Raw genomic sequence first — 230686 nt, forward strand, 5'->3', positions numbered from 1 at the left:
GCATTCGGATGGTCGTTCATCGATTACGGTCCCACTTATTCCGCCTATTCCGAAGGGCTGGACGGCGGCTTTGACGCCGACCCACAAGCGACAACGAAGCCGCTGCCCGTGCTTTATGCGCTGAGACTCGAAACCGCGCTTCAAGCCGTGACCGAAGCTGGCGGCACCATCGTCAAGCCGATCTTTGCATTTCCGGGCGGACGCCGCTTTCATTTCACCGATCCGGCGGGTAATGAACTCGCAGTCTGGAGTGAAAATTAGAGCAGCCCATGTCCACGTCCTTGTCAGCCCTCGAATCCGCAGCGCGATACTTGTCCCAGTCTGACAAGGATCGATTCTTCCGGATCAAACGCGAGATGGAAGCCACAGGGGCTTCCAAAAAGAGCATCGAAGACCGCCTTCACGCCTTCATCTGGGAAGTTATCGAATCCGATGACGACGATGAGGATGAAGATGGGGAAGAAGAATAGACGTCGGACTTATCCCGAAAAATGCAAAGCGTGATCAGCTTGCTTCGCGCAGGCGTTCCGCCGTCTGCAGATCAACCGAAACAAGCTGGCTGACGCCCTGCTCGCCCATGGTGACGCCGAACAGGCGGTTCATGCGCGCCATGGTGATCGGGTTATGCGTGATGACCACGAAACGCGTTTCGGTCGAAGCCGCCATCTCGTCCATCAGATTGCAATAGCGCTCGACATTATGGTCGTCGAGCGGCGCGTCCACTTCGTCCAGCACGCAGATCGGCGCCGGATTGGTGAGGAACACCGCGAAGATCAGCGCCATGGCCGTCAGCGCCTGCTCGCCGCCTGAAAGCAGCGTCATGGTCTGCGGCTTCTTGCCGGGCGGGCGGGCAAGAATTTCAAGCCCGGCTTCCAGCGGGTCGTCGCTTTCGATCAGTTGCAGTTCCGCCGTACCACCACCGAACAGATGCGTGAACAGGCGCTGGAACTGCACATTCACCACCTCGAAGGCGGCCAGCAGACGCTCACGCCCTTCGCGGTTCAGGCTCTGGATCGCCTGTCGCAGCTTCTTGATCGCCTCGATAACATCCTCGCGCTCGGACACAATCGCATCGAGACGATCCGAAAGCTCCTGGCTTTCTTCTTCGGCGCGCAGGTTCACTGCGCCAAGCCGCTCGCGCTCTATCTTGAGCCGCTCCAGCTGGCGTTCCAGCTGATCGGGGTCGGGAATCGGATCGTCGGCCTTCAGCCCGGTATGGCGAATGGCTTCTTGCGGCGCACAGTTCAGCGCCTCGACGATGCGGGCCTCCGCATCCTTGCGCCGCTCTTCTGCGGCGGCAAGGCGCTCTTCGGCGCGGGCGCGCTGCTCGCGGCTTGATGCCAGATGCTGAATGGCAAGGGTCGCAGCCTTGTCGAGTTCAGCTTGCGCGGTTTCAGCCGCAGCCAGAAGGTCGGCGGCTTCTTTACGGCGATCATCCGCCAGCGAAAGCTCGTTCAGGAGCGCCCGGCGACGTGCTTCAATCTCGTCAGGCGCTTCGGCCAGACCTTCCGCCTCGTCCGCCGTCTCCGCGCGGCGATCGTTTAGCGACGCAATCTGCCGCTCGGCATTTTCCGCGCGCGAAATCCAGTTGCGCCGTTCCAGCGCAATCATATCCAGACGACGCAACCGCGCTTCGGCCTCACGACGCAGCCCTTCATAAGCGGCGCGCGCTTCGGCCAGCGCCGTGCGGTCGGACAAAACTTCGCTCGTCAGCGCCGCAAGGCGTTGCGCAATGGCGTCCAGATCTGGCATCTCACTGAGCCGGTCTTCGGCTTCCGCAACGCGAATCTGCGCTTCTTCCAGATTTTCTTCCAGCCGCACCCTGGATTCATCCAGCGCCGAACGGCGGGTTGCAAGCTGTCCTGCTGCACGCTCGGCGACCGCCAGCGCTTCACGCGCCTCGTCCAGCTTGCGCTGATTGGTCCGCCACTGGTCGCGGGCGACACGCTCATGCTCGACAGCTTCGCGCACCGAGGCTTCGGCGCGATATACGGCCTGTTCGGCCTCCTCGACTTGTCTGCGGGCTGCGACCGCTTCCTGTTCCAGCTCGCTCAAGCGGTTTTTCTGGGCCAGACGCTGTGCAGCCGGGGTCGGCGCGTCGGCGCTTGCCGTATAGCCATCCCAGCGCCACAGCGCACCGGCCTTGCTCACCAGTCGCTGGCCAGGACGCAAAAGCGCCTGCAAACGCTGACCGTCGCCGTCCGACACGACACCGACCTGCGCCAGTCTGCGGCGCAGCTGCTGCGGCCCATCGACCAGCCGGTCGAGCGGCGTTGCCCCTTGCGGTAAGGCCGGATCGGCTTCCGGGGCCGGATTATAGGCCCAGTAGACAGGCGCATTCTCATCGCTTGCCGCGTCGAGGTCTTCCCCCAGCGCCGCGCCAAGCGCGATTTCATAGCCCTTTTCGACGCGCAGCTCTTCCACCACCGGCGGAAACTGGCCGGTCTCGCCCGCATTTAGAATGCGCGCCAGCGTCTGCGCTTCGGTCTCGATCCGGTTGAGTTCGGTGCGCGCCTCGTTCAATGGCTGGCGGCTTGCCGCTTCCACTTCGCGCGCGCCCGCGACGAGCTCTTCCGCCGCAACGACCGCTTCTTCCGCCGCAGCAAGCGCATCCGCGCAAGCATCGACCACGATGCGCTTTTCAGCTGGATCGAACAGACCGCCGATCTGCTCGACGACAGATGCAATATCGCGCTCGATAGCGTCCATCTGCACGGCAAGGCGGTCGCGACGATCCTGAGTTTCCTTCAAGGCGCGCTCAATCTGCGCCCGTTCGGCAGTCGCTTCCGCGCGTTCGGCGGTCATCCGCGCCAGCGCGCTTTCGCTGTCGGTCAAGCGAATTTCCGCTTCCTCGAACAGCGCGCGTAATTCCTCATCGCGCTCGCCGGATGCGTCGTTGGAAGCGAGCAGTTCCTGTTCTTCTTCTTCCAGCTTTGCCAGAATATCGGCGTTTTCTCGCACCATCTGCTCTTCACGAGCGATGTCGGCGGTCAGCTGTTCCAGCCGTTTCATCAGCTCGGCGCGGCGGGCGCGAATACGTCCGTCCTCTTCGTCGAGCTGGGTGCGGGCAATCGAAAGGCGCTGCAAGGCGGCGGCGGCCCTGGCTTCCGCCTCGCGCAGTTCCGGCAGCTTCTGCGCGCCCACCGCCTGATCACGCGCCGCATTCATCTGCGCCTGCGCCATGTTGCCCACGGTCGCGGTCGCAGCCGACAAGGCGCTTTGCGCCTCCGCTTCCTGCGTCTTGGCCTGGCTCCAGCGCAGATGCAGCAAGGCGGCTTCGGCACGGCGAATATCGGCGGAAAGCGCCTTGAACCGGTTCGCCTGCCGGGCCTGACGCTTCAGGCTTTCAATCTGGCTGCCCAGTTCGCCCACCACGTCGTCCAGACGGTCGAGATTGCCCTCGGCAGCGCGCAGGCGCAGCTCGGCTTCATGGCGGCGCGTATGCAGGCCGGAAATGCCGGCCGCTTCTTCCAGAAGCGCGCGGCGCGCCTGCGGCTTCGCTTGAATAAGTTCGCCGATGCGCCCTTGCCCGACCATGGACGGCGAACGCGCGCCGGTCGACTGATCGGCAAAGAGCAGCTGCACATCCTTGGCGCGGGCCTCCTTGCCATTGATGCGATAGACGGAGCCCGCCTCACGCTCGATACGGCGCGACACCTGCAACTCATCGGCATCATTATAGCTGGCCGGAGCCGTGCGGTCGGAATTATCGAGGAAAAGCGTCACTTCCGCCGTGTTGCGCGCCGGGCGCGTGGCGGAACCGGAGAAAATGACATCATCCATACCGGAAGCGCGCATGTTCTTGTATGAGTTTTCACCCATCACCCAGCGCAGGGCTTCAACGAGATTGGATTTGCCGCAGCCATTTGGCCCGACCACGCCCGTCAGCCCGCCTTCGATCACGAACTCCATGGGTTCGACGAAGGACTTGAAACCGACAAGGCGCAGTTTGGAGAAGCGCATCAGCAAGCGCCCCCAGCTTTATCGCCCATTCCACAAACGGCAAAAGCGGACGCAGAGATGCGTCCGCTTTTCATCCAGAAAAACGGCTTAGAGAAGCTTGTCGATGATTGCCGACATTTCGTCAACCGAAAGGGCTCCAGCGTATTTTTGTCCGTTAATGAAGAAGGTCGGCGTCGCATTGACTCCAAAATCCTTCGATCCACGCTCCATCGTTGCTCTCACATCATCGAGAACTTGCTGGTTCGTCAAGCAAGCCTTGAAGGACTCCTGTGTAAAACCGGCAAGTTTTGCGATTTGCAGCAGGGCAGCTTCGCCGTCTTGAGCGGTTGCCCACTGTTGCTGCTGCTTGAAGAACACGTCGACCATCGGGAAATAACGATCTTCCGGGGCGCAGCGCGCCAGCATGAAGGCGGCGGTTGCGCGCGGATCGAACGGGAATTCGCGGAAGATCAGCCGCGCCTTGCCGCTATCGATATATTTTTCCTTGATTTTCGGGAAAGTATTGATCGTGAAATCCGCGCAATGCGGGCAGGTCAGCGATGCATATTCGACGATCGTAACCGGCGCATCGGCCTTGCCGTAGACCATATCCTTGAGCTTGCCCGGTTCGGCAATCTTGGCCGCATCGACGGTGCCTTCCGGGGCGCGATCTTGCGCCAGAGCGCCCGTTACCGAGGCGCCTGCAAAAGCCAGTCCGGCAGCAGCCGATCCGGCGAGAGAAATGACGTGTCTGCGATTAAGCACTGCAGGCATACGAATCATCCAGTCCTGTTTCATTCGGTTGTTTCGATCTACAATCTAAGGCGGCAGACAGATATGCGCCAGCCCCGCATCGTTCACATGAAAGTCAGCTTACCGCCAGTATTGTTTCCATATTCAGAACGACGAGCCCAGTTCTTGCTTCAACTCGCTGCAAACTGACCAAGGCTTGCATCAAATTTATGGCAGCTTGTAACGCAATTCAGTGCTTTTGCAATTGCCGGATGTTTCTCACAACGCATTGCATTCTAATCGCTCTTTTTCCCCGTAGCGCGCTTTTCCGCCAGAATATTCTTGCCGAGCCGCGCAAGTGCTGCCCGCAAGGCGTCGTCCTCGATACCGTCCGTCGCCTTGTCGATCCGCCGTTCTTCGGAGGGCGCCAGCGGAGCGAGCCGTTTGACCCGCCGTTTGGTCGGCAGCATGGGCGGCTTTTGCTCAATGCGAATGCGCCCGATGGCCGAAAAGCCAAGAAAGCCGTTGACTCGGCTGATGATCTCTCCGGTCTCGTGCTGGATCTGCAAGGCGGCAAAGCCTTCGCAGGCGATGATCAGCGTGGCGGGTTTGAACGGGTCGTCTTCGTGCAGACGGCGCGGCCAGAGAATGCGCAACGGACGCGATGTTGCACCAATGGCTGGGCCGACGATATCTTCCCAGGATTGCAGCAGCGAGAGATTGATGCCCGCACGTTTCTGAAGCATCGGGTCCATCAGCCCCGATGTCATATCCGCCAGCGGTCTAAATCCGCGTTTTGATTTTGGCTCGCTCATCGCGCTCCATTATAGCCGCGAAACCACTCCACAAACAAAGGAATACCTTCATCGAGCGTGGTCTTGGGGCTGAAACCCAGATCGCGGGCGGCAAGCGTGATATCCGCATAGGTGCGCGGAACGTCTGCGGCAGGCATCGGCTCCAGCTTGCGGATCGCTTCTCTACCCGTCGCCTTTTCGATGGCCGCAATGAAATCATTGAGCATGACCGGGCGGTTGTTGCCGAGATTATAGACCGGCGCGGTTTCCTCCGGCTTTTCCAGAATGCGCTTCACCGCGCCGACCACGCCGCTGACGATATCGTCCACAAACGTGAAATCGCGCTGCATCTCGCCATTATTGAAAACGCGGATGGGCTCGCCTTTCAAGATCGCCGAAGTGAAAAGCCACGGCGCCATATCCGGCCGCCCGAAGGGACCATAAACCGTGAAAAAGCGCAGGCCCGTCGAATGCAGCTTGTGCACATGGCTATAGGAAAAAGCCAGGAGTTCACCAGAGCGCTTCGTCGCCGCATAAACCGAAACCGGATGATTGACCGGATCGCTTTCCGAAAAAGGAATTTTCTCGTTGGCACCATAAACCGACGATGAGCTGGCATAGACCACGGGCGGACGCTTTTCGAGCTTCAGCGCGGTTTCGAAAATATTGACCTGCCCCATGACATTGGCCGAAACATAGGCGGCCGGGTTTTCGATAGAATAACGCACGCCTGCCTGCGCGGCCAGATGCACGATCACATCGGCATCCCTGTCCGCGCCGATGGCAGCTTCGATCGCTGCCGCGTCGGCAATATCGGCTTTGGCAAAACGAAAGCCGTCGCGTGCATGGAGGTTCGCGAGCCGCGTTTCCTTTAGTTCGACCTGATAGTAATCATTGACATTATCGATGCCGATAACCTGCCAGCCCTCATCCAGCAGGCGCTGCGCCGTGTGGTATCCAATGAAACCGGCGGCCCCCGTTACTATCGCTTTCATGCAATCGACTTCTTTCCGAATACGCACATTTCAAGACCGGCGCGCCGTGCGGCCATGACCCGACGGGACGCAGCGGCATTCAGCGCCGCAAGGAAGAACATGGTCGAAGAAATCGTGACTTCGTGCAGCAGCGGATTGTGCAGCATGCCATAGCTGCCGCTGACGATTGCGAAATAGATCAGCGCTCTGCGCATCGCCCAGCTATCGGCGGTGCGCCACAGATAGACGAAAATGGACAGGAAGGCGCCAGTCATGAAGATCAGGCCGACGATACCGTCATTCAGCAATTCGTCGAGAACCGTGTTATGCACATGGAGAAACCCGGCCAGCATCGGGGCCTGCTCGCCTGCTTCCGCCCGAACCTCATTCATTTTGGAATAGGCGCCAACGCCCGCAATCGGATGCTGCACAATAATCTTGCTGGCGCTTTTCCAAAGCACCTCGCGAATATCAGCGGAAACCTTGTCTTCCCACTGTTTGCTATCACCGGTGTCGTAATATTCGATCATGCCCGAAAAGCGCTTCGAAATGATATCGCCGACAGGCCCGACAACAATCAGCGCCGCCAAAGCGACCCCGAGTGCGGCGTAAACACCACCCTGCTGACGGATGCTGAAACGCTTCAGAAAGAAGACGATCTCAACGGCTGCGAAGACCGGCAAAACCACGATGACCGCCCGGGTTTCGGATGTAAGAACCGCCGCCAGACCAAGCACGAGCCAGTGCGGCCCGTTCGGGAGATAGCGCGGTGCCTGACGCAAAGGTATCGCTGCCGAGATCGCCGAGACGCCAACGACAAAGGCAAAAACCGCCTGATTGCCGCCGATCCCGATACGTCCGCCAGCGGTCACCGACAGATACAGGGCTGCAATAGTGGCGACGAGGACGCCGAAACGCGCGCCAAGCACATAGGCGCGTAGCGGGTCGCGGATCAAAGCCATGCCCGAGCCTGCGAAGGCGAAAACCGCAATCAGCAGCGTATAGCCGATCTGGCGGTTATTGTTGAAGGGTTCGCCGCGAACCAGGATCAGCCCAAGCGACCAGGCCGCGTAGAGCAGAATGAAAATATAGAATTTCTTGCAATGGAGCCGCGCGACCGCGTGACGACCGCAAGCCATATAAATTCCGAGACAGGAAAAGACGAATAAAATCAGAGGACCGAGGCCGACGCGAATTGGCATCGTTGCAGACGCCACACCAAGAATCCAAGGGTCAACCCTACGACGAAGTAAAAAGGATTTTTTTAAATAGCTCAATCGACAGCCCCTCTGAGATTTCTCTTCGCAAGTGCATAAACGATTCGCCTGACATAATCGGCAGCTCTGAACAGAAGCGTAGTTAGCCTTTTGTATGGCGGCAATCGTTTTTTAGCGTAGGCTGATCGTCCCTGTGCGATCGTGGAGACCGCCATGTCGGACAATTCCACCACCGGTTTGTCCGTAGTGAAAATCTCGTAATGACCAGCCCATCCTCGTTCGAGTGCAACATCGTAAGGAACGCGCATGGGGCGTATCCCGGCCAGCAGTTTCGCAGCCCCTTCCCGTGTCAGGATATAAGCAGCAGAGCTTCCCAGCGGTCCATGCAGACAACGCCCGATTGCGAACTCGTCATCGACCTGACGGAAGGAGCGGAACGCCGCCGTGCGATGATTGACCAGCTTGATCGCATCCCAACCGTTGATCTTCGTGGCCTTCTCTACGAACGGTACGAAAGCAGGCGTAAACAGGACATCGTCCTCGACCAGAACGGCAAAAGGTTCCGGGGCCGCAGCGATGACTTCAAGCGCGCGAATGTGGCTGAAATAACAACCAATTTCGGCAGGCATGGCGATTTTGCCATGGCAGCGTCGAAACCCGGCATCATCGAAATTGCCAAGTTCATCCGGCTGCAACAGCTTGCCTTCCACAGCCTCGACGCGCCGCAAATCGAGAGAAAACGCGTCAGCGCTTTTCTGCAGGCGCTCCCATCGGTCTCGCGAACGCGCGAGATTGATGACATAAACCGGTACGGAATTAATCACTGATTCTCTTTCCACGGCAAAAGCGCGATGGGAGGATTTGTAACGCGCCAGACCTATTTGCCAAGGGCTGACAATGTTTGGCTTTACACTATCGCTGTTTTTTCTATCAATTGAAAAACATACCTTGCCGGGAAAGCTGCCTTGCCGTTGAACTCTACCGCCCGACCAATGACCGCCTCGCCCAAGCTCAATAGCGTTTCCAAACGTAGCCACCAGCTTCTGGCCTGGTATGACCGTCACCACCGTGTTCTGCCCTGGCGCGTCACGCCGTCCGAACAAGCACATGGCACGCGCCCCGATCCTTATCGGATCTGGCTTTCGGAGATCATGCTACAGCAGACGACCGTCGAGGCTGTGAAATCCTATTTCACAACTTTTGTCGAACGTTGGCCGACTGTGCGCGCAATGGCCAGCGCCACCGAGGACGACATTTTGCGAGCCTGGGCCGGGCTTGGTTATTATTCGCGCGCGCGCAATCTGAAAAAATGCGCCGATCTCGTCGCCACGCAATATGGCGGGAAATTTCCGGACAGTGCGGCAGCATTGAAAGAACTACCCCGCATCGGCGATTACACATCGGCTGCCATCGCCGCAATTGCCTTTGGCGAAAATGCCGCCGTGGTGGACGGCAATGTCGAGCGCGTCATTTCACGACTCTATGCCATCGACACGCCACTGCCAGCCGCCAAGCCGCAGATCCGCGCCCTGATGGCCGAGATGACGCCGTCAGACCGCCCCGGCGACTTTGCGCAGGCCATGATGGATCTCGGCGCAACAATCTGTACGCCGCGACGACCCGCCTGCGCCATCTGTCCGGTCAATGATAATTGCATCGCACTCGCAACCCGCGACCCGGAAGAATTTCCGGTCAAGGCGCCGAAGGCGGAAAAGCCGATCCGCGTCGGAGCGGCCTTTGTCGCGATGGATGAGGACGGAGCGATTTTCCTGCAGAAACGAAAAGGCGAAGGCCTGCTTGCAGGCATGACGGAAGTGCCCGGAAGCCCATGGACAGCGCGTATCGATGGCGACGCAACCGTCAATGCGGCCCCCTTTCCAGCGGCATGGACCCCGGCGGGCAGCATTACCCATATCTTCACCCATTTCGAATTGCGCCTGTCGGTGTATCGTGCCGACAATGTGAGCACAGGCGTCAGCCAGCTAACATCCGGCAATGGCTGGTGGTCAGCCCCGGACGACCTCGCCGGAGAAGCCTTGCCGACCGTCATGAAGAAAGCCATCGCGGCGGCAGTGCCAGAAGCTTTTAAGCCCAAAAGGAAGAAACAGTGACCAGTCCCGTCAAACATGTGGTTTTCGATATCGGCAAGGTTCTCATCCATTACGACCCGGAACTTGCCTATCTCGACCTCATCCCCGATGCCGAACGGCGGCGCTGGTTTCTGGAAACGGTCTGTACCGGAGCGTGGAACGTGGAGCAGGATCGCGGACGCAGCTGGCAGGATGCCGAAGCACTGCTGATCGACACCCATCCGGAATGGCGTGAGCAGATTCTAGCTTTCAGGCAGAACTGGTCTCGCATGGTGCCCCATGCCTATGATGAAAGCGTCGCCATTCTGCGCGGGCTGATCGCATCGGGGAACGATGTCACCATGCTCACCAATTTCGCCTCCGACACGTTCCGCGAAGCGCAGGTGCGGTTTCCATTCCTGACGGAAAGCCGTGGTGTCACTGTTTCAGGCGACGTCAAGATGCTGAAGCCCGACCGCGAAATCTACGAGACGCATGTCGCGACATTCGGCCTCGACCCGGCGGCAACGCTGTTCATCGATGACACGCTGCATAATGTCGACGGCGCCAAGGCGGCTGGCTGGCAGGCCGTGCATTTTACCGGCGCGCCCAAACTCGCTGCCGATCTGACATCACTCGGTCTCAGGTTCTAAAAACGAAAGCGCCCGAAGCTTTCGCTTCGAGCGCTCCATGATCAGACTGTGCTGGAGGCCGTCCGATGTTAATGCCTGTTATGCGCCGGCGACTGCTATTTCGTCGCGGATAACCTTTCGCAGATCGTCGATGGGTTTCAGGACGCCTTCTTCTTCAAAGTGCCAGAAGGTCCAGCCATTGCAGGCATCGAACCCTTGCACCTTGGCGCCGATACGATGGATCGAACCGGCCTCGCCATTGGCGGCCAGCGTGCCGTCAGCGCGAACGATGGCCGCAAAGCGACGACGCGCATCACAGAGAACCGTACCCGGACGCAGGAGACCTGCTTCCAATACGCTGGTGAAAGCAACACGTGGCTCAGCGCGCTTGCCGGTCATGACCGTCAGTTCCGCCTTGCCGAGCGGCTCCACTGCATCAATGCGGACGGTTGCGGCGTCGATATAGACCTGTTCGCGTTCGATGCCGACAAAATGGCGTCCGAGGCGTTTTGCCACCGCGCCGGTGGTGCCGGAGCCGAAGAATGGATCGAGAATGACGTCGCCCGGCTTGCTCGAAGCCATCATGATGCGGGCCAGAAGCGCTTCCGGCTTTTGCGTCGGATGAACCTTGTCGCCTTTCTCGTCCTTCAGGCGTTCGGAACCCGTGCAGATCGGAAACAGCCAGTCCGAGCGCATCTGCACATCGTCATTGGCGGCTTTCATCGCTTCATAATTGAAGGTGTAGCCTTTGCCCTTCTGGTCACGCGATGCCCAGATCAGCGTTTCATGCGCGTTCTGGAAACGACGGCCGCGGAAGTTCGGCATCGGATTGGTCTTGCGCCAGATGACATCGTTGAGGAGCCAGAAGCCCAGATCCTGCAGCTGCGTGCCGACGCGGAAAATATTGTGATAGGAGCCGATAACCCAGATCGTGCCATTCGGCTTCAAAACGCGGCGGCAGGCCAAAAGCCAGGCGCGGGTAAAGGCGTCATAGGCCTGAAAGCTCTCAAACTGGTCCCAATGATCGTCAACGGCGCTGACCATCGATTGATCCGGGCGATGCAGATCGCCACCGAGCTGGAGATTATACGGCGGATCGGCAAAGATGACATCGACGGAATGATCCGGCAGGCGTTCCAGAGCGGAAACGCAATCACCCTTGATGATGGAGTCGAGCCAGGCGGTACGCGGGGCCTCGATGGGCAACTCATGGGCAAGACGTACTAGGGACATGGGATACTCGATTACCTGTGGACGCGAAAACTTGTCCTTATGGTTACCGGGTAGGGTAAATATGGCGTTAACGCCAAGTGATTGAAATCGTAAACCTTTTCTTAAAAACGCAACAAAGTCCCGGCTTTCCGGGCTTTTTCCTTTCAAATCAGGAGCAACATTTTCACGGCTGCCATCTTAACGCCGTCATCGAAATGCAAAGGCCGACGGGTAGCGCGTCATGTCCCATAAGGCTTGGTTATTCCTTTGCAGCTATGATTTGCGAATAATCAGCCTTCGAAGTAACCGAGCCGACCGCACCAGCGCCTGTCAGGTCTTTGCCTATGAATTTCGCAGAACTGCGCCATAACCGTTATTTAAGGGTTTTCTTCGTTCCCTTTCGCATGCGCGCCGTCGTGCGCGGCAGCGAAATCGGCCTCGTCATCGCAGGTGTGGTGATCGGGATCGTCTCCGGCCTTGCTGTTGCCGCCATTGGCGGCATATCGCAGTGGATGCATCAGGCGCTCTTCGCGCTCGAGCCCGGCGAAAAACTCAGTTCTGCGGCGCAGCTCTATCCCAGCGCCTTTATCGCGCCACTGGCTGGCGGCATTCTCATGGGGGTCGTCATCTGGATATTGGCGCGCTGGCGCAAGCGTCCCATCGTCGATCCGATCGAGGCCAATGCCCTGCATGGCGGTCGCCTGTCGCTCACCGACAGCTTTATTCTCGTCGGGCAAAACCTGATTTCCAACGGCTTTGGCGCTTCCGTGGGTCTGGAAGCGGCCTATACGCAGTTGGCCAGCGGTTTTGCATCGCGCATCGGGCGCGCGCTGAAGCTGCGCCGGGCCGATTTGCGCACGCTGGTGGGTTGCGGCGCTGCGGCGGCCATCGCCAGCGCCTTCAATGCGCCCCTCACCGGTGCATTTTATGCGTTCGAGCTGATCATCGGCGTTTACTCCATCGCCACGCTGGCCCCCGTTGTCGTTGCAGCAATTGTCGGCACATTGGTGACGCAAGCCATTGGCGGCACGCCTTTCCTGATCGATATCGGCAACATCGACGCCATCACCCCGCGTGATTACGTCCCCGCCTTGCTGCTCGGCTTTTTGTCGGCAGGGATCGCTATTCTCATCATGCGCGGCGTCACATTTGTGGAGCAGGTCACCCGACGCAGTTTCCTGCCCAATGTCCTGACACCGGCCATCGGTGGCGCTATCGTCGGGCTGATCGCCTTCTTCTCGCCGCAGGTTCTGGCCTCCGGCCATGGCGCGCTGCATCTCGATCTCAATGCGAATATCACCATTTCAGCACTGCTGCTGCTAATTCTGGCGAAGTCTCTGGCGTCGGCAATCTCCATCGGCTCCGGCTTTCGCGGCGGCCTGTTCTTCGCATCGCTGTTTCTGGGCGCATTGACCGGCAAGCTTTTCGCGGCGGTCGCGGGCGTGGTGCTGCCAACCAGCCTGACACTCGCACCGGAAGTCTATGCCGTGATCGGCATGTCCTCGCTTGGCGTCGCCATTGTCGGCGGCCCCATGACCATGACCTTTCTGGCGCTGGAACTGACCGGCGACTTTCCGATTTCCATGCTAGTGCTCGGCGCCGTCGTGTCTTCTTCGCTGATGGTCCGCAAGACCTTCGGCTACTCCTTCGCAACCTGGCGCTTCCATCTTCGCGGCGAGTCCATCCGTTCGGCACATGATATCGGCTGGATCCGCAATCTGACCGTCAGCCGCATGATGCGCCACGATGTGCGCACCGTGCTGATCGACACGGATATCGAAACCTTCCGCCATGATTTCCCGCTCGGTTCCACCCAGCGCGTTATCGCGGTGGATGCTCAGGGGCGCTATGTCGGCATGATCCCCGTACCGGAAGTCTATGCCGACAGTTTCGACAGTTCGGAGAACCACAGCATCGGCGAGCTTCTGAAGTATCAGGATGAATTCCTGTTGCCGCAGATGAACGCCAGGGAAGCTGTCGTGCGGTTTGACCGTTCCGAAAGCGAAGCACTCGCCGTGGTCAACAATGCGCAGGAACGCAAGGTCATGGGCCTGTTGAGTGAAGCGCACACACTGCGCCGCTATAGCGAAGAGCTGGATCGCAGACGGCGCGAAGTCTCCGGCGAGGTTTGACGCTCGGGCTATAAAGTTGTAGCTGAACTGCCGATGCGCTCCTGCGAGAGTGAATGCTTCCTCCTCCCGATAAGAAGGCTACCCAAATGGCGGCTCCGTCCCTCATCATTTTCGATTGCGATGGCGTTTTGGTGGATTCCGAAATCATCGCTGCGGAAGTGGAATCCGTACTGCTGACCGATGCCGGTTTTCAGATTTCCGCCGACGAACTGGCCGAACGTTTCGCCGGTCTGACCTGGCAGGATATCCTGCTCACGATTGAGCGCGAAGCAGGCATAGCGCTTTCCGCATCGCTGATCGACAAATCGGAAAGCATTCTCGATGAGCGTCTCAAGAATGAAGTGCAGGCCGTCGATGATATCGTGGACGTTGTTTCTGCGCTGAAACTGCCGAAGTGCATTTGCTCCAACTCGACCAGCGCAAGGCTGGAAACCATGCTGAAGCGCGTTGGGCTTTACGATCTCTTCGCGCCGAATATTTTCTCGGCCAAGGAAGTCGGCACCAAAAAGACCAAGCCCGCGCCGGATGTGTTCCTTTATGCGGCCAAGCAGTTCGATGTCGATCCAAGCAATGTGATCGTGATCGAGGATTCCGTGCACGGCATCCATGGCGCGCGCGCTGCTGGTATGCGCGTCATCGGCTTTACGGGCGGAGCGCACACCTATCCGGGCCATGCCGACCGGCTGACCGATGCGGGCGCCGAGACGGTAATCCACCGCCACAAGGACCTGCAGAGCGTGATCGAAGCCCTCTCGATCTGGACCGACGCCTGACGCGCAAGTTCCTGCTGACCGGACGGTCTGATCTGATACGCGAGATAGCCCGAGCATTCGGGCTATCGACCCCGCTGCATCAGTGTCTCACTTAAAAAGCGGCAGGCCGCGGCGAAAATGGTGATTTCGAGAACCGGAGCGCAGCGTACTTTTGTGAGCACCGGATGCCTCGCATAATCCCGAAAAGTTGCAGACTTTTCGGATCAGATTATGCGAATACAAAACTCAAATTGCCATTTGCAGCCCGGCATGGCGAATTTTGGAACAGACACTCAGGCGGCGGAGCGTTTGTTGCGCCCCTTTGGCGGCGCGTTGAGGATGGCCAGCAGCTCTTCGGCTTCGGGCTCATCAAGACCGATCAGCAGCCGGGTCCCCATCATGACGGGTTCACCCGTGGACGTATCGAAGATCGCCCAGGTGTCCGTCGGTTCGAGAATACGTTCATATTTCTGTTTCATGGGTGCAGACTAGCGCAGACTCGTTGCTTTTCGTTTGAACTTCGCTGTCGAATTTAATTCGAATTTTAGCTAAAGCGCGTTTTGCTTTTAGGATATTCACAGAATGCGGTAAGGCTTCAGCCTATCTAGCCACGCGGCTCGCCGCCAATGCCCAAAAACGAGCCCTTGCGGGCCGTCTTTCGACGCTTCGCCGGTTTGGCAACCACCAGCGTTCGCGCAATTATTGCGGAAACGGGCTTGCCGAAATACCAGCCCTGCGCCTTGACGGGCACAGCGTCACCCGCGCTTTCCCTGGCGAAATAGGCCGCCTGCGCCTCCGTTTCCACACCTTCCACAACCACATCCAGACAATGCTGCCGCGCCATGGCCAGTATTTGCGGAACAATCGACACCGTGCTGCCATTGTCGACCGTCCGCGTAAACGTCTTGTCGATCTTGATCGCATCCACATTCAACGCGCCGAGATAAGCAAGGCTGGAATAGCCCGTTCCGAAATCGTCAATATAGATGCGATGCCCCTTCTCGCGCAGGTGATGAATCGCACCGGAAGCCTTGGCAAAATCCACTGCCGTGCGCTCAGTCAGCTCAAGACCGATCTGCTGCGGGTCGATGGACGCTTTCGCCAGCCGCGCTTCCAGCCGGTTGGCGAATTCCATGTCATGCAGGTCGCGGGCGCTTATGTTGATATTGATGCGCAAGCCGGGCTTGGCGCGCAACAACTCGCCCATTTCACTGATCACCGCATCGATCACATAAAGCGTTATCCGGTGAATGAGCCCACTCTTTTCCGCCCGCGTTATGAAAACATCCGGCGGAACAAAGTCCCCCTTATGGATTTCCCAGCGTATCAAAGCCTCGAAACCGACAATCGCGCCACTGACAACATTGACAACCGGCTGGTAGACGACCTCCAGTTCCTTTTTCGTCAGCGCCTTTGACAGGAGCGTCATCAGCGAGCGGTCGCGATTATTATAGACGCGCCAGCCAAGACCGAGACTGCCAGCGGCCAGCATACCAAGCACAATGGAAAGAAAGGATCGCAGCCGGGCATGCAGGCTCGTGCGGTCAATCTCCGTCCTAAGCGCGAGGCATATGAGCTTGTCCGGCTCGCAGGCATAGGCGTTCAGCTGATCGCGTTTTTCCACAAGATCGCGCAGACGCCCGTCCGATAGCGGCTCCAGATCAGCATTGGGCGGATATTCATAGAAGCGGGCGAAATTCGCGCGCGCCGGATCGCTCATGAACAGCGCGAAGGCATAGCCCGGCGTATGCATGAAGTCGAAGGCCGCAGGGCTGAGAACGACGTTGGAATTGCCCTTGCCCATGACCGGCCCAAAGGTTCCCGGCGTGACCAGAGGGCGGTCGGCATAGATGTAGGTTCCGTTGGGAAGCAGCACGTCCGCAGTGGAGCGCGGCTCCTGCCGCGCCAGATCCGGCAACAGCGTGGAACAGTTCAACCGGCCATCGATCAGCCGACCAATATCCTTGATCTGATAAGCCTTGAAGAGGATCCTGCGCAGATAAACGCGCTCTTCGGGGGAGCAAACCGCATAGGGCGATTGTTCTGCCTGATCGAGGGTGCTGTGCGCCGAGTCGATCAGCCGGCCCGCATAGGAAAGCAGTGCCTCCATATAGGCATTGACCTGCCGCTCATCGCCCATCTGTCTCAGTTTTTCGCCAACCCAATGCCCTGCTACCGCCCCGCATAAAAGCAGCAAGAGAAGGATAAGAGGAACTGGATTGAAAAGGCTGCCGCCATTGCTCCGCCTGCGCACCATCCGCCCTTAAAACCTCGCAAACGATCTGTGGCAGAGAACTATACTGCTTATCCCGCATAAGCAGCTATATTAAATATAAGCACAGACCCACAGCATCAATTATAAACATATAAAAACGCTATGACTATTACACGAACCGCATCTTTTGGGAACAATATTAATTGAGGGGCAGTTTTTTATTTTTTTATTAGGATCAACAAATATATTGGCGTCTATATTTTGCTGAAACATCAGAAACTAAAATAAACAATGCGCGGGATTTCTCCCGCGCATCTGGTTTTCCGATAAGCGCTTCGCCCTGTCAGGCGCTGCGAAACTTACTTAGCATTCGGGCCTTCGTCGAAGCCGACGAAAATCTGGATGTTCTGCTTGTCCGGCATCGGCAGCGAAATGCCCTTGTCGTTGAAAACGAACTGGGTCGCGGTATCGCCGTTATTGATGGTGACGGCCTGCTTGTGCAGCTTGGAATAGACCACCTGATCGCCCTGGCGCACGGCCACGCGCACCGGCATGGTGATGGTGCCGTTCTTATATTTCGGACCGGGCACAACCTTGCCAGCGGCAGCCACGTCGATGGTGATCGTGCCGTCGCCATACTGGCACGCGCGTGTCACGTCGGTCAGCGACGCCTGATAGACGACCTGCGCCGGATCCTTGTCGCCGCCCTTGGCATAGGTGCTGAAGAAAGCGGTGCCGTCACGCAGCGTCACTGTCGGGCAATAGGCGCGAAGCTCCGATGCGCTGATGCGCTTTGGACCTTCAGCCGCCATATCACCAGGCTTTTCGCTGCCGCTGGTCGTGCAGCCTGCGAGCGCTGTGAGCAAAACCGTTGCAAAGACTGGAAACAACGATGAACGATTCTGTGATGCTTTCTGCATAGACCGGGCTTCCCTGCACTAATCTGTTTGTTTGAGAGCGCCTGGATTCCATTGAAATCGCCAGACCACCCCAATTTGTTCCGCCACAACATTTTCCAACCAGCAAAACCGCTTCGCACTTTTGCTGGAAATGTATCTTCTTCCTATCGCATTTCGCGATCAGCAAAACCGCTTCGCACTTTTGCTGGAAATGCTTTATACCACTGCGCACAAAACAGTGCGCGATGACGTTTTCCCGTTTTTTGCCGCGAAGAGCAACCCCATCCCCTTCGGGATGTTTTAATTTCTTGCGGCTTTTTTATGGACGCCCTATTGCATTTGCACAGCTTTGAAACGCATCCCAATAAGATGCGCGTGGAATGAGACTTGCGCAGCCGATCTGGGCAGATATCTGGAATGAAGGCCTGACGAAATGAAATATGTAAGCACCCGCGGCGAAGCCCCGGTCCTGGGTTTCAGCGATGCATTGCTCGCCGGACTAGCCCGCGATGGCGGCCTCTATCTGCCACAGGAATATCCGCAGTTTTCTTCGGAACAAATCCGCAGCCTGCGCGGAAAATCCTATGTCGATATCGCGCTTGCCGTGCTGACACCCTTCACCGGCGGCGAAATTCCGCAAGCCGATTTCGAGCGCATGGTGCGCGAGGCCTATGGCAGCTTCCGGCATGACGCCGTGTGTCCTCTGGTCCAGACCGGCGCGAATGAATTCGTGCTCGAACTTTTCCACGGGCCGACGCTCGCCTTCAAGGACGTCGCCATGCAACTTCTGGCGCGCATGATGGATTATGTGCTGGCAAGCCGTGGCGAACGCGCAACCATCGTCGGCGCAACGTCCGGCGATACCGGCGGGGCGGCGATTGAAGCTTTTGGCGGTCGCGACAACACCGATATCTTCATCCTGTTCCCGAACGGTCGCGTCTCGCCGGTGCAGCAGCGCCAGATGACCTCGTCGGGCTTTGCGAACGTTCATGCGCTGTCCATCGAAGGCAATTTCGACGATTGCCAGAACCTCGTGAAAGGCATGTTCAACGACCTCGCCTTCCGCGATGCGCTGTCGCTTTCGGGCGTGAATTCGATCAACTGGGCACGCATCATGCCGCAGGTGGTCTATTATTTCACCGCAGCTCTCAGCCTCGGCGCGCCCGACCGTGCAGTTTCCTTCACCGTGCCGACCGGTAATTTCGGCGATATTTTCGCGGGCTATGTGGCCAAGCGCATGGGCCTGCCCATCGAGCGCCTGATCGTCGCCACCAATGACAACGACATTCTTTCGCGCACGCTCGATACCGGCGCTTATGAAATGCGCGGTGTGGCCCAGACCACCTCGCCGTCGATGGATATCCAGATTTCGTCCAACTTCGAACGTCTGCTGTTCGAAGCCCATGGCCGCGACGCCGCCGCCGTGCGCGGCCTCATGCAAAGCCTGAAACAATCGGGCGGCTTCACCATTTCCGAAAAGCCGCTTTCCGCCATCCGCACCGAGTTCTCGGCAGGGCGCTCGACGGTTGCGGAAACCGCGGAAACGATCAAGTCGGTTCTGGCCGATGACGGCTATCTTCTCGATCCGCATTCCGCCATCGGCGTGAAAGTGGCTCGCGAAAATGTGTCCGGCGCGGCACCTATGGTAGCGCTCGCCACCGCGCATCCGGCCAAATTCCCCGACGCCGTCAAGGCTGCATGCGGTGTCGAACCGCAACTCCCGGCATGGCTGTCGGACTTGATGCAACGAAAAGAAAGCTTCACAGTTCTTCACAACGACCTGAAAATCGTAGAAGAATATGTGAGCCGCCATTCCAGGGCCCACGCCTGAGACCCTGGAAAGGAAATTTGAGCCCGATTGCGAAACGGATCGGGCTCATGAAAAGTCAGAGCGGGGAATGCAGGGAGCAATTCGCTTATGGGTGTTGAAGTAACGCGTCTTCCCAACGGGTTGACGATCGCCACCGATACCATGCCGCATGTGGAAAGCGTGGCGCTGGGGATCTGGGTTAAGGCTGGCGCAAGAAACGAAGCCGCCGACCGGCATGGGATAGCCCACCTTCTGGAACACATGGCCTTCAAAGGCACGGAAAACCGCTCTGCCTGGCAAATTGCATCGGATATTGAAGATGTTGGCGGCGAGATCAACGCCGCCACCAGTGTCGAGACCACGTCTTATTATGCCCGCGTGATGCGCGATGACATGCCGCTCGCCATCGATATTCTCACCGACATTCTGACCGCATCGAAGTTCGACGAAGCCGAACTTGAGCGCGAGAAACAGGTGATCATGCAGGAGATCGGCGCGGCGCACGACACGCCGGACGATATCGTCTTCGACCGTTTCACCGAAACTGCCTATCGTCACCAGCCCATCGGCCGCGCCATTCTCGGCGAGCCGGATACGGTGATGTCCTTTTCCTCTGCCGACCTGCGCCAGTATATGGACGAGCAGTACAGTGCCGACCGCATGGTCGTGACCGCTGCTGGCGGCGTGGACCATGATGCTTTCGTCAAGGAAGTGGAGAAGCGTCTCGGCGGTTTCCGCGCCCATAACACGGCGCCGACGCTCGACCTTGCGACCTATGTGGGCGGCGATTTCCGCGAAAACCGCGAATTGATGGATGCACAGGTGCTGATCGGTTTTGAAGGCCGCGCCTATCATGTGCGTGACTTCTACGCCTCGCAGCTTCTGTCCATGGTGCTAGGCGGCGGCATGTCATCGCGTCTGTTCCAGGAAGTGCGCGAAAAGCGCGGCTTGTGCTATTCGGTCTATGCCTTCCATTGGGGCTTTTCGGATACGGGTCTGTTCGGCATTCATGCCGCCACGGGCCGCGATGAGCTGGTTGAACTGGTCCCGGTTATTATTGATGAGTTGCACAAGGCGGCGGATTCGATCAGCATCGAGGAAGTCAATCGCGCCCGCGCGCAATATCGCGCCAGCCTTCTCATGTCGCAGGAAAGTGCGGCCAGCCGCGCAGGCCAGCTGGCCCGCCAGTTCCTGCTCTATGGCCGCCCGGTTGAGAACAGCGAGCTGATGGATCGCCTGTCGCTGATCACCCCGGAACGCCTGACGGACCTTGCAGGCCGCCTGTTCCTCGACAGCAAGCCGACCATTGCAGGCGTCGGCCCGGTTGGTCGCCTGATGAGCTTCGGCGACCTCACCGATGCGCTGTCGACCAATGCGCATACGAGAAAGATAGCTGTTTAAGGTAAGGCAGTAGGGGAATAAGGGAATAGGGGAGTATGTGGCCGTGAAGATTTCGTTTTTCCTATTCCCCTACTCACCTATTTCCCTACTCCCCTAACTCCAATGATCGGCCTGTCGTTCCGGCGCAATAACCCGACCGTTCTGCGTGGACAGCGCATTTATCTGCGCGAGCCCATGATGGGCGATTTTGCGGGCTGGTCGAAACTGCGCGAGCAAAGCCGGGCCTTTCTGTCTCCATGGGAGCCGACCTGGCCCGACGACGATCTGACGAAAAGCGCCTTTCGCTACCGGATGCGGCGTTTTCAGGAAGAAATTTCTGCCGGAACCGGCTATCCTTTCTTCATTTTCCGCAACAGCGACGACCGCATTCTCGGCGGTATTACGCTCGGCAATATTCGCCGCGGAGTAGGACAGAACGGCATGATCGGCTATTGGAGCGGCGTTCCTTTCGCGGGCAAAGGCTATATGACAGAGGCGCTCTCTCTGGTTATCCCCTTTGCATTCGACCAACTGCGGTTGCACCGGCTTGAAGCTGCCTGTATTCCCCATAATGTACGTTCGGTCCGGCTTCTCGAAAAAGCCGGATTTCAGAGAGAAGGACTGTTGCGCTCCTATCTCAAGATAAATGGCTTCTGGCAGGACCACCTGCTGTATGCCCTCATAGAAAGCGACAAACGTATGTTGGATGGCCGCATGATCAATGGCAAGGTTGAACGCTCGTGAGCGGTTTTTCTGAACAGCTATTCCAGAACGCCGCGCGTTTTCTCGCGCTGATCGTCCTTCTGGCCTTTTCGGCCGTTCATGCGTCTGCTGTCGAACCGATCAAGATTTCCAAGGACGACACCGCTCTCGATCTGTCGCGCGCCGTTGAACTTATCCGCAACAAGGGTGAGAGCGTTCAGGTTTCCACCGCGCCCGGCCCCGATGGCATCGTACGCCGCATCGAAGTGCAGGCCGACCAGAACAGCAACGCATCCGGTGACTGGGCTGCTTTCTCCATCGCCAATCCGACCGACCAGCAGATCGACCGCCTGATCGTCGCACCGCATTTCCGTCTCGTCGGTTCCGGCATCATCTGGCCGGATCTCGGCTCGCCGCGTATTGCGTCGATCACCCCCAGCGAAGGCTTTGCGCTCGACCGCCAGCCAAGCGCCGACGCGGATGTGTTCCGCATCACCATCAATCCGGGCAGCGTCGTCACCTTCGTCGCCGAGCTTTCCTCGCATAATCTGCCGCAGCTCTATCTGTGGGAACCGGAAGCCTATAAGGACACCGTCAATTCCTACACGCTCTATCGCGGTATCCTGCTTGGCATTTCGGGCCTGCTGGCACTGTTTCTGACCATCCTCTTCGTCGTCAAGGGCACCTCGCTTTTTCCCGCCACGGCAGCGCTGGCATGGGCAGTTCTCGCCTATATCTGCGTCGATTTCGGCTTCTGGAACAAGCTGATGGAAATCACGCCCGGCAACGAACAGATATGGCGTGCGGGTACAGAAGTGGCGCTCGCCGCCTCGCTGGTGATCTTCCTCTTCGCCTATCTCAACCTCAACCGCTGGCACGACCATTTCAGCTATGGCGCGGTGACCTGGGTTCTGGGCCTACTGGCGCTTGCGGGCGTTGCGGTCTTCGATCCGCCGATTGCTTCCGGCATTGCCCGTATCTCGCTGGCGCTCACCGTCGTTTCCGGCGTCGCCATCATCGGCTACCTCGCGGTGAAGGGCTATGACCGGGCAGTTATGCTGATACCCGCCTGGCTTCTCACATTGATATGGTTGCTTGGCGCATGGATGGCCGTCACCGGCCGCCTCGACAACGACATTGTCCAGCCGGCGTTGGGCGGCGGGCTGGTTCTCATCGTGCTTCTGATCGGCTTTACCGTCATGCAGCACGCTTTCGCAGGCGGCGCGCTCCAGCAGGGGCTGTTGTCCGACATGGAGCGGCAGGCGCTCGCCGTGATCGGCGCGGGCGATATCGTCTGGGATTGGGATGTGCCGCGCGACCGCGTGGTCACCACGCCAGATATCGCCAGCCAGCTTGGCAATACGGCAAGCAGTTTGCAAGGCCCGGTGCGCAACTGGCTGCCCGTCATGCATTCCGACGACCGTGACCGTTTCCGCTCGACGCTCGACGCCATTCTGGAAAACCGTCGCGGACGCATTGGCCAGATTTTCCGTCTGCGTGCCAATGACGGCCATTACCACTGGTATGCGCTGCGCGCCCGCCCGGTGATCGGCTCGGATGGCGAAGTGGTGCGTTGCGTCGGCACGCTGGTCAATGTCACCGAGCAGAAGAAGGCCGAAGAACGCTTGCTGCACGATGCCGTGCATGACAATCTCACTGGCCTGCCCAATCGCGAGCTTTTCCTCGACCGCCTGAGCAATGTGATGAATATGGCGCGCGGCGAGAGCAATCTGCACCCGACCGTATTCATGATCGATATTGACCGCTTCAAGCAGGTCAATGACAGTCTGGGCATGTCCGCGGGCGACACGATCCTTCTGACCATTTCGCGCCGTCTGGGCCGGCTGATGAAGCCGCAGGACACGCTGTCGCGCCTCTCCTCCGACCAGTTCGGCCTGCTGCTTGCATCCGAAAGCGATCCCGGCCGCATCGCAGCCTTTGCGGAAGCGCTGCGTCAGGCCACCCGCGCGCCCATCGCCTATGCCAAGCGCGAGATCGTTCTGACTGCCTCTATCGGCCTCATCACCTGGACGAAAACCGCCACCACGGCGGAAGATTTTGTGAAGGATGCAGAACTGGCCATGTATCAGGCCAAGCGCTTTGGCGGCGACCGAATCGAGCCGTTCCGCCCGGCCTTCCGCGCCATCGGCAGCGACAAGCTGCAGCTTGAATCCGATCTGCGCCGCGCGCTCGAACGCGACGAAATCAGCATGGTCTACCAGCCTATCGTCAAGCTCGACGAAGGAGCCATCGCCGGTTTTGAGGCTCTGATGCGCTGGGAACATCCGCGCCGTGGTGCAATCTCTCCGTCGGAGTTCATTCCGATTGCAGAAAACTCCGGCCTGATCGTGCAGCTTGGCCTCTTTGCAATTCAGCGCGCTGCCGAAGACCTTTTCGCCTGGCAGGAACAGTTCCCGAAACTCGACCTGTTCGTCTCGGTCAACCTCTCATCCACGCAACTGATCCGGCAGGACCTCATCAACGATGTCCGCTCCGTGCTGTCGCGCATTCACCTCAATCCGGGCAGCCTGAAGCTGGAACTGACCGAATCCGTCCTCATGGAAAATCCCGAGCAGTCAGCCCATGTGCTGGCCCGGCTCAAGACCATGGGGATCGGCCTGTCGCTGGATGATTTCGGCACCGGCTATTCGTCGCTCGCCTATCTGACGCGCTTCCCGTTCGATATCATCAAGATCGATCGCTCCTTCGTGAAGGGCGACCAGCCGCAGAAGACAACCCTGCTGCGTTCCATCGTCAGCATGGCGCATGATCTGGGTCTGGCGGTCGTGACGGAAGGTGTGGAGAGCGAAAGCGATGCGCTCCAGCTCCGCCAGATGGGCTGCGAATATGTGCAGAGCTTCATGTTCGGCCAGCCAACCAGCCGCGAAGACGCCACCCGCATGATCAAGGAACAGCTGGAAGCGGCGGCAGCGTGAGATTAGGGCAGTAGAAAGTTACGGTCGTCGCGGACGTCCGCAACCAAAACATACTGCCTTATTCCCCTACTGCCCTACTCCCTTAACTCAAGCATGTCCCGCGTCAGAAACCAGTCGCGACATGTCGATGCCCATATGCAGCATAAGGCGGGAATATTTGCCGTCGATATCGCTGTCGAAAAGCATGTCGAGCGGCGCATCGCAGCTGAGCCAGCCATTGTCAGCCAGTTCGGCTTCGAGCTGCCCCGGTGCCCAGCCCGAATAACCCAGCGCCATTAAAACCTGTGAGGGGCCCTTGCCGCCATAAATGGCGCGCAAAATATCGACCGTTGCGGTCAGGCAGACATCTTCGGAGACCGGCATGGTCGAATCGACCATATAATCGTCAGAATGCAGCACAAAGCCGCGCGTGGTATCGACCGGCCCGCCATTGCGCACCATCATATGCTGTGTGCGCTCGGGCAGGACGATCAGCTCATTCTCATCGATCACGCCGATCTGGCGCAGAATATCGGGAAAGCCAATCGGTTGCAGCTGATTGATGATGAAACCCATCGCGCCCTCGTCGGAATGGGCGCAGATATAGACCACCGATCGGGCAAAACGCTCGTCGCTCATGCCGGGCATGGCAAGCAGGAATTGCCCGTTCAAGAAACCCTGCTCGTGATTTGACTTCCTGATCGTGGTCATTTTGATGAAGGTAGCAAGCCTGTGAAAAATAACAATGGGCGTCGCAAATTTGTCTTCAAAGGCCGCAAAAATATAATTGCTCCCAATAATGTTGGACTTGAAGCAACCATGATTTCATTTCATTTTTAAATGATGAAAACACGTCTGAACATTCTGGCTTTCGGTTTGCTGGCCGCCTCAGCTTTGCCCGCACACGCTTCGACCTCCGCCTGGACAGAAACGCCCGGCGGGCGTGTACGCGTCATCATCGAGGACGGTGCGGTGTCGGCTGAAGCCGGGCCCAAGCGCGAGATACGCGGCGCGTTGCAGATCGAGTTACAGCCAGGATGGAAAACCTATTGGCGCAATCCGGGCGATGCCGGTGTGCCGCCGCAGATCAATCTCGACGGCAACGCCAACGCTGAGATCGATTATCCAGCACCAGTGCGGTTCGGCGGCAACGATGATGGCATCGGCTACAAGAAGCCGGTTTCGCTGCCCATCATCTTCAAGCTGCAGCCCGATGACACCCGCCTCAAGGGGCATGCGTTTCTGGGTGTTTGCGAACATATCTGCATTCCCGTGCAGGCAGAGTTCGACTTCCCCGTCAGCACGAGCGCTGAATCAGCCGAGCCGCAGGCTATTGCCGCGCACACCATCGTCGAAACAGCCTTCGGGCGGCTTCCCGCCACCGCGTCGCCCACTTTCGGCGTCAGCGCCGTAAAGCGTGATGAGGACACGGCGGTTTTCACCCTGGCCGTCCCCGATCCGAAAGCTCCCGCCGAGCTTTTCGTCGCCAGTGACAAGCTTCGCCTGTCGGATCCGGTTGCCTCCGAGGGGCGCAAATTCACCGTAACGGTCAAGGGTGATGCGCGGTATGCAACCGTCGACTACACCATTGTACAGAACGGCAAAGCCGTGTCAGGACAGGTCACGCTCGACTGAAGGCTTGTGCGCCCTCGCCCATTTTGATGGCGACATCAGCGTTTTGAAATTGTCGAGCGCGCCGTTATCGGTTTAACTGTCGCGGCTCGCGCTTCGCGGTGCGGCAAATGACAGTTTTGATAACAGGCGGCGGACCAGACGGCAATTTGTCCCCTGCCCTCAGGAGAAAACAGATGACGATCCAAGTTGGCGACACGCTTCCCGCAGCAACCTTCAAGGTCAAGACTGCGGATGGTGTCAAGGAAGTGACGACCGACGAAGTCTTCAAGGGCAAGAAGGTCGTTCTCTTTGCCGTTCCGGGCGCTTTCACGCCGACCTGCAGCCTGAACCACCTGCCGGGCTATCTCGATAATCGCGATGCCATTCTCGCCAAGGGCGTGGATCAGATTGCAGTGATCGCCGTCAATGACGCCTTCGTCATGGGCGCATGGGCGCAAAGCACCGGCGGCGAAGGCAAGATCCTTTATCTCGCAGACGGTTCGGCCACTTTTACCAAGGCAGCAGGCCTTGAACTCGACGCAACCGCTGGCGGCCTCGGCATTCGCTCCAAGCGTTATTCGGCCATTGTCGAAGATGGTGTGGTCAAGACGCTCAATATCGAAGAACAGGCCGGTCAGGCCGTCACTTCGGCTGCTTCGGCAATTCTCGAACAGCTCTGATCAATGCAAAAAGGGCGGTGAAAACCGCCCTTTTTATATTCAGAATAATGTCTAAAGCACTTTCAGCGATTTGTGACCGCCATATTTGAACGGCTCCATACCCGCCCGGGCCAGTTCGTCGGCCCGCTCGTTTTCCGGGTGCCCGGCATGGCCCTTGACCCAGTGCCAGTTGACCTTATGCGGCTTGCGCGCCTCATCCAGCAATTGCCACAGCTCAGCATTTTTCACTGGCTTCTTGGCCGCTGTTTTCCAGCCATTGCGCTTCCAGCCTTCGATCCAGCCGGAAATACCGTCACGGACATAGACAGAGTCCGTATAGAGATCGACTTCGCACGGTTCTTTCAGCGCGGAGAGTGCAGAAATTGCCGCCATCAACTCCATGCGGTTGTTGGTGGTGTCGGCCTCTCCGCCCTTCAGCTCTTTCTCGTTACCGTTCCAGCGCAGCACCACGCCCCAGCCGCCGGGGCCGGGATTTCCAGAGCAGGCGCCGTCCGTATAGGCTTCGATCCGCTTCACGCAGCCACTCCCTGCGGTTCCAGCCCATATTCGGCAGCCGAAACGATCTGGCGGTGGAAGCGCATCTTGCGCACATATTCCATCGGGTCCTTCTTCATGACGAAGCTGCCATCGGGAACGGTCAGCCAGTCATAAAGCCGCGTCAGCATGAAGCGCATTGCAGCACCACGCGAGAGGACAGGCAGCGCGTCGGCTTCCGCCGTCGAAAGCGGACGGATCGACGTATAACCGCGCAAAAGGGCCGCGCCCTTGGTGCGATTATAGGAAAAGTCCTTTTCGAAGCACCATGCGTTCAGGCAGATGGCGACGTCATAGGCCAGAATGTCGGTGCAGGCGAAATAGAAGTCGATGAAGCCCGACAGCTTGTCGCCCAGGAAAAATACATTGTCCGGGAACAGATCGGCATGGATCACGCCCTGCGGCAGATCGGCAGGCCAGTTCTTTTCCAGAAAATCGAGGTCGGCTTCCGCTTCCTCGACCAGCCCCGGCTCCACCGTGTCAGCGCGCTCACGCGACAGGTTCCACAGAGGACGCCAGTCGGGCAGCGTCAGACCATTGCGACGGCGCATGGCAAAATCCTCGCCGGCCAAATGCATGCGCGCCAGTCCCTCGCCCACGGCCTCGCAATGGGCGACGGTCGGCTTGCGCATCCACATGCCTTCGAGGAAGGTGACGATGGCCGCCGGACGCCCGGCAAGTTCGCCAATCGTCTCGCCATCGCGGCGCACGACCGGTTGCGGGCAGTCGAGACCGCGCTGGGCCAGATGCTGCATCAGGCCAAGAAAGAACGGCAGATCTTCGCGGTTGGTGCGCTTTTCATAAAGCGTCAGAATGAAAGAGCCGGACGTGGTGTGCAGGAGATAGTTGGAATTCTCCACACCCTCGGCAATGCCCTTATAGGACGTCAGCGTGCCGATATCGTATTGCTGCAGGAATGCGCCAAGTTCGATTTCGTTGATATCAGTATAGACGGCCATGCCGCTTATTTCCCCTATATGACCTTGGGCATTATCTTAGGCATGATCTGGGGCGCCAGTTTCGGAATGCCGACAACCCTGTTCTCGCCATTGACGAATGCCATATCCTGCACTGTCAGTTCCACATCGCGAATTTCACGATTCACAAGGAAGTTCTCGGTTTCCACTGCCGTTTCCGCCAGTTCGATGCGCACATCGAAGCGGTCGCGGAACGATGCGATGATTTCATCGACGATGATTTCCGGTGCCGAAGCGCCCGCCGAAAGACCGACGACGGCAATATCGCCGATCTTGTCCCACTCGATATCGGCGGCGCGTTGCACCAGCATGGACATGCGTGCGCCGGCCTTTTCCGCCACTTCTACCAGACGTTTCGAATTGGACGAGTTGGGCGCGCCGACGATCAGGAACAGGTCGCAGCCGGGTGCAGCTGAGCGCACCGCATCCTGACGGTTGGTGGTGGCATAGCAGATCGATTCCGCAGCCGGGGCCGCAAGATTGGGAAACCGCGCCTGCAATTCTTCGATAATGCCTGCCGTATCGTCCACCGAGAGCGTCGTCTGCGTGACGAAACCGAGATTATCCTCATCGGCAAAATGGCAGCTGCGGGCGTCCTCGACCGTTTCGATCAGCGTGACCGCGCCTTCCGGTAGCTGGCCCATCGTGCCGATGACTTCCGGATGGCCGGAATGGCCGATCAAAATCACATGGCGTCCAAGCCGCTGATGGCGCATGGCCTGTTTGTGCACCTTGGAAACCAGCGGGCATGTCGCATCGAGATAGAAAAGGTTCTTTGATTCCGCATCGGCTGGCACCGATTTCGGCACGCCATGGGCGGAAAAAACCACCGGCTGATCGCGATGCTCCGCCGGGATTTCATCAAGCTCTTCGACAAAGATCGCGCCGCGCGATTGCAGCCCCTCGACCACATAGCGGTTATGCACGATCTCATGGCGGACATAGACCGGCGCGCCGTATTTCTTCAGCGCCAGCACGACGATCTGGATCGCCCGGTCAACACCGGCGCAAAAGCCGCGCGGACCGCAAAGGCGGATTTCCAGTGGGGGGCGCTGATCGGTCATGAAGAAGCTCGCAGGTTCGGCGTGACAAAATACTTAAGGTTTGTAGCCTCCGAGGTGGGCCGCAACGCGGCGAAAGTCAACCCCTTGGCGATTTTCGATAACGCCATAGCCACGTTCCAACAACCCCTAGCAGCGCCAGAGCGAGACCATACCACGTCACGGCATATTGCAGATGATTGTTGGGAAATTCGATGATCGTCACACCGCCAATGGGAAGACCACCTGGATTGGGCTGGTTGTCCGCATCGACAAAGAACGGCACAACCTGATTGATATCCGGTAGATCGGCGCTTTCGGCCATCGCCGCCCAGTCTTTCCAGAAGAAGATATTCTTGGCGATATCGTTATCCGGCAGGAAGAAGCCGGGCTTTGCCGACAAGGGATCGCGCGCCAGCCCGGTTATGCTCACCGGCCCGTCCAGCTGGCCATCGGCGCGGGTGGCCGGGTCCTTCTTCTCATAGGGAACGAAGCCGCGATTGACCAGCACGAAGCGGCCATCTTCCAGCATCAGCGGCGTATAGACATTATAGCCCGGAGAACCTTCATAGGTGGACAGGAAATGCCGTTCGCCTTGATGCATGAAGGTGCCGGAGACGGTCACAGGCAGATATTCGACCGTGCCCTTTTCCTGATAGAGCTTTTCCATCTCCGCCAGCGGTAGCGGCGGTTCCTTGATGCGCTCATTGGTGGAAGCGATCAGCGCTTCCTTCCAATAGAGCCGCTCCACCTGCCAGGTGCCAAGCGCCAGAAGAATCACAAGCGCGATACCGGATGCGATGAGAACGCCCCAGGGAAAACGGCGCGAAACCTGACGCTCGGTCATTCTTTGCTATCCGGATGGCTGTCGGCATTTGTTTGTATCGTGCCGGGCGCGGCCTTGTTGCGATATTGCATATTGATGAGAATACCCTTCATCCATCGCATGGCGACAAGGCTGAGGATGATCGCCAGCGGCACCCACAGGATGAAATGCACCCAGAGCGGCGGGCCGACATTGACTTCCATCCATAGCGCCAGCCCGACAACAATGAAGCCGATAATCAGGATCACGAAGGCCGCCGGTCCATCGCCGGAATCCGCGAAGGAATAATCCAGCCCGCAGGAATTGCAGCGCGGCGCGACGGTCAGGAAACCGTTGAACAGCTTGCCCTCACCGCAGCGCGGGCAGCGCCCCGCGATACCGCTCTTGATCGGATCAACCGGCGGATAGAGATTGGCATCAGGCATCGCGCGCTCCAATATCTCGATAGCGTTTCAAAACAAAAGGCGGCCATGTTGCCAGGGCCGCCTTGAAATCCGGATTACGGTCGATCAGCCGCCATGCATCGGCGCGCCCCAGCCACCCCAGACATAGATGGCGAAGAACAGGAACAGCCAGACCACGTCGACGAAGTGCCAGTACCACGCGGCAGCTTCGAAACCGAAATGCTGCTTGGGCGTGAAATCGCCGCCGATTGCGCGGAACAGGCAGACCAGAAGGAAGATCGTGCCGATGATCACGTGGAAACCATGGAAACCGGTGGCCATGAAGAAGGTCGCGCCGTAGATCGAATCCTTGAACGCGAACGGCGCGTGCATGTATTCATAAGCCTGCACGAACGAGAACAGAATGCCGAGCACCACCGTGATAGCGAGGCCGGTGATCATGCCCTTGCGGTCGTTGTGCAGCAGCGCATGATGCGACCAGGTGAGCGTCGTGCCCGACAAGAGCAGGATCACGGTGTTGTAGAGCGGCAGGTGCAGCGGGTCGAGAACCTCGATGCCCTTCGGAGGCCATACGCCGCCCGTAAACGTGGCGCGTGCAACCTGATGCACTTCATTCGGGAACAGGCTTGCATCGAAAAACGCCCAGAACCATGCCACGAAGAACATGACTTCCGAGGCGATGAACATGATCATGCCATAGCGCAGATGCAGCGATACCACACGGGTGTGATGGCCCTCATGCGCTTCCTTGATCGTGTCCGACCACCAGCCATACATGCAATAGAGCACGATTGCGAGGCCGATGAAGAAAAGCCACGGCGTGACGAGATTGTGCCCGAAGAACGGCAGCTCACTCGCATTGAGATAACGCATCCAGGCAATGCCGCCGATTGCGAGCACAAAAGCGCCCATCGAGCTCAGGAACGGCCAAGGGCTGGGCGCTATGATGTGATAATCGTGGTTCTTCTCGTGTACGTCCGCCATGTCTCTCCCCGTAATCCCCTGAGGGGCTCCTCTCTCGTGCCTGCCTGCTGAAATCCGAACCGGACCACAAGCAAGCGCGACTATGTTTTGCGTCAGATGGCTCCCTGACCAGATGCCGCATACCGTCAGTAATCAAGCGGTTTTACCGACGGTCCGAATCCGACAATAAAACCAGTCTTCGCATTTGTCTTTGCGGCATTATGTGCCGCATCGAAACTCGCTTCCCTTTATCCACCGCTGCTCGTGGCAGCTTCGGTCTTCGTCGCCGGCTTCGCGTCAGCAACCGGCTTCGGCTTTTCGATCGGGAAAAAGGTGTAGGACAGCGTGATGGTCTTCACATCCTTCAGATCGGGATCGTTGACGATTTCCGGATCGACGAAGAACACCACCGGCATTTCCATGTCTTCTCCCGGCTTCAGCGTGGTATCCGTGAAGCAGAAGCACTGAACCTTGTTGAAATAGGCGCCTGCGCGGCCCGGCGAAACATTGAAGCTCGCGCGACCGAAGGTCGTCTGATCGAACAGGTTGCGCGCTTCATATTTGATCATGGTGGTCTCGCCGATACGCACCGTCACTTCGCGCTGTACCGGCTTGAAATCCCAAGGCAGGCCATTGGCCGTATTGGCGTCGAAACGCACCTTGATCGTTCTGTCGAGAATCGTATCGGAATATTGTTCGACACGCTGCGTCGTGCCGCCATAGCCGGTGACTTGACAGAAAAGCGTATAAAGCGGAACGGACGCATAGGCTGCGCCGATCATGCAGACGAAGAAAGACACGCAGGCAATGGCAATGGTCCGGTTGGAACGCTGCTGCCGCTTGAGCTTTTCGTCCTTATCCTGCCGATCTGCCATGGTCTCCTCCCAGTTTCCCTCCCGAAACGGCCTGATCCGACCCGTTGATCAGAGCGGCCGCACCAGAACATTGGCGCCCAGTTTCGCTATCGTGCCGACATAAACGAGCAGCACGAACAGCGCCAAGGCAATCGCCAGTCCCCAGGACCGGTTGCGCTGGGCCTTCTTCTGCTGCTCGGTCGGCACGACCAGTTCCAGCTTCTCATGTACCGGCTTATCCAGCGGCTTATCCATTATAACACTCCAAAGGCGTGAAGCGCCTTCAACGTCAATGCCTCGACCAGCATAACCGCGAACAGGCCCGACAGATACACCAGCGAAAAGCGAAATAGCTTGCGTGCGGCCACCAGCATGGCGGGTTGCGATGCGGCCATCCACATGCGCCAGGCATAATAGACGAAGGCTCCACCCAGCAGCACCGATACAGCGCCGTAGACCGGGCCTGCAAAACCCATCACCCATGGCAATACACCCACCGGCGCCATGAGCAGCGTGTAGAACATCGCCTGACGGCGCGTCGAAAGCTCGCCCTTCACATTGGGCATCATCGGAATGCGCGCGGCTTCGTAATCATTGGTCGAGAACAGCGACAGCGCCCAGAAATGCGGCGGCGTCCAGAGGAAAATGATCATGAACAGCACGACGCTGTCCCATGTGATCTCGCCCGTTGCCGCGGCCCAGCCGATCATCGGCGGGAACGCGCCCGCAGCACCGCCAATGACGATGTTCTGCGGCGTCGAGCGCTTGAGCCACATCGTGTAGATGACGGCATAGAAGAAGATGGTGAAAGCCAGAAGCGCTGCCGAAAGCCAGTTGACCATCAGGCCAAGCGTCAGCACCGAAAAGACCGACAGCGTCAGACCGAAAGCCAGAACCTGATTGGGTGCAATTACACCAGCGGGAATCGGGCGGTTGCGGGTGCGCTTCATCACCGCGTCGATATCGGCGTCGTACCACATGTTCAGCGCACCGGATGCTCCAGCGCCAACTGCGATGCACAGAATGCTGATGGCCGCTAGAACCGGGTTCATCGTGCCCGGCGCAAGGACGAGTCCGACCAGCCCCGTGAACACCACAAGCGACATCACGCGCGGCTTCAGCAGAACCAGATAGTCCCGCGCCGTTGCCTCCGAGAACGCGACTGCGTCATTCGGGCCCGAAACGCTTACGTTTTTTTCCACCAGCGACATTAGACTTCAATAACCTCAAATTCACCGGTCCGACCACCGCATCTTGTTCGATGCAGTTCGACAACCAACACAACTTGTCCCTCCCGGAGAACATTCGTTCTGCCGGAAATGCCGTGCAATTGTCGGCAGGATAAACCTGCCAGTACGGTCATAACGCGATGGACGGAACAGAATGTCGCCCGCCTTTAGCACAATTTGTTGGAAAGGGCGAAGTCTTTTGCAGACCTCCCCCTTCCCATCGCATTATCCTACGCAAAACCGCTTCGCACTTTTGCTGGAAATGCTCATGCCCTTCGCACGATTACTTGATGCGCGGCAGCTGTTCCCACTGGTGGTACGGCGGCGGAGAAGGAAGCTGCCATTCCAGCGTGGTTGCGCCTTCGCCCCATGGGTTTGCGCCTGCTTCACGCTTCTTCGCGAATGCCTCGAAGACATTGTAGAGGAAGATCAGCACGGCGAAGCCCGAAATATAGGAACCGTAGGACGACACCATGTTCCAGCCTGCATAGGCGTCCGGATAGTCGATGTAGCGGCGCGGCATGCCAGCGAGACCAAGGAAATGCTGCGGGAAGAAAATCAGGTTCACGCCGATGAAGGTGACCCAGAAATGCAGCTTCGCGGTGAACTCGTTATACATGTAGCCGCTCATCTTCGGGAACCAGTAGTACCAGCCCGCAAAGATCGCGAAGACAGCACCGAGCGACAGAACGTAATGGAAGTGCGCCACAACATAATAGGTGTCGTGCAGCGCACGATCGAGACCCGCATTGGCGAGCTGAACGCCCGTCACACCGCCGACCGTGAACAGGAAGATGAAGCCGATTGCCCACAGCATCGGTGCGCGGAAGGTGATCGAACCGCCCCACATGGTCGCGATCCATGAGAAGATCTTGATACCGGTTGGAACTGCGATGACCATCGTGGCGAACACGAAATAGCGCTGCGTGTCGAGCGACAGGCCGACCGTATACATATGGTGCGCCCAGACCACGAAGCCGACGACGCCGATGGCGACCATAGCATAGGCCATGCCGAGATAACCGAAGATCGGCTTGCGCGAGAAGGTCGACACGATGTGGCTGACGATGCCGAAGCCCGGCAGAATCAGGATGTACACTTCCGGGTGACCAAAGAACCAGAACAGATGCTGGTAGAGGATCGGGTCACCACCGCCGTCCGGCGCGAAGAAGGTCGTGCCGAAATTGCGGTCGGTCAGCAGCATGGTGATGCCGCCTGCCAGAACCGGCAGCGAAAGCAGAAGCAGGAACGCCGTCACCAGAACAGCCCAGGCGAAGAGCGGCATCTTGTGCAGCGTCATGCCCGGAGCGCGCATGTTGAGGATGGTGGTGATGAAGTTGATTGCACCCAGAATTGACGACGCACCGGAAATGTGCAGCGCCAGAATGGCGAAATCGATTGCCGGGCCAGGCTGACCGCTCGTCGAAAGCGGCGGATACAGCGTCCAGCCGCCACCAGGACCCCAGCCGCCAGGTGCCGAAGGCATGAACAGCGAGATCAGAAGCAGCGTCAGCGCAGGCGGCAGAAGCCAGAACGAGATGTTGTTCATGCGCGGGAACGCCATGTCCGGCGCGCCGATCATCAGCGGCACCATCCAGTTGGCGAAACCACCGATCAGTGCAGGCATGACCATGAAGAAGATCATGACCAGCGCGTGCGCAGAGGTGAACACGTTGAACATCTGCTTGCCGGCATCGAGCGCGGCATCGCCCTCAACACCGTAGACCATGGACGCAAGTCCATGGAAAATCTGAATGCCCGGTTCCTGAAGCTCGGCGCGCATCGCGATAGACAGTGCGCCGCCGATGATACCGGCAATGATTGCGAAGATCAGGTACAGCGTACCGATGTCTTTATGATTGGTCGAGTATACCCAACGAACCCAGCCGTGCGGCTTGTGGTCGTCGTGGGCACCATGCTCGTGAGCTGCTGTGCCAGCCATGGAATTCGCTCCCGTTTTTCAACAGTTTGGCGTTCGGGATCAGAGACCCGCCGCAGCCACTTTATTGTTTTCGCCACCTTCGACGGCAGCTTGCAGCGCCTTGTTCGCACCGTTCAGATCCGATCCCGCAGCGGCGAGCCAGGTCTGATACTGGTCTTTCGAAACAACGCGCACGGCGATTGGCATGAACCCGTGATCCTTGCCGCAAAGCTCGGAACACTGACCGTAATAGAGGCCTTCTTTTTCAGCCTTGAACCAGATTTCGTTGATACGGCCAGGAACGGCATCCATCTTTACGCCGAAGGCAGGAATGGTCCAGGAATGGATCACGTCGGCGGCGGTTACCAGAAGACGAACGCTTTCACCGACCGGAACAACCACTTCATTGTCGACGGCCAAAAGGCGCGGATAGCGGGACTTATCCTCTTTGCCCGCAGCGGCGCGATCGCCATCCTTCAACAGAAGGGCATCGAAGCTGACCGGATTGTCGACCTGATATTCATAACCCCAGTACCACTGGTAGCCGGTCGCCTTGATCGTCAGGGACGGGTCTTCCGGCGAATATTGCGCGGTCAGAAGCTGGAACGACGGCACAGCCAGGAACAGAAGAATGATCACAGGACCGACGGTCCAGATCACTTCGATCATCGTATTGTGGCTGGTCTTCGACGGTTCCGGATTAACGCTCGCCCGGAAGCGAAGCACAACGATCACCAGCAACGCCAGAACCAGCAACGTAACCGGAATAATGAACCAGAGCGTATAGCGCTCGAACCAATGAATCTGCTCGGCAATACCCGTCGCAGCGTCCTGAAATCTCCATTCCCATGGACGCGGCTGATCCGCCAAAGCGGCACCGGTCATCCACAGCACTGCAAGAGCACCAACGACGGCGCCCTTCGTTGTGGCAACAATCTTATCCACCAGAACTCTCTCCCTTTTCGCCCTTTCAGGCTGGACGCCGGACGCAAATGACGGCCGCATCCCCCGTCGGCGTTCAAATCACACCTTAACGCACACCGCAAGGAAGGCGAATATGTTCCTGTGCGGCATTTTTGCGCGCAGCATTTGCCCGCAGACAGAACCGCTCCCAATTCCGCCCGGATTTCTAGCCTTATGCCTGCGCATCCGTAAACCGGCAAAAACTTGGGAAAAACCTGTAAATCACATAATGAAGCCATGATTTGAAAAGAGGTTTTGCCGCACGTGCCACGTGACAATCGATCCAACAGGCGATATCACCGTTGCGATGACGGCTTTCATTGACGATGACTGATAATCGCGTCTCTGATTGCTTTTCATGGCTGATGCTGCGCGTTAACGTCCCACTGATTCGATCAGGGATTCGATCTGGAGATTTCATGACTGTCCGCATGCTTGCCAACCGCCCGATTCTTCAGCGCCTGATGGCTCTTGCCGCTGGTGTCAGCCTGTCGCTTGCCGCCGCGACCTTGCCGTCTGCCGCGCAGGACACGCCCGCGCCGTTGCAGACACCGGATCAGGCCCCGGCTGCGCAGTCGCAGGCGGCCCCGACCAACCCGCAGCAGAGCGGCAAGCTGAAGTCGCAGCACGGCGCATGGGCTGTGCTCTGCGATACGCCTGCCGGCGCCAAGACCGAGCAATGCGCGCTGATCCAGAACGTGGTTGCCGCGAAGCGCCCGGAACTCGGCCTTTCGGTCGTGGTGCTGAAGACCGCCGACAACAAGGCGCGCATTCTTCGCGTGCTGGCCCCGCTCGGCGTTCTGCTGCCGAACGGCCTCGGTCTCAATGTCGACGGCAAGGATATTGGTCGCGCCTATTTCGTGCGCTGCTTCGAAGACGGCTGCTATGCGGAAGTCATTCTCGAAGACGAACTGCTGAAGACGCTGCGTTCCGGCAAGGCCGCAACCTTCATCGTCTTTCAGACGCCGGAAGAAGGCGTCGGCATTCCCGTGGATTTGAAGGGGTTTGGTGAAGGCTTCGACGCCCTCCCTTGATTCACGCTCTAGTGGCCTGCAAATGGCGTTTTTCTGCGCTTCCGGTGCTCACGTACCTTTAAGTACGCTGCGCTCCGGTTCTCGAAAACCACCATTTTCGGCTCACTATAGCCTGAATATCCCAGCCCACCGCTGACACATGGTTGTTCTCAACCGCTTTAAGGCTTACATCCTGCAGCAAACCCATGCTGCAGGATTTGTTTTTATGAAAAGTCTGATCGACAGTTTCGATACCGGACGTGACGATATCGAACGCCTCGTCGCCGCAAGCCTCAAGGGCAGCGACGATGGCGAACTCTTCATCGAATATCGCGAAGCTGAAGCGCTCGTTTTCGACAATGGCCGTCTCAAGACCGGTTCCTTCAATCAGGATCAGGGTTTCGGCCTGCGCTCGGTCGCCGGAGAAGCCATCGGCTACGCCCATGCGGGCGATCTTTCGATGGCCGCGCTGAAGCGCGCCTCCGACGCGGTTGCCGCGACCATCAAGGGCTATGGCGGTACCTATGCCGCAGCACCGGCGGGCACCAATCGCCATCTCTATACCGACGAAAACCCGATCGGCTCTCCGACCTTTGATGCGAAAGTGCAGCTTTTGCAGCAGATCGATGGCTATCTGCGCGCCAAAGACCCAAAGGTCCGTCAGGTTTCCGTCTCGCTCGCCGGTTCGTGGCAGCAGGTCGAAATCCTACGCGCTGACGGCCATTTCGTGCGCGATATCCGCCCCATGGTGCGGCTCACCGTGTCGGTCGTTGCAGGCAGCGGCGACCGTCAGGAATCCGGCTCGCATACGCTGGGCGGGCGCAAGGGTTTTGGCGAGTTTATCACCGTTGAAAGCTGGCAGCATGCAGCCGACGAAGCGCTGCGCCAAGCGCTGGTCAATCTCGAAGCCATCCCCGCCCCGGCAGGCACATTCGATATCGTTCTCGCCAATGGCTGGCCGGGCGTCATGCTGCATGAAGCGGTCGGCCATGGCCTCGAAGGCGACTTCAACCGCAAGAAAACCTCCGCCTTTGCCGGACTTCTCGGTCAGCAGGTGGCGTCCAAGGGTGTCACGGTCGTGGATGACGGCACGATTGCCGAGCGTCGCGGTTCGCTGACCATCGACGATGAAGGCACGCCGACCAATCGCACGGTGCTGATCGACGATGGCAAGCTGGTCAATTATATGCAGGACCGCCAGAATGCGCGCCTGATGGGCATGGAGGCGACCGGCAATGGGCGCCGTGAATCCTATGCCCATGCGCCGATGCCGCGCATGACCAACACCTATATGCTGTCAGGCGACAAGACGCCGGAAGAGATCATCGCCTCCATGAAGAAAGGCATCTATGCCGTTTCGTTCGGCGGCGGACAGGTGGACATCACCTCCGGCAAGTTCGTGTTCGGCTGCACGGAAGCCTATATGATCAAGGACGGCAAGGTCGCCGCGCCGATCAAGGGCGCCATGCTGATCGGCAACGGCCCGGATGCCATGCAGCGCATTTCGATGATCGGCAACGACATGGAGCTCGATACCGGCAGCGGCAATTGCGGCAAGGGCGGCCAGTGGGTTCCAGTCGGGGTTGGCCAGCCGCATCTGCGCATGGATCAGGTGACCGTCGGCGGCACGGCAGTCTGATAGACCGCTGTTTCGCAACGGCAAGTTCAGGCTTTGATAAATCGCCCCGAAGGCGTTTATAAAGCCCTGTGAAGGCTTATAGAAAATATAGGCCGATCTGGAGACGCATATGCCTGGTTCTTCATACGACTGGACAGGGAAGCAACCCGACAAGCGCAACCGGCAGAAGCGTATGCTCATCGTCACGGCGATCACGATGGGCGCGCTTATCCTGCTCTTGGGGCTTGTGGACGGGTTGCTGATCCTGCTTGACTGATGCGGCTGCCCTCGGTCAGATATTCTGACCGCCGGACACTTCGATGCGCTGGCCGGTGATCCAGCCCGTACCGTCCGACAAAATGGCAGCCACTGCACCGCCAATGTCGTCCGGACGACCGACGCGACCCATCGCCGTGGTGCTCGCGATCATCTTGTTGACTTCCGGCATGTCGCGCACCAAGCCACCGCCGAAATCCGTTTCGATGGCGCCGGGCGCAATCGCGTTCACCGCAATGCCGCGCGGGCCAAGCTCGCGAGCCAGATAGCGGGTCAGAACCTCGATGCCACCCTTCATAATCGCATAGGCCGAATAGCCCGGCAGCGCAAAACGGGCGAGCCCGGTCGAGACGTTGAGGATTTTGCCGCCATCCTCGATCAGCGGCAGTAGGGTCTGCGTCAGGAAGAAGACGCCTTTTAGATGCACATTGACCAGACCGTCGAAGTCTTCTTCCGTGGTTTCGGCAAATGGCTTGTGAACGCCATAACCGGCATTGTTCACCAGATAATCGAAGCGCGTCCGCTGCCATTTATCCTGAAGCGCCTGCCGCAGCTTTTCTGCAAAATCCGCAAAACTCGCGACCTTCGCCGTATCGAGCGGCAAGGCAATGGCAGTGCCGCCCTCGGCTGCAATTTCGGAAACTGTCTCTTCTGCTGCTTTCGCATTGCTCTGATAGGTCAGAACGATGCCGACGCCCTGCTTGGCCAGATGAAGTGCTGCGTTGCGGCCAAGCCCTCGGCTACCGCCCGTGATGAGTGCAATCGTCATGTCAGTTTCCTTTCGTTCAACGAACTCTGGTTCCTATATTGGCGCTTTCCCGTTCGTTCGGCCTGCCTCATTCTCCGCGAAACATGCCCAATCCTCCGAAGGCTCCGATTTCTGTGTCGCGGGAAATAAAGGCTTGCTATGCTTTTCCCATGTCCGAACATGCTTCAAATCTCGCAGCCCGCTGCATCGAAATCGCCCAGGAAACTGCGGCGGGGCCTTATCCTGCGCCGACAGGCATCGAAGGTGTTACGGTGGTATGTTCACCGGCCGTATCGGAGATCCGGCCCGACATGTATCAGCCGATGATTTGCCTGGTCCTCCAGGGGGCCAAAGAAATTCTGCATGGCGAACGGGCCGTTCGTTTCGATGCGGGCATGACGGCGATAGTCTCGCACGAATTGATTACAGGCGCGCGAATTGTCGAAGCCAGCCCCGATAGGCCCTATGTGGCTCTTGCCTGCCGGATCGATCTGGAGATTTTGCGCGCGCTTCAGGGCGAGATTGAGCGGGATATGATTGCAGCGGCGCGCAGTGAAGCCGTGGCCACCGGCAGGGCCGATGCGGGCGTGACCGATGCCATGACACGGCTGCTTGATCTGCGCGACAAACCACTCGAACGCCGCGTTCTCGAGCCGATGATCCGCAAGGAACTGCATTTCCGTGTGCTTCTGACCCGTAATGGTGCGATGTTGCGCCAGCTGGCCCAGCCGGGCAGTCCGGCGAGCCGCATCGCAAAAGCGATCACCCATATCAAGCAGCACTGGAACGACCCGATCCGCACAGAAGAACTGGCGGATATTGCCGGAATGAGCCCTTCCAGCTTCCACGAGCATTTCAAATCCGTCATGGCCACCACGCCGCTGCAATATCAAAAGGCGCTGCGGCTTCTGGAAGCGCGCCGCCAGTTGAGCGAGACCGCCGTGCCGGTTTCATCGGTTGCTTTTGCTGTCGGCTATGAAAGCCCGACGCAGTTCAGCCGCGATTATCGCCGCGCCTACGGCACCCCGCCCCGCGAAATGCGGGCGCGATAAGGGGTTAGTCTTCCGGCAAGGCCCGCACATAATCGATGAAGGCGCGCAATGGCTTCGGCATGACACGGCTCGAAAAATAGAGATGCGGCCCGTCAAAGGCTGGCCACCAGTCGGACAGCACCGGCACAAGTTCGCCGCGCTGCTGATAGGGTTCCAGCCAGTTGCGGAAACCGTAGATCAGGCCATGTCCCGCCGCTGCCAGATTGAAAGCGCCCCAAACACCCGTCGTACCGATGATCAGCCGCCCCGGCGGATCGACCGTGACAATCTCGCCGTCCTTCTCGAATTCCCAATCGGTCAGCGCGCCGCTGATAAAACGCATGCGGATACAATCATGCTCCAGCACGTCGGCTGGATGCTGCGGCATCCCTCGTTTCTCTATGTAGCTTGGTGCAGCCATCAGCGCACCCCATTGCTGACGAGGCCCGATGGGCACTGCGATCATATCCTGCGCCAGATGCTCGCCATAACGGATACCAGCGTCGCAGCCAATGGCATTGAAATCGACGAACCGATCATCCACCATGACCTCGATCTGCACGTCCGGATGTTTGGCAAGAAAGCCGTCGATCAGCGGCGGCAGAATGTCATACATCACGGCGCCCGGCACATTCAGTTTCAGCCTGCCCCGCACCTCGTTCTGCGAACTGGCAGCTTCATCAAGGGCAGCGCGCGCTTCGGCCATCACCGGCCCAAGCCGTTCCACAAGGGCGCTGCCCGCCTCCGTCAGGTGAACGCTGCGCGTGGTGCGGATCAACAGTGGTACGCCCAGCCGCGCCTCCAGTCGCGAGACCGTCTCGCTGACCATGGAAGCCGAAACGCCGAGCCACCGCGCTGCATTGCGAAAGCCGCCGGAACGGGCCACCGCCAAAAAGACCGATACGTCATCGAGGGGAAGAAGCTGCCTATTGTTCGCCACAGCGAACAAGCTATCCGCTTCAAGCCCGGTTATCAATGCTTATACGATCAGTCATAGTTCGGGAAAAGGAGACTTCAGATGAGCAATCATTCTTCCGCCGCCCCTGAAACGGATATTCAAAGCAGCACGGCAGCCGCGGCCGGTCGCTTCACCTTTCCCGGCACCTCGATTTCCGTCAACAGGATGGGTTACGGCGCGATGCAACTTGCTGGGCCGCATGTGTTTGGTGAACCGCGCGACCCTGATGAAGCCCGCGCCGTGCTGCGCGAAGCCTTGACGCTCGGTATCGACCATATCGACACCAGCGACTTCTACGGTCCTTATGTGACCAACCGCCTCATTCGCGAGGCGCTTTACCCCTACCCCGCCGAGTTGACGCTGGTGACCAAGATTGGCGCGCGGCGCGACGACAAGGGCAACTGGATCTTGCAGCGCGATGCGGATTTCCTGCGCCGTTCTGTCGAAGACAATCTCGAACGCCTCGGTCTTGACCAGATCGCCATCGTCAATCTGCGGATGGGCGAACCTGCCGATGACGTTGTCGCGCCCATGCGGGCCATGCGGCAGATGCAGGATGAAGGCCTGCTCGGCCATATCGGCATCAGCAATATCGACGCAAAGCAACTCCAGACAGCACGCGACATCGCCCCGATTGTCTGTGTGCAGAACCTCTATAATCTGGTGAACCGAACCGATGAGGCCATGATCGACCGTCTGGCCGAGGACGGTATCCCTTACGTCCCCTTCTTCCCGCTGGGCGGCTTCAACCCGTTGCAGACGGACGAACTGAACCGGGTCGCGGAAGAAATGGGCGAAAGCCCGCAAAGCGTGGCTCTGGCCTGGTTGCTGCAACGCAGCCCGAATATTCTTCTGATCCCCGGCACATCGCGCAGAACCCATCTGCGCCAGAATATCGCCGCAGCCGCCTTGACGATCAGCGCCGAACACAAGGCCCGTCTGGACGCCATAGCCGCTCTCGCCTGATGCAGCCTGCAATCGCTTGAAATAAAACCGCCTCAAGGGCGGTTTTATTGCCAGAGCGGTTCCGGTTAGAGCGGAATCGTGGAACCGCTCTATCTATTTGTTTTGACGCATTATCCTACGCAAAACCGCTACGCACTTTTGCTGGAAATGCTCTAATGCTCTGGCTCAAATGCCCGGCTCTTCTTCGAGCAGGCCGGTCACGAAATCGAACAGGCCGGGGCGGCGGTCACGACGCAGGCGCTCGGCCTCGATGATCGACTTGATCGCCGCAAAGGAGCGGTCGAGGTCTTCATTGATGACGATATAATCGTATTTCACCCATTTCTGGATTTCAAAACGGGCATTCTGCAAGCGCGTCTCGATCACTTCCGGCGTGTCTTCCGCGCGGCGGTTCAGACGCTGCTGCAATTCGCGCATCGTCGGCGGCAGAATGAAGATCGACACCACATCGGCAGGCATCTTGGCCTGCAACTGGTCAGCGCCCTGCCAGTCGATATCGAACAGCATGTCCTGCCCGTCGGCCAGCGCGATCTCGGCGGTTTCGCGCAAGGTGCCGTAGAAATTGCCGTGCACTTCCGCCCATTCGATCAGCTCGTCATTGTCGCGCAGGCGCTCAAACTCGCGAATGGTCTTGAAGTGATAATGCACCCCTTCGATCTCGCTCGGGCGGCGCTGGCGCGTCGTCACACTGATCGACAGCGAAAGGTCCATCTTCTTGTCTTCCAGCAGCAGCCGGGCAATCGTGGATTTTCCAGCGCCCGATGGCGACGAGATCACCACCATCAAGCCTCTGCGCGCGACGCCATTTTCAACCGAAGAGATGGCCATGTTACTCTTACTCCAGATTCTGTACTTGTTCGCGAAACTGATCGACAACCGCTTTCAGTTCCAGCCCGATGGCCGTGATCGACGCCGCGTTCGACTTGGAACACAGTGTATTCGCTTCACGATTAAATTCCTGTGAAAGAAAATCGAGCTTGCGCCCGACAGGCCCGCCATCGGCGAGCAATTTATGTGCGGAGGCGACATGGGTGTCGAGCCGGTCCAGCTCTTCCTGAATATCCGCCTTGGTCGCAAGGAACGCCGCTTCCTGATAAAGCCGGGCTTCATCCAGATCGCGCGGGCCGTCGAGCAGCAGCGCAACCTGCGCGGCCAGCCGCGCCTTGATGGCATCCGTGCTTCGCGACGGGTCCTGACGCGCTGCTTCCGTCAGACGGCCAATCGTATCGACATGACCGGAGAGGATCGCGAAAAGCGCCTTGCCTTCTTGCGCCCGCGCCTCGGCAATGGCTTTCAGCGCGCCTTCAAAGGCCGCAACGATGGCCGCCTCCAGCCCTGCCCGCGCATCGTCATCGTCCGCAACCTGCGCCTGATCGATCATGCCGCGCAACGACAGAATACCGTCGACGCTGGCTGGCGCCAGACCGTACTTTTGCTGCAATTCAGCGCCGAGTTTCAGCACCTCGGCCAGCATGGCGTGATTGATGACGAAACCGGCCTGCTCGTCGGCACGCTCGACACTCAGGCTCGCCTGAAAATTGCCGCGGGAAAAATGGCGTGCCAGCATGGAACGCACCGGATGTTCGACGCCTTCCAGCCCCTGCGGCAGACGCAGGCGCAGATCAAGCCCCTTGCCATTGACCGAGCGCACTTCCCAAACGATGCGCGTCTCGCCATGGGCACCGTCATGCTGCGCGGCAAAGCGCGCAAATCCGGTCATGCTCTGAAGCGCCATGTGTCCGTTCCCCTCAACTTGTACTCTGTAGAGCGATTTCAATACGATCAAATCATGCTCTAAAAACCCCGGAGCCGGCGCTGTTCAGCAACCGGCTCTGGGAAAATCATGCGCTATAGGGCCTGCAGTTCCTTCACTGCGCTATCTTCTGCCCATCGGCAGCGCCGCCAGCGCTATTCTGCTGTTCCACATTACGCCACTTGCGAACATTGGCGTTGTGTTCCTGCAAGGTCTTGGAGAAGACATGTCCGCCGGTGCCATCGGCCACGAAATACAGGTCTTCCGTGTCGAGCGGATTGGCGACGGCTTCCAGCGCCGCCTTGCCCGGATTGGCTATTGGCGTCGGCGGCAAGCCATTGATGACATAGGTGTTATAAGGCGTGGGCTTCTCGATATCGGACTTGAAGATCGGACGGTCCGACGGCTTTCCCGCGCCGCCGAACAGGCCATAGATGATCGTCGGGTCCGATTGCAGACGCATGTTCTTGTTCAGGCGATTGACGAAGACCGAAGCAACATGCGGACGCTCCGACGCAATGCCCGTTTCCTTCTCGACGATGGAGGCGAGCGTCACAAATTCATTGCGATCCTTGACCGGCAGGTCGGGGCCGCGCTTCGCCCAGATATCGTCCACCAGCTTCTTCTGCGAAGCGATCATGCGGTCGATGATTTCGGCCCGCGTGGTGCCGCGCGTGAAATGCAGCGTGTCGGTGAACAGCGAGCCTTCCGGCGGCATGTCCTTCGGCATATCGCCCACAAGAATCTGGTCGGCGGAAATACGGTCGAAAATCTGCTTGACCGTCAGCCCTTCCGGCACGGTTAGCGGATACATGATCGACTTGCCGCTGATGAGAATATTCATCACGTCGCGCATGGTTGCACCAGCCGGAATGGCATATTCACCAGCCTTGAGGTCGTTTTCATGACCATAGGCGCGCATGCCAAACCGGAAAATACGTCCATCGCTGATGATTTCGCGCGCTTCGAGGCTGTTCGCCACTTCGGAAATGCCAGCGCCGCGCTTGACCACGAAAGTCGTCTCGCTGGCCAGAGGACCCTGCCCGTCAAATTGCATCTTGCCGAAATAAAACAGCGCCGATGCGCCAAGCAATGCCAGCACGACCAGCGACAGCATGAAATTCATGAACACGACGATTTGGCTGCGCGCATGGCGCGAACGCTTGCGCGGCGGCGGTGTGCCGGGTTCGGGACGCAGGGCTTCGGACGCGGATTTGGGAACAAACGGCTTTGCCGCCGCAGTCGCTTCCGACGGCGTTTCGGGCTGTGCAGCCTTGGCTTGCTCTTCGGCAGAGTTGGTTCCGGGTTGCTCCCCGGGCTTTACCTCTGAATTCACTCCATCACCTCGGTCCTGTAGCCTTGACAGACAGCGCCACAACGATGCGTCATCTATCTGTCCCGAGCGGCTTTCCGCAGATCATGCCTTCGAAGCACCGAAAGCAGGCTTACCCTAACCGCTGTTGCAGATTTTAAATATCGCATCCGGTTATATTTTGGCAAAAACGCGGAGAAATCCCCGCGTTTTTATTATTCCTATTAGATTTTGACTTTCCGACTGCAAAAGCCGGTTAGGAATAGCGGCGCAGTACCAGCGACGCGTTGGTTCCGCCGAATCCGAAGGAGTTCGACAGCGCCACGTCGATCTTGCGTTCGCGCGCCTTGTGCGGCACCAGATCGATCTTGGTCGAGACAGCCGGATTGTCGAGATTGAGCGTCGCTGGCGCGATATTGTCGCGAATGGCCAGCGTCGAGAAAATCGCTTCGGCAGCACCGGCGGCACCCAGAAGATGGCCGATGGACGACTTGGTCGAGGACATGGAAATCTTCGAAGCCGCATCGCCGACCACGCGCTCCACAGCGCCCAGCTCGATCGTATCGGCCATGGTCGATGTGCCATGGGCGTTGATGTAGTCGATCTGGTCCGGCGTGATTTCGGCGCGCTTGAGAGCCGCAACCATGCAGCGCTCCGCACCCTCGCCGCTCTCGGTCGGAGCCGTGATGTGATAGGCATCGCCCGAAAGACCGTAGCCGATCACTTCGGCATAGATTTTCGCGCCACGCGCCAGCGCGTGCTCGAGCTCTTCCAGAACCACAACGCCCGCACCTTCGCCCATGACGAAGCCGTCACGGTCGTCGTCATAAGGACGCGAAGCGGCGGTCGGATCGTCGTTGCGCTTGGTGGACAGCGCCTTGCAGGCCGCAAAGCCCGCCAGCGAAATGCGGCTGACCGGCGATTCCGTACCACCGGCGACCATCACGTCGGCATCGCCAAATGCGATCAGGCGCGCTGCATCGCCAATGGCGTGCGTGCCGGTTGCGCAGGCGGTGACAACCGAATGGTTCGGGCCGCGCAGATTGTGCTTGATCGACACATGGCCGGAAGCCAGATTGATCAGACGACCGGGAATAAAGAACGGGGAAATGCGGCGCGGACCCTTGTCGCGCAGCGTGTAGCCCGCTTCGACGATGCCTTCGATGCCGCCAATGCCGGAACCGATCAGAACGCCGGTGCGGACCTGATCTTCGTCGCTCTCGGGATGCCAGTTCGCGTCATCCAGTGCCTGATCGGCAGCGCCGACCGCATAGACGATGAACGGATCGACCTTGCGCTGTTCCTTAGGCTCCATATGGAGATCGGCATTGAACGTGCCGTTGGTACCATCGCCGACCGGAATGCGGCAGGCAATCTGGCAGGCCAGATCGTCAACCTCGAATTCCGTGATGCGGCGAGCCCCGCTTTCGCCAGCCAGAAGCCGCTTCCAGGACTCTTCCACACCGCTTGCAAGCGGTGACACCAGACCGAGACCGGTGATGACGACACGCCTCATATCCACCCCTTAAAACTGTTATGTCATGAGCATCGACCCGCAGGCTTTCACCGGCAGATGCAATGTCCGGGCCTGACTTGAGAAGGGATGATGCTCCAATCGTTAAATCGGAGTCCGCCGCAGGAGCCTGTCGAAACGATCCGACACCGGCATCCCGGCAAATTCACTTAATTTCACTCAATCGCCAAAAACGACCGCACAGAGAGGCCCTCAGGGCCGTTCTGGACGCTGTCATTGCCGCCATCCCCGGACGCGATCAGCCTCTTTTGCAAAGACGGCGCATCCGGCAATGGCAGACGATAGCTCAGAATAAAGGCAGGGCCGGGATCCGAAGAGCCCAGCCCTCAACCCTTGTTCTGATTAGGCCGAAGCCTTGTCGATGAACTTCACAGCGTCGCCGACCGTGAGGATCGTTTCTGCAGCGTCGTCAGGAATTTCAACGCCGAATTCTTCTTCGAAAGCCATGACCAGCTCGACGGTGTCGAGGCTGTCTGCGCCGAGATCATCAATGAAGCTTGCGCCTTCCGTGACCTTGTCGGCATCTACGCCCAGATGTTCAACAACGATTTTCTTGACGCGCTCTGCGGTATCGCTCATGTCGGAACCTCGACCTGTGTGTTTGTTGCTCTGCCTTGGTTAGCGGCATGCAGGATTGTAATCAAGTTCTAAGATGCCTGCCAGTTTCGAGCGAAGCCGCCCGGACAGTCATCCTGTGGATATTCCTTTCGGAACAGGATCGCGGCAAATTCAACGAAATGCCGCAACTCTCGATGGGCGCATTACCATGCTTCTTGAGCAAGGCAAAGCGCCTTTTCCCGTCGCGCCCCATGTATTAAGGTATTTTATACCATAATCCAGCGGCATGAAGGGGATCAAATCATGGCCATGCCGCCATTGACATGCAACGTCTGGCCGGTGACATAACCGGCCTGATCGCTGGCCAGATAGACCACGGCAGCAGCGATATCGGCGCCTACACCCATGCGCTTCATGGGAATATTGGCCATGATCGTTTCTTTCTGCTTGTCGTTCAGCTTGTCGGTCATGGCCGATTCGATGAAGCCCGGTGCAATGCAGTTCACCGTCACATTGCGACTTGCGATTTCCTGCGCCAGCGACTTGGAGAAGCCGATAAGGCCCGCCTTCGATGCGCAATAATTCGCCTGACCCGGATTGCCGGTCACGCCGACGATGGAGGTGATGTTGATGATGCGGCCATTGCGGCGGCGCATCATCGGATGGGTCAGCTCACGCGTCAGGTTGAAAACCGAGGTGAGATTGACGTTGAGAACCGCATCCCAGTCTTCGTCGCTCATGCGCACGAACAGGCCGTCGCGGGTGATACCGGCATTGTTGACCAGAATATCGACGCCACCCAGCTCTTCTTCCGCCTTCTGGCCGAGCGCCTTGACGGCTTCGCGGTCCGACAGATTGGCCGGGAAGATGAAAGTACGGTCGCCCAGTTCGGCGGCCAGTTCCTTCAGCTTTTCTTCGCGCGTGCCGTGCAGGCCGACAATAGCGCCCTGTGCATGGAGCGCGCGAGCAATCGCTTCACCCAGACCGCCGGTCGCACCGGTTACGAGAGCCTTGCGGCCAGTCAGATCAAACATATCGGATCCTTTTAGCTAATGAGCTTTTATGCCAGCGCAGCAAGCGCTGCTTCGATTTCTTCAGCCGAACCGACGGCAGCGCCCGATACATCCTTGGAGATGCGGCGCGCCAGACCGGTCAGAACCTTGCCCGAACCTACTTCATAAAGCGAGGTCACGCCATTGGCGGCAAACCATTCCACGGTTTCGCGCCAGCGCACCTGACCCGTCACCTGTTCAACCAGCAGATCGGCGATTTCATTGGCGTCCGTCACCGGTGCTGCGCGCACATTGGCGATGAGCGGCACAACCGGATTGTGCTTTTCGACACTGGCCAGCGCTTCGCGCATCGCTTCGGCGGCAGGCGCCATCAGCGTAGAATGGAAGGGTGCGGAAACCGGCAGCATGATGGCGCGCTTCGCGCCCTTTTCCGAAGCAAGCTTTGCCGCCAGCTCGACCGCAGCCTTCGAGCCCGAAATCACCAGCTGGCCGCCGCCATTGTCATTGGCGATCTGAACCGAACCGGAAGCTTTGGCTTCCGTGCAGATCGCTTCCACATCGCCATGCTCCAGACCGATAATGGCAGCCATCGCACCTTCGCCAACCGGAACAGCCTTCTGCATCGCATTGCCGCGAATGCGCAGGAGGCGCGCCGTATCGGCAAGCGAGAAGGTGCCTGCCGCGCAAAGTGCGGAATATTCGCCCAGCGAATGACCGGCCACGTAGGAAACCTTTTCCTTCAGCGAGAAGCCGCGCGCTTCCATGACGCGCAGGACGGCCATCGACACGGCCATCAGCGCGGGCTGCGCATTGGCGGTGAGCGTCAGAACGTCTTCCGGGCCTTCGAACATGGTGGCGGACAGCTTTTCGCCAAGCGCTGCGTCCACTTCGTCGAAGACGGCGCGCGCTTCCGCGAACTGTTCGGCCAGGGCCTTGCCCATGCCTACCGCCTGGCTGCCCTGTCCGGGAAAGGTAAATGCTACCGCCATTGATGCCTCGTTCTGGTTCTATGCATATGATTAGGTCGAAACCGGTATCCGTTTTCGCCGCCATGCCTGCACTGAAATGCACAATTTGGCGCGATGTGCCTTAGCCTTAGGCGAAAAGTCAAGCATTTGTCGGTTTTTCGGGGATATCGCGCTTGCAAACAAGGGGAAAAACACGTAATAGCCGCCCGTTCATTGTTCGGCACCAGCTGGGGGCTGAACGGAGGGCCGTGCCTTCTTGCCGTTAAAAGCAGGATAGCACGTGGAAGTCATAAGCGCTTCTGCCTCCCGTGTCTCCGCTCTCGACCGTCTCAGATACGCGTCCTTTCTTCACCGGTTTCCGGCAAAAGAGAAGTCGCAGGGGCTTAGCCGCTGGTGTCGGCGTGATATAACGAAGAAAGGCAAAGCCAATGGCTCTTTATGAACATGTGCTTCTTGCCCGCCAGGACATTTCCCAGCAGCAGGTCGACGCTCTCGTCGAACAGTACAAGGGTGTCCTCGAAGCTAATGGCGGCAAGGTCGGTAAGGTCGAAGCTTGGGGTCTGCGTCCCCTCACCTACCGTATCAACAAGAACCGTAAGGCGTATTATACGCTTCTGAACATCGACGCTCCGGCTGCTGCCGTTGCTGAAATGGAACGTCAGATGCGTATCAATGAAGACGTCCTGCGTTTCATGACCATTCGCGTTGAAGAACACGAAGAAGGCCAGTCGGCCATGCTGACCCGCCGTGACGACCGTCGCGAGCGTGATGGTGATGACCGTCCGCGCCGCCGTGAAGGTGGTTTCGATCGTGGCGATCGCGGTGATCGCGGCCCACGTCGCCCACGCGACAACGAAGCTGGTGAAGGAGCATAATCATGGTTGATATCAATCAGATCCCGACCCGTCGTCCTTTCCATCGCCGTCGCAAGACGTGCCCGTTCTCCGGTCCAAACGCACCGAAGATCGACTACAAGGACATCAAGCTTCTGCAGCGTTACATTTCCGAACGCGGCAAGATCGTTCCTTCCCGTATTACGGCTGTCAGCCAGAAGAAGCAGCGCGAACTCGCCAAGGCGATCAAGCGCGCCCGTTTCCTCGGCCTGCTGCCTTACGTTGTGAAGTAAGACAAGATTTTCGGGAGGCATTCTCATCGGAGTTTGCCTCACGATACCCTCTCCTCCCTTGCGATGGGCGCGACGGAGCGTACTGAAAACCCAAGTTGAGACGCAGCCCTCGTGCCGTCTCTAACTGCAAAACCGGAATAGCCGGAGCAGGACAGCGACTGATGAAATTCAACGGAACCATTGTTGGTGTCGGCATATTGGCGGGGCTTGCCTCGGCCTTGATGTCGTCCGGCGTCATTGTCCAGTCGGGCATGGCGATGGTTCTCTATTTCCTGACGCCGCTTCCCATTTTCGTTGCAGCACTCGGCTGGGGTTCCACCGCCGGTATCGTCGCAGCAGCTGTCGCAACTGTCGCAGTCGGCGTTTTCGCCGTTCCGATGGCGGCGCTCCTGATGGCGCTGACGAGCTATATTCCTGCGGCCATCGGCGCTTATCTGTCCGGCCTTGCGCGTCCCGCCGAAGAACTGGGCGGACCGAAGGGCGTGATGGTCTGGTATCCGCTGTCGGATATCGTTTTCCGCCTCGCCTTGATGGTGGCGGTTTCCTTCGTCCTCATCGGCGCAATTCTCGGCTTCGGCCCGGATATGGCGCGTGAACTGGCCAATGCGGTGATCGACCGCGTTGCGGAAGCCGATCCGCAATTCACCGCCAGCGATGAAATGCGCAACACCATGTCGGCGCTGCTGATGTTCGCCCTTCCGGCGATCCAGCCCGCCACATGCCTCGCCATTCTGGTCGGCAATCTCTATCTGGCGCTGCGCCTGACCGCCATGTCGGGCCGTCTGCGCCGTCCGCGCGACGACTGGCCCGCGACGCTGCGCATGCCGCGCCCGGCGCTGATCGTCTTCGCAGTCGCGCTTGCAGTCGCCTTCTTCTCGGGCGCCGCCGGTCTGGTGGCAACCGTGGTGGTGGGCGCGCTCGGTGCAGGCTTCATGATGGCGGGTCTCGCCATCATGCATATGCGCACACGCGGCAAGGTATGGCGTCCGATGGCGCTGTGGTTTGCCTATTTTGCGATCATTCTCTTCGCATTTCTGCTTTTCGTCTTCATGGTTCTCGGCCTTTTCGATACGTCGCGCGGCGCGCCGATCTCGAAAATTCCGGGCAATGACAAACAACAATAACCCGAATTAAACACTCGAAAGGAAACTCCAATGGAAGTCATTCTTCTGGAACGCATTGGCCGCCTCGGCCAGATGGGCGAAACCGTCAAGGTCAAGGACGGCTATGCCCGTAACTTCCTGCTCCCGCAGGGCAAGGCTCTTCGTGCCAACGAAGCCAACAAGAAGAAGTTCGAAGGCCAGCGCGCTCAGCTCGAAGCCCAGAACCTGGAACGCAAGAACGAAGCCAGCGCCGTTGCTGAAAAGCTCAATGGCCAGAGCTTCATCGTTGTGCGTTCGGCTGGTGAAACCGGCCAGCTCTACGGTTCGGTTTCGACCCGCGACATCGCTGAAATCATCACGGCAAACGGCTTCACCCTGCACCGCAACCAGGTTGAACTGAACCATCCGATCAAGACGATCGGCCTGCACGAAGTTTCGATTTCGCTGCATCCGGAAGTTCAGGTTGAAGTGACCGTCAACATCGCCCGTTCGAACGAAGAAGCAGAACGTCAGGCCAAGGGTGAAGACCTCACCTCCATCGAAGCCATCTACGGCATCGAAGAAGCCCCGCTTTCTGAAGAAATCTTCGACGAAGACGAAGAAGCCGAAGATCAGGCTTAATTGTTACACTTACCTCCGGAAAAGCCCGCTTTCTCAGCAGGCATTCCCATGGTGGTAAACTTTAAATGATCGTGCCCGGCGGCCTCCGCCGGGCATTTTCTCTTTCCAGAACGGGAAAACTCCCTATTCTTCTTCTTGGTAATGTTTTGGAGAGGGTGCAGACGGAAACGTCCGCGTTGCTTAGGACAGCGTTCCCAAGGCCGGTAGACCTTATGGATCACTGCCTGAAAATCTAATGACAGTGTGGCTCTGACAGAGGATACACAAGCCGCCTGCCGTGCAACCGCATGGATGCTACGCCTGCCTCATCCATAAAAGGAGATGGGGCCGATGTATGGAATGATGCGTACTGTTCTTTCGCATATGATTAAAACCGGCGATCTGACGGTCACCGATTCGAGTGGTGCGCGTTCACAGTATGGCGACAAGACCGGTGTGCCGGTTCATATACACTTCAAGACAAAGCATGCCGAGCGCGCCGTAGCGCTCGACCCCGAGCTGAAACTCGCCGAATGCTTCATGGACGGCGAGATCGACTTTCTGGAAGGCGATATTTACACGCTGCTCCAGATCGTATTCGAAAATACCGGGCCGACAGCCGCGACAGAACCGTGGATGAAGGCGCTTGCAAAGCTGCGCATTCTGTTCCGCCGCTTCCAGCAGATGAACACGATTGCGCGTTCGTCCGACAATATCAAAAGCCATTACGACCTTTCCGGCGAGCTTTACGACCTGTTTCTCGATCCGGACAAGCAATATTCCTGCGCCTATTTCGAAACGCCGAATGCAACGCTTGCCGAGGCGCAGCTTGCGAAAAAGCGCCATATTGCGGCGAAACTGCTGGTGAAGGAAGGCGACAAGGTGCTGGATATCGGCTGCGGCTGGGGCGGCATGGGGCTCTATCTCGCCCGCCACCTCAAGGCCAACGTGACCGGCGTGACCTTGTCGGAAGAACAGCACGGCATCGCCAACCAGCGCGCCGTGGATGAAGGGCTTTCGGACCGCGCCAAGTTCGAGCTGACCGACTATCGCAACATCGACGACAAGTTCGACCGGCTGGTTTCGGTCGGCATGTTCGAGCATGTCGGCGTCGGCCATTTTGCGGAATATTTCCAGCATGTGGCGCGGCTGATGAAGCCGGATGGCGTGTTCCTGCTCCATGCCATTGGCCGGTCCGACGGGCCGGGCGCGACCAATCCGTTCATCCGCAAATATATCTTCCCGGGCGGCTATATCCCCGCCTTGTCGGAAGTGCTGCCGCATATCGAAAAGGCCGGTCTCTATGTCACCGACATCGAAATTCTGCGGCTGCATTATGCGGAAACGCTGAAAGCCTGGCGCGAGGCCTTCATGGCCAATCGCGAGCGAGCCAAGGCGCTTTATGACGAACGCTTCTGCCGCATGTGGGAGTTTTATCTTGCCGCGTCGGAAAGCGCTTTCCGCTGGCAGAACATGATGGTGTTCCACATCCAGATTGCGCACCGGCAGGAAGCTGTTCCTCTGACGCGCAACTATATCGAAGCGGAAGAAAAGCGTTTGAAGCGGCTCGACAGCGCGCCAAAAGGCGCCAATAGCGAGGCCCGCGCCGTCAAGAAAAGCATGAACGGCTGATCCGGCTGGATCAGGTTCACATGTTTAAAAGGGCTGCCGTCTCGGGCAGCCCTTTTTCATGCCGCATTGCGTATCGAACGCCCGTCAAGAACATAGCGTTCCTGCGCAGGCGCAAACTGTGAATCAGTGTGAATCATGGTATAGCTTATCCCTCCCAGCAGGAATCATCCGAAGCCGCGTTGCGTTTGGCATCACATGACGGTTAGCTGGCAGCATCAGGGACAGGATCTAGAATCATGGCGGAAGCGGCGGTACGCAAACTTGACGATGTGCGCGATCAGAAGGACGCACTTTATCGGGAAGCACCACACAATATCGAAGCGGAACAGGCATTGCTGGGCGCAATCCTGATCAACAACGATGCCTTTTACCGCATATCCGATTTTCTGAAGCCCACCCATTTCTTCGAGCCGCTGCATCGCCGTATCTACGAGATCACCACCGATCTCATCCGCGTCGGCAAGATGGCCAATCCGGTCACGATGAAGACCTTTCTGCCCGAGGGCAAGGTCGGCGATCTGACCATATTCCAGTATGTCACGCGCCTTGCCACCGAGGCCGTGACCATCATCAATGCCGCCGATTATGGCCGCGCAATCTACGATCTGGCGACACGCCGCGCGCTGATCGGGATCGGCGAGGACATGGTCAATCTCGCCTATGATGCGCCGGTCGACAACGCCCCGCAGGAGCAGATCGAGGACGCCGAGCGCCGCCTGTTCGAGCTGGCCGAAACCGGCCGCTACGATGGCGGCTTCCTGCCGTTCAAGGATGCCGTGACGACTGCCGTGGATATGGCCAATGCCGCTTTCATGCGCGATGGCCACCTGTCGGGCATCTCCACCGGCATTCATACGCTCGACGGCAAGATGGGCGGCTTGCAGCCTTCCGACTTGATTATCCTCGCCGGACGTCCGGGCATGGGCAAGACCTCGCTTGCCACCAATATCGCCTTCAACATCGCCAATGCCTATGAGGGCGAACAGCAGGCCGATGGCTCGATGAAGGCCAAGAATGGCGGCGTTGTCGGCTTCTTCTCCCTCGAAATGTCTGCGGAACAGCTCGCCACCCGCATCATTTCCGAGCAGACGGAAGTGTCTTCCTCGAAAATTCGCCGCGGCGACATTACCGAAACCGATTTCGAAAAGCTGGTCGCCTGCTCGCAGGTGATGCAGAAAATCCCGCTCTATATCGACCAGACCGGTGGTATTTCCATTGCGCAGCTGGCCGCCCGCGCCCGTCGCCTCAAGCGCCAGCGCGGCCTTGACGTTCTGGTGATCGACTACGTGCAGCTGATGACCGGCTCGTCGAAGGCCTCGGCGCAGAACCGCGTGCAGGAAATCACTGAAATCACCACCGGCCTCAAGGCGCTCGGCAAGGAACTGAACGTTCCGATCATCGCGCTGTCACAGCTGTCGCGTCAGGTGGAGAGCCGCGACGACAAGCGCCCGCAGCTCTCCGATCTTCGTGAATCGGGCTCCATCGAGCAGGACGCCGACGTGGTGCTGTTCGTGTTCCGCGAGGAATATTACGTCAAGAACCTTGAGCCGCGCGACGAGTTCGATCCGAAATACGAAGAATGGAAGCAGCATTTTGAAAAAGTGCGCGGCACTGCCGATGTCATCATCGCCAAGCAGCGTCACGGACCGACCGGCACGGTCAAGCTCGCCTTCCAGGCTGAATTCACGCGATTTGCAGATCTGGCCGAAGGTTCCTATCTTCCCGAACAGTATGAATAATATGTTTTCAAAAAAGGCGCGTCTGTGATGGCCAAGGCGCGCATTCAATTCATCTGCCAGAATTGCGGTACAGTGCATACGCGCTGGGCGGGCAAGTGCGATTCCTGCGGCGAGTGGAACACCCTCGTCGAGGAAGGCACCAATAGCGGCATCGGCTCCGGCCCGGGCGCGATGTTGTCGAAGCGCAAGGGTCGCGCCGTGGCGCTGACCTCGCTTTCCGGCGACATCGAAGACGCGCCGCGCATTATTTCCGGCATCAGCGAACTTGACCGGGTGACCGGCGGCGGTTTTGTGCGCGGTTCGGCGCTTTTGATCGGCGGCGATCCCGGCATCGGCAAATCCACGCTTCTGACGCAGGCGGCGGCAGCCCTCGCCAATCGCGGCCACCGCATCGTCTATGTTTCGGGCGAAGAAGCGGTCGCGCAGATCCGCCTGCGCGCGCAGCGTCTCGGCGTAGCCTCGTCGGCGGTGGAACTTGCCGCCGAAACCAATGTCGAAGACATTATCGCCACCATATCCGATGGCAAACGTCCCGATCTGGTGATCATCGATTCGATCCAGACCTTGTGGACCGACATGGCGGATTCAGCCCCCGGCACGGTCACGCAGGTACGATCTTCGGCGCAGGCCCTGATCCGCTACGCCAAGCAGACCGGCGCTGCGGTGGTGCTGGTCGGCCATGTCACCAAGGAAGGCCAGATTGCCGGTCCCCGCGTGGTCGAACATATGGTCGATGGCGTTCTCTATTTCGAAGGTGAAGGCGGCCATCATTACCGCATTTTGCGCACGGTGAAGAACCGCTTTGGCCCCACCGACGAAATCGGCGTTTTTGAAATGTCCGATGGCGGCTTGCGTGAAGTGTCCAATCCTTCCGAGCTTTTTCTCGGCGAACGCAACGAAAAAGCGCCGGGCGCGGCGGTTTTCGCCGGCATGGAAGGCACGCGCCCGGTTCTGGTGGAAATTCAGGCTCTTGTCGCCCCCTCCTCGCTCGGCACGCCGCGCCGCGCGGTCGTTGGCTGGGATGGCGGGCGTCTCGCCATGATCCTCGCCGTGCTGGAATCGCATTGCGGCGTCCGTTTCGGCCAGCACGATGTCTATCTGAATGTCGCGGGCGGCTATCGGATCAGCGAACCGGCTGCCGATATCGCCGTTGCATCGGCGCTGGTTTCATCCATGGCCGGTATTGCCCTTCCGCCAGATTGTGTTTATTTCGGCGAAATCAGCCTTTCCGGTGCTGTTCGTGCGGTAACGCATGCAGTACAGAGATTGAAGGAAGCGGAGAAACTCGGCTTCCGGCAGGCGGAAGTACCAAGCGGCAGCGGCGAACTGTGGAAAGATCGCAGCTTCCGTCTCATGGAGACAGCCGCCCTGCCCGACCTCGTTGCGCGCATTGCAGCATCGGGCGCCGGAAAGAAGTAATAATTCAGGGGCTTAACGCGGGAAGATTCTGTCAACCTTCCGATGTTAAGCTTCCGCGTCTTTGACTGCCCTGCGCACCGGAACGCTTGCGCGAAAAACTAAGGACAGGCCAGAATGCCCATAACCATGCTTGATGGAATTCTACTCGGGATAACGCTGGTATCAGCAGTTCTGGCGATGGTGCGCGGTTTTTCCCGCGAAGTACTGTCGCTCGTATCCTGGGCTGCGGCGGCAGCTGCGGCGTTTCTATTCTATAAGCCGGTGCTGCCCTATATAAAGCCCTATATCAACAACGACACGCTGGCCATGATCGCCGCTATGGCCGCGGTGTTCCTCGTGGTGCTGATCATCGTTTCGCTGATCACCATGAAGATCGCGGATTTCATCATCGACAGCCGCATCGGCGCGCTCGACCGGACGCTTGGCTTCCTGTTCGGTGCGGCCCGCGGCGTGCTTCTCGTTGTTGTCGCCATGCTGTTCTTCAACTGGCTGGTGCCGGAAAATCAGCCGGCCTGGGTGACCAACGCCAAATCGAAGCCGATGCTCGATTCCTTCGGCGAGCAGCTGCGCAATCTCCTGCCTGCTGACCCGGAATCGATGGTCGAAAAGCTGAAGCCGCAGCGCAATGCACCGGCGACCGGCGACCAGGAAGAAGCGCCTGTGCCGGATGACGCGCCAGCGCAGCAATAAGCAGCAACTGATTTAAAAAATTGAAACCGGCTTGTGCCGGTTTCATCTGTTTTTGGGCCCAATAAAGGCCTATATGATCAGCTTAACTGACGCGGGTTCAAGGGATCGCTTTCAAAAAGGCGCCCTTTCATGTAAATGTTGTTTTTAACAACCCGCAATCGAAAGGCCTTGCGGACAATGTTCCAACAGTCGCATGATGAGACTTCCTTTATGCTGGATGACGACACCCTGCATGAAGAATGTGGTGTATTCGGCATTTTGGGTCATGAAGACGCCGCAGCGCTGACAGCGCTCGGTCTGCACGCCCTTCAGCATCGCGGTCAGGAAGCCGCCGGTATCGTCTCGTACCACAATCGCCGCTTCCACTCCGAGCGTCATATGGGCCTCGTCGGGGACCATTTCACCGACGCCGCCACGCTGAACCGCCTGCCCGGCGACCGCGCCATTGGCCATGTGCGCTATTCCACCACCGGCGAAACGATCCTGCGCAATGTGCAGCCGCTTTTCGCGGAACTGGAAGTCGGCGGCATTGCCATTGCCCATAACGGCAATTTCACCAACGGCATTTCGCTGCGCAAGCAGCTGATCGCTTCGGGCGCGATCTTCCAGGCGACATCTGATACGGAAGTCGTTTTGCATATGATCGCCCGTTCGCGTTTCCCCTCGTCTTCGGACCGCTTCGTGGATGCGATCCGTCAGGTTGAAGGCGGCTACGCCATGCTGGCGCTGACCCGCACCAAGCTGATCGCCGCGCGCGATCCGATCGGCATCCGTCCGCTCGTCATGGGCGAACTGGATGGCAAGCCGATCTTCTGCTCGGAAACCTGCGCCCTCGACATCATCGGCGCGAAATACATCCGCGACGTCGAAAATGGGGAAGTGATCGTCTGCGAAATCCAGCAGGACGGCTCGATCACGACCCAGTCCATCAAGGCGGAAAACCCACAGCCGGAACGTCTGTGCCTGTTTGAATATGTCTATTTCGCCCGTCCGGATTCGGTCGTCGGCGGACGCAGCGTCTATGTCGCGCGCAAGAATATGGGCATCGAGCTGGCCGGTGAAGCCGGTGTCGAAGCCGATGTCATCGTGCCGGTGCCCGATGGCGGCACGCCTGCGGCGCTCGGCTTTGCGCAGGCAAGCGGCATTCCTTTCGAATATGGCATCATCCGCAACCATTATGTCGGGCGCACCTTCATCGAGCCGACGCAGCAAATTCGCGCCCTGGGCGTGAAGCTGAAGCATTCGGCCAATCGCGCCATGATCGAAGGCAAGCGCGTTGTGCTGGTGGATGATTCCATCGTGCGCGGCACCACCTCGGTCAAGATCGTGCAGATGATGCGCGATGCGGGCGCGAAGGAAGTCCATATGCGCGTGGCGAGCCCGATGATCTATCATCCGGATTTCTACGGCATCGACACGCCGCACGCCGACAAGCTTCTCGCCAACCAGCATGAAGATTTGGAATCCATGTGCCGTTACATCGGCGCGGATTCGCTGGCCTTCCTGTCTATCGACGGTCTCTACAAGGCAGTCGGCGGCAAGCCGCGTGATCCCAAGGCCCCTGCCTTCACGGATCACTATTTCACGGGTGACTACCCGACCCGCCTTCTCGATCAGGAAGGCGAAAGCAACATCCACACGCTGTCGCTGCTGGCCAGCAACGGCTAACGCAAATTCGCGAACTGGGCGGCCTGCGGGCCGCTCCAATCCTTCACATAAAAAGTCGTTGGGGACGGAATGACAATCGACCTTACGGGCCGGCTAGCCCTGGTAACGGGCGCATCGCGCGGCATTGGGTATTTTCTTTCGCTGGAACTGGCGAAGCGCGGCGCGCATGTGATCGCCGTTGCGCGTACTGTCGGCGGCCTTGAAGAACTGGACGACGATATTCGCAAGCTTGGCGGCAGCGCGACATTGGTGCCGCTCGACATCACCGATATGGAAGCCATTGACCGTCTTGGCGGTTCGATCCACGAACGCTGGGGCAAGCTCGATATCATGGTCGCCAATGCGGGCGTGCTGGGCACCATCTCGCCGATCGGCCATGTGGAAGCAAAGACCTTTGAAAAGGTCATGAATGTCAACGTGACCAGCGTATGGCGGCTGATCCGCTCGACCGATCCGCTGCTGCGGCTTTCCGATGCCGGGCGCGCCATTCTGCTTTCATCCGGCGTTGCGCATAGCTGCCGCGCCTTCTGGGGCCCTTATGCTGCGTCCAAGGCGGCTGTCGAGGTGATGGCGCGCAGCTGGGCCGAAGAGACCAAGCAGATGGCGCTCAAGGTCAACTCGGTCAATCCCGGCGCGACCCGCACCGCCATGCGCGCGCAGGCCATGCCTGGCGAAGACCCCGACACCCTGCCGACACCGCAGGAAGTGGCCGAAAAGATCGTCAAGCTTGCCGATCCGGCGCTTAACGTCACTGGCAAGCTGTTCGACGTGCGTCAGGACCGCTTCCTCGACTATCACATGCCGTCGTAATGCTCTTTGGCTGGCCTTGCCAACGTGCAAGGTCAGCGTTATTTTATAGATACCAGCCCTCGCCGCCTCATCGTCGGCCTTGTCGCGGGCTTTTTCCCTTCCAAAGAAATCTATCATCACCGGCATGCGCCTTCGCACGCCGCAACGCAATTCATTGTCTGGAGTACGAAATGACTGACGCCACCACGCGCTTCATCGTCATCAGCGGCGGACCCGGATCGGGCAAGAGCACGCTGATCGATGCGCTCGAACAGCGAGGCTTTGCGCGCACCATGGAAGCCGGGCGCGCCATCATTCAGAATCAGGTATCCAACGGCGGCACGGCCCTGCCATGGGATGACCGGGCGCTTTTCGCCGAACTAATGCTGTCGTGGGAAATGCGTTCATACCGCTTTGCGCAAGACCAAACAGGGCTCGTGTTCTTCGATCGCGGCGTGCCGGATGTGATCGGCTATCTTTCGCTCTGCGGCTTGCCCGTTCCGCCACATATGGAAACGGCTGCACAGCAGATTCGTTATAACAAAACGGTGTTTCTCGCCCCGCCGTGGCCGGAGATTTTCGGGCAAGATGCCGAGCGCAAGCAGGATTTCGATGAGGCCGTACGGACATTCGCAGCGATGGAAGAAACCTATCGCCGGTTCGGATATGAAATCGCGCTCCTGCCGAAAACTTCGGTCGAGGAGCGCGTTGAATTCATTCAGGAAAAACTGCCGTCAGTTATCTTCTGAAACCGGCGGCTTGTCTTCCTCGCTCTCGGCCGCAGTTTCTTCCGCCGCTGTCCGATCCGCAGCCTCGCGGCGGTTCCATGCGGCAAGGCTGAACGGCAGGAAAGCCAGATAGGCCAGAGCTGTCAAGCTCAGTGTCTGCCATGTGAAGCTCATCAGAAACGCCACATAGACGACCACACAGAGGATCAGCGGCATCACGATATCGCGGCGCACGAGGCTGCCCGCCGATTTGCCATTATAGACCGGCAGGCGGCTGACCAGCAGGAACGCGATAGCCACGGTATAAATGGCAACGCCGAAAGCCAGCCCGCGCGAAGGCGTCAGGCCGAGAAAACCGAGATAAACCGGCAGCAGCACCAGCATGGCGCCAGCGGGCGCAGGCACGCCGATGAAATAATTGCTCTGCCAGGCAGGCCGGTTCGGGTCTTCCAGCATCACATTGAAGCGCGCCAGACGAAGGCAGCAGGCAATCGCATAGAGAAGACCGGCGATCCAGCCGAAGGAACGCGCCTGATCCAGCATGAACGCATAGAGCACCAATGCGGGCGCAACGCCGAAATTGACGATATCGGCCAATGAATCCATCTGCTCGCCGAATTTCGACGAGCCTTTCATCATACGCGCGACACGTCCGTCGATGCCGTCGAGGAAGGCCGCGACCAGAACCATGGCGACGGCCAGTTCGAAGCGGTTTTCAAAGGCAAGACGAATGCCGGTCAGACCCGCACAGATGGCCAGAACCGTGATGAGGTTCGGGATAACGATACGCAGTGGTATCTGCGACAGCTTTGGGCCGCGGGATGAATCCACGCGGCCATTGGGCTCAAAAGGCGGAAAAGGTGTTCCCATCGGCTACGCAATCCGGACGACGGGTTCGCCACGGTTGCTGCCATAATCGGCGAGCACCGTTTCACCGGCAACGGCCGTCTGGCCAACAGCCACGCGCACGGTGGCATCGGCCGGCAGATAGACATCGACGCGGGAGCCGAAGCGGATCAGGCCAAAACGTTCGCCGACCGACAGATCGTCATCCTGATTGGACCAGCACACGATGCGCCGCGCCACCAGACCGGCGATCTGCACCACGCCGACCTTGCCATGCGGGCTTTCGATCAGAACGCTGTTGCGTTCGTTTTCGGTGCTGGCCTTGTCCAGTTCCGCATTGAGGAACTTGCCCGGGCGATGCTCGACCTTGACGATCTGGCCGCGCACCGGCGAACGGTTGATATGCACGGAAAAGACATTCATGAACACGGAAACGCGCATCAGCGGTTCATAACCGAGATCGAGTTCGGCAGGGGGAATGGCGGGGCCGACGAAAGAAACCTTGCCGTCCGCCGGGCTGATGACGAGATCGTCGTCCATCGGCGTCACGCGTTCGGGATCGCGGTAGAAATAGATGCACCAGACCGTGAGCACCATGCCGATCCAGAACAGCGGGTTCCACAGCCAGCCAAGGATCAGCGAAACCACGAAAAAGCCCGCTATGAACGGATAGCCTTCCCGGTGAATCGGCACGAAAGTGTTGCGGATAGTGTCAGTCAGGCTCATCGCTTGTTCCTCGTATTCAGAGCGCATAAGATCTGGCTTCACCAGACCGGCACTCTAAATCTCTGCTCGGGACGCATTTATGCGACGCCAGATGTTCCCATTTGGCTGCAAGATGCTTTAGCCGTATGTAGCGCATGACTCCCGGAATCTCAAAATGCATTTCGCAATTTATGCACGACTGTCAGGTGGCGTGATCACTCCGCCGCAGGGGTTCCGCGCACAACCACGCCCATATCGTCGCTCTCGCGAACCTGACGCAGGCGCTCTTCGGCCTCATCGGCCTCGCGCTGACGATCCCACATCGAGGCATAAAGGCCCTTGTGCTTCAGAAGCTGACGATGGGTGCCACGCTCGGCGATCAAACCGTCCTTGAGCACGATGATTTCATCCGCACCGATGACCGTCGAAAGACGGTGCGCGATAACCAGTGTCGTGCGGCCACGGCTGACAATATCCAGTGCTGACTGGATTTCCTGCTCAGTCGCCGTATCCAGCGCCGAGGTCGCTTCATCAAGGATCAGGATCGGCGGTGCTTTCAGGATCGTGCGTGCAATGGCGACGCGCTGTTTTTCACCGCCTGAAAGTTTCAGGCCACGCTCGCCGACCATGGATTTATAGCCGTCCGGCAGGTGCTGGATGAAATGGGATATCTGCGCCATTTCAGCGGCCTTTTCCACTTCTTCCTCGGTCGCATCGGTGCGGCCATAGCGAATATTATAGGCGATGGTGTCGTTGAACAGCACCGTATCCTGCGGCACCATGCCGATGACCTTGCGCAGGCTTTCCTGCGTCACGTCGCGCACATCCTGCCCGTCGATGGTCACCGAGCCCGACTGAATGTCGTAGAAGCGGAACAGCAGCCGCGAGATCGTGGACTTGCCTGCGCCCGAAGGCCCGACAATCGCCACCGTCTTGCCTGCCGGAACCTCGAAGCTGATGCCCTTGAGGATCGGGCGGTTGGAATCATAGGCAAAATGCACGTCGTCGAAGCGGATCGCGCCCTTATCGACATGCAGCGGCTTGGCGCCCGGCTTGTCGCTCACTTCCTGCTTCACATCAAGCAGGTCGAACATCTGTTCGATATCGGTCAGACCCTGACGGATTTCGCGATAGATGAAGCCGATGAAGTTGAGCGGAATGGAAAGCTGCATCAGCAGCGCGTTGATGAAGACGAAATCGCCGATGGATTGCGTTCCGGCCCGCACTTCCAGCGCCGACATCACCATGACGATCGCCATACCCACGCCGAAGATCACCGCCTGACCGAAGTTCAGCCAGCCGAGTGAGGTCCATGTCTGGGTCGCAGCCTTTTCATACCGCGCCATAGAAGCATCGAAGCGCTTGGCCTCCATCGCCTCATTGCCGAAATATTTGACCGTCTCGAAGTTCAGCAGGGAGTCGATGGCCTTGGTATTGGCGTCCGTATCGGAATCGTTCATCTCGCGGCGGATGTTGATGCGCCAGTCGCTCGCCTTGATGGTGAACCACGTATAGAGCCAGACCGTCGCCGCCACGACGACCAGGTAGGAGATGCCGTAGGAGACAGCGAAGATCACCGCCGTCATTGCAAATTCCAGAATGGTCGGCAGCGTGTTGAGAATGGTGAAGCGGACGATGGTTTCGATGCCCTTCGTGCCGCGCTCGATCACACGCGACAGGCCGCCCGTGCGCCGCTCCAGATGAAAGCGCAGCGAAAGCTGATGCATGTGCACGAATGTCCGGTAGGCGAGCTGACGCACCGCATATTGGCCGACACTGGCGAACAAAGCATCACGCAGCTGGTTGAGACCAGCCTGCACAATCCTCGATCCATTATAGGCCGCCACCAGCATGACCGCGCCGGTCAGGAAGAGCGGCACATAGCCCGGCGCCTGCAGCTGTCCGTTCAGCGCATTCGTCGCCCATTTGAAGAAATAGGGAACGAGAATGAGCACGATCTTCGAAAGGACGAGATAGAACGTCGCCCACACCACACGCATGCGCAGGTCTGGCCTGCCCTCGGGCCACATATAGGGCCAGAGATTGCGCAGTGTCTTGAATGTTTCGCCGGAGTCGGCAGAAACCGTTTTCGAGGAGCTCATCAGGCGTTCTTTCGGTCAGATCATAACGTGCAACAACCACCGGCAAATGCGGCCAAGTGGGTGCGAATGGCATTGATTTGCTGCCAGTTGACGCTGTAGCGCGAAGACTGGCGTTCGGGTCGATAGTCGATCAGCCTTGCGGTTACGAGAACCTTCAAATGCTGGGAAACAGTGGATTGAGCGAGGTCCAGCCTGCCGACAATATCCTTGCAGCAGCAGGCATCCTCCAGGATCAGCTGCCGTAAAATGGCGATGCGCACCGGGTGCCCCAGCGCGGCATAGGTCCGCGCGGCGTCCTCGTCGCCTTTCGCCATCGAGCCAAGATCGGCTGCGGCCTGATCAGTCAGGGAAATCTTCATCGTATATCGACGATATACGATCATACCTCAGAACACAAGATTTCGCGGCGTCTTTTCCAAAAAACGCCGCGAAAGTAAAAACAAGCTATCGTGATTGTTGCGCAGACCGCAAACGATCAGTTCTGTGGTTCGCGTGTCTGGCGCTGCACTTCCTCGTCGCCCAGAGGCTCCTTCGGCATGTGGAACACCTGCCCCGGCCAGATGAGATCGGGGTTTTTGATCTGCTCGCGATTGGCAAGATAGATCGTCGTGTAACGCGTGCCCTTGCCATAGGCGCGCTTGGATATCGTCCACAGATTGTCGCCACGACGAATGATCACCGAACCCTCGACCTTTTGCAGCGCGGTCTTGTCCTCGGCGCTTGCCTCTGCCGAGGAAGCTGCACCATTGGCGGCGGGCGCGACTGCCGAAATATTGGCGCCAGCCTCGCGACGGAACGGCACGCGCGCCGTGGCGATGACACGGTTTGCATTGTCGAGAAGATCGGCGCGGATGATGTAATCGGCCACGGCCAGCGGCTGCTTGCTCTGCACCAGGAACCGGCCTTCCGGCGTAACGGCGCTAGAGCCGATCAGAATATCATTGGCATGGACGATCACGCGGTTTCCGCCCTTGGCATTGCCTGCCACGAAAATGGCGTCGCCTTCGATTTCCACTGCCTCGATGGCAATCGGAAGTTCTTCCGCAGGCTTGGCCTGTGTGGTTCCGCCTGAGGTCGGCGCTGTTGCCACACCCGCAACGCTGTCGGCGGGCTGTGCCGGCGTCGCTTCGGGCTTGGTGATCAGGCGGCTTGCTGCGCCCGGTTCTTCAACCAGCGCCAGAACCTGACCGCTTTTTGTATCCGGCACGGAGACGATGGCCGTCTGGGCCGATGTTGCAACCTTGTCCTCTCCGGTGGCGCGCAGCACCAGCTGATGGTCGCCCGGCTTCAGCGGCTCGTCCAGCACCACGACGAAATCGCCGTTGGGGCCTGCCTTCGCCTTGCCGACGACGCTCGCGCCCGCCACGACTTCCACGTCCGAATTCGGCATGGCCTTGCCCGCAATCACCACGGAACCATCCGGCTCTACGCGCAACACGTCAAAGACCGGCGTCTGGTGCTGCTGTTCCGGTTCGGCGGCGACCTCCTTGACAGGGGTTGTCGGTTTGTCGGCCTTTGGCGCAGCCTCAGCGGATTGCGCAGGCTTTGGCGCCTCCGGCGTCTGTGCTGCGGGGGTCTCTGTCTGGGGCGCTTGCGGCTGTGCTGCCTGCTGTTCGCCGCCAGAAGCAGCGGGCGCGGATACGCCAGCCTTCGGTGCTTCCGGTTCTGACTTCTTTGCATTCCAATAAAGGCCAAACCCGACAATAACGGCCAGCACGCCAGCGCCGAGCAATCCAAAGCTATTCTTCTGCATTTCGTTCCGAAACCCACGCCAGAGATGAGCGCGTTTCCAGTTAAAACGAAGACGTTGAAACCGCGCTATCTATTTTTTCCGCGCATTATCCAACGCAAAACCGCTTCGCACTTTTGCTGGAAATGCTCTTTCGAACGGGTTTATAGCTTTTGGCTTTCCCCCACAACAAATCTGCACTGAATTAGCAAAAGGTACGAGGTTTTTCTTAGCTTGCTTATTGTTCTGCACAGCTTGTGGGCTTTTCCTGTTCGGGGTCGTCCATGAGGTTGTAGAGACTGGCTTCGGGACCCTTGGTCCACCAGATATAAATGCCGCCCGCATATTTCGCGCCGGAACCGGACAACACATTGGAAGCGATGACGGTTTCGTCGTCCAGTTCAAGCTCCGCGAGCGAAATATCACCGGCATTGTAATAGGTGACGGACACGTCCTTTTCGCCGCATTTATAAAGGACGGAATTGGTTGTGACCGCCGCGTCGTCCGGCAATTGGATGGTGATTTCAGCAGCTGACGCCGCCGAGGCGGTCAGGGACAACGCAAAAAGCGCGACGGACAATTTCATTGGTGACAACATTTTCAAATTAGCTCCGTTTTGATTTGAAATAGAGAAGGCAGGATATCGGCCATGAATGTATACGACATGAACGGATTTTAGAGCCTTTTCCAAAAGTCGCCATACCGTTCTGCAAATGGCGTTTTTCTGCGTTCCGGTGCTCATGTACGTTAAGTACATTGCGCTCCGGTACTCGAAAATCACCATTTTCGCCACGGCCTGCCGCTTTTTGATTCAGGCTCTTACACCGCTGCGGCGTGAGGCCCGACTTGACGCTCACGCCTCAAAAGCCCAAAAAAGCACTATGTCTGAGATTCGATCTATTTGCGTTTATTGCGGCTCTTCCATGGGCCAGAACCCCATCTATCGCGAAGCGGGCTTGGCGCTTGGCCGCTCGATTGCAGAGCATGGCCTGCGCCTCGTCTATGGCGGCGGCACACGCGGCATCATGGGTGCGGTGTCGCAGGGCGTGATGGAAGCCGGCGGCGAAGTCACCGGCATCATCCCGACCTTCCTGCTCGACAAGGAAGCAAGCCTTGAAAAAGCGGAACAGCTGACCGAACTGATCGTCGTTGACGATATGCACGAGCGCAAGCATCTGATGTTCCAGAAGTCGGATGCGTTCGTCACGCTGCCCGGTGGCATCGGTACGGTCGAGGAAATCGTCGAGATGATGACCTGGGCGCAGCTTGGCAAGCATCGCAAGCCGATGGTCTTCGCCAATATCAACAAGTTCTGGCAACCCATGCTGTCGCTGCTCGACCATATGCGCGTGGAAGGGTTTCTCCATACTGCCCATCAGGTGCAGCCGCTGGTGATCGATAAGGCGGAAGACATTGTGCCAGCCATCCTTGCCGCCAATGGCAAGCCGCGCGAAGGTGACCCGGAAATCATCGAGAAGATGTAAACCCTGTCCTCGCAAGGTCAGCCTTCTATCCCTTATGCATTGAACCATCTGTACCCCCGTACAGATGGTTTTTCGTTGTTTGCACGCCCGCTCAACCCTTGCGGGCCGGAAGCTGTCATGGCACATTGAAAAACGTTCAACCATATGGTTGACTATTCCCATGAATGACGTATATTCAACCTTACGGGTGAATAATGAACGATGATGCTCTGTCACATATTCTCAAAGCCGTCGGAGACGTTACGCGACGGCATATCTTGACGCTGCTCGTACAGGAGGGGCCATCAAGAGTGACTGCGCTCGCCGCTCATTTCGACATGTCGCTCAACTCTGTCTCCAAGCATATTAAGGTGCTGGAGGAGGCAGGGCTGGTCACCCGCAAGACTTTGGGTCGCGAGCATTTCATTGCCGCCGAACTGGAACCGGTACGGGAAGTGGAAAACTGGTTCGCGGAACTGAAGTCTGTCTGGGAACTGCGCCTTGCGGCGCTGGAGGATGTACTCGTTTCGAAGGAACAGGAAAATGAGTGAGCTTGAACTGACAGTCAATCGCAGGATCGCCGCTCCCCGGGAGAAGGTGTTCAACGCATGGCTCTCGCCGGTGACGCTGGCGAAATTCATGCGCGCATCGAGCGACAGCATCGGTCCGTCCGATGTCAGCACGGATGCGGTGAAAGGCGGCCGTTTTTCGATCGTGATGCATATGGTCGACCGCGACGTGCCGCATTCCGGCACCTATCTGGAAATCGACCCCCATGCGCATCTGGCATTTACGTGGAATTCACCGCACTCGCTGGACGACAGCGTGGTGACGATAGACCTGAAGGAAGTGGACCCGAACACCACGGACATTACGCTGAAGCAGGTCAAATTCCGCAGCCCCGAAGCGCGCGACGGTCACATCAAGGGCTGGACCACGATTCTCACGAATTTCGACGGACTGGCCAACTGACCCTGCCACAGAATTGAAAATGCCGGGCGCTCTGCCCGGCATTTATCGCATTACTTCTTCCCCAGCGTCGCCACCGCTTCCACATGCGGCGACCAGAGGAACTGGTCAATGGGCGTGACACGCTGGATGCGATAGCCGCCCTTCACCAGTATAGCGAGATCGCGGGCAAGCGTGACCGGGTTGCACGACACGGCAACCACCTTTTCCACCTTGGACTTCGCCAGCTCAAGCGCCTGTTCTTCGGCACCCGCACGTGGCGGATCGAAGACCACGGCGTTATATGGCAGCAATTCCTTCGGCATGAGCGGGCGACGGAACAGGTCGCGACGTTCGACGCTCACCGGCTTCAGACCCTGCACATGGCGCACGCCACGGTCGAGCGCCGCCAGAGCTGCCGCATCGTTTTCCACCGCGTGAACCGCACTTTTCTCCGCCAGTCTCAGCGCAAATGTGCCGACGCCGCAGAAAAGATCGGCAACGCGCTTTACCTTGCCGACATGGTTCAGCACCAGCGCCGTCATCGCCTCTTCGGCCTCGACAGTGGCCTGCAGGAAGCAGCCGGGCGGCACCGGAACCGGAACCTTGCCGAAATGGATCAGCGGCTTTTTCGGCTCGACGATGATTTCGCCCTCATGCGAAAGACGCGCAAAACCCTTCCTGATGACCAGCGCGGTCAAGGCGCGGCGCTGGTCGTCATCAAGCACGCCGCAACCGCTTGCCGCGAGATCGAGACCAGATGCTGTCAGCGTTGCCGCCAGTTTGAACGGCTTGGAACCGGGCGCCAGCAAAGCGCCGACATCGCGCAGATCGTCGAGGCGCGCAATGATTTCCGGCACGGTGACCGGGCATTCGACAATATCGATGATTTCGTGGCTGAGATGGCGATTGAAACCGAGCAGAACGCCCTTTTCCGTCTTGCGCGCGGCAAAGACGGCGCGGCGGCGCGTATGCGGCGCACAGGCCACCAGCGGTTCAACCTCTACGTCGATGCCCCTGCCCTTCAGGGCCGAGACCACCAGTTCGCGCTTCCAAAGGCGATAGGGTTCATCCTGCCAGTGTTGCAGCGCACAACCGCCGCAGGCTTCAAAATGCTCGCAGGCCGGGTCCTGCCGTTCCGGCGAGGCTTCCAGCAAGGCCATCAGCGTCGCACGGTTCTTGTCGCGCGCCACATTGGCCACTTCGCCCGGCAGCGTAAAAGGCACATAGACCTGGCCATCGGGAAGATTGGCGACGCCATCGCCGCCCGCACCAATCGAGCGGATAGTAACTTGCGTCGTCATCGGTCTTTCTTTCCTGCCAAGAGATATTCACGATTGCCGTCACCACCTTCGATGGGCGACGGACAAAGGCCGAGCGCGCGCCAGCCGGGCTGCGTCTCAAGCCAGAGTTTGAGTTCTTCTGCGATGCGTTCGCTTATCTGCTGGTCGCGCAAAATGCCGCCCTTGCCGATAGCTTCACGTCCTGCCTCGAATTGCGGCTTCACGAGAAGCGCGCAAATAGCATCTTTTTGCGCAAAGGCCAATGCCGGGGGCAAAGCAAGCTTCAGCGAGATGAAACTGACATCCGAAACAACGCAATCGATGGCGCGCCCGTCGAGGTGTGTCAATTCCAGCGCGCGGGCGTTGACGCCCTCCTTGTTGGTGACGCGGGCGTCAGCGCGCAGGCTTTCATGCAACTGGTCGTGCCCGACATCGATGGCGATGACGTGGCCTGCGCCGCGTTCCAGCAGCACCTGCGTAAAGCCGCCGGTGGATGCGCCAATATCGAGCGCCGTGCGCCCCTTCACATCGAGATCGAAATGATCGAGCGCCGCGATCAGCTTCAGCGCTGCGCGCGAAACATAGGCGCTGGCCGGATCGTCCACCACGATTGCAGAATTCTGCGCCACCGTCTGGCCGGGCTTGGTAACTGCTTTGCCATCCACCTTGACCGTGCCGCGCTGGATCGCATCGCGGGCGCGCGAGCGCGTGGCGAACAATCCGCGTTCGACCAGCAGTTGGTCAAGACGCGGACGACTATCGGCAGATGGTACGCTCATGAAATCACGCCCTGAAATCAGGCACGGAAGGGTGTCGCGATGGCTTCCCGGCCAAGCGCCGAGAAGACCGTGTGCACAATACCCGCGCGGTCGAGACCAGCGCTGGCATACATCGCATCCGGCTTGCCGTGATCCTGATAGATATCGGGCAGCGTCAGCGCGCGAACCTTGAGGCCGCGATCCAGCAGACCATCGGTGGCGAGGAATTGCAGCACATGCGAAGCAAAGCCGCCCACCGCGCCCTCCTCGACCGTCACCAGCACTTCATGCTCACGGGCAAGGCGGCGGATCAGATCGTGATCGAGCGGCTTGGCAAAACGCGCATCGGCAACCGTCGTCGAAAGTCCGGCAGCGCCCAACTCATCGGCGGCGGCAAGGCACTCCTGCAAGCGTGTTCCAAACGACAGCAGCGCCACTTTGGTGCCTTCACGCACGATGCGGCCCTTGCCGATTTCGAGCACCGAGCCGCGCTCCGGCAGATCAACGCCAACGCCGTCACCACGCGGATAGCGGAAGGAAATCGGGCTTTCGTCATATTCGGCGGCGGTGCGCACCATATGGCGCAGTTCGGCCTCGTCGGAAGCCGCCATGACCACAAAGCCCGGCAGAGCGGCGAGGAAACCCGTATCGAAGGAACCTGCATGGGTGGCGCCGTCGGCACCCACCAGACCGGCGCGATCGATGGGGAAACGCACCGGCAGGTTCTGGATCGACACGTCATGCACGACCTGATCGTAACCACGCTGCAGGAAGGTCGAGTAAATGGCGCAGAACGGCTTGAAGCCCTCGCTGGCGAGACCAGCGGCAAACGTGACGGCGTGCTGTTCGGCAATGCCCACATCGAAGGTGCGCTGCGGAAAAACTTCGCCGAAGAGGTCAAGCCCGGTGCCGGTCGGCATGGCGGCAGTGATCGCCACGATCTTGTCGTCGTGACGCGCTTCCTCGATCAGGCTGGTGCCGAAAATCTTGGTATAGCTCGGCGCATTGGCAGGCGGCTTCGCCTGCTTGCCGGTGATCACATCGAACTTGTTGACGCCATGATATTTGTCTGCGGCAGCTTCGGCAGGCGCATAGCCCTTGCCCTTCTGCGTCACCACATGGATCAGCACGGGGCCTTTTTGCGTATCGCGCACATTTTTCAGCACGGGCAGAAGATGGTCGAGATTATGCCCGTCAATGGGACCGACATAATAGAAGCCCAGCTCCTCGAACAGCGTACCGCCGGTGAAGAAAGCGCGCGCATATTCTTCCGACTTGCGCGCCTTGTCCTGCAAGAATTTCGGCAGCTTCTGCGCCACCTGCTTGGCGGCTTCGCGAACGCTGCGATAGGTGCGGCCCGAAACGAGGCGCGCCAGATAAGCGCTCATCGCGCCAGTCGGCGGCGCAATCGACATGTCGTTATCGTTGAGGATCACGATCAACCGCGCATCCAGCGCACCGGCATTGTTCATCGCTTCATAGGCCATGCCCGCCGACATGGAACCGTCGCCGATGACGGCAATGACATTGCGCTTTTCGCCGGAAAGATCGCTGGCCACAGCCATGCCGAGACCGGCCGAAATCGACGTCGAGGAATGCGCCGCGCCAAATGGGTCATATTCGCTTTCGGAACGCTTGGTGAAACCGGACAAGCCGCCTTCCTGCCGCAGCGTGCGGATGCGGTCGCGACGGCCGGTCAGAATCTTGTGCGGGTAGGCCTGATGGCCGACATCCCAGATGATGCGGTCATGCGGCGTATCGAAGACATGATGCAGCGCAACCGTCAGTTCGACCACGCCCAGCCCCGCGCCCAGATGCCCGCCCGTGGTGGACACGGCGTCGATCAGCTCGGCGCGCAATTCTGCCGCCAGTTGCGGCAGGTCCTGCTCCGGCAAAGCGCGCAGGCGATCCGGGGTCGGCGCCTTGTCGAGCAACGGGGTGTTGGGTCGGGACATCGAAACAACCTGTCTTTGGGATTATCTGGATTGGTCGTCGGTATAGCAGCAGCGCGGACAGATCAAGCAGAGCCGGACATTCTGCGCCAATCTAACACGATAAGGTCATTATTCAGGCAAAGGTATGAAATCCTGTTCGTCGCCCGGCACAATGTCGAAACGACCCGTGCGCCATTCTTCCTTAGCCTGCTCGATGCGTTCCTTCGACGATGAGACGAAGTTCCACCAGATATAACGTTTCGACCCGAGCGCCGCGCCGCCGAAAAGCATGATATGCGCGCCTTCAGGCCCGGCCTGCACGACAATATCGTCACCGGGGCGGAAGGCCAAAAGCCGGTCGGGTGGAAACACCTCACCGCCAATGCCCACATTGCCGGAGAGCGTGTAGATCGCGCGTTCTTCCGCTGTTGGCGGAATCGGAAAACGACCATGCGGCTTGATGCGGATATCGGCATAAAGCGTATCGGCGTGCTGGATGACCGGCGATTTCAGCCCATGCATCGACCCGATGATCAGGCGACCATCAAATTCGGAATCGCTCATCCATGGCAGATCGGGCGCATTGGTGTGAGAGAAATGCGGGTCGATTTCTTCCAGCGCATCGGGCAGCGCCAGCCATGTCTGAACGCCCGATATCGACAGCGGCCCGTTGCGCTCCTCTTCCGGCGAGCGTTCGGAATGCACGATACCGCGCCCAGCCGTCATGAGGTTCACATCGCCGGGGCGCACCACCATTTCCGTGCCAAGACTGTCTCGGTGACGAATATGACCGTCGAACAGATAGGTCACCGTCGAAAGACCGATATGCGGATGGGGGCGCACATCCAGCGCATCGCCATCGCGCAGCACTGCAGGGCCCATACGGTCAAAGAAGATGAATGGCCCCACCAGTCTGCGGCGCACAGTCGGCAGCGCGCGGCGCACTTCCAGACCGCCAATATCGCTCGTGCGCGGGATCACCAGCGTCTCAATCGCATCCACTGTCGTCGTGTCGCCAAGCACCGGATCAGGACATGGGAAAAAGCTCATGAGACATACTCCTTATTAAACCGTCGCAGTGCTTAGGGGGCCGGATAGCACAAAACAAAACCGCACCGGCAGGCCGGTGCGGTCCGCACTCATCAATATGGCGCTGGATTAGCGACCCTGCAACAGCTTGGAAAGCGCGTTCGTGTCCGGCACCTGACCGTTGGCGGTCAGCTTGTCCACCAGACCCGGCAAGACCTGCGAAAGCTGGTTCAGCAGTTCCTGCTGGTCGATGCCTGCATGTTCTGCGATTTCGCTGAGCGTCTTCTGACCGATGGCATCGCCAAGCTGGCCCGGCTCGATGGGATGGTTCTGGCCCTGACCGATCCAGGATTCCACCTTGTCCCCCAGACCTGCCTGATTGAGCTGTTCCAGAAGGCCACCGAGGCCGCCGCTGAGCGGGCCCGGTGCGGAAGGCGCAGACGCGGCGTTGCCAGCAGCAGCACCGCCAAGCAGTCCGCCAAGGCCGCCCAGAATACCGCCCAGCAAGCCGCCACCCGCCTCATTGGCCGCAGAAGGCGAAGCATTGCCAGCAGCGCCGCCGCCAAGCAGCCCGCCGAGAAGTCCACCCAAACCGCCGCCAGCCTGCGACTGGTCAGGCACCGGCTGCGCCTGCGTCGGTGCGGGTTCTTCCTTGCTGCCGCCAAGCATCTTGCCGACCAGCAAGGCGCCAAGTGCAATCATGATTGGCTTGGCAAGACTGCCGCCGGGGATCGGCGAACCGTTCGAGTTATCGTCATAACTACCCATGGCGCAATACTCCCTGTTATCCCATGCAGCTTGACCTGCACGCGGTAAGTTAAAGTTAAAACGATTTCTCGTTTTGACAAGCATATTAACTTGCCTCTGCGCAATAAATATGAAAATTTTCCGTGAGCGCGAAACAAATGTTTATCTGCGCTTCGGGAGATATAAGATGTCTATAATAAGCTGGATCATTCTCGGCCTGATTGCTGGCTTTATCGGCAGCAAAATCGTCAATAAAAGCGGTCAGGGCGTCTTCTTTGACATCGCATTGGGTATTGTCGGCGCCATCGTCGGCGGCGTGCTTTCATCTTCACTTTTCGGACGGGGCGTCACCGGCGCATTCGATCCTGTCAGCCTCATCATCGCCATTGTCGGCGCAGTCATTGTTCTTTGGGCCTATCATGCCATCACCGGCAAACGATCTATCGGCTAATATTTTGGTTTATAAATTTCCGGCTCCGGTCCATACCGGAGCCGTTTTCGTTTCAGAACCTGCCGTTCATCAGATGTTGAATTTATGAGCTTTCTCGAACCCTATATCACGGCCTACGGCGCATGGGCGCTGTTCGTCATCGTCTATTTCGAGTCGTTCGGCGCACCGTTGCCCGGCGAAAGCGCGCTGATCGCCAGCTCGCTTCTGGCGCTGCATGGCACGTTGAACATCGAAGCCGTGCTGATCGCGGTCTTTATCGGCGCAGTGCTGGGCGATTTTACCGGCTATCTAATCGGGCGCTTCGGCGGGCGCAAGGTGATCCTGCGCTATGGCCATCTGGTGAAGCTCACGCCTGCACGGCTCGACCAGTTCGAAAAAATGTTCGACAGCAAGGGATTTTATGTGGTCGCCACGGCGCGCTTCGTCGTGCTGCTGCGGCAGCTCAACGGCATTATCGCGGGTTCCATGAAGATGAACCCGCTGCATTTTCTGGTTGCAAATATGATTGGCGCTGCCGGATGGACGCTCTGCTGGGGCCTTGGCCCCTATTTGCTGAGCGGCGTGCTTGCGCCCTATGTTTCTCAACTCAGGGCGCTGTTTTAATCAATCAGCATCGAGCGGTTCGGTGCCGACGGGCTGGCCGTCGCGACCGATGCGGATTTTCTCGACCTTGTCTTCAGCCGATTTCAGCAGCGTGTCGCAATGCTTCTTCAGCGCTTCGCCGCGCTCATAGATGCGAATGGATTCTTCCAGCGGCACGTCGCCCCGCTCCAGATCGTCGACGATCTTTTCAAGCTGCTTGAGCGCATCCTCGAAGCTCATGACCGCAATATCGGCGTTGGACGGTTCGGTTACCATGATTCATCCTTTCAACAGCCGCGTCATATGCGTAGATGCGGACTGCGACAAGCCCTCTAGATCATATCCACCCTCCAGCACACTCACGAGCCGGTGATCGCAGAAGCGTTCCGCCCGTTCCATGAGTTTGCCGGTTGCCCAGTCGAAGTCCGCCTCGTCGAGATTGATCTCGGCCAGCGGATCGCGAAAATGGGCATCGAAGCCAGCCGAGATAAGGATCAAATCTGGCCGGAAGTTGTCCAAAGCAGGCAATACACGACTATTAAATGCTTCGCGAAATTCGCGGCTGCCGGTATTGGGCGAAAGCGGCGCGTTGACGATGTTGCCAACGCCGGTTTCGTCCTTCGCGCCGGTGCCCGGATAAAGCGGAAACTGATGCGTGGAGCAGAACAGAACGCTCGGATCGTCCTGGAAAATATCCTGTGTTCCGTTGCCGTGATGCACGTCCCAATCGACGATGGCGACACGCTCGGCGCCATGACGGCGCTGCGCATGACGCGCCGCAATGGCAATCGAATTGAACAGGCAGAAGCCCATGGCGCGCTCACGTTCGGCATGATGGCCCGGCGGGCGCGCGGCGACAAAGCCGTTGCTGGCAGCGCCTGAAAACACGTCATCCACCGCGCCCATCGTCGCACCGATGGCGGTCAGTGCTGCTTCCATGCTTTTCGGGCTGATATAGGTGTCGCCGTCGAGCTTCACGACCGGCTGCGGCGCTTCTTCATCCTCGACCGGCTGCGGGATCTTGGCGCGCACCGCTTCGAAATGGGCTTCCGGATGAGCGAGAAGGATCGCATCTTCACTGGCCTTCGATGCCTCAACCCGGTCCAGCCGATAGAAATCCGGCCCTTCCAGCTCGCTCATCAGCGCACGAATGCGATCCGGGCGCTCGGGATGCCCGGATGGTGTCAGATGTTCCAGATAGATCGGATGCCAGTAAAGCCGTGTCGTCATGCGCGCATTATAGCAGCAGGGGAGCACATGACCATGACGGTCCTGTGCATATCACCTATGCCGTCTTCAGATGATCTCGGTGCGGGCAATACCAATGCCGAAACCTTCGAGGCCGACATAGTGACGCTCACGCGAGGCCAGCAGCACGATGGAGGTGATGCCCAGATCCTTGAGAATCTGCGCGCCCAGGCCGATCTGACGCCATTCCTCTTCACGGGCGCGGGCTTCCGCATGGCTTTCATGCTCGCCTGCCAGATTATCGCGGGCGCGCGCATCGTGATGATCGGCGCGAACACCGACCGAGCCTTCGCGCAGATAAACCAGAACGCCGCGGCCTTCCTTGCCCATACGTTCCATGATCGCATCGAGATTGCTGCCGCCCTTGCCGAACACGTCATTCAGCACGTCTTCGCGATGCAGGCGCACCGGCACTTCTTCGCCATCGCGAATGTCACCGAAGACGACGGCCACATGCTGCATCGGCTCCCATGGCAGCTCATAGGTATAGGCATGGGCATTGCCCGCGCAGGTCTTGATCGCCGCATCGCCGACACGCTTGACCAGCGTTTCCTTGCGCTGGCGATAGGCGATGAGATCGGCCACCGTCACGCGGTGCAGCGAATGCTTATCAGCAAAGGCGGTCACATCGGGACCGCGCATGACCGTGCCGTCATCATTGACCAGTTCGCAGATGACGCCGATGGGCGGCAGATTGGCGAGCTTGCAAAGATCGACGGCAGCTTCCGTATGGCCGGAGCGCATCAAAACGCCGCCTTCGCGCGCGATCAGTGGGAAAATATGGCCGGGACGCACGAAATCGTCTGCGCCTGCATTCGGATTGGCCAGATTACGCGCCGTCAGCGTGCGGTCTTCCGCCGAAATGCCGGTGGTCGTGCCATGGCGATAATCGACGGTGACCGTGAAAGCGGTGGTGTGGGCGGATTCATTCTCGGCGACCATCGGCGCGAGGTTCAGCCGCCTGGCTTCCTCGCGCGGCATGGGCGTGCAGACGATGCCCGATGTGTGACGCACGATGAAGGCCATCTTTTCCGGTGTGCAATGCACGGCGGCAACGATCAGGTCGCCTTCATTCTCGCGACCGTCATCATCCATGACGACGACGATTTCGCCGCGCTCGAAAGCGCGCAATGCATCCACAACCTGCTTCTGATTATAGCTCATCGACATACACCCTTGTTAAATCCGTCCGATCTGGCCCCGTTTTATCAGACGCGGCCAGTCTGGCCGCGGTGACGCAGATAATGATCCGCAATGGCGCAAGCGACCATGGCCTCGCCAATCGGCACGGCGCGGATGCCCACGCATGGGTCGTGGCGTCCCTTGGTCATCACGTCCACTTCCTTACCATCCTTGTCGATGGAGCGGCGCGGCGTCAAAATGGAAGACGTCGGCTTGACCGCAAAGCGCGCCACTACTGGAGCACCGGTGGCGATGCCGCCCAGAATACCGCCAGCATGATTGGACAGGAACAGCGGCGTGCCGTCATTGCCCATCCGCATTTCATCGGCGTTTTCCTCGCCGGTCAGGCGCGCAGCTTCAAAACCATTGCCAATTTCGACACCCTTCACGGCGTTGATCGACATCAACAGGCTGGCGATATCCTGATCGAGCTTGCCATAGATCGGCGCGCCGATACCCGCAGGCACGCCCTCGGCCACGATCTCGATCACCGCACCCACCGACGAGCCGCTCTTGCGGATGCCGTCGAGATAATCCGCGAACAATTCAACCGAGCCCGCATCCGGCGAGAAGAACGGATTGTTGTCCACTTCCGACCAGTTCCAGCGGCGACGGTCGATGCCGTGAATACCCATGGCGACCAGCGCGCCCTTGACCTCCAGCCCCGGCACGATCTTGCGCGCAATGGCGCCAGCCGCCACGCGGGCCGCCGTTTCACGCGCCGACGAACGGCCACCGCCGCGATAATCGCGAATGCCATATTTGACGTCATAGGTGTAATCGGCATGGCCCGGACGGTACTGGCGGGCGGTCTCGCCATAATCCTTGGAGCGCTGATCGGGATTTTCGATCATCATCGAGATCGGCGTGCCAGTGGAGGTCATGGTCACGCCGTCTTCGCCGAGAAGAACGCCGGACAGCACCCGCACCTGATCCGGCTCGCGGCGCTGGGTGGTATATTTGGACTGACCCGGCTTGCGCTTGTCGAGATAGGACTGAATTTCGGCTTCGGTAAAGGTGATGCCGGGCGGGCAACCATCCACGACGCAACCGAGCGCCAGACCGTGGCTTTCGCCCCAGGTTGTTACGCGGAACAAATGACCGAAACTATTATGAGACATGCGCGACGCCTGACTAAAATGACCCTGGGATGCTCCGGAGGCAAACCCTGACGGGCAGGATACCAGCTACTTTACCGGGCGTTTTATTGAGCTTTTCGGGATCGGTCAAATCATGGCCAGCGCTGACCCGAAATTTCCTTCGGATCATCCCGATCCGGTATTTTTTTTGACACATTCAGTACGCTACATTGAGGGCAATAAAGCGCAAGCCGCTAATGAACACATGATAACGCCGTGTCGATTCGCTCAGGCGATGCCTTCACAGGGACACGACGATGCAAATGGGCGAGAAAGCGGGCAAAAGGAGCGGAAAACCATGCATTATCTGGTCGCATTGATCCTCATTCTCGCCTCGCTGTTTTCAACAGTCGCCATGGCCGACGATGCCGAAGGCAAGATCATGTCCATCAACAAGGACAGCGAAACGCTTTCGCTCGATGATGGCAAGACCTACAAGTTGCCCGGCGAGTTCGATTACAGCGCCATCAACAAGGGCATGAAGGTCATCATCATTTACGATATGGTGGACAATACTCGCTTCATTACAGACATTCAGGAAGCGCCGTAAGTACTTGCCATAGGCAATTGGCAGGTTTGACGGGCCGCCGAAAGGCCGCTCTTTTCACGGATGAAACCACCCGCTGCGTACCACACGCGCCCAATCTGGACGCCCAGCCTTCTCGGCAAGTGACACCATGCGCGACGTGTCGTAAGGAATGCTGCGCATCGTCACCAGCCAGCCGGACGGGGTTTCCTTTATCACAGCATAGGACGCATCGGGATTACCGGTTTGCACGACATGCGGGCGCGGTTGATCATCGTCATAGCCTGGGCACCCGACGCTGCCAGGATTGACCAGCAGGCTGCCATCGCTCAGTCGCAAAATGCGCGGCATATGGGTGTGCCCGCACAACAGCAGCGACGCGGAAATTTCCTCGGCTTCCGCTTCTATTGCCGCCCGGGATTGCAAAACGACATCGCCGTTTTCCGTCACAGTCTCCATCCAGTAGCGTGTGTCGCTGGTCGGCGTGGCGTGGCAGGCGAAAATGCGACCATCGGCCAGCGTTCGCGTTGCCGGCAAGCTGCGCAACCATTCCAGATGCGTTTCGTCGATCTGCTCCCGCGCAGCGCGGTCCGACCGGCTCAATTCGTCGATGGTCTGTTCGACCAGCCAGCGATCATGATTGCCGCGAATGGAAATCATGTCACGGGCGATCAGCATGTCTGCTGTTTCGCCTGCTGCGAGCGGACCGCTCAGATGGTCGCCGAGATTGATGATGGTTTCAATGCGCTGCGCATCAATATCGGCAAGCACCGCCGCCAGCGCATCGCTGTTGCCATGAATATCCGCAATGACGGCAAAATGTTTGAACGACATGAGTGCGGCCCCTTCGTGATATGAGCGCAATTCTGCTGCCGATCATAGCCGCCCTCAGCGGCTTGTCACACCCATTCGAGCTTGCCGTTTTCGAACTTCAGAATTTTGTCCTGCGGGATCGAGAGATTGGCCGCCTCATGGCCGTCCACATCGCCGTAAAGATAGAACAGCGTGCGGATGCAGCCGCCATGCGTCACGCAAACGGTCGGCCATTCCACCGCTTCCACCCAACGGCCAATGCGCTGCGACAGCCGCATATAGCTTTCGGCAGTGGCGCCCGGCGGCACGAAATTCCATTTGTCGCGCGCACGCGCTTCGACAAGATCTTCACGGTCCTTGGCAATGTCTTCCATCATGAAGCCCTGCCAGTCCCCGAAATTCACTTCCATCAGTTGCGGATCGGTGCGGTAATCATATGGATCAAGCCCCATGCGCAGCCGGATGCGCTCCATCGTCTCGCGCGTGCGGCGCAGCGGGCTTGCCACGAAATCGAAGCCCGCGCCGTCGCCGATCAGCGCTTTCAGCATATCGCCATTGCGATCAGCCTGGGTGCGCCCATGGGCATTGATGTCGATATCGAGCTGCCCCTGAATGCGCTGCGAAACATTCCAGTCCGTTTCGCCGTGACGCGAAAAATAGATGATCTCCCGGGCCAAAGCCTTACCTCTAAAGCGCTGCCAGTCGAAAACAGCGGTCGAAGCCGTTCCGGCTGTTCTTCTCTAAATTAGGGATACCCTTCCCCTCTCGGGGAAGACAAAGAAAAATCCCGAAAAGCGTGTCAACTTTTCGGGATTTCAGAAGGTCGTATCAGTCCTTGACGACGGAAATGTCCGGCGCGTCGACAGCTTTCATGCCGATGACGTGGTAGCCGCTATCGGCGTGGTGCACCTCACCCGTCACCGACCGCGACAGGTCGGAGAGGAAGTAGAGGCCGACATCGCCCACTTCCTCAATCGTCACGGTGCGGCGCAGCGGCGCGTTATATTCGTTCCACTTGAGAATATAGCGGAAGTCGCCAATGCCCGAAGCGGCCAGCGTCTTGATGGGGCCTGCCGAAATCGCGTTGACGCGGATATTCTGCGGGCCAAGATCGACGGCGAGATATTTCACGCTTGCTTCGAGTGCAGCCTTGGCAACGCCCATGACGTTGTAATTCGGCATGACCTTTTCCGCGCCGTAATAGGTCAGCGTCAGGATCGAACCGCCATCGGCCATCAGCTTTTCCGCGCGGCGGGCAACTGCCGTCAGCGAATAAACCGAAATCAGCATGGTGTTGGTGAAGTTGGCTTCCGACGTATCGAGGTAGCGACCGGTCAGTTCGTCCTTGTCGGAGAAACCGATGGCGTGCACCAGAAAGTCGATCTTGCCCCACTTCTTCTCAAGCGCGTCAAAAACAGCGTCGATGCTCGCGGCATCTGCCACGTCGCAATGACCGGCAACGAAAGCGCCAAGCTCTTCAGCCAGCGGCTCGACGCGCTTCTTCAATGCATCGCCCTGATAGGTGAATGCGAGCTCTGCGCCGGCATCGCGGGCGGCCTTGGCAATGCCCCAGGCGATGGAGCGGTTGTTGGCCACGCCCAGAATCAATCCACGCTTGCCCTGCAACAAACCTGACTGTGCGGTCATTAAGGGTCCTCATTGAAAAACAATAAACTTGTTGCCCTATCGCACAGGCTTGCATCACCTTCAAGCAATTGCAGCGAAAAAGCCGGGCATTGTCACCTTACTGCCGCAAAGCTACAACACCCGGCCCGCATTTTGGCCCGCATGACCACAGAAAAACAGTTCTGATCGATTAAAATGCAATTCAATCGATCAGAATCGTTTCCGCACGACCGTTTAGAGCTGAAACACCCTCAGCAGCTTCCTGCCTGGGGAGCGCATGAATCAACCTTCCCGGCGCTTTTTCAGGAACTCTTCCAGCTCCGCGTCGCCGCCATCCGGCAGCATGATGCGGATATGCACATAAAGGTCGCCGCGCCCGCCAGCTTTCAGGGGCAGCCCCTTTTCCTTCAGGCGCAACACCCGGTCCGAACTGGACCAGGCCGGAACTTTCACGGCAATACGTCCGTCGAGCGTCTCGACCTCTTCCTTGCCGCCAAGGGCCGCATCGCTGAGATTGACCGGCAGGTCCACATGCACATCACGCCCTTCAAGACGGAAGCGCGGATGCGGCTTGAAGCGGATCGTCACCAGCGCATCGCCGGGCGTGCCGCCCATCAGCGGTTCGCCCTGCCCTTTCAGGCGGATGGTCTGGCCATCCTCGACATATTTCGGCAGCTTGATGTTGAGATGCTTGCCATTGGGGAAAATCGCCTCAACCTTCTCCGCGCCCGCCGCCTGCGACAACGTCACGTCGATAGATGCGGTCAGGTCCTCGCCCTTGGCATTGGCGCCGGCGCGGCCACGTGGACGCCCACCGCCACCAAAGGCGCTGCCGAACAAATCGTTGAGAATATCTTCCGCGCCGCCAAAACCGCCGCCCGAATGGCCGCCGGGGCCGGAGCGAAATTCGAAATGGCTGTTGCCGCCGCCCTGGCGAAAACCCGCAAACGGGTCGCCATGCGCGCCGCCGAAGCCCTGCCCGCCCTGGAAACCCTGAAACAAGGGCTTGCCTTCGGCATCAATCTCGCCGCGGTCGAACTGGCCACGCTTGTCCTTGTCGCCGACGATTTCGTAGGCCTGATTAATTTCCGCAAAGCGCTCCTGCGCCTTTGGATCATCCTGGTTCTGATCCGGATGGTGCTTTTTGGCCAGCTTGCGAAAGGCCGATTTTATTTCTTCGGGCTTCGCCGTTTTGGCGACGCCCAGCACGCTATAGGGATCGCGCATATAGTTCCTCATTCAGGAAAATGACTGTACAGTCAGTGGTAAGACTCGATTGAGCCTAATATGCGCATCAGGAAAGAAAAGTTCCAGTCTGTACAGACTTTAGGCTGCGCTTATTGTCAAATCTGTCAAATGGGCGCAAAGGCCGTGACAGTCCACTGGCCGCCGCGCTGCATGCAGGTTTCGCCGCGATAGATGGAAACACCGTCAAAGGCCTCACGCGAAGTCTCGAATTCGCGGCAGAGCTGATCGTTCTTGTTGCTCTCGGCAATGGTCGTAATCGTGCCCTGGCTGCCGGTATCGGGATTGGCCCACGGAACCGGCTTCTTGCCCCATTGCTTGAAATTCAGCGCCGAAACCACGTTCTTCACCGCCGATTGGTCGGACAGCTTGCCTGAATCCGTCTCGGCAGGCTGCTTGACCGATCCGGTGATGGTCGTCGAATCAGGCACGGCCTTGTCGATACTGACACCACCCATGGCACAACCGGCGAGAGAGAACATGGCCATGCCGAGTACGCCATTGCGCATCACCGCAGCAAAATCAACGGCAGTGCGGATATATTTCTGATGGCAGGCAGTTCCAGCGGCCAAACGCTACTTCCCTCAAATTTACACGCTATGGATGCAGCGATTATGGCGGCAGTGGGTTAACAAGCGATGAGTTGGCAGGGTAAACAAATCCATACCAATGCACAACTGCAACTCTGTGGGTTTCGACAGCCGGTTGGCAGAAAAATGGTTCTCCATTTTTACGGTGCGGCATCTCGCTTCATTCCGGCCTTCGCCCTGTCGGGAGGTGGACAAGATGCGTTTTATGGAGGAAGCTCCCGCCAGTTTTTCAGGTCGGGATTCTCGTTCCGGCCATACCTCATTCGAGAATAGTGTAAATGACCAGCTCAAGCGATGATTTCACCCTGTCTTCCCAGCCCTTCAAGCTTTTTGCCGAGTGGCTGGCCGACGCAGGCAAGGCCGAACCCAACGATCCCAACGCCGTGGCGCTTGCGACCGTCGATCCCGACGGACTGCCCAATGTGCGCATGGTGCTGCTGAAGGATTTCGACGAGCAGGGTTTTGTCTTCTACACCAATTATGAAAGCAAGAAGGGGCAGGAGATCCTGTCTGCTGAAAAGGCCGCCATGTGCTTCCATTGGAAGACGCTGCGCCGTCAGGTGCGCGTGCGCGGCCCGGTCGAAAAGGTGAGCGACGCCGAAGCCGACGCCTATTACGCGTCGCGCCCGCGCGGCAGCCGCATCGGCGCATGGGCCTCGAAACAGTCGCGCCCGCTGGAAAGCCGCTTCGCGCTGGAAAAATCCGTCGCGGAATATACCGCGAAATATGCCATCGGCGACATTCCGCGCCCGCCCTACTGGTCGGGCTTCCGCATTCGTCCGGTTTCGATCGAGTTCTGGCACGACCGCCCCTTCCGCCTGCACGACCGCGTCTTGTTCACCCGGCCCGAGCTGGAAGGTGACTGGACCAAGGAACGACTTTATCCTTAAGGGAAGGAGGAGTGCGTCGCGCATGTGACGCCCGCCCTGCAATTACACAATCGGCTTGATCGCCACCCAGAGGCTGCCGAAAACGAGGCCGAGGAAGATCAGCCAACCGACAATATTGTTCGACTTGAACAGTTTCAGGCACTGGTCGGGGTTGTCGATATCGAGCACGATGATCTGGCGATAAAGATGCACGCCCGCGGCCAGCAATCCGGCGAGCGCCGGCATCGGCACCTGCGCCACGGCGAAGGCGGCGGCGAAGAAGCCGATAGCGCCGCCATAAAGGATCATCAGCGCGGTCTTGGTGTGTTTGCCGAACAGGCGCGCCGTGGAGCGAACGCCGACCAGCGCATCGTCTTCCTTGTCCTGATGCGCGTAGATCGTGTCGTAGCCGATGGTCCACAGGATCGCGCCGATATAAAGCAGCACCGGCGGCAAGGAGAGCGATCCTTCCACCGCAGCCCAGCCCATCAACGCGCCCCATGAAAAGGCAAGACCCAGCACGAATTGCGGCCAGTCGGTAATGCGCTTCATGAACGGATAGGCCGCGACGATCAAAAGCGAAAAAATGCCGAGCGCAATCGAAAACCAGTTGAATTGCAGCACCACGACAAGTCCGACCAGCGCCTGCAGGACGAGAAACGCCTTGGCCTGACCGCGCGTCACCTGCCCGGCAGGCAACGGACGCGAGCGGGTGCGATCCACCTGATCGTCAATATCCTGATCGACAAGATCATTATAGGTACAGCCAGCGCCGCGCATCGCGATAGCGCCGACCAGAAACAGAAACAGGTGCCAGATCGAAGGCATCACCGACCACGCGCCGTCACCCGGCTGCGCGCCAGCGCCCGCCACCAGTGCCGCCGACCACCAGCACGGCCACAACAGAAGCTGCCAGCCAATCGGACGGTCCCAGCGCGCAAGCTGCGCATAGGGCCAAAGCGACTGCGGCAACAACTTATAGACCCAATGGCCCGACGGAGCGTCCTTTACGCGCCCTTGCGCATTGCGTGACTGAATCGATCCGTGTAGTTCGGGCTGTGACATGGCGAAATCCTTGATATATGCAGCCATCACTATAACCCCGACGAAGACGGAGCAAGCAATGAGAGTTCTTTTAATCGGTTCTGGCGGTCGTGAACATGCTCTGGCCTGGAAACTGTCCGCTTCTCCATCGCTGACCAAACTCTATTGCGCACCCGGCAACCCTGGCATCTCGGAAGCCGCCGAACTGGTCGATATCGATGTCAGCGACCACAAGGCCGTCATTGCCTTCGCCAAGGATAAATCCATCGATCTGGTCATCGTCGGACCGGAAGCGCCATTGGTTGCAGGCCTTGCCGACGATCTGCGCGCGGAAAACATCCGCGTCTTCGGGCCCTCCAGGGCGGCCGCCCAGCTTGAAGGCTCCAAAGGTTTCACCAAGGATCTCTGCGCCCGCTTCGATATTCCGACCGGGGCCTATGGCCGCTTCAACAATGCGCCGAAGGCCAAGGCCTATATCCGCCAGCAGGGCGCGCCCATCGTGGTCAAGGCCGATGGTCTGGCCGCAGGCAAGGGCGTGGTCGTCGCCATGACGCTCGATGAAGCGCTGGACGCCGTCGATGCCTGCTTCGAAGGCGCATTCGGTTCTGCCGGGGCCGAAGTGGTGGTGGAAGAATTTCTGGACGGCGAAGAAGCAAGCTTCTTCTGCATCTGCGATGGCAAGACTGCCCTGCCGCTTGGTTCGGCGCAGGATCACAAGCGCGTCGGCGACGGCGACACCGGCCCCAATACGGGCGGCATGGGCGCTTATGCCCCGGCCCCGGTGATGACGCCGGAAATTGTCGAGCGCACGATGCGCGAACTGATCGAGCCGACCATGCGCGGCATGGCGGAAATCGGCGCGCCCTTCTCCGGCATCCTGTTCCTCGGCCTGATGATCGGCAAGGACGGCCCGAACCTGATCGAATACAACACCCGTTTCGGCGACCCGGAATGCCAGGTGCTGATGATGCGCCTCAACAGCGACCTATTGGCGCTGATCAACGCCGCCGTCGACGGCAAGCTGGATCAGGTTTCGCTGGACTGGAAAGACGATCCGGCGCTGACCATCGTGATGGCTGCGGAAGGCTATCCGACCAATGTGAAGAAGGGCAGCGTCATTCGTGGCCTTGACGCGCTTGACGGCATCGACGGCGTCAAGGTCTTCCACGCAGGCACGGCTGAAAAGGACGGCAATCTCGTGGCCAATGGCGGTCGGGTGCTGAACATCACAGCCGTCGCCAGCACCGTCGCGGAAGCGCAAGCTAAAGCCTATGCCGCCATCAGGAAGATCGACTGGCCGGAAGGTTTCTACCGGTCCGACATCGGCTGGCGCGCTGTGGAGCGCGAACGCGCAGGCAAGTAGTTCGGTGGACGATAAAGGCTCCAATCGCATCCTTTCGAAGGACAGGATGCGATTGGAGCCTGTTTTCATCCATTCCCAGGCTGCGAGAAAATATTGACGTTTACGTAATAAGCCGATAGCTCTTGTATTGAAGAAGACTGATACTCCCTCTGCCTGCTGGTAGATTGGAGGCCGGGGTTCCGAGGAGGAGCCTCGATGAGCACGATGTGGAGGAAAGATGTATCGCGCGCCGGTTTCTGAAATTTCCCATACGCTGATGAAAGTTGCGGGGCTTGAAAAAGCGCTGGCTGACAACCGCTTTCCCGAATTTTCCGCCGATCTGGCCGAAGCCATTCTCGAAGAAGCCGGAAAATTTGCCGCCGAGCGTGTCGAGCCCTTGCGCATCCCCGGCGACCGGCATGGCGCGACCGTCAAGGACGGCGTCGTCACCACGGCGCCCGGCTGGAAAGACCTTTACCGCGACTGGGTTGCTGGCGGCTGGAATTCTTTGACCGGCACGCCGGATTATGGCGGTCAGGGCCTGCCGACCATGATGTCGGTCGCCGTCAACGAAATGTGGAATGCCGGTTCGCTGTCCTTCGCCATCGGGCCGACGCTCACCACGGGCGCTATCGAGGCGCTGGAAAAACACGCCTCAAAGCAATTGAAGGATATCTATCTCGAAAAGCTCATCTCCGGCGAGTGGATGGGCACGATGAACCTGACCGAGCCGCAGGCCGGTTCCGATCTTGGCGCGTTGCGCAGCCGCGCCGAGCGCCGCGACGATGGCACCTATCGCATTTTCGGCCAGAAGATTTTCATCACCTATGGCGAGCATGACCTGACCGATAATATCGTGCATCTGGTGCTGGCCCGCCTGCCTGATGCGCCTGCGGGCACCAAGGGCATTTCGCTGTTTCTCGTGCCTAAATTCCTCGTCAATGAGGACGGTTCGCTCGGTCGCCGCAACGATCTGTTCTGCTCCGGTCTTGAACACAAGATGGGCATTCACGCCTCGCCGACCTGCACCATGATCTATGGCGACGGCTTTGTGAAAGGCGAAGAACAGGGTGCCGTCGGCTATCTGATCGGCGAAGAAAATCGCGGCCTCGCCTGCATGTTCACCATGATGAACAATGCCCGTCTGCTGGTCGGCATTCAGGGCGTTGGCGTCGCGGAAGCAGCTTACCAGCAGGCGCTCAATTACGCCAAGGAGCGCAAGCAGGGCCGCGCTATCGGTGCTGACCCGAAGAACGGCATGAGTCCGATCATCGAGCATCCTGATGTGCAGCGCATGCTTTTGACCATGAAGGCGCTGACGCAGGCCGCCCGCTCCATCACCTATGCCTGCGCCCATGCCATTGACATGAGCCATGCGACCGAAGGTGCGGATGCACAGCATTGGACCGACCGTGCCGGTCTGCTCACGCCGCTGGCCAAGAGCTTTGCCACCGATGTCGGCGTGGATGTCGCATCGCTGGGCGTGCAGATCCATGGCGGCATGGGTTTCATCGAGGAAACCGGCGCGGCGCAATTGCTGCGCGATGCCCGCATCACGCCGATTTATGAAGGCACCAACGGCATTCAGGCGATCGATCTGGTGATGCGCAAGCTGCCGCTCGGCAATGGCGAGCATATCAAGGGTTTCCTTGCCGAATTGCAACAGGATGCCGACAAGGCAACCGCCTCCAACCGCCCGGAACTGGGCGAAACTGGCGCGCGGCTTACAAAGGCGCTCTCCGAAGCGCGCGAAGCGACCGACTGGCTGCAGAGGACCGTTGCCGAAGGTGGCGCGGAGGCAGCGCTTGCCGGTGCAACGCCTTATCAACGTCTGCTATCGCTCACTTCCGGCGGGGCCTATCTGGCCCGCGCGGCGCTTGCGGGTGACGATAAGGGTCGCGCCGTTCTTTGCCGCTTCTTCGCCGAGAACGTACTGGCCGAAGTCTCGTCGCTGAAAGATACCGTCATCACCGGCGCAGCCAGCCTTGCTGCCGCCAAATCCGCGCTGGAGGCTTGAACGTGAGCGAACATATTCTCGTTGAACGCCGCGATGCGGTGCAGATCATCCGGCTGAACCGGGCCGACAAGAAAAACGCCATCACCCGCGCCATGTACGCCACCATGGCCAGGGCGCTGAAGGATGGCGACGCCGATGATGCGGTGCGCGTCCATGTCTTCCTTGGTGTGCCGGGTGCGTTTTCATCCGGCAATGACATGCAGGATTTCATGGCCGCGGCCGCAGGAGGCAATATGGGGCAGGATGTTCTGGATTTTCTCTATGCCCTGTCGAGCGCCAAAAAGCCGATCGTCTCGGGCGTCGACGGCCTTGCGATCGGCATCGGCACGACGATCCATTTCCATTGCGATCTGACATTTGCCTCGTCACATGCGCTGTTCCGCACGCCATTCGTTGATCTCGGCCTCGTGCCGGAAGCCGGTTCCAGCCTGCTCGCGCCGCCGCTGATGGGGCATCAGAAGGCCTTTGCCCTTCTGGCGCTTGGCCACGGTTTCAGCGCGGAAGCCGCTCTTGAAGCAGGCATCGTCTACAGGATCGTGGAAAGCGCAGAGCTGGAAACGGAAGTGCTGAAGGCCGCGGAAGAAATCGCCGCCAAGCCGCCGGAGGCCATGCAGATCGCCCGCTCGCTGATGCGCTTGCCTGCGGAAAACATCGCGGATCGCATTGGGCGGGAAGCGAAGCTGTTCGGCGAACGCCTGGCCTCCAGCGAAGCGCGCGAGGCCATCATGGCCTTTCTCAGTCGCAAGAAATAAATCCCGGCACTGACCATAAAAAAGAACCCGGATGGGGAAACCCATCCGGGTGGCTTTGTCTGGAGGTCAGCCAATGAATTTAGCTTCGAAATGAAGCAGTCTCCTAAACGTAGCGGCAGAATGGGACGAGATCGTGGTCACACGACAATGTGAATAATCTCGCCCGTCCAACTTTTCCGCTGCGCTCTAATTCCGGGCGATAATTTCCTTGCCCTCGATCACCAGACGGACGCCCAGCGTGCCAGCCTTGCGGCGGGCGAGGAAGCGCGGGCGGCGACGGCGTGTTTCATGTCCCTGACGGCGAGCCTGCGGCTGGCCGGTGCGAACCGGGCCGGTGCTTTCGTAAAGCGGACGGGCAACGCCGTCTTCTTCCACCAGCATCATCGGCAGGTTGAACGCAGACGCCCAGGCGCGCCAGTCGGCGGCAACATCGGTCAGGTCATGCGCCACCAGAAGCGGCACGGAAAGCTGCGGGTCCTGATGCATCAATTCCAGTGTGACGGTGATTTCGCCATATTCGTCTTCGACCGCGCGGGCCACGACACCGACAAATGCATGGATCGGCAGCGCAATCGACATGGGCAAGCCGCTCGACGGCAGCACCTGCCGGATGACCGCGCCCCGTTCGGTGATGGTGAAGGTGACATCGGAATTGCCGTCATGCGATGCGTAGCTCACCACCTGCGGAAAGTGAAACGGATCGAGCCGCAGTTCACGGCCTGCCCAGTCTGGCTTCAGTCCCTTGCTCATCATTGTCAACGCCTCTGTCTCTCTGTCTCTTTCGAGAGCCGGTTATTCCAGCTTCTCTTTGATCGGGCTTTCTGCCCTCGTTGAGATGGAGAATAGACCGCGTTTGTTACCGACGGCCTTAAGGAGTTGGGTTAACTTTTCCCTGCTTTTTCCTTTGGTTATCAGATTGCAACCAGGTGTAAGAATTCAGAAATTCTTCCTAATATGCGTTTACCGATAGCAAAACGGGCGGAGAAACCGCCCGTCTTTCAAGCCGCAATCGGGTTTGTTTTATAAAGTCTTGCCGGGGTTCATAATCCCCGCCGGATCGAAAGCCGTTTTGATGCGGCGCATCAGATCGAGCGCAAATGGCTGTTTGAAATGCGCAAGCTCATCGCGTTTCAGGCGACCGATGCCGTGCTCGGCGGAAATCGATCCCCTGTAACTTGTGACAATCGTGTGGATACGGTGATTAAGCGCGCCCCAATGGGAGAGGAATTCCTGTTTGTCGGCGCCGACCGGCTGCGACACGTTATAATGCAGGTTGCCGTCGCCGATATGGCCAAAGCAGACAATGCGTGCGCCGGGGATCATTTCCAGCGTCGCGGCATTGGCTTCGCGGATAAAGGCGGGGATGGATGAGACCGGCACGGAAATATCGTGCTTGATCGAGCCGCCTTCCGGCTTTTGCGCCCAGGACATTTCCTCGCGCATTTTCCAGAAGGACTGCGCCTGCGCGACACTTTCGGCAATCGCCGCATCCTGCAGAATATCCGCCTCAAAAGCTTCGTGCAGAATGGTTTCCAGCGTGGTGCGCGCATCTTCTTCCGAGCGCGACGAGGAAATATCGATCAGCACATACCAGTCATGCGGGCTTTCCAGCGGGTCGCGCGCTCCATCGACATGGCGCACCGTGAACTCGACGCCCACACGCGGCATCAGCTCAAAGCCGGTCAGTGACGGGCCTGTATGTTCGGTCGCGAGCTGGAACAGGCGCAACGCATCTTCCGGGCTGCGCATCCCGGCATAGGCAACGCCTTTGCCCTTCGGCTGCGGGAAGATTTTCAGCACCGCCGCCGTGATGACGCCGAGCGTGCCTTCGGAACCCACGAACAGGTCCTTCAGGTCGTAGCCGGTATTGTCCTTCTTCACATAGCGAAGATCGTCCAGAATTTCCCCGGTCGGCAAAACCACTTCGAGACCGAGGCAAAGCTCGCGCATATTGCCATAGGCGAGCACCGCCGTACCGCCCGCATTGGAACCGAGATTTCCGCCGATCTGGCACGACCCTTCCGCGCCCAGCGACAGCGGGAAAAGACGGCCCGCCCGCTCGGTCGCGTCCTGAAGGTTTTTCAGGATGACGCCCGCCTCGACAGTCACCAGATTGCCAACCGTATCGAGCGCGCGAATCTTGTTCATGCGGCCAAGAGCCAGCACAACCGTCGTGCCGCTTTCATCCGGCGTCTGCGCGCCGACGAGGCCCGTATTGCCGCCCTGCGGCACAACCGGCGTTTTCGTTTCGCTGGCAAGCTTCATGATCGCCGCGACTTCCTGCGTCGAACCCGGACGCAGCACCAATGGCGACTTACCCTTATAAAGATCGCGTTGTTCGATCAGATAAGGCGCAATGTCTTCCGGCGCGGTGAGCGCATTCTTCTCGCCGACGATGGCGGCAAAACGTTCGATCAATCCGGTGTCCATATTGGTCCCTTGAAATCTAGCGCGGTGCAGCGGCGCGTTCCAGTCGGTCATTGATGGCCTCGCCGAGGCCTTCAAAAGGAATGGGTTCGACCGCAATGGTGCCAGCACCTGTGGCGTCGAGCTTGCGCATGAAATCGAAAAGATTGCTGGCCGCCTCGCGCAGATTGCCCTCCGCGCTGAGGTTCAGCACGGCCTTTGCCGTTTCGGCCCCGGCCACCCGCGACGGCCCGAAAGCCAGCAGCGCCTCGCCCGGCAGCACATTGCCAACCGCAAGCCGCATGGCGGCATCGGGCGCATAATGCGAAGCCATCATGCCCGGCGCGATGATATGCGCCTGAATGGCCTCGGTCTGTTCGGTGCGCAGCAGTTTTCTGCCAATGGCCGCTTCAATGTCCTCTGCCGCAAGCCCGCCGGGGCGCAACAGACGCACCGTTTCGCCCTCGACCTTCACGATGGTCGATTCCACACCCACTCCGCATGGGCCCGCATCGAGGATCAGGTTAATTTTGTCGCCAAGATCGCCCGCCACCGCTTCGGCACTTGTCGGGCTGATACGCCCGGAGGTATTGGCGCTTGGTGCCGCCACCGGGCTGTCCAGCGCTGTGATCACCTCTTGCACGCGGCCATGCGGCATGCGGATGGCAAGCGTCGGCAGGCCCGCCGTCACAAGGGGATGGATCGGACGATCTGTCTCCTGACGGTCTTTCAGCGGCAGCACGATGGTCAGCGGACCAGGCCAGAACAATTCCGCCAGCTTGCGTGACAGCGGATCAAAGGTGACATAGCGCTCCGCCATGGCGATGCCGCTGACATGGGCAATCAGCGGATTGAATTGCGGGCGACCCTTGGCGGCAAAAATTCCGGCAACGCCTTCGCCGTGCGAGGCATCGGCGGCAAGGCCGTAGACGGTTTCGGTGGGAATGGCGACAAGGCCGCCGCGCCGCAGGATTTCCACCGCGCGCTGAACTGCCTCATCATCGAATTTCATTACATCTGACACTGGTTTTCCGCCTCTCGGGCGTCCAAGTTGAGTGCATCCCGAAAAGGGCAAAGCGGTTTTCGGACAAGATGCACGCGTAGATATGAGCGCCTTCTGCCTACACAAGCGCGAAGCCGCGCGCAAGCAAACAGGCGAGCCGCCGCGTGCACATTTATGGCAACGTGGCTCGGAAAATTGCGTTTTGTTAGCTTTTTTGCGGCAGGATGGTACTATCCATGCTTGAGGTGAATAATGTTATCGCGATTTATCGCCATTTCACTGACTATCGCCGGACTGCCCGTTGTTGCCTCGGCCAACGGCGCGGAACTTTCGCGAACGACCTATGAGGTCGGTTCCATCGATTATATCGGCTACGACCGGATGGGCGCCAACGGGCTGCCTGTCTGCGGCGCCTGCAATGAGCGGCAAGAGGCTGAAGCCGAAGCGCTGAAGGAAATTGAAGCGCGGCGCAAACGCGCCCGTGCCTATATGGCGCGCATACAGGGCAAGCCGCTGCCGGAAGATAGGCAGGAACAGCCCGCTATTATCCCGACCGAACAGAAGATGCCGGACTTCGACCCCGCCAAGCCGGTGCGCGTCGTCGGCGATCCATGGGCTGGCGCATCCGGCGAAGTGGACCTGAGTTCGCTGACGCTCCGGCCAAGCCTTCAATAACCCTCCAATGAAAATGGCGCCAATCGGCGCCATTTCTATTTCGTATGCACTGGCTATCAGCCTGCGATCTTGGAGAAATCCGCAACCTTGCCGGTGGCCGTGCGGATCAGGTCGAGCAGAGCCAGACGGTTGGCGCGGACATTCTCGTCCTCATCATTGACCAGCACTTTTTCGAAGAACGTATCGACCGGACCGCGCAGCTTGGCGAGCGCCAGCATCGCGCCTGAAAAGTCTTCGCGGGCGATTGCCGCTTCGGTTTCGCTCGATGCAAGTGTCACCGCTTCGAACAGCGCCTTTTCCTCGTCCAGCTTGAGAAGCGAAGCATCGACGCTCGGGGCGATCTTGGTGCCCTTCTTCTCTTCGGCGGCCAGAATATTGGCGGCGCGCTTGGTGCCTGCCAGCAGGTTCTTGCCGTCTTCCTCATTGATGAAGACGATCAGCGCTTCCAGACGGCGTGCGACCAGAAGCAAGTTGTCGGCTTCCGGCGTCAGCACAGCGTCGATGGCGTCATAACGTGCGCCCTCTTCCTTCAGATGCACCTTGAAACGCTCGTGAAGGAACGACAAAAGATCGGCCAGAACCGGCTCTGCACTGCGGTCGGCTTCGGCACGAACCTCAATCTCGTAGTTGCGCAACGCATTGTCGATATCTTGTTGGCCATCGACATCGCTGGATTTTTCACCAGCGAGCTTTGCTTCGAATTCACGCAGCTTGCGTTGGACCACGCCTTCTTTCAGCGCAGCAAAGGCCGAACGGAACAGCGGCAGCAGCGGGAATTTCCAATCCTGAGACAGCAGCAACCGGATCACACCGAGGGCTGCACGACGCAGCGCGTAAGGGTCTTTCGAACCCGTCGGCTTTTCATCGATGGCCCAGAAGCCGACCAGCGTGTCGAGCTTGTCAGCCAGCGCGACGGCAACCGATACCGGGTTCTTCGGCACCACATCGGACGGACCTTGCGGCTTGTAATGTTCTTCAAGCGCTGCGGCGACGGCTGCGTCTTCGCCCTGAAGCAGAGCATATTTGCGGCCCATCGCGCCCTGAAGCTCGGGGAATTCACCCACAACTTCGGTCTGAAGATCAGCCTTGGCGAGTACGGCCGCGCGCGCAGCAAGCTTCGGATCGGCGCCGACCAGCGGCGCGATCCGCGCAGCCAGTTCGCGGATACGCTCAACGCGCGCGCCTTGCGTGCCGAGCTTAGCATGGAAGGTCACGTTCAACGCGTCCAGTCGCGCCATACGCTGGTCGAGCGGCTTCTTCAGGTCAAGGCCGAATTTTTCCGCCGAGGCGTTGAGCTTGTCGAGATCGGGCAGATCGTGCTGGTCGGTGTGCCAGAAATAGAGCGCATCCGACAGACGTGCGCGCACGACCTTGCCGTTACCGTAAGCGATCTCCGCGCCGCCATCGCGGGCAGCGATGTTCGACACCAGAATGAACCGGTTGGACAGCGCTTCGGTTTCGCCCTGCTTGCGGGTGACAAAACACTTCTGGTTGGCGCGGATAGTGAGGCGGATGACTTCCGGCGGGATCGCCAGAAACTCTTCCTCAAACTCGCCCATCAGCACGACCGGCCATTCGACCAGACCCGATACTTCTTCCAGAAGCCCCTCGTCCTCGACCAGTTCGAGACCCGACGCGAAGGCAAGATTATGCGCGTCCTGCGAAATCATTTCCTTGCGGCGTTCGGCGTCGAGCACCACAAAAGCCTTTTCCAGCTTTTCGACATAATCGTCAAAACGGCGCACCCTGATCGCCTGACCGTCGCTCAGGAAACGATGACCATAGGTGAGATTGCCGGACTTGATGCCGTCAACGTCGAAATCGATAACCACTGTTTCTTCGGTTTCAGGGCCGAAGGTGCACAGGATCGATTGCAGCGGACGCACCCAACGCAATGCACCGGGCTTTGCCGAAGCCGCGCCCCAGCGCATGGATTTCGGCCACGGGAAATTGCGGATCGTCTGCGGCACGAGTTCGGCGACGATCTCTTCCGCAGCGCGGCCCGGTTTCGTCAGATGGGCGACATAGAAATCGCCCTTCTTCGGATCGGAATGCACATGGGCCTGCGCAACATCGGTAAGACCGGCCTTGCGCAGAAAGCCCTGAATGGCCTGTTCCGGTGCGGTGACCGACGGGCCCTTGATGTCTTCATGCACGTCTTTGGAACGCACAGTCAGACCGCGAATGTCGAGCGTCAGACGGCGCGGCGTCCAGTAAGCCGTCGCGGCTTCATAGGTCAGACCCGCTTCGACCAGACCATCAGTGATCATCTTTTTCAGATCACCGGCAGCCTTGCGCTGCATGCGGGCCGGGATTTCCTCGGAAAAGAGTTCGAGAAGTAAGTCAGGCATTACTCGCCCTCACGCTTGAAATTGAAACCGCCTGCATCGGTGAGCAGAAATGCCTCGCCGCACTGACGCGCGAGATTGCGGACGCGCAGGATATAGCTCTGGCGCTCTGTCACCGAGATCACGCCGCGCGCATCCATCAGGTTGAAGACGTGGGATGCCTTGATGCACTGGTCATAGGCCGGGAGCACGCATTTGTGCAAAGACCCCTCGCCCGTGCTGCCCGCCTTCAAAATGGCTTCGCATTCGCGCTCGGCATCGATGAAGTGGCGATGCAGGATTTCAGTATCGGCCATCTCGAAATTATAGCGGGAATATTCCTGCTCGGCCTGCAGGAACACATCGCCATAGGTGACCTTTTCGTCGCCTTCGAGACCATTGAAATTGAGGTCATAGACATTGTCTACGCCCTGCACATACATGGCGAGACGCTCCAGACCATAGGTCAGCTCACCGGCAACCGGCGAGCATTCAATGCCGCAGACTTGCTGGAAATAGGTGAACTGGGACACTTCCATGCCATCGCACCAGCATTCCCAACCAAGGCCCCAGGCGCCGAGCGTCGGGCTTTCCCAGTCGTCTTCCACGAAGCGCACATCGTGCAGCGTCGGATCAAGGCCGATAGCCTTCAGCGAACCGAGGTAAAGGTCCTGAAGGTTCGGCGGCGACGGCTTGATGATGACCTGATACTGGTAATAATGCTGCAGCCGGTTGGGGTTTTCGCCATAGCGGCCATCCTTGGGACGGCGCGACGGCTGCACATAGGCGGCTTTCCACGGCTTCGGCCCGAGCGAACGCAGCGTCGTTGCCGGATGGAACGTACCCGCACCCACTTCCATGTCGTAAGGCTGCAAAATAGCGCAACCATGTTCCGCCCAATAGTGATGGAGCGTCAGGATCAGACCCTGAAAGGAACGGGTGGGATGCATATGTGCGGGCAACATGCTGGAAGAATTAGACACCGGGCTGGGCCTCGTTATTGAAATGATGGCCCGGTCTAAGCAGGATTTCCGAAAAGTGGCAACCGGTTTTCGGATAAAAATCCTGCCAGATCATACATCAGCACCGCAGGGTCAAGCACAGGCTGCCGGTTTCAGTGTCACATCGCCCTGAAACCGGGCCTCGCTGCCGTTTTTAATCAGTCGTCGGCTTTTCCGGTGCGGGTACGGCCGGGACTGGCGCGACAGCAGGCGTGTCCTGCTTCGGTTCTTCCGGCTTCTTCTCGCCCGGCTTTGTCACATCGGCGGAAGACTGGCCCGGAACGTCAGGCAGGCCCTTCTTCAGCTTTTGCTCGATCTTGACGAGTTCTTCCGGCTCCGGCTTGCCTGCAATCGCATGGTGCCACTGGAACGTCGCTTCAAGCTGACGGCCAACGCGCCAATAGGCATCGCCCATATGATCGTTGATCGTCGGGTCTTCCGGGCGCAGCTTCACGGCCTTTTCCAGCTCCACCACCGCTTCATCGTAACGACCGAGCTTGTAATAGGCCCAGCCCAGCGAATCGACGATGTAACCGTCCTGCGGGCGCAGCTCGACCGCCTTCTTGATCATGTCGAGCGCGCGGTCGAGATGGATGCCCATATCAACCCAGGAATAACCGAGATAATTCAGCACCTGCGGCTGATCGGGATAAAGCTCCAGCGCCTTGTTGAAGCTCGGCTCCGCCTTGTCCCACTGCTTCAGACGCTCATAGGCGATGCCGCGCTGGTAGAAGACCGGCCAGTCCTTGCGTTCCGGCGTCTTGATCTGCTCGACGGCGCCATCATAAATCTTGGCGGCTTCGGCGAAATTCTTGTCCTGCGCGTAGACACCGCCCAGCGCCAGATAGGTGCGAATGTCGGTCTTGTCGCGACCGAGCAAGATCTTCAACTGCTCGATGGCCTCGGCGGACTTGTCGTTATCGGCAAGGTTCAGCGCGCGCTGCATTTCGGCATCGCGGCGATAGGGCGAGGTTTCTGGCACTTCAGCATAAAATTCCACCGCCGCTTCCGGTCGGCGCAGCTTTGCCGAAATATCGCCCAGCTGGAATAGGGTAGCGTCATTGCCCGGACGCAGCGGCAGCGAGAGCTGCAGATAAAGCTTGGCGAAAGCCTCCGCGCCGCTGCGATTGATGGCAGTGCCGAGCGTATAGAGCACTTCGCCAGCGCCCTGCTGCGGCGTTTCGATCAGACGGTCCAGCTTCCGCCCCGCTTCGATCTGCTCGCGCAGTTCGGTCAGGGTCATGCGACCGTTCAAAAGCGCCTCGCCGTCCTTCAGAAGCTGGATTGCGCCGTCCTTGTCGCCCTGACGCAGCTTGAACGAGGCGTAAGCCATGATAATGCGCTCATAAGTGTCGGGCGCAGCGCTGCCGCCGGGACGATCATCAAGCGCCTGCTGGTAGAAATCGCCCGCTTCCTTCTTCATCCCGGCCTGATCGGCGATCAAAGCGGAATTATAGGTTCGGAACAGGCCATACCATTCGGGGCCTTCCATTTTTTTGATATCGGCCAGCGCCTGCTTGGGATTGCCCTGTCCCACCTTGACCCAGGCATTCATGAAACCGGCCGCAAGACGGTCCATATCGGACTGTGTGGACAACGCCAAAAGCGGACCGACCTTGCGGTATTGCTTTTTGGAAATGGCGTCGATGGCAAGGGCGACGCGGGAGAAGCGCTCGATATCCGGCACGTTCTGCAATTCGGACGCGAGCGGCAGCGCGTCCTTGAAGCGGCCTTCCGTCAACAGGACCAGCAGCAGGTCCTGCTTGACCTGACTGTTGCCCGGATCGAAGGCCATGGCCTGACGATAGAAATCGGCGGCTGTGGAGAGATTATTATCCGCTTCGGCGGTGCGGCCCGCCAGATAGGCGCCAGCAAAGGAACCGGCCCGGACAGCAGGCGTAGCGACGGGAGCGGGATCGGCTGCCGCCTTGGCCAATGCTCCGCCGGCAGGCAATGCAATTCCCGCCAGAAGCGAAAGAAGCAAACCATAAAGCGGGCCCTGTTTCATTCCATGCCGCATGAAGCCCTGTCCTCTTCTCTAATTCCCATATGCCAAACCGGCAACGAATCGCCGATTGCCTCCAACGCACCGTGCTTTGATCTTAACGAAACAGGCACTTCAAGCATGGCCTTTTTGGGATGAAGGGGCAAGAAAAGCATCTGTGATGGAATGCTTTTCCTGATCGATCCCGTTCGAAATGTTCGAACTCAGTTCACGCGGCTGATGCAGAAGTCGATGACTTCGATAAGCGCATCTTTTTCAGGCGATGCCTTGAGCGGCGCCAAGGCATCGCGGGCAATTTCCCCGAAGTGACGCGCGCGCTGCACCGTGTCGGCAATCGCGCCATGCCTGGTCATCAGGCCGATGGCCTTTTGCAGCGATGCATCATCGCTCGCACCGTCTTCGATGGCGTGCTTCCAGAAAGCGCGTTCCTCATCCGTGCCACGGCGGTAGCTCAAAATGACGGGAAGCGTGATCTTGCCTTCGCGGAAATCGTCGCCCGTGTTCTTGCCGAGATCGGCAGCCGAACCGCCATAATCGAGCGCATCGTCAACCAGCTGGAAAGCTAGACCGAGATTGAGGCCGTAGTCGCGCAAAGCGGCGCGATCCGAACGCTGCACCCCGGCGATGATCGGGCCGACTTCCGCAGCAGCCGAGAACAGCGCCGCCGTCTTGGCCTTGATGACCGCCAGATATTCGTTTTCGGTGGTTTCCATGTTCTTGGCAGCGGCAAGCTGCATGACCTCGCCTTCCGCGATCACGGAAGCCGACGTCGCCAGCACGTCGAGCGCATCGAGCGAGCCGACATCGACCATCATCTTGAAAGCCTGACCGAGCAGGAAATCGCCGACGAGAACGCTGGCCTGGTTGCCCCAGATCATGCGGGCGGTGCTTTTGCCGCGGCGCAGATCGCTTTCATCCACCACATCGTCATGCAAAAGCGTCGCCGTGTGCATGAATTCGACAGCGGTTGCGAGACGCACATGACCATCACCGTCGTAACCGAACATGCGGGCGGCGGCGAGCGTCATCATCGGGCGCAGGCGTTTGCCGCCCGACGAAATCAGATGATTGGCGACTTCGGGAATCATTTCGACGTCGGATCCGGCGCGCGACAGGATCATTTCGTTCACGCGCGCCATATCGGCCTTCGTCAGGTCGACAAGCGGCTGCACCGATCCTGTCTGCTTTTTCTTGTCGTCGAGATTCAGAACCACACCCAATGCCATTACTCCTTGATGGGGCCGCCACCATATTTAAGCGCGGCGGAATGCTCAAGACGCATTCCGTGCCTTCACAGCCTGTTCAACATTCACCGAAGCAGTTGTCAATGCGGTGCATTGGCTCCAAACTAGGTAAATGATCGAACTTATCCGCACCAATGATTCCGTCCTTTTGTCCTTCGCCGAAGCCTTGATGAAGGAGGCGGGAATAGCTTATTTCATCGCAGATACCAACATGAGCATTATCGAGGGATCGCTGGGCGTTCTGCCGCGCCGTCTTCTTGTCAGCGAAGATCAGCTGGACGAAGCACGGCAAATCCTGATCGATGCCGAGATTGAACACGAACTGCGCGATAAATGAGCCTGACTACCGAAAACGAGATTGAAGAAACGCTCGATGTCTTTCATCGCGGCGCGTTTCATCTCGTGCAGCCGGCCATGAAAGGTCATCGCTCCGGCGTCGATGCGATGATCCTTGCAAGCGCGGTGCCGGGCGGTTTTGCCGGACATCTTGCCGATCTTGGCAGCGGTGCAGGCGCTGCCGGTCTTGCGGTTGCAGCCCGGTGCCCGGCAAGCCGGATCACCCTCGTCGAACGCTCCGGCCTGATGGTCGGCTTTGCCAGAAAGACCATCGCGCATCCGCTGAATATAGCTCTGGCAAGCCGCCTAGCGATTGTGGAAGCCGATGTGGCGCTGACTGGAAAAGCGCGCATTACAGCGGGCCTTGCCGATAATAGCTTCGATTTCGCCATCATGAACCCGCCTTTCAACGAAGCGGCGGACCGGCGCACGCCCGATCCGCTCAAAGCGGAAGCCCATGTCATGCCGGACGGCATGTTCGAACAGTGGGTGCGCACCGCGGCGGCGATTGTCAGGCCCGGCGGGGGCATTGCCATCATCGCCCGACCGGGTTCGATTGCGCCTATTCTGGAAGCGCTCACCGGGCGTTTCGGCGGATTGCGCATCGTGCCGGTGCATCCGCGCGGCGATGCGGCGGCAATCCGCATCGTCGTCACCGGAACGCGCGGCAGCCGTGCCGGTCTCTCCTTCATGCCGCCGCTCATCCTGCATGGCGAAAGCGGCCATGGTTTTACGCCCCGCGCCGATGCCATCAATAATGGCCAGACCGCGCTTTTTTGATTTCCCCGGAGAATGAAACCGTGCTGCTTATCGTCGGAACCGTTCGGCTGCCCGCTGCGAATTTGAATGAAGCGCGCCCCGCCATGCAGCGCATGATCGAGGCAAGCCGCGCCGAGGCTGGCTGCATCGAATATTCCTATGCCGTAGACATTCTCGATCCTGGCCTTATCCATGTAAAAGAGCTTTGGCGGGACCGGGCTTCGCTGGACAAACATTTTGCCTCCGGGCACATTGCCGCCTGGCGTTCGACATGGCCAACACTTGGCATCACCGACCGCGACCTCGTGCTCTACGAAGTGGACGCGCCGCAAATCACCTGATCGTTTCTTTAAGGAGACCGATGAACCACACTCCAAATTCCGCTCGCCCCGTATCCATCATGCGACGCTTTCTGGATAGCGAGGTTGCGGGAGGCCTCGTGCTGATGGCAGCGGCAGCGCTTGCGCTCATCGTGGCCAATTCACCGCTCTCGCAGATCTATTTCGATGCGCTTCACGTCTATATCGGCCCGCTGAGCCTCGCGCACTGGATCAATGATGCGCTGATGGCGGTGTTTTTCCTGCTCGTGGGGCTGGAAATCAAACGCGAATTCATCGACGGCCAGCTCGCCAGCTGGCCAAACCGGATGCTGCCGGGCATTGCGGCTGCGGGCGGCGTGATCCTGCCTGCGATCATCTTCACGGCACTCAATTTTCACGATGCCGAAAAGGTGCGCGGCTGGGCGGTGCCATCGGCGACTGATATCGCCTTCGCGCTCGGCGTCCTGTCGCTGCTTGGCTCACGCGTGCCGTCGAGCCTCAAGGTCTTTCTGGCGACGCTCGCCATTCTCGACGATCTGGCCGCCGTCGTCATCATCGCCATTTTCTACACGGCTGAAATCTCCATGCCCTATCTGGGCGGGGCTTTCGTCACGGCGATTGTGCTTTTCGCGATGAACCGCATGGGCGTGATGAAGCTGCTGCCCTATCTGATCGGCGGCGCAATTTTGTGGTTCTTCGTGCTCAATTCCGGCGTTCATGCCACCGTCGCTGGCGTCGTGACCGCGCTGATGATACCGCTGAAACCTGCTCCCGGTAGGCCAGATGATATGAGTTCGCCGCTACATATGCTCGAACACGCGCTGGCAAAGCCGGTCGCCTTCATCATCGTGCCGATCTTCGGCTTTGCCAATGCGGGCATTTCCTTTGCCGGGCTGGATGCCTCGGTAATGGGCGACACGCTGACGCTCGGCATTCTGCTCGGTCTTTTCGTCGGCAAGCAGCTTGGTGTGTTCGGCGCGGCATGGCTCGCCATCAAGAGCGGCCTTGCGCAAAAGCCGATGGGCGCCAGCTGGGCGCAGCTTTACGGCGTCGCCATATTGTGCGGCATCGGTTTCACCATGAGCATCTTCATCGGGCTTTTGTCCTTCCCGTCCGATCTGATGCAGACGGAAACGAAAATCGGCGTGCTGGCCGGTTCGGCTCTTTCGGCTATATTCGGCTATGGACTGTTGCGGATCGTGGCAAGGCCCACGAAAAGATGATCCCATTCACCCTCCGAAGATGCAAATTTTCGGAGGGTTTTCTTTGTGTTTCCAAGATTGCTTCCTACATTAGTGCGCATCCCGAAAAGTGTGAAACGGTTTTCGGAAAAGATGCGCGTGAAAACAGATAGATAGAACGGTTCCACGATTCCGTTTCAACCGGAACCGCTCTAGCTTCCACCAGTTGATCCAGTTCGGAGTTTACCTTGCCCGGTTTATTGACGCGCCTTGTTCCGCGCCGCTTTCGCAATGCCGCAATTGAAATTCCCGTTGTGCGCCTGCATGGCGCCATCATGAGCGGTGGCTCCGCGCTGCGCCCAGCGCTATCGCTGGCATCGACCGCCGCCGTGCTGGAAAAGGCTTTCAGCAACAAACATGCGCCCGCCGTGGCGATTTCGCTCAATTCTCCCGGCGGCTCGCCGGTGCAGTCGCGCCTGATCTATCGCCGCATCCGCGATCTTGCGTCCGAACATCAGAAAAAGGTTTTCATATTCGTTGAGGATGTGGCCGCATCCGGCGGTTATATGATTGCGCTGGCCGGTGACGAGATCATCGCAGACCCATCTTCGATCGTCGGGTCTATTGGCGTGGTGTCGGCTTCATTCGGCTTTCCGGAACTCTTGAAAAAAATCGGCGTCGAGCGGCGCGTCTATACAGCGGGCAGCAACAAGGTCACGCTTGATCCGTTCCAGCCGGAAAAGAAAGCCGACATCGAACGGCTGAAATCGCTGCAACTCGAAATCCACGAGACTTTCATCGACATGGTCAAGGAACGGCGCGGCAGCAAGCTTGCCGACGAATCCGACCTGTTCACCGGCCTGTTTTGGACCGGCACGACGGCCTTGCAGCTCGGGCTTATCGACGGGCTGGGCGACATGCGCAGTTTCCTGCGCAAGACCTATGGCGACAAGGTGGAGCTCCAGCTGATCCAGCCGCAGCGCGGATTGCTCGGTCGAAAGGTTCCGGGCGTCGGGATGGCGCTTTCATCGGCGTTTTCAACAGCGCTTTCGGGCGTGGAACCGGCGGAAATTGCCGCCCATCTCGGCGACGGCCTGCTTTCCGTTGCCGAAGAAAAAGCGCTTTGGGGCCGCTATGGTCTTTGAAACATCACGGTTTACCGTGTTAAGGTGTCAGAAATGACAGGGCGCGACAAGCGCGCGCCCAACACGATACATAGGGAATTTGGTCATGCCACAGCTCATTTTTCTGCTGCTGATCATCATCGCCGCGTGGTATGGCTACCGCTCGTTCAAGCGTGAAGCCGCGCGCGTGTCGCAGCGTGTTCGTCAGGCGGAGAAGGAAGCGCAGAACCGCGCCAACGGTACGCTGGTGCAGGACCCGAAGACCGGCGAATATTACGTCAAGAAAGACTGAGCCGCTTAAAGCCCGATGACCGATACCCTGTTGCGCGCCCGGCCTGCTGACAGCCGGTCTGTTACCCGTCTTGCCCCTGCGAAAATCAACCTCGCGCTGCACGTTACTGGACGGCGCGACGATGGTTATCATCTGCTCGACATGCTGGTGGTCTTTGCACGCTTCGGCGACACGATCACGGTTGCCGACGCGCCGGAAGACCGGTTCACCGTCAGCGGGCCTTTTGCCGCGGCAGTTCCGCTCGATGGCGGCAATCTGGTGCTCAAGGCGCGCGATGCATTGCGGGCGCATTCCGGGTGCGATCTGCCGCCCGTTGCCATTCATCTTGAGAAAAGCCTGCCCATAGCGTCGGGTATCGGCGGCGGTTCCAGCGATGCGGCGGCAACATTGCTTGCCCTCAACGCGCTCTGGAACCTCCAACTCGATTTTGACACACTGGCCGCGCTCGGTCTGACGCTCGGCGCTGATCTCCCCATGTGCCTGCATGGCGCGGCGCATGGCACGCCGCTGACGGCGCGCGGTATCGGCGAAGAGCTTGCGCCCGTTACGGGCCTTCCGGCCCTGCCGCTGCTGCTCGTGAATGACGGCACGGCGCTTGCCACGCCGGATGTGTTCCGCGCCCTCGACAAGCGGGACAATCCCGCCTTGATGCCGCCCGATCAAAGCGAACTTAGCGCACTCGGCCACTATCTTAGCACCACCCGCAACGATCTTCTGTCGCCAGCGCTTAGCCTTGCGCCGCAAATCGGCGACACGCTTGCGCTGCTGCGAGGCTGCGATGCGCTTTATGCGCAAATGTCCGGATCCGGCGCGACCTGCTTTGCGATCTTCGCCGACGATGCCTCCTTGCAGACAGCGGCGGCCCGGATAAGAGCCCAAAAGCCGGACTGGTTTGTCATCGCAACACGCACAGCCGCATCCTGAACCCGACGACCGCGTCTAGCTCTTCTGATTCACGCTGATTCCCGGTGGCTGCGTCTCTCCACACCGCTTGCAGAAATCCATTCCCCGGTCATAGTCGATAACACCTTATTCAGAAGCCAGCTATTGTTCACTTAGATTGGACAATAAAGACATACACTCTGTTCGGGATTTATGAACAAAAAACGTCACATAACAGACACGTGAATGCTGGTATATCAAATAACATATTGATATTTAATATAAATATTTCGTATCTCTGATTATTTCCAAATATTAACGAGCACGAATGTGTGATTAATAAAACATTTTCGTGACTGGAACTTTTCATCACTGTCACCCATTTCAGACGCATCGGAACGACGAAAAGAAACGCCGCTCCAGTTTCCAAGGAGATAGGAAAATGAAAAAGATTGTTCTTGCTGCCGCTGCCCTCGCTCTAAGCGCCGGTGCTGCCTTCGCTGAAAACCCTTATGTTGGCGAGCCTGAAAACCTCTATGCAAACGACCGCACCCCGGTTGCTGCACAGACCGTTGACCGCACCGCGACCGCCACGATCAACGCAGGTCACACGGGCTCTGGCTATCAGGATGGTTCTGCAAACCGCTTCGGCGATGCTTCGCCTTCCAGCTACCAGAACTAATCAGCATGACCGCATAAAGGGCGTCGCGCAAATCCGCCGCTGACGCCCACGGCCGGAATCCTCCCAAGCAATCCCGGCCTTCCTCTCATTTCCCCTCTCTGATGGATGGCATTGGCCACCAGGGACGCCCCCGAACAGAACCCATGAATGGGTGTCGTTCGTACGGCAATTAAAAAGGACATGATAATGAAAAAGTTTGCTCTTGCTGCAGCCGCTCTCGCTCTTTCCGCTGGCGCTGCTTTCGCTGAAAACCCGCATGTGGGCGAACCTGCCGACCTTTATGCAAATGACCGCACGCCGGTTGCTTCTCAGACGGTCGATCACACCGCAACCGCCACGATCAAATCGGGTTCGGCTTACCAGGATGGTTCTGCAAACCGCTTCGGTGATGCTTCGCCTTCGAGCTACCAGAACTAATCAGAATATAAGCGAAAGCTGATATCTGACGAAAAGGCGAAGCATCGGCTTCGCCTTTTTCTGTTTGGGATTTTAATGCTGCTGGGGCGGATAGATGCCGTGGGTGAGGCGCACCGGCTTCAACTGGCGCGGTAACTGCGCGAGAGCGACTCCATCCATAAGCAGAGGCCTGATCGCCTCCAGCCGAACAAGAAGCCCGGCATCGAGCGTCGACCCGCTGCCCAGCAATGCCGCCTTCAGTCCGCTCAACCTACCCTCTCCGGCAAGCGTGAACCGCGCCGGGCCACCCTCACCTTCCATATGGCGACGAACAACGTCTTCCCAGCCATCCTGCGGTATGGCGCCAGGCGCGAGAACCAGAACCCAGGGCGTAGGGATCTCGTTTAACGCCGCCGCCCTGTCCTTGCCTTTGCTAAACGAGCATCCTGCGCCAATCGCAACCAGTGCGGTTTCGTCCGAAGAGCCATTATCGATCACCAGAACACGCCGAACCAGCCCTTCCACCACGGCGGGTACAAGCGCCGACAGCGTATATGCCAGAGGCTTTTCAGAATTCAGTGTTTCAATGATCGCGGACAGCATGGACGCTTCATATATCAACACGGCGTGAACGGGAAGCGGAACGAACTATGTTCTTGCTTTGTTCTTTTTGTTGGGATAGGAATAGATTCATCAGACAGAGTCGGACAATTACCAGAAGCATTGCTGCATACAAGCCGTAAGAGGCTTTGCCGGACATGCTTTGAAGCTCCGCAGGGAGATGAAGATGGCAGCGATCCAGCACGCAGATATCATCAGACAGGCCGATATGGCCGCATTCGGCACGGGCCGTGCGGAGCATGCCAATGCACTTGTCGGCGAAGCGGGGCTGCGCATCGACCACAGCCGGCGGCGCGGGCGTGGTGCGGGCATCAATCCGACGGGGCGCTTCGAGCCGACCATGCGCGAGGATTTCGACGACGGCTGGACGACGCTGGAAGAATTGCCTGCTTTCAACACCGATGTTCAGGTAGAAAAGCCGCGCACGATCATTACACGCAACGATTCACCCGACATCAGCTTCGACCGCTCGATCAACCCCTATCGCGGGTGCGAGCATGGCTGCATCTATTGTTTCGCCCGCCCGACCCATAGCTATATGGGACTGTCGGCTGGTCTCGATTTCGAGTCACGCCTGTTCGCAAAGCCGGATGCCCCACGCCTTCTGGAGCGCGAACTGGCCAAGGCGGGCTATCAGCCGAAAACCATCGCCATTGGCACCAATACAGATCCGTATCAGCCGATCGAGAAGAAATGGCGCATCATGCGCGAGATTCTCGAAGTGCTGGAAGCGGCCAACCACCCGGTCGGCATCGTGACGAAATCGGCGCTTGTGGTGCGCGATATCGACATATTGAGGCGCATGGCTGAAAAGGGTCTCGCCAAGGTCGCTCTTTCGGTGACGACGCTAGACGCGCATCTGGTCCGCACGATGGAGCCGCGCGCCTCGACGCCAAGCCTGCGCCTTCAGGCAATCCGCAAGCTGACCGATGCGGGCATTCCGGCTTCGGTCATGATGGGGCCGGTTATTCCCGGCATCAACGATCACGAGATTGAACGCATCCTCGACGCGGCTTACGCGCAGGGCGCGCGTGAAGCTGGCTATGTGTTGCTGCGCCTGCCGCTGGAAGTGGCGCCCTTGTTCAAGGACTGGCTGCTGCGCAATTATCCCGACCGCTACCGGCATGTGATGTCGCTGGTGCGCTCGATGCGCGACGGCAAGGACTATGATGCGGAATGGGGGAAACGGATGCGCGGCACCGGCCCCTATGCCTGGCAGATTGGCCGCCGGTTCGAGATTGCCGCCCGCAAGCTCGGCTTCAACAAACAGCGTAAACACCTGCGCACCGATCTGTTCGAACCCGTCCAGAAAGGCGGCAAGCAGTTATCCCTGTTTTGAACGTCACGACAGATCCAAGTCAAAATAATGTCGATTTCCGCCTGTGTCCCCTCAGGCGGATAGGGCCATGCTTTCCGCCACCATTCCTCTCGTCAGGATCTTGCGGACAATCAGAGGCAATGCGAAAATTGCCATCTCATGAAAAGTACGGCTTCTGATTCTCCTCTTCTCTTCGACATCCCTCTGGCGCCCGACTTCTCTGAAGAAGCGAGACTGCTGGCGCGTGGGCTTCGCCATATTGTCGGCATTGATGAAGCGGGGCGCGGGCCTTTGGCCGGGCCGGTCGTGGCTGCTGCCGTGCTTCTGGACGCAAGCGACATACCTGATGGGCTGGACGATTCCAAGCGTCTCAATGCAGCCAAGCGGGTTGCCCTCTACGAGACAATTCTCGCGAAGGCCGTAAGCGTCTCCGTTGCAAGCCTCAGCGCACGCAGCATTGATATCAGCGATATTCGGAAAGCGGCATTGGAAGCTATGCGCCGCGCTGTACATGGCCTTATCCTACAGCCGTGTCACGCGCTGATTGATGGACGCGACGTGCCGCCCGGCCTGCCCTGCCCCGGTTCCGCCCTTGTGAAAGGCGATCAGCGCTCCGTATCGATTGCGGCTGCTTCCATCGTCGCGAAGGTGACGCGGGATCGCATGATGGAGCGCGCAGGCAGCGTTCACACCGCCTACGGCATGGAGGTGCACGCGGGCTATGCAACCGTCAGGCACCGCGCCGCTATCGAAAGTGACGGGCCCGTACCCGGGCTGCACCGCTACACTTTTGCACCGATCAAGGGCCGGTTTGAACCTCACCGCGAGAGCGGTTCCGGTTAAAACGGACTCGTGGAACCACTCTATCTATTTGTATTTACGCATTATCCGACGCATCGAAGCGGGATTAGAAATCAGTCCAGTGGACTGTTTCCCCGCGTAGGAGCTACGCACTTGTGCGGGAACTGCTTCAAACAGAAGCTGGGATGCGCCAATCCTGTTGCCTTCGGTTCGCATATCGTCAATGCACACGTCACCCTCGGTGAAAGCAGACCGGCATCCATATGCCGGACGGATGACGACAGCCACTCGTTTGACGCTTTGAGGCGATCTCACGAGCGCCGAGATCCGTGCAACGGCGATCCTTCTCAGACCCCGTTTCATACTTATAGCAGGGTTCTGGTCCCCCGCTCTTTGGATGCGCTCCGGTGATCCTCGAATGCAGCCGGCAAGCACCGCGAATCCGTGCTCACTTCAAAACTCGTCTCTAAACAAAAATGCCGCCCTTTCAGGCGGCATTTCAAAACCCGAAAGGTCGCAAGAACCTCAGTTCATGTTCGACTTGACCTGAACAAGTGCGTCCTTGAACAGACCGCCAGAAACCTTCGTGTCAACCTTGTCTGCGACAAGCTTGCCAGCGGCGGCAATGGCGAGATCAACAGCAGAAGCGCGGACGGCATTGATGGCGTCGACTTCAGCGGTTGCGATCTTCTGTTCAGCCAGCTTGTTACGGCGGGCTACATATTCTTCAGTCGCACGCTTGGCATCTTCGAGAAGAGCCTTGGCTTCGCGCTCGGCAGCAGCGACGATATCGCCTGCTTCCTTTTCGGCTTCCTTACGCTTGCGATGGTATTCGGCCAGAAGCTGCTGGGCTTCTTCGCGCAGCGTACGGGCTTCTTCCAGTTCCTTCTTGATATGTTCGGCGCGCTCATCGAGTGAACGACCGACCATAGCCGGAACTTTCAGATAGGCGAGGATCGCCAGGAAGATGATGAGGCCAACAAGTGCCCAAAATGTAGCGTCCATTGTCCTCTCCTCAGGCGTTCGAAGCCTTGACAGCCGCCGACACGGAAGCCTTGTCGGCCTTGGTGCCCAGAAGCTGTTCGACGATTTCAGCCGTGGTTTCCTCGGCGATGGCGCCGACGTCGCTCATGGCCTTGGCCTTGATCGCAGCGATGCGGTCTTCGGCTTCCTTGAGCTTGCTTTCCAGAGCGGCTTCAGCAGCAGCGCGTTCGGCGTCTGCTTCGCCCTTGCCCTTTTCGCGAGCGGCTTCGGCAATCGAAGCGGCCTTGGTGCGGGCCTGGGCCAGTTCCTGCTCGTAAGCAACGATGGCGTTGTCGGCATCCTGCTTGAGACGCGCAGCCTGCTCGAGATCCTGAGCGATACGGTCACGACGGGTTTCGATCACGCCGCCGATGCGCGGCAGTACCACGCGGGACATGAACAGATAGAAAAGACCGAACGTGATCGCCAGCCACAGAAGCTGCGATGCGTAATGGGTGGAATCGAACGGAGGGAATACGCCGCTGCCGTGTCCGGCATCGTGCGCGACCCCGGTTTCGGTGTGCACAGCATCGGCTGCGCCGTGCTCGCCAGCAGCTGGTGCCGGTTGCGATTCGGTGGCGGTTTGGGCAAACGCCGTGGACACGAACATCCAGATTTCCCCTTAAATCCAGCATGACCTGATCCGAAAACCGGTTCCCGACTTTCGGGATCATGCCTACTCGAACGTCATATGCAAAGGCCAGCCGCGCTGCATTTCAAGATACAGATCGCGGCAGGCCAGACTCTTGAACCGTTTATTAGACGGCGAAGAGGAGCAGAAGCGCGATGAGCAGCGAGAAGATGCCCAGAGCTTCCGTAACGGCGAAACCGAACACCAGACGGCCGAACTGGCTGTCAGCAGCGGACGGGTTGCGCAGAGCGCCGGAGAGGTATTGGCCGAAGATGTTGCCGAGGCCGAGAGCCGTACCGGCCATACCGAAACAGGCGAGACCGGCGCCGATGTACTTTGCTGCTTCCGCTTCCATGTTAAGCTCCTTCTGGATTGAAATAAGCGCGGATTTCAGTTCTGGCGGTCGCCCGCCGGTTTGAACTCAGTGTCCCGGATGTACTGCGTCGTTGATGTACATGCAGGTGAGAACGGTAAACACGTAGGCCTGGAGGAAGGCTACGAGGAATTCGAGTGCGGTGATCGCAACCGTCATGATGAGCGGCAGCACCGCGCCGCCGACGCCGATGGGTCCAAGGGCAGCCAGCGAAACAACGAAGCCGGCGAAAACCTTGAGCGTGATGTGGCCTGCGAGCATGTTCGCAAAAAGACGAACCGAGAGGCTGATCGGACGCGACAGGAACGAGATGATTTCAATGGCGACAACCAGCGGCACGATGATGCCGGGAACGCCGCTCGGCACGAACAGCTTGAGGAAGCCGAAACCGTGCTTGAAGAAACCGTAGACGATGACCGTACCGATGACCAGGCAAGCGAGAGCAAACGTCACGATGATCTGGCTGGTGACAGTGTAGAAATACGGGAAGAGACCGATGAAATTCGCGACCAGCACGAACATGAACAGCGAGAACACGAAGGGGAAGAACTTCATACCCTTCGATCCGGCCGAATCCCGCAGGCTTGTCGCCACGAATTCATAGGCCATTTCCGAAACCGACTGCAGACGGGTCGGGATAAGACCGCGGCCCGACGACGTCAGATAAAGGAAGCCCGAAGCGACCACGACGGTTGCGACCATGAAAGCCGAAACATTCGTGAACGACAGGTCAACGCCGCCTACATCGATGGGAATCCACCGAGAAATCTGGAACTGATGGATCGGATCGTTCGCCACCTTAACCTCGTCTGTCTTCCCTGCCCGAAGGCGATTTGGCCTGCCCGAAGGCGATTTAGTCTGCCCTAAGGCGACTTGGTCTACCCGAAGGCGTTTCAGTCTCGGGGCCCGATATGCATCCGGCCCGCTTATCACTTACACTTGAACGAACTTTACCGTAAAGTCCGCCAAGGCTTATTTCCTGTCACTCTTTTCCGCGTTAGTCTTAATGCCGCCTTGATCGGCGACATAACCTACGGAACGAAGCACATTGAGGACACCCGCTGCGAAGCCCAGTAGGAGAAATACGATCAATCCCCAAGGCGACGTGCCGGCGACACGATCGATAAACCAGCCGATGACCGCGCCCACCACGATTCCGGCGATAAACTCGCTGGAAAGCTTCATGGCCTGCGCGACCGAACTTGCCGTTTCCGACCGCTCCTCCTCGGAAGCTGGCTTTTTGAACATGCCCTTCTTGACCAATTCGGCCTCGAGGCGGTTCAAACGCTGATCCAGCTCCCCGGAAGCAGGTTGCCCTTGCCCATCCTTGACAGTACCGGATGGCTTTTCGGGCTCAATTCCCCGTGCCATTGGCGGCTCCTTTTTTCAAGAAAGGCAGGTTCAAAACCCCATTTCCAAGTTGCGCGCAACATATTGACACGCCGCCCGCTAGTCAAGGCGGTGAAGCCACTGCTCCAGAAGGGTTTTTATCCATAAAAAACAATTGGATAGCTAATGGTGCGACTCATTTTCCGCCCAAAGTCCAAGAATGTGGCGCGAATCCTTCACTTTTTCGTTGCCGCTATCCCCAGCCGATGACGCTTGTTGAGCCTTAGCCTATCAGAAGATCAGCTCCAGCCGCCGCCATAGGTGCGGTAGAACACATGAAGGCCGATCTTGGTCAGCTTCTTCATCGTGGGCGCCCAGAAGGGCTTCACATAGGTCGCATGATAATGTGTGGCTGAACCCACTTCCGGCAGCCATATCTGGCCCGCCGATACCGTCTTTGCCACCTGCTGCGCCATGCGCCATTGCGGCATCTCGGTCACACGGTGCTTCTGACCATCGCAGGCGAAGGAAAACTGACAGGCATTGAGCCAGTCACGATTCTGATAGACGGCACCGCAGATCGTGTTGGGATAGGCCGGGTTGCGCACGCGGTTGAGCACCACCTGCGCCACGGCTACCTGCCCCTTGACCGTTTCGCCGCGCGCTTCGAAATAAACCGCTTCGGCAAGGCACTTCTGTTCGCTCGCAGTAAATGCCGAAGGCGGCAACGGAGTTGCCGCCCATCCATGATCTTCTTCACCGATCGGCGGGACAAAACGCCCCTCGCTCGGGTCCGGTTTCAGAATGCTCTCGAACGGAGAGGTTTTTCCATAATCCGGCGCAGAGGGCGCATAACCCAGCGCCAGCACATCTGGCTGATCATTATTGATCAGCTTGGCCAGTTGCACCGGCATTTCCGCCCGCGGCCTTGGCGGCTTCACAGCATGGAAGGCCATAGTGATGCCGATTTCCTTGCCTTCAAGCTTGCTGGAAAAGGCCATCTTGGCGTCGGTCTTTTCCGGCGGGCGGGTGATCATGCTGATCTTGTCGAACATGCTGCCCGCCGTGAACGCCTTGGCAGGTGCCTTTGGCTTCACCGAGACCAGACGCCCCGTCTTGTCGGTACGGTTGATGCGGTTTTCATCCGGATTGGGATCATCCGGACCAAGCTTCGCGGTCTTCTTGCCGCCCGAAAGCGCCACGCGACCGATGCCCGGCACTTCGATGCCGTTGGTGGCGATGCTGCCGGTCACCGTCGTTGCATCGACAAAAGGCATTTCCGCCTGATGCACGGAACCGACCGGCGCCCTGGCGACAAAAGCCGTCCAGCGATGCGTGCCAAGATCGGCGGTCGGCACGAGGCTTGCCATATCCTGAAAGGCAATCGCATTGGAATTGAAGAGATAGGCGAAGGCTGTGAGCACCAGCGGGATCAAGCGCTGCGGCTTGCGGGCGATGTGACGCGGCTTGGCGCGCACGGCATAATAGCGACCATCCTCCGGGCAATAGCCCGTGACAGGATAATGCCATACCGGCTCAGCGATGGTCTTCCGACGACCAAACAGCGCTCGCATCGACACAAGACGCACCGTACACTCCACTCACACTGACTTCTGTTGTTCTCGCGCATATCGTGTCGGAAGCGCGTTTCCGCGCATTTCGGGATATGCTTAACAACGCCGATAATGGAGTATTAACCTTGATGTATCGTTAACACGCTTGCGTTTACTAATTGAAAAGATTGATTAATTTAGAATTAACGCTGGGGCCACGGCTTTTGTTTTCATTGCGTTTTTGGATCACAATGTTCAAAACAGGCCCGACAGGATAAAAGCCGTTTTCTTAGCGCTTCACCGACCAGCGGTCGATATCGGCATCCTGACCGATCAGCGCGAGACCTGTGGCAATCGAATCGAACTGGTTGGAGCTGGTCACCGCCGCATCGGGGAAGCGGCTTTCAAATGCCGTGCGGATGGCCGGCACGAAGGACGTGCCGCCGGTCAGGAACACGCGGTCGATTTCGCCGGATTGCAGCCCGGCCTTTTCCACGGCCTCGTCTACAGACTGCTCGATCTGGCGCACATCCTCGGCGATCCAGTTTTCGAAATCACTGCGGGTGATATCCGAGCGGATTTCAAAATCATCCGCCTTGAAATGCAGTTCCGCCATGCGATCGGATGAAAGCCGGACTTTCAGGTTCGAAACGGCGCGATAGATCTCGTAGCCGTAATCGTTTTCGATCAGATTGATGAAATGCTCCAGCGCTTCCGGCTCCACGGCCTGCTTGGCAAGCTCGGTCAGGTCGCGGATCGTGGCTGGCGAATTCATCAGGAACAGCGTGTTCCAGCGCGCAAAATTTGCATAATAATGGTTCGGCATGGTCAGGCGTTTGCCGAAGGATTTGTATTCCGTGCCCTTGCCGAGCAGTGGCGAAACCGCATTGTCGATGATGCGGTAGTCGAATGTATCGCCCGCAATGCCAAGGCCTGTCTGGCTCATCGGCGTGAAGGAAAGACCGCCCTTGCCCACTTCGAAGCGCACGATGGAAAAGTCGCTGGTGCCGCCGCCAAAGTCGGCTACCAGAACGGTCGAATCCGCCTTCAATTCCTGCGCATAGAAATAGGCCGCCGCAACCGGTTCATAGACATAGTGGATGTCGGTGAAGCCGAAGGCGCGAAACGCCTTTTCGTAGCGCTGCATGGCCAGTTCCTCGTCCGGCGAGCCGCCCGCGAAAATAACCGGACGGCCGATCACCACGCGATTGCCCTTAGGCGGCAGCCTGTCGCCGAGGCGCGCGGCGATCGTTTCAAGGAATGTCGTCAGAATATCCTCGAACTTGAACCTTTTGCCGAAAACCGGCGTGTCGGTGAAGGATTTTGACGCCGCAAAGGTCTTGAAGGATTGTAACATGCGCGTTGAATGGGGCGCGTTGACAAAAGCCTCCATCGCCCATGGACCGCTTTCCACCGTGCGCTCGCCGGTTTCGCGATCCTGCCAGAAACAGAGGATCGAGCGATAGCCGGTCACGTCAACGCCATCCTTGACGACGCTCAGAACCGCCGCCGAGCCATCGGGGCTTGCAACGGACAAAACAGTATTGGTGGTGCCGAAATCGATGCCTAATGTCACGCCATCAAATGGGCTCTCAACAGCCTTCGTCATCGCTACACCTTTTGGGAGAAAATCGGGGAGCGGGCGGATTAGCAGCCGCGACGACCAAGCTCAACCCGTTAATGTGCGTTTTGATGCCAATGGATGAGAGCATTTCCAGCAAAAGTGCGTAGCGGTTTGGCGTAGGATAATGCGTAAAAACAAATAGATAGAGCGGTTCCACGATTCCGTTTTAACCCGAACCGCTCTAGATCGGTGCGAAAATAAATACCTGAAACACCGACCCAACCCATCATGTAACGAACGGAAAAGAAGTTTGAAGTAAAAGATTGTAGGTTTTTTGAAACTTTATAGAATTTTTGTTTTCAGACTGTTAGGTTTCAGCCCCGCATCCGGAGTGGTTCACCTTTTAGAGCATAATCCGATCAAACCTGCTCTCATAATACCGCCAGAACTGCTCCCTTATTTGTTCTCACCGCATGAATGCAATGCCGGGTGATTTCGTCCGACTGCATGATGCTCCAGGCTGTCCAACAAATGAAAGCGATACTCATGGCGTTTCTCTCACGTACACTTCTGGCCACCGTCTTGCTGTCTGCAAGCGCCCTGCCCTTTGCAGCGCAGGCCGAAGAAGCAGCAGGCCAGCCGCTCGCAACCGGCTATCACAGCAGCGGCCAGGTTACTGCCGAGGTCAGCGGCGCCATACGCGACGGTGACAAGCTGACCGTCAAGGTTCGCTTCAAGAATGCCACGGAAGGCGACAACGTTTCCTCGACACTCTATAGCTCCATGTCGGACAAGGAATACGAGAACGATTATTATCTTCTCGCTGGCGACAAGAAGTATCTGCTGTTGAAGGACTCCGAGGGCAAGCCGCTCACGCCGACTTCCGTTTCGCTGTTCGGCAAGGGGCCTGTGGTCGGCGTCTGGCATGGCGTCTTTCCCGCCCCGCCGAAAGACCAGAAGGTGACGCTCTATATCAAGGGGGTCGAGCCGCTCGGACCATTCGCCGTTCCCGCCGAATAGGGGGAACAGCCAATGGCTACGATCCATCGATTGACCCGTCTCGGTCTGATCGGCCTTGCTGCGCTGTGCCTGCCATCGGTCGGAACAGCGCAGGATGCAGGCCTGAATACGGATAAGAGCGCTTATATTCGTGATCTCGTGCCGGAAATCCGCGATCTGGTTTCAGCATCGGGCGGAACGGATGGCAACGCGCGCGGCCTTTCGGGTGCAGCGCAACAGATTGTCGAGAAGAGCGGCAACATCACCATGCGCGAGACAGACAACAGCATCGTCCTGTCTGTCACGAGCGATATTCTGTTCGGCTTCGACAGCGCCAAGCTGACGGCTAAGGCCAAGTCCACACTGGGTGATGTCGTCAAGATATTGGACAGCACACCGGATTCCACCGTGCAAGTTGTCGGCCATACGGATTCCAAGGGCTCCGACAGCTACAACCTCAAGCTCTCCAAAGCGCGTGCCGGAGCGGTTGTCGAGTTTCTTGTCGGCAATGGCGTTCCGTCAGCACGCCTGAAACCGGAAGGGCGTGGTGAAAGCGAACCTGTCGCGCCCAACGACGTAGAGGGTAAGGACAACCCCGATGGACGCGCCCAGAACCGGCGTGTCGAATTCGTGCTGCCAAAGGCATGATGTAGTCTGTTCAATAGCGTCAAAAGAAAAAGCCCGGATCGCTCCGGGCTTTTTAATTATGCTTATTTCTTCTTCTTGGCGCGACCGGCGAACGGATTGTCCGAAGTGCGCAGCGCAAGGCGGATCGGCACGCCCGGCATGTCGAAGGTCTCGCGCAGGCCATTGATCAGATAGCGCACATAGGATTGCGGCATCGCATCGGGGCGCGAGCACGACACGACGAAGCCCGGCGGGCGGGTCTTCACCTGCGTCATATATTTCACCTTCAGACGGCGACCCGAAACCGCCGGCGGCGGCTGATGGGCGATCACGCCTTCCAGCCAGCGATTGAGGCGGCCGGTGGAAATACGGCGATTCCAGATCTCATGGGTCTTCACGACATTTTCCATGAGCTTGTCGAGGCCCTGTCCGCGTTCGCCCGAAATCGGCACGGCGCGAAGTCCGCGCACCTGCGGCAGAAGGCGGGCGGTCTTTTCGTAAAGATCGGCCAGAACCATCTGACGGTCTTCAATCAGGTCCCACTTGTTGAAGGCGATGACCGGTGCGCGCCCTTCACGTATGATCAGATCGGCGATCTGCAAATCCTGCTTTTCGAAAGGGATCGTCGCGTCGAGCACGATGATTACCACTTCCGCAAAGCGGATGGCGCGAAGACCGTCGGCAACCGACAGCTTTTCCAGCTTTTCCTGCACGCGCGACTTGCGGCGCAGACCGGCCGTGTCGAACAGCTTGATCTTGCGACCGTGCCATTCCCAGTCGACCGAAATCGAGTCACGGGTAATACCCGCTTCCGGGCCGGTCAGCAGACGATCTTCGCCGAGCATTGTGTTGATCATCGTGGACTTGCCCGCATTCGGGCGTCCGACAATGGCAATGCGCAGCGGCTTGGTCGCATCATAGGCCGGGATGACTTCTTCATCCGGATCTTCGATGTCGTCGCCAATCAGCTCGCCGACAGCCTTCGGTGTGAAGACCTCGTCTGCGGTTTCCGCTTCCGTCTCGTCGGCGAAGACACGTTCTTCGCCCAGAAGTTCGACAATGGCGTCGCGGAGATCTGGCATGCCCTGACCATGTTCCGCCGAGATCGGGCATGGTTCGCCGAGACCGAGCTGCAAGGCGTCGTAGAGGCCCGACTGCGCGCCGCGCGCTTCGGCCTTGTTGGCCACCAGCACCACCGGCTTGCCGGAACGGCGCACCAATTCGGCAAAGGTGTTGTCGGCGGGCGTCAGGCCGTTCTTGGCATCGACCACGAACAGAACCGCATCGGCTTCGCTGATGGCGGCTTCGGTCTGGGCGCGCATGCGCGCTTCCAGTGAGTCATTGGCGGCCTCTTCGAGACCCGCCGTGTCGATCACCTGAAACTTGAGGTCGTAGAGCTTGGCGTCATGGATGCGCCTGTCGCGCGTGACGCCCGGCAGGTCGTCCACCAGCGCCAGCTTGCGGCCGACGAGACGATTGAACAGCGTGGACTTGCCGACATTGGGACGCCCGACGATAGCGAGAGTGAAACCCATGAACGAAAATTACTCCAGAAAGAAACAGGGCCGGTTCAAGACCAGCCCCGAAGGTAGCCTTTGTTTAACTTTGTGCCGCAACGCCTGCGCTGCGCATCAGGTCCAGCATCGTATTGGCACGCTGGCGGATATTGGCCTGCGCCATACCGTCATCGGCGATCTGCTTGAACAATTTGGCCGCATCGTCGTAACGCTCGGCCTTCCATGCCGCAAGGCCAAGCGCTTCGCGCGCGCTGGAGCGCATCGAATTGCCATCGGCAGACAGGGTTTCGACGCGCTTGGCGACATCGTCATAAGAACCGCTATCGACCAGGAGATAGCCCGCGCGCAGACGCGCCACATCGCGCAGCGGTCCCGGCACCGCAGTGTCGGCGGCTATATCGTCGAATGCCTTCACGGCGCCAGCCGCATCGCCCTTGCTGGCAAGGACCGAAGCCGCACGCAGGCGCGCCAGAACCGGATAGGACCCGTAGCCGGTCTTTTCCAGATCGTCGAGCGCGGCGAGCGCTTCATCGTTCTTGCCTGCCGATGCGAGGTCAAGCGCCGCGAGGAACTTATCGCCGGAAGCAGAGGCCTTGCTGTCGGTCCAGTGCTGGTAGCCGACCCAGCCGGCGGTGCCCAGAACGATTGCAACGGCAGCACCGATCACGATCGGGCCGAAATTCTTCCAGACCTGCTTCGCCCGTTCCGAACGGAGTTCTTCGTTTACCTCGCGAATGAAACTGTCGTCTGCCATGGACCTGCCATTGTTCTTGAAACTGGTTTACGAATGAGATGTTCTGGCGCTTTTAGTCGGAATTGTCGCCATATGTAAGACCCGTCCGCGAAATAAGCAGATCAAGCACCGGCAAAAAGTAAATTTCGGTCCGACCTTCGCCATATTCAAGGGATAGCTGGGCCACTGGCCCCTTCCCGGCCTTCAATTTTCCCGGTATTTTATGGCAATGCGCGTTTTCTCCCCCAAAACTCTCCTCGCTCTTTCCCTGTTGACGGCTTTCTGCGCGCCTGCGGGGGCGGACCCTGCTGCCGCCAAAACGCAATATGTGCTGATTTCCTTCGACGGCGCGCATGACAATGCGCTGTGGACGCGCTCGCGGGAACTCGCGAAGAAGAACAACGCCCATTTTACCTATTTCCTGTCCTGCGTCTTTCTGATCACCCGGAAGGACCGCGCCAGCTATCAGCCGCCGCACAAAAAGGCGGGTGCCTCCAATGTCGGCTATGCTCAGACCCATGATGAAGTCGTGGCCCGGCTTGGCAATATCTGGCAGGCGCATCTGGAGGGCAACGAGATTGCCAGCCACGGCTGCGGCCATTTCGACGGCACCAGCTGGTCCACCGCCGACTGGAACAAGGAGATCGGCGAATTTCGCCGCATCGTCGCCGACGCCTACAAGAACAACGGTATCGACGGCGAACCGGACGGCTGGCGCGACCTCGCGCTCAGCGGCATCAATGGCTTTCGCGCGCCCTATCTCGCGGCTTCCAAGCCGGTGCAGGATGCGTTGAAGGCCAACGGCTTCCGCTATCAGGCGTCATCCGTCACACGCGGGCCGGAACTGCCGCAGATCACAGGCCCGTTTGCATCCTTCGGCCTGCCGCTCATCCCGGAAGGTCCGTCACAGCGCCCCATCGTCGGCATGGATTACAATCTTTATGTCCGCCATTCTAGGGCTAAGGAAGCGCCCGAGCAGTCGGCAGCCTTCGAAGAGCGCGCCTATAAGGCGTTTCGCGCCGCCTTCGACAAGCAATATGACGGCGAGCGCATTCCCTTGCAGCTTGGTTTCCATTTCGTGCTGATGAATGACGGCGCTTACTGGCGCGCCATGGAGCGCCTTGTTTCTGAAGTCTGCACCAGGCCCGACGTCAAATGCACCACCTATGGCGACTATCTGAACAGCCTCGACAAGAACACCGGCCACGCTGTGCAAAACAGGTCGTAGCCGGCGTTCATTCCTAAGCCGCCTCCAGATTTTTGCGATCCAGCGACGGCAACGGCTCGCCATGGATGGTCGCCTCGAAAGCGCGCAGACGTTTGTAGATCGACAAAAGCTCGATGATCGTTGTCCATGAATTGACGAGGTACTGGAACGAGCCGCGCACCTGATCGAAGACGTTCAATATCTGGTTCATCAGGCCCAATGTCAGCTTGCCTGCCACGATGGACGGAATGAGGATCAGGGTCGGGAAGATATTATCCGCTTGCAGATAGAAAATGCGGGCGACGTTGAAATAGACATAGTGAAAATAGAGCCGGAAATAATTATGCCGGACATTGCGGAATAATTCGCGCATCGTCGCCGGATCGGCGCGGTCTTCGTGGTCCTCGCCATAGACCAGTTCCTTACGATAGGCCGCTTCCACGCGCTGATTGTTGAACTCCAGCCCCGGCAGCTTGATGCCGACCAGCGCCAGAAAGCCGGTGCCGAAGGCGGCCCATAAAATGGCGGCCCAGACAAGCGCATGGGGAATAGCGCCGATGATCGGCAGTTCATTGACCTTTTCGGAAAAGGTGAACAAGACCGGCAGAAAAGCGATCAGCGTCATGACGGATTTCACCAGATTGACGCCCAACAATTCCAGCGTGGAGGAGAACCGCATCGTGTCTTCCTGCACGCGCTGCGCGGCGCCCTCAATATGACGCAGTTGCGGCCAATGGCTCATGTAATAATCGTTCATCGCCGTGCGCCAGCGGAAGATATAATGGCTGACGAAGAAGAGGCTGAGCACGCTCATCGTGACCGCGATGAAGGCGATGCCCGCGAAATCGACCATCCCCCAGTAAAAATCGGCGGCAGTTACCGAACCCGGCGTCGACAGCGCCTTTTGCACCATGTCGTAGAAAGGCCCATACCAGGCGTTGATCGCGACGCTGACCTGCACCGAAAAATAGGTCGTGAACAGGATCAGTGCCGAACCGAGGATCGACCAGCGCTGCCATGGATGCGGTGAAAACAGCGCCCAAAAAGCGTAAAACGCAAAGGTCGCCACGGCGAAATAAATATAGAACCACAGAAATGGCGCCGACCAGAAAAGGCTCGCGCCGATGATCGGTGCGGCATCGGGTGCTGCAGGCGGCAGGCCGAAAAGACGACCGAGATTTTCGCCCCCCATATACCAGCCGATGACAGCCAGCAGGCTCCAAAGAACGACAGATGGAAAAAACAGTTTTGGGCGGGGGAAAAAAGATACGAACACGAAAGCGGTCCCGATTCTATGGGGTTATCGCCCCCATAGAATGCTTGTTGCCACGCCTTTGCCAGTTAAATGTTTGTAAGATTTCTATAAAGTCTTGGGTCCCTAACGCGCCTTCTGACCGGCCAGCACGCCAATGACGGCCACCGCTACCAGCGACAGGGCGGCGGCGAGGCTGGCCGAGGTAAAAGAGCCGGAACGCTGCGCCATGTAACCGGCGACCAGCGGCCCGACAATCTGCCCGATGCTGAACGACACGGTCATGCGCGCCAGCGCCCGCTTCGGCGAGGCGGGAGCCAGAACCCGCGCGATCTGGAGACCGAAAGCGGTCAGCGCCATGAAGGTCATGCCGAGAAGCGCCCCACCGACCAGCGGGCCGACGGGCGGCGCGATGACGACGCTGGCCGCAACGCCGATGGCTTCCAGTATGGCCGTCAGCGCGAAAGCGTTGAACAGGCCGAATTTCTTCGCCGCAGGCGACCAAAGCCAGATGGACGGCGCAGCCGTCAGGCCCGTGACGATCCAAACGGCTGCTTCCATCAGCGGCCCGCCTTCGTTGGCGCGCACGATGGCGATCAGAAACGTGGCGGTGATGACATAGCCGAAGCCGAAAATGCCATAGGCAAGCGCCAATGCGTTGAAGGCAAAGCTTTTCGGCAAAGCCGGTTCACTTGGGTTGCCGCCATTCCCGCGCGGTCCCTCGCGCACCAGGAAGACCACGCCCGCCAGCATGACCAGCGTGAGCAAAGCCGCACCGATCCAATCCGCGCGCCAACCAAGGCCGGAAAAGCGGATGGCCGCCACGAGCACCGCCGAAAGGGCGATACCGCTGCCCACACCGCCGAAATGCACCGCGCCAAGCCCGCTGCGTTCGGCGGCGGTCACATGGCTGAGCACGATGGCCGTGCAGAGGATCATGGTCACGGCGCTGATGAAACCGGCCGCAAAGCGGATCGCGGCAAACATCCAGACGCCATCAAACAGCGCCATCGCCGCGCAAAGTGCGGCGCTGATGATGAGACCGGTGATGACGCTGGCGCGTTCGATGCCCGCCGACCAGCCATAGCCTGCGGCAACAGCGCCAAGCAGATAGCCGATATAGTTGGCGGAAGCGATGAAGCCTGCATCGGCGGCGTTGAAGCCGAGAGCGGCCATCATGCCCGGCAGGATCGGCGTGTAGATGAAACGGCCAATGCCCATTGCGGAGGCCATGGCGAGAAAACCGCCCAGCGCATAACCGAGCGCCGTCTTGTGTTGAGCGGAGTTGGGGGAGGATGACATGGAAACTGCGGTGCCGGAGGAGAACGGGGTCATGCGCGGCAAAATACGCCTCGAGCGCTGGCGTACAATTGAATTTTTCTGATGGCAGCGATCAAGGGCAGTAGGGCAGTAGGGCAGTAGGGCAGTAGGGCAGTAGGGCAGTAGGGCAGTAGAAGATTAGGGTCGTTGCGGTCGTGCGCAATTAAAACATACTGCCTTATTCCCCTACTCCCCTACTGCCCTCCTCTACCCCCCTCACCACCGGCACGCTGTCCGGAACCCCGGAATGCAGGAAGTGCAGCAAGGTATCCTGCACCGATTCCAGCCGGTGCACGCAGTCGCGCCAGCCGAATGGAATTTCCTTCGGCACGGGCGGAACACGCTGCGGCGCCACGCCTTCCTCCAGCGAACAATTGGCGATGATGATCTGCAACGCCTCGCTAATCCATGGCGGCGGCGGAGCTTCCTTCTTGCGCAGCGCATTACCAAGCGCTTCGCCGAACAGCAGCGCCGACGCATAAAGACGAATGCCGCGACGGTCATAACGTCCGGCCATTTCGGTCACTTCGCGCGCGGCGAGCCGCCCCCGCAACGACCAGCGCGCATTGCTGCGGGCAAGCGCGATACCGTCACCGAGCGCAATGACAGCGCGATGGGCGGAGGTGAACTGGTTGATGGCATTTTGCGCCCGCACCAGGTCTTCTTTATCGAGCGCGATAGCTGCCTGTTTCAGCCCGTTGGCCAGCCGGTCCAGCAGGACCCGCGCCGCCCGGTCGATAAGCCGCACCGGGTCCGGCGTGAGCAAGATCTGGCTGAACAGAAGCCCGACTCCAGCCCCCACCAGAACATCGATCAGCCGCGTCACGCCCGCCACCTGCGGCCCCATGGCCAGAACCAGAATAGCCGAAACACCGGACTGGATGGCAATCGCCGGCGCCATGCCGAACGAGGTGGCTAGCACCATGGCGATGAAGGTAACCACCGCCATGTGTACAACGGGAACGGTTTCGGGCAGCAATAGCGACAGTTCTCCGATCACCACGCCTGTCGTCACGCCGACCATGACCCCGACGCCCTGCTTGCCGTGGTGGGGAAAATTAGGCGCAAGGCAGATCACCGCCGTGACCATGGCAAAGACCGGCTTTGGCTGGCCGAGAAGCCATTGGCAGATCAGCCACGCCACAGCGCCACCAATGCAAGCAATCAGCGCATCGCGCCAGCTCACCGACCATTGCTGAACAACCTTGTTCACGCGCTGATGCATGGGGGTTTTCTCCGCTTGGGCAGGCCTATCCGCAGATATTTATGGCAGAAGCCCGGCAGCTCAAGCCTTGAAGAACGCCTCATACTGATCCGGCTTGAAACCGACCGTCAGCACGCCATCCTTGTCGAGCACCGGACGCTTGACCATGGAAGGCTGTTCCAGCATCAGCGCCCGCGCCTTGGCGGCATCGACATTCTGGCGCACCTCTTCCGGCAATTTGCGGAAGGTCGTGCCGGCGCGGTTCAAAAGCTGTTCCCATGCCACCGTTTTCAGGAAACGGTCGAGCGTTGCCGCATCGAGCCCTTCCTTCTTGTAATCGTGAAAACCATAGTCGATGCCATGGTCCTCAAGCCATGTGCGCGCCTTCTTCATGGTGTCGCAGTTTTTGATACCGTAGATGGTCACGCTCATGGTCGACTCCTTCAATCCTTTGCGCGATCAAAGGCCAATATGCGTTTTGGTTCAACCCCTTATGTCGGCCTATCGCGCATCGTGAAAGATTATGCCCAGCGTATGTCGCATACCGGAGCGGATCCGGCTGACCCCGTGCCGCATCTTGACCCGGTAGTCGCCGCGCGTGCCCTGCACCGGGCGGTCATTGACGGCGAAGATCACCGCGTCGCCCTGTTCAAGCGGCACCACCTCGGCCCTGCTCTGCATGCGCGGGCGTTGTTCGGTGAGCACGAATTCGCCACCCGAAAAATCCTTCCCCGGTTTCGACAGGAGGATAGCCACCTGCAACGGAAAGGCGATGTCGCCATAAAGGTCCTGATGCAGACAATTATAATCCCCCTCGCCATATTGCAGGAGAAGTGGTGTCGGGCGTAACTGACCGGCTGCGTGGCAGCGTTCCAGAAAGGCGTCATGGCTTGGCGGGTAACGGGTGTCGCCGCCCATTCTCCGGCTCCACGCATTGGCGACGGGCGCGAGCTGCGAATAGAGGCTGGCGCGCAGACCCGCAATTAAGGCAGGCAGCGGATAAGCGTAATATTCGTATTCGCCGCGTCCAAAACCGTGCCGCGCCATGGAAATGGTGGTGCGAAATGCGGCAGAATCATGCCATTTCGTGGCAAAATTGTGACATTCGCTCTCCGTGAGGAGTTTCGGGAGAATGGCCGCACCGAATGCGTCGAGTTCGGCACCGATCTTCTCCCAGTCATAGGCGGCGACTTTTGCCGCCGCCTTTTCCACGTCGCCGCTCATGCTTAACGCTCCCGCTTCAGGAGGTCACGCTTGCGCTCGACACCCCAGCGATAGCCGGACAGCCCACCATCATTGCGCACGACACGATGGCATGGCACCGCGACAGCGATCTTGTTGGCGGCGCAGGCCTGCGCAACCGCGCGAACCGCCTTCGGCGCGCCGATCCGCTCGGCAATATCCGTATAGCTTGCCGTTTTTCCTGCCGGAATTTCCCGCAAGGCCTGCCAGACGCGCTGCTGGAACGCCGTGCCCCGCAGATCGAGCGGCAAGTCGAGACCGATGCCCGGCGCTTCGACAAAGCCGACCACCTGCGCGATCATGTCTTCGAAATCGCGGTCGGCCCCGATGAGATTGGCTTTCGGAAAACGCTTTTCCAGATCGCGGATCAGTTCTTCCGGGTCGTCGCCCATCAAAATGGCGCAGACGCCCTTGTCGCTGACCGCCGCCAGCACGGCGCCAAGCGCTGATTGACCGATGGCGAAACGAATATCGGCATCTTTGCCGCCCTGCCGGTAAGCCTTTGGCGTCATTCCGAGAATCCGGTCCGCGGCTTCATAGAAGCGGCTGCTGGAATTGTAACCGGCATCGTAGATCGCATCGGTGACGCGGATTTGCGGTGCGTCGAGCGCCACCCGCATTTTCCTCGCACGATGCGCATCAGCGTAGGCCTTGGGCGTCAGCCCGGTGAAGGCTTTGAAAATGCGATGGAAATGCGCCGGGCTGGTCTTCACCGCATCCGCGATTTCTTCCAGAGACGGTACTTCTTCCGCCGCCTCGATATAGCGGCCGGCAGCGGCCACGATTTCGGCGTGGCGCGCATTGTTCTGCGTTGCGAGCGTTTCGGTCAGATGCGGCTTGCAGCGCAGGCAGGGGCGAAAGCCTGCCCGTTCCGCATCCTCGCAGCGGTCGAAAAACTGCACATTTTCGCGCTTTCCCCGCCGCGACGGGCAGGACGGGCGGCAATAAACGCCCGTTGTGCGCACGGCATAAACGAAGGCTCCGTCCGACGCCTTGTCGCGTCCGAGCACCTTCTGCCAGCGGCTTTCATCGGGATCATGCTTTGCGAGGGTCATAAGGTTCATGTCCGTGTTCCTTCCTTATATGAACCAGACATAGAACCTTACAAGGGCGCTCACACTCCGCTGCTTGCTTTCAAATTCGCATCAGGCTTTGCGCGCATCCGCGATGGCCGCGATCAGTTCCTGTTCCTTCATCACGCCGCCATAGAGCTTGGTGCCGATGACGAAAGACGGGGTGCCGCTGAAATTGAACGCTTCGCCCTGATTCATGTTGCGCTCAAGAATGCCATTGATCCGCTTGGAATCAGCCTTATAGGCCGCTTCAAGCTTGGCGGCGTCAAGACCGCCCTTCTTCAAGGCTGCATGGACCTGTTCCTTGGTCAGACGGCCCGGCGTGGCCATCAGCGCTTCCATGGCCTTCACGTAATTGCCGGATTTTTCCGCCGCCAGAACAAGCCGCGCCGCATAGGCCGAAGTGTCGCCGAAAATGATCCAGTCCTTCAGAACCAGCCGCACATTGCCGTCATCCTTGACGACGCGTATCAGTTCACCATGGCCCTTTTTGCAATAAGGGCATTGATAGTCGAAATATTCGACGATGGTGACATTGCCATGCGGATTACCGAGAACCGGGATTTCCTTGTCGTAGAGAACCTCGGCCACGGTCGGAACGGCCTGTGCCAGACCTCGCACGCCGGAAAACCCAAGCGTCGCAATGGTTCCGGCTGAAGCAGCCAGCATCTGACGGCGGTTTATCATGAACTCACTCCCATGCCGGATTGGGACTTGTCGAGCACCACGACGCGGGCACCGGTTGGCGCGCGCTTGTAGAGATCGAGAATGTCCTGATTGAAAAGACGGATACAGCCCGAAGACGCGGCCTTGCCGACCGACCACGGTTCATTGGTGCCATGGATGCGGTAGAGCGTGTCCCTGCCGTCGCGATAGAGATAGAGCGCGCGGGCCCCGAGCGGATTGCGGATGCCGCCCTCCAGACCATTGGCATATTTCGCATAGTGGTCGGGATTGCGTTTGATCATATTGGCGGTCGGGGTCCAGCGCGGCCATTGCGATTTATAGGCGACCCTGGCTTCGCCCTTGAAGGTCAGCCCGGCGCGACCGACACCGACCGAATAGCGCATGGCCTTGCCACCCGGCTGCACGAGATAAAGATAGCGTGCATAGGGATCGACAATGATGGTGCCGACCGGATGATCGGTCGCATAATCAACCTGCTTGCGCAGGTTGCGCTCGGCAATCTTGTTCACGTCGAGCGCGGGAATGAAGTTCTTGCCGTCGGTGACAGCACCATACATCACTTCATATTCGCTGCGCGCCGTCTGCACTTCCGGTTCCGCAACCGCTGCGACTTCCACCGGCTCCGGTTCTGCCACCACCGGCTGAACCACGGGCGCGGGCATGACGACCGCGACCGGCTGCTCGGCGGACGTGGTCGTGCAGGCGGCTGCGGCCAGCGGCAGCACAGCCATGGCGGCCATGCGCAACAACCGCACGGCGATGCGGTATCTATCGTCCCCGCGTTTCATAATTGTCCAAGCCCCCAGTATCATCTTCAATCCTTGTTTCTGCAATTAGAGCTTGCTCCAAAAGTCGCCCTGTGTGGCTGCAAATTGCAATTTTCTGCGTTCCGGTGCTCACGTACCTTTAAGTACGCTCCGCTCCGGTACTCGAAAATCACCATTTTCGCACACACATGCCGCTTTTTGCTTCAGGCTCTTACATCCGGCCATCGGTGGTGAGACCGACCGACCGGGCAATGGTGGCGGACGTGACATCGCCCACCAGTCTCGTCCCCTCCCGCTCGCGGCTTGCCTTGTCGAAGAAAATCATCGTCGGCGGGCCAGCCACTTTCAGCTTCGCCATCAGGTCGGCATTGCCACTAGTGAGATCGGAAATATCAGCCTTGATGAGCTGATAGCCGTTCAGGCTTTTCTTCACATCGGCATCCGGCAACACGCGCTTTTCCACGGTGGAGCAACTCACGCACCAATCCGCCGTGAAATAGATCAGCGTCGGGCGCGAGCCTTCCACTGTCGCAAGCTTCTCCTGAAGGGAAGAAACCGTATCGACCGGCGCGAATCGCAGCTCGGCCCCACTCTGGTTGTCGCCACGGTTAGCGAATGCGGCCAGCGGTTGCAACGGATCTCTGCCGCCAGAGGCAAGGCCGAGCACCAGGATGGTTGCGTAGACGAAGGCCGCCGCGCCAATCGTGCGGGCCACAACGCTATGCCCCGGCACTTTGAGGAAGGCAAAACTTGCCACGCCGAACAACAGCATAGCCCAAAGCGCCATATCCACACCCGAAGGCAGAAGCGGTGCGGCCATGAAGATGGCGGTGGCCAGAAAACCGAAGCCGAAAATCTGCTTCACGGTTTCCATCCATGCGCCTGCGCGTGGCAGCGTGCCCGCGCCAAGGGTCGCGAAAGCGATCAGCGGCAAGCCATTGCCGATACCGAGCGCGAAGAGTGCCCCCGCACCGAGCGCCACATTGGCCGTCTGTGCAACATAGAGAAGCGCGCCCGCCAGCGGCGCGGTCACGCAAGGGCCGACAATCAGTACCGACGAAAAGCCGAGCACGGCGGCGGAGCGCTTCGACCCGGTCCGCTGGCCGGTCTGCGCGGAAACCGCGCTCACCCACCGACTTGGAAGCTGGATCTGGAACAGGCCGAACATGGATACGGCCAGCAAGGTGAACAGCGCCGCCAGAGCAAGTGCCGTCCATTTCGATTGCAAGACCATTTGCAGGTTCTGCCCCGACCAGCCAGCAACTGCCCCCACCAGCGCAAAGCCCAGAGCCAGACTGACCACATAGATGGAGGAGAGGACGAAGCCGCGCTTTGCCGTCAGCTTTTCGCCTTCGCGCGCCAGTGTTCCGGCAACGATGGGATAGATCGGGAAGACACAAGGCGTGAAGGCCAGCAGAACGCCAAAAGCGAGAAAGGCTGCGATGACAAAGCCCGTGCCGCCCTCAGCGAGCAGGTTTTCGACCAGGCCCTTTTCAGGCGCGAGCGCAAAAGCCTTGCTTTGTGCGGCGGGAGCCGACGCTTGTGTGAAGGTGGAACTCTGCGCGAATGATTTCGCCAGATTTCCCATCTGGCTTGAAACCGCCAGCGTCACCGGATCGACCGTCCGCGTTTCAGGCCGGTAGCAGATGCCGTCTTCCTGACAGCCCTGATAGGTGATTTCCACCGGCGCGGTTCGCGCGTTCACGCTGGCGCTCGCATGGCGATAATAGACTTCGAGCCTGCCGAAATTCGGATCGTCCTTGGCAATGCCGGGCTGCGTATCGACCTCAAGCACATTGCCCTTGTCGTCCTTTGCGGCAATATGATCGCGATAGAGATAATAGCCTTCGGCAATGGTCCAGCCGAGCACAAGGCGTCCATCGGCATCCCTGGTCACGCCCAGCCGAAACGCTTCGTTCACCGGCAAGGGGCCAGCGGCAAAGGCCGACGAGAACGCTGTGAAGATCAAAAGAGCGAAACTCAAAAGGCTCGCAGAAAGACGCATTCCGGTTTTCCGAACTGATTCGTAGAAAATTGATTATGCTGTAAAAGGCGAATGACGCCGCCACCTTAAGGCAGCCTTAAGCTGGGATGGCCAGAAGCCGGGCTGATTTAAAACGACAACAAGGCGAAAACAGGAAGACCAATGCGCATTCTGGTGGTTGAAGACGATGCAATCCTGCTCGACGGGCTGTCCGTCGGTCTTGGCATTGCCGGTTTCACCGTGGATGCGGTCTCGACCTGTGGCGATGCGGAAGCAGCCCTTGCCGCGCAGAATTACAATGCCGTGGTGCTCGATCTCATGCTGCCGGACGGGTCCGGCCTCGACATTCTCAAAACCATGCGGCGCGGACGCGATGATACGCCGGTGCTGCTTTTGACCGCCCGCGATCAGGTGCCGGAGCGCATTGCCGGTCTCGATGCCGGTGCGGATGATTATGTCGGCAAACCGTTCGACCTGCATGAGCTGGCCGCCCGGGTGCGCGCCATCGCGCGGCGCGGGACTGGTCGCGCAAACGCGGTGCTCGAATGGCGCGGCGTCGAGCTTGATCCGGCGGAAATGTCGGCACGCTTCAAGGGCGAACCGCTGCGGCTGACGCGGCGCGAATTCTCGATCCTGCGCGCGCTGATGGAGCGCCCCAATGCGACGCTTTCCAAATCATCGCTGGAAGAAGCGCTTTATGGCTGGCAGGAGGAAGTGGAGAGCAATGCGGTGGAGGTCCATGTCCATCACCTGCGGTCCAAGCTCGGCTCCGATTTCATCGAGACGGTGCGCGGTGTCGGCTATCGTCTGGCGGGGGCCTGCGCATGAATTCGATCCGTGGCCGTCTGACCGGCATTCTGATTGGCGTGACCTGCCTTGTCTGGCTGGTTGCCGTGGTGTGGATTCACACCACCACCCAGGCCCAGCTGGAAAAGGTTCTGGATGCGCGCCTGATGGAAGCCGCGCGCATGGTCAATTCGCTTTTGAGCGATCATCGCGTGGAAGTCGGCCCTGATGGCGATGGCGGCCAGCTTTCGCTCAAACCCATGCCGGAGTTTTCCGACTATGACCGGCAGCTTTTCTGCCAGATCTGGGCGCTGGACGGCAAGCTGGTCGGGCGCTCGGAAAGCGCGCCAGTAACGCGGCTGACCAGCGTGGCAAACGGCTTTTCCAACACGGTTGTCGCAGGCGAGCGCTGGCGGGCGTTTGCGGTTGAAAATACGCAGCTCGGTCTGCGCGTGATGGTGGGCGACAGTCTCTATGTCCGCGAAAGGCTGGTCCGCAATGTGGTGACGGGGTTGGCCGTGCCCGCCCTTCTGGTGCTGCCGCTGCTGGCGGGCATGATCTGGCTTTGTGTGCGGCGCGGGCTCAATCCGTTGAGCAGCCTTGCCGCCGTGCTGTCGAAGCGGCAGGCGCAGGATTTGCGCCCGTTGCCGGAAGAAAACCTTCCCAGGGAAATTGCCCCGGCGGTAACCGCGCTAAACGGGCTGTTCCACCGCGTCGAGGAAGCGCGCGAGCGCGAGCGCAACTTCGCGATCTTCGCCGCCCATGAGCTGAAGACGCCGCTCGCCGGTCTGAAGACGCAGGCGCAGATCGCCGAAAGCGCAAAGGACGAAGCCGTGCGCGCCAATGCGGTGCGCCAGATCGCAGCCGGTGTGGACCGCACCAGCAGGCTGGTCGGTCAGCTGCTCGATCTCGCGGCGCTTGAAACGTCCGACGAAACCGAAACGCCGACACCGGAACCGGCCTGCAAGCTTTTGCACACCATCGCCACCGATATGCGGATGCTCGGTGCACAGCGCGGCGTCGCCATCGAATTGCTGGAGGGGATGCCGCTCGTGCAGATGCCGTTCCCACATCTCTTCACGCTTGCCGCGCGCAACCTGATCGAAAACGCGGTGCTGCATTCCCCGGTGGATGGTTTGGTGCGCTGCGGCTTTACCGTCACGGACAGCCGCCTCACCCTCACCGTCGAAGACAGCGGCCCCGGCATTCCCGATACTGAAATGCCGCATGTCACCGAACGCTTCTTCCGCGGCAAGCACCGTCAGGACAATGGCAGCGGCCTTGGCCTTGCCATTGTGCAAATGGCGGTGACGCGGATGGGAGGCAGTTTTGCTCTGGTGAACCGTCCCGAGGGCGGTCTTCGCGCCACGCTGACCGTGCCGGTGACATAGGCTCCGGGACCACTTCCCTCCCTAGAAAATCGTCGTTGATTAGGATCAATGACAGCACGCCGCCCAGCGCCGATAGACATCCTGTCGCTACAACTGCCCCTGAAGGGCGGTCTTCGTTACGCGCTGCGAGGGGATTTCATGAACTACGCCGCTGGAACAGTCCTATCCGGTCTGGGAGCGCTTTTTGCCGTGCTCCTGGCCGGATTTTCCCATGACGAGCTGTTCAGAACCCATATGTGGATTCTGTTCGTCGTGCTCGCCATTTTCACCATTCTTCTGTTGCGTAACGCCGATTACGGTCTGACGCCGAAAAAGACGGATCAATCCGTCTATATGGACGGTCCGATCCGCTACGGCCTGATTGCCACGGTGTTCTGGGGCGTTGTCGGCTTCCTCGTCGGCGTCGTTATCGCAGCCCAGCTGGCTTTCCCGGATCTCAATCTGGAACCATGGCTGAACTTCGGTCGCGTGCGCCCGCTGCACACTTCCGCCGTCATCTTCGCCTTTTGCGGCACCGCGCTCATCACCACATCCTTCTATGTGGTGCAGCGCACTTGCCGTGCCCGCCTGTTCGGCGGCGATCTGGCCTGGTTCGTGTTCTGGGGCTACCAGCTATTCATCGTCATGGCCGCCACCGGCTATCTGCTCGGCATCACGCAGAGCCGCGAATATGCCGAGCCTGAATGGTATGTCGACATCTGGCTGACCATCGTCTGGGTCGCCTATCTGGTGGTGTTCCTCGGCACGGTCCTGAAGCGTAAGGAACCGCATATCTATGTGGCCAACTGGTTCTTCCTCGGCTTCATCATCACCATCGCCATGCTGCACATCGTGAATAACCTTGCCGTGCCGGTCTCCTTCCTTGGCACCAAGAGCTATTCCGCCTTCTCGGGCGTGCAGGATGCGTTGACGCAATGGTGGTACGGCCACAATGCCGTCGGCTTCTTCCTCACCACCTCGTTCCTCGGCATGATGTATTACTTCGTGCCGAAGCAGGCGAACCGTCCGGTCTATTCCTACCGCCTGTCGATCATCCATTTCTGGTCGCTGATCTTCCTCTATATCTGGGCCGGTCCGCACCATCTGCACTATACCGCACTGCCCGACTGGGCGCAGACGCTCGGCATGGTGTTCTCGATCATGCTGTGGATGCCCTCCTGGGGCGGCATGATCAACGGCCTGATGACGCTGTCGGGCGCATGGGACAAGATCCGCACCGATCCGATCATCCGCATGATGGTGGCTGCCATCGCCTTCTACGGCATGGCGACCTTCGAAGGTCCGCTGATGTCGATCAAGGCCGTCAATTCTCTGTCGCATTATACCGACTGGACCATCGGTCACGTTCATTCCGGCGCGCTTGGCTGGAACGGCATGATCACCTTCGGCGCGATCTATTATCTGGCTCCGAAGCTGTGGAACCGCGAACGCCTCTACTCAGTGCGCATGGTCAACTGGCACTTCTGGCTCGCCATTCTCGGCATCGTGCTCTACGCCGCCGCCATGTGGGTTGCGGGTATCCAGCAGGGCCTGATGTGGCGCGAGTACGACGATCAGGGTTTCCTCGTCTATTCCTTCGCAGAAACGGTCGCCGCGATGTTCCCTTACTACGTCATCCGCATGACCGGCGGCCTGCTCTACCTCACGGGCGGTCTCGTCATGGCCTGGAACGTCTATCAGACCATTCGCGGAAACCTGCGCGATGAGGCGCCGATTGCCGGCGCAACCCCGGCCAAGCCGGCATCAGCGATGCAGCCTGCGGAATAAGGATCGAACACACATGTCCTTTCTGAAAAAACACGCCGTAATCGAAAAGAACGCAACGCTGCTGCTGGTTGGATCGCTGACCGTGGTGCTGATTGGCGGCATCGTGGAAATCGCGCCGCTGTTCTATCTCGAAAACACCATCGAGAAGGTGGAAGGGATGCGTCCCTATTCACCGCTGGAGCTTGCGGGGCGCAATATCTATGTGCGCGAGGGCTGCTATCTGTGCCACAGCCAGATGATCCGCCCCTTCCGCGACGAGGTGGAACGCTACGGGCATTACAGCCTTGCGGCGGAATCCATGTATGACCATTCGTTCCAGTGGGGCTCCAAGCGCACGGGGCCGGACCTCGCCCGCGTCGGGGGCCGTTATTCCAACGAATGGCATGTCCAGCATCTGATCCGCCCGCGCGATGTGGTGCCGGAATCGGTCATGCCGAGCTATGGCTTCCTGAAGGATACGCCGCTCAGCGCCAACAACATTGCCGCCGATCTCAAGGCCAATGTGGCGGTGGGCGTGCCCTATACGCAGGACATGATCGACAATGCGCTGGACGACCTGAAGGCGCAGGCCGATCCCGAAGCCGACACATCCGGCGTCGAGGGGCGTTATCCCAAGGCCAAGCTCGGCGATTTCGACGGCAATCCGGCTGCGGTGACGGAGATGGATGCGCTGGTCGCCTATCTGCAGATGCTCGGCACGCTGGTCGATTTCTCGACCTACGATCAATCCCCCAAAGCGCGATAGGAGCTTCCCATGGATTACAACGCCATGCGCCACTTCGCCGACAGCTGGGGCCTGCTCGGCATGACGGTCTTCTTCGTTATCACCGTCTTCTATGTCTTCCGTCCCGGCAGCAAGAAGATCGCCGACGAGGTGAAAGCCATTCCGTTCAAGGATGACGCAAATGACTGATAAGCATATCGACGACGTCAGCGGTGTTTCGACCACCGGCCATGAATGGGACGGCATCCGCGAACTCGACAATCCGATGCCGCGCTGGTGGCTGTGGACCTTCTACGCCACCATCGTTTTCGCCATCGGCTACACAATCGCCTACCCGGCATGGCCGCTGATTTCCAGCTCGACTGCGGGGCTGACCCAATGGTCGAGCCGCGGCGCGCTGCAGGAAGACATGCGCCAGGTGGCGGCGGAAAAGCAGGGCATTCTCGACCAGATCAAGGCCAAGGATGTGCACGAGATTCTGGCCGATGAAAATCTGCGCCAGTTCGCCGTTGCTGGTGGTGCTGCCGCCTTCCGCGTCAATTGCGTGCAGTGCCACGGCTCCGGCGCGCAAGGGGCGCCCGGCTATCCTAACCTCAATGACGATGACTGGCTGTGGGGCGGCTCCATCGACGAAATCCTGACGACCATCCGTCATGGCGTCCGTTCCAAGGACGACGCGGATACCCGCACGTCCGAAATGCCAGCCTATGCGGACATTCTGGAACCGCAGCAAATCCGCGATGTCGCGGCCTATGTGGTGAGCCTGACCGGCACACCGCATGACCCGTCGAAGGTCCCGGCAGGCCAGAAGGTCTTCTCGGAAAACTGCGCCGTCTGCCACGGCGCAGACGCCAAGGGCAGCCGCGAATTCGGCGCGCCGAACCTGACCGATGCGATCTGGTTCTACGGTTCCGGCGAAGACGCAATCATCCGTCAGGTCTCGCATCCCAAACACGGTGTGATGCCCGCATGGGAACCGCGCCTCGGCGACACAACCGTCAAGCAGCTGGCGATATTCGTCCATTCGCTGGGCGGGGGTGAGTGAAACGCCCGGCTTTGCCGGGTGTTTCAAGGCAATAGGGCAATAAGGCAGTAAGGCAATAAGGGAATGAGGAAGTAGGAAGCGTATCGTTTCGCGTTGTCGCCAAAACATACTGCCCTATTGCCCTACTGCCTTACTGCCCTCTCCTTCCCCCAAGGAGCATAAAATGTCAGAGCAAGTCGAACGTATCGACGTTCAGGCAGTGAATTCCCCCAAGACGCGGCAGTCGCTTTACGCGGCGCGGGTCAAGATTTTTCCGAAGCGCGTTCGAGGTGAGTTCCGGCGCTTCAAATGGCTCGTCATGCTCATCACGCTGGGCATCTACTATCTGACGCCATGGCTGCGCTGGGATCGCGGGCCTTATGCGCCGGATCAGGCGGTGCTGGTCGACCTCGCCAACCGCCGCTTCTATTTCTTCTTCATCGAAATCTGGCCACAGGAATTCTATTATGTCGCGGGCCTGCTCATCATGGCGGGCCTCGGCCTGTTTCTGGTCACCTCCGTCGCGGGCCGCGCATGGTGCGGCTATACCTGCCCGCAGACTGTCTGGGTCGATCTCTATCTCGTGGTGGAACGCGCCATCGAAGGCGACCGCAACGCCCGCATGAAGCTCGACAAGGGGCCGTGGACCTTCGACAAAGTCTGGAAGCGGGTGACGAAACATTCGGTCTGGCTCCTGATCGGCGTTCTGACCGGCGGCGCGTGGATTTTCTACTTCGCCGATGCGCCAAGCCTGCTGCTAGATTTCCTGACCGGACAGGCAGCGCCCGTCGCCTATTTCACCGTCGCCATCCTCACCGCCACCACCTATACGCTGGGCGGGCTGATGCGCGAGCAGGTCTGCACCTATATGTGCCCGTGGCCGCGCATTCAGGCCGCGATGCTCGACGAGAATTCGCTGACCGTGACCTATAATGACTGGCGCGGCGAGCCGCGTTCGCGCCATGCCAAGAAGGCAATCGCCACTGGCGAATCCGTCGGCGACTGCGTGGATTGCAATGCCTGTGTGGCCGCCTGCCCGATGGGCATCGACATTCGCGACGGCCAGCAACTGGAATGCATCACCTGCGCATTGTGCATCGATGCCTGCAATTCGGTGATGGACAAGATCGGCAAGGCGCGCGGTCTCATCTCCTATGCGACGCTGGCCGATTACAACGCCAATATGGCGCTGGCGACCGGCAACGGAACGATGCCCATCACCCCGGCGCGGGTTTATGATGCTCCCAATGTGCTCTCCGATAAGGTACAGAACCTTTCATGGGGCAAAGTGCTGCGTCCGCGCAGCCTGTTCTATTTGATCGTCTGGGCGCTGATCGGCCTCACGCTGGTCATTTCGCTGTCGATGCGCCAGCGCATCGGCATCAATGTTCTGCACGACCGTAACCCGCAATATGTGCTTCTGTCGGACGGCTCGATCCGCAACGGTTACACGGTCAAGCTTCTCAACATGATCCCGACGCCGCGCACCTTCCGCTTGTCCATCGAAGGACTGCCCGGCGCGACCCTGACCGTGCAGGACGAGACGGCAGACGCAGACGGCAATTATGCCGTGCCCGTCGAACCCGACCGGCTGAAGACATTGCGCGTCTTTGTGACCCTGCCGCGCAGTGCCATCAGCGATCACCGCAAGGATTACGAAATCGAAGTGCGCGACGCGGACGGCGCTGAACACGCCCGCTACAAGGCAAGCTTCATGGCTCCGGAGGGACGATAATGTCGGCAGAAACCAAGACTGCATCCGCAAATTCGTCGGGCACATTCACCGGCTGGCATATGCTGGGCATCATGGTGGCGTTTTTCGGGGTGATCATCGCCGTCAATGTGACCATGGCCTATTTCGCCATTCACAGCTGGAGCGGGCTGGTCGTCGCCAATTCCTATGTCGCAAGCCAGGAATTCAACGAAAAGGCCCAGACCGGCAAGGAACAGGCAGCCCTCAACTGGCAGTCGACGCCTGCCTATGCCAGGGGTGTCTTTACCTGGCGGCTCACCGACCACGACGGCAAGCCGGTTGCGTTGAGCGGCGGAACGGTGGAGTTCAAGCGTCCCGTTGGCGATGTGAACGATACCAGGGCAGCACTTGCCACCCGGGAAGCGGGCGTGCTCGGCGCAAACATTGACCTCGCCGATGGCGCCTGGGTCATGGAAATCAACGCCGATGCCGGTCTGGAAGACCCCTATCGCCATATCCTCCGCGTTCTGATCAAGGACGGGAAGCTGTTATGAGCTGCTGCGTCGAGAATGCACAGATTGCGACGGTCATCCAGAGTGTTTCGCCGGATGAGATGCAGCTTGCCAGCCGCACGCTGGGCGACGGGCTGCGCCAGCTCGACCTGTCGGTGCCGGGCGTTCACTGCGGATTGTGCATCAAGACGATCGAAGACGCGCTGGGGCAGATCGCAGGCGTTGCCTATGTGCGCGTCAACCTCACGGCGCGCCGCGTCGCGATCCGCTGGAAGGACGGCGAAACGCCGCCCAATGTCGTCGATCCGCTGCGTCGCCTCGGTTATGAAGCGCATATTTTCGACATGACGCAGGAGAAGGATCCCGCCTTCACGCGCCTGCTGATCGCGCTTGGCGTTGCGGCTTTCGCCTCCAGCAATGTCATGCTGCTTTCCGTGGCCGTCTGGTCGGGTGCGGATGCAGCAACCCGCGACCTGTTCCACTGGGTCTCCGGTCTGATCGCCCTGCCGACGCTGATCTTCTCGGGCCGCATCTTCTATGTTTCCGCATGGAATGCGCTGCGCAACAGGCGGGTAAACATGGATGTGCCAATTGCGCTCGCCATCTCGCTCGCCTTTGCGATGAGCATCTATGAGACCATGAACCATGGTCATCACGCCTATTTCGATGCCTCGGTGACGCTGCTGTTCTTCCTGCTGATCGGTCGCACGCTCGACTATATGATGCGCGCCCGCGCCCGGTCCGCCGTGCGCGGTCTGGCGCAGCTTGGCAGTCGCGGCGCGGTGGTGATCGGCGATAATGGCGAGCGGAACTATCTGCCCGTCAATGAAATCCGCCCCGGTATGCGCATCATTCTGGCGGCGGGCGAGCGCGTGCCGGTGGATGCCAGAATTGAGGAAGGCCGCTCCGAACTCGATTGCGCCATTGCATCCGGCGAAAGCGATGCGGTGCCGGTCGGCCCCGGTTCGGATATTCGCGCCGGTACGCTGAACCTCTCCACGCCGCTCATCATCCGGGCAACGGCGGAAGCAAAAGATTCCTTCCTTGCCGAAATGGTGCGCCTGATGGATGTGGCCGAAAGCGGTCGCGCCTATTATCGCCGCCTCGCCGACCGCGCCTCGGAACTTTATGTGCCGATGGTGCACACGATAGCCTTCCTCGCCTTCGCGGGCTGGATGGTCTATACCGGCGGTGACTGGTATCGCTCGATCTATATCGCCATCTGCACGCTCATCATCACCTGCCCCTGCGCGCTGGCGCTGGCCGTACCGATTGTGCAGGTGGTCGCGGCGCGCCGCCTGTTCGAGAACGGCATCATGATCAAGGACGGATCGGCCATGGAACGCATGGCCGAGATCGATACCGCGATCTTCGACAAGACAGGCACGCTGACGCTTGGCCAGCCGCGCCTGATCGGCCTTGAAAGCGTCAATGCGCGCTATCTCGAAATCGCCGCCGAACTGTCGCTCTATTCCCGCCATCCGCTGTCGCGGGCGCTGGCGCTATTTTCCGGTCAGGGGCCGATGAGCGCCTTCACCCGGATCGAGGAAATTCCGGGCTCGGGCATCGAGGCGGAAACCGACGGAAAGCTCTATCGTCTCGGCAAATCCGAATGGGTGGGCGGCATGGCCGATGCAACCGCCGCAAGCGGACCGGTAACGTGCCTTTCCATCGATGGTATGCTGGTCGAAACCTTCCTTTTCGAGGACAGCCCGCGCGAAGATGCCGCTGCCGCCATTGCCGCGCTGAAAAAGGACGGGCTGAAGCTTGGCATCATCTCCGGCGACCGGTTGCCCGCTGTCAGACAACTCGCGGATTATCTCGGCGTCGATGATTATCGCGGCGCGGTTCTGCCCGCCGACAAATCGCAGCTCGTGCAGGAATTTTCCGGCGAAGGCCGCAAGGTGCTGATGGTCGGCGACGGTCTCAACGATGCGCCCGCCCTCGTCGCAGCTCATGTTTCCATGGCTCCGGCAACCGCAGCCGATATCGGGCGCAATGCCGCCGACTTCGTGTTTCTGCGTGAGAGCCTCGCCGCCGTGCCGCTGGCCTTTGCGGTCTCGAAGGAGGCGGGCCGACTGATCAGCCAGAATTTCGCGCTGTCCATCGGCTATAATATCATCGCCGTGCCGATTGCGATTTTCGGCTATGTCACGCCGCTGGTGGCCGCACTTTCCATGTCGCTGTCGTCCATGGTGGTTGTCAGCAATGCGTTGCGGTTGAAAGCCGGAAAGCAGAAGCAGGAGGCGCAGACCCGAGCCGCGCCGGTTGCCGTCATCAAGGAAGCGCACAAATGAGCGGGCTTCTCTTTCTCATCCCCGTGGCGCTGCTGATGGGCGCGCTGGGGCTAGCCGCCTTTCTCTGGTCGCTGAAGAACGGCCAGTATGAAGACCTTGATGGCGCAGCTAATCGTATTCTGCTCGACGATGAAACTACCCCGTTATCAAAATCGCGCGCAGATCGTTGACATTGGTGCCGGTCGGCCCCGGTATGAACAGATCGCCGATAGCATCGAACGCCGTCCACGCATCGTTATTGTTGAGGCGCGCAGAACCGTCCTCGCCCGCCTTTTGCAGACGCGAAACCGTGCTGCCATCGGCAAAGGCACCGGCATTGTCTTCCGAGCCGTCGATCCCGTCCGTGTCGGCGGCCAGTGCATGAATATTGGCATAGCCGTCGATATCGAGCGCGAAGGACAGCAGGAATTCGCTGTTGCGCCCGCCTTTACCGCCCTTGCCGCGAATGGTGACGGTGGTTTCGCCGCCGGACAGGATGACCACCGGCTTTTTGAACGGGCGGTCGCGTTCGGCCACTTCACGGGCAATTGCCGCATGGACATGCGCCACTTCGCGCGACTCCCCTTCCATGGCGTCCGACAGGATCACCGCTTCAACACCGTGCCGGGCGGCCTCTTTTGCTGCCGCTTCCAGCGATACGGCGGCAGATGCAATCACCCGCACCTCGTTTTGCGCGAAAACCGCATCGTCCGGCTTTGGCGCATGCGCTTGTTCGCCGCGAATATGTGCAAGAGCAGCCTCCGGCAAATCCAGCCGGTAGCGTTCGATGATCTTCAGCGCATCGTCGCGGCTGGTGTTGTCCGGCACCGTCGGGCCGGAGGCCACAAAAGCCGGATTGTCGCCCGGAATATCCGAGACGACCAGCGAGAAGACCTTGGCCGGATGCGCGGCGGCGGCAAGACGTCCGCCCTTGATGGTCGAAAGATGCTTGCGCACCGCATTCATGGCCGAAATCGGCGCGCCCGACGCCAGCAAGGCCTCGTTGACGGCAATTTCGTCTTGGAGCGTCAGCCCTTCAGGCGGCGATGGCAGCAGCGCCGAGCCGCCGCCGGAAATCAGCGCCACCACGAGATCGTCTTCCGTCAGATCCGACACGGCATCGAACAGGCGCTGCGACGCCACAAGCCCGGCATCATCCGGAACCGGATGCGCCGCCTCGATGATCTCGATGCGTTCGCAAGGCGTGCCATAGCCATAGCGCGTCACCACGAGGCCTTCGAGCGGAGCGTCCCATGCTCTTTCGAAAGCCGCCGCCATCTGCGCCGAACCTTTGCCAGCGCCAATCACAATCGTTCGGCCCTTGGGCTTGGCGGGCAGGTTTGCCCGTATCACCAGTTCCGGATCGGCAGCGGCAACAGCCGCATCGAAAAGGCTGGTCAAAAACTTCTTCGGATCGGCGATGGCGCTGGGGGCAGTCATGAGATTCCCGATTTTGATTATGGGTTTGGCAGCACTATTTCGTGCCGCGCACATAAAATCAATGGAGCCGGCCATCTCCCTCCAGATAGCCAGCTCCACGCTCTCCCCTCCAGGAAAGGGTAATGCCCGAAGCTCAGGCGACCTCGTGATTGGCCATCCGTTCCAGCGCGCGCACCAGACCGGAATGGTCGAGCCCGTCATCGCCATGCGCCGCGCAGGAATTGAACAGTTCTTGCGCCGTGGCCGTGTTGGGCAGCGAGACGCCGAGAGCCTTCGCGCCCTGCAGCGCCAGATTGAGGTCTTTCTGATGCAGGGCGATGCGGAAACCCGGATTGAAGGTGCGGTTGATCATGCGCTCGCCATGCACTTCGAGAATGCGCGACGAGGCAAAGCCGCCCATCAGCGCTTCGCGCACCCTGGCCGGATCGGCCCCCGCTTTTGAGGCGAAGACCAGCGCTTCGGCAACCGCTTCGATGTTGAGCGCCACGATGATCTGATTGGCGACCTTGGTGGTCTGGCCATCGCCGCAATCACCGACCAGCGTGATGTTCTTGCCCATCAGCTTGAGAAGCGGCAGCACCGCATCGAAGCTTGCCTGCGCACCCCCCGCCATGATCGAGAGGCTGGCATTCTTCGCGCCGACCTCGCCGCCGGAAACCGGTGCGTCGATATATTCCGCCCCCGTGGCGCGGATTTTTTTCGCAAATTCCTTGGTCTCGATGGGCGAAATCGAACTCATGTCGATCAGCGTCTTGCCCTTGCCCAGACCTTCCGCCGCGCCGTTTTCCCCGAAAAGGACTTCGGCCACCTGTGGCGTATCCGGCAGCATGAGGATGGTCGTCTCGCACTCCGTGGCCACCGCCTTGGGCGTATCGAGAACCGTCAACCCCGCATCCAGCAGCTCCTTGTGCGGCGGCTGGCTATGCTTCGAAGTGAAAAGCTGGTGGCCCGCATTCTGCAAATGCTGCGCCATCGGCTTGCCCATGATACCCAGTCCGATAAAGCCGATCTTGGCCATTTCGCTTACTCCCTATTTTATTAAGCGCTAAGACGCTCGGCTTCGAATTGTTTGAACCAGTCAAGACCTTCCTCGGTCGTTGTCTTCGGCTTGTATTCACAGCCGATCCAGCCCTTGTAGCCCGCTGCCTTCAGCGCTTCGAAGACGTTCGGATAATGGATCTCGCCGGTGCCGGGCTCGTTGCGCCCCGGATTGTCGGCAAGCTGCACATGCGCAATCAGCGGCTTGTAACGCTCATAGGTGGCGACGAGTTCGCCACGCGTGCGCTGCTGGTGATAAAGGTCATACTGGATGAACAGGTTGTTACTGCCCACCTCGTCGATGATCGAAACCGCCTGTTCCACCGTGTTCAGATAGAAGCCCGGAATATCGTAATGGTTGATCGGCTCGATCAGCAGGCGAATGCCGTGCTTTCCCAGTTCTTTCGCGGCCAAACGCAGATTGCTGACAAAGGTTGATCGCAGCGCATCCGGGTCGATGCCCTGCGGCGCGATCCCGGCAAGGCAGTTGACCTGCGAACAGTTGAGCGTGGTGGCGTAATCGATGGCATCGGCCACACCGCGGCGAAATTCGTCGACACGATCCGGTAGAATCGCGATGCCGCGCTCGCCGCCCGCCCAGTTTCCGGCAGGGAGATTATGCAGCACCTGCGCCAGATTGTGACGGGTAAGCGCTGCTTTCAGCTCATGCCGGTTGAACTCATAGGGGAACAGATATTCGACGCCTGTAAACCCCGCCTTGGCGGCCAGCGCGAAGCGATCCATGAACGGCGCTTCGGTGAAAAGCATGGTGAGATTGGCTGCAAATCTTGGCATGTTCAATTCCTCCAATTCTAATCCAGCAATGCCGCAATCGCAGTCGGCGCATCTTCGCCGCGCTCGGCCAGTTCCTCGAACTCGACCACCTGATCGATGTCGGCTCCCATGGAAATATTCGTGACGCGTTCCAGAATGAATTCCATCACGACCGGCACCTGATGTTCCTGCATCAACGCCTTGGCCTGCTCGAAACTTTCTGCAAACTGGTTGGGGCTGCGCACCCGGATCGCCTTGCAGCCGAGGCCTTCGGCGACCGCCACATGGTCGACGCCATAGCCCTTCTCCGCATCGCCCGACGCGTTGATGTTGTCGAAGGCAAGGCTGACTTCGAAATCCATATTGAAACCGCGCTGCGCCTGACGGATCAGCCCGAGATAGGAATTGTTCACGACCACATGGATGTAGGGCAATTTGTGCTGCGCGCCGACCGCCAGTTCCTCGATCATGAACTGGAAGTCATAGTCGCCCGACAGCGCCACGATGGGCCGGTCGGGATCGGCGGCGCGGACACCCAGAGCCGCAGGCAGGGTCCAGCCGAGCGGGCCAGCCTGTCCGCAATTGATCCAGTTGCGCGGGCGATAGACATGCAGAAACTGCGCGCCCGCAATCTGGCTGAGGCCGATGGTGGTCACATAGCAGGTGTCGCGACCGAAAGCCTTGTTCATCTCCTCGTAAACCCGCTGGGGTTTCAGCGGCGTCTGGTCGAAATGGGTCTTGCGCAGCATGGTGCGCTTGCGGCCCTCGCATTCCTTCGCCCAGCCGGACCAGTCGCGCAGCTTGCCCGCCGCCTTCCATTCGGTCGCGACGTCGAGCAACTGCTTCAGCGCCTTGCCCGCATCGGACACGATGCCGAAATCCGGCGCAAAGACGCGCCCGATCTGCGTCGGTTCGATATCGACATGGATGAAAGTCCGATCCTTGCGATAAGTATCGACATTGCCGGTATGCCGGTTGGCCCAGCGATTGCCGATGCCGATGACCGCGTCGGAAGCCAGCAGATTGGCATTGCCATAACGGTGCGAGGTCTGGAGGCCGCACATGCCTGCCATCAGACGGTGATCGTCGGGGATGGCGCCCCAGCCCATCAGGGTCGGGATGACCGGAATGCCGGTGATCTCGGCGAATTCGACCAGAAGATCCGACGCATCGGCATTGATGATGCCGCCGCCCGCGACAATCAGCGGACGTTCCGCCGCGTTGAGCATGGCAATCGCCTTTTCGGCCTGCGCCCGCGTGGCGGCTGGCTTATAGGCTTCCATCGGTTGATAGGTATCGATGTCGAACTCGATTTCGGCCATCTGCACATCGATCGGCAGATCAATCAGCACCGGGCCGGGCCGACCCGACTTCATGATATGAAACGCCTTCTGGAAGACAAATGGCACCAGCGCCGGTTCCATGACCGTGACCGCCCATTTGGTGACGGGCGCTGCGATCTTTGCGATATCGACTGCCTGGAAATCTTCCTTGTCGAGACGCGCACGCGGGGCCTGCCCAGTGACGCAGAGGATCGGAATGGAATCGGCAGAAGCCGAATAGAGGCCGGTGATCATATCCGTGCCCGCCGGGCCGGAGGTGCCGATGCACAGGCCGATATTGCCGTGCTTTGCCCGTGTATAGCCCTCGGCCATATGCGAAGCGCCCTCGACGTGACGCGCCAGGATATGGCAGATCGAGCCGTGCGCTTTCATCGCCGAATACAATGGATTGATAGCCGCGCCCGGCACGCCGAAAGCGCAATTAATCCCTTCCCTCTCCAGCACAAGCACGGCTGCATCGACTGCACGCATTCTGGCCATGGCCAATCCTCCTATGGAAACATTCTCCATTTACAAATCCTATTTTCAAAAAATGGAAATGCATACCATTATATGGAAATAAAGATTTTCAACGGAATGGAGATAATCGGCGGCCCTTTTCGTGATCGCGGCGATAGGCTAGTGAGTGATCACAGCAGAATCGGAGACGGATGATGGAACAGGCCAAAGCAAAGCGGGGCCGCAAGGCGGCGGATAATGCCACGCCCTCATCCGTGCAGGTTCTGGACCGCAGCCTGAAGCTTCTGGCGCTGATCGCCGATAATGACGGTTCGACCCTGACGGACCTTGCTGACGCGAGCGGCATGGCCCCTTCGACAGTGCACCGTCTGTTATCCTCGCTCGCCAATCACGGCATGGTTTCCCACGATGTGGAAAGTGGCGACTGGACCATCGGCGTCAAGGCTTTCGAGATCGGCAATGCGTTTCGCCGTTTCCGCAAGCTCGGCACGCTGGCGCGCCCCTATCTGAAACAGCTTATGGAAACGAGCGGCGAGACCGCGAATATCGGCGTCGAGGATGACGGCGACGTCGTGTTCATCTCGCAGATTGAAAGTCACGCGCCGATGCGCGCCTTCTTTCGTCCGGGGCGGCGTGGACCGATCCACGCATCGGGCATTGGCAAGGCCATTCTGTCAACGTGGTCGGATGGCGAAATTGCACGCGCGCTTTCGGGAAAGGCGCTGCAGCATTTCACCCAGCGCACGCTCGATGGCCTGCCTGCGCTTTTGAAAGACATTCAGGCGACACGCATGCGCGGCTGGTCCATCGATGACGAGGAACACACGCTCGGCATGTGCTGCATCGCCGCTCCGATTTTCAACGAATATGGCGAGGGCATTGCAGGCATTTCCGTTTCCGGCCCCGCCGTGCGCCTGCCCAAGAAAAAGCTTGAAGAGCTTGGGCCGCTCATCCGCGCGACCGCCGATCAGCTGACCCGCGCCATTGGTGGCAAGCGCCCGGAAGAGCTCTGAGTATGAGAATTCGCGGTTAAAGTATTAATGCCGCTCTTTTCCCTCATCCTGAGGAGCTTTCCTGAGCTTGTCGAAGGAAAGCGTCTCGAAGGGCTGAGGGAATACGAACCAGCGCCTGCCCTCGTCCTTCGATCCTTCGACAGGCTCAGAATGATGCTTCGCTTCGCTCCGCACCTCAGGATGAGGGGGAAGCGAAGTGACGGATTAGGCGAAAATCGTCAGGCCACAACTGCCCTCTAGAGTTCCGCCTTGAGCGGTTTACCGGCAATATAAGTTTCGACAATGGCGCGGTCGTCACCGACCGTTTGCAGCAGGAACAGCTCCTGTTCCAGCGTCGCGCCTGCCGCCATGCGCAGACGCATCGGCGACGTGGCGGCTGAATCCAGCACCACGATATCGGCTTCCGTGCCTTCGTCCAGCGTGCCGATCTTGTCTTCCATCGACAGCGCGCGGGCATTGCCAAGCGTCATCATATAGAAGGACTGGAACGGGTTCAGACGCTGTTCGCGCAACTGCAAAATCTTGTAGCCCTCGTCCATGGTGCGCAGCATGGAGAAGCTTGTGCCGCCGCCGACATCGGTCGCCACAGCCGTGCGCACGCCCGACGCCTTCAGGCGATCACGGTCGAACAGGCCGGAACCCAGAAACAGGTTCGAGGTCGGGCAGAACACGGCCACCGAGCCGGTTTCCGCCATCACGCCCACTTCGCGTTCTTCCAGATGGATGGAATGGCCAAGCAGCGTCTTGTTTCCCAAAAGCCCGTAATGCTCGTAAATACCGAGATAATCCGGCGCATCGGGATAGAGCGACTTGGTGAAGGCGATTTCGTCGTGGTTCTCCGACAGGTGCGTCTGGATGAAACATTCGGGATGTTCACGGGCCAGCGCCTGACTGGCTTCGAGCTGTTCCGGGGTCGAGGTAATGGCGAAGCGTGGCGTGATCACATAGTCGAGGCGGTCCTTGCCATGCCAGCGCGCGATCAGTTCCTTGCTGTCGTCGTAACCGGATTGCGCCGTGTCACACAAAGCGGGCGGCGCGTTGCGGTCCATCATCACCTTGCCGCCCAGCATGCGCATGTTGCGATGCTGCGATGCACGGAAATAGGCGTCGACGCTCTGCGGATGCACCGAGCAATAAGCGACAGCGGTGGTGGTGCCATGGCGGATCAGCTCGTCCAGAAAGCGCTCGGCGATGAATTCCGCGTGCTGCTCATCGGCAAATTTCTGTTCGGCCACGAATGTATAGGTGTTGAGCCATTCCAGAAGATTGGCGGCATAGGACGCGACCACCTGGGTCTGCGGATAATGGATATGCGTATCGATGAAGCCCGGCAGGATCAGATGCGGGCGATGATCGGCCAGTTTCACATCGCTGCCCGCTTCCGCGCTTAACTCGGCGTAATCGCCGAGGCGCGCAATGCGTCCGTCTTCGACCAAAATGGCGCCATCTTCGATATAGCGATAGGAAGCGCTATCATTGAGACTTTGCGGCTCATCGCGAAAGGTCAGCACGCGGCCACGGATGAGAAGTCTGGTCATTGTTACTTTGCTCCAGCAGTAGCGGATTCATACCAGGAGGCGAGAAGCTGGCGCTCCTGATCGGTCACTCCGGTCACATTGGCGGGCGGCATGGCATGGGAGCGACCGGCCTGCAAATAGATTTCGCGCGCATGGGCGGCGATTTCCCGATCCGTTTCAAGCGTCACGCCCTTTGGCGGCGTGATCATGCCTTCCCAGCCGGGCTGCGCCGCGTGACACATGGCGCAGCGTCCCAAAACGGTATCCCGCACTTTGCCAAAGTGCGGGTCCGAAATGAAGCTTTCCTGCAAGGCCGAAACCTTCTGTTCTTCCGGCTGACCGGTCAGAATCTTCGGGGCCGTGGAAAGCCACATGATGATGATGAACAGGATGACCGTCACCAGCCAGGTCCAGGTCGGCTTGCCTTTACGGGCATGCTGGGTGTTGAACCAATGGCGGATGGTCACGCCCATCAGGAACACCAGCGATGCGATGATCCAGTTATACTGCGTGCCGAAAGCCAGCGGATTGTGGTTCGACAGCATCAGGAACAGAACCGGCAGCGTCAGATAGTTGTTATGCGTCGAGCGCTGCTTGGCGATCTTGCCGTATTTCGGATCTGGCTTGCGCCCGGCGATGAGATCAGCCACCACGATTTTCTGGTTCGGGATGATGATCATGAACACGTTGGCCGACATGATCGTCGCCGTGAAAGCGCCCAGATGCAGGAAGGCTGCGCGGCTCGTGAACAGATGCGTATAGCCCCAGGCCACGAACACCAGCACGACATAGAGCATGACCATCAAAAGCGTATCGCTCTTGCCCAGCATCAGCTTGCAGATGGTGTTATAGGCGACCCAGCCGAAGGCCAGCGAGCCGATGGAAATGGCGATGGCGACCGGAACAGACACATCGAGCACATTCGGATCGATCAGGTAGAGATCGGCGCCCGTATAATAGACGATGCAGAGCAGTGTGAAGCCCGACAGCCAGGTGGCGTAGGATTCCCATTTGAACCAGGTGAGATGTTCCGGCATCTCGGCTGGCGCAACCAGATATTTCTGGATGTGATAAAAACCGCCGCCATGGACCTGCCATTCCTCGCCATGCGCGCCAACCGGCAAGCCGGGACGCTGGCGCAGACCGAGATCAAGCGCGATGAAATAGAAAGACGAGCCGATCCACGCAATCGCGGTAATGACATGCAGCCACCGCGCTGCGAAGCCCAGCCAGTCCCAGGCTACGGCAAAATCATACATCGGATGCTCCCATTGTTCGCGCGCTCATCATTCCCTCAATGTTCGTTATCGCATCGGGCTGCTGTTTTTTATAAGCATTCCCGAACGTAAAACCGGTTCCCACTTTAACTGGGAATGCTTTATATGTGCCAAAGCTTTGCGTCCGAGGAAACGGTACAACACGACCATCACTTTCAAAAAAAACTAGACAATCGTGGAGGGGACGCCATGAGGGTGACACATGTCTTATCTTGATAATCTGCGCGTTTTCGTGCGCGTTGTCGAATTGGGAAATCTTTCTGCCGCCGGGCGCGACCAGCGCGCCTCTCCGGCGGTTGCGAGCAATCGAATCAAGGAGTTGGAGAAGCATCTTGGCGTCCGGCTCTTCAACCGTACCACGCGCAAGCTGACCCCGACCGAGCATGGCCGCATATTCTATGACGGCGCGTTGAAAATCCTCGAAGCGGTCGATGAGGCGGAAGCAGCCGTGGCGGAACTTGCAAAAAATCCCAAGGGATCGATTCGCATCACCGCGCCTCTGGGGCTTGGCCGCAGGCTCATCGCATCGGGCATTCCGGAGTTTCACGACAAATATCCGGACATCGAAGTGCGCCTGCGACTGTCCGACCACGAGATCGACATTATGAGCGAAAGCGTGGATGTCGCCTTCAAACTGGGCGTTCTGGAAAACTCCAACCTGCGCATGCGCGGCATCCTGAATTGCGAGCGCGTGATCTGCGCTGCGCCGCAATATCTTGAAAAACATGGGATTCCGCAATCGCCGGACGAATTGCTTGGCGACACGCATGACTGTTTGCTGCTGCGTTTTCCGGGCTCGAAGGAATATTACTGGTCGCTGCAAACACCCGAAGGTCTTCGCAAATTCGAAGTCACCGGGCCCTACGATTCCGATGATGGCGACGTGTTGACGCAATGGGCGCTGGGCGGACGCGGCATCATCAACAAGCCGCTGTTCGAGGTGAAGGAATATCTCCGCGACGGGCGGCTGGTGCCGCTTCTCGAAAGCACCCCGCCTGCGCCAATCCAGCTCGCGGCGATCTATCCACACAAGCGTTTTCAGGACCCGAAGGTGCGTTTGATCATCGATTTCATGACGGAGCGCTGTCAGAGGCTGATACGGGAAGCGCTGGCTTAAACAGGCTGCGAGACCTTGCTTGTGGTCAAAACGGCGGTCAGAACTTCGGCCGCCGCAAGGGCTGCAATGACTTCGGGGCGTTTGTCCTTCACGACCGCACCGCCGACCGGGCAGATCAGATTTTCAAACAGCTCGTCGCTGCCGAACTCGCGTTTCAACCAATTTTTGAAAGTCGCCTTCTTGGTCTTCGAGCCGATCATGCCGACATAGGCCGCATCGCGGCGTTGCAGCGCCTCGGCTGCGATCAGAAAATCAAGCGCATGATCATGCGTCAGGATGATGAACGCACTGCCCGGCGGTGCGGAGCGCACCACCTGTTCCGGCATGGCCGCAAGGCAGGTTTCGACGCCGGGCGCGTCGACGGCCATCAATTCGTTTTCGCGCGTATCCACCAGCACCACGCGCACCGGCGTCAGCGAAAGCGCATAGGCCAGCGCATCGCCCACATGGCCTGCGCCGAAGACATAGACATGCGGGCGGGTGGCGATTTCCGCATCGACCTTGCCGATCAGCTCATCCGCAAGGCCGCGATTGACACGTTTGAAACTCAAGCCCACGCGCCCCCCGCAGCATTGGCCGATCTCTGGCCCCAAAGGCACGTCCATCGGGGAATCGCGACCGCCAGCAAGTATTTTCCGGGCATGGTCGATGGCCATATATTCGAGCTGGCCGCCACCGATGGTGCGGAAGATCATATCGCGGGCGACAAGCATCCAGGCCCCGGCATCGCGGGGCGCAGAGCCCTTCACATCCGCCACCTCCACCAGCACGCTGTCGGGGCGACGGTTCAGGAAAGCCCGGATATCGTCCCGCCTGCCCAGCGTGCCACCGCTCATGGTGCTACCCCTTTTGCGCGCGCAGCCGCTCGATCGCCATCAGCACACGTTCAGGCGTGGCTGGCGCATCAAGACGCGGGCTGATCTTGTGATCGGCAACGCTCGCCACCGCATCCGACAGTGCATAAAGCACCGACATGCCGTGCGGCAGCGGCGGCTCACCCACCGCCTTCGAGCGGTGGATGGTCGGCTCGTAAGCCTCCGACCAGTCGGTCAGCGCCACGTTGAAAATCTTGGGCCGGTCGGACGCCAGCGGGATCTTGTAGGTGGAGGGCGCATGGGTGCGAAGCCGCCCCTTGTCGTCCCAGACAAGCTCCTCGGTGGTGAGCCAGCCCATGCCCTGCACAAAGCCGCCTTCCACCTGCCCGATATCGATGACGCGGTTGAGCGACCGTCCGGTATCGTGGAGAATATCGGTTCGTTCCACCACATATTCGCCGGTCAGCGTATCGACCGAGACTTCCGAACAGGCCGCGCCATAGGCATAATAATAGAAGGCGTGGCCTTTGCCCTTGGCGCGATCCCAGTGGATTTTCGGCGTCTTGTAATGTCCGGCGGCGGAAAGCTGCACGCGGCCGATATAGGCCTGTTTCACCAGCTCGTTGAAGCTGATTTCCTGATTGCCGACGCGAATGCGGTTGGGCAGGAAGACCACCTGATCTTCCGGCACCCGATATTGCTCGGCGGCAAAACGGATCAGCCGCTTCTTGATCTGGCGGGCGGCATCCTGCGCCGCCATGCCGTTGAGATCAGCGCCCGACGAAGCCGCCGTCGGCGCGGTGTTCGGCACCTTGGCGGTGGTGGTGGCGGTGATTTTCACCCGGTCGATGTCGATCTGGAATTCTTCCGCCACGACCTGCGCCACTTTCATATGGAGCCCCTGCCCCATTTCGGTGCCGCCATGGTTCATATGCACCGAGCCGTCATTATAAACATGCACCAGCGCGCCGGCCTGATTGGACTCCGTCTTGGTGAAGGAAATGCCGAATTTCACCGGCGTCAGCGCCATGCCGCGCTTCACAGTGCGGCTTTTGGCGTTGAACGCGCGGATTGCCTCACGGCGCGCCGCGTAATCGGCGCTTTCTTCCAGTTCCGCGACAATGCGCTGGATGATGCAGTCTTCGACCTTCTGGTGATAGGGCGTGACGTTACGCGTTGCGCCCTCGGTCCCCATCGCGTCGTAGAAATTGAGCTTGCGAATATCGAGCGGGTCTTTACCCACCGCAAAGGCTACTTCCTCGATGACGCGTTCGGCACCGACCATGCCCTGCGGGCCGCCAAAGCCGCGAAACGCCGTGTTGGAGACGGTGTTGGTATAAAGCGGCGCGGATTGCGCATGCACTGCCGGGAAGAAATAGGCATTGTCGCAATGGAACAACGCACGATCGCCGACCGGCCCCGACAGGTCAGCGGAAAAACCGGCATTGAGCGCAAACATATAGTCGACGCCCAGAATATTGCCCTCGTCGTCGAAGCCGACCTCGTAATCGATCATGAAGTCATGACGCTTGCCGGTGGCCGTCATGTCCTCGTCGCGGTCGAGGCGGATTTTCACCGCGCGCTTGTGCTTCTTGGCGGCAATGGCGGCAATGGCAGCCCATTGATTGGCCTGCGTTTCCTTGCCGCCGAAACCGCCGCCCATGCGGCGCACCTCAACCGTGACCGCATGGCTTGGCACGCCCAGCGCATGGGCGACCAGATGCTGCGTTTCACTCGGCCCCTGCGTGGAGCAATAGATGGTGACGTCTTCATCCTCGCCGGGAACAGCCAGCGAAGCTTGGCCCTCAAGATAGAAATGGTCCTGACCGCCAACCATCATGCGGCCCTTCACCTTGCGCGGCGCATCGTCGATGGCCTTGCGGGCGTCGCCGCGATTGAGCGTCAGCGGCGTGAAGACCAGACGGTCTTTCGCACCATCAAGACCTGCAATGGAAAACAGGCCCGGCATTTCTTCATATTCGACTTTGGCCAGACGCGCAGCGCGCCGCGCCTCATCGCGGGTGCGGGCAATGACGGCAAAGATCGGCTGTCCGTGGAACTGTACCCTATCCGCCGCGAAGATCGGATCGTCATGCATGCCGGATGGCGAGACATCGTTTTCGCCGGGAATGTCCTTATAGGTCAGAACATCGACCACGCCGGGCGCGGCACGCACGGCGGCAAGATCGACAGACTTGATATTGGCATGGGCGACCGTCGAAAGCCCGACACCGACATGCAGCGTGCCTTCGGGTTCGGGAATATCGTCAATATAGACCGCCTCGCCCGTCACATGCTTATGCGCGGAATCATGCTTCTGGTCGGTGGCGACACCACCCTTGATGACGGCTGCTTTGAGCGTGCTTGCAGGATGTTTGTTCATGCCTGCCTCCTTCAGACCGCTTCGATATGCTGGGCGCGCAAAGGTTCGGTTTGCCCTTGCGTTTCTGCATAGAAACGGCGCAACAGATTCTTCGAAACCAGCATACGATAATCCGCCGTGGCGCGCATATCGCTCAATGGCTGGTAATCCTGCTCATAAAAGCGGATTGCGGCCTCCACCGTTTCCTCGGTCCATGGCTGGTCGAGAAGTGCGGCCTCAACTGCAAAGGCGCGTTTTGGTGTCGCCGCCATGCCGCCATAGGCGATGCGGATCGAAGCCACCTTGCCTGCCGCGTCGAGCACCATGTGGAATGCGCCAAGCGCTGCGGTGATATCTTCCTCGAACCGCTTGGAGACCTTGTAGATCGCAAAGTGATTGCCTGCCGCCGGGACCGGGACCGGCACATGCACCGCCTCGACGAATTCGCCCGGCTGACGGTCCTGCTTGCCATAGGCGATGAAGAAATCTTCCAGCGGAATGGTGCGGCGGCTATCGCCCTTGCGCAGCGTCAGACGCGCATTGAGCGCGATCAGCGGCGGCGGCGTGTCGCCAATCGGCGAACCATTGGCGATATTGCCGCCGATGGTGCCCATATTGCGCACCTGTTCGCCGCCGATACGGTTGATGAGGGCGCCGAGCTGCGGAATGCGCTTTGCGAGGAAGGAGAAGGCTTCCGTATAGGTCACGCCCGCGCCAATGGTGACGACATTATTGTCCTCGGAGATCATCCGCAATTCGGTGAGATGGCCAATAAAGACGACCGGCGAAATATCGCGCATCATCTTTGTGACCCAGAGGCCCACATCGGTGGAACCGGCCACCACGGTCGCCTTCGGCTCATCGGCCAGCAGTGCAGCAAAATCATCGAGATCGGCAGGCACGACCAGACGGTCCTTGCCCTCGCCCACTTCGACCCGCGAACCGTCACGCATGGACTTCAGCTGATCCAGCACATGGGCGCGTTCCGCCGCCAGCGGGTCTTCCGTCGTATTGCCGTAATCGGAAATGGCGCGGGCCGCGCGTATGATCGCCTCGTAACCCGTGCAGCGGCAGAGATTGCCTTGCAGCGCCTTTTCAATGGCGGGGTCGGCGGGCTTCGGGTTGCGCATCCATAGCCCGTAAAGCGACATGACAAAGCCCGGCGTGCAGAAGCCGCATTGCGAGCCGTGAAAATCGATCATCGCCTTTTGCACCGGATGCAGGCCGCCATCGGCCCCGCGCAGATGCTCGACCGTTACAACGTGGCAACCATCCAGCGAACCGACGAAGCGAATGCAGGCATTGACGCTTTCATACACCAGTTCGCTGCCCACGATCTTGCCGACCAGCACCGTGCAGGCGCCGCAATCGCCTTCGGCGCAGCCTTCCTTGGTGCCGCGCAGCTTGCAGGAAAGGCGCAGATAATCGAGCAGCGTTTCCGTTGGCGAAACCCGGTCGAGTTCAACCTGCTCGCCATTGAGAAGAAAGCGTATCCTGTTTCTCACAGACTGAACCATCCTGCTCAGCTCCCGCGATAGGTCGAATAGGAAAAAGGCGAAACCAGAAGCGGCACATGATAATGCGCCTTTTCATCGGAAACGCCAAAGCGCAACGGCACAATGTCAAGGAACAGCACGCCGTCGTCGTCCTTGCCGAAATATTCGCCGACATGAAACAGAAGTTCATAGGAACCGCGTTGCAGGTCGCCATGGGCAAGCAGCGGCTCACCACAGCGCCCGTCCTGATTGGTGCGGATTTCCTTGATGCTCAGCGCCGTGTGATTCTCGATCCGGCGCAGTTCGATACGCAATCCCGCAGCAGGCTTGCCGCTCACCGTATCAAGCACATGGGTCGTCAGCCGACCTGTCCTGCCCTCTTCGCCGTGATGTCCCTGACCCATTTGCACTCCTGACCGCTTGCGTGATTCTCCGGCTCTTGAAAGCCGAACCGCCGCAAGTCGTTGATTTCATTCGGCTTTCCAGTGCTTTTCTTTGCAATAAAAGCACATTTTTATGGCAGACCGGCGGCATTCCCGCTTTTGTTCCCATCGTGAAGTATTCCGCCTTACGCGGCATTAAGAAAGAGCTTTCTCATTGGATGTCTTTCAAAATTTTGAAGGGGAATTCGGTGCGCAAATCTTTATTATCATGGACCAAATAACAGAACCCAAAGGGATGTTTGGAAGGGGATGTCTGGCATGAGTTACCCACGCAATCTGATCGGCTATGGCCGGAACACGCCTGATCCGCGCTGGCCCGGCGGGGCCAATATAGCCGTCCAATTCGTGGTCAATTATGAAGAGGGTGCGGAAAACTGCATTCTCGACGGCGATGCATCGTCGGAATGCCTGTTGTCGGAAATCGTCGGCGCACAGGCCTGGAACGGCCAGCGCAACCTGAACATGGAATCCATCTACGAATATGGCGCGCGTTCCGGCTTCTGGCGTCTGTGGCGCGCCTTTACGCGGCGCAACATGCCCGTCACCGTCTATGGCGTGACGCTCGCCATGGCGCGCAATCCCGAAGCCGTCGCGGCCATGAAGGAAGCCGATTGGGAAATCGCCAGCCACGGCCTGCGCTGGTGGGAATATAAGGACATACCGGAAGAAGTGGAGCGCGAGCATATCCGCGAAGCCGTGCGCCTGCATACCGAAGTAACCGGCTCGCGCCCGCTTGGCATTTATCAGGGCAAGCCGTCCGACAACACGCTGAAACTGGTGATGGAAGAAGGCGGCTTTGTCTATTCCGCCGATTCCTATGCCGACGAGCTGCCCTATTGGGTCAAAGGCCCGAAAGGGCCGCATCTGATCGTGCCCTATACGCTCGACGCCAACGATATGCGTTTTGCAACGCCACAGGGCTTCAATTCCGGCGACCAGTTCTACACCTATCTGAAAGACGCCTTCGACGTGCTTTACCGCGAAGGCGCGGAAGGTGCACCCAAGATGCTGTCCATCGGCCTGCATTGCCGTCTGGTCGGGCGTCCGGGGCGCATGGCGGCGCTGGAACGGTTCCTCGATTATGTGCAGAGCCATGACAAGGTCTGGGTGGCCAAGCGCATCGACATTGCCAATCACTGGCACGAACACCACAAGCCGAAAGTCGCCGATGTGGTGCCATCCAAGGCCAGCAAGGCCGATTTCGTCGCTCGCTATGGCAGCATCTTCGAACATTCGCCGTGGATCGCCGAGCGCGCCTATGATGCAGGCTTTGGCGAGGCAGAGGACACGGCCTCCGGTCTCGCCAGCGCGATGACGAAAATCTTCCGCGCTGCCTCGCCCGAAGAACGGCTTGGCGTTTTGAACGCCCACCCGGATCTCGCCGGCAAGCTCGCGCAGGCCAAGCGCCTGACCGCCGAATCCACCGCCGAACAGGCGGGCGCCGGTCTGGACGCGCTGACCGACAAGGAAAAGCAGACATTCACCGAACTGAACGATGCCTATACGCAGAAATTCGGCTTTCCCTTCATCATTGCCGTGAAGGGGCGCAACAAACAGGAAATCCTCGACACGTTCCAGCGCCGCGTCGCCAATGACCGCGACACCGAATTCGCCACCGCTTGCGCGCAAGTCGAGCGCATCGCCCTTCTTCGGCTGAAAGATATTCTGCCAGAAACGCTTTACTGATCAGGAACAGACAATGACCCGCACCTATTTCGCACCGACAGGCGGATTGCCGCCGCAGACGCAGCTTCTGACCGACCGCGCCATGTTCACGGAAGCCTATGCCGTCATTCCCAAAGGCACGTTCAGCGATATTGTGACGAGCTTCCTGCCTTTCTGGGAAAAGACGCGTCTGTGGGTGATCGCGCGTCCGATGTCGGGTTTTGCCGAGACCTTCTCGCAATATATCATGGAAGTGCAGCCGGGCGGCGGCAGCGACCGCGCCGAGCTTGACGACACGGCGCAAGGCGTTCTGTTCGTGGTCGAAGGCGAAGTCACGGTCACCGTCGCGGGAAAGTCGCACACGCTAACCGAAGGCGGCTACGCCTATCTGCCGCCGAAAAGCGGCTGGAGCCTGCGCAACACCGCCAGCAAGACCGCGCGTTTCCACTGGGTCCGCAAGGCCTATGACTATGTGGACGGGCTCGATGTGCCGGAGCCGCTTTTCCTCAATGAAAATGACATCGCCCCCTCGCCCATGCCGGACACCAATGGCGTTTGGACAACGACGCGCTTTGTCGATCCGAACGATCTGCGCCACGACATGCATGTCACCATCGTCACCCTTGAGCCGGGCGGCGTGATCCCCTTTGCCGAAACCCATGTCATGGAGCATGGCCTCTATGTGCTGGAAGGCAAGGCGGTCTACCGGCTCAATCAGGACTGGGTGGAAGTGGAAGCGGGTGACTTCATGTGGCTGCGCGCCTTCTGCCCGCAGGCCTGCTATGCGGGCGGTCCGGGCAAGTTCCGCTATCTGCTTTACAAGGACGTGAACCGCCATATGAAACTGTCGCGATAGACTGCATTCCACAGGGTATCCGGCGAAGACACGCCGGATACCTGCTGATCACAACCGCCAACCCGCAATTTTCAAGCAAACGTTGCAGTGAAAACTATATTAGACTTCGATAACCTGTTACGAATATTCGCAGAAACAAGATAATTTGACGGGAATGTAGTTGAATGCACAGCTGATTTGTGCTCAATAAAATTTCAAAGCCCTCCCTTTTCGGGTAACGGGCTTCAAAAGATTGTTTTTTAGAGAGAAATATATTTATGAAAAACCATCGCGCGCTCGGCCTTGCTTGCACGCTGGCAGCACTTGTCGCAACCCCTGCTTTTGCAGCCCCCCTTCCGGGCGGCGCAAGCACCTTGCAGGAAACCTATCAGGACTGGACCGTCTCCTGCCAGACCGTAAAAGACGCCAGCGTCTGCGCGATCCGTCAGGAGCAGAACAGCTCCCAGACCGGCCAACGCGTTCTGACCGCCGAGCTGCGCAATGTCGCGGGGGGCAAGGTTGAGGGTGTTATCCTGATGCCGTTCGGCCTCGATCTGGCCAAGGGCGCGACCATCAAGGTCGACGAAACGGCTGGTCCCAACCTGGCATTTTCCACGTGCCTTCCGCAGGGTTGCCTTGCACCGATCAGCTTCGACGCAAAGCAGGTCGCAGCCATCAAGGCGGGCGCCAATATCAACGTGACCGCAACGGCTTTGAGCCCAAGCCAGCCAGTTGCCTTCAAGATTTCCCTGAAGGGCTTCGGTAGCGCGCTCGATCGTATTATTGCCCTGACGAAGTAATCGCAGAAGCTAGAGCGCGTTTCGATCTGATTAAATCAGATCGGCGCTCTAGCCAGTTATTTTCCCGCATTATCCTACGCAAAACCGCTTCGCACTTTTGCTGGAAATGCTCTGAATAGCGGATACGGTATGATATCCGCAGCATGCAACTATGCCGTACGGCCTCCGGGCCGTGCGGCATTTTTGTTCTCGATTATCACGCAAGCGTTCTGGAAATATGGGCCAAATGCCTGCGCCAGCGCAAAGTCATCATCACGGCAACGATGCCGAGTCCGGCAGCAAGGCCGAGCCAGATGCCCTGACCGCCCATGCCAACCTTGAAGGCGAGCAGCGCGCCGAGCGGCAGGCCCACGCCCCAATAGCCAAGCAGCGCCAGAAACATCGGAACACGCGTGTCGCGCATGCCGCGCAACATGCCCGCAGCGACCGCTTGCGCGCCATCGACCGTCTGGAACAGCGCGGCCAGCGCAAGGAAGCTGACAGCCAGTTCCATGACGGGCAGATTTTCCGGATCGTGCAGATCCAGAAACACGCCGATGAACAGGCGCGGGATCAGGATCATCAGAAGGCCCATGATCATCATGAAGCCGACGCCCAGCGCATAGGCGCTCCAGCCCGCATAGGCGACAGCCTTGGGATTGCCCGCGCCATAGGCGCGCCCGACGCGCACGGTCGCCACCTGCCCGAAGCCGAGCGGCACCATGAAGCTCAGCGATGCGATCTGGATCGCCACCGCATGCGCCGCCATGGCGGTCGGGCTGATCCGGCCCATCATGACGACCGCCGCATAGAAGATCGAGGTTTCGAACACGAAGGTCAGCGCCATCGGAAAACCGATGCGCCATAGTTCGCGCAGGCGCGGCCAGTCGGGACGCCAGAAGCGACCAAAGAGGTGATAGCGGCGGAAACGGCGATGACGCAGCGCAATCGCCGCCATGCCAAGAAACATCATCAGGCTGGACAGCGTCGTCGCAATACCGGCGCCATGCAGTTCCATGCGCGGAAAACCGAAATGTCCGAAGATCAGCGTCCATCCGGCAAGCGCGTTGAAGCCGATTGCAGCGCCTGCAATCAGCAGCGTCCACATCGGCTTTTCCATCGCCGCGAAGAACGAGCGCAGCACGATATAGAACAGATAGGGCAACAGAGCCCATTGCAGCGTGTGCATGAAATCGGTTGAGCGCGCAGCGATATCCGGCTGCTGGCCGAGGAACAGGAATATTTCCTCGCAATGCCAGAGCACGACCCAGATCGGGATCGAGATGATGATCGCCGTCCAGAAACCCTGACGGACCGTGCGGCGCACATCGCGCACCGAATGGCGGTTCCGGCCAAGCGCGATGGCGATCATCGGCATGACCGCCGAAACCAGCCCCATCGAGAAGATGACCAGCGTGTGATAAAAGCTCGTAGCGAGCAGCGCCGAGGCAAGCGTATCCTTGCCCAGACGACCGATGAAGATCACGTCGGTTGCCGTCAATGCGGCCTGCGAAACATTGGTCAGGATCAGCGGCCAGCCGAGTTTCAGCGCCGCCGAAAGTTCTTTGCTCCAACGCTGCGCGCTGTTCTGGTGAGGCTCATGAAAGCCCACATTGGTTGTACTGCTCACATTCCACTCCCCTGAATCACCCGGGGAGCCGTCACTCCGCCGGATGATTCAGAACCTGAAAACCACGCGCCGAGACATCAAAGACTCAGAGACCAGGTCAATCTGAGGAGAATGGCGTCGCGATACGATCATCGACCGTCCCATGCCGGCTAAGAGCAACCTTGCCATCGAACAAAGGTGCCCCAGCTTTTCGGGTTGCTCAATTTCAACGGGGAACGTTTTGCATGTTCCTGAAATTGATCCGGAGCCAAGCGGGCTGCGCATCGATATGCACAATTTAGCAGCACATGGATATCAGACTTGCTTAAAAGAGCAACACATCTTGGGAAGTAAATTCTATCTTCCTGCAGTGCCTTGAAACCAGTTTTCACAACTGTGGCGAAAGAGCCATTCTCCGTCCGATAATTGATTGACCCGGCGGTACGCCCGGCTACAAATATACTTGTTGTATTTTGCGAGGTTCCGATGCGCAGCACCAAGGCCATCCATATCGTCGGCTGTCATGCGGAGGGCGAAGTCGGCGATGTCATCGTCGGCGGTGTCGCGCCGCCGCCGGGTGAAACGGTGTGGGAACAGTCGCGCTTCATTGCCAGCGATGAGACCCTGCGCAATTTCGTGCTGAACGAGCCGCGCGGCGGGGTGTTCCGTCATGTCAATCTGCTGGTGCCGCCAAAAGACCCGCGTGCGCAAATGGGCTTCATCATCATGGAGCCTGCCGATACGCCGCCCATGTCCGGCTCGAATTCGATCTGCGTTTCAACCGTACTGCTCGACAGCGGCATCATCCCGATGCAGGAGCCGGTGACGCGCATGGTGCTGGAAGCGCCGGGCGGCCTCATCGAAGTGGAAGCAGAATGCCGCAACGGCAAGGCCGAGCGTGTCAGCGTGCGCAACGTGCCGTCTTTCGCCGACCGGCTGGATGCGGCGCTTGAAGTCGAAGGTCTTGGCACCGTCACCGTCGATACAGCCTATGGCGGCGACAGCTTTGTCATTATCGATGCGGCGCAGATCGGCATGAAGATTGAGCCGGGTCAGGCGCGGGAACTGGCCGAGATCGGTGTGAGGATCACCAAGGCCGCTAATGAGCAGCTTGGTTTTCGTCACCCGGAAAAGGACTGGAACCATATTTCGTTTTGCCAGATCACCGAGCCGGTTACACGCGAAGGCGATGTGCTGACCGGTGTGAACACGGTGGCGATCCGCCCGGCCAAGCTCGACCGTTCGCCCACGGGCACCGGCTGTTCGGCCCGCATGGCCGTGCTGCACGCCAAGGGTCAGATGAAAGTGGGCGAGCGCTTCATCGGCAAATCGGTGCTGGGCACCGAGTTTCACTGCCGGCTGGACAGGCTGACCGAGCTTGGCGGCAAGCCCGCCATCAGCCCGATCATTTCCGGTCGCGGATGGGTAACGGGGACTTCGCAGCTTATGCTTGATCCGAGTGATCCGTTTCCAGGCGGGTATCGGTTGTCCGACACCTGGCCCCGGGTCGAATAACCCGATTCGTTCGAATCGAGCGGTACTTGTTTACTGGTTTAACGCCGAGCCCCACAATTCCAGCATGGCAATACGTGGAAAGGACTAGACAGCCCTGCGGCCTGCCCGCCAGCCCATGATGGACCCAGGGCACCACCCAGAACTCCTGCCAGAACCGATAGGGCTATCACTGTATTTTTCATCGAGTACCTCCTCTGCTGTAAACACAGTGGAGTTGAACACAGATCGGATTATCCCACACCCCCAACTCCATGCCGCCGAAAATCAGGGTGCCGGAATATTCTCGATCCATCGAACCTCGATCCTTCGAGACGGCCCTGCGGGCCTCCTCAGGATGAGGGCGTGGTGGAAGGCAGAGCGCAGCATGAAGCGCGCAATAAAAAACCCCGCCGAAGCGGGGTTTTTCGATAGCGTAAAGCTATAACCTCACGCGAAGTCGAGCGCGCGGTCGCCGTTCTCATCCTTGATGCGGGATGGCAGGCCGATATGGTTCAGAATGTTGAGGAACGGCTTCGGGTTCAGCTCTTCCACATTGACCATCTTCTTCACGTCCCATTCGCCCGAAGCGATCAGGATTGCGGCGGCAACAGGGGGGACGCCAGCGGTGTAGGAAATACCCTGCGAACCCACTTCGTTATAAGCGTCCTTGTGGTCGGCAACGTTGTAGATGAAGACTTCCTTTTCCTTGCCGTCCTTGGTGCCCTTGACGAAATCGCCGATGCAGGTCTTGCCGGTATAATCCGGCGCCAGCGACGACGGATCGGGCAGCACAGCCTTGACCACTTTCAGCGGCACGACTTCCAGACCTTCAGCGGTCTTGACCGGCTGTTCGGACAGGAGACCCAGATTGTTCAGCACCGTGAAGACATTAATGTAGTGATCGCCAAAGCCCATCCAGAAGCGGACATCCGCATTCGGATAGTTCTTCGACAGCGAATGCACTTCATCATGGCCAGTCATATAGGCCTTGCTCGGGCCAACGACAGGCAGGTCGAACGTGTGGCCGACTTCGAACATCTTGTTCGACTGCCACGCACCCTTCTGCCAGGAATAGACCGTGCCCGTGAACTCGCGGAAATTGATTTCCGGGTCGAAATTGGTCGAGAACCAGCGGCCATGCGAACCGGCATTGATGTCGACGATATCGATGGACTTCACTTCGTCCAGATAATCGTCGGCGGCCAGACGCGCATAGGCGTTGACCACGCCCGGGTCGAAGCCGATGCCGAGAATGGCGGTGATGCCCTTCTCCTCGCATTCCTTGAGGTGCTTCCATTCGTAATTGCCATACCATGGCGGCGTTTCGCAGATCTTCTTCGGATCTTCGTGAATGGCCGTGTCCATATAGGCAACGCCCGTATCGATACAGGCGCGAAGGACCGACATATTGAGGAAGGCCGAGCCGACATTGATGACGATCTGAACGCCCGTCTTCTGGATCAGAGCCTTGGTGGCCTCAACATCCATTGCGTCCAGCGCATGCGCTTCCAGCTTCACCTCGGTCTTGAGGCTCTTCTTTTCATGCACGCTATCGATAATCTTGCGGCATTTCTCAACCGTGCGGGACGCAATATGGATATCGCCCAATATGTCAGAGTTTTGCGCACATTTATGTGCAACAACCTGTGCCACGCCCCCGGCGCCGATAATGAGAACGTTCTTCTTCATTTTCTGTCGATGCTTCCTCTTCCAGCGGTTTCCCGCCATCTATTGACCGTCCCGATTGCCTTCTCATTCGGAACACATGAGTTCGTTGCAGCGTGAAGCCGCAACAGGATCTTTAAGAAAGCGACCCTTCGAAATCCGCATAATCGAATTCGCGGACCACATTGACCGTGCCGTCCAATTCACGCACGGCAATCGCAGGCATTTTCACGCCATTGAACCAGTTTTTCTTGACCATCGTATAACCGGCCGCATCCTCAAAGGAGAGACGGTCGCCAATAGCCAAGGGCTTGTCGAAAGTGAACTCACCGAAAATATCGCCTGCGAGGCAGGACTTGCCGCAGACCATGTAACGGTGCTCGCCATTGTTTGGCGCCATCTTCGCCTTTTCGCGATAGATCAAAAGATCGAGCATATGCGCTTCGATGGAGCTGTCGACAATGGCCAGATTCTTGCCGTTGAAGAGCGTGTCGAGAACCGTCACTTCCAGCGTCGTCGTCTTGGTGATCGAGGCTTCGCCCGGCTCCAGATAGACCTGCACGCCGAACTTTTCCGAAAACGCCTTCAGGCGCGCGCAGAATTCATCGACCGGATAATTCTCACCGGTGAAATGAATGCCGCCGCCAAGGCTGACCCATTCAACCCGGTGCAGAAGCGAACCGAACTTGTCTTCGATCTCGGTCAGCATCTTGTCGAACAGACCGAAATCGGAATTTTCGCAATTGTTGTGAATCATGAAGCCGGTGACGCGGTCCATGACCGTCTCGACCTTCGCGACATCCCATTCACCAAGGCGGCTGAACGGGCGCGCCGGATCGGCAAGATCGAAGCTCGATGACGACACGCCCGGATTGAGGCGCAGGCCGCGCTTGATATGCGCCGCCTTATCGGCAAAGCGCTCCAGCTGACCTATGGAATTGAAGATGATCTTGTCGGCATTGGCGATGACTTCATCGATCTCGTGATCGGCATAGGCAACGCTATAGGCGTGGGTTTCGCCGCCGAATTTCTCGTGGCCCAGACGCACTTCATTGAGCGAGGACGAGGTGGTGCCGTCCATATACTGGCTCATGAAATCAAACACAGACCATGTCGCGAAGCATTTCAGCGCCAGCAAAGCCTTCGCGCCGGATTTCTCGCGCACATAGGCGATCTTTTCCATGTTGCGCTTCAGCTTGGTCTTGTCGATCAGGTAATAAGGCGTCTGGATCATGGCTCTTCGTCTTCGGGTCGTCCAATGGGGAAATCTGGCCTGTCCAGCAAGGCTGGTCGCCACGTTGGGAAGAAGCGTCAGACGCTTCTTCTGGAATTATTCAAAGGCTTATAGGAAGCTTGTGACAGAAACACAAATCCGCCACAGCGCCACGAGGAAAATTTTCCCCATAAGCTGTCGCGGATCGCTTCTGTCTTGGCTGCCCTGCCTTCAACGGTTGGCCCTGATATAGAGCTTTTCGCCAGAATTTGAACCCCTTACACGCTTCTCACCTGATTTGATTGAAAGTCTTTGTGCGCCGCACCGGCTTCCTGCGCAGGATTGACGGGTTTATGGTTGTACGAAAGGTCGCCCCGACAATTAAACAAGCATTTGCTTGACAAATTAAAAGGGCGAGCGTAGCGGTTGGCATGCAGTTTGGACAGAAGGGCATTTTCGACCTTCCATGTCCGGTTATTCAGTTGTGTAAGGAAAAAATCATGCAGGACCAAACATCCGCTCGCGGCCAGACCGCCGGTTGGGGAGACCTGTTTGCGGGCAAGAACGCCATCCGGTCGCTCACGCTTGTCGGGGGCGTCGCATTGCACGCCATCAATGTATTCATCGCCACCACCATCCTGCCCACGGTCGTCGCCGATATTGGCGGCATGGATTATTATGCCTGGAACACGGCGCTGTTCGTGACGGCCTCCATCCTCGGCTCGGCGCTGGTTCCGCGCCTGCTGTCACAAGCGGGTCCGCGCAGCGCCTATCTGTTGGCAGCGGTCATTTTCGCAGCCGGGACGCTCGCCTGTGGTCTGGCACCCTCCATGCCGGTCATGCTGGCCGGGCGCGCCGTGCAGGGTCTTGGCGGCGGCATGATGCTGGCGCTTTCCTATGCAATGATCCGCATCGTCTTTCCTGAAAACCTGTGGCCCCGCGCCATCGGTCTTGTCTCCGGCATGTGGGGCGTTGCAACCCTCGTCGGTCCGGCGATCGGCGGCATATTCGCCGAACTTGGCATCTGGCGCGCCGCTTTCTGGTCGCTGGCGCCGGTGATCGGTATCTTCGCCGTCATGGCGATGGTCGTACTGCCGCGCGCCTCCGGCGATGCAGGCAGCCGCGCACCACTGGCCTGGCCGCAGCTCATTCTGCTGACGGCGGCTGTGCTTGCGGTTTCTGCCGCCAGCATTTCGGTCAATGCCGTCATGAATGCGGCAGGTGTCGCGCTGGCTGTCGTGCTGTTGCTTCTGCTCTTTGTCGTCGAGCGCAATTCGTCACGGCGTATTCTTCCCAAAGGATCGTTCAGCCTTCACCGCCTCGGCGCGCTCTATCTGACGCTCGCCTTCCTCAGCGCTTCGGTAACCAGCGCTGAAGTGTTCGTGCCGCTGTTCTTCCAGGTGCTGCACAACCAGTCACCCCTGGTCGCCGGTTATCTGGCCGCCATCATGGGCGGAAGCTGGACACTCGGCTCTATCGGTTCTTCGGGTGTTTCCTCCGGTCGCGTCGACCGGGTGATCATCGCCGCGCCGCTGATGGGCATAGCAGGCATGGTCACGCTTGCCGCTTTGGTCCCCGTCGGCAGCGACGGTCACTGGGCAAGCCTGCTGCCGATCTGTCTGGCGCTGGCGGTCATCGGCTTTGGCGTGGGCATGACATGGCCGCATCTTCTGACGCGTATTTTCAAACGCGCCGATGCGGACGACCAGAATCTGGCATCGGCCTCCGTCACCACCGTGCAGCTTTTCACCACTGCGCTCGGCGCATCGCTGGCGGGCATGGTCGCCAATATGGCAGGCCTCAGCAATCCCGGCGGCTTTGCAGGCACCGCCAATGCCGCCATGTGGCTGTTTTCCGGCTTTGCCATCATGTCGGTGCTGGCGTTCCTGTCCGCGCTGGCCTTGGTGCGCAGCGCAAGACTGCCGCAGGCGGCGTAATACGGATCAGGAAGAACTGGCCGGGGTAAAAACATAGGCGCAGCGCCGCGCCCCGGCCAGAATATGCTCGGTACGGGCAACAGTTATATCGGGGCCCAGAACCGCTTCAAAAACCTGAAGCTCGGCCCGGCAAAAGCCCTGACAGGCATCGGCCGCAGCACAGATCGGACAATGGTTCTCGACAAAAAGCCACGAACCATCCGCCTGCCGTTCGGCATCGGCCATATAGCCCTCGGTCGAGCGAATATCTGCGAGAGCCCTGACCCGCTCGTCGAAGGCCATGTCTTTCAAGCGCGCGTGATATTGGCGGCGGGTTTCCGTCTCGCGATGTGCAACCAGCGTTTCCAGCGCGTCTTCGCCAAGGATGGTGCGCACGGAATGCAGAAGCTGCACGGTCAGATCGGCATGGGTATCGGGAAAGCGCTTGTTGCCGGTTTCCGTCAGGTCCCAGAACTGCGACGGACGGCCAACGCCCTGCGAAACGGAATGCGGCGCGACGAGACCTTCCTCGGCCAGCCGCACCAGCTGCTGGCGCACAGCCTCGCCCGTCGTGCCCAGATGTTCGCCGATTGCGGCAGCCGTCTGCGCGCCGCGCATCTTGAGCGCCAGCATGACGCGGTCTGCGGGTGAACGTGCTCCCGAAACGTCCGTATTTAGAAAGTCATTTCTTGACATATTGCCAGTTTTCGATTTAAAGAAGAATTATCTTGTTAAATTAAGCGATCCGATCTGAATTATCAAGATCGTTGTATATCAAGGAGTCTGAAATGAGCTTCACCCTGCCTCCGCTTCCCTATGCAACCAACGCTCTTGAAGGCGTCGGCATGGGCACCGAAACGCTTGAGCTGCACCATGGCAAACACCATCAGGCCTACGTAACGGCGCTGAACGGCTTCGTCGAGAAGAACGATGCGCTCAAGGGCAAGTCGCTTGAGGAAATCGTGCTCTTTGCGAAAGACAAGGCCGATCTCGCTCCGGTCTTCAACAATGCCGGCCAGCATTGGAACCACAATCTGTTCTGGCAGAACCTGTCGGCAAATGGCGGACGCCTTCCGGGCGCGCTGGAAAAGAAGATCGTTGAAGACTTTGGCGGCGTTGACCAGTTCAAGGAAGCCTTCAAGACGGCGGCTGTCGGCCAATTCGGCTCGGGCTGGGCATGGCTGGTTCTGGCCAATGACGGCAAGCTGAAGGTCACCAAGACGCCAAATGGCTCCAATCCGCTGGCAACCGGCGAAGGCAAGGCGCTATTAGGGCTTGATGTCTGGGAGCATAGCTATTATCTCGATTTCCGTAATCGTCGGCCTGACTATGTAACGAATTTCCTCGACAAGCTGGCCAACTACGAATTCGCGGAAGCCACCCTGAAGGCAGCCTGACGCGCTTATTTTGATTGCGATCAAGGCGTTTTGCCTACAGTCATGCAGACTCACTGAACTGCATGACTGCGGGCAAAATGTTGCAATGACAAACAACCGACCCAATTCTTAAAGGCGCCGTCCTCCCAAGCGTGGTGCCGGAGAACAACAGAGACAGTTCCGAAGATGAGCAGCAACTTTAATCAGGAAACCGTCACCGATATCCATCACTGGACCGACACGCTGTTTTCCTTCCGCACGACGCGTGATCCGGGCTTCCGCTTCCAGAGCGGCCAGTTCATCATGATGGGCCTCGAAGTGAACGGCAAGCCGCTCACCCGCGCCTATTCCATCGCCTCGAGCCTCTATGAAGACGGGCTGGAATTCTTCTCGATCAAGGTGCCGAACGGTCCGCTGACCTCCAAGCTCCAGCATCTGAAAGTTGGCGACCAGATCATCCTGTCCAAGAAGCCGGTCGGCACGCTGCTCTATGACAATCTGAAGCCCGGCAAGAATCTGTGGCTGCTCTCGACCGGCACGGGCCTTGCGCCGTTCCTGTCGATCATTCGCGATCTGGAAGCCTATGAACGCTATGAAAAGATCATTCTCGTTCATGGCGTGCGTCAGGTGGCGGAACTGGCCTATACGGATTTCATTTCCAACGAATTGCCGCAGGACGAATTCCTCGGCGAGATGGCTGCAAAGCAGCTCATCTATTACCCGACCGTCACTCGTGAGCCTTACAAGAACCGCGGACGCCTGACCGATCTCATTCGCTCCGGCCAGATTTTCACCGATATCGACATGCCGGAACTCAATCTGGAAGACGATCGTGTGATGCTGTGCGGCAGCCCGGAAATGCTGGCTGAAACCAAGCAGCTTCTGGAAGAGCGCGGTTTCAAGGAAGGCAGCCAAAGCGAAGCCGGTCATTTCGTGATCGAAAAGGCTTTTGTCGAAAAATAAGCTTCGCAGACATGTAGACGAAAAAGGGAGGCAATCGCCTCCCTTTTTCATTTCAGCTCTTCGAAATCCAGCCCGATATCGAGGTTCGGCGCGCTGTGCGTGGTCCAGCCGACGGAAATCAGATCGACCCCGCTGGCGGCGCCCGCCGCTCCCGTTTCCGGCGTGATGCCGCCGGATGCTTCCGCAATGGCGCGCCCGCCGATCACCGACACCGCCTCGCGCAATTGCGCAGGCGACATATTGTCGAGCAGCACCGCATCGACGCCGACAGCCATGGCTTCATCGAGCTGTTCAAGTGTGTCGACTTCCACCTCGATCTTGACCATGTGACCGGCGCCAGCCTTGGCGCGCTCGATGGCCTCACGCACACCGCCAGCGACCGCGATGTGATTGTCCTTGATCAGCACCGCATCATAAAGCGCGAAACGATGGTTCATGCCGCCGCCTGCCCTCACCGCATATTTCTGCAAGGCGCGCAGTCCCGGCGTTGTCTTGCGCGTGCAGACGATGGAAGCCTTGGTGCCCTGAACCGCCCTGACCAGATTGGCCGTGGCGGTGGCGATACCGGAAAGGTGACCGAGAAAATTGAGCGCGGTCCGCTCCCCCGCCAGAATGGAACGGGACGAGCCGGAAACGCGGGCAACATCGGCCCCCTTTTCAAGTGACTGACCGTCCCGCGCCAGACGTTCGAATGTGACATCCGGATCGACCAGACGAAACGCCATTTCGGCCACATCCAGCCCGGCAATGACGCCCGGCTGGCGCAGGCTGAACAGCATGGCCGAGCGGTGATCCTCCGGCACCACCGCATTGCTGGTAATATCGCCAGCCAGCCCCAGATCTTCCAAAAGTGCGGCGCGCACCAGCGGTTCGACGACAAGCGGAGACAAGCGCGGCAGGTTCATCATGCAGTCCTTGGAATTCGTTGAAGTAAGCGTTCGGGGGCGGCAATGTCGCGGGCAAGCGCGAATGCCGTCTCGAAAGTGTGGAAGCGGCGCTTGGCCTCCGCATGTTTCTGCGGGTGGTCAGTGCGGGCATGGCTGCCGCGCGACTCGCGTCGTTCAAATGCCGCAACCGCAGCGACCAGCGCCACGGCTGCGGTATCGTCGGTCTCCGCGAGGGGGAGAAGGGTGGTGATTGCAGAACGCAAACCTTCCTCATCACGCAGCAGGCCAAGATGGCGGGAAACAATGCGCCGCACGGGTTCAGCGTCCGCAATTTGCGGCAGGCTGACAGGCACGGGATGCCGCACGGCGACCGCCTGTTCACAGCCAAGCGCGCGGGCGGCGCGCAGGCCCATGACGGCTGCTTCAAGCAGCGAATTGCTGGCAAGACGGTTCGCGCCATGCAGGCCGGTGCAGGCCGCTTCGCCCACCGCCCAGAGGCCCGGCAGACTGCTACGCCCGTTGGCGTCGGTCCTGATCCCGCCCATATGATAATGCGTGGCCGGTCTGACCGGGATCATATCGCGAACCGGATCGATGCCATGCTGTTTGCAGAGCGCATCGATACCGGGAAACCGGGTGGCAAAACGCGTACCCAGAACCGTGCGCGCATCAAGAAAAACCTTGCGCCCTTGCGCGATCTCGCTGCCGATGGCGCGCGCCACCACATCACGGGGCGCAAGCTCGCGGCCCGGAATATCCGCCATGAAGCGCTCGCCGCGATCATTGACAAGTTGAGCTCCCTCCCCGCGAACCGCCTCGCTGATCAGCGGCAGGCGCGGCGCAGAAACGGCAAGCGCGGTCGGGTGGAACTGCACGAATTCCAAGTCGGCAAGCACAGCGCCTGCGCGGCCTGCCAAAGCGGCCCCCTGTCCTAGATTGCCGAGCGGCGTGGTTGTTGCGTTATAAAGCCCGCCAATCCCGCCCGTCGCCAGTACCACAGCAGTTGCTGCAACCGGGCCGACATTTTCAAGACAGGCGCCGACGACACGGCCATCCTGCCGGATGAGCCGAAGAGCGCGGGTGTTTTCCATGACGGTGATCGAAGGCGTCGCCAGAACCTTGGCGATTAAAGCGCGCATGATGCCCGCCCCCGTCGCATCGCCATCCACATGCACAATGCGATGGCGGCTAGGGGCGGCTTCCAGACCAAGCGAAAAGGAGCCGTCCGCCTTGCGGTCGAAGTGCACGCCATGGGCTCCCAGCGCGGCAACGCCCCCCGCGCCTGCTGCGATGATTTCTGCCGCCACGCCTGCGTCACACAGGCCGTCGCCCGCCGCAATCGTATCGGCCAGATGCAGCGCCGCGCTGTCTTCCGCGCCAACACTTGCGGCAATGCCGCCTTGCGCCAGCGCGCTGGAACCGGACAGGCCGAGGCTTCCCGCCGTCACCAACAGCACCGGCTGCGGAGAGAGCGTCAGCGCCGTCATCAGACCGGCAAGGCCGCTGCCAATGACGAGGACCGGAGTCGTGTTCATACCGCCAGCATCCGCTCGACGGCGCGCCGGGCAGGCTCCATCAGCGCTGCATCGACGGTCACTTCATGCCGGTTGTTCTCCAGCGCATCGCGAATATTGGCGAGTGTGATCCGCTTCATATGCGGGCAGAGATTGCACGGACGGATGAACTCGACATCCGGGTGGTCGACGGCAACATTGTCGCTCATCGAGCATTCGGTCAAAAGCACGACACGCTGCGGCTTCTTCTCACCAACATAGTCCGACATGACCGCCGTGGAACCGGCGAAATCGGCGACCGCCACCACTTCCGGTGGGCATTCGGGATGGGCCAGAACCACAACGCCGGGATGGCTTTCGCGCAATTCACGGATATCGTCGGGCGTGAACCGCTCATGCACTTCGCAATGGCCATGCCAGGCGAGAATTTCGACATCGGTTTCGCGCGCCACATTCTGCGCCAGAAATTCGTCGGGGATCATGAGCACACGCGGCACGCCAAGCGACTCCACCACTTTTTTGGCATTGCCGGAGGTGCAGCAAATATCGGAGGCCGCCTTAACGGCTGCCGATGTGTTGACATAGGTGATAATCGGCACGCCGGGATGCGCCTCGCGCAATAGTGCTACATCTTGCGGCGTGATGCTGTCGGCCAGCGAACAGCCCGCAGCCATATCGGGGATCAGCACCGTCTTGCCGGGGTTGAGCAACTTGGCCGTCTCGGCCATGAAATGCACGCCCGCCAGCACGATCACATCGGCATCGACTTCCGCAGCCTTGCGCGCCAGCGCCAGACTGTCGCCGACAATATCGGCCACACAGTGGAAGATTTCCGGTGTCTGGTAGTTATGCGCAAGGATGACCGCATTGCGCTTTTTCTTCAGCTCGAGAATGGCCGCGACATCGTCTTCAAAGCCCAGCCACTCCGCCTTGGGCAGTACCTTGGCCACGCGGTCATAGAGGTGCGAAACGGAAACATGATCGTTCATGTGCGAGCCTCCCAGCTCATCGACATGCGTTACGCATCAGCCTCACGCGCAAGCGTTTTGCGCTTTTGCTGAAAATACGCTGGCATGCCCATTTATACTCAATTTGAGTATTTCATGTTTACGAACTTATACTCGATTCGAGTATATTGTCAATCGCGGGAGATTGGCAGCTTGGCTCCGGCCAGATGGCGCTCGGAAAGGGCGCGTTCCTCGACAATCGAGTAGCGGAAACGGAATAGTTTTGCCGGGCGACCGCCGGTTTCGCTGTCGCTTTCGCCGGTTTCTTCGACGAGATCCTGCTGCTCGATCAAGCGGCGGAAATTCTGTTTATGCAGGCGCAGACCCGCCAGTGCTTCGACAGTCCGTTGGAGTTGCAAAAGCGTAAAACTGTCCGGCATCAGCTCAAACACCACCGGGCGATATTTGATCTTGGCGCGCAGCCGCGCAATCGCCGTGGCAAGGATGCGGCGATGATCGGCGAACATGGAACGACCGTTCTCGTCTTCCTTCATCCCGGCTTCCGCCACCAGCCCGGCCTCGTAAAGAAGCTCATAGCGCTGCAATACGAGGTCTTCGTTCCAGCGCCCGCCCCACTCACCGTTTTCAAAGCCGAAAGTGAAGGCGATGCGTCGCATGCGCTGCGCGGTCAGCTCCGGCGTCTCGGCCCGATAGGCCCAGACAAGGAGCGCATTGTTGAGATGCTCCATGATGGCCGGTTCGCCCTGACGGTGATCTTCCCACGGCAGATAATCATACCAGCCGCGCCAGCCCGCCTGCCCTGCCGCCGCATCGCTTTCGCGCACGAGGCCGAGATAGCTGATCGAGATGATGCGTTCTCCCTGCGCGTGACGGTCACGGTCGGCGAAGGTGTAGAGCTGCTCCAGATAGCCGACCGGATGCGCGGTTTCCGACTGCACCCAGGCGCGCAGACCCGATTGCAACGAACGGTGCTCGCTTTCGAACGGGCCGGATGGCAGGGCTTGGCCCTGCCGCACGGTCATGACGCGCGGCTGTTCGCTGGTCACAGCGGCCAGCACGGCAATCAGTTCGGTATGGGCAATATCGTCGGTCACGGCAACTCCGGAAAATACTTCCGACATTGAACGCGATTGACGAATAATTACAAGGCGCTACCGCCATACGGCACAGGTTTTAAGCATTTCCAGCAAAAGTGCGAAGCGCCTCCGCGGGGAAATCAGTCCACCGGACTGATTTCTGATCCCGCTCCGATGCGTAGGATAATGCGAAAAGCAAAGAGAGGTCAGGCTTTCGGTTTAGCGCCGAAAACATGCTCCGGCCCCGGAAATGTGCGCGCCCGCACCTCCTCGGCATAGGCTTTCGCCGCATCGGACACTTGCGGCGCCAATTGAGCAAAACGCTTCACAAAGCGCGGTGTGAAATCCTGAAACAGCCCCAGCATATCGTCGGAGACCAGTATCTGCCCGTCGCAGGCAGCCGATGCGCCGATGCCGACCGTCGGAATGGAGAGCGATGCGGTGATCTCGCGCGCCAGCGGCTCCACCGTGCCCTCAATCACCAGCGCAAAGACACCGGCATCGGCGATAGAATGCGCATCGCGGCGAATGCGTTCGGCCTCATCGTCATCGCGTCCGAGCGAGCGGAAGCCGCCAACCGTATTGACCTGTTGCGGCATCAGCCCGACATGGCCGAACACCGGAATGCCGCGGCGCACCAGAAAATCGACCGTTTCGGCCATTTCCTCGCCGCCTTCAAGCTTGACGCCGTCGCAGCCGGTTTCCTGCATCACGCGGGCGGCATTGCGGAACGCCTGTTCCTTCGATTCCTGATAGGAACCGAACGGCATGTCGACGATGACGCAAGCCGTCTCGGCTCCACGCATCACCGCCTGCCCATGGGCGATCATCATGTCGAGCGTCACGGCAAGGGTGGAATCCATGCCGTAAAGCACCATGCCGAGCGAGTCCCCCACCAGCAGCAGGTCGCAATGCGGATCGAGCAGCCGTGCAATCGGCGTCGTATAGGCGGTGAGGCTGACAATCGGGCGTTCGCCCTTGAGAGCCGAAATGGCCTTGGGCGTCAGTCGCTTCTGTTTGACGGGTGCGCTCATCTCAGGCCGCCCGTTCCTGCGCGACATGTGCGATGACGCGATTGTCAAGAAGCCGCGTTGAGCCAAGCCGCACGAACAGCGCAATCAGCACGGGTCGCCCCTGCACTGCCGTCAGACGCTCCAGCGTTTCGGGATCGCGCAGCGCCACAACTTCCGGCGTCGCCAGCGGTTCGGTGGCGATAAAGGCACGAATTGCCGCTTCCAGCGCATCGGGATCGTCCAGACCGGACCGATAAAGCCGCTCGGCCTCATCAAGAGCTTTCGGCACGATGATGGCGGCAGCGCGTTGCTGCGGCGATAGATAAACGTTGCGCGACGAACAGGCGAGCCCGTCATCCTCCCGCACCGTTTCAACACCGACCACGCGTACGGGTATCGCCATATCCTCCACCATGCGGCGGATGATCACGAGCTGCTGAAAATCCTTTTCGCCGAAATAAGCGGTATCAGGCCCAACGATGTTGAAGAGCTTGCTGACCACCGTTGCGACACCGGCGAAGTGGCCGGGACGCGCCTCACCTTCCATCTGGTTGCCAAGGGCTGGCACATCCACCACGGTCTGCATCGGGCGCGGATACATGTCGCTGACGGCTGGCGCGAAGAGGTAATCGACCTCTGCCCCGCGCAGCAGCGCGGCATCGCGCTCCAGATCACGCGGATATTTGTCGAGATCTTCATTCGCGCCAAATTGCAGCGGATTAACGAAGATCGACACGACGGTCACGTCATTGTCGGCGCGTGACCGGTGAATAAGCTCCAGATGGCCTTTGTGAAGATAGCCCATGGTCGGCACGAAGCCGATGCGCCTGCCCGCACGACGCGCAGGCGCCAGCACCTGCCGCAACTCCTCGATGGTGCGGATAATCTGCATACGCGTTCCTCCTCGCGGCCAAATTATTGGCGAGGACTCCTACCGCGTCAGGTCTAATATGACAACCGCCTGAAACAAGGTTATTGCGGCGTCGCCACAGCCCCCACCGTATTGCCGACAGCGCGACCGAAGCGGTCAATCTGCTCGTCATAAGTCTTGCGGGTTTTCGGATCGAACACGGCAATCGGCGCTGTGACCACAAGAGAAGCCGCCGTACCGACGCCCTGCGCCGTGCCGATCGCCACCGCACCCAAACGGTCGCCGAAACCGATCTGCGAATCCGTGATGGTCTGGCCCGCGACAAGACGCTGGCCGATCAGCTGAACGACCTCGGGACTGGAGGCAAATTTGCCGTGATTGAGGCGGTCGCCCGATTTGAGCTTGGTGAGATCGATGACGGTTATGCCCGCCTTCTCAAGCCCCGAACGGTAAGGTTCGATGGAGGGATCGATCTGGCCGAGACGGTCGATATTGCCCGAAATGCGCCGCGACAGCGCAAGCGCCCGATCATCGCGCGAGGTGAACAGCGTGAAGCGCGGATGGTCCTTGCCCATCGCCAGAAACTGCTTGGCAAATACGTCCACGTCCAGATCGGGCGAGGCCAGAATGACGTCCGTGATCTTGGCGTTCACACGCCCGTCGCGGATCGCCATCTGGCGCAGCGCTTCCACCGTCAGCCAGCTGCCCATCGAATGGGCCATGACGGTGATGTCCTTCACATCCGGCTCGCGGGCGATGGCACGCAGGATCTGCTCCAGCGCATCGCGGGAATAGTTGGTGCTTTCCTTGTCGTAATTATAATCGAACACACTGGCGCGCGAGGGCCAGGTGAAGATCACCGGCGCAACATCGGCCCCGGAATCGTGCACGATCTGCGCAAAGCGATAGACGGAATCCTCAAACGTGTTGTTGAAGCCGTGCACGAACACCATCACGCGGCGGCTCTTGGTGAGATGGGGGCGAACCCAGCCTGCAACTTCAACATCCGTCTTGAGCGGCGTCACGCTGACGGTGGCGAAATCGGTCTGCGGGTTGGGCGGCAGCTTCTTAGGCCACTGCACCTCACCCGCCTTGCGGTTCTTTTCCGGCGGAATGGACACGACGATATCGTTGATCGAAACCAGCTTGTCGCGCTCGCCCGAGAAGAGAATGCCGGGATTGTCAGACGGGCGACGGGTGGTCGCGACGAGGAGATCAACCTTGGTCACGCCGGGGGTGGTCACGCTGCCAACCGGTACAAGCACGCCTTCAGGACGGCTGGCGCAGCCCGCGAGCAGTGTCATCAAAACAAGCAATGCAGGCGCGGCCCGACGAAACATGCTCTGCAAAACCAAGCTCCCTCTACGCCATCGCTTTAACCAGAAACCAGAATTGATTTCTGAAAGCCAAGACACATCCCGTCAATAAACCCGAGTTTCTTTTAGAGCCTGTTCCAAAAGTCGCCCTGTGTGGCTGCAAATGGCAATTTTCTGCGTTCCGGTGCTCACGTACCTTTAAGTACGCTCTGCTCCGGTACTCGAAAATCACCATTTTCGCACACACATGCCGCTTTTTGAGTCAGGCTCTTACATGCGAATTTTGTACGTTAATATATTCTTTACCCCGAAAGTTCTGCCAAGCCCCTTTTATCAACAGCAGAACGATCACAGGCCAGCTGCGACTTATCGGTTACACACTGTTCAGCAACTAACACTTTTCCCGACCACCCTGACGGCCGATATAGGGACCAACAGCAAACGCAACTCCCTGAACAAAGGAGGCAATCATGGCTTTGGAACTCACCGGACTGCACCATCTGACGGCCATCACCGCCAATGCAGCGGGCAACCGGCGCTTCTACACCGATACGCTCGGGCTTCGGCTCGTCAAGAAAACCGTCAATCAGGACGACACCAGCGCCTATCACCTGTTTTATGCCGATGGTCTGGCATCGCCCGGCACCGACATCACCTTCTTCGACTGGCCCGTCGAGCGCGAACGTCGCGGCACCAACAGCGTGGCCCGCACAGGCCTGCGCGTGAATGGCGTCGAAAGCCTCGACTGGTGGCGCAAGCGCCTCAACGAACAGGGCATTGAAACCGGCGATATTTTTGAAGTGGCCGGTCGCGCCGTGCTCGATTTCGAAGACCCGGAAGGCCAGCGGCTGCGGCTGACTGACGATGGCGGTGCGGGCGATGCCCATAGCTGGGACAGAAGCCCTGTGCCCGCCGACCGGCAGATTCGCGGCCTCGGCCCGATTACGCTGAGCGTTCCAGACCTCGCGCCGACCAAGATCGTGCTCGAAAAGCTGATGAACATGAGCGAGACCGGCGACTATGTCTCGCCTGATGGCGAAGGCCATGTCCATGTCTTCTCCATGGGACCGGGCGGTGCGGCGGCAGAACTCCATGTCGCCGTGCAGCCAAACCTGCCGACGGCATGGCAGGGTGCGGGCGCCGTGCACCACGTCGCTTTCCGCACACCGGATCAGGAAAGCATGCAGGAATGGGTCGAACGCCTGCGGTCGCTCAAGGTGCCGTCCAGCGGTGAAGTCGAGCGCTACTATTTCCGTTCGCTCTACTTCCGCGAACCGAATGGCATCCTGTTCGAGATCGCAACCGACGGTCCGGGCTTTGCCGTCGACGAACCGCTGGAGAGCCTCGGCGAAAGCCTGTCGCTGCCGCCTTTCCTGGAAAGCAAGCGCGCAGCCATCGAAAAGGGCCTCAAGCCGCTAGACTAAAAACCCAAAAGGGCCGCTGGAGAAATCCGGCGGCCCTTTTCGTTGTTTGATCGACAGGCATTCAGAGCTTCTGCTTCAGCCATTCAGCCGTGACGCGGATATCGTCGTCGGTCAGGCCATGCCAGCCCTCGATGGCGCGAACGTCGATATCGGCACCATCCTCACACAGCGCCTTTGCCAATGCGCCCGACGCATCGCCGAACGGATCAGCCGCACCGTTCAACTGAAGAATGGAAGCATCGGAGAGATCGGCCTCCGGCTGTTCCTCCAGCACTTCCGAAGCCCGCAGCAAAACCGCCTTGCGTACGATATGCGGATGAAGCCGCATGAAGGCCGCAAGCAGGTTTGCGCCGTTGGAATTGCCGATAAAGGCGAGACGCTCCGGGTCGATGTCATAGGCGGCGATTGCGCCTTCGACGAAAGCCTCAAAGGCTTCCGCTTCGAAACCAATATCCTTCTGGTCGAACCGCTTCTGATCGAAACGGCGGAACCAGCGCTGGATGCCCTCCTCGGTGCTGCGACCGCGAACCCCGATCAGCGTAGCGCGCGGCGCAGCCAATCGGGCGAGCGGCATGAGATCATTCTCATTGCCGCCCGAACCGTGCAGCAGGATCAGCGTGCTGCCATCCGGGTCTTCCGGCAGGTGAACACGATGGACGAAGGGCAGGTCGCGATAGATCACCCGCTCCTCACCCGGCAGGCCGAATTGCGGCATGCGGGCGCGGATCGCTTGCGCCTGCTTCTCATTGCCCGGCGGCACGAACAGAAGCTGCCCCAATGTTTCCACCGGCTCGTCCACGGTAAAGCCGGGGGTGTCGGTGGCAAATTCGAACAGGGTTCCGCCCGGCTCGCGAACATAGAGCGAGGTGAAATATTTGCGGTCGTGCACATTGACCTCGCTGGAATTGAGCTTCGACAGCTCCTTTTCCAGCGTCGTCACATCGTCGGTCGTGCGGGCGCGAAAAGCCACATGGTCAGCAATGCCGGTGCCCGGGATGCCGGGCCAGAAGCCGCTCGCATCACGCACATCGATGGCGTCGCCGGAATCGGAGACGAGCCGGTCGATGGTTTCTTCCTTCCCCTGATGGTGAAAGCCGAAATAGCGCTCAATGAATGCGGCAGTCTGTTCGGGCTGCTCGGACAGGATGGTGGCGGAACGTATCCGGCGAATGGCGAATTCAGCTGGAATGCCCTCACCGGACCACGGATCGTTGGCCGCAAGATCACTGCCGACCAGCTTGACGATCACGCCGTCTGGATCGCGCAGCCGCAGAACCGGCTCGCCAAATTCCTGCACCGGACCTTCGGACGAGACGTGATAACGCAACGCCCGCTCCAGCCAGAAGCCGATAGCCGTGCGGTCGATGGCAAGCGCGATTTCGCTGACCTGCCCATGGCCGACGCGGCCCTTGGAACCGTCTTCCCAGACCAGAAAGGTGATCAGCGAACCCGGCGTGCCGGAACGGTCGCCATAGAACAGATGCAGCTGCTCGGCATCCTCGAAACCACCCGTCCGCTTGACGATACGCAGTCCCAGAAAGCCCGCATAGAAATCGACATTCGCCTGCACCTTGCGCGTGATCAGCGTCAGATGATGGATGCCACTGGTCATGATTGCGATCTCCCGTCCTTATAAAGTCGAGCAAGAGATAGCGCAGCCAGCGCAGCTTGCCCATGGGGCTGACCGGTGACGGATTGTCAACGGATGGTTTGGCTTTTGAAATTTGGGAAAGGTCCAGAAAAAGAAAAAGGCCGCGCGGGAGGAGGATGCGCGGCCTGATCTTCGAATACGGCTGGGAGGAGGAGTGCCGTATTCCGGTATCGAGTTCTGGGAGGAGGAGTGAACTCGATGACCAAGTTTTACCCGGTGGCTTATTTTTGAACAACGGCCAATAATGCATGTCAGTTATGCAAATTCGACAATGCTCAAGAAAAAGGCAGTCGCCAAAAATGCACAAGCGCCCGCAGAACGGGCGCTTGCTGAGGCGTTATTATCTTTCGATAACAGAAGCTTACAGGAGGTGCGCGATCAGCGGCGCAGCCAGCACATTCACCAGCCCAACCAGCACCATGACGAGACCGGCGATGGAACCTTCCTCGCTGCCGATCTGGTGGGCCTTTGCCACGCCAGCGCCATGCGCGCCCATGCCAAAGAGCGCGCCGCGCGCCAGTGCGGAGCGCAGCGGCAGCCAGTTGAGCATCATTTCGCCGAGCGCCGCGCCGAAAACACCGGTCAGCACCACGAAGATGGCGGTCAGGTCCGGCGTGCCGCCAATGTCGCCCGAAACAGTCATCGCAAAGGGCGTGCTCATCGAACGCGGCATCAGGCTGAGGCTGATCGCCTCGTTCAAGCCCAGCAGATGCGCCAGCCCCCAGGCCGAGGCCATGGCCGATGAGCTGCCGACCAGCACGCCAGCCAGCAGAACCGGCCAGTATCGACGGATCGTCGCGCGCTGCTGATAAATGGGAATTGCGAAGGCAACCGTTGCAGGGCCGAGCAACGCCACCAGCCAGTGCGTTGCGCCAAAATAGCCGCGATAGTTTTCGTTGAGCGCGACCACCAGCCCCATCAGCAGAAGCGGCGTGACGGCCAGAGGCGTCAGCCACCACATGGGAAAGCGGCGATAAACGCGCTTTGCCGCAAGATAAAGCAGGATCGTGGCCGCCGACCAGAATAGCGTTGCCACGAAGGGGTTACTTGGCAGCATAACGGAGGCTCCAGCGATAGCAGAGGTCTACCGTCAATGCGGTGACGCTCATCACCGTCAGCGTGCCGAGCAGGATGACAGCCATGATCTTGAGACCGAGCACGCCGATCAGTTCGCGGTGTTCAAGGATCGCCAGAACGGCGGGCACGAAGAACAGCAGCATCTCGGCCAGAAACCATTCCGCGCCGCGCTTCATGCTGAACAGGCTGACGCGCCCGCTCAACAAAAGCGCCAGCACCAGCGCCATGCCGATGATGCCGCCGGGCAGAGGCAGACCGACCGCGCGGACAAAAGCTTCACCCGCCAGCCAGAAGCCGACCAGCGTCGCAATCTGCATCATGCGGCTGTGGTGCAGCGCATAGCGGAAGCGGACAGCAAGAGTATGAGCATTTCTGGAGGCGTTCATGGGCTTCTTCCCGGGCCATTGCCCGTTTGCGTTCGGTCTGGTGTTGAGCATCAATATAGGCCGCCCCCGCTTATTCTAGAAATGAATTGATTTCATTGCAGCTATTCCGATATAGAATAGCTCATGAATTTGAGAAGCTTTCAGGCATTTGTGGAGGTGGTGCGCCAGGGCGGATTTTCCGCGGCGGCCAGAGCCATTCACGCGACCCAGTCCACGGTCAGCAAAGCGGTGAAGCAGCTGGAGGAAGAGCTGGGCCTTGCCCTTCTCGACCGCGACGCTACCCCGCCTCGCCTGACGGCTGCGGGCGACATTGTTTATCGCCGCGCCTTGGCCATGCTGGCCGAGAAAGACGATCTGCTGGCGGAGCTTGGTGAATTGCGCGGCCTGAAACGCGGTCTCCTGCGTCTCGGGCTGCCACCCATCGGTTCCAGCGTGCTGTTTGCGCCGGTTTTCGCCGCCTATACCAAGCTTTATCCGGATATCGACATTCAGCTGGTTGAGCATGGCAGCCGCCGTCTGGAAGAGCTTCTGCTCGCGGGCGATGTCGAGCTTGCCGCCTCGCTTCTGCCGGTCGAAGACAGTTTCGAATGGCAGGATGTGCGTTGCGAGCCTGTCGTCGCCCTGCTGCCCGCGACCCACGAGGCGGCTTCTGGCGAGGGCGTGACGCTGGAGCAGATCGCAGGCCTGCCCTTCATTCTCTTTGAAAGCGGCTTCGCACTCAATCATATCATCCTCGATGCCTGCCAGCAGCATGGCTTTGCCCCGAATGTCGCGGTCCGCTCCAGCCAGATCGATTTCATCGTCGAACTGGTGGCGGCGGGCATGGGCGTCGGCTTTCTGCCGCTGATGATCGCCGAGCAACGCCATCATTCCGGCGTGCGCATTCAGAAAATCACCGATGCGGACATGAACTGGAACATGGCGCTGATCTGGCGCAAAGGCGCGTTTCTGTCCCATGCAGCGCGCGCCTGGCTGACGCTTGCAAGCGGTGGAACTTCAAAAAAACCTTGAAGCGCACGAACCAGCGCCTATCTCCAATAGACACCGACTCTACGCGCCATCCGGCGGCGTTCCGTCTTGATGCTCATCAGCAAAGAAGGAGGCTATGATGGAAGGTCAGGTTATATTCTACAAAGGCGACAGGATCCTGTACCGGCATCATATCGACGTGCAGGACGACGATTATTCCAAGGGCGTCAATGACGCCTTGATCGCCTTCCAGCGCAACTATGCCGGTTTTGATCTTGCGGGCGACGATATTCACGTCCGCTTCAAGAAGCCTGGAGATGTTTGAAAGCTGACCGGGTCCACCGTGACTGGAGCCCGCGTCCGGTTTCACGCCGAACGCGTGCGGCTCCTTCTGTCGGCATGATCAGGCGGCTGCGTAAGCGGCTTCACGTGCCACGCGGCGAATGTCGTTGCGGCTGAGGCCGAGATCGCTCAGTTCGCGATCGCTGCAGCTTTCAAGCTCACGCAGATTTTCGCAATACTGCATCCAGCGATTGAATTGGGTACGAAGATTGGTTGGAAGGCTCATGGTGGTATCCCCTTGTTTTTATCTTCCTCCCACCATTGAGCTTCCGCCTTTCAAGCACTTTTGAGAAGTGCAGATACTGCATGGCTGCATTGTGATTGGGGAATGCTGATTGCGCCAAAAAAATCCTGGAGCTTTTTGATCGGCTCCACGCTACATAGAGACCATGAACGAAACGCGTCATGAATCTCCGGTGCAAAACGGCCCAAAAAGGGTCGTTAAGGCCTTTATCATCCATTTGAAGCGGGCGAATGATCGACAGCCGCAGGTGGAGCGGCTCATCGACAGCCTGCCTCTGCGGGCAGAAGTGATCGACGCCGTTGACGGGCGGGTGCTCGACGGAGAAACCATCCAGCGCGTTTATCGGCGCTCGCTGCACAAGCCCCCCTACCCCTTTCCGCTCAGCACCAACGAGATTGCCTGCTTTCTGTCGCACCGCAAGGCGTGGCAGGCCATTGTCGATCAGAAGATCGACGCGGGTTTCGTGCTGGAAGACGATGTCGAGCTGACGCCGGAATTTGCAGCGGCTTTTCAGGCCGCGTTGCAGCTTGTCGACCATGACAGTTTCATCCGCTTTCCCTTCCGCGAGCGGGAAACAGGCCGCGAAGTGCTGAATATCGATGGCGTGCGGGTGATCCTGCCCGTGCCGGTCGGCCTTGGCATGGTTGCGCAGCTTGTCGGTCGCGAGGCGGCGAGACGGCTGCTGGCCGCGACCGAGACATTCGACCGGCCGGTGGACACTACGGCGCAGATGAACTGGGTAACGGGACTGAAGCCGCTTTCCGTCCTGCCCGGTGGTGTGCGTGAAGTGTCGGTGCGGCTGGGCGGCAGCACCATCCAGAAATCCCGCACCCTGCCGGATAAACTGAAGCGGGAAATCCTGCGACCGCTTTATCGCTGGAAGATCAAAAATCGTTCTCGCAAGAGTTAGCAATTCCATCGGAAAGCAAACTGATTTAATTATGCCTTTTTAAATATTTAGCCACAGAACATTATTCGTGTGACCGCCTGAAATACAGATTCGAGGATTATCGTGTCCGTCCCAATTCTTCTTTATCACCAGATCGATGTTCCGCCCCGGCACAAAGCGCCGTTTCGCAGCATGACCGTGCATCCCGACCGCTTTCGCAGCCAGATGGCCTGGCTCAAGCGCCTCGGCTATCAGGGATTGTCGTTGAAGGATGCGCTGCCCTACATCTATGGCGGCAAAAAGGGGAAAGTCGCAGTCATCACCTTCGATGACGGCTTTGAGAATGTCTTCCGCAATGCTCTGCCCATCTTGGAGGAGCATGGCTTCACCGCCACAAATTATTTCGTTGCCAATCAGATCGGCGGCTTCAATCTGTGGGATCAGAAAATCGGCGTGGCGCGGGCCGATTGCATGGGCGTCGCCGAAATGCGCGAATGGGCGGCCCTTGGTCACGAAGTGGGGTCGCATACGCTCGATCATATCAATCTCAGCGAAGCAAACGATATGGAAGCCGAAGTGCAGATCCGGCAATCCCGGGAAAAGATCGAGGATCTGCTTGGGCAGGAAGTGATCTCTTTCGCCTATCCCTATGGCGGCGAAAATGCCAGAACGCGCGAGATTGTCGCGCAGGCGGGCTATAAATACGCCACCACGACGGAAAAGCGCCGCGCGAAACCCACCGATGACCCGTTCGGCATTCCGCGCCTGACGATCCGGCGTAACGATATATGGCTGCAATTCCTGCGGAAGCTCACCCTGTCCTGACCGCGCAACAAACCGGGTGCAGGTATTGTGCCCTTCTGGCTGCATTTGCTTGATCTCGATCAATGCTGCTTCAATAAAACGTGGCAAATTGCCCGCAACCGCGCCATGGACGTCACAGGCCAAAAGCGCTAGTTAAGGCAAAGACAAGCGCATCGGCCTAAAAATCGGGAGCGATTTTTCGGAAACACGGTGCGTCGAATCAAATAGTTAGAGCGAGTTTTGTGCGCCCCTCGCGGTCGCGCTGCCCTCTAAGGAGCGCATGATGGATTATCGCCGGTTTTTCGAAGAAGCGATCGATCAGTTGCACGCCGAGAAGCGTTACCGCGTTTTCGCCGACCTCGAACGCATTGTCGGACGCTTCCCCCGCGCGATCTGGCGGAACAACGGTACAGCCCGTGAAATCACCGTCTGGTGTTCCAATGATTATCTCGGCATGGGTCACCATCCCGACGTGATCAAGGCCATGTGCGACACCGCAAGCAATGCCGGTTCCGGCGCCGGCGGCACGCGCAATATCTCCGGCAACAACCATCCGCTGGTCGAACTGGAAGCCGAACTGGCCGATCTGCATGGCAAGGAAGCCGGTCTGGTGTTCACCTCCGGTTTCATTTCCAACGAAGCCTCGATCTCGACCATTGCGCGCTTGCTGCCAAACTGCCTCATCCTGTCCGACGAGCTGAACCATGCCTCGATGATCGAAGGCGTGCGCCGTTCGGGCGCGGAGAAGAAGATTTTCCGTCACAACGACGTCGAGCATCTGGAGCAGCTTCTGAAGGCAGCCGATCCGGCGCGCGCCAAGCTGATCGTGTTCGAATCCGTCTATTCGATGGATGGCGATATTGCGCCGATCGAAAAGATTGCCGATCTGGCCGACAAGTATAATGCGATGACCTATATTGATGAAGTTCACGCGGTCGGCATGTATGGCGCGCGCGGCGGCGGCATCACCGACCGTGACGGTCTGGCGCACCGCATCGACATCATCGAAGGCACGCTTGCCAAGGCTTTCGGCGCGCTGGGCGGCTATATCACCGGTTCACGCGCCATTATCGACGCCGTGCGTTCCTATGCGCCGGGCTTCATCTTCACGACGGCGCTTCCGCCATCGGTGGCAGCGGCTGCGACCGCTTCAATCCGCCATCTCAAGGCGTCGCAGGTTGAACGCGATGGCCAGCAGCGTCAGGCGCAGCAAGCCAAAGACGTGCTTTCGGCGGCTGGTCTGCCCGTCATGCCTTCGGACACCCATATCGTGCCGGTGCTGGTCGGCGATCCGGAACTTTGCAAGAAGGCCAGCGACCGTCTCCTCGATGTGCACGGCATCTATATCCAGCCGATCAACTATCCGACTGTGCCGCGCGGCACCGAACGCCTGCGCATCACGCCGTCGCCGCTGCATGACGATGCGCTGATCGACGGGCTGAAGGATGCCCTGCTGGAAGTCTGGAACACGCTTGGCATTCCTTTTGCCGAGAACGATGCCCCGCAGACGGCCAGTTCCGACCGCGTCGTGCCGCTAATGGTCTCCAAGGCGGGTGGATAAGCGCCTCGCAAATAGCTGATGGAAAAAGGCCGGTTTTCACCGGCCTTTCTTGTTTTAGGTTAAAGCTGCTCGATCCATTTTACGAGCCGCGCTGCGGCCTCGTCGATCTGATGCGGAGCGCGGCCGAAGCAAAGGCGGAAGAATCCTTCCCCGCCCTGCCCAAAGGCGCTGCCCGGTGCGAGGCCCACATTGGCCCGGTCGATCATATCGATGGCCGCCTTGACGGAATCCGTCACGCCTTCAACGCCGAAGAACAGATAGAACGCGCCTTGGGGCGGCGTGAGGCGCACCTTGCCGGTTGCCTGCAAGGCCGAGCACAGCCTGTCGCGGGTGGCGCGAGCGCGCTCCACCTGCATGGCAATAAACGGTTCGCCCTGATCGAGCGCCGCCACTGCACCGCGCTGCATGAACGGCGCCACGCCGGAATTGGAATACTGGATCATGTTTTCGATCACCGGACCAACGGATGGGTGCACGGTCATCCAGCCCACGCGCCAGCCGGTCATGGCCCAGTTTTTGGAGAAGGAATTGACGAAGATGATGCGGTCGTCAGGCTCCATGATTTCCATGAAGGACCGTGCATGGCCGCCGCCATAATAGAAATGCGTGTAGATCTCGTCGGCGATGATCCAGAGCCCATGCTTGCGCGCGAGATCGAGAATGAAACGCAGCGTCTCGCGATCAGCGGTCCATCCGGTCGGGTTGGACGGCGTATTGATGAAAAGCGCGCGGGTGCGCGGCGTGATGGCGGCGGCGATTTTCTCCGGGTCGAGCACCCAGCCATTCGCGCCGAATTCGAGCTCTACCGCCACCGGCACCGCACCTGCAAGACCAGCCGCGCCGACAAAATTCGGCCAGGCTGGCGACAGATAGATCGCTTCCTCGCCCGCACCCACTGTCGCGGTCAGCGCCATCTCGATGGCGTGCATGCCCGAGCCGGTGACATAGAAATTTTCAGGCTTCAGGGGCAGCGGGAAATGACGCGCATGATAACGGGCCAACGCCTCGCGCAGTTCAGGAATTCCGGCCTGCCAGGTATAGAAGGTCTCGCCATCGGTGATGCTTTTCTGCGCCGCATCGCGAATGAAATCCGGCGTCGGCAGATCGCCCTCGCCGACCCACAACGGAATGAGACCTTCGCGGCCCCGGCCATGATTGGCAACGGCTACAATGCCGCTTTCAGGCGCTTGCGCTGCTTCGCGGCGGAGACTGGCTAAAAGTGTCATGATGATCCTGCGCTGCTTGCTCTATGTCTATCGGCCTTACCAAGACGCGAGCACAAAATCACTCGGCATTTTGTGATGATCCGATCATCGGGATTGATGAATGCCAAAAGAAAACGGAGCCCTCGCAGGCTCCGCTTTGCATTCCAAAGGAAAAATCCCGATCAGGCCTTCTTGGCAAGCAGATCGCGGATTTCCGTCAGCAGCACTTCCTCGCGCGGGGCTTCCGGCTCAGGCTTTGCTTCTTCCTTCTTCTTCAGGCGGTTCATGGCCTTGACGACAAGGAACAGAACCCAGGCGATAATCAGGAAATTGATCAGCAGGGTGACGAAGTTACCGTAAGCAATAGTCGCACCGGCTTCACGGGCGGCGGCAAGCGTGGACTTCGGCTCACCGGCAAGCTGGATGAACATGTTCGAAAAGTCGATACCGCCGGTGATCAGACCGATGATCGGCATGATGATGTCGTTGACGATGGAATTGACGAGGCCACCGAAGGCGCCGCCGATGATCACACCGATGGCCAGATCGACCATATTCCCCTTGAGAGCGAATTCCCTGAATTCTTTCAACATTAGCCTGTCTCCCTCACGAGTGCGACTGCATAACCGGGCCGTCGTTGCTGCGGTGCGCTCGTCGAATTAACCTGGCGTCAGATGGCTCTGACAGTGAACGATAGAACCGCTCCTGACTTTGGGGGCTCGAAAAGCGTTCCATCAAACTATCCTTCGCTTAGTTTGTATTCGAAAAACTTCAAAGAAAAGATAAACGCGGATATCGACGGGTAAAACATCCGGCTTTTCATCAATATTCTTGCGCGCTGGACATGAAAGTGCTTGCGTCAGGCGGAGTTGGATAAACGGAAGAGGAATAAAGCCGCCTATGCAAGGTTGGGGAATCATCGGCGCCGCCTTTCTATATCTGCTGCTTCTCTTTGCTGTCGCCAGTATCGGTGACCGCAGATCGTCGCGGTGGAACAGTGCGCCGCGTCCCTATGTCTATGCGCTGAGCCTCGCGGTCTATTGCACGTCCTGGACCTTTTTCGGCTCCGTCGGCTTGTCGGCACAGCGCGGGCTGGAATTTCTCGGCATCTATATCGGCCCCATCCTGGTTTTCACGCTCGGCAACCGTTTGATGCGCCATATCGTGCGACTGGCCAAGGCGGAGCGCATCACCTCCATCGCCGATTTTCTGGCTGCGCGTTACGGCAAGAGTTTTGGCGTTGCCTCGCTTGCCACCTGCATCGCTGCAGTCGGATCGATCCCCTATATCGCCTTGCAGCTGAAGGCTGTCGCTGGCAGCGTCGGGCTGGTGATGGACCATTATGGCCGCGCCGTTGCCCCACCGGCCTTCATCTTCGGCGATATTTCACTGGCCGTCGCCGCCGTGCTGGCCGTCTTCGCCATCCTGTTCGGCACGCGCCATACCGATGCGACCGAGCACCAGAACGGTCTCATCCTCGCCATTGCGGTGGAATCGGTCATCAAGCTCTCCGCATTCCTCACCGTCGGGCTTGCCTGCACCTTTTTCCTGTTCGGCTCGCCCTCGCAGCTCATAGACCAGATTTCCCAGTCCACCGATGCGCTGAAAGCCTTTCACTACCAGACCTCAATCGGCACCTGGATCATTCAAACCGCGCTCAGTGCCGCGGCTATCATTATGCTGCCGCGCCAGTTCCACGTCACGGTTGTCGAAAGCCGCAGCGACAAGGAGCTGCGCACCGCATCCTGGCTGTTCCCGATCTATCTGGTGCTGATCAATATCTTCGTCTTTCCGATTGCCTTGATCGGCGTGATGACGCTCGGCAATACGGTGAGCGGCGATCTCTACGTGCTTGCCCTGCCGCTTGCCGCCGAAGCGCACTGGATGGCCCTCATTGCCTTCCTCGGCGGGTTGTCGGCGGCGACAGCCATGGTGATCGTCGCCTGCGTGGCGCTGTCGATCATGATTTCCAACCATCTCGTGCTGCCGCTTTTCATCCGCAGCATGGCAAAGCGCCATCCCGCCGAACAGCCCGACCTTACCAAGGCTATTCTCAATACAAGGCGCGTGACGATCGTCGGCATTCTGGCGCTTGCCTTCGCCTATTATCGCTTCACGTCCAACAATATTCACCTCGCCTCCATCGGCTTCGTGTCCTTCGCGGCCATTGCGCAATTTGCGCCGGCCTTCATCGGCGGCCTTTTCTGGCGCAATGCCAATGGGCGCGGCGCGATGCTGGGCCTGTCGGCAGGCTTTCTCGTCTGGGCCTATACGCTGCTGCTGCCCACCATGGCGCCGGAAGACGCCGCCATTTTGCGCGACGGTTTTCTGGGCTTCACGGCGCTGCGCCCGGAAGCGCTGTTCGGCACCGATGCGCTGCCGCTGACCAATGGCGTGATATGGAGCCTCGCCGCCAATACGCTGTTCTATGTTCTGGGTTCGTTGTCGCGCGCCTCGACGCCGCTGGAGCGCATTCAGGCCAGCATCTTCCTGCCGCGCTATTCCATCGCCACGCCAACTCTGAAACGCTTCCGCACTACGGTCACCGTGGCCGAACTGAAAGCAACCATGGCGCGCTATCTCGGCTCCGAGCGCGTCGAGCGCGCCTTCCTGCGGTTCGAAGGGCATCAGCAGCGCAGGCTGGATCCGGGCATGACGGTGGACACGCCCCTGATCCGCTATGCCGAACAACTCCTCGGCACGGCGGTCGGCACGGCCTCGGCGCGATTGGTTCTGTCGCTGCTTCTGCAACGTAACGATGCTTCCGGGCGGGATGCGCGCCAGCTTCTCGATGACGCTTCCGCCGCCCTGCAACAAAACCGCGACCTGTTGCAGATCGCGCTCGACCAGATGGAACAGGGCATCACGGTTTTCGACAAGGATTTCCGGCTGGCCTTCTGGAACCGCCAGTTCCGCACCCTGCTCAACCTGCCTGACGAGGTGATGCAGGTGGGCATCCCCGTTTCGGAAATCGTCGAGCATCTGATCCGCCGCGAAGACGTCGCCTTCAATGCGCGCAACAGCCTCATCCATTCGCTGACGGCCAGCCGCAAGCCGGTGCGCCTGAAGATGAAATCAACGGGCAAGACGCTCGAAATCCAGTCCAATCCGATGCCCGATGGCGGCATCGTCGCGACCTATACCGATATCACCGCCGCTGTCGAAGCGGACCTGATGCGTCAGAAAGCCGCCGAAATGCTGGAACAGCGCGTGGCCGACCGCACGGCGGAGCTGACCCATGTGAACCAGGAACTGGCGCGGGCGCAGGCCGCCGCCGAAGAGGCCAATCTCGGCAAGACGCGCTTTCTCGCCGCCGCTGGCCACGACATCCTGCAACCGCTCAACGCGGCGCGCCTCTATTCCACCGCGCTGTCGGAAAAACTCGGGCGTTCGGAAACCAGCGAATTTGCCCGCAACATCGATTCCTCGCTGGAGGCGGTGGAAGCCATTCTGGGTATGGTGCTGGATATTTCGCGTCTCGACACGGGTTCGCTGAAGCCTGAAGTCTCGGTGTTCCGGCTGGACAGGTTGCTGAGCCAGATCGCCACGGATTTCACACCGCTGGCGCGCAAGAAGGCGCTGAAACTGCGGGTGGTGCCGTCGAGCATCGTCGTGAAAACCGACCGCAACATGCTGCGCCGCCTGATCCAGAATCTCGTTTCCAATTCGATCAAATATAGCCGCAGCGGCGGCATATTGCTCGGCGTCCGGCGGCGCGGGGCTTATGGCGAATTGCAGGTGCTCGACACCGGCATCGGCATTCCACAACACAAGCTGAAGCTCGTCTTCCGCGAATTCACCCGCCTTGATGAAGGCATGCGCGAGGCGGAAGGGCTGGGGCTTGGCCTCTCCATCGTTGACCGCATCGCCCGGCTGCTGGGATTTCCGCTGTCGGTGCGCTCGGTTCAGGCCAAGGGCACCACATTCACCCTGCGCATTCCCGTTTCCAACGAGCCGGTGCCGGTCGAGGAGACCAAAAGCCGTCGCGGCCATGCACGTGCGCTGGAACTGACCGGGCTCGACGTGCTGTGCATCGACAACGATGCCGACATTTTGTCCGGCATGGAAACGTTGCTTGGCGGCTGGGGCTGCAATGTGACGACGCTGCGCAACGGCGCGGCGCTAAAGGCCTTCTGCGCCAAACGCAGCACCGCGCCGGATGTCATCGTCGCCGATTACCATCTGATCCATGAAAACGGCATCGACATGATCGGCTTCACACGTGAGCATTTCGACACAGAAATACCGGCCATCTTGCTGACCGCCGACCGTTCCAAGGAAGTGCGCCAGCGTGCCGAGGAAGAGAACATCACCTTGCTGAACAAGCCGCTTCGCCCGGCGGCGCTGCGCTCATTGCTGTCGCATTTCTATCATGCGCGACAGGATGGCGGCGCGTCACAGACGGCTGCACAGTAATCATATCATGTACTGATTACGTCATTGCCAATGCGCGACAGCAGAATGACGGCCTGGGTGCGGCTGTCGACGCCAAGCTTCTGCAACACGGCGGAGACATGCGCCTTGACGGTCGCTTCCGACACGCTCAGCTCATAGGCGATCTGCTTGTTGAGGAGACCTTCGGCAAGCATGGTCAGCACACGGGTCTGCTGTGGCGTGAGCGTGCGCAGTCGCGCAATCAGCCCTTCGATTTCCGGGTCTTTCGGGTGATCGAGGTCGATCCCTTCCGGCGTCCAGATATCGCCTGCGAGCACAGCGCGCACCGCCTCGCCGATGGTTTCCATGCTGGCCGATTTGGAAATAAAGCCCGATGCGCCCAATTCCACCGCATGATGGATGGTGGCGGCGTCATCCGTGGCGGATACGATCACCACCGGCAAAGCCGGTTGCAGCGCCTTCAGCGCGACCAGTCCTGAAAGACCGGCCCCTCCGGGCATAGTCAGATCGAGCAGCAGAAGGTCGATATCGTCGCGTTCGGCAACCAGTTTCCTGACGGCATCGAAATCGCCAACTTCGACAATCTCGACGTTTTCGGATTGTCCCGACAGGACCTGTCTCAATGCGCCGCGAAAAAGCGGATGATCGTCAGCGATGATAAAGTGCATGTGCCTCGCGCGCCAATTTCAAGTGGTTCCTCCCCGTGCGGTGCATCCAATGCGACCAAACAAGTTTTTATGCCTATTTTTATCCTGAGCAACCAAAAATCACGTTGCTAACGTGTTTTCACATTTCTCATTGCCGCCATGTGGCCGCATTGTGTGGTAGGGTTGCGCCGGAAATTAAAAACACAGGCCCCGCCAGGCACGTGAGCAGAGGGTGGGAACCAGAAGGCATTTCATGACACGCAATACGCTTTATCCCGAGATTGAACCCTTCAAGGAAGAGATGCTGCAGGTGTCGCCGCTGCATCGCATCCATGTGGAGCAGTGCGGCAACCCGGATGGCAAGCCGGTGATCATGATTCACGGCGGCCCCGGCGGCGGCATCACGCCCGCCATGCGCCGCCTGCACGATCCGGAGCGTTATCGCATCATCCTGTTTGACCAGCGCGGCTGTGGCCGTTCCACGCCGCACGCCGAATTGCGTGAAAACACCACCTGGGATCTCGTGGCCGATATGGAGCATATCCGCGCGCATCTCGGCATCGACAAATGGCAGGTGTTTGGCGGCTCCTGGGGCTCGACACTCGGTCTCGCCTATGCACAGACCCATCCGGAGCGCGTGTCGGAAGCAGTGCTGCGCGGCATCTTCATGCTGCGCCGGTTTGAAATCGACTGGACATATACCAACGGCGCCAGCATCATTTTCGCGGATCACTTCGAAGCCTTTCAGGAGCATATTCCGGAAGCCGAGCGCGGCGATATGATTGCCGCCTATTACAAGCGCCTGACGGACCGCGATCCGAAAGTGCAGCTGGAAGCCGCCCGTCGCTGGGCGCGCTGGGAAGGCTCGATCATCTCGCTTCTGCCGGATCCGTCGCGCGTCGATGCCTTCGGCGCGGATGAATATGCAATCGCCTTTGCCCGCATCGAGTGCCACTATTTCCAGAATCGCGGCTTCCTTGATTCCGACGACCAGCTTTTGCGCAATGTCGAGCGCATCCGACATATTCCGGGCGTCATCGTGCATGGCCGTTACGATATCTGCACGCCCTTCATCAATGCATGGCAGCTCAAGAAGCTGTGGCCGGAAGCCGACCTCAAGATCGTTGAGGATAGCGGCCACGCCGTAACCGAACCGGGCATCGTCCATGAGCTGATCGAAGCGACCAAGCGCTTCGCGGCTTAATATATTAAACGGCCCTTAGGGGCCGTTTTTTTATTTAAAGATAACACCCCCCAAATCAGATGGAGAAAAAATGAAAATATTAAATAAATACATAAAATTTCATACTATCAATATAATTATTCGATATAATATACCATTCGCTTTTGGAGCTTTAGCCGCCTTTTTATATTTCCACTACCCACTCATAGCAGATTTAATATCTAATCATTTCCTAGGATCCGCATTAATGATACATCTATTAATATCATTCATATTAAAGATGAATTATGATTTTAAATTTATTAAAAATAAAAATATAGATTCCATAACATCGTACTTCGTTCCATTAACTGCACGTCATTCCCTATATACTTCATTGTTTTTTCTGGGATTCTCATTGATTATTTCTCTCTACGATACCATTCCGCACACCGTTATCTCACTTTTCGGGGGCCTGTATTTCTTCTGCTTCTCAGTAATTATTTCGCGCCCTCCTGCCCGACAACAATCCGCGATATATGGGTTATCAATGGGCGTTATTATTGCGATGCCATTTATTCATCTAGACCGATTGCTGTAGCCCAGCTTTTGGATCACGTCCGTCCGCCGGGCGGTGTCGGCGCCGTTTCGGCGGGCTTATCCGGCTCGCTGTCAAAACTCTTGGCGATATCCATGAAGCGGCGCATGAAGCGTTCCATATAGCTCATGGATTGTTCGAATTCCTGCTCGCTCGGCAGGCCAGATGTCGCATTGCCGCTGCCGCCCTTCTGATCGATGGCAGCCAGCCGGTCTTCCAGCACCTTCACACGGTCCTGCAAATCCGCCAGATCGTTTTCATAAGCCTCACGGTCTTCCGTCGCCATCTTGCAGACCATCTGACCCTGCGACTGTTCGGTGCAAACCGAAATCGCACCGGTCTTGGTGTCGAGGCGCACATAGCCGGTTTCGGTCTGCTCCAGACGATAACGGCCAGTTTCCTGCGCGAGTGCTCCGGACGCGGTCAGAACCGGCGCGACCAGAGCCACCGCCGCCAGACCACGGATGACGGGACGCGTAGCAAAAAAGGTGTTTTTGTTCGACATAATCCGATCTCCCTTTGGCTTCCTGTCATCATATGGGAGCTTTGCGACGAAAATCGAACGTTACAGTTCTTTGTTTTTACGCATTACCCACGCAAAACCGCTTCGCACTTTTGCTGGAAATGCTTTGGGTCTTTGATTTCCGGACAATTTCGGTCTAGAGAGCAGCCATGACCAAGATCATCTACAAGATCGCCCCGCGCGAACTCTGGGCGCAAGCGGAAAAGGCGGGAAGCTTTACGGGCGCGCCGGTTGATATTGCCGATGGCTATATCCATTTCTCTACTGCAGCACAGCTGCGCGAAACGGCTGCAAAGCACTTCGCGAACCAGAACAACTTGGTTCTTGTGAGCGTGGATGCGACCCGTCTTGGTGAAAACCTTAAATATGAGGTCTCGCGCGGCGGCGCGCTTTTTCCTCATCTCTATGCGGAGCTGCCGCTTGACGCGGTCGTGACTGTCGAGCCCTTGCCGCTCGATGACAACGGACTTCACATTTTTCCGGAGCTGAAAGACGAATGAGCGGATTTTTTGAAACTCTCGGCCGTCGCGCCCTCTTCTCTTTCGATGCCGAACAGGCGCATGGCCTGTCCATTGCCGGGCTGAAAACCGGACTCGTCAGCTGCAATGCACCGAGCGACCCCGCTTTGTCGGTCAAGGTTGCGGGATTGCAGTTTCCCAATCCGCTCGGCATGGCCGCTGGCTATGACAAGAATGCCGAAGTGCCGGATGCGCTTTTGAAGCTCGGCTTCGGCTTCACCGAGATCGGTACCATCACGCCGCGCCCGCAAAGCGGCAATCCGCGTCCGCGCATTTTCCGCCTCGTGGATGACAAGGCCGTCATCAACCGCCTCGGCTTCAACAATGAAGGCCACGAGGCCGCTTTCAAGCGCCTGTCGCAGCGCGCAGGCAAGAGCGGCATCGTCGGCGTCAATATCGGCGCCAACAAGGATGCGGAAGACCGCATCGCCGATTACGTGGCGGGCATTCGCCGATTCTACCAGCTGGCGCGCTATTTCACCGTCAATATTTCCTCGCCCAACACGCCGGGCCTGCGCAATCTTCAGGCGCGTGACAGTTTGCGCGAGCTTTTGAGCCGCGTGCTGGAAGCGCGTAACGAAGAAGGCAGCATGTGCACGCTGAAGCGTCCAGTGTTTCTCAAGATCGCGCCTGATCTGGCCGATGACGAACTGGACGACATTGCCGCCGAGGCCACCGAGCAGAAGCTGGACGGTATCATCGTTTCCAACACCACCCTGTCGCGCACGGGACTGAAAAGCGCCGAAAACCGCGATGAAACCGGCGGACTTTCCGGTGCGCCGCTGTTTGAACGGTCAACCGTGGTGCTGGCCCGCATGCGTGAGCGCGTCGGCCCCGACATGCCGTTGATCGGCGTTGGCGGCATCGACAGCGCTGAAACCGCCCTGACCAAAATCAGGGCCGGAGCCGATTTGGTGCAGCTTTATACGGGCCTTATCTATCGCGGTCCCGGCCTGCCGAGTGATATCCTGCGCGGGCTGTCGGCAGCGGTCAAACGCGAAGGCGTTGCCAATATCACTGAGCTGCGCGACCGCGACGCAAAAGACTGGGCAGCGCGTCGGTTGCCTGCCTGATTATCTCGCAAATTCCAGCCTGTAACGGCGCGGCAGCATCGCCAGAAGCGTGATGCCGCGCACCGACAGGAACAGATTGAGCGCCAGCCAAAGCCCGTGATTGCCCATCGCGGGCTTTGCCGCATAAAGCACGGCCATGAAGAAGGCCAGCGACAGGAACATCATGTTGCGCATGTCGCGCGACCATGTGGCCCCGATATAGACGCCGTCCATATGGAAGGCGAGCAGCCCGGTTATGCCGGTGAGTGCGGCCCATGGCAGATATTTGAGCGCTTCGGCATGCACATCTTCGGCTTTGGACAGAAGGCTGATGATCGGATCGCCGAAAACCAACAACGCAAAAGCGATGATGCTGGCCATCACCAGCCCCCACACAAAGGTCAGCTTGGCGCCCCGCACGAAGGCCGGGCTGTAGCGCGCGCCGATGGAGCGCCCGACAATCTGTTCGGCGGCAGCGGCCATGCCGTCGAGGAAAAAGCCCGCCACGAGGAAGAAGTTCATCAGCACGGCATTGGCTGCGAGTGTCACCGGCCCGAGATCGGAACCCGCACGTGTGAAGAAGGCGAAAGCAGTCAGAAGCAGGAAGGAGCGGATCATGATATCGCGATTGACCGCGAACATGCGCACGATGCCTTCCTTCTGGAAAATGCGCTGGCGGCTCGGGCGCTTGGTTGCATCCTTGCGGAAATGCCGGACCACCAGAAAGAGGCCGACGATTGCCGCGACGGTTTCGCCGGTGACGGTGGCCCATGCCACGCCCTGCACGCCCCAGCCAAGTTCCAGACCGAGAATGATGCAGAGCACAATATTGATGCCATTGAGCAGCAGCTGTAGGCCGAGACCGAGCATCCCCTGCCCGCGTCCGAGAACCAGCCCCAGCACGGAATAATTGATAAGCGCAACCGGGGCCGCCAGCATACGGATCGACACATAGGTCGCCATGGCCTCCTGTGTCGCGCTTGTCGGATGCATGAAGGTGGAGGCAGCGGCGAGAATGAGCGGCAGGCAGAGGATCATCAATCCGCCCGCAATGACGGCAATAATGATGGCGCGCCAGAAGATCGCCTGTTCTTCGACGGCGTCTTCAGCACCCATGGCCTGCGCCACCAGACCTGTGGTGCCGGAGCGCAGGAAATTGAACATGGACAGCAGGAAGTCGAAGACCAGCGCGCCGATAGCCAACCCACCGATCAGTTCGGCCTTGCCCATCTGGCCCACCACGCCCATATCGACAAGCCCCAACAGCGGCGTCGTGATGGCGGCAAGCGTCATGGGGATGGCGATCAGCATGACCATGCGATGCGTCACATCGAACGGCCTCGTAACGCTTCCAATGCGCTGCGACTGATCCATAACCACTATCCCCGAATTCATGCCTTTATTTCGAGAACGTCTACTCTGGAATCACTCGAAACGACAGAGAATTCGGCCCATAGATTGTCGCAGCCCCTGACAGCTTCATGTCAGGAGAAATCACATGCTCAAAGGCCGAGCATCATCGCCCAGTAAATGCGATTGGGTTTGTTTTCCGGCGTTGCCCAGGCAAGGCCGTAATGGCTGAAGGTGGGGTCGAGCATGTTCCTGCGATGGCCGGGCGATTTCATCCAGGCGTCGAACACCGCTTCGGTGCTCGACTGGCCAGCCGCGACGTTTTCAGCCGCAGGGCCGCGAATGCCCGCCTGACGCAACCGCGCGACAAAACCATTGCCCCAGCCGACGCTGTGGCCGATCTTGCCGTAGCTTGCCATGCGCTTCGCCTGAAAAAGCGCGGCCTGTTCCAGCTTGGAATCGGTCGCCATGAGCGAGAGGCCGTTTGCCTTGCGGATGGTGTTGAAAAGTCCGGTGGGATCGCCCGCGCTCACCACATTTGTCGCTGCATCCGCCGCGCCGAACGGCAAAGCGGAGAGCGAAACCGCACCCCCGGCGAGAACCAGAAAGCCGCGCCGGGAAAGCATAAATCCTTGTTCTTGCTGCATTGTTTAAATGTACAACCTTACTGCCAATATCTGCTATTTGCGATAGCTGAGGATACGGAGCAAAATAAAGGCAGGGATGACAACGGCAGCGCCCAAAATGAGATAATCCGCAAAGCGGGCAATGGCCGAGAAGCCCATATTCCACAGGCGCAGGAAGAAATCGCGAATGCCCCAAAGAATATCATAGGGCGTCCAGTGGAACGCGCTCATGACCACGCCGACCACCAGCGAAATCAGCACCAGCTTGACGATGATGCGTGCAGGCGTATCGCCAAGAAAACGGTTTACACCATCAGACATGCAAATCTCCTGCGTCTCAATTTTCCGCCATGCTGACAGATTCATCGCGCAAGACATAGGCTGTGATGATGACATCCGCAAGTTTTGAGCGTCCGCATTTATCTTTGCTTACGATAATCGCGTGGCGCCTTCTGCTTCTGGCGCGAGAAGGACCGGTTCATGCTGCGCGTATCGGTAAAGCCGCTGGCGACGGCCACTTCCAGAAGCGATAGTCCTGTTTCGGCCAGCAATTCCTTCGCCTTCTTGACGCGCAGTTCTTCGCGCACTTCAAAGGCCGTCCGTTCCAGCGCCAGCCGAAAACCGCGCTCCATCTGCCGCACCGAAATGCCAAGCCTGCGCGCCACATCGATCATCGGCACCGGGTCTTCCAGCGTTTCCTCGAAAATGCGGATGGCCTTGCGGATCATCGGCGAGCGCACGCCGTTGAAGCTGAGCGCGGGCTGTTCGGAGCGCACCAGTTCGTAAGGGATCATCAGGATGGACGCGCTCTTGCGCGCCAGCTCTTCGGAAATCTCGTTCTGGATGATGGAGAGCGCCAGCGACGCCGCGCCCAGACCGCCCGCGCAGGTATAATGCCGCCCGCTGCGGTGAAACAGGCTGGTCGTGTCGGCTGTATAGCCGTCGAACAGGTCGAGAAAATCGTCGCGGTGGAACCAGTTCACGCAGCAATTGCGGTCTTCGAGCAAGCTGCCCTCGGCCAGCAGGAAAGCGGCGGTGCAAAGCCCCACCACGGTCTTGCCGCGCTTGTCGGCGCGCTTGATGAGATCGATCAATGCCTGCTGGCGCGGACGATACTGGGCAAGCACGCCCCCGACGACAGCGACATAGTCGCATTCGTCGAGTTCGCCGATGGGAGCCGTCGGCTCGATCACCATGCCGGAGCTGGACGCAACCGGATCGCCGGACAGCGTGCAGATTTTCCAGGCGCAGCGAATCTGGCGGCTCTTGTCGCGATCATCGGCAGCCAGACGAAAAGGATCGAGAAACAGGCTCAGCGCCGTCAGCGTAAAGCCCGGCAGCGCGACAATGCCAACCGACAGCCTGCGCGGTGGTGCGTCGGCTGGCGTGTCCTGTCGTCGGCCTGAATCCGGTCCTGTTCCGTTTGCCACGTTCGTCGCTCTCCTCCGCACTGTCATCTATCTGCGCGGAGTTGCTCGCGCCGTCAACGAAAATGCTTGGAAAGCTTCAACTGCTGCGCCTGATAGTTGGAGCCGAGATCGGTGCCATAGAGCGCCTTCGGGCGGTTCAGCATATGCTCATAGACAAGGCGTCCGACGATCTGGCCATGTTCCAGAATGAAGGGCACTTCATGGCTTCGCACTTCCAGAACGGCGCGGCTGCCGGTGCCGCCCGCGGCACTGTGACCAAAGCCCGGATCGAAGAAGCCCGCATAATGGACGCGGAACTCGCCGACCAGCGGATCGAATGGCGTCATCTCGGCGGCGTAGAGCGGCGGCACATGCACGGCTTCACGCGAGACGAGGATATAGAATTCATCCGGGTCGAGCACGAGTTCGCGCGCGCCGCGATCATAGATCGGCTCCCAGAAATCGAGCACATCATGGGCGGCGCGTTTGTCCACATCGACAACGCCCGTGTGATGCTTGCCGCGATAGCCGATCAGCCTGTCCGGCCCGCCGGAAAGATCGACGGAAAGCGCAATGCCGCCGCCGGAGATATTCGGCATTTCAGCGGCCACCAGTGTCTCGGAATGATGCAGCGCGGCCAGTTCCGACTCATCGAGCTGGGCGCGGCCCTTGCGGAAACGGATCTGCGACAGGCGCGAGCCGGTGCGCGCAACAATCGGGAATGTGCGGGGGCTGACTTCCAGATAAAGCGGGCCCTTGTAACCGGCGGGCACCTTGTCGAATTCCTGCGCGCCATCGACAATCACCCGCGTGAAGATGTCGAGACGGCCAGTCGAGCTTTTCGGATTGGCGGAAGCCGACAGTTCCGGCGACAGCGAAAGGCTTTCCAACAGCGGCACGATATAAACGCAGCCGGTTTCGAGAACCGCGCCCGCCGTCAGGTCGATCTCGTGCAGCTTGAGACGTTCAAGCTTGTCGATGACCGGTGTGCCCGGACCCGGCATGAAGGAGGCGCGAACACGATAGGCCTTTGCACCAAGGCGGAGATCGAGGCTCGCGGGCTGAATCTGGTCGGCATCCAGCGGACGGGGCGAAGCCAGCAAACCGCTTTCGAACAGCGCAGCGATATCCGCATCCGCCAGAATTCCCGCATCTCTTAGCGCCATCGACCTCGTACTCCATAGTCTGAGCAATTCTTCAAAAGACCTTTGACCACTCGAAGGCCCAATGCCAACCCTTCACGCCCGGAGAAACGGGGTTTTCCGCAGGAATCGAAGCCAATCGCAAACCGATGAGGCAGGCTTTTCCTCAAAACTCGCTATCCTAGTGGTCTGATTCCAACATTTGTATCCCTAGGTTCCAAGCGCTGAGCAAATGTTGGAATCTAAAAGACCACTAGCAACTATATGTATCTAGTGGATTTTTCGAATTTGACGTTTGAAACAGCATCTATGTCAGCCGGGATTCAAACGTCAAATTCAATCCACTGGCATTGACGACCTTGCGCGACAGGCATAAGGAAAATGTGTTCCGTGGTGATTTGGCCGGCCGGCTTGCAGCCACGTTAAAGAATTCGCTAAAAAGGGCCGCGGTTCGTTACCGGCCTTTTGGGCCGGTTTTTTATTGGCCGCCGAGATGCCACTAAACGCTTTTAGGCGTCCCGGCCGACCAGCTTTTGACAGGTTGGAAAAATGACGACTGAGACTACCCGCAAGTTCCGCCCCGCGACACAGCTCGTGCATGCCGGTTCGCTCCGCTCCGGTTTCGCCGAAATGTCGGAAGCGATGTTCCTCACGCAGGGCTTCCTTTATCCCGATGCCGAAGCCGCCGAAGCGCGCTTCAAGGGCGAAAATCCGGGTTTCATCTATTCGCGTTATGCCAACCCCACCACGGACATGTTCGAAAAGCGCATGTGCGCGCTGGAAGGCGCCGAGGAAGGCCGTGCCACGGCTTCCGGCATGGCTGCCGTCGCCGCCGCCATTCTGTGTCAGGTCCAGGCCGGTGACCATGTGATCTCCGCCCGCGCCGTGTTCGGCTCGTGTCGTTATATCGTCGAGACCCTGCTGCCGCGCTATGGCGTGGAAATCTCCATTATCGACGGCTCGGATATCGCCAACTGGAAAGCCGCCGTTCGTCCGAACACCAAGGTAATGTTCCTCGAAAGCCCGTCGAACCCGACGCTCGAAATCATCGACATCGCCGCCGTGGCCGAAGTGGCCAATGAAGCGGGCGCAAAGCTGATCGTCGATAATGTGTTTGCGACCCCGCTTTACCAGAAGCCGCTGGAGCTTGGCGCGCATATTGTCGTCTACTCGACCACCAAGCACATCGACGGTCAGGGACGCTGCCTTGGCGGCATCGTATTGTCCGATCGCGAATGGGTCGAAACCACGCTTCAGGACTATTATCGCCATACCGGCCCCGGCATGAGCCCGTTCAATGCGTGGATCATGCTGAAGGGTCTGGAAACGCTGTCGGTGCGCGTGCGCCAGATGACGCAGTCGGCGGCTGCCGTTGCCGATGTTCTCGCCGGTAAGCCGGGCGTCAAGCGCGTCATCTATCCGGGCCGCGCCGACCATCCGCAGGCGGATATCATCGCCAAGCAGATGACAGGCGGCTCGACCCTGATCGCGCTGGAACTGGAAGGCGGCAAGGAAGCTGCATTCAAGTTCGAAAACGCGCTTCAGGTGTTCAGCATCTCCAACAATCTGGGCGACGCCAAGAGCCTGATCACCCATCCGGCCACCACGACGCACAAGAACCTGAGCGACGAGGCCAAGGCGGAGCTGGGCATTTCCGATGGCGTGCTGCGCATTTCGGTCGGTCTCGAAGACACCGACGATCTTCTGGAAGACGTCGAAGAAGCGCTGAAGGCAGCGGTTCGCTGAACATAGAAATGATTATCCGGCTCAATAGAATCGGGCCGGATAGTCAGCTCATTTTTTGCCTTTTTTCATCCCGAAGCGTCTCGGGATGATGCAAAAGACGGGGTTTCGTCTTAAAATATGTGACCTTTTCGCTGCAATCCCCCGCAAGAACAAGCGAAAAGCAGAAAATCTGTCTCGCTGCCCCTGTCTGGATTACCGCTTCACGTTGACCTCCAACGCAACTTTGGCGATAGGTGGGCATCAGGCACATGATAGAGGCGGATGCGATGTACAGGGCGGTGACGCAGGGGATCGAAATAACGGTTGAGCCGTTTTATCTGGAAGAAGAGTCGGCTCCAGAAGACAATCGCTATGTCTGGGGATACCGCATCACCATCGCCAATAATTCATCCGATACGGTGCAACTGCGCTCGCGCTACTGGCAGATAACCGACGCCAATGGCCGTGTCGAGGAAGTGCGCGGCGCCGGTGTCGTGGGCGAACAGCCCGTTCTCGATCCGGGCGACTCGTTTCAATATTCGTCCGGCTGCCCGCTGACCACATCGTCGGGCGTGATGGTTGGCCGCTATCAGATGCAAAACCCGGCCGGTCGCACATTCGAGGTGGACATACCGGCTTTCTCGCTGGACGTGCCCGAGCAGCGCCGTACGTTGAATTAGAGCCAAAACAAAAGGGCGGTCCCGAAGAACCGCCCCTTGTGGGATTATTCCTTCGCGAATTGCGCCGGATCGAACTCGTAGGTCGTCGAACAGAATTCGCAGGTCACCGAAATCTTGCCGTTCTCGGTGCTGTCGCGAATTTCCTCGGCGGAAAAGCCCGACAGGACACCCTCGATCTTCTCCCGCGAGCAGGAGCATTCGTCCACCACCTTGATGGCGTTGAAGACGCGCACGCCGCGTTCATGGAACAAGCGATAGAGCAGCCTTTCAGAGCCGATCGTCGGATCGGTCAGTTCCGAGCTTTCAATGGTTCCGACCAGCGACCGCGCCTCATCCCACGCGTCATCCACCGGATGATGCACGGCTTCATTGTCGTCGCCGTCCCCACCCGGCAGATCGGGAATGCGCGCGCGCAATTCCGATTCCGGCAGGAACTGGATGATCAATCCGCCAGCGCGCCATTTCTCGACGAGCTTGCCAGCGACGCCCCGTTCGACCAGCTTGGCGACGCTGAGCTTCAGATCGGTCGGGATCTGTTCCGACTGGCGGAAATAGGTCGTCGCAATTTCTTCCAGCGTCGAGCCGTCCAGCGCCACGATGCCCTGATAGCGCTGCATATAGGCGCCCTGATCCACCGTGAAGGCCAGCGTGCCGCGACCGAGCAGCTCTTCCGGCTCTGTCTTGCCAGCGGCGATGGCACCTTTCAGACGCTCATCATCGAAACGCGCATAGGCGCGCACTGCATGCGGCGTGCTGAAATCCACCACCAGCATGTCCACCGGACCGTCGGACTGGGTCTGGAAGATGAACTTGCCTTCGAACTTGAGAGAAGTGCCAAGCAGAACGGTCAGAACCGTCGCCTCCGCCAGCAGGCGGGCCACTTCCTCTGGATATTTATGGCGCTTCAGAATGGCGTCGATGCTCGTGCCAAGCTGAACCGCGCGACCGCGCACATCAAGCCCTTCCACCTGGAAAGGCACGACGGCGTCGTCGCCCGCAAAGCCGAAATCACCCAGATCGAGCTTGGGACCCGACTGGCCGTTTTCGGCTTCAATGTGAATGTTGCTGGTATCCTCAGCCACAAAAAACTCCAATCACGCGCCTTGCAGGCACCAGGCCAGAATGGCCTTCTGGGCGTGGAGCCTGTTTTCGGCTTCGTCGAACACGACCGATTGCGGCCCGTCGATCACTTCGTTGGTCACTTCCTCCCCGCGATGCGCAGGCAGGCAATGCATGAAAAGCGCCTTCGGGTCGGCTTTCGCCATCAGCCTTGCATTGACCTGATAGGGCATGAACACATTGTGTCCACGGGCGCGGTCTTCCTGTCCCATCGAAACCCAGGTATCGGTCACGATGCAATCCGCACCGCTTGCCGCCTTGTCCGGGTCTGTCGTGGACATGATGTCCGCACCGTGCGCCCTCGCCCAGTCAATGAAGTGCTGGTTTGGCTCGCTGCCTTCCGGCGTCGCGATATTGACGTTGAAATCAAACCGCGCCGCAGCTTCCACAAGCGAATGCAGGACGTTGTTGCCGTCCCCCATCCAGGCAAAGGTTTTGCCTTTGATCGAGCCGCGATGTTCCTCATATGTAAGAACGTCGGCCATGATCTGACAAGGGTGGGTGTCGTCGGTCAGTGCATTAATGACCGGAACCGTCGCATGTTCGGCCAGTTCCAGCATACGGTCATGCGAGGTGGTGCGGATCATGATCGCATCCACATAGCGCGACAGAACCTTCGCCGTATCGGCGATGGTCTCGCTGCGGCCGAGCTGCATTTCCGAGCCCGTCAGCATCAACGTTTCACCGCCGAGCTGGCGCATGCCGACATCGAACGACACACGCGTACGCGTCGACGGCTTTTCGAAAATCATCGCCAGCACCTTGCCGGCGAATGGCTTTTCAATCTCGCCCGCCTTCAGCCGCGCCTTGCGCGCCTTCGCATCCTCAAGGATGGAGCGCAATTCGCTTCCCGGGACGGCGGACAGGTCGAGGAAGTGCTTGATACCGTTATCCTGAGCCATGATCACGCCGTCTTGCTGATCGGATTTGCGACGGAAAGCCGTTCCACGGCCATTTCGATGCGGTTCAGCGCCTCACGGGCTTCTTCCGGCGTCGTGACCAGCGGCGGCAGCAGACGGACGACATTGTCGCCAGCGCCAACGCTCAGGAAATGCTCGTCACGCAGCGCCTGAATGAGCGTGGTGTTCGGAACAACGCATTTGATACCCATCAGGAGACCGCGACCGCGAACCTCGGAAACCACATTCGGGAACCGGTCGATGATCGACGCCAGCCCCTGCTTCATGACAAGCGCGGTGGCCTGAACATTTTCAAGGAAACCGTCAGCCAGCACGACATCCAGCACAGCATTGCCGACAGCCATGGCCAGCGGATTGCCGCCATAGGTGGTGCCATGCACACCGGCAACCATGCCCTTGGCGGCTTCAGCCGTCGCAAGGCAGGCGCCGACCGGGAAACCGCCGCCAATGCCCTTGGCCACAGCCATAATGTCCGGCTTGACGCCCGACCATTCATGGGCAAACAGCTTGCCGGTACGGCCAACACCGGTCTGCACTTCATCGAGGATCATCAGCAGGCCCTTTTCGTCGCAGATCTGACGGATCAAGCGCATGAATTCGTCCGGGAAGCCCCGCAGCCCGCCTTCGCCCTGCACAGGCTCAAGCAGGATGCCAGCAGTTTCATCGGTAATAGCGGCGCGCAAGGCAGCCTCGTCGCCGAACGGCACCTGATCGAAGCCTTCGACCTTCGGGCCGAAACCTTCAAGATACTTGGCCTGGCCACCGGCAGCGATGGTCGCAAGCGTGCGGCCATGGAACGCGCCTTCAAAGGTAATGATCCGGAAACGCTCCGGATGGCCGTTCGCGAAATGATAGCGACGCGCGGTCTTGATCGCGCATTCAAGCGCTTCCGCGCCGGAATTGGTGAAGAAGACCTTGTCGGCAAATGTGTTGTCGACCAGACGCTGGCCGAGCTTTTCCTGTCCGGGAACCTGATAAAGATTGGACAGATGCCACAGCTTGTCCGCCTGATTTTTCAGGGCTTCGACCAGATGCGGATGGGAATGGCCAAGGGAGTTCACCGCGATGCCAGCCGCAAAATCGAGATAGCGCTCGCCAGTTTCGGTGATAAGCCAGATGCCCTCACCTCGCTCGAAGCGCAGAGCCGCACGATTATAGGTGTCGTAAAGCGGTTGCACGGTCGTAGCGTCGGTCATTGCAATCAGGCCTCCATAAGCCTTTCTAAATGCTGCATATCCGAGGAAAACGGACTGTCAGCCTTGCCATTTTGAGCGATATTCCGGCCCTCTCTCCGGCCGAAATAAAAAGCCGCCCACCGGGCGGCACAATTATTTACGGGCGTATATTGGCGCTCGCGAAAAAAATGTCAATCAAACTAAGCCCGGAATATCGCGCTTCTTTACGCATGGGTTCATGCATTTTTTGCCCGCTTCCGCAGGTTTTGGCCACGCTTTGCACAACAGACATATCGGACTTGACGCGACAATTCCGCAAGCGGGGTAGCGCTTCCAGGATACGCCCTATATATAAGGCCCAGTTTTCACCCTGCAGCGGGTGCAGCACCTTCTCTCTCGCAGGTGTTCAAAAATGCGCCACGGGACCAAAGAAAAACCGTCTTTGTCACCCAAGTTGGGGAAAACCTTAAAAATGGAATCCACCTGACAAGGCTCTCCCTTGTCATGGAGTCATCGGGTAATGTAGTTTCTCTTTAAAGAAAAAAGCTACATTTCGTGCGGCGGACCTAGTCACCCGGATAGATATGGTGTTTGCGCCTGGAGCAATCCGGGAACACTGGTGGATTCCGGATAACGAAAATGATTGGAGCCCAGGGCGATGAACTGGACAGACGAACGCGTTGAACTACTGAAGAAACTGTGGAGCGAAGGCTTGAGCGCAAGCCAGATCGCGGCCCAGCTTGGCGGCGTCAGCCGCAATGCAGTGATCGGCAAGGTGCACCGTCTGAAGCTTTCGGGTCGCGGCAAGACGACGACCGCTGCTCCGCGCAGCAAGAAAGTCAATACGGTTGCAGCAGCGCCGCGTCCTGTAACGCAGCATGCGGGCGGCAGCACGCATACGGCCCATACCACGACGATGCGCACGGCGACCGTCACCAAGACAGTGGGTGCAACGGCGCTGCAGATGGAATATGCGGCGGAAGTGGTGGCCGAGCCTGTGGTCAAGCCGTCTTCGAATGTGGTTGTGCCGATTTCGCGCCGCCTGACGCTGTTGCAGCTCTCCGAGCGCACCTGCAAGTGGCCGATCGGCGACCCGCTGAACGAAGATTTCCACTTCTGCGGCAGTGAATCGGGTGAATCAAGCCCCTATTGCAGCTACCACTCCCGCCTGGCTTTCCAGCCAACGGCAGAACGGCGCCGGGCGCGCTGATCTAAGGGAATAGGTGAGTAAGGGAATAAGGGAGTATGTCTGACTATATCGTCGGCAGCTCCCTTTTTCTTTGCCTGCACCCCTATTCCGATCGCATACTGCCCTACTGCCCTACTGCCCTACTGCCTTAATCCCTTATTCCCCTACTCACCTACTGCCCTATTCCCCTCCTCATAGACCTTCAGCGTGCGGTCCGCGATGCCGTCCCAGCTATAGTCGCGGGCGATCCAGTCGATGAGTTGCTGCGACTGTTCAGCCGAAAGCGGGTTATCCGTCTTGCGGCGCAGCGCGTTTTTCAGCGCGTCGATGTCGCCAAGCGGGAAATAATCGTCCTGAGGCAGCCCGACTTCCAGATTGGCCGTAATGTCGCTGGCCAGCACATTGAGGCCGTAACCCATGGCCTCCAGAAGCGCGATGGGCATGCCTTCGTGGCTCGACGGCAGCACGAAAAGCCCAGCCTGACTGAAAAGTGCGGAGAGTTCGTCACCCTGCAACGCCCCGGTCAGGACCACGCCCGGCACGGCTGCGGCGCGGGCGCGCACCTCGCCAGCATAATCGGCAGTATATTCCGCCGAGCCGATCAGGGCGAGTTTCAGCGAAGGATCGGCAAGCTTGGCAAAGGCTTCGATCAGATCCAGCTGGCGCTTTTCCGGTACGATGCGCGCGACCAGCGCAATATAGCGGCGGGGCGCAAGCCCATGTTTTTCCAGCCAGCGTGGATCGCAGCTCGGTTCCCTTAAGGTTACGCCATTCGGGATGAAGGTGACGGGAACGTTATAGCGTTGCGCAACGGTTTTCGCGATATCGTTGGAAACGGCGATGCGGGCGCTGGCAAAGCGCATCCCCCATTTTTCGCCGAGCTTCAATGTCGCGCGCGCTAACCGTCCCCATTTCTGGCGGTTATAGTCGAAGCCGTGATGGGTCACGACCGTCCGCAGACCGAAGAGCCGCGCAAGCGGCGTCACCAGAGCGGGGCCGATGGCGTGGATGTGCAAAATGTCGGGCCGCGTGAAACCAGCGCGCAGCACGCCGAGGAAGGTATGCACGATGGCTTCGAACTTCATCGACGTAGGCGCCCAGATTGGCGTGACTTTCACGCCTTCCCAGACATAGGGCTGCTTGCGGTCGAGATAGGGCCTGCGGCCAACCACTTCCACATCCCAACCCTTGGCGATGTAAAGACGGGCCAGTTCTTCGACATGCCGCTCCACGCCGCCCTGCACATTGGGTATGCCGCGCAAGCCGAGCATCATGACGCGTCGCCGTCCTTGTCCCATCAAAGCGCTCCCAGTTCCGCGTAAAGTTCCAGTGTCCGGTTCCGGTAAGCTTCCGGCGAGAATTCCCGACCAGCCCAGCTGCGGCCAAGACGGCCCATCCTGCGCCGCGCCTGCGGCGTCAGACCGGCGGCTTCGCCGATGACGCGGGCGAGATCTTCAGCATCGCCGGTTCTGGCCACCATGCCGGTCTCGCCCGGCACGATCATTTCAGGAATGCCGCCAATGTCGGCGCCGATCACCGGCACGCCCAGCGCATAGGCTTCCAGAATGCTGATCGGCGCGTTCTCGTACCATTCCGATGGCAGGATCAGCGCCCTGGCTTCGCCGATCAGCCGGTGCAGCCGCTCGCCCGAGACATAGCCCGCAAAGGTAATATCGCCGCCGGTTTCAGCCGCCAGCGCGCGCAAACTTTGCTCCTCCGGGCCGGTGCCTGCAATCACCAGCTTCTGCCCGGAGATTGCCGCTGCGCGGATCAGCGTGCCGATCCCCTTTTCAGGCGCAAGACGTCCGACATAGGCGAAATAGTCGCCCTCATGCTCGAAGGGTTCCAGATTGTCGGTCTGCGCAAAATTCGGGATATAGACCAGCTTTTCCTGCGGCCAGCCCCATTCGATCAGCTTCGAAATATAGAACCGGCTCGGCACCACGATGCGGTCGAGCGTGTTGCGATAAAGGCCAAGCGTGCGATGAATGGCGGTTTCCACCAGGACCAGCCCACTCAGCGCCGTCGAGTCCTTGATGCATTTATGGAGCGCGACATTGTAAATGCGCCCACCCTTGCAGCGCTCGCAGATCCGGTTATGCGACAGCATCTTGTAGGCCGGGCATGCGAGCTTCAGATCATGCGCGGTCATGACGGTCGGAATACCCGCCGCTTTCAGCACCGGAAAAATCGACGGCGACAGGTGATGATAGACATTATGGGCATGGGCGACGTTCGGGCGAAAGCGCTCGATCAGCGCCTTGATGCGGTCCCGCGCTTCCCATGAATAGATGATCTTGCCCGCTTGCGCCACTTTGGTGAGGAGGCCGCTCTCGCGCCCATACTCGATTTCCGACACGAAATAGGATGACCAGTCGGAGGCGAAATTATCCGGATGCTGCATGGCAAAGGGAGCCGTCTCCCAGCCGATTTCGGAAAAGAGCTTGATATGGTCGAGAAAAACCGCTTCAGCCCCGCCGCGCCGGTAGAAATAATTATTGATCGCCAGCAGGCGGTGATCCGGATCGGCAGCTTTCATCGGGCAGCACCTTCCTCTGCTCGGAGATGAGCCAGCGCATCGCGTATCGACAGAACCTCCGCGCCGCTTTGCGCCGCATGGGAAACCAGTTTTTCAAAGGTTTCCGGCGTGCAGCCGAACGGCGTCGGCCTGTCGCTGATATCATGCGTGTAGAAGATCAGCCAGCCGGGATTTGCAGCGAGATCGTCGATCCAGCGGGTCAATTGCTCCGCATGCTGCTCCGGCTGCCTTATCTCGACGGCTTCCAGAAAGGCGAGATCAACCGCGTCGCGATTGATGCGCTCGCCGCCGCTGCGGCAGGTCGCGAAACGGTCGGAAAACAGGCTGCGCGACAGCACCGACGAGGCACAATAAGGATAGGCGAAATTGCGCCGACCGACCCGATCCGGTTCAATCTCGCGCAGATATGCGTGGTTGCGATCAAGATCGGCAGCAAGATCGCTCATGCCGACCGAGGGTACATTCCAATGCGCGAAAGTGTGGCAGCCAATATCGTGCCCGGCCTCGGCAAGTCTGCGCAGGCCCGCTTCCGTAATCAGCTGGCGATGCGCCTCGACGGAACCCACCAGACTGCCGGCGATATAGAATGTGCCGTGAAAGCCGTATTTTTCCAGTATCTTCGCGCCAGCGCTTTCGGCGGTGTCCGGAACATCGTCGAAGGTGAAACTGATAATCCGCCGATCCTTCGGCAGAGAAAATGGCCGGAGTGGAAAACTGCGGCTCAGCGCATCGTGCAACCGGTTGTTCAGCCGGTCCAGACGTGCCCTTGCCCAGCCCAATCGGTCCTGTGCCCCCAATTTGTCCTGCCCCATCGTTCCTACCAAGCCTTTGCCCCAAAAGCTTAACCCACAAGTCGCGCCTTCGCCTGAAGACGCATGCCGAAAATGGCAATCATCAAACAAAACCAGACCGCGCTGCCGTTCTGGAAAAACGTACTTTCCATGCATGACGTATAGAGGCCGTATAACCACAGACGGCTGAACAGAAGCGTCAATGCCGGATCGTTGCCCGTGGCCTCGGCTGCCTTGATATAACGCAGCGGCAGAATCAGCACCCAGATCAATATCAGGATCAGGCCGAACACACCCGCATTGATCATCATATCCAGATAGGCATTATGCGCGTTGAAGGCCGCGACGGCCCATGTCGCCCCGCCACCCCCGGCATAGACCATTTCCGGTGTCTTCCAGAATGAATCCAGCCCGTAGCCAAATATCGGCTTTTTAGCCACGGCTGAAAAGGCTATGCGCCAAATATCGGCGCGGTTGGTAAATGTCGCGTCAATGCCGATGCTGGTGATCAGCTGGCGGATGGGATCTGAAACCGCAGCACCCACGGCGACGAAATTGAACGCCGCCACCCCGCCGATCGAGATTGGAATGCGCGTCCAGCGCCATTTCATGAAGATCAGCGATATGATGGCGATGAAGGGCAGCATGGCCGTCGATGTCTTGCCGCCCGTATGCAGCAGGAAGAAGACACAGAGCGCCACCACCAGCGCCCCGGCCTTGCGATAGCCCATTTGCCAGCCATAAAGCCCGAAGAAGCTGAGCAGCACCAGTGCGGCTGCGGCTGCGTTCTTGTGCGGAAAATGCCCGCGCCATGCGCCCGCCAGCATCGGCTCGATGACATTCGTCGCCTGATGGATCGCCCGGCTCGGCATGAAGATGACGCCGAAATAGGCAAAGCCCAGCGTGATGAACGAGCCGATCAGCAGCAGCCGCGCCATCTGGGTTGCAGAGCGCGGCAGCAGCAGGAATATGCTGGCGTTCAAGGCCATCAGGATCGACAGCACCACCTTGCGGCTTGCAATCGATGGATGCGCCGAGACAAGGGCTGTCACGAACATCCAGATGAACAGCGTCACCAGCAATCCGCGCGGCTGGAGAATAGTCTGCCGCAACGGGCTTTTCAGCCCGCAGGCGATGAAACCGGCGGTCAAACTGAGTGTCAGCAACTGGTTGAGCAGATTGGACTGCCCCGCCGAAGCGGCGGTGCCCAGTTCGGCGCTCGAACTTGGATAGGGACTGATCCCCACCCACATGAACAGAAACATGATCAGAAACAGCGCAACGCCCAGCGATGACGATACCGACGTCAGGTCGCGGGGCGAAGTATGGGCCGTCACACCCCGATGGGAAGCGAGGTCAGACACGGCTCTCCCGATTTCTCCGCCATGCGCCGAGATAACCCAGCGCCAGCGCAAGCGCCACGCCGAGACCGAGCCCCACGAAACCGCCGGCTGCCCCCAACAGGACGGTGCGCGGCGGCCAGCTGCGGCTGACGGGCGGGATCGCTGTCGAGATCACGCGGATATTGGTGGCGTCGAGTTGCTGGCGCTGATGCGTTTCCGTCGAGCGGGTCAGGAACGTGTTGTAGATCGAAACCTTGGCGGTCATGTCGCGTTCGAGATCAGACAGCTGCACCTGCGCATCATTGTCGAGCGCCACCGCCGAGCGTGCCGTTGCGGCCTGCGCATTAAGCGCATCGACGACCGCATTGGCCTGATCGAGATCGACCTTAGCCGATTGCAGGATGCGCGAGCGTTCATTGGCGATCTGCTGCTCCAGCCCGTCGAGCTGGCGCTGCGTGTTGATGAGTTCGGGATAGCGCGGACCATAGGTCATGGTCAGCGCATCGTATCGCTGCTTCAGCGTCGCATACTGGCTGCGCAGATTGGTCATGGTCGGCGATTGCAGCGTGCTTGCCGGGCCGACCGGGCTGCCCGTATCGCGGGTCAGCTCGTTATAACGAGTGCTGGCGTCCGTCTGGCGCGATTTGGCATCGACCAGCTTCGTGTTGATCTGGGCCATGGACTGCGCGCTGACCAGTTCGCCGCCGGTGGTCTGGAGACCATGCGCGCGGCGGAAGGCGGCGACTTTTTCTTCGGCGTCCGTGGCGGCTTTCTGCAAGGATGTCAGGCGTTCCGACAAGGCGGCGGCAGCGCGGCCTGCGCCATCGGCATCGGCTTCGGCCACTTCTTCCTGGAACGACTGCGCCAGCGTGTCCGCCACCTTGACCGATTTTTCGGGATTGTCCGTCCACACACCGATCGTCACCAGATAGGACCGTTCCGGACGGCTCACGACAATGCGTTGCGACAGGGCGCGCACCGCCGTCAGCGTGTCGTCGGATGCGCCCTTCGGCTTGCCAAGTCCCAGCAGCGCGCGCAGATCGAAACCGCCCGGCGACGGCACGAATTCGGGATCGCCTTGCAGGTCGAGAGTCTGCACGACACGGCGCAGCACATTGCCCGACACCAGCATTTTCATCTTGCTTTCAATGTCGAGAATCTGGCTGTCGGCCTGAAGGCTCTGGGCATAGATATCGTTGGGCAAAAGCTGCAAGCCGGACGGCGGCACCAGCATATCCGTATAGGCGGTATAGCGCGGCTTGGCCGTCATGCCGTAGGCGAGACCCGCCAGCGCACCGGCAACAGCAAGAATGACGATCCATATCCAGCGGGCGCGCACCCATTCCAGTGCCGCCCAGAGATCGATTTCCGGCAGCATGAGCCCGCCCCCTGGAGACCTCGTCTCCGGCTCCACCGGATGGGATACAGGCGGCGTATCGAAAACCAGCGCATCGGAAACGGACGCTGGCCTCGGATAGGACGGCGCGTGGTTCTGCGCCAGAGCCTGGTTCCATTGCTCCAGCGTCTCGTCACCGCGCTTTTGAGCAGCCGGTTGCTGAGCCTTCGAAGCAAGGTCACGCAAGGTGTACATCGATCGATCCTATGGTTGGGCCTATGGTCGCCCTCTTGTTGCCCCGGTCGCGCAAAAAGCGCCTTTGCCCTGTTTATATGAGAAGATTAAAAAAATTGGTTAATCACAACTATTGGGCCGCAATGTGCGATAGGACTAGAAAATACATGATCTGTTCAGTTAGGGTTCATATTTCGAAGCTACATCTGGAATAAGCAGAATAAACGCTGATAAAGACAACAATGAGTAAGTCGGGAGAGGGAAAAGGTCTTTCCAGATAAAGTCATGCCGGGTCGGATCGAGGCGCAAAGCCGACATCGACAGACAACGCCCTTCACACATCATTCCCCCTAAATCCGCAGTATGAAATGTTGAAACGCTACTGGCCCACCGTGTTGTCCTATGCCGCATCGAGTGGCAGTCTTTTTGCCGCCAATATCGCGCAATTGCTGACTTTTGCCATTCTGGCACGGTATCTCGGATCACACGAGTTCGGGCTTTTCGTGACCGTCATGGCGGTCACGGCCATAGCAAACTACATCTGCGGACTGGGCGGCGCGGAATGCCTCGTGCGGCGCGTGGCGCAAAACCCGGCCATCTATCCCGCCATGCTTGGGCACAATATCATCCTGATCGTGACGAGCGGCATCGTGCTGGTGGTGCTTGGCATGATCCTGCTGCCGTTCTGGCTTGAATCCGTCCCGGAATTCGCCAGCAACTATCTCGGCATGTTTTTCCTGCTCGTCACCAATATCGTGCTGGTCCGCGCTATCCTCCTCGTGGAGCAGATTTATATCGCGCATACCGACTTCGTATCGGCCAACCTGTCGGTGGTCGGCTTTGCCGTGGCGCGCACGCTTGCTGCGGTTATCGCGTGTCTCGTCTTCGATATTTCAACCGTGGTGCAGTGGGCCTATTGGCAGTTTGGCTGCCATGTGCTGGTGCTCGTTATTTATGCGTGGTTTCTACGCAGACTCGGCGCGCCGCAATACCGTATCGTGCGGGAAGAAATCCGCCTCGGCATCATGTTCGCCTCGCAGTTCATCTTTCGTGCGGTTCGCCAGAATGCCGACCTTCTCATTCTCGGCGCGCTTGTCGCCCCCAGCGTCGTCGGCAGCTACGGCGTGACGCGCCGCATCGTCGACAGCAGCATGCTGACCATAGATGCGATGAACCGGCTCGTCTATCCGCGCCTGTCGCAAGCCAGCGCCAACGGCATTCACCATGCCCTGCCGATCACGTTGCGCCTTCTGGGCGCGTCGCTTCTGATCGGAACGCTGACCTCCCTCGTCATCTTCATCGCCGCGCCCTATCTGCCGCTGCTGTTCGGCAAGGAATATACGACGCTGATCGCCTTCTGCCGCACGCTCTGCTGGATTACGATCTTCGTCGCGCTCTGGTCGATTGCGGTCGATCTGCTCGGCGCAGCCAGCCAGCACGCCTATCGCACCGCCGTGCTGAATGTCGGCAATATTCTAGGTGCGCCGCTTCTCGCAGCCGCTACCTGGTATGCACCCATCACCGGTACGTTCACCGCAATTTACTTTATTGAAATATCTATCGTGTTGGCTTCGTGGTGCTGCGTCTTCTATCTCGTCAAGAGAAGCCGCAAAGCTGCTGCAAGGAAAGAGGTTCAGGTGAAAGCTTAAGCTCGGTCCGCCCGGGCAGAGGGGGCAGGTTAAAGTGGGGACCACATCTGTCGCGGATACAAGGACACACCGGGTTCGCCCGATGCGTCTCGATGACATACCGGCTGTGCGCGATCTGTTTACTCAGGTCTTTCGTCCCAAATCGACCTCTCACAGCGGGTGTTTGGACCAGTATTTTCGGCATGTTTTCTTCGAAAACCCCTATTACGATGCCGATCTGTGCAGCATCGTGCATGAAGACAGCAAGGGCGAGATCGACAGTACGCTGTGCGTCTTGCCCATCCCCTATCATGTCCACGGCAAGATCGTCATGGGAAGGCTGCTCTGCGCCTATATGATGCGCCCCGACAGCTCGCCGCGCGGCGCGGCAGAACTGACCCTCACCTTCCGCTCACGCGCCAATGATTTCGCGTTCAGCGACAGTGCAGCACCCGTCAGCGCCCGCCATTTCAGCGCCGTTGGCGGCATCACGCTCGACACCCATGGTCTGGCATGGACGCGGATTTTTCGCGGCGCGAGCTATGTGGCCCAGTTCGTCGCCGAACGCCGCGCCGCCTTGCGCGGCTGGCCCGCGGCAAAAGTCGGCCAGCTTCTGGACGCTCTCGTTCCGCTGCCCAAATTGCACAAATCCACCAACGGCAAGCGGACCGTGCGCGAGATTGATCAAAGCGAAGCTATCAGCCTGATCCGCCAGTTCCTGCCGATCTATGACGCCTATCCGGCATGGACGGAACAGGATCTGCAATGGGTTTTGAACCTCGCCAGCGATAATCACGCCGCCGGTGAACTGCGCTTCTGTTCGATTTCCGGCAAAAGCGGCGAGCCCGTTGGCTTCTTCTGCTATTATGCCCGCCAGAACGGCATGGCCGAAGTGCTCAGCGTTCTGGCTCTCAAAAACCAGGAGCAGGCCGTTGTCGAAGTCATGCTGTCGCATTTGCAGGAGGCGGGCCATATCGCGGCGCAGGGCCGCGCCGATCCGCGTTTTCTCGGCGCGCTTTCGCAGCAATCGGTCATGTTCTTCCGCCTTAAGGCCAATGTCTGCGTGGTGACAGCCAATCCCGGTGTGCTGAACGCGCTCGACCACAATGATATCTTCATTGGCGGACTTGCGGGCGAAAGCTGGAGCAGGTTAGTCACCGACTTCCAGTAAGCTGCCTGATCCAAAGATCACCGCCTGAACCGGCGCTCCAGCAGGAAGAACGTCGTCGGCCCGTTGGCGCTGGCCCCATTATCGAGGCGAAATTCCACCGGCCCCTCGCCGGTCGCGACAGGCGCATGCAGCGCGCCGTCGAGACCTATGGCGAACACTTTCCAGGCCGATGCAGCGCCTGCAAGCCGGAGATCGACGCGGTTGCGCAGCAATGTCACCGGCAGACGCCCCCAATCCTCGATCACCTTTTGCGCATCGTCGCGAAAGCGCATCCCGGTATTGCGCGCGTCGGTAGCGAAAATCACCAGCATCTTTTCGCTGGTCGCCAAGGGCTGTTCATCCAGCGCCGAAATGGCAACAAGGCCGCGCTCTTCGGCATGGCCGAGTGTCACAGCCCCGAGCGTCAGGCTATCCTTCAGATCGGCAAAGGCCAGCGCTTCGGTGCGGGGCGTCACGACCCGCATGCGGGCGCGGTCCCGTTCAAGCAGGAGTTCGCCGGTCGCGCTGGCGAAGATGCCGCGATAGGGATCGGTCGCATTGTCCTTGGGCAACAGGACTGCCTGTTTCAAACGCCCGAGAACATTGTCGAGCGCGACATTGCGATAATTGATCTCGATGCCGCGGGCCACGGTTTCCGGCCATTGCAGACCAGAGGCGAACAGACCAATACCGCCGACCAGCGCAAGGGTTTTTAACCTTTCCGGTTCACGTGTTTCAAGCGAATCGCCAAGGCTTGTTTCGCCCTGCATCATGAAGGGGACGGCGAAAGACGCCATTTTGACATCGCCCCGCCGGAACAGGAGCGAGGCCAGCGTTTCGCCCGCACGCGCCACCGGATCAACCGCGAATGTATAGGGCACGATGCGCCGGCGGCGCGGTTCCGCCTCATCGAAACCGAGCGTGATCGGCCCCTGCCCGTGGCGGCAAATGCCGTCCCAGCCCTGCAAGGCGGCATAGGCCGGAAAGACCAGCCCCGCTTCATAACGATAGCGGTTCCAGAACAGATGTTCATATTCGGTGACGAAGAATGGACGACCGATCCAGCGGCCTGCGGCCAGCTCGCTCACATAGGAGGCGGCGTCAGCGATGGAGCTGTTCTGCTTCATCGCCGTTCCGAGTTCCATCGTGCCGATCCAATCGTGGTAAGTATTGGCGCTGACCGCCTGTTGCGGCATGCGCGACAGCGCAGTCTGAACCGTGAACCAGTTATTATAGGGCGCGATCAGCCCCTTATAGCCAAGGGTCCGATAGGCAGACTCAAACCGTGCGGCCAATGCCTGCTCCCGCTCGACGACGAAGGCCTGAAAATCATGCAGCCTCCGACCACCGCCGGAACGGCTTTGCGGCAGTTGCACCGTGCCCGCTTCGAGGTTTTCATCCGCGGCAAGCCCGCCCCAGGCGCGCGACAATGCAGCCGTGCTGGTATAACGTTTTTTCAAAAACGCATTGAACGCTCGCGCAAAGCCCGGCCAGAACGGGCCGCTTGCTTGCTTCCCATGCAGGAAACTGGTGAATTCAATGCCATTCTCATTGAAGGGAACAATCAGCGCCAGCGCCGGATCCTGCAATGGGGCCAGCCCCGTATAGGGATTGACCGTCGCATAGACTTCTTTTTGAAACCGCAGCCAATGTTCGAAGGCTGTATCATCCACATAGATGCGGCGTTTCAGATCGCCTTCCGGCCCCCAGCGGTCGATATCCTTGCCGCCGAGCGCGCCGCTTTCCGAGGTCAGCCCGTCGATGGTCCAGTAAATGCCTTCGCGCTTCAAGGCGGCCATCAGATAGCGAATGCGGTCCAATGCTTGGCGGTCGAAGTTGAAGTCGCCATCCCGGCCCAGCATCAGATCGGTGTCGAGGAAATGCAGCCGCGCAATATTGTAGCCATGCAGGCGAAGCTGCCGCACATAGCGGTCGATGAAGGCGTGATCGATCTTACCCGCTGACGGCAATCGCCAGGAAAGCGACGCGCAGAACAGACGCAAGGGCTCATCGGGCTTTGCAGCCCGGACCAGACGTCCGGCGGCATTGGCCGCGATGCGGCTTTGCTCATCGATTGCGGGATTGGGCAAAAAGGACGAGAAGTCGAGCGGGCTGCCCGGTTTCATCTCCAGCCCTGTTTCCTTGACCGGCATCCACTCTTCCGCAAAAGTCGTTTCCGGCCAGAACGCCAACGCGATTAGACCGGCAAGACAGGTGAGAAAAGCGGCGAGCGACTTTCTCATGATGTCCCTTTGGGGATCTCTTTCACAACCCGGCTTTCGATCCAGTCCTGCGGCTTTCGGCGCGGCTGTAAGAAGCCGAGCGGCATGGCGGCTGCGTGGAAAATCCACGCAACAACCGCATAGACGCCGAGCGAAACGCTGCGCTCGCGGATCGTCATCAGCACGAAAGGCAACAGCGCGAAGACGAGCGCCGCGACCAGCGCCCAAGGCGTGACAAAGCCAAGCAGCAGCGCGATAAGCACCACCAGCCACCAGACATAGACCGCGCCCCAGAGACGCAGTTCCGGGAGTTCCTTTATAACATTCTTCCAGTGCGGCTGGCCGACCGCCGCGCGCAGCACCTCGCCCGTGCCGCGCAGATATTTGCTTTTCCAGCGGCGTGTCAGAAGCTTGTAGGCATTCATCGAATAGCCGAAATGCTGCACGAAAGGCCGGTCGAGACGATAGAGCTTCCAGCCATGGGTGCGCAGGCGCACGCCCGCATCGAACTCTTCATGACCGTGCAGATTGCGGTCTGAGAAATAGCCCGCTTGCTCGATGGCGGCGCGGCGATAAAGACCACCGCCATTCATCCGGTCGATGTTGCCGGCCTGTTTCTCGGGCGTCTGCCGGCGGGCGCGCCGCTGAAATTCAAGGCTTTCCAGAATCTGGTCCACCACATGGCCGGTCACGCCGCCGGTTTCCGGGTGCTCGGCCATATAGTGCAGGGCAGCGGGAATAAAATCCGGCTCGATGATCATGTCGCCATCGATCAGGCAGATGAATGGCTGGGTGGAATATTGAAAGCCCAGTTGCGGCCCCAGACCGCAACTTGCCCGCGCGGGCGCTTCGATCTGCACCACCCGCACCGGATAGGCGCTGGCAATCTCCACCGTGCGATCCGTCGAACCGCTATCGGAAACGATGACTTCAACCTGTCCATCCGGCAAGGCTGCAAGCGCGCTCTCTATCGCGGCAGCGATGCGCTGTTCTTCGTTCAAAGTCTTAATGATAATCGAAACTGACATTGCCCGCCTTGCCCGCTCCCCGTTGGTGTCGACAGTCACCCCATCGAAAGCATTAACTCTTCCAACTGTATTTAGGCATGACATAGTTTCCTTTCGTTTCAAATAAACTAAACACTGTCATGCGAATACATCCAATATAGACGACAGCAAGGTTTCCGATGCCGGTTTCCCCGTTTCACATCGAAGTGCATGATCGCGTTGACGATCTATCGGACGACTGGCCCGACGCGAACGACGGCAACGGCTGCGCATTGTTCGTCTTTCAGTCGAAAACGTTTTTGCGCGCCTGGGAAGCGACTTATGGCAAGGCCCGCAAAGCGCAGCTTTGTCTGGTCGAGGTGCGCGATCAGGACCAGCGCCCCGTTCTTTTCGTCCCCCTTTACATTCAGCAGCAACATGGCGCGCGCGTCCTCGCTTTCACGGATGACGGTGTGGCCGATTACAATGCGCCAATCCTCTTCGACCATGCGCAAACATGGGACGCCGTCAGCGCAGACGCCCTTCTGCAAGGCATCGTCGCCGCCCTGCCGCCCTTCGACATCGCGGCTTTCGACAAGATGCCGGAAACCGTCGAGGGCCGCCCCAATCCGTTCTGGTATATTTCCAACCGCGATTGCGCCGAAGCAACGCAATGGATCACGCTCGACCGGCCCCTGCCCGATATCGAAGCGTCAATTCGCGGCCTGCGCACCATAAAAAAGCGCGGCAAGGCTCTGCGTCAGGCGGGCCGCTATCGCTTTCTCGTCACGCGCACAGCGGAAGAACGCGCCACCATTCTCGACGCCATGCTGCGGCAGAAACAGCGGCGTTTCGTGGAAACGCGCGTGCCGGGTTTCGATGCTCATCCCGAAAAGCGCCAGTTCTTCGAGACGGTGACAGAACCGCTCGCCGCCCGCAACGCCCTGCATTTCTCCGCTCTGACCATGGACGACGAGGTGGTCGCCACCATGTGGAGCGTCACGCGCAACCGGCATTATTGTGCGATGGTCACTACCTTCGAAGATGGTGTGTGGAACAAATACTCGCCCGGCAAGGTGCTGATCCTGCGCCTGATCGAAGCGCTGAAAGCCGATGATTACGACTGTTTCGATCTCGGCTTCGGCAATGAGCCGTGGAAGCAGGATTTCGCAAACCGCACGATCCCACTGCGCGATTATATTGCCGCCCGTACACCGCGCGGGAAACTGTCTCTGGCTCGCCAGCAACTGATCACTTCACTGCGCTCCACCCGGCTTTATCAAAGGCTTCGCCCGCTTAAATGGGAACTGTTGCGCCGCTTCTCGCGCTAAACCGTCAGCCCTCGCGCTTTGGCAAACGCACCATGAAGGTGGAGCCTTCGCCAAGCTGCGAACGGACCACGAGGCGTCCGCGATGGCGCGCCAAAATGTGCTTGACGATGGCAAGTCCAAGTCCCGTGCCCTTCTGCGCCCGGCTGGTTTCCACATCGATGCGGTAAAACCGCTCGGTCAGACGCGGCAGATGTTCGGCAGAGATGCCCGGCCCGAAATCCTGTATCGACGCGACGACTTCCGGCGCACTGCCGGTCTCATCCGTCTCCAGCTTGACGATGACCTTCTTGCCGCCCTGCCCGTATTTGCAGGCATTTTCGACCAGATTCTGGAACACCTGTATCAACTCGTCGCGGGCACCCGTTACCAACACCGGACGGTCCGGCAGATTGCGCTCGATCACCACGTCCAGATTGGCGGCAAGCGGAGACAGCGTATCGGCGACATGGTTGACAACCGCCGTCAGGTCCACGCTTTCATTGACCGCCAGATGCGCCCGCATTTCCAGCCGGGAAAGCGACAGGAGATCGTCTATCAGGCGCGACATGCGCTCGGCCTGCTTCTGCATGATATCGAGAAAGCGGTCACGCGCGGCAACGTCGTTGCGCGCCGGCCCCTGCAAGGTTTCGATGAAGCCGCGCAACGAGGCGAGCGGCGTACGCAATTCATGGCTGGCATTGGCGATGAAGTCGGACCGCATGCGGTCGATGCGGCGCGTTTCGCTCTGATCGCGGAAGATGAGCACGAAAAGCTCGGGCCGCCCTTTCGCATCCGGCAGCGCCTTGACCATGGCCTTGTACCAGCGATCAATCGGCACGCGCTCGAAATATTCGATGCTGCGCGGCTCGCCGTCCGCGATGACACCCTGAATGAGCGCATGCATTTCCGGGGCGCGGAAGCGCAGAAAAAGCGCCGTTCCGCTTTCCAGCGATTGAAAAGCCTCCAGCGCCGACGCATTGGCGAATAGCACCGTTCCGCCATGGTCGAAGACAATCATCGGATCGGTGAGCAGATCGGCCAGCCGCTCGCCGGAACCTCCCGCCATTTCGCCGTGATCGGCATCCCCGACCGCAACTGCATCAGGCTCGCCGCTGCCGACCTCGTTGGCAACCCACACCGCCCCCAGCACCACCAGCGCCAAAAGCGCCGCCCGGAACCAGAACGGCAATTCCAGGGCCATGACGCAGACCGCCAGAACGATGCTGACGATGAGAACGCCTTTCACCCGCCCGAGCGGTGCAAAAATCGACGCTTCCGGAACACGCGCTTCCGGGGCGGTCTCGGCATTATCGGCACGGCGGTTGTCTTCACTCATTTTTATCCCTCAGGCGCGCCGAAGATCTGCCCCAAAATCCACAGCGACGTCTTTACGCAACTTCTTATCTGCCCATATCATGGATTGATATAAACGAAAGGGAATTGCCGTGGGTGACAGTTCGAAGACAGCTAACAAAAAGAACGACAAGAAAAGCGATATTCCAGCCATCGACAAGCCGATCAAGCTGAAGCTCGGCGGAGAAACCCGCAAGTTCGATATCAACGACCCCAAGCTTCCCAACTGGATTGACGATCAGGCGCTGCAGTCGGGCGGATATCCCTATTCGTCGAAGATGAAGAGCGATGAATATGAAGCGACGCTCGAACGCCTGCAAATCGAGCTGGTCAAGCTGCAATACTGGCTGCAATCGACCGGCGGGCGGGTCATCAGCGTTTTTGAAGGGCGCGATGCGGCGGGCAAAGGCGGGACGATCTTCACAATCCGCGAATTCATGAACCCGCGCACGGCACGCAACGTCGCCCTGCCGAAACCGACCCCGACCGAAAGCGGCCAGTGGTATTTCCAGCGCTATGTTGCGCATTTCCCCACCGCGGGAGAGTTCGTCACCTTCGACCGCTCCTGGTACAACCGGGCCGGCGTTGAATCGGTGATGGGTTTCTGCACCCCGGCGCAGCTGGAAATCTTCCTCACCGAAACACCGGATTTCGAACGGATGATCGTGACGGACGGCATTCACCTGTTCAAGTTCTGGCTCGATATCGGCCAGGAAATGCAGCTGAAGCGCTTCCATGAGCGCCGCCACAGTCCGCTGAAGAGCTGGAAGTTCTCACCGATGGATGTGGCCGGCATTTCGCGCTGGGATGATTATTCCGCAGCGCTCCACACCATGCTGGAACGCACCGACAACGGCTATGCGCCATGGACCATCGTGCGCTCCAACGATAAGCGGCGCGCCCGACTGGCCGCGATCCGGCGCATCCTTTTGACCCTGCCCTATGACGGCCGTGATCTCGACGCCATCGGTCCGGAAGATCAGTCCATTATCGGCCGCGGTTCGGCATTCATCACGCAGTCGTCGGCATCCAAGTAAAAAATACTCGGCCTGTGCGGCGTTTTCTCCCAGAGATGGGGCTTGCGCACCAGCTGCCACAGCGCCCGCCAGGCCGAGAGCGAAATCAGCACCCAGTAGATCGGTATCGCCAACAGATAGGCATAACCGCCGCGCTCCGTCGGCTCCATGGTTTTGGCGCCGAGAAGATAGAAGCTGAGATAAGCGAGCAGAATATTCACCACATCCAGCACAAGTAGTCCGAGGCTGCTTGGCGTCAGCGGCTGCGCGAGCAGTTCAACGAACAGGACAGCCAGCGTCACCAGCATGAAGGGATGCAGCAGCGCCGATGCGATGATGCCAAGCGTGTAAATCTGGTTGATCGCAAAGCGCCAGCCGCCAAGCTGGTGTAAGGCCGTGTAAGGGTCGCGGGCGTGCACCAGCCACGTCTGTATCCAGCCCTTGATCCAGCGCGTGCGCTGCTTGCGCCAGACGCCGTAATCCTCCGGCGCATCCTCGATAGTGCCGCGACTGATGGTGCCGATGCGGTACCCATAGCGCGCCAGGCGAATGCCAAGATCGGCATCCTCGGTTACGTTGAAGGCATCCCAGCCGCCGACCTCTTCCAGGCATGACCGGCGGAAATGATTGGACGTCCCGCCAAGCGGAATGACCAGCCCTCGGCTGGCCAGCCATGGTAGCAGCCCGCGAAACAGCGCCGCATATTCGAAGGCAAACATGCGCGTCAAAAGATTATGCCGAAAATTGCCGATGATCAGTGGCGCCTGCACGCAGGAAAGCTGACCGCCATCGCGCCGAAAAGCCTGCCATGCCTCGCGCAATTGGTCGGGATGCGGACGGTCCTCGGCGTCGAACACCGCGACAATTTCGCCGCGCACGAATTGCAACGCATAATTCAGCGCATTCGGCTTGGTGCGCGGCCCACCGGGCGGCACGGTAATGACCTCGAAATTAGCGGGCAAATGATGACGCTCTATCGCGAAGCGTGTCTCGTAATCGTCCTCCTCGCAGACGAGCTTGATTTCCAGCTTGCTGCGCGGCCAGTTGATCCCGTTGAGAGCGGCAATCAGCTGGCCGATCACCTCTTTTTCCCGATAAAGCGGCACAAGTACGGAATAGACCGGCAAATCCCGTTTCTTCAGCGGCAGGATTTCCACGAACCGCAGACGCCCACCCGTTGTCACGGCAAACAACCGGATCAACACGCAGCCGAAGAAGAACAACGTCATCATGACATGGAGCGCCAGAACCGTCTGGAGCGGCCAGTTGATGATGGCGGCAATTAGCAAATAGAGCGCCATCGCGATGCCGAAGGCCTGCCAGCTGTGTAACACGCGGGCCGCCGAAAGGGATTGCGGCGTCATCTGCCGCGCCCGATCGATCAACCGTGCGCTGTACCGCCGGCGCAAGATTTGCCTGAGCAGTGTCGGCGTGCAGATGCGGATGCGGTTGCGCAGCGAAGGGTTGGCGCGCACATGGTCGAGCAGCCCTCTGATACGACGTTCGATGGGCGCAATATAAAGATATGTCGTCCCGTCCCGCCCGATGGTCATGACCTGCCCCACATCAGTCAGACCCGGCATGGCGTCTTCATCCGAAATGAATATGCGAGACGGCAGGATTTCCTGCGTGAACTCAAGCCCCAGCAGGTCTGCAATCGCTTCGAAAACTGCGGTTTCCGTCACGCCCGGTTGCTGAACAAGCTCAGCGCAGAATGTAGTCCCATTGCGCACAGCTTCGCCATAAGCCCCGACAAGCGAACACCGTGCAATGCCACGCCGCTGCAATCTGGCAGATATGGCACCGCATATCTCCAGATCGAAGCCACTCGATCCGTTATTCATAACGCCCCCCGACGCTGGATAAATATAGATCAGAAATTTTTTATTTATTATATTCTAATTATAGAATATAATTATAGTATGCTTTATTTAACTTCGCTCATTATTGTAAAATTGAAAGTAAAAGAATATTGTAAAAATGCAACCAGTATTTTGCAATCCAATCAACATGCAACCCTTGCAAGTTACGCGTTAACGCGAAATTATGCCGGAGCTGATAGGAAGCCTGGCCATGAAACGCTATCTTTCAAGCTTGATGATTTTGGCTGGCGCACTGGCGGCAAGCCCGACTGCTTTCGCGCAGACGGCTCCATCTGCTCCGAATTTCGTCAACCAGACGGAACGCTTGCCATTGCCTTCATTGCAAAAGCTAACGCGGCTGCGGTTCGTCACCACGGTGGATTTTCCGCCTTTCAACATGCTCAACAATCAGGGGCAGCTTAGCGGCTATAATGTCGATCTGGCCAAGGCGCTTTGCCGCCAGCTCGGGATCGAGGATATTTGCCAGATTGAAGCCGTTCCGTGGGACGAACTGGAAGACCGCGTGTTGAAGGGCGATGCGGAAGCAATTATCGGGGGCTGGCAACCAACGGAGGACCGGCGGAAGAATTTCGTCTTTTCGCGTAGCTATATGCGCCTGCCTGCGCGCTTTGCGACACAGAACAGCAAGAGCTTCACGCAACCCGCAGCGCTTGCGACCAGCGGCAAGTCGGTCGGCGTGGTTGCCGGCACCGCGCATGAGCAACTGCTCAAGAGCTATTTCCCGCAGGCGCTGGCGAAGCCATATCCGGACCGGCAAGCCATGCTGGCCGACCTGAAAGGCGGCAAGCTCGACAGCGTGTTCGATGACGGCATGGGGCTGTCCTTCTGGCTTAACGATGGCGAAAGCGGCAATTGCTGCTCATTTACCGATGGCCCCTATCTCGCGCCGCAATATCTGGGAACCGGTCTCAGCGTCGCCGTCACCCGTGAGGATGCCGCCATTGCCAGCGCCATCAACAATGCCCTGCAGGCCTTGCAACAAAAGGGCGTCCTGAACGAGCTTTACCTGCGCTACTTCCCGACCAGTTTCTACTGAAGCCCGCTTCGCCCGCCTGAAGCGACTCACGCGAACAACACGTGGCGCAACCACGAGCGCTAAAGGCAGCACAAACAGCTCCAAACCGTCGTTCACGAATGCGTGCCATTTTGACGCAGATCACATGCGGATCGATTTCGGTTTTCAGAAATTTTTGAAACTTCGGATATAACAATACTTACAATAATAAAGTAAAAATGTTAACTATCAAGCACTTTTGGAGGATTTTGGCGCTAATCAGACTGATAAATCGACCGATATCAAGCAGTTATGCGGCGCTTTTACCACAAACGCAAGGTAAAATACATCGATTTATTTTGACTTGAAGAAATAAGCCTTCGATCCCTAATCTGGCATGGGGAGAAGGAGGATTTATACGATGTTTGATGGCGTTCCTGCACAATGGCACAAAGCTCCGGAACAAACCAAACGCTCGCCGAATGAAGCGGCGTATGTCTTTCTGGGGATCATGCTGGCGGCTCTGACCGTACCGGCTGCGTTTCTCGGCTGGGCATTGTTCCAGAGCATCGGCTCGCTGCTGCACTGATCGGCATTTGGCCAGAATCCTAGTTTGAGGAGACCGGGATCTGCGGCGGTATTTGATTGTCGAGCCACTCAGAACATTCCGGTGAGGATGTTCGCGAAACAAGATTTTGAGCAAATGAAAAGCCCCGCCGGATAAGCGGGGCTTTTGCTTTTTAGTTCTTTAAGTGGCGGTCTAGAGGCCGCCGCCGGAACCATTTGGCGCATCATGGGCCGAAGGTGTCTGCTCGATTGCATCATCCTCATCCTCAGGCCGCTTCGGCGGCTTGCGTGCAATGAGGCTGTAGAACATCGGGATGAAGAGCGTTGCAACGAAGGTTGCCACGAGCATACCGCCGATAACGCCCGTACCGATGGAGTGACGGCTGGCCGAGCCTGCACCCGAGCTGATGGCCAGCGGCACCACGCCGAGAATGAAGGCCAGCGAGGTCATCACAATCGGGCGGAAGCGCAGGCGCGCCGCAGACAGCGCCGCGTCGAAGGCGGATTTGCCCGTCTCGCGTTCCAGCACGGCAAATTCCACGATCAGGATCGCGTTCTTTGCCGCAAGACCGATGAGGGTCACCAGACCGATCTGGAAATACACGTCATTGGTCAGTCCGCGCAGATGGGTGGCCAGAAGCGCACCGAAGATCGCGAAAGGCACCGCCGTGATAACCGCAAGCGGCAGGCTCCAGCGCTCATACTGGGCAGCCAGAATGAGGAACACCATCAGAAGACCGAATATCATGGCCTGCGAACCGGTGCCGCTGGTCGTGACTTCCTGATAGGCGGAACCCGTCCACGCGATCTGGAAGCCCTGCGGCAGCACTTCCGCCGCCACTTCCTGCATCGCCTTGATGGCGTCGCCAGACGTGTAGCCTGGAGCCGGATTGCCGGTGACCTTCGCAGCGTTGAACGCGTTGAAACGTTCGAGCTGGTCGGGGCCGACGATACGCTTGACGGTCACCAGCGCGCTGAGCGGGATCATGCTGCCGGAATTGGCGCGCACGAACACATGTTTCAGATCGCTCGGATCGCGGCGGAACTCCGCCTCGGACTGCAGGTTGACCTGATAGTTGCGACCGAACAGCGTGAAGTCATTGACATAGACACTGCCGAAAGTCGCCTGCATGGCGGTAAATACCGAATTGATCGGCACACCCATCGCCTTGGCCTTTTCGCGGTCGAGCTGGATGTCGTATTGCGGAACATTCGGATCGAATGTCGTGCGCACGCCGGCAAGCTCGGGCCGCTTGGCCGCTGCATCGGTGAGCAGCTTCGTGGCGTCGGTCAGCGATTGCACGCCACCGCCCGTACGATCCTGAACATAGAGTTCGAAACCGCCGGTCGTGCTGAGGCCCAGAATCGGCGGCGGATTGAAAGCCAGCACAAGGCCGTCCTTGATCCCCGCATTCATGCCCATGATCGCGCCCGGCAGATTACGCGCGTCGAGATCCGGCGTGGTGCGTTCCTTCCAGTCCTTAAGCATGATGAACATGGTGCCCGCACTGGTTTTCAGACCGCCCGACAGAAGGTCGAAGCCGGATACGGCGAACACGTTTTCCACAGCGGGATTCTTGCGAATGTTCTCGCTTGCCTGATTGAGCACAGCCGTCGTGCGTTCCAGCGAAGCCGCCGGAGGCAGAATGGCGACACTGAACAGGAAGCCCTGATCTTCATCCGGCAGGAGCGAGCTCGGGACCTTCTGGAACAGGAAATAGGTGCTGCCTAGAAGACCTGCAAAGATCAAAAGACCGATGGCCGCGCGCTTCAGGAAAAAGCGAACGCCCGTCGCATAGCCTTCGGTCACCCGGTCGAAGAACCGGTTGAAGATGCGGAAAGGCAGGATCGGCTCGTGATGCCCCGGCTTCAGGATCAGCGCGCAGAGCGCCGGTGTGAGCGTCAGCGCCACCGTACCCGACAACACGACAGAGATCGCGATGGTGACGGCGAACTGCTTGTACATTTCACCGACAAGACCGCCCATGAAGGCAACCGGAATGAACACCGCGCAGAGCACGAGAACAATCGCGACAACCGGACCGGTCACTTCGCCCATGGCCTTGATGGCGGCCTTGCGCGGCGACAATTTCTCTGTCGTCATAATACGTTCGACGTTTTCCAGCACCACGATGGCGTCGTCCACGACGATACCAATCGCGAGAACCAGACCGAACAAAGTCAGGAGGTTGATCGAGAAGCCCAACACATACATGCCCGCAAATGTACCGATGATCGAGATCGGCACCGCGATAACGGGAATGAGGGTTGCGCGCCAGTTTTGCAGAAAGATGAACACCACCAGAACAACGAGGATGATGGCCTCGATGAAGGTGTGGATCACTTCCTCGACCGAGACCTTGATGAACTTGGTCGTGTCGAACGGGATCGAATAATTGATGCCCGCCGGGAAACTGGCCTTCAGCTCATCCATACGATTCTGGATGAGTTCCATCGTGTTGAGCGCGTTGGCGCCCGGCTGCAGATAGATCGCAATCGGAACGGCGGGCGTTCCATTGAGATTACTGTCAACGAGATAGCTTTCGGTGCCAAGCTCCACGCGCGCCACGTCTTTCAGGCGCAGCGTCGCCGCATTGGGGCTCGACCGCAAAATGATGTTTTCAAACGCCTTGGTGTCCGGCAGACGGCCCTGCGTCGTGGCCGTATAGGTAAACGGACCAGCCTGCGGATCGGGCTGGTCGCCGAAGCGGCCCGCCGCGAACTGCGCGTTCTGCTCCTGAATGGCGACCTGCACGTCGGTCGGCGTCAGATTATACTGCGCCAGCTTGTCCGGACGCAGCCAGATGCGCATCGAATAGTCGATATTGCCGAGCAGTTGCACGTCGCCCACGCCCGACAGACGCTTGAGATCGTCGATGACGTTCAAAAGCGCATAGTTGCCGACATAGGTACGGTCATAACGCCCCTCTTCCGCGAACATGGCGACCATGCCCAGAATGGTAGTGGAGCGCTTGTCCACGGTCACACCGAGACGCTGCACTTCCTGCGGAAGCGAGGTGGTGGCGCGCTGAACGCGGTTGTTGACGTTGATCGTGGCCTGATCGGGATCGGT

216 protein-coding genes, 1 pseudogene and 1 riboswitch (2 of these 218 only partly in view) are annotated in these 230686 nt (G+C 59.0%); of the genes and pseudogenes, 92 read left to right on the forward strand and 125 right to left on the reverse strand.

The window, feature by feature from the left end:
* Both JAU75_RS04605 and JAU75_RS04610 read left to right on the forward strand, forming a co-directional pair.
* A protein-coding gene (locus JAU75_RS04605) for a VOC family protein (protein ID WP_199055033.1) crosses the window boundary here: on the forward strand, positions 1 to 261 show its 3' portion. The gene continues 84 nt to the left of window position 1, outside the view; 261 of the gene's 345 nt are visible here — the last part of the coding sequence; its start codon lies off the left edge, out of view; the stop codon is at positions 259 to 261.
* Positions 262 to 269: 8 nt separating this feature from the next.
* Positions 270 to 470, forward strand: a complete 201-nt coding sequence (locus tag JAU75_RS04610; protein WP_199055035.1) for a hypothetical protein — start codon at positions 270 to 272, stop codon at positions 468 to 470.
* A 34-nt stretch (positions 471 to 504) separates the two neighbouring features.
* Here the strand turns inward: JAU75_RS04610 and smc are convergent, their stop codons facing one another.
* From smc to JAU75_RS04640, 6 genes are all read right to left on the reverse strand, one after another.
* Entirely contained in the window at positions 505 to 3963 is a 3459-nt protein-coding gene (gene smc / locus JAU75_RS04615) for a chromosome segregation protein SMC (RefSeq protein ID WP_199055039.1), read from the reverse strand.
* 87 nt (positions 3964 to 4050) lie between these two features.
* Entirely contained in the window at positions 4051 to 4716 is a 666-nt protein-coding gene (locus tag JAU75_RS04620; RefSeq protein WP_199055040.1) for a DsbA family protein, read from the reverse strand.
* A gap of 254 nt (positions 4717 to 4970) precedes the next feature.
* Complete coding sequence (locus JAU75_RS04625) at positions 4971 to 5489, reverse strand: DUF721 domain-containing protein (RefSeq protein ID WP_199055041.1); 519 nt, start codon at positions 5487 to 5489, stop codon at positions 4971 to 4973.
* Positions 5486 to 6463 carry an SDR family NAD(P)-dependent oxidoreductase gene (locus JAU75_RS04630; protein ID WP_199055043.1) on the reverse strand — a complete coding sequence of 326 codons (978 nt, stop codon included), beginning with the start codon at positions 6461 to 6463 and terminating at the stop codon, positions 5486 to 5488. The genes JAU75_RS04625 and JAU75_RS04630 overlap by 4 nt, the downstream gene beginning before the upstream one ends.
* On the reverse strand, positions 6460 to 7581 hold the full coding sequence (locus JAU75_RS04635; protein ID WP_247880396.1) for an O-antigen ligase family protein: 1122 nt from the start codon (positions 7579 to 7581) through the stop codon (positions 6460 to 6462). Before JAU75_RS04635 ends, JAU75_RS04630 begins: the two co-directional genes overlap by 4 nt.
* 134 nt (positions 7582 to 7715) lie before the next feature.
* The gene (locus JAU75_RS04640) at positions 7716 to 8483 is read right to left on the reverse strand and encodes a glycosyltransferase family 25 protein (protein ID WP_199055046.1); all 768 of its coding nucleotides are present in this window, start codon (positions 8481 to 8483) and stop codon (positions 7716 to 7718) included.
* Between the two features lie 168 nt (positions 8484 to 8651).
* Between JAU75_RS04640 and mutY the strand changes: the two genes are divergently transcribed.
* Together mutY and JAU75_RS04650 are read left to right on the forward strand one after the other, a co-directional pair.
* A complete protein-coding gene (gene mutY, locus JAU75_RS04645; RefSeq protein WP_199056000.1) occupies positions 8652 to 9770 on the forward strand; it encodes an A/G-specific adenine glycosylase in 1119 nt (372 codons plus the stop codon).
* A complete protein-coding gene (locus JAU75_RS04650; protein WP_199055048.1) occupies positions 9767 to 10381 on the forward strand; it encodes an HAD family phosphatase in 615 nt (204 codons plus the stop codon). Before mutY ends, JAU75_RS04650 begins: the two co-directional genes overlap by 4 nt.
* Positions 10382 to 10459: 78 nt before the next feature.
* Here JAU75_RS04650 and JAU75_RS04655 read toward each other — a convergent pair whose 3' ends face one another.
* A complete protein-coding gene (locus tag JAU75_RS04655) occupies positions 10460 to 11593 on the reverse strand; it encodes a site-specific DNA-methyltransferase (RefSeq protein WP_199055050.1) in 1134 nt (377 codons plus the stop codon).
* Between the two features lie 323 nt (positions 11594 to 11916).
* Between JAU75_RS04655 and JAU75_RS04660 the strand changes: the two genes are divergently transcribed.
* Positions 11917 to 13704: a chloride channel protein gene (locus tag JAU75_RS04660; RefSeq protein WP_199055052.1), complete on the forward strand. Its 1788-nt coding sequence runs from the start codon at positions 11917 to 11919 to the stop codon at positions 13702 to 13704.
* Between the two features lie 86 nt (positions 13705 to 13790).
* A complete protein-coding gene (locus JAU75_RS04665; protein WP_199055054.1) occupies positions 13791 to 14477 on the forward strand; it encodes an HAD family hydrolase in 687 nt (228 codons plus the stop codon).
* A gap of 272 nt (positions 14478 to 14749) precedes the next feature.
* Here JAU75_RS04665 and JAU75_RS04670 read toward each other — a convergent pair whose 3' ends face one another.
* The 3 genes from JAU75_RS04670 to JAU75_RS04680 form a co-directional block, all read right to left on the reverse strand.
* Positions 14750 to 14935 carry a hypothetical protein gene (locus tag JAU75_RS04670; RefSeq protein WP_199055056.1) on the reverse strand — a complete coding sequence of 62 codons (186 nt, stop codon included), beginning with the start codon at positions 14933 to 14935 and terminating at the stop codon, positions 14750 to 14752.
* Between the two features lie 125 nt (positions 14936 to 15060).
* Positions 15061 to 16713 carry an EAL domain-containing protein gene (locus JAU75_RS04675; RefSeq protein WP_199055058.1) on the reverse strand — a complete coding sequence of 551 codons (1653 nt, stop codon included), beginning with the start codon at positions 16711 to 16713 and terminating at the stop codon, positions 15061 to 15063.
* Positions 16714 to 17030: 317 nt separating this feature from the next.
* A complete protein-coding gene (locus tag JAU75_RS04680; protein WP_199055060.1) occupies positions 17031 to 17591 on the reverse strand; it encodes a hypothetical protein in 561 nt (186 codons plus the stop codon).
* A 412-nt stretch (positions 17592 to 18003) separates the two neighbouring features.
* Between JAU75_RS04680 and thrC the strand changes: the two genes are divergently transcribed.
* From thrC to JAU75_RS04700, 4 genes are all read left to right on the forward strand, one after another.
* Positions 18004 to 19401, forward strand: coding sequence for a threonine synthase (gene thrC, locus JAU75_RS04685; RefSeq protein WP_199055062.1), 1398 nt, complete (start codon positions 18004 to 18006; stop codon positions 19399 to 19401).
* An 87-nt stretch (positions 19402 to 19488) separates the two neighbouring features.
* Positions 19489 to 20781 (forward strand): pitrilysin family protein, encoded by a 1293-nt coding sequence (locus JAU75_RS04690; RefSeq protein ID WP_199055064.1) that lies wholly within the window; start codon positions 19489 to 19491, stop codon positions 20779 to 20781.
* A gap of 102 nt (positions 20782 to 20883) precedes the next feature.
* The gene (locus JAU75_RS04695) at positions 20884 to 21504 is read left to right on the forward strand and encodes a GNAT family N-acetyltransferase (protein ID WP_199055066.1); all 621 of its coding nucleotides are present in this window, start codon (positions 20884 to 20886) and stop codon (positions 21502 to 21504) included.
* Entirely contained in the window at positions 21501 to 24398 is a 2898-nt protein-coding gene (locus JAU75_RS04700) for a sensor domain-containing phosphodiesterase (RefSeq protein ID WP_199055068.1), read from the forward strand. The genes JAU75_RS04695 and JAU75_RS04700 overlap by 4 nt, the downstream gene beginning before the upstream one ends.
* Before the next feature lie 87 nt (positions 24399 to 24485).
* Here JAU75_RS04700 and JAU75_RS04705 read toward each other — a convergent pair whose 3' ends face one another.
* Positions 24486 to 25088, reverse strand: coding sequence for a YqgE/AlgH family protein (locus JAU75_RS04705; protein ID WP_199055070.1), 603 nt, complete (start codon positions 25086 to 25088; stop codon positions 24486 to 24488).
* 132 nt (positions 25089 to 25220) lie between these two features.
* Here JAU75_RS04705 and JAU75_RS04710 point away from each other — a divergent pair, with 132 nt between their 5' ends.
* Positions 25221 to 26012 (forward strand): protein-disulfide reductase DsbD domain-containing protein, encoded by a 792-nt coding sequence (locus JAU75_RS04710; protein WP_199056001.1) that lies wholly within the window; start codon positions 25221 to 25223, stop codon positions 26010 to 26012.
* 173 nt (positions 26013 to 26185) lie between these two features.
* A complete protein-coding gene (locus JAU75_RS04715) occupies positions 26186 to 26671 on the forward strand; it encodes a peroxiredoxin (RefSeq protein ID WP_199055072.1) in 486 nt (161 codons plus the stop codon).
* Between the two features lie 51 nt (positions 26672 to 26722).
* Here JAU75_RS04715 and rnhA read toward each other — a convergent pair whose 3' ends face one another.
* From rnhA to coxB, 11 genes are all read right to left on the reverse strand, one after another.
* Entirely contained in the window at positions 26723 to 27187 is a 465-nt protein-coding gene (gene rnhA / locus JAU75_RS04720) for a ribonuclease HI (protein ID WP_199055081.1), read from the reverse strand.
* On the reverse strand, positions 27184 to 28164 hold the full coding sequence (locus JAU75_RS04725) for a homoserine kinase (RefSeq protein ID WP_199055083.1): 981 nt from the start codon (positions 28162 to 28164) through the stop codon (positions 27184 to 27186). The genes rnhA and JAU75_RS04725 overlap by 4 nt, the downstream gene beginning before the upstream one ends.
* Before the next feature lie 14 nt (positions 28165 to 28178).
* Positions 28179 to 29246, reverse strand: coding sequence for a 4-hydroxy-3-methylbut-2-enyl diphosphate reductase (gene ispH, locus JAU75_RS04730; RefSeq protein ID WP_199055085.1), 1068 nt, complete (start codon positions 29244 to 29246; stop codon positions 28179 to 28181).
* 76 nt (positions 29247 to 29322) lie between these two features.
* Positions 29323 to 30069, reverse strand: coding sequence for an SURF1 family protein (locus tag JAU75_RS04735; protein WP_199055086.1), 747 nt, complete (start codon positions 30067 to 30069; stop codon positions 29323 to 29325).
* Positions 30066 to 30473, reverse strand: coding sequence for a DUF983 domain-containing protein (locus JAU75_RS04740; protein ID WP_199055087.1), 408 nt, complete (start codon positions 30471 to 30473; stop codon positions 30066 to 30068). The genes JAU75_RS04735 and JAU75_RS04740 overlap by 4 nt, the downstream gene beginning before the upstream one ends.
* A gap of 84 nt (positions 30474 to 30557) precedes the next feature.
* Positions 30558 to 31436, reverse strand: coding sequence for a cytochrome c oxidase subunit 3 (locus JAU75_RS04745; protein ID WP_199055088.1), 879 nt, complete (start codon positions 31434 to 31436; stop codon positions 30558 to 30560).
* Between the two features lie 227 nt (positions 31437 to 31663).
* A complete protein-coding gene (locus tag JAU75_RS04750; protein WP_199055089.1) occupies positions 31664 to 32290 on the reverse strand; it encodes a cytochrome c oxidase assembly protein in 627 nt (208 codons plus the stop codon).
* A 48-nt stretch (positions 32291 to 32338) separates the two neighbouring features.
* The gene (locus JAU75_RS04755; RefSeq protein ID WP_199055090.1) at positions 32339 to 32524 is read right to left on the reverse strand and encodes a hypothetical protein; all 186 of its coding nucleotides are present in this window, start codon (positions 32522 to 32524) and stop codon (positions 32339 to 32341) included.
* Positions 32524 to 33480, reverse strand: a complete 957-nt coding sequence (locus tag JAU75_RS04760; protein ID WP_078338072.1) for a heme o synthase — start codon at positions 33478 to 33480, stop codon at positions 32524 to 32526. The genes JAU75_RS04755 and JAU75_RS04760 overlap by 1 nt, the downstream gene beginning before the upstream one ends.
* 301 nt (positions 33481 to 33781) lie before the next feature.
* Positions 33782 to 35440 (reverse strand): cytochrome c oxidase subunit I, encoded by a 1659-nt coding sequence (ctaD, locus tag JAU75_RS04765; protein WP_078338071.1) that lies wholly within the window; start codon positions 35438 to 35440, stop codon positions 33782 to 33784.
* Between the two features lie 39 nt (positions 35441 to 35479).
* Complete coding sequence (gene coxB / locus JAU75_RS04770; RefSeq protein ID WP_171058813.1) at positions 35480 to 36304, reverse strand: cytochrome c oxidase subunit II; 825 nt, start codon at positions 36302 to 36304, stop codon at positions 35480 to 35482.
* A 497-nt stretch (positions 36305 to 36801) separates the two neighbouring features.
* Between coxB and JAU75_RS04775 the strand changes: the two genes are divergently transcribed.
* The 3 genes from JAU75_RS04775 (at position 36802) to JAU75_RS04785 (ending at position 39290) form a co-directional block, all read left to right on the forward strand.
* On the forward strand, positions 36802 to 37416 hold the full coding sequence (locus tag JAU75_RS04775; RefSeq protein ID WP_078338069.1) for an invasion associated locus B family protein: 615 nt from the start codon (positions 36802 to 36804) through the stop codon (positions 37414 to 37416).
* A gap of 205 nt (positions 37417 to 37621) precedes the next feature.
* Positions 37622 to 39034 carry a metalloprotease TldD gene (gene tldD, locus JAU75_RS04780; RefSeq protein WP_199055091.1) on the forward strand — a complete coding sequence of 471 codons (1413 nt, stop codon included), beginning with the start codon at positions 37622 to 37624 and terminating at the stop codon, positions 39032 to 39034.
* A 109-nt stretch (positions 39035 to 39143) separates the two neighbouring features.
* Positions 39144 to 39290: a hypothetical protein gene (locus JAU75_RS04785; RefSeq protein WP_199055093.1), complete on the forward strand. Its 147-nt coding sequence runs from the start codon at positions 39144 to 39146 to the stop codon at positions 39288 to 39290.
* A 15-nt stretch (positions 39291 to 39305) separates the two neighbouring features.
* On the opposite strand, the gene JAU75_RS04790 is transcribed toward JAU75_RS04785, so the two are convergent.
* Positions 39306 to 40058 carry an SDR family oxidoreductase gene (locus JAU75_RS04790; protein WP_199055095.1) on the reverse strand — a complete coding sequence of 251 codons (753 nt, stop codon included), beginning with the start codon at positions 40056 to 40058 and terminating at the stop codon, positions 39306 to 39308.
* 149 nt (positions 40059 to 40207) lie between these two features.
* On the opposite strand from JAU75_RS04790, the gene JAU75_RS04795 reads away from it, so the two are divergent.
* Complete coding sequence (locus JAU75_RS04795) at positions 40208 to 41089, forward strand: AraC family transcriptional regulator (protein WP_199055097.1); 882 nt, start codon at positions 40208 to 40210, stop codon at positions 41087 to 41089.
* 4 nt (positions 41090 to 41093) lie between these two features.
* Here the strand turns inward: JAU75_RS04795 and JAU75_RS04800 are convergent, their stop codons facing one another.
* The gene (locus JAU75_RS04800) at positions 41094 to 42008 is read right to left on the reverse strand and encodes a LysR family transcriptional regulator (protein ID WP_199055099.1); all 915 of its coding nucleotides are present in this window, start codon (positions 42006 to 42008) and stop codon (positions 41094 to 41096) included.
* 78 nt (positions 42009 to 42086) lie between these two features.
* Here JAU75_RS04800 and JAU75_RS04805 point away from each other — a divergent pair, with 78 nt between their 5' ends.
* The gene (locus JAU75_RS04805; RefSeq protein ID WP_199055100.1) at positions 42087 to 42992 is read left to right on the forward strand and encodes an oxidoreductase; all 906 of its coding nucleotides are present in this window, start codon (positions 42087 to 42089) and stop codon (positions 42990 to 42992) included.
* Positions 42993 to 43157: 165 nt separating this feature from the next.
* Here the strand turns inward: JAU75_RS04805 and gmk are convergent, their stop codons facing one another.
* The 7 genes from gmk to fabD form a co-directional block, all read right to left on the reverse strand.
* Positions 43158 to 43820, reverse strand: coding sequence for a guanylate kinase (gene gmk / locus JAU75_RS04810; protein WP_078338062.1), 663 nt, complete (start codon positions 43818 to 43820; stop codon positions 43158 to 43160).
* 7 nt (positions 43821 to 43827) lie between these two features.
* Positions 43828 to 44727, reverse strand: a complete 900-nt coding sequence (locus JAU75_RS04815; RefSeq protein ID WP_199055102.1) for a YicC/YloC family endoribonuclease — start codon at positions 44725 to 44727, stop codon at positions 43828 to 43830.
* Between the two features lie 133 nt (positions 44728 to 44860).
* Entirely contained in the window at positions 44861 to 46081 is a 1221-nt protein-coding gene (mltG, locus tag JAU75_RS04820; protein ID WP_199055105.1) for an endolytic transglycosylase MltG, read from the reverse strand.
* A gap of 232 nt (positions 46082 to 46313) precedes the next feature.
* Entirely contained in the window at positions 46314 to 47573 is a 1260-nt protein-coding gene (fabF, locus tag JAU75_RS04825) for a beta-ketoacyl-ACP synthase II (protein ID WP_199055106.1), read from the reverse strand.
* Positions 47574 to 47933: 360 nt separating this feature from the next.
* Complete coding sequence (locus JAU75_RS04830) at positions 47934 to 48170, reverse strand: acyl carrier protein (RefSeq protein WP_002963616.1); 237 nt, start codon at positions 48168 to 48170, stop codon at positions 47934 to 47936.
* A 275-nt stretch (positions 48171 to 48445) separates the two neighbouring features.
* Entirely contained in the window at positions 48446 to 49183 is a 738-nt protein-coding gene (gene fabG, locus JAU75_RS04835; protein ID WP_199055107.1) for a 3-oxoacyl-[acyl-carrier-protein] reductase, read from the reverse strand.
* A 26-nt stretch (positions 49184 to 49209) separates the two neighbouring features.
* Positions 49210 to 50151 carry an ACP S-malonyltransferase gene (gene fabD / locus JAU75_RS04840; RefSeq protein ID WP_199055108.1) on the reverse strand — a complete coding sequence of 314 codons (942 nt, stop codon included), beginning with the start codon at positions 50149 to 50151 and terminating at the stop codon, positions 49210 to 49212.
* Positions 50152 to 50558: 407 nt separating this feature from the next.
* On the opposite strand from fabD, the gene rpsF reads away from it, so the two are divergent.
* From rpsF to JAU75_RS04895, 11 genes are all read left to right on the forward strand, one after another.
* Entirely contained in the window at positions 50559 to 51005 is a 447-nt protein-coding gene (gene rpsF, locus JAU75_RS04845; RefSeq protein WP_113534704.1) for a 30S ribosomal protein S6, read from the forward strand.
* 2 nt (positions 51006 to 51007) lie between these two features.
* Positions 51008 to 51256, forward strand: coding sequence for a 30S ribosomal protein S18 (rpsR, locus tag JAU75_RS04850; protein WP_094506475.1), 249 nt, complete (start codon positions 51008 to 51010; stop codon positions 51254 to 51256).
* 161 nt (positions 51257 to 51417) lie between these two features.
* Complete coding sequence (locus tag JAU75_RS04855) at positions 51418 to 52380, forward strand: DUF2232 domain-containing protein (protein ID WP_199055109.1); 963 nt, start codon at positions 51418 to 51420, stop codon at positions 52378 to 52380.
* 30 nt (positions 52381 to 52410) lie between these two features.
* On the forward strand, positions 52411 to 52980 hold the full coding sequence (gene rplI, locus JAU75_RS04860; RefSeq protein WP_199055110.1) for a 50S ribosomal protein L9: 570 nt from the start codon (positions 52411 to 52413) through the stop codon (positions 52978 to 52980).
* Between the two features lie 330 nt (positions 52981 to 53310).
* A complete protein-coding gene (locus tag JAU75_RS04865; protein WP_199055111.1) occupies positions 53311 to 54591 on the forward strand; it encodes a cyclopropane-fatty-acyl-phospholipid synthase family protein in 1281 nt (426 codons plus the stop codon).
* Positions 54592 to 54827: 236 nt separating this feature from the next.
* A complete protein-coding gene (locus JAU75_RS04870) occupies positions 54828 to 56330 on the forward strand; it encodes a replicative DNA helicase (RefSeq protein ID WP_199055113.1) in 1503 nt (500 codons plus the stop codon).
* 27 nt (positions 56331 to 56357) lie between these two features.
* A complete protein-coding gene (gene radA, locus JAU75_RS04875; RefSeq protein ID WP_199055115.1) occupies positions 56358 to 57749 on the forward strand; it encodes a DNA repair protein RadA in 1392 nt (463 codons plus the stop codon).
* Positions 57750 to 57863: 114 nt separating this feature from the next.
* The gene (locus JAU75_RS04880; RefSeq protein WP_199055117.1) at positions 57864 to 58439 is read left to right on the forward strand and encodes a CvpA family protein; all 576 of its coding nucleotides are present in this window, start codon (positions 57864 to 57866) and stop codon (positions 58437 to 58439) included.
* 177 nt (positions 58440 to 58616) lie between these two features.
* Positions 58617 to 60107, forward strand: coding sequence for an amidophosphoribosyltransferase (gene purF, locus JAU75_RS04885; RefSeq protein ID WP_199055119.1), 1491 nt, complete (start codon positions 58617 to 58619; stop codon positions 60105 to 60107).
* Between the two features lie 69 nt (positions 60108 to 60176).
* Positions 60177 to 60917, forward strand: coding sequence for an SDR family NAD(P)-dependent oxidoreductase (locus JAU75_RS04890; protein ID WP_199055120.1), 741 nt, complete (start codon positions 60177 to 60179; stop codon positions 60915 to 60917).
* A 170-nt stretch (positions 60918 to 61087) separates the two neighbouring features.
* On the forward strand, positions 61088 to 61645 hold the full coding sequence (locus JAU75_RS04895; RefSeq protein ID WP_199055122.1) for an AAA family ATPase: 558 nt from the start codon (positions 61088 to 61090) through the stop codon (positions 61643 to 61645).
* Here JAU75_RS04895 and pssA read toward each other — a convergent pair.
* The 6 genes from pssA to JAU75_RS04925 form a co-directional block, all read right to left on the reverse strand.
* The gene (pssA, locus tag JAU75_RS04900; protein ID WP_199055124.1) at positions 61631 to 62494 is read right to left on the reverse strand and encodes a CDP-diacylglycerol--serine O-phosphatidyltransferase; all 864 of its coding nucleotides are present in this window, start codon (positions 62492 to 62494) and stop codon (positions 61631 to 61633) included. The genes JAU75_RS04895 and pssA overlap by 15 nt on opposite strands.
* A 3-nt stretch (positions 62495 to 62497) precedes the next feature.
* Entirely contained in the window at positions 62498 to 63223 is a 726-nt protein-coding gene (locus JAU75_RS04905) for a phosphatidylserine decarboxylase (RefSeq protein WP_199055126.1), read from the reverse strand.
* A 167-nt stretch (positions 63224 to 63390) separates the two neighbouring features.
* Positions 63391 to 65277, reverse strand: a complete 1887-nt coding sequence (locus JAU75_RS04910; protein ID WP_199055128.1) for an ABC transporter ATP-binding protein/permease — start codon at positions 65275 to 65277, stop codon at positions 63391 to 63393.
* Positions 65278 to 65297: 20 nt separating this feature from the next.
* Positions 65298 to 65636 (reverse strand): metalloregulator ArsR/SmtB family transcription factor, encoded by a 339-nt coding sequence (locus JAU75_RS04915; RefSeq protein ID WP_199055130.1) that lies wholly within the window; start codon positions 65634 to 65636, stop codon positions 65298 to 65300.
* Between the two features lie 116 nt (positions 65637 to 65752).
* Positions 65753 to 67030 (reverse strand): Ig-like domain-containing protein, encoded by a 1278-nt coding sequence (locus JAU75_RS04920; protein WP_199055133.1) that lies wholly within the window; start codon positions 67028 to 67030, stop codon positions 65753 to 65755.
* A gap of 214 nt (positions 67031 to 67244) precedes the next feature.
* Complete coding sequence (locus tag JAU75_RS04925; protein ID WP_371836114.1) at positions 67245 to 67604, reverse strand: MliC family protein; 360 nt, start codon at positions 67602 to 67604, stop codon at positions 67245 to 67247.
* 283 nt (positions 67605 to 67887) lie between these two features.
* On the opposite strand from JAU75_RS04925, the gene JAU75_RS04930 reads away from it, so the two are divergent.
* From JAU75_RS04930 to JAU75_RS04940, 3 genes are all read left to right on the forward strand, one after another.
* A complete protein-coding gene (locus JAU75_RS04930) occupies positions 67888 to 68490 on the forward strand; it encodes a TIGR00730 family Rossman fold protein (protein ID WP_199055135.1) in 603 nt (200 codons plus the stop codon).
* 194 nt (positions 68491 to 68684) lie between these two features.
* Positions 68685 to 69020, forward strand: a complete 336-nt coding sequence (locus JAU75_RS04935; RefSeq protein WP_199055136.1) for a metalloregulator ArsR/SmtB family transcription factor — start codon at positions 68685 to 68687, stop codon at positions 69018 to 69020.
* Positions 69013 to 69441 carry an SRPBCC domain-containing protein gene (locus JAU75_RS04940; RefSeq protein ID WP_199055137.1) on the forward strand — a complete coding sequence of 143 codons (429 nt, stop codon included), beginning with the start codon at positions 69013 to 69015 and terminating at the stop codon, positions 69439 to 69441. The genes JAU75_RS04935 and JAU75_RS04940 overlap by 8 nt, the downstream gene beginning before the upstream one ends.
* A gap of 50 nt (positions 69442 to 69491) precedes the next feature.
* Here JAU75_RS04940 and JAU75_RS04945 read toward each other — a convergent pair whose 3' ends face one another.
* From JAU75_RS04945 to JAU75_RS04965, 5 genes are all read right to left on the reverse strand, one after another.
* Positions 69492 to 70721, reverse strand: a complete 1230-nt coding sequence (locus tag JAU75_RS04945) for a class I SAM-dependent RNA methyltransferase (RefSeq protein ID WP_199055138.1) — start codon at positions 70719 to 70721, stop codon at positions 69492 to 69494.
* Positions 70718 to 71479, reverse strand: a complete 762-nt coding sequence (locus JAU75_RS04950; protein WP_199055139.1) for a TlyA family RNA methyltransferase — start codon at positions 71477 to 71479, stop codon at positions 70718 to 70720. Before JAU75_RS04950 ends, JAU75_RS04945 begins: the two co-directional genes overlap by 4 nt.
* 17 nt (positions 71480 to 71496) lie before the next feature.
* On the reverse strand, positions 71497 to 73413 hold the full coding sequence (dxs, locus tag JAU75_RS04955) for a 1-deoxy-D-xylulose-5-phosphate synthase (protein WP_199055140.1): 1917 nt from the start codon (positions 73411 to 73413) through the stop codon (positions 71497 to 71499).
* Between the two features lie 108 nt (positions 73414 to 73521).
* Positions 73522 to 74442 carry a pirin family protein gene (locus JAU75_RS04960; RefSeq protein WP_199055141.1) on the reverse strand — a complete coding sequence of 307 codons (921 nt, stop codon included), beginning with the start codon at positions 74440 to 74442 and terminating at the stop codon, positions 73522 to 73524.
* A gap of 108 nt (positions 74443 to 74550) precedes the next feature.
* Positions 74551 to 75189, reverse strand: a complete 639-nt coding sequence (locus tag JAU75_RS04965; RefSeq protein WP_199055142.1) for a YidB family protein — start codon at positions 75187 to 75189, stop codon at positions 74551 to 74553.
* A gap of 166 nt (positions 75190 to 75355) precedes the next feature.
* Here JAU75_RS04965 and JAU75_RS04970 point away from each other — a divergent pair, with 166 nt between their 5' ends.
* Both JAU75_RS04970 and JAU75_RS04975 read left to right on the forward strand, forming a co-directional pair.
* Positions 75356 to 75619 (forward strand): GlsB/YeaQ/YmgE family stress response membrane protein, encoded by a 264-nt coding sequence (locus JAU75_RS04970; RefSeq protein ID WP_199055143.1) that lies wholly within the window; start codon positions 75356 to 75358, stop codon positions 75617 to 75619.
* An 84-nt stretch (positions 75620 to 75703) separates the two neighbouring features.
* The gene (locus JAU75_RS04975; protein WP_199055144.1) at positions 75704 to 76222 is read left to right on the forward strand and encodes a DedA family protein; all 519 of its coding nucleotides are present in this window, start codon (positions 75704 to 75706) and stop codon (positions 76220 to 76222) included.
* On the opposite strand, the gene JAU75_RS04980 is transcribed toward JAU75_RS04975, so the two are convergent.
* The 4 genes from JAU75_RS04980 to aroC all read right to left on the reverse strand — a co-directional run bounded on the left by JAU75_RS04980 (position 76223) and on the right by aroC (position 79752).
* Positions 76223 to 76477 carry an exodeoxyribonuclease VII small subunit gene (locus JAU75_RS04980; protein WP_199055146.1) on the reverse strand — a complete coding sequence of 85 codons (255 nt, stop codon included), beginning with the start codon at positions 76475 to 76477 and terminating at the stop codon, positions 76223 to 76225.
* 3 nt (positions 76478 to 76480) lie between these two features.
* Complete coding sequence (locus tag JAU75_RS04985; RefSeq protein WP_199055147.1) at positions 76481 to 77431, reverse strand: histone deacetylase family protein; 951 nt, start codon at positions 77429 to 77431, stop codon at positions 76481 to 76483.
* 66 nt (positions 77432 to 77497) lie between these two features.
* Entirely contained in the window at positions 77498 to 78613 is a 1116-nt protein-coding gene (ribB, locus tag JAU75_RS04990) for a 3,4-dihydroxy-2-butanone-4-phosphate synthase (RefSeq protein ID WP_199055148.1), read from the reverse strand.
* A gap of 44 nt (positions 78614 to 78657) precedes the next feature.
* Positions 78658 to 79752, reverse strand: a complete 1095-nt coding sequence (gene aroC / locus JAU75_RS04995) for a chorismate synthase (protein ID WP_199055151.1) — start codon at positions 79750 to 79752, stop codon at positions 78658 to 78660.
* A 316-nt stretch (positions 79753 to 80068) separates the two neighbouring features.
* On the opposite strand from aroC, the gene JAU75_RS05000 reads away from it, so the two are divergent.
* Positions 80069 to 80320, forward strand: a complete 252-nt coding sequence (locus tag JAU75_RS05000; protein ID WP_199055152.1) for a DUF1344 domain-containing protein — start codon at positions 80069 to 80071, stop codon at positions 80318 to 80320.
* A 54-nt stretch (positions 80321 to 80374) separates the two neighbouring features.
* Here the strand turns inward: JAU75_RS05000 and JAU75_RS05005 are convergent, their stop codons facing one another.
* The 5 genes from JAU75_RS05005 to JAU75_RS05025 form a co-directional block, all read right to left on the reverse strand.
* The gene (locus tag JAU75_RS05005) at positions 80375 to 81130 is read right to left on the reverse strand and encodes a metallophosphoesterase family protein (protein WP_199055153.1); all 756 of its coding nucleotides are present in this window, start codon (positions 81128 to 81130) and stop codon (positions 80375 to 80377) included.
* Positions 81131 to 81195: 65 nt separating this feature from the next.
* Complete coding sequence (locus JAU75_RS05010) at positions 81196 to 81786, reverse strand: histidine phosphatase family protein (RefSeq protein WP_199055155.1); 591 nt, start codon at positions 81784 to 81786, stop codon at positions 81196 to 81198.
* Positions 81787 to 81937: 151 nt separating this feature from the next.
* Positions 81938 to 82756: an enoyl-ACP reductase FabI gene (gene fabI, locus JAU75_RS05015; RefSeq protein WP_109368447.1), complete on the reverse strand. Its 819-nt coding sequence runs from the start codon at positions 82754 to 82756 to the stop codon at positions 81938 to 81940.
* Positions 82757 to 83017: 261 nt separating this feature from the next.
* Positions 83018 to 83962, reverse strand: a complete 945-nt coding sequence (locus JAU75_RS05020; protein WP_199055157.1) for a DnaJ C-terminal domain-containing protein — start codon at positions 83960 to 83962, stop codon at positions 83018 to 83020.
* Between the two features lie 125 nt (positions 83963 to 84087).
* Positions 84088 to 84519 (reverse strand): RT0821/Lpp0805 family surface protein, encoded by a 432-nt coding sequence (locus JAU75_RS05025; RefSeq protein ID WP_371836124.1) that lies wholly within the window; start codon positions 84517 to 84519, stop codon positions 84088 to 84090.
* Between the two features lie 329 nt (positions 84520 to 84848).
* Here JAU75_RS05025 and pdxH point away from each other — a divergent pair, with 329 nt between their 5' ends.
* Positions 84849 to 85460 (forward strand): pyridoxamine 5'-phosphate oxidase, encoded by a 612-nt coding sequence (pdxH, locus tag JAU75_RS05030; protein ID WP_199055159.1) that lies wholly within the window; start codon positions 84849 to 84851, stop codon positions 85458 to 85460.
* Between the two features lie 42 nt (positions 85461 to 85502).
* Here the strand turns inward: pdxH and ubiA are convergent, their stop codons facing one another.
* A complete protein-coding gene (ubiA, locus tag JAU75_RS05035) occupies positions 85503 to 86504 on the reverse strand; it encodes a 4-hydroxybenzoate octaprenyltransferase (protein WP_199056004.1) in 1002 nt (333 codons plus the stop codon).
* Between the two features lie 58 nt (positions 86505 to 86562).
* On the opposite strand from ubiA, the gene purD reads away from it, so the two are divergent.
* The 3 genes from purD to JAU75_RS05050 all read left to right on the forward strand — a co-directional run bounded on the left by purD (position 86563) and on the right by JAU75_RS05050 (position 90594).
* On the forward strand, positions 86563 to 87846 hold the full coding sequence (gene purD / locus JAU75_RS05040; protein WP_199055161.1) for a phosphoribosylamine--glycine ligase: 1284 nt from the start codon (positions 86563 to 86565) through the stop codon (positions 87844 to 87846).
* A gap of 217 nt (positions 87847 to 88063) precedes the next feature.
* A complete protein-coding gene (locus JAU75_RS05045; RefSeq protein WP_199055163.1) occupies positions 88064 to 89842 on the forward strand; it encodes an acyl-CoA dehydrogenase in 1779 nt (592 codons plus the stop codon).
* Positions 89843 to 89844: 2 nt separating this feature from the next.
* Entirely contained in the window at positions 89845 to 90594 is a 750-nt protein-coding gene (locus tag JAU75_RS05050; protein WP_199055165.1) for a crotonase/enoyl-CoA hydratase family protein, read from the forward strand.
* A 186-nt stretch (positions 90595 to 90780) separates the two neighbouring features.
* Here the strand turns inward: JAU75_RS05050 and JAU75_RS05055 are convergent, their stop codons facing one another.
* The 3 genes from JAU75_RS05055 to JAU75_RS05065 form a co-directional block, all read right to left on the reverse strand.
* A complete protein-coding gene (locus JAU75_RS05055; RefSeq protein ID WP_199055167.1) occupies positions 90781 to 91347 on the reverse strand; it encodes a DUF6101 family protein in 567 nt (188 codons plus the stop codon).
* Between the two features lie 267 nt (positions 91348 to 91614).
* The gene (locus tag JAU75_RS05060; RefSeq protein WP_199055169.1) at positions 91615 to 93024 is read right to left on the reverse strand and encodes an FAD-binding oxidoreductase; all 1410 of its coding nucleotides are present in this window, start codon (positions 93022 to 93024) and stop codon (positions 91615 to 91617) included.
* Between the two features lie 16 nt (positions 93025 to 93040).
* On the reverse strand, positions 93041 to 94012 hold the full coding sequence (locus tag JAU75_RS05065) for an L-threonylcarbamoyladenylate synthase (protein WP_210339221.1): 972 nt from the start codon (positions 94010 to 94012) through the stop codon (positions 93041 to 93043).
* A 243-nt stretch (positions 94013 to 94255) separates the two neighbouring features.
* Between JAU75_RS05065 and JAU75_RS05070 the strand changes: the two genes are divergently transcribed.
* Positions 94256 to 94678: a hypothetical protein gene (locus tag JAU75_RS05070; protein WP_199055173.1), complete on the forward strand. Its 423-nt coding sequence runs from the start codon at positions 94256 to 94258 to the stop codon at positions 94676 to 94678.
* A 56-nt stretch (positions 94679 to 94734) separates the two neighbouring features.
* Here JAU75_RS05070 and glyS read toward each other — a convergent pair whose 3' ends face one another.
* The 4 genes from glyS to JAU75_RS05090 all read right to left on the reverse strand — a co-directional run bounded on the left by glyS (position 94735) and on the right by JAU75_RS05090 (position 101231).
* The gene (glyS, locus tag JAU75_RS05075; RefSeq protein WP_199055174.1) at positions 94735 to 97029 is read right to left on the reverse strand and encodes a glycine--tRNA ligase subunit beta; all 2295 of its coding nucleotides are present in this window, start codon (positions 97027 to 97029) and stop codon (positions 94735 to 94737) included.
* Entirely contained in the window at positions 97029 to 97955 is a 927-nt protein-coding gene (locus JAU75_RS05080; RefSeq protein ID WP_199056005.1) for a glycine--tRNA ligase subunit alpha, read from the reverse strand. The genes glyS and JAU75_RS05080 overlap by 1 nt, the downstream gene beginning before the upstream one ends.
* A 205-nt stretch (positions 97956 to 98160) precedes the next feature.
* Positions 98161 to 100026 (reverse strand): tetratricopeptide repeat protein, encoded by a 1866-nt coding sequence (locus JAU75_RS05085; protein WP_199055175.1) that lies wholly within the window; start codon positions 100024 to 100026, stop codon positions 98161 to 98163.
* A gap of 188 nt (positions 100027 to 100214) precedes the next feature.
* Positions 100215 to 101231 (reverse strand): polyprenyl synthetase family protein, encoded by a 1017-nt coding sequence (locus JAU75_RS05090; RefSeq protein ID WP_199055176.1) that lies wholly within the window; start codon positions 101229 to 101231, stop codon positions 100215 to 100217.
* 136 nt (positions 101232 to 101367) lie between these two features.
* Between JAU75_RS05090 and JAU75_RS05095 the strand changes: the two genes are divergently transcribed.
* The 9 genes from JAU75_RS05095 (at position 101368) to JAU75_RS05135 (ending at position 107248) form a co-directional block, all read left to right on the forward strand.
* A complete protein-coding gene (locus JAU75_RS05095) occupies positions 101368 to 101592 on the forward strand; it encodes a DUF2007 domain-containing protein (RefSeq protein ID WP_078338010.1) in 225 nt (74 codons plus the stop codon).
* Positions 101589 to 102371, forward strand: coding sequence for a methyltransferase (locus tag JAU75_RS05100; protein ID WP_199055177.1), 783 nt, complete (start codon positions 101589 to 101591; stop codon positions 102369 to 102371). The genes JAU75_RS05095 and JAU75_RS05100 overlap by 4 nt, the downstream gene beginning before the upstream one ends.
* Before the next feature lie 20 nt (positions 102372 to 102391).
* Complete coding sequence (locus JAU75_RS05105; RefSeq protein WP_199055178.1) at positions 102392 to 102691, forward strand: putative quinol monooxygenase; 300 nt, start codon at positions 102392 to 102394, stop codon at positions 102689 to 102691.
* Positions 102692 to 102711: 20 nt separating this feature from the next.
* On the forward strand, positions 102712 to 103893 hold the full coding sequence (gene nhaA, locus JAU75_RS05110; protein WP_199055179.1) for a Na+/H+ antiporter NhaA: 1182 nt from the start codon (positions 102712 to 102714) through the stop codon (positions 103891 to 103893).
* A gap of 206 nt (positions 103894 to 104099) precedes the next feature.
* Positions 104100 to 104996: a S49 family peptidase gene (locus tag JAU75_RS05115; protein ID WP_199055180.1), complete on the forward strand. Its 897-nt coding sequence runs from the start codon at positions 104100 to 104102 to the stop codon at positions 104994 to 104996.
* Positions 104997 to 105081: 85 nt separating this feature from the next.
* Positions 105082 to 105267 (forward strand): hypothetical protein, encoded by a 186-nt coding sequence (locus JAU75_RS05120; RefSeq protein WP_138786622.1) that lies wholly within the window; start codon positions 105082 to 105084, stop codon positions 105265 to 105267.
* A gap of 15 nt (positions 105268 to 105282) precedes the next feature.
* Positions 105283 to 106191 (forward strand): 4-(cytidine 5'-diphospho)-2-C-methyl-D-erythritol kinase, encoded by a 909-nt coding sequence (locus JAU75_RS05125; protein WP_199055181.1) that lies wholly within the window; start codon positions 105283 to 105285, stop codon positions 106189 to 106191.
* Between the two features lie 400 nt (positions 106192 to 106591).
* Positions 106592 to 106831 carry a hypothetical protein gene (locus JAU75_RS05130; protein ID WP_199055184.1) on the forward strand — a complete coding sequence of 80 codons (240 nt, stop codon included), beginning with the start codon at positions 106592 to 106594 and terminating at the stop codon, positions 106829 to 106831.
* A 186-nt stretch (positions 106832 to 107017) separates the two neighbouring features.
* Positions 107018 to 107248 (forward strand): hypothetical protein, encoded by a 231-nt coding sequence (locus tag JAU75_RS05135; protein ID WP_199055185.1) that lies wholly within the window; start codon positions 107018 to 107020, stop codon positions 107246 to 107248.
* A gap of 72 nt (positions 107249 to 107320) precedes the next feature.
* On the opposite strand, the gene JAU75_RS05140 is transcribed toward JAU75_RS05135, so the two are convergent.
* On the reverse strand, positions 107321 to 107830 hold the full coding sequence (locus tag JAU75_RS05140; RefSeq protein WP_199055187.1) for a glycosyltransferase family 2 protein: 510 nt from the start codon (positions 107828 to 107830) through the stop codon (positions 107321 to 107323).
* Between the two features lie 184 nt (positions 107831 to 108014).
* Between JAU75_RS05140 and JAU75_RS05145 the strand changes: the two genes are divergently transcribed.
* Together JAU75_RS05145 and JAU75_RS05150 are read left to right on the forward strand one after the other, a co-directional pair.
* Complete coding sequence (locus JAU75_RS05145) at positions 108015 to 109187, forward strand: PA0069 family radical SAM protein (protein WP_199055190.1); 1173 nt, start codon at positions 108015 to 108017, stop codon at positions 109185 to 109187.
* Between the two features lie 138 nt (positions 109188 to 109325).
* Entirely contained in the window at positions 109326 to 110009 is a 684-nt protein-coding gene (locus JAU75_RS05150) for a ribonuclease HII (RefSeq protein WP_199055191.1), read from the forward strand.
* A 483-nt stretch (positions 110010 to 110492) separates the two neighbouring features.
* On the opposite strand, the gene JAU75_RS05155 is transcribed toward JAU75_RS05150, so the two are convergent.
* From JAU75_RS05155 to JAU75_RS05185, 7 genes are all read right to left on the reverse strand, one after another.
* Positions 110493 to 110972, reverse strand: coding sequence for a F0F1 ATP synthase subunit B (locus tag JAU75_RS05155; RefSeq protein WP_199055193.1), 480 nt, complete (start codon positions 110970 to 110972; stop codon positions 110493 to 110495).
* Between the two features lie 10 nt (positions 110973 to 110982).
* Positions 110983 to 111600 carry a F0F1 ATP synthase subunit B gene (locus JAU75_RS05160; protein WP_199055195.1) on the reverse strand — a complete coding sequence of 206 codons (618 nt, stop codon included), beginning with the start codon at positions 111598 to 111600 and terminating at the stop codon, positions 110983 to 110985.
* Positions 111601 to 111748: 148 nt separating this feature from the next.
* Positions 111749 to 111976 (reverse strand): F0F1 ATP synthase subunit C, encoded by a 228-nt coding sequence (locus tag JAU75_RS05165; protein ID WP_002963544.1) that lies wholly within the window; start codon positions 111974 to 111976, stop codon positions 111749 to 111751.
* A 66-nt stretch (positions 111977 to 112042) separates the two neighbouring features.
* Positions 112043 to 112792, reverse strand: a complete 750-nt coding sequence (locus JAU75_RS05170) for a F0F1 ATP synthase subunit A (protein ID WP_109368422.1) — start codon at positions 112790 to 112792, stop codon at positions 112043 to 112045.
* Positions 112793 to 112966: 174 nt separating this feature from the next.
* Positions 112967 to 113365: an AtpZ/AtpI family protein gene (locus JAU75_RS05175; RefSeq protein ID WP_199055197.1), complete on the reverse strand. Its 399-nt coding sequence runs from the start codon at positions 113363 to 113365 to the stop codon at positions 112967 to 112969.
* 257 nt (positions 113366 to 113622) lie between these two features.
* Entirely contained in the window at positions 113623 to 114912 is a 1290-nt protein-coding gene (locus tag JAU75_RS05180; RefSeq protein ID WP_199055199.1) for a cell wall hydrolase, read from the reverse strand.
* Positions 114913 to 115165: 253 nt separating this feature from the next.
* Complete coding sequence (locus JAU75_RS05185; protein WP_199055200.1) at positions 115166 to 116485, reverse strand: Hsp70 family protein; 1320 nt, start codon at positions 116483 to 116485, stop codon at positions 115166 to 115168.
* Between the two features lie 486 nt (positions 116486 to 116971).
* Between JAU75_RS05185 and JAU75_RS05190 the strand changes: the two genes are divergently transcribed.
* Positions 116972 to 117460 (forward strand): hypothetical protein, encoded by a 489-nt coding sequence (locus tag JAU75_RS05190; RefSeq protein ID WP_199055201.1) that lies wholly within the window; start codon positions 116972 to 116974, stop codon positions 117458 to 117460.
* Positions 117461 to 117472: 12 nt separating this feature from the next.
* Positions 117473 to 118087: an OmpA family protein gene (locus JAU75_RS24215; RefSeq protein WP_199055202.1), complete on the forward strand. Its 615-nt coding sequence runs from the start codon at positions 117473 to 117475 to the stop codon at positions 118085 to 118087.
* 62 nt (positions 118088 to 118149) lie between these two features.
* Here JAU75_RS24215 and der read toward each other — a convergent pair whose 3' ends face one another.
* Positions 118150 to 119601, reverse strand: coding sequence for a ribosome biogenesis GTPase Der (gene der / locus JAU75_RS05200; protein ID WP_199055203.1), 1452 nt, complete (start codon positions 119599 to 119601; stop codon positions 118150 to 118152).
* A 64-nt stretch (positions 119602 to 119665) separates the two neighbouring features.
* On the reverse strand, positions 119666 to 120337 hold the full coding sequence (locus JAU75_RS05205; RefSeq protein WP_199055204.1) for a tetratricopeptide repeat protein: 672 nt from the start codon (positions 120335 to 120337) through the stop codon (positions 119666 to 119668).
* A gap of 208 nt (positions 120338 to 120545) precedes the next feature.
* On the opposite strand from JAU75_RS05205, the gene JAU75_RS05210 reads away from it, so the two are divergent.
* Positions 120546 to 121544, forward strand: coding sequence for a polysaccharide deacetylase (locus JAU75_RS05210; protein ID WP_199055206.1), 999 nt, complete (start codon positions 120546 to 120548; stop codon positions 121542 to 121544).
* Positions 121545 to 121557: 13 nt separating this feature from the next.
* Here the strand turns inward: JAU75_RS05210 and sbmA are convergent, their stop codons facing one another.
* The 9 genes from sbmA to dsbD form a co-directional block, all read right to left on the reverse strand.
* Positions 121558 to 122799, reverse strand: coding sequence for a peptide antibiotic transporter SbmA (gene sbmA, locus JAU75_RS05215; protein ID WP_199055216.1), 1242 nt, complete (start codon positions 122797 to 122799; stop codon positions 121558 to 121560).
* Positions 122800 to 122901: 102 nt separating this feature from the next.
* Positions 122902 to 124077, reverse strand: a complete 1176-nt coding sequence (locus JAU75_RS05220; RefSeq protein ID WP_199055218.1) for a YbfB/YjiJ family MFS transporter — start codon at positions 124075 to 124077, stop codon at positions 122902 to 122904.
* 196 nt (positions 124078 to 124273) lie between these two features.
* On the reverse strand, positions 124274 to 125320 hold the full coding sequence (locus JAU75_RS05225) for an FUSC family protein (RefSeq protein WP_199055219.1): 1047 nt from the start codon (positions 125318 to 125320) through the stop codon (positions 124274 to 124276).
* A gap of 60 nt (positions 125321 to 125380) precedes the next feature.
* Positions 125381 to 125731 carry an ArsC family reductase gene (locus JAU75_RS05230; RefSeq protein WP_199055220.1) on the reverse strand — a complete coding sequence of 117 codons (351 nt, stop codon included), beginning with the start codon at positions 125729 to 125731 and terminating at the stop codon, positions 125381 to 125383.
* A gap of 69 nt (positions 125732 to 125800) precedes the next feature.
* Positions 125801 to 126523, reverse strand: a complete 723-nt coding sequence (locus JAU75_RS05235) for a 2OG-Fe(II) oxygenase (RefSeq protein WP_199055221.1) — start codon at positions 126521 to 126523, stop codon at positions 125801 to 125803.
* 2 nt (positions 126524 to 126525) lie between these two features.
* Complete coding sequence (ada, locus tag JAU75_RS05240; RefSeq protein ID WP_199055222.1) at positions 126526 to 127605, reverse strand: bifunctional DNA-binding transcriptional regulator/O6-methylguanine-DNA methyltransferase Ada; 1080 nt, start codon at positions 127603 to 127605, stop codon at positions 126526 to 126528.
* Between the two features lie 81 nt (positions 127606 to 127686).
* On the reverse strand, positions 127687 to 128301 hold the full coding sequence (locus JAU75_RS05245) for a DsbA family protein (RefSeq protein ID WP_199055223.1): 615 nt from the start codon (positions 128299 to 128301) through the stop codon (positions 127687 to 127689).
* Positions 128298 to 129041, reverse strand: a complete 744-nt coding sequence (locus JAU75_RS05250) for a L,D-transpeptidase (protein ID WP_199056006.1) — start codon at positions 129039 to 129041, stop codon at positions 128298 to 128300. The genes JAU75_RS05245 and JAU75_RS05250 overlap by 4 nt, the downstream gene beginning before the upstream one ends.
* 238 nt (positions 129042 to 129279) lie before the next feature.
* Positions 129280 to 131073, reverse strand: coding sequence for a protein-disulfide reductase DsbD (gene dsbD / locus JAU75_RS05255; protein WP_199055231.1), 1794 nt, complete (start codon positions 131071 to 131073; stop codon positions 129280 to 129282).
* 141 nt (positions 131074 to 131214) lie between these two features.
* Between dsbD and JAU75_RS05260 the strand changes: the two genes are divergently transcribed.
* The 10 genes from JAU75_RS05260 (at position 131215) to ccoS (ending at position 141416) form a co-directional block, all read left to right on the forward strand.
* Positions 131215 to 131880 carry a response regulator transcription factor gene (locus JAU75_RS05260; RefSeq protein ID WP_199055233.1) on the forward strand — a complete coding sequence of 222 codons (666 nt, stop codon included), beginning with the start codon at positions 131215 to 131217 and terminating at the stop codon, positions 131878 to 131880.
* Positions 131877 to 133229, forward strand: coding sequence for an ATP-binding protein (locus JAU75_RS05265; protein ID WP_199055235.1), 1353 nt, complete (start codon positions 131877 to 131879; stop codon positions 133227 to 133229). Before JAU75_RS05260 ends, JAU75_RS05265 begins: the two co-directional genes overlap by 4 nt.
* A gap of 138 nt (positions 133230 to 133367) precedes the next feature.
* Complete coding sequence (ccoN, locus tag JAU75_RS05270; RefSeq protein ID WP_199056007.1) at positions 133368 to 134996, forward strand: cytochrome-c oxidase, cbb3-type subunit I; 1629 nt, start codon at positions 133368 to 133370, stop codon at positions 134994 to 134996.
* A gap of 13 nt (positions 134997 to 135009) precedes the next feature.
* A complete protein-coding gene (ccoO, locus tag JAU75_RS05275; RefSeq protein WP_199055237.1) occupies positions 135010 to 135741 on the forward strand; it encodes a cytochrome-c oxidase, cbb3-type subunit II in 732 nt (243 codons plus the stop codon).
* 9 nt (positions 135742 to 135750) lie between these two features.
* Positions 135751 to 135909 (forward strand): cbb3-type cytochrome c oxidase subunit 3, encoded by a 159-nt coding sequence (locus JAU75_RS05280; RefSeq protein WP_078337972.1) that lies wholly within the window; start codon positions 135751 to 135753, stop codon positions 135907 to 135909.
* Positions 135902 to 136765 carry a cytochrome-c oxidase, cbb3-type subunit III gene (gene ccoP, locus JAU75_RS05285; RefSeq protein ID WP_199055239.1) on the forward strand — a complete coding sequence of 288 codons (864 nt, stop codon included), beginning with the start codon at positions 135902 to 135904 and terminating at the stop codon, positions 136763 to 136765. The genes JAU75_RS05280 and ccoP overlap by 8 nt, the downstream gene beginning before the upstream one ends.
* Before the next feature lie 163 nt (positions 136766 to 136928).
* Positions 136929 to 138479, forward strand: a complete 1551-nt coding sequence (ccoG, locus tag JAU75_RS05290) for a cytochrome c oxidase accessory protein CcoG (RefSeq protein ID WP_199055240.1) — start codon at positions 136929 to 136931, stop codon at positions 138477 to 138479.
* On the forward strand, positions 138479 to 138991 hold the full coding sequence (locus JAU75_RS05295) for a FixH family protein (RefSeq protein ID WP_199055241.1): 513 nt from the start codon (positions 138479 to 138481) through the stop codon (positions 138989 to 138991). The genes ccoG and JAU75_RS05295 overlap by 1 nt, the downstream gene beginning before the upstream one ends.
* On the forward strand, positions 138988 to 141246 hold the full coding sequence (locus JAU75_RS05300) for a cation-translocating P-type ATPase (RefSeq protein ID WP_199055243.1): 2259 nt from the start codon (positions 138988 to 138990) through the stop codon (positions 141244 to 141246). Before JAU75_RS05295 ends, JAU75_RS05300 begins: the two co-directional genes overlap by 4 nt.
* Positions 141243 to 141416, forward strand: coding sequence for a cbb3-type cytochrome oxidase assembly protein CcoS (gene ccoS, locus JAU75_RS05305; protein WP_199055247.1), 174 nt, complete (start codon positions 141243 to 141245; stop codon positions 141414 to 141416). Before JAU75_RS05300 ends, ccoS begins: the two co-directional genes overlap by 4 nt.
* On the opposite strand, the gene JAU75_RS05310 is transcribed toward ccoS, so the two are convergent.
* The 4 genes from JAU75_RS05310 to gcl form a co-directional block, all read right to left on the reverse strand.
* A complete protein-coding gene (locus tag JAU75_RS05310; protein ID WP_199055249.1) occupies positions 141382 to 142665 on the reverse strand; it encodes a glycerate kinase in 1284 nt (427 codons plus the stop codon). The two genes, ccoS and JAU75_RS05310, sit on opposite strands and share 35 nt — an antisense overlap.
* Before the next feature lie 133 nt (positions 142666 to 142798).
* Entirely contained in the window at positions 142799 to 143683 is an 885-nt protein-coding gene (gene glxR / locus JAU75_RS05315; protein ID WP_199055251.1) for a 2-hydroxy-3-oxopropionate reductase, read from the reverse strand.
* Positions 143684 to 143703: 20 nt separating this feature from the next.
* Positions 143704 to 144498, reverse strand: coding sequence for a hydroxypyruvate isomerase (gene hyi, locus JAU75_RS05320; RefSeq protein WP_199055255.1), 795 nt, complete (start codon positions 144496 to 144498; stop codon positions 143704 to 143706).
* Between the two features lie 17 nt (positions 144499 to 144515).
* Entirely contained in the window at positions 144516 to 146300 is a 1785-nt protein-coding gene (gene gcl, locus JAU75_RS05325) for a glyoxylate carboligase (RefSeq protein ID WP_199055257.1), read from the reverse strand.
* A gap of 173 nt (positions 146301 to 146473) precedes the next feature.
* Between gcl and JAU75_RS05330 the strand changes: the two genes are divergently transcribed.
* Complete coding sequence (locus tag JAU75_RS05330) at positions 146474 to 147292, forward strand: IclR family transcriptional regulator (protein WP_199055259.1); 819 nt, start codon at positions 146474 to 146476, stop codon at positions 147290 to 147292.
* A 236-nt stretch (positions 147293 to 147528) separates the two neighbouring features.
* On the opposite strand, the gene guaD is transcribed toward JAU75_RS05330, so the two are convergent.
* Positions 147529 to 148830 carry a guanine deaminase gene (gene guaD, locus JAU75_RS05335; protein ID WP_199055261.1) on the reverse strand — a complete coding sequence of 434 codons (1302 nt, stop codon included), beginning with the start codon at positions 148828 to 148830 and terminating at the stop codon, positions 147529 to 147531.
* Between the two features lie 2 nt (positions 148831 to 148832).
* A complete protein-coding gene (locus JAU75_RS05340; RefSeq protein WP_199055263.1) occupies positions 148833 to 150068 on the reverse strand; it encodes a urate hydroxylase PuuD in 1236 nt (411 codons plus the stop codon).
* 220 nt (positions 150069 to 150288) lie between these two features.
* Here JAU75_RS05340 and JAU75_RS05345 point away from each other — a divergent pair, with 220 nt between their 5' ends.
* Complete coding sequence (locus tag JAU75_RS05345; protein WP_199055265.1) at positions 150289 to 151203, forward strand: LysR family transcriptional regulator; 915 nt, start codon at positions 150289 to 150291, stop codon at positions 151201 to 151203.
* Here the strand turns inward: JAU75_RS05345 and xdhC are convergent.
* The 4 genes from xdhC to uraH are packed head-to-tail and all read right to left on the reverse strand — an operon-like array spanning position 151200 to position 156280.
* The gene (gene xdhC / locus JAU75_RS05350) at positions 151200 to 152039 is read right to left on the reverse strand and encodes a xanthine dehydrogenase accessory protein XdhC (RefSeq protein WP_199055266.1); all 840 of its coding nucleotides are present in this window, start codon (positions 152037 to 152039) and stop codon (positions 151200 to 151202) included. The genes JAU75_RS05345 and xdhC overlap by 4 nt on opposite strands.
* Positions 152040 to 152043: 4 nt before the next feature.
* Positions 152044 to 154401 (reverse strand): xanthine dehydrogenase molybdopterin binding subunit, encoded by a 2358-nt coding sequence (gene xdhB / locus JAU75_RS05355; RefSeq protein WP_199055267.1) that lies wholly within the window; start codon positions 154399 to 154401, stop codon positions 152044 to 152046.
* 11 nt (positions 154402 to 154412) lie between these two features.
* A complete protein-coding gene (xdhA, locus tag JAU75_RS05360; protein ID WP_199055268.1) occupies positions 154413 to 155897 on the reverse strand; it encodes a xanthine dehydrogenase small subunit in 1485 nt (494 codons plus the stop codon).
* 5 nt (positions 155898 to 155902) lie between these two features.
* Positions 155903 to 156280: a hydroxyisourate hydrolase gene (uraH, locus tag JAU75_RS05365; RefSeq protein WP_199055273.1), complete on the reverse strand. Its 378-nt coding sequence runs from the start codon at positions 156278 to 156280 to the stop codon at positions 155903 to 155905.
* Between the two features lie 297 nt (positions 156281 to 156577).
* Between uraH and puuE the strand changes: the two genes are divergently transcribed.
* The 3 genes from puuE to JAU75_RS05380 all read left to right on the forward strand — a co-directional run bounded on the left by puuE (position 156578) and on the right by JAU75_RS05380 (position 159619).
* Positions 156578 to 158005 (forward strand): allantoinase PuuE, encoded by a 1428-nt coding sequence (gene puuE, locus JAU75_RS05370; RefSeq protein ID WP_199055281.1) that lies wholly within the window; start codon positions 156578 to 156580, stop codon positions 158003 to 158005.
* A gap of 13 nt (positions 158006 to 158018) precedes the next feature.
* The gene (locus JAU75_RS05375) at positions 158019 to 158840 is read left to right on the forward strand and encodes a bifunctional allantoicase/(S)-ureidoglycine aminohydrolase (RefSeq protein ID WP_199055282.1); all 822 of its coding nucleotides are present in this window, start codon (positions 158019 to 158021) and stop codon (positions 158838 to 158840) included.
* Between the two features lie 257 nt (positions 158841 to 159097).
* Positions 159098 to 159619, forward strand: coding sequence for an invasion associated locus B family protein (locus tag JAU75_RS05380; RefSeq protein WP_199055283.1), 522 nt, complete (start codon positions 159098 to 159100; stop codon positions 159617 to 159619).
* A gap of 196 nt (positions 159620 to 159815) precedes the next feature.
* Here JAU75_RS05380 and JAU75_RS05385 read toward each other — a convergent pair whose 3' ends face one another.
* A complete protein-coding gene (locus tag JAU75_RS05385) occupies positions 159816 to 161228 on the reverse strand; it encodes an MATE family efflux transporter (RefSeq protein WP_199055284.1) in 1413 nt (470 codons plus the stop codon).
* A 465-nt stretch (positions 161229 to 161693) separates the two neighbouring features.
* Between JAU75_RS05385 and JAU75_RS05390 the strand changes: the two genes are divergently transcribed.
* Positions 161694 to 162722 carry a 4-hydroxyproline epimerase gene (locus JAU75_RS05390; RefSeq protein WP_199055290.1) on the forward strand — a complete coding sequence of 343 codons (1029 nt, stop codon included), beginning with the start codon at positions 161694 to 161696 and terminating at the stop codon, positions 162720 to 162722.
* Positions 162723 to 163148: 426 nt separating this feature from the next.
* Here the strand turns inward: JAU75_RS05390 and JAU75_RS05395 are convergent, their stop codons facing one another.
* Positions 163149 to 164390: a saccharopine dehydrogenase family protein gene (locus JAU75_RS05395; protein WP_199055291.1), complete on the reverse strand. Its 1242-nt coding sequence runs from the start codon at positions 164388 to 164390 to the stop codon at positions 163149 to 163151.
* 112 nt (positions 164391 to 164502) lie between these two features.
* A complete protein-coding gene (gene nspC / locus JAU75_RS05400) occupies positions 164503 to 165600 on the reverse strand; it encodes a carboxynorspermidine decarboxylase (protein WP_199055293.1) in 1098 nt (365 codons plus the stop codon).
* 479 nt (positions 165601 to 166079) lie between these two features.
* On the opposite strand from nspC, the gene JAU75_RS05405 reads away from it, so the two are divergent.
* Entirely contained in the window at positions 166080 to 167516 is a 1437-nt protein-coding gene (locus tag JAU75_RS05405) for an MFS transporter (RefSeq protein WP_199055295.1), read from the forward strand.
* 6 nt (positions 167517 to 167522) lie between these two features.
* Here JAU75_RS05405 and JAU75_RS05410 read toward each other — a convergent pair whose 3' ends face one another.
* Complete coding sequence (locus JAU75_RS05410; RefSeq protein WP_199056008.1) at positions 167523 to 168128, reverse strand: metalloregulator ArsR/SmtB family transcription factor; 606 nt, start codon at positions 168126 to 168128, stop codon at positions 167523 to 167525.
* A gap of 155 nt (positions 168129 to 168283) precedes the next feature.
* Between JAU75_RS05410 and JAU75_RS05415 the strand changes: the two genes are divergently transcribed.
* Both JAU75_RS05415 and JAU75_RS05420 read left to right on the forward strand, forming a co-directional pair.
* The gene (locus tag JAU75_RS05415; protein ID WP_199055297.1) at positions 168284 to 168892 is read left to right on the forward strand and encodes a superoxide dismutase; all 609 of its coding nucleotides are present in this window, start codon (positions 168284 to 168286) and stop codon (positions 168890 to 168892) included.
* 165 nt (positions 168893 to 169057) lie between these two features.
* Positions 169058 to 169834, forward strand: coding sequence for a ferredoxin--NADP reductase (locus tag JAU75_RS05420; protein WP_078337945.1), 777 nt, complete (start codon positions 169058 to 169060; stop codon positions 169832 to 169834).
* 47 nt (positions 169835 to 169881) lie between these two features.
* Here the strand turns inward: JAU75_RS05420 and nadC are convergent, their stop codons facing one another.
* From nadC to JAU75_RS05455, 7 genes are all read right to left on the reverse strand, one after another.
* Positions 169882 to 170739, reverse strand: coding sequence for a carboxylating nicotinate-nucleotide diphosphorylase (gene nadC, locus JAU75_RS05425; RefSeq protein WP_199055299.1), 858 nt, complete (start codon positions 170737 to 170739; stop codon positions 169882 to 169884).
* A complete protein-coding gene (locus JAU75_RS05430; RefSeq protein WP_199055301.1) occupies positions 170739 to 172256 on the reverse strand; it encodes an L-aspartate oxidase in 1518 nt (505 codons plus the stop codon). The genes nadC and JAU75_RS05430 overlap by 1 nt, the downstream gene beginning before the upstream one ends.
* Positions 172253 to 173224 (reverse strand): quinolinate synthase NadA, encoded by a 972-nt coding sequence (gene nadA, locus JAU75_RS05435; protein WP_199055302.1) that lies wholly within the window; start codon positions 173222 to 173224, stop codon positions 172253 to 172255. Before nadA ends, JAU75_RS05430 begins: the two co-directional genes overlap by 4 nt.
* Before the next feature lie 149 nt (positions 173225 to 173373).
* A complete protein-coding gene (locus JAU75_RS05440; protein WP_104756116.1) occupies positions 173374 to 174324 on the reverse strand; it encodes a hypothetical protein in 951 nt (316 codons plus the stop codon).
* Between the two features lie 161 nt (positions 174325 to 174485).
* Positions 174486 to 175313, reverse strand: a complete 828-nt coding sequence (gene panB / locus JAU75_RS05445; RefSeq protein ID WP_199055303.1) for a 3-methyl-2-oxobutanoate hydroxymethyltransferase — start codon at positions 175311 to 175313, stop codon at positions 174486 to 174488.
* Between the two features lies 1 nt (position 175314).
* A complete protein-coding gene (gene panC, locus JAU75_RS05450; protein ID WP_199055304.1) occupies positions 175315 to 176184 on the reverse strand; it encodes a pantoate--beta-alanine ligase in 870 nt (289 codons plus the stop codon).
* An 80-nt stretch (positions 176185 to 176264) separates the two neighbouring features.
* Positions 176265 to 177503: an alpha/beta hydrolase gene (locus JAU75_RS05455; protein ID WP_371836125.1), complete on the reverse strand. Its 1239-nt coding sequence runs from the start codon at positions 177501 to 177503 to the stop codon at positions 176265 to 176267.
* A gap of 139 nt (positions 177504 to 177642) precedes the next feature.
* Here JAU75_RS05455 and JAU75_RS05460 point away from each other — a divergent pair.
* Both JAU75_RS05460 and JAU75_RS05465 read left to right on the forward strand, forming a co-directional pair.
* Positions 177643 to 177775: pseudogene (locus tag JAU75_RS05460) on the forward strand (flagellar basal body P-ring protein FlgI); the annotation flags it as partial.
* Positions 177776 to 177949: 174 nt separating this feature from the next.
* Positions 177950 to 178903 carry a ring-cleaving dioxygenase gene (locus JAU75_RS05465; protein ID WP_199055306.1) on the forward strand — a complete coding sequence of 318 codons (954 nt, stop codon included), beginning with the start codon at positions 177950 to 177952 and terminating at the stop codon, positions 178901 to 178903.
* A gap of 61 nt (positions 178904 to 178964) precedes the next feature.
* Here the strand turns inward: JAU75_RS05465 and JAU75_RS05470 are convergent, their stop codons facing one another.
* From JAU75_RS05470 to JAU75_RS05480, 3 genes are all read right to left on the reverse strand, one after another.
* On the reverse strand, positions 178965 to 180515 hold the full coding sequence (locus JAU75_RS05470) for a VOC family protein (protein WP_199055309.1): 1551 nt from the start codon (positions 180513 to 180515) through the stop codon (positions 178965 to 178967).
* A gap of 400 nt (positions 180516 to 180915) precedes the next feature.
* Complete coding sequence (locus tag JAU75_RS05475) at positions 180916 to 181611, reverse strand: LrgB family protein (protein ID WP_199055310.1); 696 nt, start codon at positions 181609 to 181611, stop codon at positions 180916 to 180918.
* A complete protein-coding gene (locus tag JAU75_RS05480; protein WP_199055311.1) occupies positions 181598 to 182017 on the reverse strand; it encodes a CidA/LrgA family protein in 420 nt (139 codons plus the stop codon). The genes JAU75_RS05475 and JAU75_RS05480 overlap by 14 nt, the downstream gene beginning before the upstream one ends.
* 123 nt (positions 182018 to 182140) lie before the next feature.
* On the opposite strand from JAU75_RS05480, the gene JAU75_RS05485 reads away from it, so the two are divergent.
* On the forward strand, positions 182141 to 183028 hold the full coding sequence (locus JAU75_RS05485) for a LysR substrate-binding domain-containing protein (RefSeq protein WP_199055313.1): 888 nt from the start codon (positions 182141 to 182143) through the stop codon (positions 183026 to 183028).
* 97 nt (positions 183029 to 183125) lie between these two features.
* Positions 183126 to 183311, forward strand: a complete 186-nt coding sequence (locus JAU75_RS05490) for a hypothetical protein (RefSeq protein ID WP_119045417.1) — start codon at positions 183126 to 183128, stop codon at positions 183309 to 183311.
* Positions 183312 to 183389: 78 nt separating this feature from the next.
* Here JAU75_RS05490 and JAU75_RS05495 read toward each other — a convergent pair whose 3' ends face one another.
* Positions 183390 to 183554, reverse strand: coding sequence for a DUF1127 domain-containing protein (locus JAU75_RS05495; protein WP_199055315.1), 165 nt, complete (start codon positions 183552 to 183554; stop codon positions 183390 to 183392).
* A gap of 163 nt (positions 183555 to 183717) precedes the next feature.
* On the opposite strand from JAU75_RS05495, the gene JAU75_RS05500 reads away from it, so the two are divergent.
* From JAU75_RS05500 to hemA, 3 genes are all read left to right on the forward strand, one after another.
* Positions 183718 to 184482: a glycosyltransferase family 25 protein gene (locus tag JAU75_RS05500; protein WP_199055317.1), complete on the forward strand. Its 765-nt coding sequence runs from the start codon at positions 183718 to 183720 to the stop codon at positions 184480 to 184482.
* 102 nt (positions 184483 to 184584) lie between these two features.
* A complete protein-coding gene (locus JAU75_RS05505) occupies positions 184585 to 185286 on the forward strand; it encodes a polysaccharide deacetylase family protein (protein ID WP_199055319.1) in 702 nt (233 codons plus the stop codon).
* 262 nt (positions 185287 to 185548) lie between these two features.
* Positions 185549 to 186826, forward strand: a complete 1278-nt coding sequence (gene hemA, locus JAU75_RS05510; protein WP_199055321.1) for a 5-aminolevulinate synthase — start codon at positions 185549 to 185551, stop codon at positions 186824 to 186826.
* Between the two features lie 59 nt (positions 186827 to 186885).
* Here hemA and JAU75_RS05515 read toward each other — a convergent pair whose 3' ends face one another.
* On the reverse strand, positions 186886 to 188052 hold the full coding sequence (locus JAU75_RS05515; protein WP_199055323.1) for a pyridoxal phosphate-dependent aminotransferase: 1167 nt from the start codon (positions 188050 to 188052) through the stop codon (positions 186886 to 186888).
* Positions 188053 to 188213: 161 nt separating this feature from the next.
* A complete protein-coding gene (gene mscL / locus JAU75_RS05520; protein ID WP_199055325.1) occupies positions 188214 to 188624 on the reverse strand; it encodes a large conductance mechanosensitive channel protein MscL in 411 nt (136 codons plus the stop codon).
* 307 nt (positions 188625 to 188931) lie between these two features.
* On the opposite strand from mscL, the gene JAU75_RS05525 reads away from it, so the two are divergent.
* Positions 188932 to 192447 (forward strand): PAS domain-containing hybrid sensor histidine kinase/response regulator, encoded by a 3516-nt coding sequence (locus tag JAU75_RS05525; protein ID WP_199055327.1) that lies wholly within the window; start codon positions 188932 to 188934, stop codon positions 192445 to 192447.
* Positions 192448 to 192452: 5 nt separating this feature from the next.
* Here JAU75_RS05525 and JAU75_RS05530 read toward each other — a convergent pair whose 3' ends face one another.
* Positions 192453 to 193094 carry a response regulator transcription factor gene (locus tag JAU75_RS05530; RefSeq protein ID WP_199055328.1) on the reverse strand — a complete coding sequence of 214 codons (642 nt, stop codon included), beginning with the start codon at positions 193092 to 193094 and terminating at the stop codon, positions 192453 to 192455.
* 232 nt (positions 193095 to 193326) lie between these two features.
* Between JAU75_RS05530 and pip the strand changes: the two genes are divergently transcribed.
* On the forward strand, positions 193327 to 194277 hold the full coding sequence (pip, locus tag JAU75_RS05535; RefSeq protein WP_199055329.1) for a prolyl aminopeptidase: 951 nt from the start codon (positions 193327 to 193329) through the stop codon (positions 194275 to 194277).
* A 572-nt stretch (positions 194278 to 194849) separates the two neighbouring features.
* Here the strand turns inward: pip and JAU75_RS05540 are convergent.
* The gene (locus tag JAU75_RS05540) at positions 194850 to 195338 is read right to left on the reverse strand and encodes a hypothetical protein (RefSeq protein WP_199055330.1); all 489 of its coding nucleotides are present in this window, start codon (positions 195336 to 195338) and stop codon (positions 194850 to 194852) included.
* A gap of 167 nt (positions 195339 to 195505) precedes the next feature.
* Here JAU75_RS05540 and JAU75_RS05545 point away from each other — a divergent pair, with 167 nt between their 5' ends.
* Complete coding sequence (locus tag JAU75_RS05545; protein ID WP_199055331.1) at positions 195506 to 195856, forward strand: DUF952 domain-containing protein; 351 nt, start codon at positions 195506 to 195508, stop codon at positions 195854 to 195856.
* The gene (locus tag JAU75_RS05550) at positions 195853 to 196947 is read left to right on the forward strand and encodes a quinone-dependent dihydroorotate dehydrogenase (RefSeq protein ID WP_199055332.1); all 1095 of its coding nucleotides are present in this window, start codon (positions 195853 to 195855) and stop codon (positions 196945 to 196947) included. The genes JAU75_RS05545 and JAU75_RS05550 overlap by 4 nt, the downstream gene beginning before the upstream one ends.
* On the opposite strand, the gene JAU75_RS05555 is transcribed toward JAU75_RS05550, so the two are convergent.
* The 5 genes from JAU75_RS05555 to JAU75_RS05575 all read right to left on the reverse strand — a co-directional run bounded on the left by JAU75_RS05555 (position 196948) and on the right by JAU75_RS05575 (position 201477).
* Positions 196948 to 198300 (reverse strand): MATE family efflux transporter, encoded by a 1353-nt coding sequence (locus JAU75_RS05555; RefSeq protein ID WP_199055333.1) that lies wholly within the window; start codon positions 198298 to 198300, stop codon positions 196948 to 196950.
* A gap of 128 nt (positions 198301 to 198428) precedes the next feature.
* Entirely contained in the window at positions 198429 to 198923 is a 495-nt protein-coding gene (locus JAU75_RS05560; protein WP_199055335.1) for a CAP domain-containing protein, read from the reverse strand.
* Between the two features lie 33 nt (positions 198924 to 198956).
* The gene (locus JAU75_RS05565) at positions 198957 to 199223 is read right to left on the reverse strand and encodes a DUF6460 domain-containing protein (protein ID WP_199055337.1); all 267 of its coding nucleotides are present in this window, start codon (positions 199221 to 199223) and stop codon (positions 198957 to 198959) included.
* A 98-nt stretch (positions 199224 to 199321) separates the two neighbouring features.
* Positions 199322 to 200332 carry a GlxA family transcriptional regulator gene (locus JAU75_RS05570; protein ID WP_199055339.1) on the reverse strand — a complete coding sequence of 337 codons (1011 nt, stop codon included), beginning with the start codon at positions 200330 to 200332 and terminating at the stop codon, positions 199322 to 199324.
* Positions 200333 to 200385: 53 nt separating this feature from the next.
* The gene (locus JAU75_RS05575; protein WP_199055340.1) at positions 200386 to 201477 is read right to left on the reverse strand and encodes a 2'-deoxycytidine 5'-triphosphate deaminase; all 1092 of its coding nucleotides are present in this window, start codon (positions 201475 to 201477) and stop codon (positions 200386 to 200388) included.
* Positions 201478 to 201833: 356 nt separating this feature from the next.
* A riboswitch (SAM riboswitch) is annotated at positions 201834 to 201913 on the forward strand.
* 89 nt (positions 201914 to 202002) lie between these two features.
* Here JAU75_RS05575 and JAU75_RS05580 point away from each other — a divergent pair.
* Both JAU75_RS05580 and apaG read left to right on the forward strand, forming a co-directional pair.
* The gene (locus JAU75_RS05580; RefSeq protein WP_151588728.1) at positions 202003 to 203199 is read left to right on the forward strand and encodes an O-succinylhomoserine sulfhydrylase; all 1197 of its coding nucleotides are present in this window, start codon (positions 202003 to 202005) and stop codon (positions 203197 to 203199) included.
* A 266-nt stretch (positions 203200 to 203465) separates the two neighbouring features.
* On the forward strand, positions 203466 to 203858 hold the full coding sequence (gene apaG / locus JAU75_RS05585) for a Co2+/Mg2+ efflux protein ApaG (RefSeq protein ID WP_199055341.1): 393 nt from the start codon (positions 203466 to 203468) through the stop codon (positions 203856 to 203858).
* 44 nt (positions 203859 to 203902) lie between these two features.
* Here the strand turns inward: apaG and JAU75_RS05590 are convergent, their stop codons facing one another.
* Genes JAU75_RS05590 through JAU75_RS05600 form a run of 3 tightly spaced genes read right to left on the reverse strand, consistent with a single transcriptional unit; the run spans position 203903 to position 207093 of the window.
* Complete coding sequence (locus JAU75_RS05590; protein WP_199055342.1) at positions 203903 to 204940, reverse strand: Hsp33 family molecular chaperone; 1038 nt, start codon at positions 204938 to 204940, stop codon at positions 203903 to 203905.
* Between the two features lie 12 nt (positions 204941 to 204952).
* Positions 204953 to 205879, reverse strand: a complete 927-nt coding sequence (gene argF, locus JAU75_RS05595) for an ornithine carbamoyltransferase (protein ID WP_199055343.1) — start codon at positions 205877 to 205879, stop codon at positions 204953 to 204955.
* A 2-nt stretch (positions 205880 to 205881) separates the two neighbouring features.
* Entirely contained in the window at positions 205882 to 207093 is a 1212-nt protein-coding gene (locus JAU75_RS05600) for an aspartate aminotransferase family protein (protein WP_199055344.1), read from the reverse strand.
* 637 nt (positions 207094 to 207730) lie between these two features.
* Here JAU75_RS05600 and JAU75_RS05605 point away from each other — a divergent pair.
* Entirely contained in the window at positions 207731 to 208282 is a 552-nt protein-coding gene (locus JAU75_RS05605) for a GcrA family cell cycle regulator (protein ID WP_199055345.1), read from the forward strand.
* A 143-nt stretch (positions 208283 to 208425) separates the two neighbouring features.
* On the opposite strand, the gene JAU75_RS05610 is transcribed toward JAU75_RS05605, so the two are convergent.
* The 5 genes from JAU75_RS05610 to JAU75_RS05630 are packed head-to-tail and all read right to left on the reverse strand — an operon-like array spanning position 208426 to position 214525.
* Entirely contained in the window at positions 208426 to 209559 is a 1134-nt protein-coding gene (locus JAU75_RS05610; RefSeq protein WP_199055346.1) for a glycosyltransferase family 4 protein, read from the reverse strand.
* Positions 209559 to 210800: a glycosyltransferase family 4 protein gene (locus JAU75_RS05615; RefSeq protein ID WP_199055348.1), complete on the reverse strand. Its 1242-nt coding sequence runs from the start codon at positions 210798 to 210800 to the stop codon at positions 209559 to 209561. Before JAU75_RS05615 ends, JAU75_RS05610 begins: the two co-directional genes overlap by 1 nt.
* The gene (locus JAU75_RS05620) at positions 210797 to 211612 is read right to left on the reverse strand and encodes a polysaccharide deacetylase family protein (protein WP_199055350.1); all 816 of its coding nucleotides are present in this window, start codon (positions 211610 to 211612) and stop codon (positions 210797 to 210799) included. Before JAU75_RS05620 ends, JAU75_RS05615 begins: the two co-directional genes overlap by 4 nt.
* 29 nt (positions 211613 to 211641) lie before the next feature.
* Positions 211642 to 212955: an O-antigen ligase family protein gene (locus JAU75_RS05625; RefSeq protein WP_371836115.1), complete on the reverse strand. Its 1314-nt coding sequence runs from the start codon at positions 212953 to 212955 to the stop codon at positions 211642 to 211644.
* Positions 212948 to 214525: a GumC family protein gene (locus JAU75_RS05630; protein ID WP_199055352.1), complete on the reverse strand. Its 1578-nt coding sequence runs from the start codon at positions 214523 to 214525 to the stop codon at positions 212948 to 212950. The genes JAU75_RS05625 and JAU75_RS05630 overlap by 8 nt, the downstream gene beginning before the upstream one ends.
* 347 nt (positions 214526 to 214872) lie before the next feature.
* On the opposite strand from JAU75_RS05630, the gene JAU75_RS05635 reads away from it, so the two are divergent.
* Both JAU75_RS05635 and JAU75_RS05640 read left to right on the forward strand, forming a co-directional pair.
* A complete protein-coding gene (locus JAU75_RS05635; protein ID WP_199055354.1) occupies positions 214873 to 216153 on the forward strand; it encodes a lipopolysaccharide biosynthesis protein in 1281 nt (426 codons plus the stop codon).
* An 82-nt stretch (positions 216154 to 216235) separates the two neighbouring features.
* Positions 216236 to 217303 (forward strand): hypothetical protein, encoded by a 1068-nt coding sequence (locus tag JAU75_RS05640; RefSeq protein WP_199055356.1) that lies wholly within the window; start codon positions 216236 to 216238, stop codon positions 217301 to 217303.
* A 17-nt stretch (positions 217304 to 217320) separates the two neighbouring features.
* On the opposite strand, the gene JAU75_RS05645 is transcribed toward JAU75_RS05640, so the two are convergent.
* The gene (locus JAU75_RS05645) at positions 217321 to 219525 is read right to left on the reverse strand and encodes a glycoside hydrolase (RefSeq protein WP_247880400.1); all 2205 of its coding nucleotides are present in this window, start codon (positions 219523 to 219525) and stop codon (positions 217321 to 217323) included.
* On the reverse strand, positions 219522 to 220532 hold the full coding sequence (locus JAU75_RS05650; RefSeq protein ID WP_199055358.1) for a glycosyltransferase family 2 protein: 1011 nt from the start codon (positions 220530 to 220532) through the stop codon (positions 219522 to 219524). Before JAU75_RS05650 ends, JAU75_RS05645 begins: the two co-directional genes overlap by 4 nt.
* A gap of 158 nt (positions 220533 to 220690) precedes the next feature.
* Here JAU75_RS05650 and JAU75_RS05655 point away from each other — a divergent pair, with 158 nt between their 5' ends.
* The gene (locus JAU75_RS05655; RefSeq protein WP_199055360.1) at positions 220691 to 221821 is read left to right on the forward strand and encodes a GNAT family N-acetyltransferase; all 1131 of its coding nucleotides are present in this window, start codon (positions 220691 to 220693) and stop codon (positions 221819 to 221821) included.
* A 4-nt stretch (positions 221822 to 221825) separates the two neighbouring features.
* On the opposite strand, the gene JAU75_RS05660 is transcribed toward JAU75_RS05655, so the two are convergent.
* On the reverse strand, positions 221826 to 223136 hold the full coding sequence (locus JAU75_RS05660) for an ATP-binding protein (RefSeq protein ID WP_199055368.1): 1311 nt from the start codon (positions 223134 to 223136) through the stop codon (positions 221826 to 221828).
* Positions 223137 to 223245: 109 nt separating this feature from the next.
* Here JAU75_RS05660 and ppk2 point away from each other — a divergent pair, with 109 nt between their 5' ends.
* Positions 223246 to 224190: a polyphosphate kinase 2 gene (gene ppk2, locus JAU75_RS05665; RefSeq protein ID WP_199055370.1), complete on the forward strand. Its 945-nt coding sequence runs from the start codon at positions 223246 to 223248 to the stop codon at positions 224188 to 224190.
* Here the strand turns inward: ppk2 and JAU75_RS05670 are convergent.
* The gene (locus JAU75_RS05670) at positions 224133 to 226013 is read right to left on the reverse strand and encodes a glycosyltransferase (RefSeq protein WP_199055378.1); all 1881 of its coding nucleotides are present in this window, start codon (positions 226011 to 226013) and stop codon (positions 224133 to 224135) included. The genes ppk2 and JAU75_RS05670 overlap by 58 nt on opposite strands.
* Before the next feature lie 229 nt (positions 226014 to 226242).
* Between JAU75_RS05670 and JAU75_RS05675 the strand changes: the two genes are divergently transcribed.
* Both JAU75_RS05675 and JAU75_RS05680 read left to right on the forward strand, forming a co-directional pair.
* The gene (locus JAU75_RS05675; RefSeq protein WP_199055389.1) at positions 226243 to 227088 is read left to right on the forward strand and encodes a transporter substrate-binding domain-containing protein; all 846 of its coding nucleotides are present in this window, start codon (positions 226243 to 226245) and stop codon (positions 227086 to 227088) included.
* A gap of 379 nt (positions 227089 to 227467) precedes the next feature.
* On the forward strand, positions 227468 to 227635 hold the full coding sequence (locus JAU75_RS05680; RefSeq protein WP_199055391.1) for a hypothetical protein: 168 nt from the start codon (positions 227468 to 227470) through the stop codon (positions 227633 to 227635).
* Positions 227636 to 227806: 171 nt separating this feature from the next.
* Here the strand turns inward: JAU75_RS05680 and JAU75_RS05685 are convergent, their stop codons facing one another.
* Positions 227807 to 230686: the 3' portion of an efflux RND transporter permease subunit gene (locus JAU75_RS05685; protein WP_199055393.1), read on the reverse strand. 291 nt of this gene lie beyond the right edge of the window; only the last 2880 of its 3171 coding nucleotides appear in the window; its start codon lies beyond the right edge, outside the window; the stop codon is at positions 227807 to 227809.

It is taken from the genome of Ochrobactrum sp. Q0168 (assembly GCF_016427605.1).
Classification (GTDB): Bacteria; Pseudomonadota; Alphaproteobacteria; order Rhizobiales; family Rhizobiaceae; genus Brucella.

Bases quoted from the DNA above. Each gene is read 5' to 3' on its own strand.
- JAU75_RS04855 (WP_199055109.1), top strand. From the start codon at position 51,418: ATGAAATTCAACGGAACCATTGTTGGTGTCGGCATATTGGCGGGGCTT.
- nadC (WP_199055299.1), bottom strand. From the start codon at position 170,739: ATGAACCTGCCGCGCTTGTCTCCGCTTGTCGTCGAACCGCTGGTGCGC.
- JAU75_RS04715 (WP_199055072.1), top strand. From the start codon at position 26,186: ATGACGATCCAAGTTGGCGACACGCTTCCCGCAGCAACCTTCAAGGTC.
- JAU75_RS05070 (WP_199055173.1), top strand. From the start codon at position 94,256: ATGTTATCGCGATTTATCGCCATTTCACTGACTATCGCCGGACTGCCC.
- JAU75_RS05415 (WP_199055297.1), top strand. From the start codon at position 168,284: ATGAGCTTCACCCTGCCTCCGCTTCCCTATGCAACCAACGCTCTTGAA.
- JAU75_RS05475 (WP_199055310.1), bottom strand. From the start codon at position 181,611: ATGCTGCCAAGTAACCCCTTCGTGGCAACGCTATTCTGGTCGGCGGCC.
- JAU75_RS05545 (WP_199055331.1), top strand. From the start codon at position 195,506: ATGACCAAGATCATCTACAAGATCGCCCCGCGCGAACTCTGGGCGCAA.
- JAU75_RS04740 (WP_199055087.1), bottom strand. From the start codon at position 30,473: ATGCCTGATGCCAATCTCTATCCGCCGGTTGATCCGATCAAGAGCGGT.
- guaD (WP_199055261.1), bottom strand. From the start codon at position 148,830: ATGACCAGACTTCTCATCCGTGGCCGCGTGCTGACCTTTCGCGATGAG.
- purF (WP_199055119.1), top strand. From the start codon at position 58,617: ATGTTCCAACAGTCGCATGATGAGACTTCCTTTATGCTGGATGACGAC.
- JAU75_RS05000 (WP_199055152.1), top strand. From the start codon at position 80,069: ATGCATTATCTGGTCGCATTGATCCTCATTCTCGCCTCGCTGTTTTCA.
- JAU75_RS05615 (WP_199055348.1), bottom strand. From the start codon at position 210,800: ATGAAAGCTGCCGATCCGGATCACCGCCTGCTGGCGATCAATAATTAT.
- JAU75_RS05675 (WP_199055389.1), top strand. From the start codon at position 226,243: ATGAAACGCTATCTTTCAAGCTTGATGATTTTGGCTGGCGCACTGGCG.
- JAU75_RS04670 (WP_199055056.1), bottom strand. From the start codon at position 14,935: ATGAAACAGAAATATGAACGTATTCTCGAACCGACGGACACCTGGGCG.
- JAU75_RS05410 (WP_199056008.1), bottom strand. From the start codon at position 168,128: ATGCTGGCGCTCAAGATGCGCGGCGCGCAGACGGCTGCCGCAATCGGC.
- JAU75_RS05560 (WP_199055335.1), bottom strand. From the start codon at position 198,923: ATGCAGCAAGAACAAGGATTTATGCTTTCCCGGCGCGGCTTTCTGGTT.
- JAU75_RS05395 (WP_199055291.1), bottom strand. From the start codon at position 164,390: ATGAAGAAGAACGTTCTCATTATCGGCGCCGGGGGCGTGGCACAGGTT.
- JAU75_RS05210 (WP_199055206.1), top strand. From the start codon at position 120,546: ATGCGCGTTTTCTCCCCCAAAACTCTCCTCGCTCTTTCCCTGTTGACG.
- JAU75_RS04905 (WP_199055126.1), bottom strand. From the start codon at position 63,223: ATGCGCTCTGAATACGAGGAACAAGCGATGAGCCTGACTGACACTATC.
- JAU75_RS04910 (WP_199055128.1), bottom strand. From the start codon at position 65,277: ATGAGCTCCTCGAAAACGGTTTCTGCCGACTCCGGCGAAACATTCAAG.
- JAU75_RS05220 (WP_199055218.1), bottom strand. From the start codon at position 124,077: ATGTCATCCTCCCCCAACTCCGCTCAACACAAGACGGCGCTCGGTTAT.
- mscL (WP_199055325.1), bottom strand. From the start codon at position 188,624: ATGTTGAAAGAATTCAGGGAATTCGCTCTCAAGGGGAATATGGTCGAT.
- JAU75_RS04630 (WP_199055043.1), bottom strand. From the start codon at position 6,463: ATGAAAGCGATAGTAACGGGGGCCGCCGGTTTCATTGGATACCACACG.
- JAU75_RS04745 (WP_199055088.1), bottom strand. From the start codon at position 31,436: ATGGCGGACGTACACGAGAAGAACCACGATTATCACATCATAGCGCCC.
- JAU75_RS04925 (WP_371836114.1), bottom strand. From the start codon at position 67,604: ATGTTGTCACCAATGAAATTGTCCGTCGCGCTTTTTGCGTTGTCCCTG.
- der (WP_199055203.1), bottom strand. From the start codon at position 119,601: ATGGGTTTCACTCTCGCTATCGTCGGGCGTCCCAATGTCGGCAAGTCC.
- JAU75_RS05540 (WP_199055330.1), bottom strand. From the start codon at position 195,338: ATGTCGAACAAAAACACCTTTTTTGCTACGCGTCCCGTCATCCGTGGT.
- JAU75_RS05390 (WP_199055290.1), top strand. From the start codon at position 161,694: ATGCGCAGCACCAAGGCCATCCATATCGTCGGCTGTCATGCGGAGGGC.
- JAU75_RS05300 (WP_199055243.1), top strand. From the start codon at position 138,988: ATGAGCTGCTGCGTCGAGAATGCACAGATTGCGACGGTCATCCAGAGT.
- JAU75_RS04960 (WP_199055141.1), bottom strand. From the start codon at position 74,442: ATGAGCTTTTTCCCATGTCCTGATCCGGTGCTTGGCGACACGACGACA.
- JAU75_RS04895 (WP_199055122.1), top strand. From the start codon at position 61,088: ATGACTGACGCCACCACGCGCTTCATCGTCATCAGCGGCGGACCCGGA.
- JAU75_RS05230 (WP_199055220.1), bottom strand. From the start codon at position 125,731: ATGAGCGTGACCATCTACGGTATCAAAAACTGCGACACCATGAAGAAG.
- JAU75_RS05680 (WP_199055391.1), top strand. From the start codon at position 227,468: ATGTTTGATGGCGTTCCTGCACAATGGCACAAAGCTCCGGAACAAACC.
- JAU75_RS05160 (WP_199055195.1), bottom strand. From the start codon at position 111,600: ATGTTCGTGTCCACGGCGTTTGCCCAAACCGCCACCGAATCGCAACCG.
- JAU75_RS05490 (WP_119045417.1), top strand. From the start codon at position 183,126: ATGGAAGGTCAGGTTATATTCTACAAAGGCGACAGGATCCTGTACCGG.
- ctaD (WP_078338071.1), bottom strand. From the start codon at position 35,440: ATGGCTGGCACAGCAGCTCACGAGCATGGTGCCCACGACGACCACAAG.
- JAU75_RS05005 (WP_199055153.1), bottom strand. From the start codon at position 81,130: ATGTCGTTCAAACATTTTGCCGTCATTGCGGATATTCATGGCAACAGC.
- puuE (WP_199055281.1), top strand. From the start codon at position 156,578: ATGAGTTACCCACGCAATCTGATCGGCTATGGCCGGAACACGCCTGAT.
- JAU75_RS05260 (WP_199055233.1), top strand. From the start codon at position 131,215: ATGCGCATTCTGGTGGTTGAAGACGATGCAATCCTGCTCGACGGGCTG.
- JAU75_RS04920 (WP_199055133.1), bottom strand. From the start codon at position 67,030: ATGCAGAAGAATAGCTTTGGATTGCTCGGCGCTGGCGTGCTGGCCGTT.
- fabF (WP_199055106.1), bottom strand. From the start codon at position 47,573: ATGAGGCGTGTCGTCATCACCGGTCTCGGTCTGGTGTCACCGCTTGCA.
- JAU75_RS04795 (WP_199055097.1), top strand. From the start codon at position 40,208: ATGTCCGAACATGCTTCAAATCTCGCAGCCCGCTGCATCGAAATCGCC.
- JAU75_RS04710 (WP_199056001.1), top strand. From the start codon at position 25,221: ATGAAAACACGTCTGAACATTCTGGCTTTCGGTTTGCTGGCCGCCTCA.
- ispH (WP_199055085.1), bottom strand. From the start codon at position 29,246: ATGACCGATCAGCGCCCCCCACTGGAAATCCGCCTTTGCGGTCCGCGC.
- JAU75_RS05095 (WP_078338010.1), top strand. From the start codon at position 101,368: ATGATCGAACTTATCCGCACCAATGATTCCGTCCTTTTGTCCTTCGCC.
- JAU75_RS05295 (WP_199055241.1), top strand. From the start codon at position 138,479: ATGTCGGCAGAAACCAAGACTGCATCCGCAAATTCGTCGGGCACATTC.
- JAU75_RS05530 (WP_199055328.1), bottom strand. From the start codon at position 193,094: ATGCACTTTATCATCGCTGACGATCATCCGCTTTTTCGCGGCGCATTG.
- ccoP (WP_199055239.1), top strand. From the start codon at position 135,902: ATGACTGATAAGCATATCGACGACGTCAGCGGTGTTTCGACCACCGGC.
- ada (WP_199055222.1), bottom strand. From the start codon at position 127,605: ATGAACCTTATGACCCTCGCAAAGCATGATCCCGATGAAAGCCGCTGG.
- panC (WP_199055304.1), bottom strand. From the start codon at position 176,184: ATGCAGATTATCCGCACCATCGAGGAGTTGCGGCAGGTGCTGGCGCCT.
- JAU75_RS05525 (WP_199055327.1), top strand. From the start codon at position 188,932: ATGCAAGGTTGGGGAATCATCGGCGCCGCCTTTCTATATCTGCTGCTT.
- JAU75_RS05480 (WP_199055311.1), bottom strand. From the start codon at position 182,017: ATGAACGCCTCCAGAAATGCTCATACTCTTGCTGTCCGCTTCCGCTAT.
- JAU75_RS04865 (WP_199055111.1), top strand. From the start codon at position 53,311: ATGTATGGAATGATGCGTACTGTTCTTTCGCATATGATTAAAACCGGC.
- glxR (WP_199055251.1), bottom strand. From the start codon at position 143,683: ATGGCCAAGATCGGCTTTATCGGACTGGGTATCATGGGCAAGCCGATG.
- pdxH (WP_199055159.1), top strand. From the start codon at position 84,849: ATGACCAGCTCAAGCGATGATTTCACCCTGTCTTCCCAGCCCTTCAAG.
- ccoG (WP_199055240.1), top strand. From the start codon at position 136,929: ATGTCAGAGCAAGTCGAACGTATCGACGTTCAGGCAGTGAATTCCCCC.
- JAU75_RS04805 (WP_199055100.1), top strand. From the start codon at position 42,087: ATGAGCAATCATTCTTCCGCCGCCCCTGAAACGGATATTCAAAGCAGC.
- JAU75_RS04610 (WP_199055035.1), top strand. From the start codon at position 270: ATGTCCACGTCCTTGTCAGCCCTCGAATCCGCAGCGCGATACTTGTCC.
- argF (WP_199055343.1), bottom strand. From the start codon at position 205,879: ATGGCTCAGGATAACGGTATCAAGCACTTCCTCGACCTGTCCGCCGTC.
- JAU75_RS05565 (WP_199055337.1), bottom strand. From the start codon at position 199,223: ATGTCTGATGGTGTAAACCGTTTTCTTGGCGATACGCCTGCACGCATC.
- coxB (WP_171058813.1), bottom strand. From the start codon at position 36,304: ATGACCGGTGCCGCTTTGGCGGATCAGCCGCGTCCATGGGAATGGAGA.
- JAU75_RS05130 (WP_199055184.1), top strand. From the start codon at position 106,592: ATGAAAAAGATTGTTCTTGCTGCCGCTGCCCTCGCTCTAAGCGCCGGT.
- uraH (WP_199055273.1), bottom strand. From the start codon at position 156,280: ATGGGTCAGGGACATCACGGCGAAGAGGGCAGGACAGGTCGGCTGACG.
- JAU75_RS05645 (WP_247880400.1), bottom strand. From the start codon at position 219,525: ATGAGAAAGTCGCTCGCCGCTTTTCTCACCTGTCTTGCCGGTCTAATC.
- JAU75_RS05165 (WP_002963544.1), bottom strand. From the start codon at position 111,976: ATGGAAGCGGAAGCAGCAAAGTACATCGGCGCCGGTCTCGCCTGTTTC.
- JAU75_RS05580 (WP_151588728.1), top strand. From the start codon at position 202,003: ATGACGACTGAGACTACCCGCAAGTTCCGCCCCGCGACACAGCTCGTG.
- JAU75_RS05085 (WP_199055175.1), bottom strand. From the start codon at position 100,026: ATGCGGCATGGAATGAAACAGGGCCCGCTTTATGGTTTGCTTCTTTCG.
- rpsF (WP_113534704.1), top strand. From the start codon at position 50,559: ATGGCTCTTTATGAACATGTGCTTCTTGCCCGCCAGGACATTTCCCAG.
- JAU75_RS04775 (WP_078338069.1), top strand. From the start codon at position 36,802: ATGACTGTCCGCATGCTTGCCAACCGCCCGATTCTTCAGCGCCTGATG.
- xdhC (WP_199055266.1), bottom strand. From the start codon at position 152,039: ATGAGCGGTGGCACGCTGGGCAGGCGGGACGATATCCGGGCTTTCCTG.
- ubiA (WP_199056004.1), bottom strand. From the start codon at position 86,504: ATGTCACAGCCCGAACTACACGGATCGATTCAGTCACGCAATGCGCAA.
- JAU75_RS05670 (WP_199055378.1), bottom strand. From the start codon at position 226,013: ATGAATAACGGATCGAGTGGCTTCGATCTGGAGATATGCGGTGCCATA.
- JAU75_RS04680 (WP_199055060.1), bottom strand. From the start codon at position 17,591: ATGCAGAAAGCATCACAGAATCGTTCATCGTTGTTTCCAGTCTTTGCA.
- pssA (WP_199055124.1), bottom strand. From the start codon at position 62,494: ATGGGAACACCTTTTCCGCCTTTTGAGCCCAATGGCCGCGTGGATTCA.
- JAU75_RS05135 (WP_199055185.1), top strand. From the start codon at position 107,018: ATGAAAAAGTTTGCTCTTGCTGCAGCCGCTCTCGCTCTTTCCGCTGGC.
- fabI (WP_109368447.1), bottom strand. From the start codon at position 82,756: ATGACCGCACAGTCAGGTTTGTTGCAGGGCAAGCGTGGATTGATTCTG.
- JAU75_RS04660 (WP_199055052.1), top strand. From the start codon at position 11,917: ATGAATTTCGCAGAACTGCGCCATAACCGTTATTTAAGGGTTTTCTTC.
- rplI (WP_199055110.1), top strand. From the start codon at position 52,411: ATGGAAGTCATTCTTCTGGAACGCATTGGCCGCCTCGGCCAGATGGGC.
- JAU75_RS05500 (WP_199055317.1), top strand. From the start codon at position 183,718: ATGAACGAAACGCGTCATGAATCTCCGGTGCAAAACGGCCCAAAAAGG.
- JAU75_RS05655 (WP_199055360.1), top strand. From the start codon at position 220,691: ATGCCGGTTTCCCCGTTTCACATCGAAGTGCATGATCGCGTTGACGAT.
- JAU75_RS05140 (WP_199055187.1), bottom strand. From the start codon at position 107,830: ATGCTGTCCGCGATCATTGAAACACTGAATTCTGAAAAGCCTCTGGCA.
- gcl (WP_199055257.1), bottom strand. From the start codon at position 146,300: ATGGCCAGAATGCGTGCAGTCGATGCAGCCGTGCTTGTGCTGGAGAGG.
- JAU75_RS04970 (WP_199055143.1), top strand. From the start codon at position 75,356: ATGTCTATAATAAGCTGGATCATTCTCGGCCTGATTGCTGGCTTTATC.
- JAU75_RS05485 (WP_199055313.1), top strand. From the start codon at position 182,141: ATGAATTTGAGAAGCTTTCAGGCATTTGTGGAGGTGGTGCGCCAGGGC.
- hyi (WP_199055255.1), bottom strand. From the start codon at position 144,498: ATGCCAAGATTTGCAGCCAATCTCACCATGCTTTTCACCGAAGCGCCG.
- panB (WP_199055303.1), bottom strand. From the start codon at position 175,313: ATGAGCGCACCCGTCAAACAGAAGCGACTGACGCCCAAGGCCATTTCG.
- JAU75_RS04735 (WP_199055086.1), bottom strand. From the start codon at position 30,069: ATGACCGAGCGTCAGGTTTCGCGCCGTTTTCCCTGGGGCGTTCTCATC.
- JAU75_RS05470 (WP_199055309.1), bottom strand. From the start codon at position 180,515: ATGACCAGTGGCATCCATCATCTGACGCTGATCACGCGCAAGGTGCAG.
- hemA (WP_199055321.1), top strand. From the start codon at position 185,549: ATGGATTATCGCCGGTTTTTCGAAGAAGCGATCGATCAGTTGCACGCC.
- JAU75_RS05640 (WP_199055356.1), top strand. From the start codon at position 216,236: ATGCGTCTCGATGACATACCGGCTGTGCGCGATCTGTTTACTCAGGTC.
- JAU75_RS05495 (WP_199055315.1), bottom strand. From the start codon at position 183,554: ATGAGCCTTCCAACCAATCTTCGTACCCAATTCAATCGCTGGATGCAG.
- ccoN (WP_199056007.1), top strand. From the start codon at position 133,368: ATGAACTACGCCGCTGGAACAGTCCTATCCGGTCTGGGAGCGCTTTTT.
- JAU75_RS04675 (WP_199055058.1), bottom strand. From the start codon at position 16,713: ATGGTGCGCAGGCGGAGCAATGGCGGCAGCCTTTTCAATCCAGTTCCT.
- ccoO (WP_199055237.1), top strand. From the start codon at position 135,010: ATGTCCTTTCTGAAAAAACACGCCGTAATCGAAAAGAACGCAACGCTG.
- JAU75_RS04635 (WP_247880396.1), bottom strand. From the start codon at position 7,581: ATGGCTTGCGGTCGTCACGCGGTCGCGCGGCTCCATTGCAAGAAATTC.
- JAU75_RS04915 (WP_199055130.1), bottom strand. From the start codon at position 65,636: ATGAAGATTTCCCTGACTGATCAGGCCGCAGCCGATCTTGGCTCGATG.
- JAU75_RS05375 (WP_199055282.1), top strand. From the start codon at position 158,019: ATGACCCGCACCTATTTCGCACCGACAGGCGGATTGCCGCCGCAGACG.
- thrC (WP_199055062.1), top strand. From the start codon at position 18,004: ATGAAATATGTAAGCACCCGCGGCGAAGCCCCGGTCCTGGGTTTCAGC.
- JAU75_RS05055 (WP_199055167.1), bottom strand. From the start codon at position 91,347: ATGATGAGCAAGGGACTGAAGCCAGACTGGGCAGGCCGTGAACTGCGG.
- JAU75_RS04755 (WP_199055090.1), bottom strand. From the start codon at position 32,524: ATGGATAAGCCGCTGGATAAGCCGGTACATGAGAAGCTGGAACTGGTC.
- JAU75_RS05465 (WP_199055306.1), top strand. From the start codon at position 177,950: ATGGCTTTGGAACTCACCGGACTGCACCATCTGACGGCCATCACCGCC.
- smc (WP_199055039.1), bottom strand. From the start codon at position 3,963: ATGCGCTTCTCCAAACTGCGCCTTGTCGGTTTCAAGTCCTTCGTCGAA.
- JAU75_RS04975 (WP_199055144.1), top strand. From the start codon at position 75,704: ATGAGCTTTCTCGAACCCTATATCACGGCCTACGGCGCATGGGCGCTG.
- JAU75_RS04985 (WP_199055147.1), bottom strand. From the start codon at position 77,431: ATGACGACACGGCTTTACTGGCATCCGATCTATCTGGAACATCTGACA.
- JAU75_RS05185 (WP_199055200.1), bottom strand. From the start codon at position 116,485: ATGACGAAGGCTGTTGAGAGCCCATTTGATGGCGTGACATTAGGCATC.
- JAU75_RS04880 (WP_199055117.1), top strand. From the start codon at position 57,864: ATGCCCATAACCATGCTTGATGGAATTCTACTCGGGATAACGCTGGTA.
- JAU75_RS05515 (WP_199055323.1), bottom strand. From the start codon at position 188,052: ATGACACTTTTAGCCAGTCTCCGCCGCGAAGCAGCGCAAGCGCCTGAA.
- JAU75_RS05430 (WP_199055301.1), bottom strand. From the start codon at position 172,256: ATGAACACGACTCCGGTCCTCGTCATTGGCAGCGGCCTTGCCGGTCTG.
- JAU75_RS04940 (WP_199055137.1), top strand. From the start codon at position 69,013: ATGAGTGAGCTTGAACTGACAGTCAATCGCAGGATCGCCGCTCCCCGG.
- JAU75_RS05455 (WP_371836125.1), bottom strand. From the start codon at position 177,503: ATGTTTCGTCGGGCCGCGCCTGCATTGCTTGTTTTGATGACACTGCTC.
- purD (WP_199055161.1), top strand. From the start codon at position 86,563: ATGAGAGTTCTTTTAATCGGTTCTGGCGGTCGTGAACATGCTCTGGCC.
- JAU75_RS05340 (WP_199055263.1), bottom strand. From the start codon at position 150,068: ATGTATGATTTTGCCGTAGCCTGGGACTGGCTGGGCTTCGCAGCGCGG.
- JAU75_RS24215 (WP_199055202.1), top strand. From the start codon at position 117,473: ATGGCTACGATCCATCGATTGACCCGTCTCGGTCTGATCGGCCTTGCT.
- JAU75_RS04870 (WP_199055113.1), top strand. From the start codon at position 54,828: ATGGCGGAAGCGGCGGTACGCAAACTTGACGATGTGCGCGATCAGAAG.
- dxs (WP_199055140.1), bottom strand. From the start codon at position 73,413: ATGTCCCGACCCAACACCCCGTTGCTCGACAAGGCGCCGACCCCGGAT.
- JAU75_RS05235 (WP_199055221.1), bottom strand. From the start codon at position 126,523: ATGAGCGGCGACGTGGAAAAGGCGGCGGCAAAAGTCGCCGCCTATGAC.
- JAU75_RS05120 (WP_138786622.1), top strand. From the start codon at position 105,082: ATGCCACAGCTCATTTTTCTGCTGCTGATCATCATCGCCGCGTGGTAT.
- ribB (WP_199055148.1), bottom strand. From the start codon at position 78,613: ATGAGCTATAATCAGAAGCAGGTTGTGGATGCATTGCGCGCTTTCGAG.
- JAU75_RS04655 (WP_199055050.1), bottom strand. From the start codon at position 11,593: ATGTCCCTAGTACGTCTTGCCCATGAGTTGCCCATCGAGGCCCCGCGT.
- JAU75_RS04935 (WP_199055136.1), top strand. From the start codon at position 68,685: ATGAACGATGATGCTCTGTCACATATTCTCAAAGCCGTCGGAGACGTT.
- JAU75_RS05150 (WP_199055191.1), top strand. From the start codon at position 109,326: ATGAAAAGTACGGCTTCTGATTCTCCTCTTCTCTTCGACATCCCTCTG.
- JAU75_RS04705 (WP_199055070.1), bottom strand. From the start codon at position 25,088: ATGACCACGATCAGGAAGTCAAATCACGAGCAGGGTTTCTTGAACGGG.
- JAU75_RS05265 (WP_199055235.1), top strand. From the start codon at position 131,877: ATGAATTCGATCCGTGGCCGTCTGACCGGCATTCTGATTGGCGTGACC.
- JAU75_RS05125 (WP_199055181.1), top strand. From the start codon at position 105,283: ATGACCGATACCCTGTTGCGCGCCCGGCCTGCTGACAGCCGGTCTGTT.
- JAU75_RS04930 (WP_199055135.1), top strand. From the start codon at position 67,888: ATGTCTGAGATTCGATCTATTTGCGTTTATTGCGGCTCTTCCATGGGC.
- JAU75_RS05550 (WP_199055332.1), top strand. From the start codon at position 195,853: ATGAGCGGATTTTTTGAAACTCTCGGCCGTCGCGCCCTCTTCTCTTTC.
- nadA (WP_199055302.1), bottom strand. From the start codon at position 173,224: ATGAACGATCATGTTTCCGTTTCGCACCTCTATGACCGCGTGGCCAAG.
- JAU75_RS04695 (WP_199055066.1), top strand. From the start codon at position 20,884: ATGATCGGCCTGTCGTTCCGGCGCAATAACCCGACCGTTCTGCGTGGA.
- JAU75_RS04665 (WP_199055054.1), top strand. From the start codon at position 13,791: ATGGCGGCTCCGTCCCTCATCATTTTCGATTGCGATGGCGTTTTGGTG.
- apaG (WP_199055341.1), top strand. From the start codon at position 203,466: ATGTACAGGGCGGTGACGCAGGGGATCGAAATAACGGTTGAGCCGTTT.
- JAU75_RS05555 (WP_199055333.1), bottom strand. From the start codon at position 198,300: ATGGATCAGTCGCAGCGCATTGGAAGCGTTACGAGGCCGTTCGATGTG.
- JAU75_RS05380 (WP_199055283.1), top strand. From the start codon at position 159,098: ATGAAAAACCATCGCGCGCTCGGCCTTGCTTGCACGCTGGCAGCACTT.
- JAU75_RS04620 (WP_199055040.1), bottom strand. From the start codon at position 4,716: ATGCCTGCAGTGCTTAATCGCAGACACGTCATTTCTCTCGCCGGATCG.
- JAU75_RS05660 (WP_199055368.1), bottom strand. From the start codon at position 223,136: ATGAGTGAAGACAACCGCCGTGCCGATAATGCCGAGACCGCCCCGGAA.
- JAU75_RS05060 (WP_199055169.1), bottom strand. From the start codon at position 93,024: ATGGACACCGGATTGATCGAACGTTTTGCCGCCATCGTCGGCGAGAAG.
- JAU75_RS05145 (WP_199055190.1), top strand. From the start codon at position 108,015: ATGGCAGCGATCCAGCACGCAGATATCATCAGACAGGCCGATATGGCC.
- JAU75_RS05020 (WP_199055157.1), bottom strand. From the start codon at position 83,962: ATGCGCGATCCCTATAGCGTGCTGGGCGTCGCCAAAACGGCGAAGCCC.
- JAU75_RS04830 (WP_002963616.1), bottom strand. From the start codon at position 48,170: ATGAGCGATACCGCAGAGCGCGTCAAGAAAATCGTTGTTGAACATCTG.
- mutY (WP_199056000.1), top strand. From the start codon at position 8,652: ATGACCGCCTCGCCCAAGCTCAATAGCGTTTCCAAACGTAGCCACCAG.
- JAU75_RS05630 (WP_199055352.1), bottom strand. From the start codon at position 214,525: ATGTACACCTTGCGTGACCTTGCTTCGAAGGCTCAGCAACCGGCTGCT.
- JAU75_RS04950 (WP_199055139.1), bottom strand. From the start codon at position 71,479: ATGAGCGTACCATCTGCCGATAGTCGTCCGCGTCTTGACCAACTGCTG.
- JAU75_RS04785 (WP_199055093.1), top strand. From the start codon at position 39,144: ATGCCTGGTTCTTCATACGACTGGACAGGGAAGCAACCCGACAAGCGC.
- nhaA (WP_199055179.1), top strand. From the start codon at position 102,712: ATGAACCACACTCCAAATTCCGCTCGCCCCGTATCCATCATGCGACGC.
- xdhB (WP_199055267.1), bottom strand. From the start codon at position 154,401: ATGAACAAACATCCTGCAAGCACGCTCAAAGCAGCCGTCATCAAGGGT.
- JAU75_RS05205 (WP_199055204.1), bottom strand. From the start codon at position 120,337: ATGGCAGACGACAGTTTCATTCGCGAGGTAAACGAAGAACTCCGTTCG.
- rpsR (WP_094506475.1), top strand. From the start codon at position 51,008: ATGGTTGATATCAATCAGATCCCGACCCGTCGTCCTTTCCATCGCCGT.
- JAU75_RS04815 (WP_199055102.1), bottom strand. From the start codon at position 44,727: ATGGCGCTTCAGAGCATGACCGGATTTGCGCGCTTTGCCGCGCAGCAT.
- JAU75_RS05610 (WP_199055346.1), bottom strand. From the start codon at position 209,559: ATGGGACAAGGACGGCGACGCGTCATGATGCTCGGCTTGCGCGGCATA.
- JAU75_RS05155 (WP_199055193.1), bottom strand. From the start codon at position 110,972: ATGGACGCTACATTTTGGGCACTTGTTGGCCTCATCATCTTCCTGGCG.
- JAU75_RS05190 (WP_199055201.1), top strand. From the start codon at position 116,972: ATGAAAGCGATACTCATGGCGTTTCTCTCACGTACACTTCTGGCCACC.
- JAU75_RS05330 (WP_199055259.1), top strand. From the start codon at position 146,474: ATGGAACAGGCCAAAGCAAAGCGGGGCCGCAAGGCGGCGGATAATGCC.
- xdhA (WP_199055268.1), bottom strand. From the start codon at position 155,897: ATGGTTCAGTCTGTGAGAAACAGGATACGCTTTCTTCTCAATGGCGAG.
- JAU75_RS05405 (WP_199055295.1), top strand. From the start codon at position 166,080: ATGCAGGACCAAACATCCGCTCGCGGCCAGACCGCCGGTTGGGGAGAC.
- JAU75_RS05045 (WP_199055163.1), top strand. From the start codon at position 88,064: ATGTATCGCGCGCCGGTTTCTGAAATTTCCCATACGCTGATGAAAGTT.
- tldD (WP_199055091.1), top strand. From the start codon at position 37,622: ATGAAAAGTCTGATCGACAGTTTCGATACCGGACGTGACGATATCGAA.
- JAU75_RS05620 (WP_199055350.1), bottom strand. From the start codon at position 211,612: ATGGGGCAGGACAAATTGGGGGCACAGGACCGATTGGGCTGGGCAAGG.
- dsbD (WP_199055231.1), bottom strand. From the start codon at position 131,073: ATGCGTCTTTCTGCGAGCCTTTTGAGTTTCGCTCTTTTGATCTTCACA.
- JAU75_RS05345 (WP_199055265.1), top strand. From the start codon at position 150,289: ATGTCTTATCTTGATAATCTGCGCGTTTTCGTGCGCGTTGTCGAATTG.
- JAU75_RS05440 (WP_104756116.1), bottom strand. From the start codon at position 174,324: ATGTCGGAAGTATTTTCCGGAGTTGCCGTGACCGACGATATTGCCCAT.
- JAU75_RS04625 (WP_199055041.1), bottom strand. From the start codon at position 5,489: ATGAGCGAGCCAAAATCAAAACGCGGATTTAGACCGCTGGCGGATATG.
- JAU75_RS05250 (WP_199056006.1), bottom strand. From the start codon at position 129,041: ATGGCCGCCATGGCTGTGCTGCCGCTGGCCGCAGCCGCCTGCACGACC.
- JAU75_RS05175 (WP_199055197.1), bottom strand. From the start codon at position 113,365: ATGGCACGGGGAATTGAGCCCGAAAAGCCATCCGGTACTGTCAAGGAT.
- JAU75_RS05280 (WP_078337972.1), top strand. From the start codon at position 135,751: ATGGATTACAACGCCATGCGCCACTTCGCCGACAGCTGGGGCCTGCTC.
- JAU75_RS05310 (WP_199055249.1), bottom strand. From the start codon at position 142,665: ATGACTGCCCCCAGCGCCATCGCCGATCCGAAGAAGTTTTTGACCAGC.
- JAU75_RS04945 (WP_199055138.1), bottom strand. From the start codon at position 70,721: ATGACGACGCAAGTTACTATCCGCTCGATTGGTGCGGGCGGCGATGGC.
- glyS (WP_199055174.1), bottom strand. From the start codon at position 97,029: ATGCCTGACTTACTTCTCGAACTCTTTTCCGAGGAAATCCCGGCCCGC.
- JAU75_RS05100 (WP_199055177.1), top strand. From the start codon at position 101,589: ATGAGCCTGACTACCGAAAACGAGATTGAAGAAACGCTCGATGTCTTT.
- JAU75_RS05600 (WP_199055344.1), bottom strand. From the start codon at position 207,093: ATGACCGACGCTACGACCGTGCAACCGCTTTACGACACCTATAATCGT.
- JAU75_RS05650 (WP_199055358.1), bottom strand. From the start codon at position 220,532: ATGTCAGTTTCGATTATCATTAAGACTTTGAACGAAGAACAGCGCATC.
- fabG (WP_199055107.1), bottom strand. From the start codon at position 49,183: ATGTTTGATCTGACTGGCCGCAAGGCTCTCGTAACCGGTGCGACCGGC.
- JAU75_RS04690 (WP_199055064.1), top strand. From the start codon at position 19,489: ATGGGTGTTGAAGTAACGCGTCTTCCCAACGGGTTGACGATCGCCACC.
- JAU75_RS04790 (WP_199055095.1), bottom strand. From the start codon at position 40,058: ATGACGATTGCACTCATCACGGGCGGTAGCCGAGGGCTTGGCCGCAAC.
- JAU75_RS04760 (WP_078338072.1), bottom strand. From the start codon at position 33,480: ATGTCGCTGGTGGAAAAAAACGTAAGCGTTTCGGGCCCGAATGACGCA.
- radA (WP_199055115.1), top strand. From the start codon at position 56,358: ATGGCCAAGGCGCGCATTCAATTCATCTGCCAGAATTGCGGTACAGTG.
- nspC (WP_199055293.1), bottom strand. From the start codon at position 165,600: ATGATCCAGACGCCTTATTACCTGATCGACAAGACCAAGCTGAAGCGC.
- aroC (WP_199055151.1), bottom strand. From the start codon at position 79,752: ATGTCTCATAATAGTTTCGGTCATTTGTTCCGCGTAACAACCTGGGGC.
- JAU75_RS05635 (WP_199055354.1), top strand. From the start codon at position 214,873: ATGTTGAAACGCTACTGGCCCACCGTGTTGTCCTATGCCGCATCGAGT.
- fabD (WP_199055108.1), bottom strand. From the start codon at position 50,151: ATGGCGGTAGCATTTACCTTTCCCGGACAGGGCAGCCAGGCGGTAGGC.
- JAU75_RS05065 (WP_210339221.1), bottom strand. From the start codon at position 94,012: ATGAAATTCGATGATGAGGCAGTTCAGCGCGCGGTGGAAATCCTGCGG.
- JAU75_RS04980 (WP_199055146.1), bottom strand. From the start codon at position 76,477: ATGGTAACCGAACCGTCCAACGCCGATATTGCGGTCATGAGCTTCGAG.
- JAU75_RS04750 (WP_199055089.1), bottom strand. From the start codon at position 32,290: ATGGCAGATCGGCAGGATAAGGACGAAAAGCTCAAGCGGCAGCAGCGT.
- JAU75_RS05420 (WP_078337945.1), top strand. From the start codon at position 169,058: ATGAGCAGCAACTTTAATCAGGAAACCGTCACCGATATCCATCACTGG.
- JAU75_RS05575 (WP_199055340.1), bottom strand. From the start codon at position 201,477: ATGGCGCTAAGAGATGCGGGAATTCTGGCGGATGCGGATATCGCTGCG.
- JAU75_RS05605 (WP_199055345.1), top strand. From the start codon at position 207,731: ATGAACTGGACAGACGAACGCGTTGAACTACTGAAGAAACTGTGGAGC.
- JAU75_RS05225 (WP_199055219.1), bottom strand. From the start codon at position 125,320: ATGCATCAGCGCGTGAACAAGGTTGTTCAGCAATGGTCGGTGAGCTGG.
- JAU75_RS05080 (WP_199056005.1), bottom strand. From the start codon at position 97,955: ATGCATCCCACCCGTTCCTTTCAGGGTCTGATCCTGACGCTCCATCAC.
- JAU75_RS04965 (WP_199055142.1), bottom strand. From the start codon at position 75,189: ATGGGTAGTTATGACGATAACTCGAACGGTTCGCCGATCCCCGGCGGC.
- ccoS (WP_199055247.1), top strand. From the start codon at position 141,243: ATGAGCGGGCTTCTCTTTCTCATCCCCGTGGCGCTGCTGATGGGCGCG.
- JAU75_RS04725 (WP_199055083.1), bottom strand. From the start codon at position 28,164: ATGGCCGTCTATACTGATATCAACGAAATCGAACTTGGCGCATTCCTG.
- gmk (WP_078338062.1), bottom strand. From the start codon at position 43,820: ATGGCCATCTCTTCGGTTGAAAATGGCGTCGCGCGCAGAGGCTTGATG.
- JAU75_RS05245 (WP_199055223.1), bottom strand. From the start codon at position 128,301: ATGATAAACCGCCGTCAGATGCTGGCTGCTTCAGCCGGAACCATTGCG.
- pip (WP_199055329.1), top strand. From the start codon at position 193,327: ATGACACGCAATACGCTTTATCCCGAGATTGAACCCTTCAAGGAAGAG.
- JAU75_RS04890 (WP_199055120.1), top strand. From the start codon at position 60,177: ATGACAATCGACCTTACGGGCCGGCTAGCCCTGGTAACGGGCGCATCG.